Source organism: Ohtaekwangia kribbensis (genome assembly GCF_042676245.1).
Classification (GTDB): domain Bacteria; phylum Bacteroidota; class Bacteroidia; order Cytophagales; family Cyclobacteriaceae; genus Ohtaekwangia; species Ohtaekwangia kribbensis.
Map to the genome: position 1 here is coordinate 1 of NZ_JBHTKA010000013.1, position 176,858 is coordinate 176,858.

A 176,858-nucleotide genomic window follows, 5' to 3' on the forward strand; every position below is an offset into this window, starting at 1 on the left:
CATACCAGGTGAAAGTATACCCAGCCGTTACACCACCTACATTCGCTGATGCCTGTCCATTCGGTGTGTTTGTATCGCAGCTTGTCTGGTTAACCGTTGCTGTTGTAATTACCGGTGCTACGGTGTTGTTGTTTACAGTTACAGTAACCTTTGCTGACTGACATTTCGTGTTGTTATTTACCGCTACAACAGTGTAAGCACCCGCTGTTCTTCCGCTATATACTGCACCTGTAAAGTCCGGAGCTGCTATATTCGGTGTCGCTATATTTCCAATGAACCAGTAGAAAGTATAGTCGGTTGTGTTACCTCCTACGCTGGCTGAAACCTGACCGTTGCCTGCGTTACAAACCGTTTGATGTGCATCAACCGCTGCTGTCACAACTGGATTTACAGGACTATTGGTAATCGTTACTTGTGCTGTATTCGAACAGCCGGTTGTATTGTTGTCTACTTTAACGGTGTAAGTTCCGGAAGTAAGACCTGTTACCGTTGCTGTGTTTCCTTTTACTGCTCCACTTGTACCGCTGCCCACATACCAGGTAAAGGTATAGCCGGCCGTTATACCGCCTACATTTGCAGAAGCTTGTCCGTTAGAAGCCAAACCATCACAACTTGTCTGATTAACCGTGGATGTTGTGATCACCGGAGCTACTGTATTATTATTAACTGTTACAGTTGCTTTCGCTGAAGGACATTTTGTGCTGTTGCTAACTGCCACAACGGTATAGGCACCTGCCGTTCTTCCACTATAGACAGCACCTGTAAAATCAGGAGCTGCTATATTGGGTGTCGCTATATTTCCTATGAACCAGTAGAAGGTATAGTTGGTCGTATTACCTCCTACACTCGCGGAAACCTGACCATTACCTGCACTACAAATGGTTTGATGTGCATCAACCACTGCTGTTACGGTTGGTGTAACGAGGTTGTCTACAATAGTAACCTGCGCTGTGTTTGAACAGCCGGTTGTATTGTTATCCACCTTAACGGTGTAAACACCAGCTGCCAGGCCCGAAGCAATGGCATTGTTGCTCTTTACTGTTCCTCCGGTACCACTACCTGCATACCAGGTAAAGGTATAGCCGGTTGTCACTCCGCTTACATTCGCAGAAGCTTGTCCATTCGGAGTATTTATATCACAGCTCGTTTGGTTAACCGTTGCTGTTGTAATTACAGGAGCTACACTATTATTGTTAACCGTTACGGTCGCTTTTGGTGATTGACATTTCGTTGTTGTGCTTACTGCTACAACGGTATAGGCACCGGCTGTTCTCCCGCTATATACTGCGCCTGTATAATCAGGAGCAGCTATATTTGGTGATGCTATATTTCCATTGAACCAGTAGAAGGTATATCCGGTTGTCGTCCCCCCTACATTGGCAGAAACAGTTCCGTTTCCTGCGCTACAATTTGTCTGGTGAGCATCCACAACGGCTGTTACCGTAGGGTTCACGGGACTATTGACAACTGAAACCTGTGCTGTATTGGCACATCCGGTTGAGGTGCTCACGGCACGTACAGTATAGGTGCCGGCAGCAAGTCCTGTAATCGTGGCTGTATTTCCTTTTACAGTTCCTCCCGTGCCACTGCCTATATACCAGGTAAAGGTATAACCCGTAGTTACTCCTCCTATAGTTGCAGAAGCTTGTCCGTTCGGTGTGTTTATATCACAGCTTGTCTGGTTAACGGTTGATGTTGCGATCGTAGGTAACACGGTATTATTAAGGATCTCCACAACGGCTTTGGCAGATGCACAACGTGTAGTTCTGTCAACCGCCACTACGGTATAATATCCGGCAGTAAGTCCGGTATAGGTTGCTCCTTTATAATTGGCGGCTGTAGTATCCGGGGTGCCTACATTTCCATTGAACCAGTAGTAACGGAATGGTCCGGCTGAGCCATTGGCCGATGCCGTGATCGATCCATCCGCAGGGGAACATTTTACCTGGTGACTATTGATGACGGTTGATACAGTCGGATTCGTAATGTTATCAACGATCGTAACGGTTTCTGTATCACTACATCCTGCAGCATCCGTAGCCTGCACTGTATATACTCCCGCTGCGAGTCCGTTTACCGTTGCAGCTGTACCAATCTGGTTCGCTGGTAACGTGTTGTTTCCTTTGAACCACTTCCAGGTATACCCGGCTGTAACACCCGCTATATTTGCCGATGCTGAACCGTTTGGTGCTGTTGATGAACATGAAGTTTGCTGTGCAGTAGCCGTTGCTGTTACCGGCTGTATTGATTTTGAATTGATTGTTACCAGAACCGATGGCGACACACATTCCGTAGTGCTATTAGTTGCCGTCACTAAATATGTTCCGGGATTAAGACTACTATACGTTGGACCTGTATAATCAGCCGATGGCTTCACGTTTGATCCTATATACCAATTAAAAACATACCCGGTAGTAACACCTCCTACTTTTGCTGATGCACTTCCTGAATTTGCAGGAACGCAATTCGCATCCGTGGTCGTTACGGTAACCGCCGGCTTCACAGTCTGATCTGTTACGTGACCGGTTTGTGTCGATTGACATCCGGTAATTTTATCAGTAACCAATACGGAGTATGTTAACCCGTCCAGGTTCGATAACTCATGACTAACAGATAATACAGTTCCTGTTAATACGTTTGGACCTGCATACCAGGCATAGGTAAAATTACCAGCCGGTTCGCCTCCGTTAACAACAGCGTGCAGTTTACCATTGGGGTTTTTACAGTTTGTATAAGCTCTGTCTTCCACAATCGCAACACTGATTGTCTTTGTAGTGACACCAACATTTATACTCTTTGAAGACGACCCGCACAGTAAACCTTTGTGAATGGCATAAACGGAATAGGTTCCTTCAGTCAACCCGGAATAGGTAGAACCCACATAATTAGCCGAAGCTATATCGCCCGTAGTGGTACCGTTGTACCAGTAAAATGTATAGTCAGCTGTTTGCTTTACTCCACTCACCAATCGGTAGGCTTCAACGGCTCCGGAGGGAGCGGTGGTATTAGCACTACATTTCATGTTATTGGAGATCAGGGCAGTCTCAATGGTAAATGGATTAGGACTTACCGTGGCTGACTTAATGTTGTTCGTATAGTCACACTCCGTGAAATTCGTGTTGGGGAATGTGAGTGGTGTTGTACTTCCATTGTCATTCAAGGCAATGAATAGTGTAAAGTTAGCCCCGGTTCCCTGCACGGTTAAATTGTTCGCTACGTACGAGTCACCAATAAGCAGGTTGTTCAGGTTAACATATACTGTATTTAATTTGGTAGCCCCGGCGACACGCGGGTCTCCACTATAAAATGTAATCGGCAATGAACCTGAAAGCCCCAGGTTACCCGAGTTCTTAATACTAAATGAAATGGTAAAGTCCTTGTCAGGACAGGTGGGTTTGTTGATCGTAATGGTTGAGCTTGGATCAAAAACTAAATCCGGTGATGCGTATGTCGGACATCCCTTTGAATCGAGGAAAGGCGATTGGTTAAGGAATGAGTTCAGCGGGCGGTTGTCGCCCGGATTACAAGGTGACCCGGTAGAGAACACCAGATGATGTTTCTGCTGAACCTGTGGAATCGTAAGGTCATCATTGATGTTTACATTAAAGTAACCGTGCTGGTTCCACACTTTACGCGAAGGCACCCACGCTTCGAGACTTGACGAGTACGTACGAATCTGGCCAAACGGTGCACGGGTAAAGTCATTAATGTTATCAGTGTTAGAGGTAGCACACGTTACGCAGATCTCAGTCGAACCATCACCATCAACATCAACAACGATCGGGTAATCATTCGCAGTTCTCGAACGACAGATCGCCTGTGTAAAGATCGCTCCCGTCTTTCCGTTTATAATATAGAGATAGCCTTCATCGCGATATACAATCTCGTTCGACTTATCATTGTTAAAGTCAAACACGGTTGCACCGGTATATCCCGAAGTACCTTCTGATATAGCGATTGACCACAATAATGTAAAGTCTTCCTTCAAAGCAAATAATCTGCTTCCGGAAACAAACGTGGTGTTCAGTTTTCCATCGCCATCTATATCTGATATATTCAAACGCCCCGTTCCTTCAGGCCAGTTGTTTGACGTTGCATATCGCTTATAGGTATTGTTCTTTACATCCCAGAAGAAAGCGTTTGTTGTTCCGGTCGTTGAACCGGTTGAACCACTGGTGAGTACATCCAGAGAACCATCCTGGTTATAGTCAGCAACACTGGTTAAACTCGTAATGTAACCGAAACTTGATTTCTTGGGATAATAATTGGCGCCACCGGGAATGCTCTTTACCAAAGTCAAAGAGCCAGCATCAGTTGTGCGGGCTCCAAGGTTAACGGAATATATAGTACCCCCCAATACAAGTTCCAAGCCCGTACACGAAGCACAGTCTGTTGTACTGAGTATATCAACGGCAACGGGCCCTGCATCGATAGTTGTCCAATCGCCACTTCCTTTTAGTAAACGGGTACCGGTTTCAGCATCAAGAATCTCATTGCGATAGTATATCTCTGCTTTTCCATCAGATCCGAAATCGGCAAGTCCCATCGTGATGGGCTGTCCGTAAGCTTTTGTACTCCACTGCTTTAATCCTTTACAGTCATAGGAAGTTATATAGAAATCACTGCCAATCTTTTCTGCTATAAATATGTCGCCACAACCATCGCCTTTAACATCGCCTATTGTATGATCATAGTATTCTGCTGTTCCGGTAATTGTACCGGTATATTTGATGCTCAGGTTTGTACCATTTAATATGTAGAGCTTTTTGTCTTCCTGGTGAAGCGTTACCATCTCGGGTATACCGTCACTGTCCAGATCACCAACCGCCATTCTTCCGGAAGTATACGTAATGCGATTCGGCGATGAAGCCTCGAGCTTCATTCCAAAGTTGAGCGTACCAGTTGGGGGAACCTGACAGGCCTTATCCTGACCAATATAGAAGTCCTTACAGATCGCGTTCTTGGCACAATCGCCATCGAAGCAATCGATAAATCCATCACCATCGTTATCGATGCCGTCTCCGCAGCTAGACTCCTGCGCAAGAGCTGACGTATACAACACCAAGCAAAGTGCTGCCAACAGTAGTTTTCTGATCATAAGCTCAACTATAGATGTAGATACAACCTGAGGTTAAAAAGTGAGAGGTAATACTTTACCCATGTTATAAATACTGCCAGAAAGGTATTTTCTTTTGGATTCAAAAAAATTGCAAGATCGATTGCATTCAGAGTCACGTAATAATTGGTATCTAATTATCACTTTTTTACTAAAAAAATAGGCAAGATTTATAATGAAAATTACCATACACACAAACCATGTTGGCGAACGGAACTACCATTTCACGCTTAAATCACACCACAAAGAAGAATATAACCCTTTTTGTACTGTTTCTGGTAACAATTGCTTCTATTGAAAATACCACAGCTCAAGTTATCCGGTTCGGAGCTAAAATCGGAGGACAATACGACTTCATAAAAATGGACCGCAAAAGCGTTACGGATACATTGAAGTTATCACCTGGAATTGGTTTCAACGCAGGTTTAGTGCTCTCCTTCAAGGTAAGAAATCGTTACTTTTTGCATACAGAATACCTCTATTCGACAAAAAGTAAAACGGTAAAAGGAAAGATCGATCCATACCTGAAAGACAAAGTAACATATCATTACTTCGAAGTACCCATTTTGTTCACCATGCACTTCAAAGGACAGCTCGGTAAGAACAAAAATTTTAAATGGTATGCCGGTGTCGGACCAAATATAGCATACCTGCTGGGCGGACGTGGCACCGTAATCTCCAGTGAACTACTCGAGAATAACATCAGCGAGCTCTCCTATAAAATAAAGTTTGAACCTCGAAAAGACTACGCACATACTGACGAAGTATACTATACTAATATCAACAGAATTCAGTTTGGTATCAATCTCGGTACAGGCTTACTACTGGAACCTGCCACCAAACATAAAGTAATGCTTGACCTTCGCTATACATTTGATCAGACTTTATTCGGAAAGCAAAAAGCCGACTATCTCATTCCGCACGATTATGATGACGAACTGCGTTTCCGAAATCGCGGAGTACGTTTTTCGATGATGTACTTGTTTGAATACAACATCAGCAAAAAAGAACGCAACAAAGGAAAGAGTACGATCAAAAAGCGTTAGTACATTCAATTACACTTAGCCAACACCGTGCTTCGTGTAATCTCATCTCCTATATGTTCATCTGAATACTGCGGGACCTCTCCTGTTGAGCGCGTCCTCAAGCCAGTATGGATTTATCTTGGCAAAATTTTCCGGTATCTCGTCTATATTAAAGAAACGAATCGCGGCCGTCTCATCGCTGCTGAAGTTCTCTGGTATTCCCGTTTGCAGACTTACCTCGAAGTACGTTGTAACATAATGTATATTCTTATTCTCGTATTGATATAACTGCGATGGTGGAGAAGAATACACTCCGATTAGTCTAATGATAGACGCATCTGCATTGGCCTCTTCGCGAATCTCACGAAGTATAGCCTGCTCAACGGATTCACCAAACTCCACGTGACCTGAGATGATACACCACTGATCAACATCCCTTCGTTTGTGTAACAACACACGACCACGCTCATCAAAAATAGCAGCGGAGACTGCAGGCAAGATTTCGTTCTTCATGTTTCAGCAGGGTTAATTTCTTTGCAGAAAAAATTACTGCTTAAAGTTACGGATGTTGTACGTAACGATCAGCATGAAGTAGCGGGTTAGTACATTTGTCAACCTGTCTTCGATATAGGTTTCGGTTACATCGCGACTGATGCTGTTGTTCTGATTCAAAATATCAAATGCATTCAGTTTGACTTCAAGCTTCTGATCTCTCAGGAATTTATAGCCAAGCCCGGCATTCCAGAACCATATACTCTGATCGTATGCAGCCGACAATCCCCGGTACATGGTGTTATTCAGATTGCTGGAGAAAACAAATCCCTTCCAGAAAATCCAATTGAGTCGCAACGATGCAGTTTGATTAAAGTAGTTGTTATCCGATTGCTTCTGCAATGTATTCTTGACAATGGTATAGTTAGCCGTATACGAAAGTGTGAAGTCGAGATCCTCGCTGATGTTACTGCTCAATACAACGCCCTGGCTGAAGCCATAGTTATTCGCCAGGTTCTTGCTGTCGTTAATGATGGCCGGAGTTCGATTATACGTAAATCCGGTATTAATATTCATATTCGATTTCAGCAGCGCTACGGGAAGGCCATACGTCAATAATGTCCTGACTGAGCCGTAACCGCGTACGTTGACCGGGTAGGACAATTGGACACCGCGATTGAGTGTGATGCCATTCAAGACCGTATCCTGTGCAGCAATGTAAGACGCATTTGTAATATAGTCTTTCGTGAAACTTCCGCTTACCAGGAATAACAAACTGGTAGATACCTGGTTATTCGTTCGCCCATAACGAACAGTAACGTTGTGACTATACGCCTGAGACAATTCAGGATTACCGGTCTTCAGAAATAACGGATTACGATTATCTATCACATTCTGCAATTGAGATATCGAGGGAGCATCTGTTGAAGTACGATACATCAAGCGGAGATTTCTGCCCTGCTCAAATCGATAGTTGAACGTTGCCTGCGGAAGTATATTTTGAAACGAACGGTCTACAGCAAACGGATAAGGAAAATCCTGATCGCTCGTAAGCTTTGCATGTTGATAGTTGACACTGGTATTAAAATTCAGTTTCCGGTTGTTGAACCTGTAGCTGACGCCCCCGCGATTGGATATATAGCGATTCTTAAAGGTATTAGTAAGCAATGTATCGAGAGCGGTATAGCCATCTTCACTCAAATTATAGGTACGCTTGTCAGTTTTACTGTTGGTAATAGAAGGGGTAAAATTGAATTGCAACTGGCTGCGCTTACCGATCGGCTCGGTATAGGATATATTCGAAGACAGTGTATAGCTGTCGGTATATTGATCGGATTGCTGATCGATAATCGTAGTTTCGGATGAAGACTCATAATCGTTCAGCGAGTATAGATACGAATCACCATCGCGATTGTTAACATCTGTATTCAAGCTCACCGATAGTGATCGTCCTCTCCTTTTAAAGCGATGACGATACAAAACGCTGTTTGAAAAAACATAACCGGCATTGTCTGCATTATTGGTGTTGTTGATGTTGCTTTGAAGTGAATTACTTTCGGCAGTATAATCTCCCTGTAATGTAGATTGGGAATCATTCTTCTGGTAACTGAGCCGTGGCGTAATAACAATGGAATTAGCGGTATCGATCGTATACTCCAGCCGGAAGTTTAACCGATGATTATAGTTCCTGTTGTTAGCGCGGCTATGTTCTCCATATACCAGGCCGCTATCTTGTTGCGTAATATACGCGCGGTTCAGGTTGGTGATACGATCATTGTCTGATTGATTAAAGAAATAGCTCCCGGTAATTTCTGTCTTTTTACTCCACACATCACTATAGTTCACACCAACAGAATGCGTAGTGGAAATTCCACTTTGCTGACCAACATTAAAATTACTACTACCGCCACGTTGTCCCCGGCCACCACCGCCACCGCGATTACCACCACCCTGTCCTCCGGAAGAAGAAGATGTTACTCCGAGTAAATCTTCATTGCTGAAATTCTGTTGATTGATATTGTTACTCAAACCGACCAGCGATAATTTACGATTGCCTTTGAACGAATTTATATTGCCGCCCGCGGTATAGAGTCCATCCTCCCCTGCTCCGGCATATACTCTTCCGAACTGCCCGTTGTTCTTTCCTTTCTTCGTAACTATATTTATAGTCTTGCGTGTTTGTCCGTCATCAAAACCTGTAAACTGCGATTGCTCACTCAGGCGATCAAACACTTCGATCTTGTCGATCACCTCTGCGGGAAGATTCTTCAGTGCGAGTGTGGCATCATCACCAAAAAATTGTTTTCCATCTACCAGTACCTGTTGTACAGCTTCGCCCTGTGCTTTCACTCCGGTGTTATCAGAAGTTATACCCGGCATCTTGGTGATGAGGTCTTCGGCCGTAGCATCGCGGGTTGTCTTAAATGCATTCGCATTGTATTGAAGCGTGTCTCCTTTCTGCTCAACTTGTATGGAAGCACCCTTTATCTCTACTGTCTTTAAGGTTGTTGCTGACTGATGTAACTTAAGCTGTCTTAAATCAACCGGCTCATTGTTTACGCGAACGCGTAGGCTCTGCGTTGTATAGCCTATATAGGAAAGATGTATTCGATACCTGCCGGATGGGACATTGTTAAACACAAACTTTCCATCCACATCGGTTACAGTGCCGCGCTTCCATGTTGAATCCGAGGCCTGCTGAAGCAGTACGGTTACTCCGATCAACGTGGTATTATCCGTGCTGTCGGCTACCACACCCGTGACAGAAAATTGTTGGGCCAATGCCGCGTGAGACAACAAGACAAGCAGGATTACCCAATACTTCATACTATGCTAAAATGGAACGCAAAAGACAAGTTTTACAGACGATAAATCAATCGAAATGTTTTCTGTATACCGGTAATTATGTGAACGGAAAAAACAACAAGTTTTTTCCGTCCCTGCACTCTAGAAATGGACGTCTTTTTCATTCACAACTATCACGCAATCAGTTAAATGGAAGATATCCTGAAACGCTGTTCAACCAGACCGATCACTCTATTATATTTGGCCCCGGAATGAAGGAGATGAAGCCGAAAAGTGTTTGCCACCCGAGCGTTGATGCCGCTCCTGCTTTATATCAAAAAACTCCTGCCGCCAACACGCGCTACGAAAAAATCATCCATGCTTTTTGACGAAGAGAAAATTGAGAAAAAGAATGCCGTCCGTCCTAAATTACCAGCCGGCACAGAAATAAATTATGAAATCGGATTCCTGTTCAATTTTGTTTCAGGAAAATCAACCCGTTTTGACCTGGAACCTGTTCTTATTTTTTCGAAGAACAATGTAACCGAGTATAAACGAATTTCGCTGCAGGCTGAAAGAGGTCTCGCCTATTTGCAACCACTCTCAGAAGAAGTATATAAAGATCTGATGGAGTTCTCCGACAATCAGTTGCTTGATTGGATGACGCGCACAGGCAATCGCTATATACGCAATCACTCCGGTTCATGGGCACACGTATCGGCCAAAGAACTCGTCAATCTGCGCAAGCACTATATAGATTTACTTCATAAACTATGGCCTACGCTCAGCTCATGGCCACAGATATTTATACTCAAGGCCGGACGCTTTCTGAATTATAGTCAGTTGACGGTGAAGCTCGGTAAAGAGCCTGCACGATTCAGCTTTACAGCCGATCGTAACGGAGACAGTATTGTACTGAATCTTGTACTCTGGCTTGATGGAAAGAAGACCAACCTTCGTTTGCTCGGAGGATTTTTACTCGAACATGAAGGTACACTATATCTTCCTCCGGATGCTGCATCACTCGCATTGATCGATCTCTTCCGCAATGGTCCGCTCACATTTCCGCTGAGTGAAAAGGCAGATGTTGTGAAGCGCTATATAACCGTATGGCAGGAGAAATACGAAGTTATCGTCAGTGATAAACTCAACATCGAAACGGTTACACCGGAACAGGAGCCGCGCGTTATGCTGAGCGAACTGAATGAGAGTAATCTCATGATCAAACCACAATTCTCCTATGACGATGTGGTGATTGACTACAGCGATGAACGCAACCACGTAGCCGAAGCCGGTGAAACGGTAAAGATCATTCAGCGCAACAAAACCGAAGAGAAGCGGCTATACGAATACCTTCGCACATTGCATCCGTCATTCGCGAATCAGCGGAACAATCTATACTATTATCTTCCTTTCGCGGACGTGATGAAGCATGGCTGGTTTATTACCATGATGCGCAACGTAGCACAGGAAGGTTATGCCGTACATGGTTTGCACGAGCTCAAGAAGTTCAGATATACCACGCATGTACCACGCTTCATCATCAGTGCAACCAGCAGTATAGATTGGTTCGATCTGAAAGTAACCATTCAATGGGGCGATTTCGTTGTCTCATTGAAAGAGATTCGCAGGGCTATATTAAACAAGCAGGACACCATCATGCTGGAAGATGGAACCCTGGGACATATACCCGAAGAGTGGATCAGTCAATATAGTCTGCTGCTCCGAACCGGTACGGAAGAGAACGGTGTACTCCGCGTAAGCAAGCTGCACTATACATTGCTGGAAGATATACTCGACAAGATCGACAGTAATACGGTTCAACAAGATATAGAGGCCCGAAAACGCAAACTTCTCGACTACGATGCTATACAAAAAACACCGTTGTCATCAGACATCAAAGCAACGCTTCGCCCCTACCAGTTATCCGGCTTTCACTGGATGCAGGCGCTTGATGAACTACAATGGGGTGGCTGTCTTGCAGATGATATGGGTCTCGGTAAAACCTTGCAGACTATATCTTTCCTGCAATATCTGAAGGAAAAATATCCGGGCAGTACGCAACTGGTTGTGTGTCCTACATCGCTGATCTTTAACTGGGAGAACGAGATACAAAAGTTCTGTCCTACGCTAAAGTTTTATACCTACTACGGACTGCAACGCGAATTTACGGAGACACATTTTTCAGAGTATGATGTTGTACTTACCACCTATGGTGTTGTACGAAACGATCTTGAAAACCTGTCGAACTTCCTCTGGCAGTATATCATTCTCGATGAAAGTCAGGCGATCAAAAATCCGGATGCACGCGTAACCCGCGCCATGCAACATCTCCGGTCTGTGAACCGATTGATATTGAGTGGTACACCGGTACAAAACAATACATCCGATCTGTTCGCACAGTTTAACTTCCTGAACCCGGGCTTACTCGGTACGCGCGAATTCTTCAATCGTGAATTTGCACAGCCCATCGATAAGCAAGGCAACAAGGAGAAAACAAAATATCTGAAACGACTTATCCATCCGTTTACCCTGCGCAGAACCAAGGAGCAGGTGGCAAAAGATCTTCCTGACAAAACGGTAACGGTGCTATGGTGCACGATGGACGCTGATCAGCGCAGACTATATAATCAGTATCGGGACAACTACCGAAACCTTCTGCTCAAGAAAATTGATGAAGAAGGTCTTGAGAAATCAGGTATATATGTACTCGAAGGTTTGTTGCGTCTTCGCCAGATATGCGATCACCCGGCCATGCTGGATCATATACCGGGAGAAGAGCCGGTAAAAAGTTCGGTTAAAATTGAAGAGCTCATTCGTGAAGTACAGGAGAATGCCGGTAATCATAAGCTGCTGGTCTTCTCACAATTCACAAGCATGCTTCAGCTCATCAAAGAACAATTCGAAGCCGAAGGCATCAGCCATTGTTACCTCGATGGTTCTACATCCCTGAATAAACGGAAGGAAGAAGTAACACGCTTCACCGAAGACGAAAGTATCAAAGCGTTTCTGATTTCACTGAAAGCCGGTGGCGTTGGACTTAACCTCACGGTTGCCGACTATGTATACCTCGTTGACCCGTGGTGGAACCCGGCAGCAGAACAACAGGCCATTGACCGCGCCCATCGGATTGGACAGAAGCGTAAAGTATTTGCCTACAAGATGATCTGCAAAGATACTGTAGAGGAAAAGATCTTGCAGATGCAGGAGAAAAAGAAAATGCTTGCCGATGAACTGATCCACGAAGATGCAGGCTTTGTTAAAAATCTGTCACGTGACGATATCGAGTTCCTTTTTGGATAATGCATTCCGGTATATATACAATTCACATCACAGAAAGCCATCCGTTCACGGGTGGCTTTTTTGCTTTATAGCGTTACAAGTGTGGGTAACAACATGGTCATACTTAAAAGTCCTGTGTCCCCCTGCCATGCCGAACTCCACAGATCTCGCGTGAGTCGCGAAAACTCATGGAATAATCCTGTCTCTTATCTACACAAATCCTAGTCTTGTAGCTGGTATAAACCTGGCGGGTACAGTTTTTTATAAGACAGAAAAGGTCTTGGGTGAAGAGAATAGACATGGTACACGTACAGGAAGCTGATGAGGAGTTCTCACCGCAGACTATATATACCAACGTTATGTATTAACACGAAAGACGTTCAGCGTTACTACTGAACTCTGTTTACATCAGGCGCTATTTGGTTTTTAGCTATATAAGATCGTCATGCTTTTTATAAGAGACTACTCCTTATACAGGGTATGATACTCATTTTTCTCATGTAAACAGATTTACTATCGAGTATGTTATTACAGAATGTATTGAAGTCCACGCTGGCAGCACTATTTCTATTTACTGCTACGTTTAACACGCTCTCACAGACCGTTATTCATTACGATAGCGGGTATACCCTGCGCAATAACCAGCTTGGTCATTACTATAAGATGGCCAACTTCAGCAACGAAGCATTGTTCCGCGAATATACCTATTGGAAAAATACAGGCGCTGCTGTTGATGAATTTTTAAACTTCCGTGTTGTCTTCCCCACCGGCTATAACAAGAATGACGCATCGAAAAAATACCCACTCATAGTGATGCTGCATGGCGCTGGTGAATCCGGTCGCAGCTGGGAAGGACACTATAACTATGGTCCGGAAGATCCACAGTTTGATAACAACAGTACGAGCACGGCCTACCCTGGCCCCTCGCATGTTGCAGCGGTGTTACGTAATCCATCCGATCATCGTGCCTTTCCTGGAATCGTAATTATACCACAGGTAAGTCATAGTGGCGCGTGGCAGAATGGTTGGGAAGATGGCGCGATCGGCAACAACATACGCATGACCATCGGCATCATTGAGTACTTTATTTCGAATTATCATGTAGACCGGGATCGTATCGCTATACATGGATTGTCCAATGGTGCGAAAGGTGTGTGGGATGCAGCCGCGAAACGTCCTGATTTATTTGCAGCCATGTTGCCGATGTCTGGTGTAGGAAGTAACTACGAAGCCATGAGCGATATACTCGTAACGATGCCGATCTGGTTGTTCCAGGGAGGAACTGACACCAACCCGAAACCGCAGGCCTCCGAAGATCTGGTGGATGTACTGAAAAGCAAAGGAGCTAACCCGATCTATACACTATATCCTACATTAGGACACAACACCTGGACCACTGCGTATGCGGAAACGGATTTCTTCTCGTGGATACTCGCACAAAACAAAAAGAATATATATGTCTTCGGCGGACAAACGGAACTGTGTGCCAACAGCTCTATAAAATTAGGGTTCTCCGATGGCTTCATCGCCTATCAATGGACATTCAATGGTATCGATATATCCGGTGCGACTTCACGCTTTTATACCTTGAATCAGGCAGGGACTTATACCGTTAAATTCAAACGAAGTGAAACCGAATGGGATGAATCGTTTCCAATCGAAATAACACCGAAGGAAGCTTCAACCTATAAACCGGAACTTGCCAATAACGGTACACGGATTATACCAATCGATTTTAACGGCACCAAGAACGATACGCTACGACTGATTGCTCCGGAAGGCTTTCCGGAATATCACTGGTATAAGAACGGAGTTGCATTTGATACGACAGTCACCAATACCAAAGTTGCGTACTTCCTGCAGGGTTCCGGAACCGTTGGTACCACATCACAGGCTGGAGAGTATGCTGTACGGGTAAAAGAAAATTCGGGATGTGAGAGTCTGCTCTCTGATCCTATAACCGTTTCGTACACCAGCCCACACGTTGCACCGAATGCACCAACACTGGCGGCCGGTGGTGTAACAGCCGCATCGGAAAGCGAAGTTAACGTTCAATGGACAGATAATTCTGATAATGAAGAATACTTCGAGATCTGGCGAAACCGTGCCAATGTTAATGGCTATAGCAGCGAACCGTATCGTCTCATCGCTACTGTTCCAGCCAATACAAACACCTATCACGATACAGGCTTACGACCTTCTGCCAGATACTTTTACAGAGTTCGCTCCGCCGGTGCGGGTGACGGAAAATTTGCAACAGCCGAAGTATATATTACGATGCCGAATGATACCACGAAGCCTGCGCCTCCCACCAACCTCGTAGTTACCGATGTACAGGACACGCAAATCTCCATTACCTGGGATGCTTCGTCAGACGATGACCAGGTATCGGCTTATGAAGTATATTTAGGATCAACCCTTGTTACCACCGTTAACGCAACAACCTATACATTCAGTAGCCTTGCTCCGAATACAAAATACTTCATCAACGTGAGAGCCGTTGATACGCGCGGCAACTTTTCAGATTTTCCGGGAGAAGCTATTCCGGTAACAACGCTCAGTCCGCAAAATGGTTTAACATACTATTACTATGAGCCGCTGAATGTGCCTACGGATTTCACACTGGCTACATTTTTCAGTACCGCGCAAACACCCGCTACGCAAGGTATTGTCAGCAATTTCGATATATCCGTACGTAATCGCGACATCAAATTTGTATTTGCATTTGAAGGGTATATCGAGATAAATCAGCCGGGTAACTATATATTTTATTCGAGGTCCGATGACGGCAGCAGAGTATATGTCGATGGCGTTCTGCAAATCGATAACGATGCCCTGTATGATGGTCCTGTCGAAAAAAATAAAACGGTAAACTTTGCAACAACAGGTAAATATCCAATACGTGTCGAGTACTTCTACGCGAATAGCTTGTTGCAAACACTGTCGGTTACATACGATCCTCCGGGCACAGGAACAGGCCTTGGTAAACAGGTAATACCAGACTCTCTTTTGTTCCGTACTTCAGCAACACCGGTTACCTACTATTGCAAAGCTACAGGCGATCTTCACCTGCTTTCAACATGGGGAACAGAAGCCAACGGAGAGGGTACTGCCCCGGTTAACTTCAGCAACGCTTATGAGTACTTCCATATCCGCAATCGCACGGGCGATGTAGCTATAGCATCCCCCTGGAGTGTTGCCGGTGCGGGTTCCAAGATCATTGTAGAATCCGGAGTAACACTAAATATCAACGAAGCTGTAACCGGAACCATCGAGGCAGATGATAATACCGTGATCAATATCAACCATGATTCTATACCTGCCTTCGGAACATTGTCGCCAACCTCGACCGTAAACTTCAACGCCAATGGTATGGTGCCCAACAGTGCATATGGAAATCTTAATCTCACTACGGCTTCCACTACAAAGACATTACCGCTTAGTTCAATTTCCGTAAAGGGAGATCTGCGCGTAGATGAAAATGTAGTTGTACAAGGCAGCGAGTCCAATCGGTCAATCATTTCTGTAGAAGGCGATATGACGTTTCTCGGTGCCGAGACTGCAACACCTGCCGGGCAGCTATACTCCGTAGTATTTAAAGGCAGTAAAGATCATACACTCACACTGAACCGGGATACTGACCTGAGTCTATACCAGCTCGTATTAGATTACGGTGATGCGCTTACACTTCAAAACAGTGCCGGTAGCGCTGCAACGGTACGGCTAGGCAACAGCAGCGGTGGCGGCCTGACACTCAACACCGGGGCACAATTACACCTGGATAAAAATAACCTTGTCCTCTCTGGAAAAGTTGCCATCAACCCGAATGGCGAAACCGGAGTGATAGCAGCACGCAACAGTAACCTGACGATCAACACAACATCTGCGCTTTCATCCAATATAGCCTTCAGTGAACAGTATGATAGTTTAACAAACATCACATTGTCGTCAAGCAGCACCGGTAAATTTAACTTACAGAGTTCGGTGAAAGTGAAGAACCTTGTTACCCTTACAAAAGGCGAATTGAACAGCTATAGTGGAAACCTTACACTGGTATCCGATAAAAATGGAAGTGCACGCATCGGTCCACTTCTCTCCGGAGCAAGAATTACCGGCCAGATAACCTATCAACGCTATATGGATGGCGAAGGAAGAATATACCGCTATATTGCATCACCGGTAAAAGCCATGAGCGTTGCCGACATCCAGGAATATATACCGGTTACCGGCTCTTTTAAGGGACAGAGCACAGGGTCAGGTATAAATTCATCTGCAGCTTCGATGTTCAGCTATAATGAACCGGAAGGTGGCTGGCTTAACTTTCCTCCTAATGGTGGCTCGAACGAAGACTCGCTCCGCATCGGTAAAGGTTACTCAATCTTTGTACGCGAAGCAACAGACCCAACAACCTGGCAGGTTACCGGCAACCCATATCAGGGTAACTTTATATTTACCCTTACCGGTGGCACACTGGGACAAGACAATGGCTGGAATTTACTCGGCAATCCATACCCTGCTCCTATTCAATGGACCGGTACTGCTGATACCAAATGGAGCACGTTGCTAAACGTAAGCAGCACAGTATATGTGCGCGAGAACTTCGGCTCCGAATATAGATGGCGTGTATGGAACGGATCAACCGGCAATCTGGCCAACGGCATCATTGCCCCAGGGCAATCATTCTGGGTACAAACCACATCAGCAACTCCGACACTTACTATAACAGAAAATGCAAAGTATACGACAGACGGTACTTTTTACCGCGAAGGTAATGGTATAGAATCCCTTGAAATCAGCATGAGTAACGGAACGTGGACCGATGAGACCTATATACAGACTATACCACAGGCATCCAACAGTTACAATAAGTATGAAGATGCCCTCAAGCAAAACAATACATATTTTAACCTGGCATCGCGATCAAGTGACAGTGTTGCCCTGGCGATCAATGCCATAGCAGCAGACTATTGTCAGAAACGTATACCGCTGGTTATCTCCAATGCTGCGAAAGGAAATTACACCTTCCATTTTAAAGGAACCGACAACCTAACAACCCAGGTATACCTGGAAGATGCGCTCCTGAAAAAACACATCGATGTATCGGCAGATCCTGACTATAGCTTTGCAATCACGGATGCAGCTGAGTCTAAAGGAACACGTTTCACCTTGATACTCGCGAGACCTGAAATACACCCAACCGCCACCATGACATCATCAGCGGTGTGTGAAAGTAATGCTGTCATTACTCTGAACGGCACACAGGCGGGCGTTGGATACCAGGCATTTCTTGAAGGGAAAGCAGTTTCAGAAAGAAGAATTGCAGAAGGAGAATCGCTGCAACTCGAGGCAGATTATAACCAATTATATAGCGGTATATTTAATGTATCTGTAAAAGCCGGATATGGAAGTAGTGACGACTGTCCTGTAACGACACTGTCCAATACAATTTCGGTTACGATCGACTCGCTCGCCACACCACGCATCGCAGTAGCATCCGGAAAAATATTTACGGAACAACGCCCGGGATATTACTACCAGTGGTACCTGGACGGAGCGCTTCAGACAAATGAGACAGCTTCTGAAATTATACCGCTAGCCGATGGAAACTATAGCGTAGCTGTTACCAACGGAAGTTGTTTCCGGATGTCAGAGACACTGCAATATACATCGTCTGGGGAGTTACCCATTGAGAGGCTGGCAATCATTTCACCTAATCCATTTACAGATAAGTTAACGGTTACAGTACAAATACCGGCAGTCCGAACAATATCGCTGTCCAATATGGCAGGTCGTGTAATCCTGGAGAAAGTTGTGACAGAAGCCGATCAACAAGTTACGTTCGATCTTACCGATATAGCGCAAGGCACCTATATTCTTTCGATAGGCAAAGCTAAATATAAAGTGGTAAAGAAAACGTAGTTACGAACAGCATTAATAACTGAACCGGATAGCATATATATTCGGCCAGAACTTGCCGGTAACATAGACATTACCGGAAGCTGAATCATACGCGATGCCGTTCAATTCAAGTGCATTCTTATTCTGTGAACGGGCACTGCGGGTTAACGCAGAAAGATCAAGACGCCCCTGCACCTTTCCGGTTGCAGGGTCTATCTTTATAATGTAGTTTGTCGTATATACGTTGGCATAAATATAGCCACTAATATATTCCAGCTCGTTTACATTTCTGACAGGACCGTTGGTATCCTGCACAAGCAACGTCTTGACGGGTTTCAATGAGACAGAGTCCAGATATAGTATCTTATCAGTCCCGTCACTCATGATGAGGTGAGTTCCATCCGTAGTAAGTCCCCACCCCTCTTTACCAGGCAATGGAAATTCACCGGTCTTCTTAAAAGTTCTCGCGTTATAGATATACCCTACCTTGGCCTCGTAGGTCAATTGATATAGTTTGTTATTGAGAAAAGTGATACCTTCTCCAAATATAGCGCGGTTAATCTCAACCTTAGCATCGATCTTACCGGTTTGCAGATCAACGATCCCAACAACAGACTTTGTGTTTTCCATCTCAAGCGGTGAACCTGTACTTTCATATAGCTTGCCGTTGTGCATGAGAAGGCCTTCCGTAAACGCGGCCGTATCGTGCAAATGCGTAGCGACAACATCAAAACTGATAGAGGGTATTGGAGGAGTAACAGTAGTCTTTACAGTAGATTCCTTTTTATCAGAATTACACGCGGTGAGTTGCACGACTAGCATAAGAACAGAAAGTAAACCAAGACGATTCGTTTTCAAGGCAATGGATTTTAGAAATTAAGGCCGAAGGTACACAATCCCGCGCACTTTGACGAACGCATGATTTATACCTGCGTATCCTTCAGAATATAGCCAACGCTTCGAATGTTCTCGATCCTTAAAGATTGATCGCTCTTCAAATACTTGCGTAATCGCGATACAAAAACATCCATGCTGCGCGCAACAAAAAAACCATCATCCTCCCAAATTGTCTTCAGGAAAACATCACGTTCAATAAGCTTACCGGTGTGCCGGAAGAAAAGTGAAAGTAATTTACATTCCTTATAGGTTAAGCGTGTAGTGCTACCATTGGCGTGCAGCAACAGGTTGTGTACATCAAGTGTAGAGTTGCCGGCTTTTAATACCAGCGACCGATCGGCCGAAACTCCGCTTCCGGAGGCACGCTTCAGAATAGCTTCCAACCTATATTTGAATTCCTGGATGCTGAACGGCTTGCACACATAATCGTCAGCTCCAATCTCAAATCCGCGGATGCGATCTTCCAGTTGATTTTTAGCGGTGAGGAACACGATGGGAATACGCTGATTATACTTTCGCACTTCAGTGGCAAGATCAAAGCCATCCTTCTCCGGCAGCATGATATCAAAAATACACAAGTCAAACGGATGGCTATAAAATGCGGAAAGTCCTTTTTCGCCACTGGTATATAAGTGTACATTCCAGCCATGCGCATCCAAGGAATCCTTAATGAGAAAGCCGAGACTCTCATCATCTTCCACCAACATGATTTGTGTACGATCGCTCATGCTTTCGGCAGTATAATTTTTACTTCTGTTCCTTTATTCAGCTCACTGAATAAATTTACTTCACCGCGATGTACCTGGATAACATGCTTCACAAAACTCAACCCAAGACCAAACCCCTTTACCGTATGTACATTGCCTGAACTTACCCGGAAGAATTTCTCAAACACCTTCTGACACAGATGTGGCGCGATGCCTATACCATTGTCGATCACATCAATCTCAAGCTGGTTACCATAGTCGCGCGTACGGATCACAATACGCGGGCTTTGCAGCGCGTATTTTTCTGCATTATCAATCACATTGGTGATCGCCTGCAACAACAGATCTTTATCGCCCAGTATCGATGCATTTGTTGCGTTGAATTCCAGTTGCAGGGTACCATTACGTTGCTGCACTTTTAACTGAAATGCTTCAGCACAATCTTCAATGAGCCGGTGCACGTCCATCGGTTCCTGCACCGGACTCTTCAAATATTCTGCAGAAGAACCACTGAGCACCTGATCTATCTTTTGCCGCAGTCGCTCATTTTCCTTCAACAGTATATTGATATATACCTGCGATGCCGGATCCGGAATTTTGTTTTGAAGAATCTCACCGGCAATGCGAATGTTAGTCACGGGTGTCTTAAACTCATGCGTCATGTTGTTGATAAAGTCGTTCTTCAGTTCAGCAAACTTCTGCTCGCGGAGCAGTGATGCTATAGCGTAGGCGAAGAACCCCATCATAAGCAGCAATATGATCGTTGAGAAAATCCAGATGTCCAATTGGGCGGCTACATAACTTTGTTTACCGGGAAAGTAAACGGCAAAGTTTCGCTCGGCAGCACTGCGCCTGTGCTCCGCGGCCTCGGCAGCAAGTCGCCGTGTAGCTTCCACATAGTTGCCATATACCAGTGTGTCATCCGCTGCGTTGTAAACACCAAGTTCATAGTCAATCATCAGGCTGCGCTTTGAAAATTCCTGGCGAATGAGACCGTCCAACATTTCATCATTCAATGAAGCATTTGTAGCAACAAAGAAGAAACTGGAAGACATCTTTTTGACTTCCGCATTTTTGGACACCGAGTCGGCCACCTTACGAAGTGCGATCTGGACACTATGATCGAATTGCCGTTCAGCCACATCAAACGCTCTCCGGAACCAGTATATCTGCACTACCAGCAAACATACCAGCACCAGTGTGCCCAAAAGAATAATCCTGCGAAGGTGTTTATTTTTCATTTATTAAAAATAACAGTTTACGCGCGAACCTATAGGAACTTTCCGGTTTTTAACACTGCATTAACACTTCTTTACAGTTGTTAACCCGGAACAACCACCTGCAGCAGTAGCATTGCAAAAAAAGAACTATGCTTTTCTCCCGGAAGGATTACCTGCTTTTTACAATAGCACTACTACTTATCACCACAGCATTTCTATGCATGGCGTTGGACTCGTCAGCCAATGGCTTTGGTATACTTACCCGCACCGCTGCACCACCTGTATTGCTTGCAGGACTGTTGCTTCTGGTGGCCGGCATTATCGGGCTACAATCCTTTACCCCGGCAGTACTATATAGAGCTCTTTGTACTGATACGTTTAAACACCTGGGCGCGTTTCTGGTTTTTATAGTCTCGTGCGTAACCTATCTCACCACACTGGAACCAACAGCAAGTCTTTGGGACTGTTCCGAGTTTATAGCAGCTTCTTACAAATTACAGGTTCCGCATACACCCGGCACACCGCTTTCACTTTTGATCGGGCGGATGTTCAGTATGCTTGCCGGTGATGATGTAACGCGTGTAGCCCGGGCGTTAAATACCATGAGTGCTCTGTTCTCTGCACTTACCATTGGTATTGCATACTATATTATCTATGACCTGTCCTATGCAATTGCAGACCACTCAATCAAGTATACATCACGCGGTGTCATGGCTGCTGCTATAGGAGGCAGTCTTTGCCTGGCGTTCAGTGATACATTCTGGTTTTCGGCTGTTGAAGCTGAGACATACGGTGCTGCATGTTTCTTTATGATGCTTTTAGTGTGGATGATCCTGAAAGGCAAAAATGCTGCGGAGCCGATGCGTTCCCGGTGGCTGATATTAATCTTTTATATAGCAGGACTTGCTTTCTGTATACACCCGATGTGTGTATTGGCGCTACCGATGCTTCCCTTTACCTGGTATGTGCAGGAACAGCGATTAACATTCCGCGCTATAGTAGTAACAGTGGCCATTGGCTGCCTTCTTATCCTGGCGATAAACCGGTTCGTCTCTGTGGGTATATTTGAAGCAGCGTTTTATCTCGATCTCTTTCTCGTCAATTCACTGAACACTCCCTTCTATACAGGCGCGTTTATATTGCTTATATTACTTGTGCTTGCATTCCGGCTGTTATTGAGCAAGCTTCCTTCCTATAAAGTATATAGCTGGGCCGTTATATTTCTACTGGCAGGTTTTCTTCCTTATGGAATGTTGTTCATACGCTCTGCACACAACCCTCCGATCGATGAAGGAAGTCCGCAGAACCTGTCGATGATTAAAGCTTACATGAACCGCGAATCGTATGGAACAAGACCGCTCGTATACGGTCAATACTTCGATGCACGAATTGAAAATGTTACTCCGGGCAAACAGATATACCACAAAGGTAAACAGGTATATGAACCGACCGGAACATTGTCCGAATATCAATACGAGCCACATCGCCAGACAATCTTTCCAAGAATGTATAGCAACGATGCCAGCCACATCGAGACCTATCGCCAATGGACAGGATTGAAGCCGGGAGAAAAACCCGGTTATACTGATAATATAGCATACTTGCTACGGTACCAATTTACACACATGTATCTTCGCTACTTCCTCTGGAATTTTGCCGGACGCGAAGGAGATATTCAATACAGCAACTGGCTTGCACCCTGGGAACCGGCGTCACTTGAAAACACAGCGCACAACACGCAGCGGGCACGAAATCAATACTGGATGATTCCGCTCATACTCGGTATAATCGGGAGTATATATCACCATCGGAAGAATCGCCATGCGTTTATCAGTACACTGATCTTCTTCCTGGTCACCGGAGTAGTGCTGGTGTTGTATCTCAACTCGCCTCCCAATGAACCACGGGAACGCGACTATATTTATGTTGGATCCTACATAGCTTTCTCTTGGTGGATTGGTTTGGGAATACTGGCGCTATTTTCATTCGTTAACCGTTGGAAGGCTGGCTGGCTTGGAGTTTCACTTGTCAGCGTAGCCGTACCGTTGTGGATGTTCCTGCAGAACCACGATGATCATGATCGCAGCGGAAGAACGTTTCAAATCGACCATGCCCGCAATGTATTACAAAGCTGCGCTCCCAATGCGATCCTGTTTACGGGTGGAGACAATGATACATTTCCGCTATGGTATCTGCAGGAAGTAGAAGGATTCAGAACCGATGTGCGCATTGCCGTTTTAAGCTACTTCAATACGGACTGGTATATAGGTCAGCTGCGAAACACGTACTACCAGTCACAGCCGTTCAGACTCATGTTGCCTGAAAAATCATATCGGCAATATGGACCGAATGATGTGCTATACCTGCAGGAAAGTATACATGAAGGAATTGATGCAACCCGGTATCTTACTTTATTACGAGATGAGCATCCAGCCCTGCGCTTGCCTACGGCTTCGGGCGATGTATACTCCATTCTTCCCTCCAGAACAATACGCGTTCCGGTGGATAAACAAAAATTCATAGCGAGTGATCAGAAAGACTTTGTCCCACAGCACGCTGTTACCAACGAACTGACGTTAACGGTAACCGGGGATTACCTCTCGAAAAATGCATTGGCGTTTCTGGATCTGCTCGTCAGTAATCAATGGGAAAGACCTATATATTTCAACTTTACCTCGCTGAATACATTTGATCTCGACCTAAAACCTTATGTGGTGCAGGAAGGACAACTATACCACCTGCTGCCAATTCAACCTCAACGCGAAGGTGCAGCGATCAACACAGCACTCATGTACAAAAATCTCCTGGAGCAAGCCGACTATTCCAATCTCGCGGATTCATCGGTATACTTTAACTACGAAGACTATCAGCTCCGCATGATCATCCCGCTGCAACAAACACTCAACACATTGGCAGAAGCATTTTATGAGGAAGGAAACCAGGCCATGGCCGAGAAAGTTCTGTTAACATCAGTCGACAAGCTATACCATGATCACCTCACTCCCTCCATCACCAGCCTGCAGGCTGCTCACATGCTGATGACGCTTGGCAAAAATGACATCGCCTTTAAACTATCACGACACGTATTCGATTTTTACTACAACTATGCACAACAACACACCACCATAAACAGCAACGAAACAGATGCTTACCTACTTCGCCGATCAGCTGCCTTGCTCAACCAACTGGGCTTTGATGAATATCAGAAACAGGTGGATGCTTTGCTCGCAGCAGAACAATAACCAGGCTCTAACTGACGACCAATAAATTCGCAGCTCAAAAAATTTTCTATGATGTTATAAAAGCTTCTTTTAGATTTATCTATCCGTTTTTGCACGGTGTCCACTTATTCATGCTGATCCGAAAGAATACTAAAGCATTTAAGACAATTCAGGAAATCATAACTGCCTGTCAACAGCGTAAAGATCGCGAACGACTTGTTCGGCTATATATTACCAAAGCCGGCCACACGATACACGATCGAATAAGTATTGAAAGCATTCAGGGGGAAGCTGAGCTTTTATACGAAATGAATTATGAAACAATTTTGATGAATTTGAATTCGCCTGGTCACCAGTTACAGGTTAGTGATGATGTTCCGGGTATATATTTCTTTCATCGCACATCTCATAAAGAATGGGACGAAACACCATTCGAATTTGATGAAACTATAAAAAAAGAATTTGGCGATCTCACCGAACTACCCGTTGTCCGAAAAAAAGAAAAGACCGAAAAATTTATTTTGCCGATAGTAAAGCCGCGAACTGAATCGCCTGCGAAAAAAGAGAAACCAAAGCCTGCGAAAGTTACCAAAGTAATCGAAAAGGGCCCGAGGCAACCCGATTTCAAACTTCAACATAAAATACAGTTTACTCATCTCGACAAAGTCATCTTCAGGCAATCCAAATTTGCCAAAGAAGATGTCCTGAACTACTACTACAAAATAGCAGACTATATTTTACCCTATTTAAAAGACAGGGCTTATTCGGTGAGACTTGATGCCGACAGCGCTTCGGCAAGGAATGTAAATGCAGATGTACTATTTGAGCAAAAGGCAGAACACTTGCCTGATTGGACAAAGGGGAAGCAATCAAAATCCAGAAAGCAAATTCAACTTTGCAATGACCGCGAATATTTACTCTTGAATGTAGAGTTGGGGTGCATACAATTTAACGCCAGTCACGCCCGGGCCAAGTCCAGTGACTCACCTGACTACGCCATTATCACTATTGATTCTCCCGAACATGAACTGACCAAAGCCATCGATGCAGCGCAAGTGGCTGGTGAGATTTTGAACGGACTGAAACTGCAGTCGTATATAAAGACTGATGGTGAATCCGGACTGCATATATACCTGCCTCTTGATTCAAAAGGTAACTTTGAAACCAGCAAAACCATAGCGGAGTATATATGTAGACTCGTTCGTCTCAAGTGCCCTGAACTTGTCTCATTACAAGGCACGGATGACTATACCTACGGCAAAGTTATTCTGAACTATCAACTTAACAACCAAGGAGAAAACGTGATAGTACCTTATTCGCTGACAGCTGGCGAACACCCTATCATCGCCACTCCTCTTTCCTGGAGCGAGGTAGAACACGGATTGCGCAGCGAAGACCTCAACCACGAGACAATTTTCAAAAGGCTAAAGCAACACGGTGATCCATTTGAAAAACTATTGAAAGAGAAACAACAAGCAGAAACATTGCTTGAGAGATTACAGGAGAATTACTCATTCCTCTTTTGACATCACCGCTGTATATCAAAAATCGATATTGTATTGCTGTTGTCTATGGTTTTGTTGGCCTTGGTAGTATAGATATCGAAATTTACCACGACCAGTTGATTGTTGATAATTCCCCGGTCGCAGGTACAATCCAAAGCTGCATCATTATTCTTCCATAAAGTAGTTACCTGATTATCTGCTAACCGGCATTGAAGTATACTATTCCCTATGAAATTCGCGATCAACAACGAGTTGGACACTTTATCAAAGTAAATACCATCGCATTCCAACCAGAGAGATATTCATCAATAGGTACAGAGTTACGAAGCGCCATCAGGTCTTTTCCGGTCTGGCCGATTATTGTTCGGAACTTGTTGCTTTCACCGTTAGCAAGTATATAGACCCCGGTGGCGATGTCAGACTGCTCGGTTAGTTCTACGTCTTCCCGGAGTTTCATCAATTGATTTACTTTGTCCGATAGTGTTGTATAGTCTTTAATCTGCTCGGAAGTATTCCAGACCATATTTTCCTTGAAGCGGTTTTCCTTCATCCCGGTTCGATCAGGTGCAGCGAAATATTCAGGGCTTCAGTTCGTAGTATGGCCCTTCCGTCAGACCTTCCAATGCAAATTTGGACATATATAGCAAGCGAATATCCTTGAAACTATAACGCAGCATCTATCTTGAAAATATCACGCATTGCCCTGCGGGCTGCATGATAGCCGCTCATCCGATGTACACCACCTCCAGGTGGTGTTGATGATGAACATATATAGAGTCCTTTTGTGGATGTGCGATAGGGTGAACTGCGCAAGACAGGTCGTGTAAAAAGCTGATCGATCGTAGCGGCACCTCCGTTGATATCACCACCTATATAGTTGGCGTTGTACCATTGCAGTTGTTCCGTATTCATGGTGTTGCGTGCCAGGATTCTATCGCGGAAGCCGGGAGCAAAACGTTCGATCTGTTTCTCGATAGTCTCAGTCATGTCAACGGTAGAGCTATGCGGCACATGACAATATCCCCACGCAGTATGCTTACCGGCTGGAGCGCGCGATAAATCAAAAACACTTTGCTGCGCCAGTAATACAAAAGGCTTGTCCACATGTTTACCCTGCCAGGTTAACTTTTCCGATGCCGCTATCTCTGACAATGTATTCCCGATGTGAACCGTGCCTGCCTCACGGCATAATGGATTCAGAAAAGGAATGGCATCATCCAGTGCCCAATCTATCTTAAAGACTCCCATGCCATAGGCATACCGTTGTAACTGTCGTTTGTATATATAGCCTTCGAACGACCGCGATCTTACCGGCTTACCGGTGCTCAGTTTATCGCAGGCAACTTCGCGTCATGTACAATGGACACAACACCATTCTGAGCGAAGAGAGTAACGTATTCTTTGCCTCTGAACTGCCTGCTGCCGGAAACGCTGGCTACTATGCCGGTGTACTGGGCACCCCACGCACCTTCCTGAGCAAGCCCTTTACTTTGTTATAGGTATAGGATATCTAGTATATTATGAGTCTGATGCCTCGTCCCGTTTGATTGGGACAGTAAAATGAAATGCGGTACTCTTTCCCGGTGTAGACTCAACCCAGATCTTCCCTCCCATTTGTTCTACAAATTCGCGCACCATGGGTAAACCCAGTCCGGAGCCAGTCTCGCCTTTAGTGCCTTTGGTACTGTTGCTTTTGCCCCACTCAAAGAGTGCCGAAATACGTTCCGGGCGTATACCCATACCGTTGTCGCAAACAGTTATGAGCGCCTTGGCTCCGTTCATCGCGGAGAAAACCTGTATTCGTCCCTGACTGGTAAACTTGTTAGCATTTGCAATGAGGTTTCGCAGAATGAACTCAAATATATTCCGATTCACCACCACGGTATGAGCCGGGTCTATATGTATATTCAGTTCGTTGTCCTTTTCGGCCAGAACACTTTTTAAACCATGGGTTACATCTGCGACAAGTGTATGAAGATTAAACGCTTCGTGTTCTGCTACTTTTCCTTCCAGGTGATTCTTCGCCCAATGCAGCAGATTGTTCAGTAAATCATCAGTCGTGTCCACCATCATGCGCATGCGCGGAAGAATTTCATTCAAGTCGTCCGTGCTAAGCTTATATTTCTCCACCATCAGCAGAAGACCGTTGAGTGAATTGATAGGACCACGAAGATCATGACCAATGATGCTAAGTAATTTCTGCTGCATGGCGTGCATTCTCGTCAGAAGTATATTTTTGCGTCTCAGTTCAAATAACTTCAGCACCTGGTTTCGCAATACACGTAATGCCAGGTTCTGCTCATCCGTTAAATCACGCGGACGTGTATCAATTACGCAAATGGTTCCCAGGTTAAAACCTTCCGGTGTTGTTAAGGGAAGGCCGGCATAGAATCGTATATCAGGGCTTCCCGTTACCAACGGGTTTTCACGGAACCGCTTGTCTAGCGTAGCATCGTTTACGATCGTGATCTCCGGTTGAAGTATAGCAAACGCACAGAATGCTACATCACGCGGAGTCTCACGATTGGCGAGTCCTACCTGCGCTTTAAACCATTGGCGATGTTCATCAATGAGTGTAATGGTAGAAATAGGTGTCTGGCAAATGAATGATGCCAGTGAGACAATCTCATCAAATTCTTTTTCCGATTCGCTGTCCAGCAGTTCATACTCCCGTAACGCCTGAAGTCTCTCCTGCTCATTCGCTGGTATACCTGGGATTTGCATCTTTACTTCTCGACACGGTTCATATCGTATACAAAAGATACTAAAAATAATGCAACAAGCCGCATTATTTGTCGCGAAGTTATAGCTGCCCGGTTTCCGGCACAAACGGAATGTCGGCAGGCACATCACGATCTACTCGGACCGCAATGCACGTACCGGATTTCCAAATGCCGTTTTTAAAGATTGAAAACTTATCGTAAGAAGTGTAACTGCGATTGCCCCTACCCATGCCACAGCATAGATCTGCCATGATATAGTAATCCGATATTCATATTGCAGAAGCCAGTCCGTCATGAAATAAAGCGAGAACGGAACGGATACGATACACGAGACAACAACAAGCATCACAAAGTCTTTGGACAATAACTTCCATAGCTGAGGCACAGACGCTCCCAGAATTTTCCGAATGCCAATCTCTTTGGTACGCTGCGATGCCACAAAGGACGCCAGACCAAACAAGCCGAGACAACTGATAAATATAGCGATCACGGTTGAGACCATCGCGAGGTCGCCGATTCGTTTTTCATCATCGAACTTCTTCCCGAACTCCTGGTCGGCAAACATATACTCTACTGCATTTTCTGCATCGTATTTTTTAAAGACAGGCGTTATCTTGTTCAACGCATCTCCCGCATTAGCATCAGCACGCAGTTTCATATTTACCTGGTTGAATTGTACCCACGCAATGCGATTGGACTCAAGGAAGAACAGCATCGGCTTAACCGAGTTATAAGGAGATTGCGTTACCATATCTTCTACAATGCCAATAATCTTCCACTCGCCATTATCACCCCACTTCACTGTCTCACCCAGCGGTTCTTTCATACCCAGATATTTTGCGGCTGATTCGTTGATAATAAAACCGGATGAATCGCTTGCTATATCTCTCGAAAAATCTCTGCCTGCTTTTATCTTCCAGCCAATGGTTTTACCAAATTCATGTGTTACCCCGGTGGTAACAAACTCTTCCGTCCGGTTCGGATCTTTACCATACCAGGTAAAACCGCTGTTGGTTGTAAATGTAGAGGTGATCGCACTTTCAGATGCTGCCACTTCCTCTACCACACCAGTCTTCAGTAATTCATCGCGCAGCACATCATAGTGTTTCATCACCACGGCATCGCGTATAGGAACGGCAACTATTCCACTTATACTATATCCTATAGGGCGGCTCTGTGCAAATTGTATTTGTTTAAGTATAATAACCGTGCTCACAATCAATGTTACAGAAACTGTAAACTGTACAATCACTAATACCTTGCGCGGTAACGAAGCGTTGCGCCCAACTTTAAATGTTCCCTTCAAAACTTTTACCGGTTGAAAGGACGAGAGAAATAATGCAGGATATGTTCCGGATATAAGCCCGGTACCAATCGCGAATCCGACACAGCCCAGCCAGAACCATGATGAATGCCAAAGTATAGCTATATTTTTCCCGGTAATCTCATTAAACCAGGGTAACGCTCCCTGCACAATTATCACTGAAAATATAAATGCAAGTAATGCCACCAGCAACGATTCGAAAAAGAACTGACTGATCAACTGCACACGCAGCGACCCGATTGACTTACGTATACCTACTTCTTTAGCACGTTGCTCAGATCGCGCGGTGCTCAGGTTCATAAAGTTTATACACGCGAGGAACAATACAAAGATCCCAATCAGGAAGAGCATGCGTACATATTGTATCTGCCCACCACCGGAATATACTCCATTCTCAAACTCCGAGTATAAACGCCAGCGACTCATCGGATGCAGGAACAATTCCGGTTTGAACCGTGCATCATCATCTACCTGCAGAACGCGCCTGAGCTTGGCATCTTTTATACCCTGAGACGCAACGGAGAGGCTAACATTTTCCCGTATCTGCACCAGGCATTGGAACCAGCTGTTGCCCCAGCCTACTCGTTGTTCCATAGCCGGCCCAATAATCTGCCAGGAAAGCAATACATCGTACGCTGCAAATGAGCAGTTCTCGGGGAAGTCTTCATATATACCCGTTACGGTTACATCGAATTCATGATCAACACGAATGATCTTGTTAACAGCATCTTCGTCACCGAAAAGCGCACGGGCTGCCGAACGCGAGAGCATCGCACCATTAACATCTTTGAGACCGGTGCGCGTACCCTGCACCATATTGAGTGTAAGCATCTCAGCAATGCCAGGCTCCGCGAAGCTTCCGGTCATATTTATAGTCTTCGTATTAAAGGTGAGTTTATGACTGCCTGGGAATGTTGAGATTATTACATGATCAAAGTAGTTGCTATAGTTACTGCGCAGCTCCGCTCCCAACTGCATCGCCTGACTTCCCCACGTCTCTATCTTCCCATCGAACGTCTGGTTTTGAAATACCTGCGCAATGCGTGTATAGTTTTTGAAGTTTTTATCGTATGAGACTTCATCATATACCCATAGTCCAATAAGAATAGCAATCGCCATGCCTATGGCAAGTCCACCAATATTGATGATGGAGTATCCTTTGTTCCGGAGAAGATTTCTCCAACCAATAGTAAAATAACTTTTAATCATAGCAGGGTTGTTAACAGGTTGTATTCCGCGAAAGGATTTGATAATAGAAGGTCTGAAAAGAAGGAGTACATCAAAAGCAAAACGAACATCAGCGCTGCGTTTCCCTTTTTCAAAGAGACGTTCGTTGTATAGTTCCACCAGGTCACCTTCGATATAGTTCTTAAGCTCCGGCCGGCAGAACCAACGGAAGAAGCGCATGAATATAGCAGGAGGTTTACGCATGACGCAGATCGTTAACCGGTAAATCTGGGATTAAGTGCAATCTCCGGAATTGCTTTCCAGAGATTTTCACGCGTGGTCTTGGTATACTCCAGTGCACGTTTACCTAACGCAGTAATTACAAAATAGCGCTTAGGTCTTCCGGCCCGCTCCTGTGTTGCTTCACCTTCGTGCGACTTGAGGTAGCCTTTGTCTTCGAGTCGCTTTAAAGCACTTTGCAGTGCTCCTACACTTACTTTACGCGAGAGTCGTTGCTCGATCTCTTTCTTAACCGATACTCCGTAAGCATCGTTATAAAGAATGCCTACGGTAAGCATAACAACTTCTTCAAACTCGCCAAGCTGATATTTCTTCATGAACTATACTACATAATAAATTCCTAAATGCAGTATTAATAATGATGCCAGAGTTGAAAAGCCTTTGAATGAAGTATATTTCGGGATTGCACTTTAGGGCGTTGTCCGCCATCGCACGGTTTTGTCCGCACGCGAGGATAACTGCTGGCTACCAGATGCCAGCTACTAGACGTTTTGCTGGGTAACGTTTTCCTTCTTGTAAGAGAATGATACTTTAGTTACAGATGAAATGTAAACACCCGTCTATACCTATCGCCTGGCGGCCGAGTGTTGCTGTTTGGACATTACGGCAGAGGCGAGCATCGATATACCAAGTACAAAGACAATAACGATAAGCGATACTTCCACCGGTATCTTAATGAAATCCATGAGACACATCTTGGCGCCAACAAACACCAGGATTACCGCCAATCCGTATTTCAGATACTGGAAGTATTTTTCGATACCGGACAGCGCAAAGTATAACGAACGCAAGCCGAGTATAGCAAACACGTTGGATGTATATACAATGAATGGATCTTCCGATATAGCCAGGATAGCAGGAATCGAATCAACAGCAAAAATAAGATCTGTAAATTCGATCATGATCACGACCAGGAACAAAGGCGTTGCCGATAATTGTCCACGGATTTTAACAAAGAAGTTATCACCATGAAACGCAGGTGTTACTCTGAATTTCTTTCTGACAAGTTTCACCAGCGGATTTCTCTCGGGTTCCAGTTTATCATCCTTCGAAGTAATCATTCGAATCGCTGTAATTATCAGGAACCCTCCGAAGATATAGATGAGCCAGTGAAAACGGTGAAGCAATTCAACACCGGCAAAGATGAAGATGACACGCATTACCAGGGCACCCAATACTCCCCAGAACAATACTTTATGCTGATAGATACGCGGAACATTGAAGTAGGAAAAGATCATGATAATCACGAAAATGTTGTCCACACTCAATGACTTCTCAATGATATACCCGGTAAAGAATTCAATCGCCTTCTCCTTATCGAAATGATAGTAAATGAAAAGATTGAAAAGCATGGCCAATGCAATCCATATACCGGTCCAGGTTAATGCTTCTTTGATGGATACTTCATGAGCTTTTCGATGGAAAACTCCGAGATCAAGTGCGAGCATGATAAGGATAAACGCATTAAATGCCACCCATAGCAAGGCTGAATCGTTCATTGGCTACCAATAGAATTATAGTTTCAGGAATAACGCTAAATATCGCACATTGTTCCTGCTTCGTCATTTGAAAGTGATTAGAAATTAATGTGCGTTTTTCCTAAAACCAATCTATATCGTATGAGCGGCCATGTTTCAGGGATAATGGACTTTATACCGGCCGACATTTTTATCTACCTCTTCCGGGAGAATCGGTATTTCCGGGATGGTCCTGTCCAATGGCGGTTTGGCCAGTTCCCGGTAAATATGTTCAACCCTTAAACGGGAATCCATCGCTTCAATGGTATCACCGGGTATGCAATAGTATACTTTCTCAATACCGGTCAGGTAAATCAGCGACAAACACATCGGACACGGCTGCGCGCTGGCGTATATAACTGAACCCGCTAAACTGGTTGATGCTATATTTTTACAGGCATCGCGTATAGCCTCAACTTCTGCATGGGCAGACGGATCATGGAGCACCTTCGCTTTGTTCCAACCCTCACCAATAATTTTACCATCCCTTACCACCACACTTCCAAAGGGGTGTCCATGTCCATCATCCAATGCCACATGACTAAGCTCCAGGGCTCGTACCATAAAAATTGCATCCGTATCTTTCATCTCTTTTCTGTATCGCTTTTTCTTTATCTCATTCGCGTGTATTCTCTTCATAGTTTTCTCACCCTCGTGCTCCGTATAGGCACCGAATAGAATAAGTGAGAATAGTAATAACAATCGTGTTGTATCCATTATAAGTAGTAATGTCCTGCAGCTTCCGGCTGATATGTAACTTTCGTAATTTCAAATAAACCTATACCGTTTGGTATCTTCCATGAAACTATATCCCGTTCTTTTTGTCCGAGTAATGCCAGCCCGATCTCCGAGAAAACAGAAACCCTTCTTTCGCGAGGCTCTGCATCCTGCGGATAGGTAATGGTAATTTCTGTTTCGCGTTTACCCGTTATAGCCCGTAGCATCACGCGCGAATTCATGGTTATTATCTTTTCATCGATCTCTTCCTGCGGCAGCATTTTAGCTTCGCGTAATCGTTTATAAAGACTATCGACAACTTCCGGTGCCTTTACCTTTACCGAGCCGAATTCAATTAATCCCATCAACCTTTGATAATCATTTACCGTAATAATCATTCGGGTTTGCATCGCTTTTTATCCTTTGATATTTCTGTATTAGTATATACCCTATGCATCATCTGTGCCATGTTGAAACATGCTAAACAGCACGTTATTCACAGAAAAGAATAAAAGCCCGTGGATCGAAATTCCCCACCGGGTATAAATCTCCCATCGGTCAAAATTAAAGATGGAACGGTGTGCCAAGTATACTCCTGATATTTATAATTTTGTACGCATTATGAATTCGAGTGATTTCAAATTAAAGGAACGGGTAAAAGAGCTCAACTGTCTTTACAAACTTTCCAAAGTAGCGTGGGAAGCTAAAAATGATTTTGATGTGATCATCTCCAAGACACTCGATATACTTCCCGCTGCCATGCAACATCCCAACCTGGCAGAAGCCAGTATTACCATGCATGCGCAGGACTATTCAACACCGAAGTTCGATAGCAGTAAATTTATTATTGAGTCCGAACTGTCGGTGGATAAAAAGAAATATGGAAAAGTAAGAATCGGCTATCGCCTTCCTGCCAAAGATGGCAAGGTGAGTTTTCTGCCGGAGGAAAAAAGACTTTTAAAAACCGTTGCACGTGAATTGTCCCTGGTGATCAAACGTGCTTCAATAGAAGAAGAAAAACAGAAACTGCAAACACAGCTGCAACATGTAGAGCGACTCGCCTTTGTAGGTGAGTTATCAGCTGGTATAGCGCACGAACTTAATGAACCACTCGGTCGTGTACTCGGCTTTGCCCAGTTAATTAAAAAAGCCGGCAGTCTCAATGAGCAGCAAAGCGAAGATATTGAGCGGATCATCAAGGCATCACTCTACTCGCGCGAGATCATTAAAAAGCTGATGATCTTCTCTCGACAGATGCCACAACAGATCACGAAGGTAAATCTGAATGACATCGTACATAATATACTATATTTTATCGATGTGCGCTTTCAAAGCCGCGGCATTACCATCATCAAGCAATTAGACCCGGTGCTTCCGGTTATATACGCGGATGAAGTACAGATGAGCCAGGTGCTGGTAAATCTCATCACCAACTCCGTATACGCTATGCCCACCGGGGGCGAGATAACGGTTATTACCCGGAAGAAAGAAAACCTGGTAAGCCTGATCGTGAAAGATACCGGAACTGGTATGACTTCGGATATACGAAACAAGATATTTGAGCCCTTCTTCACCACCAAACCCGTAGGGCAAGGCACCGGCTTGGGACTCTCCGTTGTACAAGGCATTGTTGATTCGCATGGAGGAAAGATACTGGTGAGTTCCACCGTTAACAAAGGAACAAAGTTTGAAATTCAGTTGCCGCAGAGGCAAAACAAGAAGAAGTCATGAAAACGAAATATACCGATACTATAAATATACTTGTGGTTGATGATTCTCCTGAAACCATTGAACTGATTAAACGAAATCTCGAATCAGCGGGGTATCATATATATAGTGCGGGCACTGTCCAATCTGCGGTTAAATTACTGAGTGGTCTGAATATACACATGGTCATTACTGATCTGAAAATGCCAGGCGAGAACGGTATGGAGCTGGTGAGACACATAGCTGAGAATTGTAAAGGTATCGGAACACTTGTTATTACCGGATTCCCTTCTATTCAGGGAGCTGTAGAGTCTATCAAGATTGGCGCTGAAGAGTATCTGGTAAAGCCTTTTACCGATGAAGAACTTTTTAAGTCCGTGGAGCGTGTGCTGGCAAAAACATTGAAGCATAAAAAAGAGGCTCCCAGGAATACACCCGCCAACTTTGGTATCATCGGAGAATCCGAAGGCATGCTTCATGTTTTCAAGACAATCAATAAAGCTAAGAACACCAATGCAACTGTATTGATCAATGGAGAAAGTGGCACCGGAAAAGAGCTGGTGGCGCGTGCGTTACATTATGGGAGCAATGCATCAGCCGCACCGTTTGTACCCGTTAACTGTGGCGGCATTCCTGATCCGCTGCTTGAGAGTGAACTGTTCGGTTATGTAAAGGGAGCTTTCACAGGGGCGAATGAGACACGTGCCGGTTTTTTTCAAACGGCCGATGGTGGTACTATATTTCTGGATGAGATCAGTAATACGAGTTTAGCGATGCAAGCGAAGTTACTCCGCGTATTGCAGGAGAAAGAGTTCTACATGGTTGGCTCGAAGAAAGCCAATAAGGTAAACGTACGCGTTGTCGCAGCAACCAACGTTGACTTGATGCAACTTGTCAGGAAGGGTTTGTTTCGCGAAGATCTATACTATAGACTTAACATCATTACCATTGATCTTCCGCCATTGCGCGAGCGGAACAAAGATATACTCCTCCTGCTCGATTTCTTCCTGACCCGCTATGTTCGTGAACTGGGCAAGTCTCCGATGCAATTTTCACCAAAGGCTGTACGATCGCTCCAGGAATATGCATGGCCGGGTAATGTACGCGAACTGCAAAACCTGATTCACCGACTCGTAATCATGGCTGACGACAACACCATTGATACACCCGACTTGCCGGAGAACTTTCGCTTCTCGGCCACGCGTGTGCGCAGTCTCAATCGAAAACTGGAAGAGGTGGAACGGGAATATATACTCGATGTGTTATCCGCCAACAAGAACAATATTTCTCAAACAGCCCAAATACTCGGCATCGACCGGAAGACACTTCGCGAGAAAATCAAAAAGCATCACAAGAATTAACCGGGTAGAAATTCTCCACCTGAACACTTTCTCCCCGTACTACATTCCTGAAACATTCGAAATTTACGCTGAAAGCAGAAAATAAAATGGTATGCATTTTGGAATTGGCCTTCTCAGAAAAGGTACAACAAAATGCAAATAAAGGAGACTATTGAAGATATAGTAACGCGTGAGCTGAAGGGACTTTGCATTTCGTGTGCACATACCCAAACATGTCCTTATCACAAAGCTGCATCAAAAGTTATTATACAATGTGAATTTTTTCAACTCGACCTACTGGATCTGACCACGCATACCACGCACGACTCACTACAAGGCTTGTGTGCCACATGCGACTCTGCCCCACACTGCACGCTACCTGGAAGAAAACAAGGCGTATGGCGTTGTAACGATTTCAGCTAACACTAAAAACATTTTTATGGTACGAAGTACAAAAGTCAACTCAATCAAAAACGGTAAATGGAAAGAGTTCAACAAACACGCTGTGCTCATAGCAGAGGGAGTATATGTTAACAACAAGAAGCATGGTACATGGAGAGAATATTACGATCACACCGGTACCATTATGATCGAAGAAGATTTTCTCTATGGCATTCAACATGGACGGTTTATTTCGTACCACCCGAATGGACAGGTTTTCAGTCAGGGAGAATTTCACCACGGACGCAGAGAAGGTTACTTCCGGGTATATGATGAAGCCGGTAACAATACCAAGCTTCTGTTTTTTATAAATAATGTTCAAATCCAGGAGTTCCACCAATTTATACATACCAGTGAAAGAGCACGGGAGAACAAATGTTGACTACATCTTGATTTTTATTGTCGCGCTCTTCGCGATCACGGCTATACTTCGTGCATTTGGTTAGACCCTATATTTTTTAATTGAAATGAAAAGAAGATTACTGATAATTGACAACGACAAGCAGCTCAACAAGATCAACGAAAAGATCCTGCACATGTCTGGTATGGTAAAGGAGTTACACATTACTTGCAACGGCCGGGATGCGCTGGAATATCTGATAGAGCGTGCCCAAAAAGAATATCCTCTGCCGGACATTATAATTTTTGACATAGAGATGCCGGTACTGAACGGCTTTGAATTCATGGATGAATTTCAACGACTGGACATTCCCGGTAAAGCGCATATTGAATTGGTGATCTTTACTTCATCCAGCAACCCGCGCGACAAACAGAAGGCATCCGCCAAAGGCATCCGGCATTACCTGAGCAAGCCGTACTTGCTGCGGGGGCTCAGCGATATTATCTTCAGACTTGATATAGAGCAATCCAATCTATACCCGAACCGAAATCCATTCGGACTGGAGCGATCGCTGTCGTAGCATTGTGCCGGATAACTTTCGTTATCTATCTTTAGCACATGTTTACACGCGAGCAGTCGTCACGTATACGACAGGAATTCTGGACAGTCTTCGGCAAGTACATGAGTCCCATTCTCTCGGCCGAAGGACTGAAAGTCAATTGGGTTAATTATCATACTTCGATCAAGGATATTTATTTTCGCATGGATGCAGGCCCCGGGTCTGCCATGATCTCCATATCACTGGAACACAACGATGCGGGTATACGCGCATTGTATTTCGAACAATTCGAAGCATTCAAGCTTATCCTGCATGACACGCTGGAGGAAGAATGGCTTTGGCAACAGGATGTATCCGTAAACAACAAAGTGATCAGCCGGGTCTATACAGAGTTGCCGGATGTCTCTATATTCAACAAAGATCATTGGCCCGACCTGATCTCTTTCTTCAAACCCCGCATCATCGCGCTAGACAACTTCTGGGAAAACGCGAAGTATACCTTTCAGATGCTGAAGTAGTAACACTGTATCAATCTTGTAACTTCCACACGTTACAACGTATACCATAGGTAAAAGCACCTGATTTATGAGGTAAATATATACCGATTGAGATGCACAGTCAGTATATATTGACATGACTTGTTTAAACCTTCACTTATTTCATTCTTCACATGAAAGTAAATTCTAAACCTTTTATCGTTCAGATTTTGTAGCTTGAAGAAAATTCAATCAGCCATCTGATCGATCTTAACGGGTGCTTCAAAAAAAAATAGTAACTATGCCGACACGATAACCAGGGCAATTTAGCTGAACAATTTCATTGTCCAACGGCACGACTACCCGCAAACAACACACACTTCACATCCCTCCTTTCCTACCGTTAGCAATAGTATATTAAAAAATGTTAAATGTAACTTTAAGTTCTCCACCAATGCGTTACACCGTACAAAACATGATGATCGATGGCAGGCAATACATAGTCCTTTCCATTGAAATCCAAACGAACACTTCCATTGAACAGTTATCGGGTACTGCCCTGCGGTATGAAGATTATAACTTCGTGCTGCTAACATTCAATTGCCATACAAGACCGTTCCTTGAATTAGCGTATTTTGTTATTTTTCTTTCCAGGAGAACAAGCGTCTTGATTTCATCTGATCACTGGTTAAAACCTTTTTCATCCTTCCTTAAAAGAATCGGACTATCAGGAATGTTATGTTATCAACCGGCTGCCAATAGTTTTACTATATATGATTATACATTTATAGCACACAAAGACAGTCGCTTTCCTGAAATCCTCGATAGCCTGAAAGAACTCAGTATCGCTGAAATTGAAATACTCTTTTTTCTATCCATTGGATATTCAAACACTAAAATATCCGGTATACTTTGCAGAAGTTACCACACCGTTAAAAATCACAAAGTAAATATTGCAAGAAAGGCAGGCCTGGATGGATGCAGTCAGCTTCCCTACTTCGCAAGTCAATTACGAGACGCTGCTACCTGTATTGCCGTTAGTTGATTGGTATACTAAATTCTTCCCGGACATGTCCAAACCTCATTATATACCTGTGCACCTCGACCTTCCCGGTGAGAAGATCCGGTGGATGGACGTTGACCGTTTCCCGGATCTTCCTATGATGAACTCTGCAGCGATCTCTGTTCGGGAAGAATTTACACTGGAAACAACGCTGAATGTGCTGGCTACTTTGAATGCGCTTCCCGGAAGACCATGTGGATTTATATTCCATACTTCCCGGTGCGGCTCTACCCTTCTTGCCCGGATGCTGCACGGATCGGCAGATATACTCGCCTTCAATGAACCCCAACCTGTAAACGCATTACTGGTAAACTATACTAAATCTGGTTATACCAAAACTGATTGGGCGTGGGAACAAGGTGGCAACAAATTATTACAAAATTTACTAAGCACTTATTTATACTCTGGCAAAAAGATCTTCATCAAATTCTCAAGCTTCAATCTCCTGGTGTTGAACAGAATTATACAGTTATGGCCGGATGTGCCTATTGTATTTTTATATCGAAATCCCATCGAAGTGGTTGTCTCAAACCTCGAGAAGCAGGGCGGGTTTCTTCTAAAGCGGCACAACCCATTGCTGAAGTATATACTGCATCAATGCAACCTGGAATTACCAGATTACCTGACCGATGAAGCCTACTGCGTAAAAATGATTGGCGCGTTCTTCAGAATTATACTTGAACACTTAAAGAATGCAGATCGATCCAAAGTTCTTGCCGTTGACTACGAGAGCATTTCCCCAGATACTGTGCCTGACATACTTCGTTTTTTTGGGCTGGAAGTTACAGAAGCCAAACGCGATGCTATATATGCCGGAATGACGAATAATGCAAAAAACGGAACACCTTTCCAAAAAGATATAGCGTCTAAACACGCGAGGGCGAGCAAAACAATCCTTACCCTTTGCGAGCAATTTGCCTTTGAGAATTACCATGCGTTGAAACAATACTCGCAGCTCGTTAGCCGATAGTACATATATATACTACGTCACTATTAATTTCATTTTAGTAATATTTTACTAGCTCTTCCTGCGGACGGCTATCAATATTTGCCAGTACAGAATTCTGTGTAACATTTTTCACCCAAAACCCTAAAATTATGGAAAAGGAAAAATTGATGAAAGTTGTGCGCGATCCCAAAGCGCAGGTAGCATTAAGCCTAGCAGTAGCATCGCTGTCAATGGCAATCCCACAAATCTCCAGCAGCCATTGTCCGGAGGGAGATCAGAATGACTGCGACAGAATAAGCGGATCAGACGAGGCTCATTGCGTAGTAGCGATCGATTTCTGGGATGATTGCATCTGACATCCCTGTATTGTGAAGAATCATTTGAACATGTTTAATTCATTCTAACGGTCCGATGAAAAGAGAACGAAAAAGAAAAATTATGAAGAAGCTGATCCCTATACTTATAGTTATATTTTTCGTTCTCTTGATCGGCCGTGCGTACCATACGCTATATTATTTTTCAACCACCAGCATGGCGCAGGTTCCAATTGAAAAAAATGACTCATTTGCTCTCGCTGTTACTGATTCTCTCGTACTTCCACTGGATAGTATGACAAGCCCGGGAGTGGCTGTAAATGAACAGTATATCTCGTTTGAGGGGAAATCGAACCTGGCATTCCTGAACTTCGTATCGCGGAATATATACCTATACGATTTGCACCACAACGCTATAATAAACGTGATTCATCTCGATTCACTGGGATTTTCCGCAGAGGATGGTGTGCAGGGATTTTGTATGATCACCCCTGATTCGGTGCTAATCTATAGTTACAAAAAATCGCGTTGGACACTGATACATGAGCAAAAGGGGAAACTCGCTCAAGGCGATATGGGTATGGACAAACATTCCTTCCTTACAGTTTACCCTTTTGTAACTACGTACGCTCCTATGCAATACGACCACGAGAACAAGCAGGTATATTTCACAGGACCATCTACTGCATTCGGAGATTATACCCGTGACAAGCAACGAAATGTACTGATAAGCCTGAACTTGCAAACCGGACAGGCCACAAACCATGTAAACTACCCGGAAACATACTGGCAAGCCAACTGGGGCGGTCTGGCCGGATTCGAGAGATTATCCTATTGTTTAAATCCAACGGATGGGCTACTGGTATTCAGCTTCATGGCAGATCACACGCTTACAATTTACAATACGGAAGACGGAAGTATCGATCACGCAATTGCACCCAGCACTTTCTTCACCCCACTGAAATCATTCGATTTTCACCCGATGCTGGTTGACTTTCACAAACCGGAAATAGAACAACGCTATGCACAAAGTTTCGCATACCTCAATATAGTATACGACCCTTATCGAAAGATGTACTACCGGTTTACGGACTTCCCCAGCGACTCCGGCCAAAAGCAAAATTCCATTATACTGCTAACGGATCGTTTCGAAAGAGTCGGAGAAATTGTACTGCCTGCGAACCGGTATAACATCAACAACTATTTCGTTTCAGAAACCGGTTTTTTTATAAAGCGAAAAGATGTCCATAACGATGAATCCCTAGTGTATGATTGTTTTCAACCTGAGCACATTAAATCAGCAGACCATCCATGAATAACTATATAGCATTCCGAACTTCACTTATTTACATACAGGCAATCCTGGTATGTATACTTCTTTGCATTACCGGTTGCCAATCGGGATCTGAGCGATCCGGGTACCAGCAAGTCACTAGTGAGATATCGCGTATTTCGAAGAAAGACCTGAAAAAATACAAAGCCGTTTTTTTAATTCCCTTCTATGGATGCACGGGTTGTATTTCTACGGCAGAGAATTACCTGATCGTAAACTATGATGAAGGCAACAAGAAAAATATACTTTTCATTATCACTGGTCACGATTCGCTGAAATCTGCGAAGCTACGCCTTGGGGAAAAGGCAGCATCAAATCCCGATGTCTATATAGACACCGACAAGGTAATTGACTGGAATTACCTGAAGCAATACCCCAAACTATTACTGCTCCAAAACGGCCAGGTTATTTCCGAGAAGGAAGCCAGTGCCGATACACCTGATATATATAAAGATTTAGACAAAATAGCCAACTTATGAAAACACTCGAGTCCATTCTCAATCCGATTTCCGTGAACGAATTTCTCACGAATAACTGGTGCAAGGTTCCGTTGTTCCTGGCAAAAAATGATACAACTGTAAATAACCTGATCACCATGGAAGATATAGGCGACCTTCTCGACTCCGAAATTCTGATCTACCCGTTTTTGCGCATGGTAGGCGGAGGCGCTGAACTTAATCGCGATCTATATACCGCCAGTTCCATATCGGTGATGCAAACACTCGATCGCGGAAAAATACTGGATCTCTTCAACAAAGGAAATACTATTGTTCTTCAATCTCCCAATCTATACTTCCCAAAACTTGACAAATTTCTGGAAGACATTAGCCGCGAACTAGGTATGCGAGTTCACACCAATATATACATCACACCTGCCAACTCAAAAGGCTTTGATCCGCACGTAGACCCACATGAAGTTTTCGTGCTGCAGGTATATGGTAACAAAGTATGGAACCTGTATGATATCCCCTACGAGTCGCCTACCAAAAGCATTATGCTTACCAATGCCGATAAAGAAAGGTATAAATCCGGTCCGACCCACGCCATGAACCTGCAGGCCAATGATATACTCTATGTGCCGTGCGGAGTGGTACACGATGCCTACACTACAGATTCTCCTTCTATACATATTACCCTGGGTTTACACCCGTTACGAAAAATTGATATACTGGAGAAATTCGTGAAGGAGGCAGAGCAACATCCATTCTTCCGAAAATCATTCTTTCCGATACAGGATGAATTTGATTCCCGGGAATCACTTACCGAGCTGATACGCGAATCCACCAAACTCATTGAAAACATAGTAACCACCTGCAATACAGAGCGCAACCTGAACATGGAGCAGGAACGGTATAGCGGTGTATTTAAAAATACCCTGACAATCGATAGCGTCAATACAGTTGAAGACATCAATACATTTCTGCAACATCATTCAAAAGACTCACAACACCAACAACATGTAACGGATCTGATGGAGGCTATTGAAACTGGCAAGCTGTCTAATGCCACAGCTGCCACCATGGGCAAAATAAAATTCAAACTGAAAGATATGGTCAAGCAAGGTTCGTTGCAGATGGAACATTAAGCACATGAACTACTTCTATGAACACAATCGTGATGTGAGTATAGAACGTATCATCTCGCACACGGATGCTGACGGACAAATAAGACCATTGATTGAAGATCCTTCGCAGTTGTCTATACTGGAATGGGAGATCATTACGGGGCTTATCAGGCTGATTACCGATGTACTGCACCACACGGAATGGACTTTATATTTTAAACACCCCACGCTCCTGAAAAGTGGAAAGTATATATTTCCGGTGCTATTGGTGTCTCATTCAGCATCCGAAGATACGCAGACGACACACGCTTCCCTGTCTCGACACGCCACTGCGTGGTTGCATGGAAGGTATATGTTTATTGAATATATTCAGATAAAGGTGATCACACGTGCAGCATTGGAAGCCAGCAGAAATCTTCAATTCCTGGTGAAGATCATTTACTTTCGGGTTGCCGGTATAGCAGTTGAATCTTCCTTTCGGAACTTCAGCATTGGACTGGATTCTATTCACCTGTTGCCACAAGTTCATCAACGTACAGAGGCGTTGCGGCAAGCGGCACGTACAACGGCAGCCGAAACGCTGAAGGCACACATACACTATATAATCCGACTGCTACTACGCGCAGCTTTTGAACTGGTGAGCGAGAAAGAAGGCATTTTCACCAGGGATGTAACAGTATGCACACAATCATTCTGTAAATATTACCCTGCATACTCGGCCTTGTCGCACACACTTTTATCATACCTCACAACGCCTGGCTATACGTTGAGCGGCCTTTTACAATCTGTAACCGAATTTGAGACATTACTCATTGCGGAATATAATAAGATCATTAACGAAGAAAATCATGTTACTGGAAAAAGTTGAAGATATAGCAGTGCCCAAGGACACTCTACGTACAGTGCTGTGGCGATCCGTACGAACGATTCTTTATACTGTGCTTGCCATCTATATACTCAGTATATTTATAATAGGGAACTTCAAGGTTACCGGTCCTTCAATGGAAGGAACTTTACTGGAAGGCGATCGAGTACTGGTCTCCAAGCTTCATTACGGTGCACGCATACCCAGGATATTGCAACTTCCCTGGATTGATCACAGCGCCCCACTGTTGGAGTATCTTAATCTGCGATTATACTCAAGTCCTATACTGCCGTATCTCCGAACCGGAGGCCTGTCGTCCTTAAAGCGTGGTGATATAGCCGTATTTAATCTTCCAATGCAGGGAGATGCTTACGAAATAAATGAAGTGATCAACAAGCGCATTGTTGCACTACCCGGTGACGTGATTGTCCTGAAGGACGGTATATTTTATTGTAACGATCAACGCGAGGAAATCAACCGTGTAAGTTTTCGGCACGATCTTCGTACACGTAAAAAGCTGGATGCAGCCGAGGCTAAGCAATGGGGTATATATGATTTCAGAAACCAGGTTAGGCTATTGGAGAATCCCTTTATAAAAGACTACTTTCAGTACGAGATATATACCACTGCAACCCGGGCTAAAACTATCGAAAGAGACGCGAACGCTCTAAAGGTGACGAGAAGAGAATCGGACACCTTTTCGGATTTCAACGCGTACCCGCATTGGCTGCCTTTACATTGGAACAAGGACAATTTTGGAAAAATTACGATTCCCAGGAAAGGGATGACGCTGAAAATGGATGCAAATCACCTCGCACTTTATTTACCGGTCATTAAAGACCTGGAAGGCAACAACCGCGTTGAAGCCCGTGAAGGCATACTATACATCGATGATAAACCTGTAAAGGAGTATCAGTTCAAAAAAGACTACTACTTCGCACTGGGCGACAACCGCGACAAATCGATGGACTCGCGTCATTGGGGATTTATACCGGAGAATCACATTATCGGGAAAGTCGTGCTCATCTACTTCTCCAAGGATATATACCGGAACGAAATCCGATGGAACAGAATCTTTCAGTCTCCGCAGTAAAAACTATAACCAGATTGTTCCCTATGGAAATGCTAAAAAACTATATATTCATTGCTATACGAAACCTGCTGAAACATAAATTCATTTCTATAGTCAACATCATTGGTCTTGCCACCAGCATGTCAGTCGGGCTGTTTGTATTGAGTATGGCCAAGAATGCTTTCGATGTGGACAGCTTTCACCCGCACCCCGATCGCACGTATCGAATTATCACGAAGCAATTCATCAAGTCAGGCGACTCAGACTACTTTGCTACCTCACCTTACCTGCTGGCCCATCATCTGAAAGAACATTACTCGTCCATAGAGCGAGTTACACGCGTTGTAACCGATGTAAATGAATCGGTAAAGACACAAGTCAACAATGAAGAATTTGAAACGGAAAATGTTTTTGCCGATCCTGATTTTTTCCAGGTATTCGGTTTCAAACTTGAGACAGGTGATCCGCTTCACGCATTGAGTAAACCGTATACTGCGATACTGAGTAAAGATGCAGCACATCGTCTCTTCGGCAGTACAAACCCGGTAGGCAAACCGTTGTCATTCGGCAAATACGGTGATTTTACGGTAACCGGTGTTATGCAAAAACCGGAATTCCCTTCCCGGATGGAGTATGATGTATATTTATCTATGGCAACGCTTCCTTCGCTTATGCAGTCCGGCAGTATAGATATTCCAACAGGCTGGGGCGATATCTATAGCACGCAAACTTATGTTGTCACCAATGAAGACACTACGCCAGATGAACTGGACCGTATACTTACGGAAGCTGATGGCTATACCATGAAGCATGCTGTACTGCATGAAACCGTAGATCACCGGAATTTTATAGCTCAATCTCTTCGTGACCTTGTCTACTCGCCTACCCTGTATTTCGAGTCGCGCAATGCTCGCACGATACCCTATATACCGCTGATCATTTCCCTGCTGATGCTGCTGCTCGCAGCTTTTAATTACATGAACCTTACGATTGCAAAAATATTCAGTCGCGTTAAAGAGATCGGTATTCGCAAAATATCCGGAGCAACAAAAATTCACCTCATTCACCAGTTTATTACGGAAGCCCTGTTGATTGCACTGATTTCCTTCGGACTCGCGTTGTTCCTCACCGATCTTATACCACTTACCAGCAATCTGGCACGAGAGGTAAATCAAACTCCCGACCTCACACTCTTTACTGTGTTCTTTGTTTTTGCTCTGCTCACCGGCTTTGTCTGTGGCATCTTTCCATCCATCGCGTTATCCAAAGTAAAATTGACAACGGCATTGAAGAATAAAATTACACAGGGAGAAGTACGCACACCGGTATGGCAAAAAGCTCTAATAACCATCCAGTTTTCAGTGTCGCTACTATTCATCACCGTATCCCTGGTCATGATTGGACAGACGCGCTATATTTCGCGGGCAGACTATGGTGTGAACCGAAGTAACATATTAAATATTACCATGCCTCCTGTTGATATTGCGTATTTCAAAAACGCATTGGAGCAAGAAACAACAGTGGAGCAGGTTGCAGCATCATCCGGTCGCCCTGTGTTTTCCCAACCGCTGTATTGCCGGGTTTATAACCATCCTGATTCCATCGATGCTATATATTTCGCTGCAGATGAAAATTTTATTCCGGTTTACGGACTTACCCTGCTGGCAGGCACCAATTTCTCCGACCGGATGCAAGGCCGCCATGAGACAACCGTTTTAATCAATGAAGAAGCCGCCTACCATCTCAAATACAAAACTCCCCTTGATGCTATCGGACAATCCATTACCATCGATTCGCTATCTTTAAAAATTACCGGTGTCATCAAAAACTTCCATGTACAGGGACTCAAGCAGCCTATCAAACCATTTCTGCTTCGATATATACCCGAAAAATTCTCAACACTTACGCTAAAAACAAAATCCGGGGAGATGAATGGAACCTTGCAAAAAGTTCAACAACTATCGGGCGCAGCCAAACGCGATTACCCGCTGGAGTATAGTATATTTGAAAACGACTTCCACAGCAACAATTTTATCAAGCTGGATGATTTCAAAATGATCAGTTTCCTTTCGTGCATCACCGTTCTGATCTCTTCACTTGGACTTATCGGTATTGTTATGTTCCATGCCAAGGCCCGTGCCAGTGAAATCGGGATCCGGAAAGTTATGGGGGCGAATACACGCCAGATCACCATTCTCATATCACGAAAATTTATATTGCTTCTTTTACTCGCCTGTTGTCTTGCATTACCGGTTTGCTATATCACATGCGAATCCATTCTCCAGGAATATGCTTATCGAATACAACCGGGGTTGCTCTTGCACGCTATTGGTGTCGTAATCCTGTTGCTGATCGGCCTGGCAGTAATCTGCTCACAAACTATATATGCAGCGCTCCGAAATCCCATCGAGGTAATTCGGTCAGAATAAGAAACCGAATCAAGCATATATACCAGAAACAAGGCACATCACAATGTGCCTTGTTCTTTTATACCTTCGCTATTTCACCGTTGCTTATGATTTTAATCATACCACTGGCAAAATCGGCTTTCTATTTTTGAAGAAAAACATATATGAAAACCGATAACAATATTATCAGCGATGATACTTTAACCGTAGCACAGCTGGCCATTTCCCACCCCGGAGCACTGTCTGTCTTTACACGCTATAACATTGACTATTGTTGTGGCGGACATCGTACGCTCACAGAAGCATGTCATCGTATCGGACTTGATCCGGAAAAGATCAGGGAAGAAATATATAGTCAGCAAACCGATTCACCAGATCAATCTTTCAGACCCGAACGCTGGAGTTCCTCACTACTGGTAGACTTTATTATTCAAAATCACCATACGTATGTGAAACGTGCCATACCTGAACTCGAAGCATTACTGGACAAAGTATGTCATCGGCATGGCGATGAAAGTATAGAGTTACTGAATATCCGTGAACGCTTTCTCGATCTGGCTGAAGACCTCACCAGTCACATGGAGAAGGAAGAGCTCGTTCTTTTCCCGGCCATCAAAAGACTGGAAGCGAACAAAGCGGAAGACAACCCGCTGGCTATAACTATTCAGCCTCCTATTGCAGCTATGGAACATGAACACACCGCGGCCGGTGATCTGGTGAAGCAAATTCGCGTGCTGTCCGATAATTATACACCTCCGGAATATGCGTGTCCTACATTTCGTATTACATATCAGAAGCTGCAGGAATTCAGCAACGACCTCTTCAAGCATATACACCTGGAAAACAACATTCTGTTTGAACGGTATAAACACGTAACCGCACTGTAGTCCTGACCACGTTTTACTATTGGAAAGTGTATGCAGCTTAACCAACGTATTCTGAGTGACCTGATCATTCACATGAAGTATGCCCGGTATATACATGAATTTCAACGCAGGGAGTTATGGCCGGAGATATGTGAACGTTATGCAACGATGCTGATCAAACGGTATCCGGCCATGGAAGAAGAAATACGATCGCAGATGAGATTCGTGCTCGACAAGAAAGTACTGCCTTCCATGCGTGCCATGCAATTTGCCGGCACTGCTATAGAACGAAACAACAGCCGGATATATAACTGTGCCTATATGCCTGTGGATGATATACGTGCATTTTCGGAAGCTATGTTTCTTTTACTCGGTGGTACAGGCGTTGGCTTCTCGGTTCAGACGGAGCATATAGACAACCTCCCTCCTATACGCAAGGCCGTGAAGCGAAAGAGATTTCTGGTTGGCGATAGCCTGGAAGGTTGGGCCGATGCTGTAAAAGTACTGATGAAAGGATACTTCGGTATCAGCAATTATATACCGGATTTTGATTACTCCGATATACGCACCAAGGGAGCACGGCTGGTAACCGCGGGTGGCAAGGCACCGGGACCAGAACCTTTGAAACTATGTATTGCACATTTAACAGCGATACTGGATCGTAAAGTTGATGGTGAAAAACTTTCACCCCTGCAGTGTCATGACATGATGTGTCATATCGCCAATGCCGTGCTGGCAGGCGGTATACGAAGATCAGCCATGATATCGCTATTCTCCTATCACGATGAAGAAATGCTAACGTGTAAATTTGGTAACTGGTGGGAACTGAATGAACAACGGGGGCGTGCCAACAATTCGGTTGTGCTTCCGAGAGACACGACTACGCGAGAAGATTTTTTAAGTCTCTGGAAAAAGATCGAATTGTCCGGCTCCGGTGAACCAGGTTTTTATTTCACCAACCATACTGACTGGGGCACTAATCCTTGTTGTGAAATAGCGTTAAGACCTTTTCAGTTCTGCAACCTGTGTGAGGTAAATGCTTCTGATATTGAAAGTCAGGAAGATCTCAACGCTCGGGCGGCCGCGGCTTCTTTCTTTGGAACACTTCAGGCGGGTTTTACAAATTTTCATTACCTGCGCGAAATATGGAAAACTACTACGGAACAGGAAGCATTGATCGGTGTAGGCATGACGGGTATAGCCAGTGGAAAGATCTTTCAATTTGATCTGAAGGAAGCAGCTGATGTTGTCAAGAAGACAAACCTGCATACATCATCGAAAATAAATATACAGTTTGCCGCACGCTGCACCACCATTAAACCCTCGGGAACATCTTCCATTGTACTGGGCACTTCGTCCGGCATTCACGCCTGGCATAACGATTATTACCTGCGCAGGGTACGCATTGGTAAAAATGAGGCTCTATATATATACCTGAAAGAAAAACACCCGGAGTTACTGGAAGATGATTTTCTCAATTCCCGGCAGGGGGTGATCTGTATACCGCAGATGGCTCCCGAAGGATCGATCCTGCGGACGGAGCGTGCGATGGACCTGCTTCAACGAATCAAAAAGTTTAATACGGAATGGGTGCGTAACGGATATCGGAATGGAAGCAATGCGAACAACGTATCGGCTACGGTAAGCATTAAAGAACACGACTGGACAAGCATTGGCGACTGGATGTGGGAGAATAAAGCTTCATACAACGGACTTAGCGTATTGCCATTCGACAATGGTAATTATAAACAGGCGCCCTTCGAAGACATTACGAAAGATGAATTCGAGCGACTGGAAAAATCGCTTGGTGAACTTGATCTTTCAAATGTGTTTGAACCCGATGATGAGACCGACCTCCAGGCTGAAGCTGCCTGTGCAGGTGGTGCATGTACCCTTATGTAACCTGATAAAAATCATAGTATATAAATGAAATGGGATACAATTTGCAGAAACGAAAATCTAAAAAGGTGTTCCCATCTAAAGTATTGGAAAAATACCACGCCCGGTTAGTTACGCTGAAAAAGGATCAGATTCTGTTTCAGGATGGTGATACTGCCTCTGATTACTTCCAGGTAGAATCAGGTGTGGTTAAAATGTATATCGTCAATGACGATGGACAGGAATTTATACAAGGTATATTTCACGCGGGCGAGAGCTTTGGTGAACCGGCTCTTATAGCCAGGTTTCCATATCCGGGAAGTGTTATGGCTATTGAACCGGCAAAAGTATGGAAACTTCCGGGAGATTATTTCCTGCGGATGTTACAGGAAAATTTCGATCTGCACATGAAGATGGATGAAGTTCTATGTCAGCGTCTCAAATATAAATCCATGGTGCTCTCCGAAATATCCAGTCATGAACCTGAACACCGTATACTTTCATTGCTGAAATACTATAAGACCAAAAATCATCCTTCGAAAGAAACACCTGGCCGAGTAACTATTCCCTATACCCGGCAGCAGCTTGCTGATATGAGCGGCCTGCGGGTTGAGACCGTTATACGAACCGTAAAGAAAATGGAGAAGGATAAAAAACTGATCCTCGAAGGACACAAGATCCGTTTTTAAAAAACTATTCACACATATACCGGTATAGAATAAAACTATACCGGTATATCTTTTTACTCACGCAAATTTGCAAGCCAGCAGTGATTGAACTTCTTCCTCGTAGTGATTTAGAGCCTCGGTAAATATATCGGACCGTTGCTTTATAAACTCTGAAGTTCGTTTTCTATAGTATGCAATTCCAGCCAGTAAATTATCGCCAAATGTACGCAGCTCGCGAATTGCTTTTTCATTGGCTGATGTCAGTTCCTGAAGTTGCTCTTTCAGATATGCTATATTCAGTGAAAGCTCTTTAATGAACATGTGAGGCCGCTCACCTTCCACTATATTGCAACGTCCGTAGATATAATCCACCATTTCTTTCAATGAGACGACTTTAGTAAAATAAGCCACATTCGGACCAGGACACATAGTAACACCACTCATCTGTTTGAAGGGAGGTAGTTTATATTGCATAGCAGCTGCATTACTCAACCCTACACATAAACATTCTTTGGACACTACGTCTTTAAATTGTTTTTCGTATTCGTCCGGTGACAAATTCAGCATGTTGAGTTGCGCGATCTTTTTTTTCTGATAAGCATAGGATGCTGTGCAGATCGGCTTCTCTGTAAATTCTGTATTGGACACCAGGTGCTTTTCAGTGCAGGGGCTCCCCGGCTTACCCGCCCGCACGCGCGATAGTTTCTCATACTCCGAGGTTGTTCCCTTCAAATAGTTAAAGCGTATACCCAGCGGTGAATTCTTGCTTAACACAATATCGTCTTCGCCTGCGGCACATAGTTTTTGTATTGTAGCATCATCAACCGTTGTTGCTTCGGGGCAAAGTAAAAATGGAGTTCCCCACCCGGTGCTCGCTACATCGTAATAGGACAATAGCAGGTTTGCTTCATCTGCAGTTCCTATACCTCCCTGTACGGTGATCTTCAGTGGATGTGGTTCCGGAAATGTCGGAAGTCCTTTTTGCTGCATTACAGGATTATATAGTGTATGCAGAGAGTCTTTCAGTTCATCACGTCTTGTTCTGAATTCCTCCAATATAGGTCCGAGTAAACTTCCATCCGTAGCAAAGGCGTGTCCACCGCAGTTCAGTCCGGACTCAATTCTGAATTCACTTACCCATATGCCTTTCTTGGCCAGATACTTTCCCTGAATGAGGGCCGAACGATAGTCGCTTACTTTCACAACCACCGCCTTATCAAATATACCCCAACCCTTCGGATGAAAAGCAGGCAGTGTTTCCAGATAGTTGAACAACCGGGGATTAAGGCCCGCTGAGAATATAACAGCAGAGTTGGTAAGATCACTATTCGCATATCCGCGAAGGGCCGCGAGTGCGTCAGAGGAATCCGTCAGTATATCTCCGTGGGCATTATAGTTATTCTTATCCACTTTCGTCATGATGTTAACATCGATGCGTCCAGCCCGAATATGCTTTCGAAGTACTTCATCCAGCAATGTCCTACGGCCGCGATCCGTGGTGGACATCATTTCCGTATAGAGCGATCGCAGGTTGTGTCCATCCGGCAGCATATCAAAGTACTTGCATATCTCCGACCCTGCTTCAAAAGCGGCTGTCGCCAGGTTGTCAAGTTGCGCCTTTACTATATCGTTAATTAGATTTAAATAGTCTGTTATTCTGCGGGCACGGAAATCATCATCCTTCGGTGTGATGGGTATATAGGGCTTATTGATCTGTTTATAATAATGCATGCGCATCAGCTCAATAAGCCTGTCCTCAATAATAGAGACTACCGAATTTATACCATAGCGAGCCACTTTAACCGGAGAGTCAATGGTGTAGGCCAATCCCAGCACCGGGATATGGAACGTATGTAATGGCGTGTTGTTCATAAACTAAATTTGTATACGCTGACAAAGAACCGGTATACATCTGTATAACACTATGACAAAAATCATAATCTGAAAATGGGATATACTCTTTACATATCTCTGTTCGTCAGTCCCATTTTAATTTGAAATACGCGTGCTATAGCCTGTGCCCGCATTTTTAATTCCTCGGCATTAAAGCCGAAAAAGTTTTCATCAATGGTTTCCTGAAATAGTTGTAACCATCTGTTAAAATGCCCGACACCAATCGGCAATGCCATGTGTCGCTGCAAGGGATTTCCCTGGTATGACTGCTCCCCAAAAAGCATAGACGACCAAAAGTTATACATTACTGGCAAATGACTCGACCAGTTAACATGCGCAAATTGAGGCCCGAGCAATGCATCCTCTTTTACCTTATCATAAAATCTGTCTACAAATTTTATCACATCACTACGATCTATAATATCAGGAAGTTCAGTCATTATTTTAAAATTTAAAGTCACACTACAAATCTTTTTTACTGAATATACGCTGTGCCCAGGCAAGCGGAGCTGCAATCCAGACCAGAAGTATTCCGGCCGAAGCGATAGCACCAAGATTGCTTCCCAGGAAGTCTTTATAGAATGCCCCTGTATATCCCATAAGCGCTGAGATGTCCAATTGCAACAGCATAATAATGCGTGCGAGGTCAACCGGGTTCAATGCAATCAGCGACAGCGTAATTTTTTCAAGCGGATAATCGCTGAAGGTATATACGATCCACAATAACAGTCCATCATAGATCAGCGAGAAATAAAACCAAAACAACAATGCTATTCCAATAGCCTTCGCCTTATCGCGCGTTACCACCGAAGCAAGAAACGCCAGCGAAGTAAATACCAGCGTCAGAACTATACCACAGAAAAGCAGGGTGACACCACTGGCCCCGGCTCCATATACCAGCATGGGTATACCAACACCAACAACAAAAGCCGCGCATAGCGAAACGGCCACAGCCGCATACTCACTAATAAAAATTACGTTCCTCTTTACCGGTTGTGCCAGCATGAGTTCTATAAATTCGTATGAGTTATAAAAGTGAATAGTGGCAAACACGATACTGATGAGAGGCACTACCATTAGTACGATATTCAGCAAACTCATCACAACTTTGGAAGAGTCGCTGTCTAGTTGAAATAAGGCAATGGTGCTTATCAACAGAAAAGCAGTATACAACAGAATGAAACGCGTTCTGAGTATATCAAGAAAAACATATTTTACGATGCGGGCCATATCAGGCGTTGATTGAGTCTATAAGTTGCTTCTGAGTAATCATCGTGGCAATGGCTTTGCCGAGTCGCTTCTCTCCTGTTTCCGTTTTAAGCGCTTCAATTGAGTTGCTGTAATGAAGTTTGCCTTCGTATATATAGGCAACATCCGTAGTCAGTTCATCCAGGTCGCTGAGAATATGCGAGGTGATGATCAACAATTTTCCTCTCCGTTTTTCGTGTTGTATCTTCTCCTTGAGAAGTTCAACTGAAACAGGATCAAGACCAGCTGTAGGCTCATCCAGTATCAGCACGGGAGTATCAAACAGGAACGCGAGGGCAGCGCTAACTTTTTGACGTGTACCGCCCGATAATGCGTGCATACGCTTTCCAAACATTTTATACAGTTTGAAAGCATCGATGAGTTCTTCATCGAGCGTATCCTGCTGGCGTATATTTTTAATCATATCGATCAACTGACCGATCGTCATATTCTCGGGGTATCTTCCTATCTGTGGCATATAGCCAATCTTGTCCCGATACTGCCAGTCGCGCGCAATCAATTTACCATCAAAGTATATCTGTCCGGAGGTAGGCACTACGAGCCCGAGTATACTCTTCATGAGTGTAGTTTTTCCGGAACCGTTGGGACCGATGAGTGCGTATGATTTACCAGAAGCTAATTCCAGGCTCACGTCATTCAAGGCATGCAGTTTCCCAAAGGTCTTATGAACCTGTTTAATTGAAATCATAGGGTTTCATGGATGGCGATTCATCCTTTAAATTTTCAGGTGTAATAGCGGGTATAGCTTTCTCCGCACGATCCAGCAGAAATACCAGGAAGCTACGCCAGAGTAATACGGCTGTGGGTGTTTCCTCAACAATCATAGCGTACATACTTACCGGCCGGTACGGTACATCTCCAACGTGATCTCTATTCAGATCGTAACCTTCGTATTTGTCCCAGTAATTACCGTTAACTTTATTGAGTACCAGGCTTCCGTTGGTAGCTATATCAAATGTATTGGCTGAGAAATTATTCCGTGTAAAATTATTACCATCACAACTTGCCTGAAGTTTAACAGCATAGCCGTTTTCCGAAAATGTATTTTCTGTAAACTCGATCCTGCTGGAGCCTTCCATAAATATACCCACCGAGTTCTGTATAAATACATTTCCTTTTACATAGCTGTCGCGTATATCTTTCAGCAACATGCCATAGGAAGATGATCCCCAGTTATGTTCAAAGGTATTATTGATCATCTTAACACCGGCTGTATACATCACGGCAACACCGGCTCCGTTGTTAACAAAATGATTATCACGATATTCATTATTATGCGAAAACATAAAATGCAGGCCATAGCGCATATTGCCTTCACTTCGATTGCCGGTAATCAGCGTATTGGTAACAAACTCAAAATATATACCATCGCGGTGGCCGCGGACTTTGTTACTGTTAATGGTGATGTGATTACATTTCCAGAGGTGTATTCCATTACCGATCTGGTGTTCGGTTTTTGCTTCAGAATGGAGCTCGTTGTTCTCGATCCACACCTGCGATGAGTTTGACAGATGTATGCCAAAGAATGTATTTTCCAGGCGATTGTTACGGATATATAAATGCTTAGAGTCGAGGACCTTGATGGCCGCCAGATCGTTTATGCTGGCAACTCCTGTATTGATAAAGGCCAATCCCTGTATTGTTACATGGTGCGCATGAATGGTGAGTATCTCGAATTTATGATCACCGTCCAGCACAGGGTAATTTTCTCCCAGGATAACCAATGATTTCTCCAGTACAATATTTCCCTCGCGATAGTTACCCGGCTTGATTCGAATGGTATCGCCCGGCTGTGCAGATGCTATGGCACGCTTTATACTTTTGTTTTTGCCTGAACGGTCCACTACGATGGTATGACCATAGCTGCCTAGTGTAATGAAACACCATGCCAAACTTATCAGGCTATATCGTTGAATCAACATCATCACGGCAGGTTATTTATACTCTTGTTGCAGTTCACTCCAATCCAGTATTTTACCATGCCATGCATCGTTAAAGGTTAGCAGCGAAACCTCTGTCTCAAAGGCTGCTATATTGCTGGCCATCGGGCTGCGAATTGCTTCCGACTTCACATATCGTGCGGCCCTGGCATCGATCAGTGTTTCGGGTTTTGAGAAGTCGATCACCAGAATTGTAGCCTGCTCCGGCACTTTCAATTCTTTACTGTGTAAAAAATTAAGCATGCAATTCACATCATCAAACTTGTATACTTTGCCTTTGTCGGTAATGATCTCAGCACCAAACCTGTTGTCCATTAAAGTCATTTTACAAGCGTGGCAAGCATCTTTACCATACTGAAGTGGTTGAGGTTCTATTGAGCAAGACGCCAATGGTATCATAGCGAACGCAGCGATCAATGGTGTCAGTACCTTGCCCGGCACTCGCGATGTATATAGTTCGTAAACGAGAACACCGATCACAACGATACCGATCACCAGGAAAACCCAGCCACCGGTATCCGGTCCCGAATACGCAGTAAAATTCAAAAGTTGTTTAGTTCCAATTAACGGAGGCTGATACGACATACCGGGCACCACGATAGGTGCCGTGGGATCCAGGTTGTGTCCATAGTTATAGCCCCATATATAAAAGTCAATCAACGCGGCCACACCGCAGGCCACAATCAGAAATGTATATACCAGCAATAAAACCTTTCGATTAAAAACAGCAGTCAGTAAACCGGCTGCGATCACTGCACCAATAATATATATCATATAGCCAAACTCGGGAAACATGCTTACTTCAATATGCTTCATGCCGATATAGTGGTTAAGGGCGCTGATGATTTTTACATCGCCCGTAATGTTATCCACCCATATCTTCATTTCAAGTCCCTCCGGATATTGCGGAGCCCACATCAGAATCTGCCACAGCGGAACATAGTATGCTGTGATCATCATGAGCGCAGACAACGCAATGACTATACGCGACAGGGGTTTCAATTTTTTCATAAGCCTTTTGTTTAAATCAGGCCCTGTCCTATTACAGACAGGGCCTTCAACCTGTAACTATGAACTACTACTGACCGGCACCACTTGTTTGATCGTCAGTTTTGCCGGTTGAGTATTTTAACGGAACGTTACTACCGGGCGCAGATACGCGGGCATATCCCTGCATTTCCTGGTGAAGCGCAGAACAAAAGTCTGTGCAATAGTATGGAAACACACCCGTACGATCTGCTTTCCATTTCAGTGTTTGTGTCTCACCAGGCATAATCAGTATCTCGGCATTGTTAGCACCTTTGATAGCAAAGCCGTGTGGAACGTCCCAATCCTGCTCAAGGTTGGTTACGTGGAAGTATACATCATCACCTTGTTTGATTCCTTCTATATTATCCGGAGTCAGGTGTGAACGTATGGCAGTCATATATACATGCACTTCATTTCCTTTACGTTCTACCTTTGTCTGGCCTTCGCCTTTTGCTACATAGGGGTGCTGATTGTCCTCCAGCCTATATATCTTGGTTGACTTCGGCATCAACATCTCAGCCGGTATAGCTTCGGCATAATGCGGCTCTCCGGTGGTCGGAAAATCCAGGATGAGCTTCATCTTCTCACCGCTGATATCATATAACTGGGCCGATTGAGTAAGCTCAGGGCCTGTTGGCAGGTAACGATCTTTGGTAATTTTGTTATAGGCAATTACATATTTACCATGAGGTTTTTTCGTAGGACCACCGGGTACACACAAGTGTCCAATCGAGTAATATGTAGGAACGCGATCCAATACTTTCAAATCTTTAAGATTCCATTTTACAATTTCAGAAGACACAAAAAATGACGTATACGCATTACCATTTGCATCAAATTCTGTATGCAAAGGTCCCAGCCCCGGCTTGGTAACTTCACCGTAGAGAGCTGATTCATACTTGATAACGGGAAGACCTGCGAAGTCGCCTTCAAATTCTTTGTTAGCGATGGCCTTTTGTATTTTATCAAAAGAGAAAACCGGGATAAGAGCAGCCAGTTTTCCACTACCCACTATAAATTCACCGGATGGGTCAACATCACAACCGTGTGGAGATTTGGGACATGGGATGAAGTAGATGATATCTTTCAGCTCGGCAGGATCAAGCTGCAATACTTCTTCCAGTATAGTAGACGTTGCCTGGTGTGTACTTTCGTTGTGTACGTTGTGGGCATAGCGCGCTTTTGTAGTTTTACCCTTGCCGGCCTGAATATACTCCTCTGCTTTTTTCCAGTTAACAGCCATGATAAAATCTTTATCCTTCTGCGATGCATTTACTTCGAGTAATGTATAGGCTTGCTCGGTGTTATAGCACGAGAAGAAGAACCAACCGTGCGATGGGCCTTTACCGGCACGTGCCAGATCAAAGTTTACTCCGGGCGTTACAAGTTGAAATGCAATCTTCATGTGACCGGATGTATCAACCTTTATGAAACTTACCGTGCCTTTGAAATTCTCTTTGTAAGAACTGATTGGCACATCGGTATTGTCGCCTATCGGAATACTGAAGCGTGTGCTCGCCACTACATATTCTGTATTCTCAGTTATATAGGGAGATGAGTGATTACCACCACTGTTCGGTAATTCCAGGATCTCAACAGTCTTGAAAGTTTTCAGATCAATACGGGCAACGCGTGGTGTGTTGTTACCATTGGCAAATGCCCAGCGCCCATCGTGTTCTCCATTTGTTGTGGACAATGATATATGGTGAAGATCATCCCATGGAACAAACCCATTGGACGTGTTCAGCATCGGCTTGCTTTCTTCGCTATAGCCATAGCCATTCTCCGGAAAGGTAGAGAACACAGGAATAATTTTAAAGAGACGCCCTGACGGTAATCCATATATACCGATTTGTCCGTTAAAACCTCCGGATACTATATTATAGAACTCATCGTATTTACCCGGAGCAACGTACGCTTTGGATGCGGCATCACCAGTTAATACTTTGTCAGGGCCTGCAGGCTTGCAACTATAGATCGTAAAGGCAGCACATACAACGGCCACACTATATGCCAGTTTAGTTATTGTATTCATGTATATTTAAATTAGTAGTTAGACGTATCGCTATATTATTTCTGGCCATCATTCTGGCGCATAAACTCGAGCACATCGCGTGCATCACCAACGCTTACATTCTGGTTCGGCATACGAGTAAGACAGAGCTCAAGAAGTTTTTGCGCTTCGGCATCCTTATCGAGCATCACATCAACATTGGTAATCATGTTCATGATCCATTCGGGTTTTCTACGTTTGGTTACGTCTTTCCATCCCGGACCTACCACGCGCTGATCATCGATGCGATGACATGCCTGACATTTCATTTCATAGATTGCTTTACCCCGGCCGATACGCTCCTGCTCGAGCGGTGTGTTGAGTGTAACTTCCGTTACCTGTCCAATACCTTTACCATCATTTACATTTGCAGCAACGGCATTAGCTCCTTCATTACTGTGAATGTTGTCGTAACTATCCGAATCTTCATTCTCCGATGTCCTGGGTTTGTCGGGCCCACAGGCCACGAATATGGCGCCTATAAGCATGATTAAAAACAGCTTTTTCATAGTGTTACAGTTTGATTGTTTAGTGAGTTTTGTCGTCCTGTATCAGGTGCTAATGTAGATGACACTTGTATTCGTCCTTTATGATCGAAATCATAAGGGACAAGTATTTTTTATCATCTGTATAACTTTATACTTTCAGTAGTATAGTAGAGAAAGCGATAAGACAGTAAGCGTAATTGCAACAGAATCTATTGAATGAAATAGAGTAACAGGTGATATGCCTTGGCGACTCTATATATAGCCGGAAACGGTTTTGTCTGGCAAACTTTTAAATTTCAAAAAACTTACAATTGATTTAAACGGACCTTTTCAAAGCCGTCCAGTATAGCATCGTAAAACTTACGGCTAACAGAGTGGAGAAGACAAAAATATAGTAGCGTGAAGGATAAAAGAGTAACGTCTGTAGCTCAGTCCACCAGGGCGTTGCTATGAGTACGATTTCCATTCCCGCAAATGCGATCACGCAATAGATCATCACATACATATCGTACTTTATGTTTAGCCGGTTATTCTCTCTATACCACACGAACAAAAACAGTGTGATGACTCCAACCAACATAAGATGTAAATATGCAATGACTACAGGGCGCAGCTGATACGCCATGGCAGCAATCTCCGGAAAAGCAGAAATGCACTGCAAGAGTAATTTTATACCAAAGCAAAATAATACAATTCCCAACACCAACCGGGATGCACGTGCAAGCGAAGCATACCACACGCTATAGGATGATCGAAGTACTTTAAAAAACAAGACAACCGCATATACCTGTATGCAGGCAGCTACACCTGCTATGACATTAAATACTATACCCGGTTGTACCCAGAGGATGCTCAGGAAATAAGCCGGTACACATGCAATAGCCATTAATCGTCCTGCCCCTATAATGCCCGCTTTGTTGATTGCTACCTGGCGCGATTCTAAAAGTTTAAAGAAGAGACTAAAGATTCCAAACGTAAAGAAGCCGTTGTATTGAAAATGAAGATAATAATATATAGAGAAGTAATACCAGTCACGATAGGCCAGACCTAACCTCATAATATACCCGAGCAAAAATGGTCCGACAGCTGACAGCATGAAAAAGATCAGGGCAATACGAGCGAACCAATAGGATACTGTGTTTTTCACCTGGCATTTCCTAAAAAACAAAATAGCGAACAGTATCATACACACCGTATGCAAGGAAGAAAACATTATGGAGTACAAACCATAACCCTGCAATGGAAAGGCAACGAGCATTCCTCCTATCAATACCTGCAGCACTGTAAATAACCTAATGAATACCCGATGTTGATTCGCCTCGATATGATTATATATAAACGCCAGGTAAAGAACATTACAAACCCATCCCAGAAACATAACGTGCGAGTGCGTATGTAAAATATAGGTATAGTTAACACCTCGAACCGGTGACAGTATATACCATCGCAAAAACACCCCTAGCCAGGAAGCGATGACTAAAAACAGCAATGGAATATTAAACAGTCTTAGCATGCTGGTCACTTCGTGCCGTTAAAATAGCCATTGAAATAAAATATCCAGCAATAGAAACTGCCGTAACGCATCCGGTTGCCCTGCGCCATTCAAAATACAGACAAGCGTCAGCTATACAACGCAACAACCAGGAGGCGTGCAGAAGAAAAAGCCAGAGGTATAGTATACGGTGAAACGGTTTGGCGACAATCCCTAACACACCTGGCAAAATGATAGGGCCATGCGCAAAGATCATCGAGAATACAAAGCCGATAAAAAAAGTATGCACTACAGCATCGTATCCCATCGTCTTCGAAACAAAAGTAATCAGGAACAATCCGCTTAGTAACAACGCTACATAACCACCGGTGAGCGCTACCGCTACGTATTGTGGTAATCCGTCTTTCTTCAGGGTAATCGCTATCAGATCGAACCGTAAGAGCCAAACGGCTATACCCATCAGCGCAACAGCGCACAGTATATTTCCATAAGAATGGAATGAGAGTATAATGCCAAGCGGAAATAAAAACAGCCATACCGAAAATATGATTTTCTGTTTTTTATTTACCGGGAGAAACTTCATCAGTTCAAGTCGCTCGGCACTGATTATAAAAAGAACAAATGCGGCCCACCAGGGAAATGCTGCCGGGTAAAATCGTTGAGACGCCAATACTATATTTCCTGTCAGCCAACCTATACTCCCTGCGAACATGAGCAGGTAAATAAAATCTCTTTGCGTCACCAGGTAATACGCGAATACCAGGCAAAGCGCTGCACTGGCAGTAACGAGCATGGCGTAAGCAACAACGTCTTTTTGTAAAAGAAAGAACACAACACTGACACCACTCAACAGTGGTGTGCTATACAACATCTTCTTTTTTAGCGGAATGATTTTCTCTAATGAGATCAAGGTTCCTAAAAAACCACCGGCCATGATAGCGCCATGATGTACGATCGATGGTAGTGCATACATAGTCCACCCTATCCTGTTCAGTCCTGCCCACAAGCCAACCAACAAACTCAGCATGGCTAAAAATAAAAGTGGCAGTCGCAACAGGCTTCTCATATTTTAATATCAGGTATACAAATATTGTAGGGCACTCTTCGCTGGCGAAACTATGTCATACGCTGACTGAAATTTTTGATAAATATTAGGAGGCTTACTGATTTTTATCAGGAAGGATGCTTTATGTACTTATTTCTCATTGCGCCAGTTCCGGATTAGCCTTTAAGAAACCAACGAACTGTTGAACGTTGTCAAAGACCTTTGCACACGTTCCCTACTATCGTACCAATACAATTGAATGTCGTCTTTGAAAAAGTGAAAAAAAAGACAACATCTTAAACGAACTCTGGCTTCCCATGCTGGAAGATGTATCGTTTCTTACTCAAATAAAAATCTTTACTTAGTGATTAGCCAGGAAAAAGCTAACACACAGTCCAGTTTTATTACAATCTGAACCTAACGCATCCCCAATACTTTGCTTTTAGCTTCCACTTTATCCCCCAGCAGTGGTATATACTCTTATAATTTTGACTTAATATAAATTACTGAGATAAAATCTGAAGTTTTACAACAGCAATACGCTAACTCACCTTAAAAAAGGTATAGGTATACTTCAGCATTACTATATACCAAGCTACACGGCAATCCACATACAGTTCTCCATCATCGATCACGAACAAAGATCAGTCAGCCCGATTTATACAGTATAGTATATATTAAAAAAATGTATGTTATTGCCTCCCAACAGATATATATTATACTTTAAACCAACATCTTGTGATTACACGCTTTACCCGACTGATTACTATTGGAATAATCGCCATGGCAGCCTGCACCGACCAGGAAATGAATGTCAAGGAGAATGAATCCAGCAAAGTGAACACTGACGTTGCCAATGCTAGAACCGCTACGCCTGACTACAATCCTTTCAATAAGACAACAGGTGCTCCTATTGAAGAGAACAAGGCGCAGCAATGGATCGACAATTATAAAACAGCAAACCCGGGATGCGAGCGGAATTACCTGATCAAGTCGGGCGCCATAAAAACCATTATCCAAAATAAGAAGTCCGTTGGAATCAGTCTCTTTTATGGCGTTGATTCGTACAGAAAAATCCATATTCTCCCTATAGGTATCGATGAAAAAGGGAAACAGATACAAAGCAAATATATAAGTACACAGCGCGGAGATATACCCTGGAAAACGGCCCAACAGTGGATCTCAAATTATACCGGCACTACCAGGTCTCATTTTTTCGGACTGAATACATTTTCACGCCTGTGGGAAAATGGCGTTACTGACATCTCTATTTCTTTTGCAAGAGACGATAACAACAACGCGCAACTTTTGCTGAGTTCAAAGACTGCTGCAGGTGCAAATGGAAAGGTAGCAGCCAAGAAAGATTATGAAGATGCATCAGCAGCCTGTCCACCGGCTTGTCCGAAGTAATGAACGACATGGTACTCCTTATTTTCAAGGTACTACTATATATATCTTACTTCTCTATAGTTGTGCCTATTTATTGCCTTTTAAAAAAGAGGCATGTTTTGAAGTTACGACAATACCAACTCCTCGGTGTTTTGTTTTTGACTAGCGCTATTGCTGACATGGTGGGATACATTCTGATCAAGAATAGTATATCCAACCACGCAGTAAACAACATTTATTACCTGGTTAGCTTTACCGTATTAAGCTTACTGTATTCGCGCCTCCTACCTGATGTGAGGCAGGCTATATATTCATTTGTGGGCGTTGCCTGTTGTGTATTTATCTGGGACACCTTTTGTATACAGAGCATCACCGGTGTACAGAGTTATGTGATAACGTTCTGTGCTGTTTTGTCCATCGGGTACGCCATCATTTATTACGACCATTTACTAAACAAAAGGCCTGCACTTTATATTATGCATTATCCTTTCTTCTGGATAAACAGTGCCGTTATGTATTATTTTGGTCTCAACCTGTTTCTTTTTGCTTTCAGCAATTACATTTTTGAGAACTTAAAAGATGAAGAAATAATAGCCGTCTGGAGCTTTCACAACGTGAATAACATCGTTAAAAATATTCTCTTTGCAACAGGCTTATCGTTCATCGAAAGTAAACGCTGATATATATTACGACAGCAACTGCGGAGCAGGGCCGCCCGATGGTTTGGACTTATCTTCCGGAAGCGGTATAAATTCGGTGTTGTCGTTAGGTGGCAAAATTATTCTTCCCTCCTTCCACTCGGCTTTAGCCTGCTCGATACGTTCTTTTCGCGATGACACAAAATTCCACCAGATGTATCGTTCGCCCAGGGGTTCGCCTCCCAGCAGCATAAGTGTTGTGGGTTCCTTCGCTATAATTACCGGGTCCACACCTTTGGTAAACACAATCATCTGCCCGGCCGTATAGTATTTGCCGGAGATTTCGATACTTCCTTTCGCTATATATATACCGCGCTCGGAATGTTCTTTTGGCAACCCGAAGCGTTTGTCCTTATCCAGTATCACATGCAGGTAAAATAAAGGTGAGTGAGTTTTTACACCATTCACCAAACCGTAGGCGTTTCCTGCAATCAGTCGCATCCATATACCGGTCTCGGTAAAAACAGGCAACTGCTTTTCTTTATAGTTTTCAAACATCGGATCAGACTCCTCATCTTTCTCCGGAAGCGCCACCCAGGTTTGTATCATTTCCAGCGAGCCTCCTGCCAATGCAGCCGGATCTTCAAAACGTTCTGAGTGCGCTATACCTTTACCAGCCGTCATCCAATTTACTTCGCCCGGACGAATTACCTGCTCTACACCAAGGCTGTCACGGTGCGTAACCAGACCACCGAACAAGTAACTCACCGTAGATAAACCTATATGCGGATGCGGCAATACATCCATGGATGAAACTGTCTGGGGTTGAATATTTACCGGACCTGCGTGGTCCATAAAGATGAACGGCCCCACCATTCTTCTCAAGCGAAATGGAAGAATTCTCCTGACATTCATACCGGGAGCCAATGCCGCCTGCCGCGCCTCTATTACTATATCGATCATAGGTATTTTTTTTCGTAAAGTCGGCAAATGCGCACGAATCGACAAGTAAAAACAGTCGTATCGAGTTAGAACATATTTGTTCGGTATCGGTCATACGTTCGGGCCGTGTCCTGCGAAGGAGGTTAACTATCAACCGGTTGACTTTGGCACCTTCCTTGCGCCCGTTGTCTGTTTACCTGCATATATCCCGGCTGTTAGAAATAGCTTGTAACTTTTGGGAACAACCGAAGTATAGCACTAAACCCTTCTGTATATGTTTAAGAATTACTTCACCATTGCTTTGCGCGCCATCCGCCAGCAACCGCTGTATGCCTTCATCAACATCTTTAGTTTGTCAGTCGGGCTCGCGGCATGTCTTATCATCTATCTCTTTGTGCAGGATGAAAAAAGCTTCGATGCGCTTCATACCAGGAGCTCTTCTATTTACAGGCTTGACGAAGTCCAGAACTTTCCGGGCACCAATGAACAGAAAGTGGCGTTGTCCATGCCTGGCATGGCGCCCGCTCTAGGTCGCGAGTTTCCCGAGATAAAGACGTATACCCGGTTGTTCATCAACGGTAAGCAGCTGTTTGTAAAGGGTGAAACACGCATGCTCGTATCGCATGTAGCTACAGCCGACAGCACTTTTCTCGACATTTTTGATTTTCAACTGGTATCAGGCGATCGTGCTACCGCACTCGATGCACCCAATACGATGGCGATTACCGAAGACCTGGCGCTGAAGTTTTTCAAGAATAAAGAAGAAGCACTTCACAATACTATTACGTACCGCGACCAGGAATATACGATCACCGCTATACTTCAAAATATACCCGAGAATTCGCACCTGCAGTTCGATGCGCTAACTTCCATGACAACCATTACCAGTGCCGATAAAGAATATGATAATCGCTGGGGAGGTAATTCACTGAACACTTATTTAGTATTAAACCCGGGCACAGATATACCGGCTATGGAGGCGAAGTTCCCTGCGTTCATGTCACGCCACATGGACGATCCGAAGATCAACGAATACTATAAACTATATCTTCAACCGCTTGCACAAATACATTTAGGCTCCACGGATATTGAGCACGACTATAATAATTACCGCAAGTTCAATGGCGAATACCTGGATGTGTTCTATATCATCGGAGCATTCATCCTGTTAATAGCCGGAGTAAATTTTATGAATCTTACCACGGCCCGTGCATCGCATCGGTGGAAAGAAATTGGTGTGCGGCAATCCGTAGGTGCGCGCAAACTCCAGTTGTTTGGACAATTCATTTTTGAATCGATAATGCTGGCCATGCTGGCACTGGTGTTGTCTTGTGTCCTGGCACTGCTCAGCATTCCGCTACTCAACGATGTTATCGGGCGACAACTTGATTTTATTTCCTTTCTGCAGCAAGGCAAACACGTGGTGGCTGTTATTATCGCCACAACTATACTGGGTATATTAACCGGTATATATCCTGCTTTCTACATGACAGCCTTTAATGTAGCAAAAGCTATAAAGAGCAAAGGCAAGACAGAGGGGCGATCTGTATTCCGCAGCGGTCTTGTGGTGATACAGTTTGGTCTTGCACTGGCTATGATTGTAAGTACGCTCATTGTATTGCAGCAACTTTCGTTCATGACCAATGCTGATATAGGTTTTAGTAAAGATCAGATACTACTGGTAGATATGAACCAGGAAGCTAATAAGCAGTTTGAAACAATGAAGCAGGAATTACTGCAGCAATCGGCTATCAAAGGTGTAACGGCCAGTGGACAACGTCTTGGTAACAACCTGCATCAATGGGGTTTTAAAGTGAAGGCTGATACGGCTATACGCGAGATCACGCCTTCGAATATAAATGTTGATTACGATTTTCTGAAAGTATATGGCATTGAACTGAAGGCCGGCAGAAGTTTCTCAAAAGATTTTGCTACGGATAACGGCAAAGCTTTTATCATCAATGAAACGTTTGAGAAGGAACTTGCTCTGAAAGAAACGGTTGGTACACCGGCAGGCCATGGCTGGTATGATAAAGATTCGCTGGGTACGATTATCGGTGTAGTCAAAGATTTTAATTTCAACTCACTGCACTATAAAGTAAATACACTGAGTATGGTGGTACACCCGGACTGGGGTTATGATGAGCTTACAGTAAAGATTGAAGCCGGAAGAACGGAAGAAGGTATAGCACAGGTAAAACAACTGTGGGAGAAACATGTGCCGGGTTATCCGTTTGATTACTCGTTTCTCGATGAACACTTTGAAGTGCTATACCGGTCTGACAAGCAGATGGCCACGGTAGTATCTATTATGGCCGGGCTCGCAATTATCATTGCCTGTGTAGGACTCTTTGGACTGACAGCTATCACTACAGAGAAAAAGACAAAAGAAATCGGTATACGTAAATCACTAGGCGCATCGGAGATGCAAATTCTTGTTTTGCTTTCGCGGAATTTTACGATGCTGCTCATCCTTTCATTTATACTGGTGAGTCCGGTAACGTATTACCTGCTTCACTCCTGGTTGAATAATTTTGCGTATCGCGTTCCGATCAACCCGTTATTATTTATAGGTGGTGGTGTCATTGCATTTATAATAGCATTGGGTACAATCAGCTATCACACCATTCGATCAGCACGCGCAAATCCTGTAAAAGCATTGCGATACGAGTAATGGTGGTTACTTATAACGCTATAGATATACCAGCTTGATACCCACTATACGTTGTGCTATTGATCAGTAACAAAACTTACTCTGCCTAACATATTTGTTTAAGAAAGCCTCTTGATGAAAGAGGCTTTCTTTATGAATATCTATATTCCCATTCAGCATACGGTATTTCGGGATCTAATAATAATACCAGTTTTTCCACAGCGAGAATTGCAGTTCATTTCTCATATATGTAGCTGAACGCGCTACTTACAGAATTCAACCTCAAAACCTACATTTGATAGAACCAGCCGGCATTTGATCTATATCTGCAGATGATATTGCTGCGATTCGTGCTATATTGCCAGATGATCAATGGTGTGCTTTTCTTTTTTTCGGCCCTTCTTGCTCACAACGGGGTGCCTAACAGCATGAATTTTAACGCTGCTACATCGGTGACAATCACGTTGTTGGATACCGGCAAAGTGGCTGTGGACTCGGCCAGTATTAAAAATAGTCCCGGCATGATCCGCACAGAGCTTATTGATTTTGCCAAAACACTGAAAGGAATCCGTTATAAGTATGCATCAGCCGATCCGAAAAAAGGCTTTGACTGCTCCGGCTTTGTGATGTATGTATTCAAACATTTTCAAATATCCGTACCGCGCAGTTCGATTGATTTCACAAGGGTGGGCAACGCCATAGAATTACCTTCAGCACAGCCCGGTGATGTAATTCTTTTTACCGGGGCCAACAGTAAAGTTCGAAGAGTGGGACACGTTGGTATCATTACACAAGGCGGTGACAACATCACGTTTATTCACGCCAGCTCCGGAAAAACTTATAGCGTAACTGAAACAACACTGACCGAGCACTATAAAAAACGCTTCGTAAAGGTTGTGCGAATTCTGGAGCAATAAGAAAATCTGATTGGCATGTTACACACTGCCAGGAGAATTCCAATTTTTATTCCAAATACTTTCAACTGCCAGGTTGCTATATATATACTACACTCAGCACATGTATACTATTGCAACGAGACAATCACCGGAATGAAGATCACCGAAAGTTTCGCTATATCGGATTCATTGGACAGGTGATCGTTTACAATCCACTCGGAACCATCGTTGAACATACGCTTGATGATCATCTCACCCTCATTACCATCTGCCCGCCATTCTGAAAAGTCGTTTGTAAAAAGAGTTTTCAGATATATTAGTTTCGTATCTTCCCCGGTACGCCACTCGTTGTAGTTCTTCGGATACGACACTTCAAAAGATATATCGCTTCTGCCGTTGCTGATGCGCCACGCACTCGCATCATCCATAAAAACCTGCTTGATGGTATAGCGCGTTGCTCCCAGCCCTGTAATACTCCATTCGCTGCCATTCGTAAATGTACGTTTCAATGTGAGCATTCCTTTACTGGTATAAATAGACCATTCATCATTTCCGGCATAGGTTCGCTTGATGGAAGTGACGTTCAAAGTATCCTGTTGTCCTATAGAAGTAAGAACAATCACAACCCACGAAAGAAGAAAGGTTTTCATACGATAATAGTATAACTACAATGCCGGGCCTGCGTTGACCGGATACACACGCAAGTTAGCACGTGGCAGCAGAAAAAGAAGTCTTACGGTAATCTTAGCCTACGGGCTTTCAACCACCGGAACCAATGCAGGCTCGGATGAACATACATTTTCTTTGCTGCGTGAAAATTGACTACCCGCACAGCGACAGCCTTATTTTATAAAATGAAAAAGGCTCACCGTATGAAATGCGAGCCTTTTCTGTTTTACCTGTAAACTAACTAACCGAGTTACAAGGCTACTACAATAACATTTAAATGACCTTAAGACGGAATTAAAATTGTATTAAAATGATTCGTTGGGTATGCAGATGTATACTCACCCTGAACGATTATCACGGCTGTAATTTCTTGCGCGTGCCCGGGACCTTATAGGATTTATCCGGAGAATAGGTCCACCCATCGGAGTGGCTGGTGAGTGCATTCATCTTTTGTTTCGAGCCTTCCACGAGCAGTAACTTCGGAAAGAGGCTCATGTCAATAACATGAATAGAGTTACCTTTCAGCAGTGCATTTACTTTTGCTTTTGAAATGGAAGTGGCACTCCCTATAAACTTCAATATCCACCTGCGATTGGCCATGGTGTAAAGATACGAATAATGTAAAATATGTTAAACGAAAAACATTCCCTGTCCTTCATAACGGGCACCAAACCCAAGCTGTCGAAGTTTACTGTGCAGAAACCTGATCATCTCATCCGCACGTTGTGCACTTGCTGTACGCTTTATGATCCTTCCCTCTTCGGCAAGCAACCTGGCCGCTATACCGACAGCTGCAGGACACGCCATGGATGTACCGCTAAGTACTTGAAATTTATTGCCAGGATAACAACTCATGATGCCTACACCCGGTGCCGTGATCTTTATTTCGTGACCTATATTTGAAAAGCCTGCGATAAAATTCTTCGGATCTTTTCCATAGGGAGATTTCACATCAATGAACGGCTCGGTGCCGGCCGGAAACGTACCTCTCCTTCCCATCGCGCTTACGGCTATAGCAAGACTATATGCGGCCGGGTATGATACGGCCTGACGACCATCATTACCTGCTGCTGCAAAACAGATTACACCTTTCGAGTAGGCTTCTGCAATCTGTGCATTGGTGGCTTCATCCGATTCATCGAGTGCAATACTCAAATTGATCAACTGACATCCATCTTCAACAGCTTTACTAATGGCTTTTATAATGGAGAAACTCGATGCATCGCCACCATCTTTCGGAAATACACGATACGAATATAGCTGCACGCCCGCAGCTACGCCAACCGGATCTTGCTTCGATCCAATGATACCGGCCACATGCGTTCCATGATTATCACAATCTGCGTAATCATTTTTTCCCTCCCCTGCTACTGTGCAGGCGCCTCCTTCAACATCGAGTGATGTGTGTGGTCCTATTCCTGTATCAACTATACCGATCTTAATCGTTTTACGAATGTGAGGTAGCGTTGGTGTTTTATAAAAATGCCGGAGTACATCTTCGTACGTTACATCAATAGCACGAACCTTTATGGTGATCGCATCCTCCAGCGATACGTTCTTCAAACATAACGGCCAGTACGAGTGTGGTGGGTAAACCAGCAGAACTTCCAAACGCTTTACTGTCTTGGAGAGTCTGATCTGGAGTTTACCTCTCTCGTCTGTCTTGCCATCTATACCGGTCTCTTTTTCATAATCCACATACGCATATATACTTGCGTCTGCGATGGGTTCACCCTGATCATTCGTAACGGTTACGGTTGTTGATTTCCGCTTGGATGCAGCTGCAGAGAAAAGACGTGTTAAAGGAAGAGATGGCATGATCGCCTTTTTGTAAAACACTTCGGGCACCAGGCGTATACCGGGAAATGAAAACTGAAAGTTTGCCAGGGAGTCGAGCGGAAGTTCTACAAGTTTAGCTCCGCTTTCGCTTACCGAGTCGAGAACTTTTATAGGTAACGGTTTATCGTCATCATGAAGATGCAGCCGTTTTGTTTTAGCCGGCGATGAAAGCTTGTAGAAAAAATTCTTTACCTCCGGATTCAATGATTTGTCTTCCGATTTAAGCGCATGTGTAGTCTTGACCGGGAGTAAAATAAAGTTCTGCTTCATATATACTTTCATGAAATAACATCGACACGGAATACAAAAATCAGCAGGCTCGTTGCAGCCGCACGTTTGTGCAAGTATACAAATGATCGCAAACAAGAACGACAGGTTCTTTCAGTATATTGTTTGCTGCAAAAAAGTATAAAAAAGGTATATATCTCTATCCCGAGATCAGGTAAGCCGGTGCAGATGCTGTTAAGCCTGTAATGATAGCGCGCGTGCGTTCTAACAAACTCAAATTAAGAATATCCTCGTCTGAATTATTGACCCACTCGCCATTTATTTTTTCTTTGATAAACCTGGAATGTGCGTAAAATATTTCCACGCCACATTTTTCATAGAACACTCTGCTCACGGGTTCACAAAAACCAATCGCTTCAATTCCTCTTTCGGTTAAGTTGTTAACAATGCTTCGAAAAAGAAGTGAGCCATGACCTTGACGTGGATTTTGAGAAACAAATCCTACCAACTCTGCAATGGTGTGAACAGAGTCTGACACAGAGATCTGAAAATTGTAATTGATGCGCGATACCGACAGTATGTTGCCATCGTCATCTGTCAACAGATGAAACTCGTTGTTATAAAATAGCTCTTCAAATTCTTTCTTCGTCAACAGTTGCCATTCTTCAATTTGCCAGAGACGTATGATAACTTCTATTTGAGACGAAGACAATTCAGAAGGCTTCGCTACAACATACTTGATCATATAAGGGTAATAAAAACCGGGTGTACATATACTTTTATTCATGTCGTTACGCGCTGTAACGACCACTGCGCCTCTAAACAACCCGAAAGATATTGATTATTCTATAAACATTATCGCCTGGCAACTGTTAATGACGGGGGCTAATGGAACAAAAGCGACAATTACGTATGACGATCGAAAAAATCAGGGCGCTGTTTACAAACAGGAAATTTGATGCCCGGCCCAATGCGGTGCGGTATATCTTTCTGGAAACCAACCTGAGAATTACCTCTGTACCCGAATACGCAGGTACGTATCACATCTACAAAGACGAAGACAGCTTTTACCTGCGCGTGAAACCTAAAATATTAAATGAAGATTTTCTGATCACATTAAGAAATAATGAAATAATATTAACCGGCAAATCAAGCATTACTGGAATCCCCTTTGTTGTACTTACACCCGCACCAACCAGCCCTGCAAACGGAACTATATATACTTGACTATTTCAAAACCAGAATGCCGTTCGCTGTTAACCGTATTTCTTCCTTCGATTCTTTTATGGCATCTATTTCCTCCTTGCTTTTCTTAGCGTCTTCAGCATAGTGTTTTAATTCATCTACCGAAGTCTTAATAACTTTTGCTTCAGCATCAATCACCACGGTTTTACCGATGAGTTCAACCGGAACGAAAAAACCATAGTCTTTCATCTTAACAAAAACCTTGCTGTTACCGGGCATCTCCAGCGATATCCAGCAACCTTTCTTGGGACACACATCTGTCACCGTGCCTTTTACTTTTACGGTATGCGGCTGATCATCCTGCAATACGTTGGAGAGATCGGCTACCGGCATCGCTCCGTCTGCCGAGATTGAACTTCCGAACGTTGTTCCCGGCGTGACAGGTCCTTTCGGTGGCTGTGCTTTTACAACAACTATGGCAAGCATGAACAGCGTACACAGTATCGATAATGTTTTCATAAGCATGATGTACAGATGAGAGTTTTCTTCAAGTTAACAATATCATTCAATACTCAAACAGCATTGTCCGTTGAATTTAAGCGGGTTTGTTTCCTGGTTTCGATCACGAGCAACACATTGGTGGCTAAGACAAATGTAAGCAGTACAACTTGAGACAAGTCTTCTGCATTGCCCATGAGTGTTTCACCGAGATGAAAGGCGTTCAATACTCCCAGTATACTCGCCCATACAAACGAAAACCAGCGAAATACTTTACTGGTATTATACAACGTAAACAACACCAGCGTCAACGTAAATATTTCCAGCACAATGCGTATGATATACATCACCGGGGGAACTTCACCGGTGGCATGGGGAAGCTTAATATCAATACCAAATGGACTATTGATTCCCTATTTTAAGGATATATACTTCCAGAAAATAAAAAGGCCTCTTGAGTTTTTCAAGAGGCCTTCTTTATATACTATCATTTTTTAAAATCTGAATGTAACGTTTGCTATGAGGTTGATTGGTTTTTGGAGTGTTCCGTTGGAGTTCCAGTATTTTTCGTTGAGCAGGTTGTTGCCTTTTAGTGCGAAGGTATAGCGTGGCTGGCTATAAAATATAGTTGCGTTTATCAATGTATAGGATGGTATAGCAAATGTGTTGGTGGCCTCGAACCAGGAGTCGCTTACATAATTTCCACCAACACCAAATCCAAGTCCTTTAACTTGTCCTTGTGTTATGCGGTAACTTGCCCAGATGTTGGCAACCTGTTTCGGGCTGGCCGCAAGCGATTTACCTTCGAGTGCAGGAGATGCTTTTGAATATTCATTCTCATTATAGGCATAGCCGGCAACAATGTTCAATCCGGTAACAGGACTCGTGATAAGTTCTACTTCTGCTCCTTTACTTTTTTGTGAGCCATCCTGGAACATAAATGTTTTACCTTCCACTAATTCGGTACGCGTTGAGTTTGTTACAGTGATATCGTAATAACTAACTGTAGCATTCAACCTGTTCTTTAGTATATCCAGTTTAACACCGGTCTCCCACTGATTGCCATATTGCGGCTTCAGCTTGAGCAAAGTATTGTCGGGTTGCAACACCGGTGCGAGGTTAATGAAGCCATTGGTATAATTACCAAACACGGTTACTTTACCTTCGACCGGCTGGTATACAAAACCAAGTTTAGGCGACCACGAAGTTTGACTATATCCACCGGTATAAAGACCCGTTGCTACGGTATAGGAACCATCTGTAGTAAATCGATCCATGCGGAGACTTAACATCACCAACAGTTTGCGCGTGACGTTAAATACATCCGAAGCATATAGTCCATAGCTTTCGGTTTTGGTAGTGCTTGCCGTAAATCCTCTCTGGTATGACAGGTCATCGACTTTATCTGCACTCATCACTTTTACCGGCTGATTTAGATTTACCGTGTCGTACGTTAATGTTACACGGTTCAGCTTGTTGTAATTGTTGTTGTAATCCAATCCGATAAGCATGCGGTTACGGAACGAACCAATGAAGAAATCACCTATGAAATTTTGCTGGAACTGTATATTTCCAAAAGTCTCCGGCTTCTGATTTCTGACGGTGCGAGACATGGTTGAATCGGTTAACATATTCAACGTTGTCCACAGGAAGTTTTTATAAAATCCTTCTGAGTAAAGATAGTTTGTCTGCGAGGTCCACTGATCTGATATTTTATACTCGATGCGTGCCTGAACGTTGTTTATACCGTTGGTTATGTCAAGACTGTTGTTAATATAGGAGTGCTTATAATCCAGCGGCAGATCTTTAAAGCTGCGGGCAGATACTCGCTGCATAGACGCTATCGAAAATGTGCTGATGGTAAATGTGCTGCGCGTGAGGTCTGCATCAACAATAAACTTAAGTCGCGGATTTACCTGGTATGAAAAACTGGGAGCAAAAGTATAATTCTTGGAATATCCCTGGTCCTGGAACGATCCTTCTGATTGCCAGCCTGTATTTAACCGAAGCAATGCTGTCTTGTCTTTATTCAACGGTGTATTCACATCAGCTGTAATTCTCGATAAATCGAAGCTGCCCGTGGTATAGCTTACTTCACCACCGAAGTGGTCGTACGGTTTCTTTGTTATATAGTTATATATACCGCCAAAGGTTGCACTGCGATTTCCGCCGAATAAAGTTCCTGCCGGGCCTTTCACAACTTCGAGGCGTTCGAGTATAATCGGGTTCAGCGGTACAATAGCGCTAGTAACCATACCGTTGCGCATCCCTACTGTAGTAGCAAAACCTCGCAGACTCATTCCCTGCGACCCCCCTGCAAGAAAATTAGGTACAGCTCCCGGCACGTTCAGGTATATATCTGTACGTTCAAGTACAATCTGTTCCTTCATCAAGTCTTTATCAACAACAGTATATACCTGGGGATTCTCCAGGTTCTTCAATGGCATTCTGGATACATAGTCTGTTTCTTTCTGTGCAAACTTGTTCACTGCTTCACCTATGACTACAACCTCCTGAAGTTGCTCGGATGTTTCTGCCAATACTATATTTCCGATCACGTTATCACCTGCCTGTACATCTATAGTCTTCTCTTCGGGCCGATGACCAACCATGGAAACTACTAATACTTGTGCTCCTACAGGTACATTTTTAATAGTGAATTGCCCCGACTCGTCCGCACGGGTCCCCAGGTTTGTGCCTTTAACAACGACATTTACAGCGGTCGCGGGCTGTTCATCGGTGGTCAAAATAGTGCCGCGTATGGTACCGTTCGGAGTTTGAGCCTGCGTAAAAAGGGCAAAAAACGACAATAAGAGCAGAGTAAAGCTAGATTTCATGCTTGGATAAAGGGGTTATTCTTATTTAGACTAATTATACACAAATATACACCCGCAACAAGAAGTAGCAAGAAGAAGTTTGAACAACTTTAATCGCTGGCTCGAAAAACAGTATGAATTAAGACAGATTATCGGGACGATCCGATAACAAACAAATGCTAAAGAAAATGTATATATCTGATATTGATAACGATACACATTATCTATCAGACAGGCAGCGAGGTTAACATCAATTATGAAAACGTCTCCTGTTTCTTATATAGTTTATAAAAGGCTCTCTCCTACTCTATACCAACGTACCAAAATGCTGGCGGATGATTGCCGGGAAAGGTCGACTTAACAACCGGGTTGTATGTTATATATTCAGCAAACTATATATCCACCCGGTACAAATCTTATATGATGCCGGCTGATCCGAGGTGTAACTGATGTTGAAATTGAATGGCTTTTTGTAGCGAAGCCAGGGCCAGCGGATTTTCAAACGTAAACGCACTCGAGAAGATTGTCTTTAGAACCTGGCTGATGCTTGTATCCGTAAGATGAAACCTGATCGAAGCCTCTACGCGTTTCTCCAATCGCTCGGCTATTCGTTCTCCTATAATATTGCGGGCAAACGTGTTGGCAAGCGCCAGGTCACGATCGATCAAGGGGCGATTGTTTTGACGCATGCAAAAGTCAGACAGTGATTGTAAAAAATAGTTGGATGCATAGGCATCATCCATGATTCCAACCAAGCCATATTTATCCGGAATCATATCTTTTTGCAAAAACCAATAGGACTCCAATTCATTTAACATAAAATTCATTTCACGTTCAATGCCCATTTCGCTTGCGCGCTTCAGTCCTGTCTCAAAAAATCCGGGCACCAGGTTTACATACGTTATACAGTAGTCTCGCAAGACGCGGGCTACATCAACATCGATCCGGTTTTTCGTCATCGCTGTAACTTTTATCAGAAGCGCTACAACGTGATCGGTTTGCTGTTCGTGGTCTACCGCGGCATCAATCATTTGCTGTATGGTTTCGATCCTCATAGGTATTGCCGTTTGATTTCTCCTCACCGTGTTCGTGCGTTACCAAATTTAACAAATGAACCTGGCACTCTGTATTAACAGTATATGAAATACACCATCCTGAATCTTCGAAATCAATATGCGTCACAACGGGATTTAAATCAGATTATATATATTTCGAAGGCAACACAACCTCTATGATAAAATTTGTAGTAACATTCTGCTGGTGTTTGATATTTACGTTTGCAGCGTCTGCGCAACAAAAGAAAGCTGTATTTATTATTCTGGATGGAATCCCCGCGGATGTAATTGAGAAAGTAGAGACTCCGGTACTGGATATGATTGCTGCGCAAGGCGGCTATACACACGCTTACCAGGGGGGAACAAAGGATGGCTACAATCAATCGCCAACGATATCGGCTGTCGGGTATAATCATGTACTTACCGGAACATGGTCTAATAAACATAACGTTTGGGACAATGACATCAAGGCTCCCAACTATCACTATTGGAATATATTTCGTATAGCCGAAACAACAAATCCTGCATTGTCCACCGCTATATTTTCTTCCTGGACTGATAACCGCACCAAGCTTATCGGGGAAAACCTGGCCGAGGCCGGAGGAATTGATATAGACTATACCTACGATGGACTTGAATTGGACACGGTTCGCTTTCCGCATACAAAGGACCGGAAGTTTATGTTTGATATTGATGAGCAAATTTCCACTGAAGCCGGCAGGTATATATTGGATAAAGGTCCGGACCTGTCGTGGGTATACCTGGAGTTTACCGATGATATGGGACACATGTATGGAGACAGTCCGGAGTTTACCGATGCCGTCAGGAAAGCCGATGCCCAGGTAGGACGAATATGGAATGCGTTGCAGCAGCGTATGAAGACTTATGGTGAAGAGTGGATGATTGTAATAACAACAGACCACGGAAGAGATGCCCAAACCGGCAAGAATCATGGCGGGCAATCAGCGCGCGAGCGAAATGCATGGGTCGTTACGAATATAAAGCCACTCAATAAACATTTTTCGCAACCAGCCGTGGTCGATATAGCTCCGTCCATTCTGCGCTTTATGAATGTTGTGGTTCCATCTGCAGTTCAGGAGGAAATGGATGGTGCTCCATTCATTGGTAAATTGTCGATAGCCAACCTGGCGGCTACACGTAACGGAAAAAATGCCACACTCACCTGGACACCGGTTGATGCCGATGGAAAGGTGGAAGTATGGATAACGACCACCAATAATTTCGAGACAGGCGGCAATGACAAATATCTACAGATAGGAACAACACAAACCAAAAATGGCCGCTTCACCTTCCAGTTACCTGACAAAACCGACTATTGCAAAATACTGGTGAAGGGATCTTACAATATGATGAACGTATGGCTTGTTGAGAAAGATTACATCAACAAAAAACGAACAAGACCGTTTGGAAGGCCTTACTAACCATAAACAAAACAGAAACACGTTTCATCAATCAGGGTAATATATACATGTTCATTCACACTGTGCAGACGATATATACCTGAAATACGAATCATCCTACGGTTAAGGTCACTGTCCCAAGTGAGAGATAAGCTCATGTGGAAAATTGAGTGTGTCGGATTTGTTCTTTTCCAACATCGCTGTGCATTCCAGGTTTGGCATAGAAGTTTATACTTAACACAAACAAAAAACGACTATGAGAAAAATCGTATGCAACACGTTTGCGACACTGGATGGAGTTATGCAAGGACCCGGTGGCCCGGAAGAAGACCGCGCTAACAATTTTAAATACGGTGGATGGTCAGTGTCCTATTGGGACGAAGCCATGGAACAGGTAATGGGGGAATTCACCAAACCTTCTTTTGATCTTTTGCTGGGCCGAAAGACTTATGAGATCTTTGCCGCGCATTGGCCTTTCGTGAAAGATGATCCCACAGCAGACAAGTTTAATAAAGCTACGAAATATGTAGCCACCAATACGCTCACGTCATCGTTATGGCAAAACACGGTGTTCCTGAACAACGATATAGTACAGCAACTTCGTGAATTAAAAAAACAGGACGGCATCGAGATCCAAGTGCATGGTAGCAGCGACTTGCTGCAGACGTTGCAGCGGCACAACCTGGTGGATGAATTTCATGTATGGATATTCCCGGTTGTACTTGGACAAGGTAAGCGATTGTTTGAGCCTGGAAGCATGGGATCAGGTCTTCAACTTACTGATCATAAGGTTTCAAAATCCGGAGTGATCATGGCGACCTATATTCCAAAAGGTGAAATAGAACTTGGTTCATTTGCATTGGAAAAACCCACCGAACTGGAAATCGAGCGAAGAAAACACGTTCAATAACAAGGTATATATAGCGATTGACGTGATGTTAACACACGTACATATACGCCAATCGCGTATTAGTAATTTTACCTCGCACCAGACTATATCAAATACTTTACAAAGACACGATCAACATCCCGGTAGAAAAAATCGGAATTCTTTTCTACCAATGAAAATGTACCGGTATTCCGTACATGCGTGATCAGACCTGCGTAGTGAACGAGATCTACCGGAGAAATTAACATCTCCTTCAAATCACGCTTGATGAATTCACGTTTTATGTTCGACAGCGGCTTGCCATATTTATTTTCATATATAGCCGCCAGGTATTCGTCCTGTAATAAGTCTTTAACAAGATCATTTCGTACGATTCGAATGAGGTCAATCACTCTATCCACTGACAAAGGCACGACATCTTTTCCCGAATCGATCTGTTGCATGATGTATTTTCTTCTGGCACTCAAGTATCGAAGAAAATCATTGCAGATAATAGTTGCTTTTCTTCAAAAAGGTGAACGTGTTCAGTATCAATTGAATTAGTTATCCACAAAAAGCAGAATATGTTTTACGTAATAACTATCATCAAGTGACTCAAGCACTTGCATCTAAAAATGCTTCGACCCAAATTATATAGTTGACATTAAGCATAGTTAAGCAACGCAGTCGCTATTAAATAAGTGAATTCAGGAACTTCATTTCATACCACATCAGCGTTTGCATGACTTAACTCTATGTGCCGCAGGGCGTCAATGCCTCTTAACCATTTCCCGTATAAAAGAATATGCTGTGCACAGCCATTTCAACTGTGCACAGCATATTAAAAATTTCCGACCCGGATCGATCAATATCCCTGGTTCTGTTCGAGCTTGGGATTCTTGTTGCGTTCTGTTTCCGGTATAGGATATAGTGCCATATTGATGTTGGATACGCTGTGAGACAACCATGATTTGGTATGGAATACACCGAAGCGAATCATATCCTGGCGTCTCCGTCCCTCCTGGTTAAATTCCCACGCGAGTTCATCGAGGAAACGTCCGTATACTATATCATCACCACCTTCGGTAGTTGATTGCAAGTGATTTCGCAGACCATAATCGTATGCGCTTCCCTCCTGCAACTGGGCACCGGTTACTATAGCTTTATCAGGATTGGACTTAAATGCGCGCTGTCTTACCTGTGTCACCAATTCTGCCGCTTCGTCTGCTTTACCGGTGCGCAACAGACCCTCCGCTTTCATCATCAATATATCAGCATAGCGAAATACAGGAAAGTCGTTGTTCAAAATATTGGTTGACCCTTTCGCAATCTCAAACTTTCCAAAACGATAGCCATGTATTTCTTCCGACTTATCAACGCCGGGTAATTCATTCACGAATGCAAGTGGTTCACCTGCCAGGTCACCCATAGTGCATTCCAACGCCTCGCCTGCTGCGGAGTATTGCTGTCCGTAGATATAGTTCTCAGTGAGGCGTGAATCCTCGGGATCAAATGTATCGATGAATTGTGGTATAGCACACATGCCGCCCCACGGACTCTGTTGCAAATTATAGGTAGCCTGCATGGAAGGCTGCAGCGTTTGCATGTGAATATCAAACGTGTTCCAGTTCTTGGTATAATTATCATCAATCGCCAAACCAAAAATGATCTCCGGTGAATTCTGGTTCTCGGTGATAAACACATTCTTCTGGGTTGTTTCCAGTATATATTTATTCTTCGGGCGCGTTATTACCGAATCACATGCTTCTATACACTTGGCCCATTGCGGTGTTCCGGTATAAACCTCCGAGTTCAAATATACTTTTGCCAGCAGCGTATACGCAGCCCACCGGTTGAAACGGCCATACATCGTCATGTCGTGAGCCGTGCTGAGGTCGGGTATACTTTCGGTAAGCTCAGTCACCACAAAGTTATATACCTCCTGCCGTGAGCTTTGCTCGGGAAGAAAACCTTCCGGGACATCGAAGTCGGTAACGATCGGAACGTTGCCATATATATCCAGCAACAGGTAATAGTATGAAGCCCGAAGCGCGCGAAGTTCGGCCAGCGTCTCAGCCTTCTTCTCGTCTGTCAGCGGAATATAGTTTGTTTCGATCTGGTATATGATCTTGTTACAAACGGTAATACCGGCATAGGTGCGCGACCATCCCTGCAGTACGTTATCATCGTTGGCAGTCCACTTGTGTTCATGAATCCTGCGGTATATACCGCCATCCACCCACCCATTGGGGCGTGCCGGAATTACCACCTCATCACCACTCACTTCCTGTGTGCGCCATACACCGTTCCACTCCAGCATGGTTTGTCTCCACGCTACATATCCTGCACTTACGATAGCCGCTATATCTGATTCGGTCGGATCAAACTCGGACGATACGATGGTGCTATAGTTTTCATGTTCAAGTTCGGTACAGGCAGCCAGTGAAAGTACAAAGGCTAAAGCCGCACATTTGCCCAGGCGTATATATTTAAAGATTTCTTTCATGGTTCAATACATTTTTAACTCAGAAGCTCACATTAAATCCAATGGTATAGGTTCGTGCAGTCGGATACTTGTCACGCCCGTCATTGCCGGGGTCAAGGCCGAGTCGGTTCACTTCCGGATCTATACCTTTGTAGCTCGTCAGGATAGCTGTGTTCAGCGTTGAGATATAGATGCGTGCCGAGCGTATATACTTAGAGTTCGACAAGTTCGGTACGTTGTAACCAATCGTTATGTTATCGATTTTCCAGAAGTCACCATCTTCAATGTAGTAGCTGTTAAACTCCAGCGGTGCATTGAGTTTCGTTTTACCAAATACTTTTTCCTCCGATGACTTCAGACGGTTATAGTTGGTAATAGTCGGATTCTCCAGGTACATTCTTTCAAAGTTCAGTATCTGGTAATCAAAAGCTCCGCGCATGGTAATGCTCAGGTCGAAGTTCTTATAGCGCACATTGTTGTTCCAGCCCGCGTAGTATTTCGGAAGTCCGTTACCCAATACTTTTTTATTCTCGAACGACTTTGAAAAGGTCGCTGACGTTTCCTGTTCACCATTGGCATTCTCGTAAATCCACAAGCCGCTCTCGTCAATATCCACCGCTTTAAAGCCATGGAAGTTTCCGATCTTCTCCCCTACTTTCACCAGGTGCGTATGTGTCTGGATGGGTTCACCCGTGCCACCGGCTGTGAAATAGTCGTTGGTGGTTTGATACAAGTCATTGGACAGTCTTACGAGCTTGTTGGAATTTGTAGAGAAGTTAAAGCTCGTGTTCCATTCGAAATCTCCTTTCTGCACCGGTGTAATGTTCAGCAATACTTCGAGTCCTTTGTTCTCCATCACGCCTACATTCGCGCGTGTAGTACCGTAGAGGTTTGGTGGTTGAGGCACTGCGAAGTCGTAAAGCAAATCGCGAATCTCACGCTTATAGTAATCTATACTTCCGCTTACACGACTGTTGAACAATCCGAAATCAAGCCCAACGTTTGTCTCATGTTTCTCTTCCCACTTCAGGTATGGGTTTTCATTCTGTGAAGGCACAAGCGTACGTACCCACTGTTCATTATAGTAGAATGGATCAGCATAGCCCATCAACGCCACCGAACCAAAGCCGTTGCTATTGGGTGTGCCGGTAACACCGTAACCTGCACGAAGTTTCAGATCGTTGATCACGGTTACGTTGTCCATAAACGATTCATTGGTGATGCGCCATCCTATGGATACTGCGGGAAATGTACCCCACGGATCTTTTGTTTTATATAGCTGGCTGGCCGCTTCGTGACGCAAGCTTGCCATCAAAAGATATTTGTCCCGGAAGTTATACGTTAAGCGACCGAAGAAGCTGATAAGGTTTGTCTTCGAAGTAAAACCTTGCATCACGGCTTCTCCTTCTGCGAGTGCATTACCGAGGTCGATGTTATGATACGAGAATATATCGGTAGGAAAATCCCAGTTCTGCATATAGTAATCACGATAGTAATTATCCTGATAACCGTATCCACCCAGTACTGAGAAGGTATGTGATCCGATCGTCTTGCTATACTGTGCTGTGAGTTCCATCAACTTGTCTTCTGTCTCACGCGTTCCGTTCGACACATACCCGTTGAGTCCTGAACGAACGGTTGATATATGTTTCTTGGTTTCCGCATAGCCTCGTGTCTGGTTAAAGCGGTTAATAGAGAACAACGATGCCAGCGTAAGTCCTTCAAAAGGTTTATAGCTTATGCGTGTATTGATACGTGTGTTCTGCGAGCGGTTCATGCCATCAGATTCCTGCAGGCGCGACAGCGGGTTATCATAGTTGAATTCACCGGGATATTCCTGCCAGTTTCCTTCCGCATCTTTTACAGGTGCTGTCGGGTTACGGATCAGTGCCTGACGATACGTATACCCGTTAAAACTTGATCCATCACCGGATGTATTATAGCGATTGTCCTGACTCAGAAAACCAAAATTGAAATTTACTTTGTCATCAAACATGCTGTGGTTTACATCGAGGCGACCTGTAAAAGTCTTGTTGTCTGACTTTAGAAATATACCTTCGAGACCTCTGTAGTTGAAGGATGCCAGGTAATTTGTTTTACTGTTGCCACCCCGAAACGTAAGGTTGTGTATCTGGTTAAAAGGTCTCTGCATGATTTCGTCCAGCCAATCCGTTGTGGCACCCAGGTCGGCTGAAGCGGTGCGCGTTCCATCCGCTATCTGGCGTCTATAGTCTTCAGCCGTAAGCATATCGAGCTTCCTATATATACTTTGTGTACTGAAGCTCGCAGAGTAATCAACGCGTGCTACATCTACACCGTTGGCACGTTTGGTGGTGATGAGTATAACACCGTTGGTACCACGCGTTCCATATATAGCAGCGGCAGATCCGTCTTTCAATACATCGATAGACTCAATGTCTTCCGGAGCTACCGTACGAAGATCACCGGGCACACCATCCACCAGGATAAGCGGACTCACGTTGGCGCCCAGTAGTGTTGTATTACCGCGCAGCAATATTTGCGAGCTGCTCGTAGGATCACCGCTGGGTACGGAGATGGTAAGCCCCGCCACTTTACCCTGAATGAGTTGCCCCGCATCGGTTACATTTCCTTTGTTAAAGTTTTCTGATTTAATGGACGCAACCGAACTTGTTATCTCAGCTTTATTCTGCGTTCCATAACCAATCACAACCACTTCGCCCAATGACGTTACATCAGATTCGAGTGTAACATTGAACACCGTATTGTTACCAGGCGACAGCTCTACGGTTTTGTATCCGATAAAGCTGAAGATCAAAGTCTCGGTGCCTTCTGCCAGCGAAATGGAATATTTACCTTCTGCGTTGGTTGTTGTGCCGAGCGTGGTACCTTTCACAACCACGTTAACACCGGGAAGCGGTGCACCGCTTTCATCGGTTACAGTGCCGGTTACAACTACAGCAACCGAAGATAAATTGCTATCCGCAGTTTGTGTTGTGTCCGGTACAATCCGCTTCCGCAAAATGATATACTCACCGGAAAGCTGATACTGGATGTTGAGCGGACCAAAAATACCTGCGAGTACATCGGATAATTTTTGATGACGATAGTCAATAGAAATGCGTTGGTCGATCGCTATCGTTTGTGGGTTATAGGTAAATTTTATAGGGACTGATTTTTCGATCTCTGATAAAACATGCTTTATCTTCTTCTCTTCTGCATTGATGGAAATGACTTCATCCAGAACGGTTTGTCCGAAGATGTCAGAAGGTGTGGCTGTAACAGCACCTGAGATAACAGTTAGCAGGAGGATCTGAATTCCGGTAAATCTCATAATCGATAAAATCAAACTGCAAAGCGTCTGACGTTTTTTCATAAATTTGTTAGGTTTTGGTTCCATGTAATAGTGGACTAAACTATCCGGGGCCTTGTTACTGAGTGCGAATCATCTCAAGGTCGGGATTGCAAAATCAGATCGGTGGTGTCCCAACATCACCGATCGCTTTTTATACGCTGTTTGTATTCTTACTTCATAGGCGCTGGTGTTAATGTCTCTATATATACCATCACATTTTTAGCAACCCGAGCTGTTGATGATAATCCGGGTATCGATTACTTCATAGTTCGCTCCGATCGTCTGGCAAATGATCTTGAGCTTTTCAAATAAAGGCTCAGATCCAAGTGGCGCTGTGATAAAACATTTCTCCATCAGTTCTTCGTTGTATAAGATCTCGACACCGTAGGCATCTTCGAGTACTTTGAAGACTGTGCGTATAGGGGTGTTATCGAAATTAAAGTCGGTTGACTTTACCGCAGGGTTTACTACTTCCGGTATTTCAACAAGCTCCTTGTCGAACAGCTGCTCCGCGCGTTCATACTTCACCCGCTGGTTTGGCAGCAAAATCACGCCTTCTTTTGTATCATCAGCTTCTGCATCTTCGCTGGCAGTATATACCGACACCTTGCCGGTTTTTACAGATACAATAATGTTCCTCGCTCCTTCCGGTGCCTGTATGCGAAAGCTCGTTCCCAATACTTTGGTGAGTACCTCGTTGGTATGTACAATGAATGGTCTGTACGGATCTTTGGTTACTTCAAAGAATGCATCTCCCAGCAAGTATACTTCACGGACCGTAACGTTGGTATAGTCTGATTTATACTTCAACCGGCTTTTATCCTGCAACGTCACAATACTGCCATCAGCAAGCTGAAGGCGCAGCGGCTTGCCTGTTTCGTTTATCTGCTCAGCATAATTGTCTTTCTTATTCTGATAGGTATATAGATCCGCAGCCGGTGATGAATCACCTGTTTGTAACTGCCACCAGATACCAGCACTAACGACTATAATTACAGAGGCGAGTATCGCTATGCGGGTACGATTCGATGAGACTCGCGTTTGTTTATGCTCTACACGTGCTTCAATCTTTGCCCAGATCGATTGGATCTGTGTGTCATCTTCGGGTATATCTTCCGTGCGCTTCAGGTTAATTACCAGCGTACGTGCTTTCTCTACAACCGGAGCAATCTCCGGGTGCCCGGCAATATATAGTTCCCAATACTTTACTGCTTCCGGGTCGGATTGATTTACCCAGTCAATAAAGCTTTCATTGGCGGCAAAGTCTTCAACACTAAATTTGGTATAGTCCATGGTATAAGATTGCTAACGCTATCATATACTAATGCACAAAGACTTGGTTTTTAATCCATGTAGATTGAAAAAAAATTCAGAAAAATTAAAAAAGATGAGAAAGAAACGCGGAGAGTCACTTTAAGCGTGCGCAACGCGGTATAAATAAACTTGCAGGCCGATTGATAATTTACACCCATGATGTGCGCAACCTCTTCGTTTGAAAAGTTATGATAGTACCGCAGGTTGATAGCTTCCTGCTGGCGCTTAGGCAATTGGCTGATGCTGCTCTTTAAATGATTCGCCTGTAAAGCCTGTACTTCAAGACCTATGAAGAAATTCTCTATAGAAGCAGCGTGATCAAAATGTTCAGACGTGTTATCGATGTCTTCAAAATTCAGAAACTCATTTTGATGGATGTTCCTGCATATCTTATAACGCAGCGCCCGGAACAGGTAAAATTTGATTGAGGTTGTTTCACTGATCGTTGCCCTGTTCTGCCACAACTCCACAAAGAGATCCTGGATGCTATCTTCAATAACCGTTTTGTCTGACGTTACCTTGTTACCATAGTTCAGCAACAGCTTTGCATACTCTTTATAGATACGCGCAAAAGATGCCTTATCGCCATTCTTAAATGCTTGCCATAGCGGATCGCCGGGAAGGTTTTCAGGTTTAGTGTACACCGTGTCAGTGGTTTTGCATCGAAAAATTAGAATTAAAACCCAATCAATGCAAACGATTGAGATAAAAAATGTACGAAATACACTTTTTAAACACAAGTATGGGGCTGCGAAGTAAGGAGTAAAGAAGTGAGAAGTAGAAAAACTATCCGAGATAGTCTTTCAGTACTTTGCTCTTTGAGGTTTGCCGGAGTCTTCGGATGCCTTTCTCTTTTATCTGTCTCACGCGTTCTCGTGTCAGGTTAAATCGCTCACCTATCTCTTCTAATGTCATGGCCGTGCGGTCATTAAGTCCATAGTAAAGTGATATAACATCGGATTCGCGCTGCGTCAATGTAGCGAGTGAGCGCTGCACATCATATCGCAATGAATTACTGATGAGTGAAGAATCCGGTGTTCCTTCAGATTCATCTTCCAACACATCCAGCAAAGCATTCTCTTCTCCATTCACAAAGGGAGCGTTGATAGAGAGTTGGCGACTTCCCATTTGTGCTGTATTCCTGACTTCTTCCGGAGCGATCGCCAGTACCTCTGCTATTTCTTCATCCGAAGGATCTCGCTGAAATTTCTGTTCCAGCAGGGAGAACGTCTTGTTGAGTTTATTCAAAGAGCCTACCTGGTTCAAGGGAATGCGAACAACCCTGGATTGCTCCGCTACGGCCTGCATGATGGCTTGTCGTATCCACCACACAGCATAAGAAATGAATTTGAATCCACGTGTTTCATCAAACCGCATAGCAGCTTTCACCAATCCTATATTGCCTTCATTGATCAAGTCGCCTAACGACAAGCCCAGATTCTGATATTGCTTGGCCACTGAGACAACAAATCTCAAATTCGCTTTCACCATTTTTTCAAGGGCCTGCTGATCACCTTCCCTGATGCGTTTGGTTAATGTAACTTCCTCTTCGGCAGTAATCAGGTTTACTCTTCCAATCTCCTGCAGGTATTTGTCCAATGACTGTGTCTCACGATTTGTGATCTGCTTCGTTATCTTAAGTTGCCTCATGATGTTTTCGAGTGCGTTAAATACAAAATATACCGATGGGGTTTGTCCTTCATACGTTGCTCTTCAATTCATCCAGCGTCAAGGTATATTTACCCGGATGTATAGCAATGAATGTGGTAAACGATTTTAGGAAATCCGCTCGGAGTTCTCCTTCAGGAATTGTCTCAAAATAGCAATGGCAAGTTTGATGTTGTTAGGAGTATCCGGTGCCACAGCCAGGTCTATATTTCTGAGCGCACCTATTATATCGTTTATATAACGGAATTCATGTTCAGTATTTTTGTCGTGACGAATCCGCGACATGGAATAGCTGATGACCTTTATTAATTCAGCTTCATTTTTAGCAGCTTTGATGTCTGCCACAACTTCGTTACAAAAAGTCTTCATAGAACTTCGTTCGTGATGGGAAGCAAGTTATGGCACCTCACGGTAATTAAAATTGAATATGATCATCTGGAGAATTGATTATAATCAACACTCATACTGATCAGGATGTGTAAATTGGCCACCTTTATATGGATCCGATAGTTATGATTAGCAACTTTCTATCTGAAAATTTTCGTCTCAAGACCGATCAGCTCTTTGAAGGGCTAACACGGGAAGAGCAGCAATTCCTGACCAAAGCCGGGGTTACACATCTCTACAAGAAGGGAGAAATTATATTCCGGGAAGGCGGCATCCCCACCGGTATATTTTATATACAATCAGGAAAAGTCAAGAAGTACAAGCCTACGGCAAAAGGTGGTGAACAAATATTTTACCTGTGCAGTGATGGCGAGTTACTTGGATATCACGCGCTGCTCAGTGGTGAATTTTATCCGGACTCTGCTGCCACGATTGAAGATTCCGAAATTACTTTTATCTCGAAAGACGATTTCATGAAAGTGCTTCACAGCTCAACGGTGCTATCCTATAATCTTCTGAAAGCACTGGGCCATGAATTCAGCTTGTTCATTAACTCGATCACCAACCTGGCAACGAAGTCTGTGCGGGAAAGACTTGCCTTCAACTTGTTGATGCTCGATGAAAAATTCAAATCTCGTGATACTCCGGATATAGCCGGTGAAATAAAACTCTCGCGGACGGATCTCGCCAACATGGTAGGTACAGCGAAAGAGACTTTAGTCAGACTCCTGCAGACGTTCAAAGAAGCGGGACTCATTGAGAAAAATGATAAAGTCATTCGCATTATTGACCGTGAGAAAATGATACGGGAAGCGAACCTGATGGGATTAAATCGTAAAGAGAATCTGCTCTAGGAAATTCAATTTCTAATTCTTCTCCGCTGCTCTGCGTGCCCGCCTGATCGCAAGACCTTTAATTTGACTAACGGAGGAAAAGTGTATTCACTCAAACCGCTATATGAAAAACGAGGAGTTACGGAGTGTATGCATCTCCTATGGTTATTTATGAACATTAGAAGTATGACTGCTTCAAATATTCAACTTACAAGGAGCCACGAAGATGTTATTTATGACGTTTCTTCCACCTATACCGCTGAAGTCGAAACGCAGCCAGTCATAAACAGACACGTAAGGAAACCAGCAAAAGACCATGTCCACCACCGATCACCAAACCTCACAACTGAACGGTAAATCTTCAAAATACCTTAATAAACCTCCAGTAATTTCAAGTTTTACACACTGGCCCGAAAATGGCAAAGGCATCGGAACCCTTACCCTTACTTATGATCATCAATTATTTTAAGATCTCGCTTCGCAATCTGCTCAAGAACAAGTATTACAGTCTCATTAACATTCTGGGGCTTGTTTTGGGTATCACATGCGTGTTCCTAATCAATCAATATCTTAGCCGAGAGCTTGCATACGATAAATTTCATGAGGGTTCAGAAAATATCTATCGCGTAATCTGGGAAAACGATAATCCACAAACACGAACTCCTCACCCGCTTGCACAGGCGATGGTGCACGACTTTCCTGAAGTAGAGAATGCTGTAAGTCTTTCTCCCCTCTGGGGCCCCGGCCTTACACGCGAGACGTTCTCCATCCGCAACCCTCAGAAAAATATTCAATACGATGAAACCGGTGTGCTGGCAGTTGACACCACATTCTTCAAAGTTTTTTCATTTCCGATCGTCAAAGGTGATCCCGACAAGGCGTTGAAAAAAATGGGTGGCTTGCTGATCTCAGAAAAAGCCGCACACAAATATTTCGGTGATGAAGACCCTATCGGGAAATTTCTCTCAGTCAATGACGACAAAACGCTTACCGAAGTAGTAGCGGTATTCAAAGATGTTCCGGACCTCTCGCATTTTCATTTCGACTTTCTAGTTTCCTATGTTCTTGAAAAGGCAGACGAAGATCCGCAAAGTCGGTACTACACCTGGGCAGATTTCGGACACTATAATTATGTAAGACTGAAACCTGGAGCAGATGCAAAAAAACTTGAAAGTCAGTTAATGCCCTGGCTCAAAAATTATGTGGATTGGTCAGCTGAAGATTTCAAATACTTTGAGGACAATCATTATGGACTGAAACTTCAACCTATTACTGATATTCATCTCAAATCAAATGTTCGCTGGGAACTGGAGGGCAATGGCAACATCGATTATGTTTACATGATGATTGCTGCTGCAATTCTGATTCTTGTCATCGCGTGCATCAACTTCATTAATCTTACTACCGCACAATCAGCAGAGCGTGCCAAGGAGATTGGTATACGCAAATCACTTGGCGCTTTAAAACGGCAACTCATCATTCAGTTCACTGGTGAATCTGTACTGGTAGCTTTGGCAGCGATGCTCGTGTCGCTCGCTATGATTCAGATACTGGTTCCAATGTTCAACTTTATGACGGAAAGTACAGTTCAGTTTTCGATGATCTCATTGATCGCGATTCTGACAGCGATCGGAATAATGGTTGGACTTGTTGCCGGTATTTATCCGTCACTTTACTTAGCGTCAGTAAAACCAACCGCAGCGCTGAAAGGCAAATTTCTGCAAAGTCCAAAGGGAACTTCGATTCGCAAGGCCTTTACTGTTTTCCAGTTCAGTGCATCGATGGTACTGATCTGTGCTGCAGTGGTAATCTTCAATCAGCTTCAGGCAGTTCAAAACAGATCTGTTGGTTTTAGCAAGGAAGAAGTGATTGTAATACCTGTAAAAAATCAGGATGCATTGAGAGATCGCTTCGCAGACGTGGAGACAGCATTCAGGCAGCTTGCCGGTGTGAAAGAAGTTTCAGCAGCTTCCAACATTCCGGGTCGATCATTCAATCAAAATGAAATTTTTGAATCGACTCATCCTGAAAATGACATTGATGCTTCTGAACTCGTTGTTGATCACGATTTTCTTAAAGTATTAAACATTTCGCTGGTAGAAGGACGTGATTTCCTAAGGGAGAATCCTGCGGATGCAGACAATGCATTTCTGATTAACGAAACTACTGCGCGCAATCTTCAGCTCGACCATCCGGTTGGGAAGCAAATTACCTGGGTTCGAGATGGCGATCCCCTGAATGCGACTGTGATCGGTATTGTGAAAGATTTTAATTTTCAATCCCTGCATCACACCGTAAAACCATTGCTGATCAAATTGGGAAATAATGGTTTCAATTACATCATTCTAAAACTCAACACCAATGATTTCAACAAAACGATTAGGGAAATAGAGGGAACCTGGAAAAAATTCGACAACAGGTTTACGTTCGAGTTCTTTTTTCTGACTGATAATCTTAACCAACAATATCGCAATGAACAAAATATCAATCGCGTTATCATTGCATTCTCAGGAGTAGCCATTTTGATTGCCTGCTTTGGACTGCTGGGAATCGCAGCGCTCACATTCCGCAACAAGACTAAAGAAATCAGTGTAAGAAAAGTTCTCGGTGCTGAGTTCGGCAATCTCGTGGTTTTGTTGCTTAAGGATTTTACTATTCTGATTTTGGTTGCCGTAGTCATCGCTACACCGGTAGTAATCTGGATCATGCAAAACTGGCTTCAGAATTTCGCTTATCGCGTTACATTGAATCCACTCATTTTCATTGGCGCGGGAATGTTTTTGATTTTACTATCGTGGATTACATTAGGCTACCTCACGCTGACAATGGCAAGAATCAACCCGGCCACTACGTTGAAGAGTGAATAGTCTTTAAGGTGATATAGAACCAGAAACAAGGTACTAGTACCTCGTCATTGAAGGAACTGAAATTTAAAATTTCCTTCGATCCACTTATTCTGCCTGTATCATCTCACGAATCAACGCCCAACCAGACGGGCTTTCCTTATACCTTATATATAAGACCAAAGAGCGTCCCTTAAAAATAAAAGGCTTGCCATCACCCTTGGGTGTTCCTTCAATAGTAAAGGTTGATATTTCGGTTGCTGTTTCGCCATGAATCTCGAAGCTCTCTATTTTATGTTCCTTGAATTTCATACTGTACGATTGGAGCGTTCCTTTCAGCTCCGAGATATTGGCATCACGACCGATCAGTAGTCTATCAAACGCAAGCGCCTTGACAACATTGGGATGATGATAAGCTGTTATCATCTGAACGTCACCCGCGACAAAAGCTTGTGCTAGGTCAGCGCGTAACTTGTTAAATGCCTCCGTATCTTTTTCTTGTGACGAGGCTGTAGTGATGGTGAACAAAACGAAGATGAGTACACAAATCTTTTGTTTCATTGAATAGTTTAGTTTGAGGATGAATCTACAAGGTAGAAATACAATCCAGACAATCCGCACATAGAAAGTTAAACCGGACAGATAGAGTATACTTTATATCTGGTGTGATATGTTGTTGGGGATTGTAAAATGTAGCCGATAGGTAGAGAGAACCAAGACACCGAGTACTAACGGCCAAAATTTCTTTAGGGATGTTCAGTTTAGAGATATTGAGGCAATTACATTTTATGTAATTCTTGTTACCATTTTGTTACTCACAGTACTGACTATCAAAGAAGGGCACATTTTGTATCAGTAACTATCATTCAGAAAGATTGAATGACGATCGTTGATGTTCAGTTGTCACTCCCTAATGGAGCAAAAAACCTAATTCAATACCGACAAGGCAGTTTTAATGATGTCATCAAAAAAGGCTTTGTCAGTCGTTGACTTCGCAGATACCTGTATACCTTTTATAGTAGTCAGGAAAAAACGTGTGAGCGCACGAGCATCCTGTTTGTTGGTTACTTCACCACTCTCCTGTCCTTTCTGTATAGCCAGATGAAAAGCCTCTTCAAGTTGCTTTTCATTTCTGCACACCATATTCCGTACTTCAACATCGTGCGGAGCTAGCTCCACTTCTGCGTTCACCATAAAACAACCTTTATGCTGTTTGTCTCGAAGCAGGTTACTGGCAATCATTTCCAGAAGTTGTCTGATGGCGTCTATGGCAGACGTTGTGTTAGCTACTATACTATACATCTGACTCCCGGAAGTATTTTGATAAAACTCCAACGCCTTCAGAAACAACGTATGTTTGTCGCCATAGGTATCATATAGACTTGACCGGCTTATACCCAGCGAGTCCACCAGATCCTGCATAGACGTACCGTTGTATCCCTTCAGCCAAAAAAGAGACACAGCTTTATTCAATACTTCGCTTTCATCAAAATCTTTTGTTCGCGCCATAACAGAAAAAGCTTTACCTGTTTAAAGGCAAAGCTATTCATTTTTTGATATACGGTAGGCACCCGCCTTTTAACGAGCTGTTGTTCCTGTGTGCAGATTATCGCACGCCACCGCTGGCAATAATTGTTTCGCCTGTTAACCAGCGTGAATCATCGGATGCTAGAAAGACCGCGATGGGTGCAATGTCATTCGGCTGTCCTGTGCGTCCAAGTGGTGTGGACTTTACTGCATTGGTATGGAATTCACTTCCTATAAAGCCGGCAGAATGTGTGCCTTCTGTTTCTACAATGCCCGGGTTAATGGCGTTAACGCGAATGTTTCTCGCGCCCAATTCTTTTGAAAGAACCTGCGTGATTGAATCCACCGCTCCTTTAGTCGCGGTATAAATAGAACTGCCGGGAGGTGTAATACGTGTTACCGTAGAACTGATGTTAATGATGCTTCCGCCTTTGTCACCAAATTGTTTCACCGCTCCTTGCGTAACCAGTAGCAAGCCCAACACATTGGTATTAAACTGTCTGTTAAACTCTTCTACGGTTACGTCTTCAATGGGAGTAAACTGATATACACCGGCATTGTTCACGAGTATATCTACACCACCAAAAGCTTTCCTGGCTTCATTAAAGATTTGGTCAACATCGGCTTGTTGCGAAACATTACCTTTAACAGCAATGGCCTTACCTCCGTTCTTCACAATTTCGTCAACCACTTTTTCTGCTCCTTCTCTCGCAGAAGCATAGTTTACAACAACGGCTGCACCTTCTGCTGCCAGGCCTTTAGCGATCTCTGAGCCAATTCCTTTGGAAGCTCCGGTAACTACTGCGACTTTGTTTGTTAGCTTTTTCATTTTTGTTTAATTAAGTTGTTTCTGGAATATTCATTCCAAAATAAAAACAACAATTCGGAATAATCGTTCCGGAATCAAAAAAATAAATTGAAAATCTTGAAAAACGGTCTTCCGGGCTTACCTGAGGCTTTATCTTATAAATCGCTGGGGTTCGTGATAGATATTCTCCAGGTAATCCTGCTGCGTGCAGGGAGGATATATTTCGATGAAGTCCACAACACCTTTGTTTATGGAAGCGGTAATACCTTTACCGGCAAAGATCAACTGGTTGGAAGTTTTACCGGCACGCGATCGAACGGTCTCATCCGGTACCTGCCGGGCAGAGCTGTTGAATTCATCCCATAGCTTCTTCGCCAACACGTCATCGGAAATGTAAATCACCCTCAACGTGCCATTCTGAAAAAAGAAAAACTGACGGTTGCGCATATCAACCCGGCATGCGTTTGTTACTTTTTCATAGCGAACATTTTCATGTATCCGGTCAATGGGAATGTTATGCTGTGCTATAAATTGATCATAGCTTAAACTGAAACACGTTTGATAATCGCCTATATTCACTTGTTAGGGTTGCTGTATGGAGCACACAAGTTACAGAGTTTAATAGCACCATGCTTGCCGTACGCGATTAATGAGCGGGAATCTTCACCCTGCGCGATTCTTTATGTGACCGAAACAACCCTATCCCTATGCGCAATACAGGCCAGGTACCAGAATTGCTTCTGTTGAGGCTTTAAAACAGCATTAATACACTGCTGATACTTCGTGAACCAACTCCTTGTTTCCTAATCGGCAAGAGTAGTCTGGATGGTGAGGGTCTGTAGCGCGAAGACATCTTCAATTCGATCATCCGGCGGCCAGTATGAAATCCTGCGTGTGTCGAAGCTGAATGTCGGTGCAAAAACCGCTGTGGTAGTATATACACCTGCAATTTGGGAACGTTTTACCCGCACATTGATCTCTCCCTTTTCACCCGGAAGTACACCCATCGTACCTCCCGTTGGATTTGTTAGTGAAGCCGTGATCACATTAGCATTCCCCGGATAGTTGGGAATTGGATATGTTTTGTCTTTATACTCTCCGGGCACCATACCAGTAATCGGATGGTTTCCCTGGTTTGTCCACGTTGCTATAGCGAAGAAATCTTCAATGGCAACGCCATCACCAGTCGCTACTTCTTCCGTTACTATCGGAGAATCAAAACGAATCGGATTGGCTACATCCACAATAACATTATATACTCTTGACTTCGACCCCAGCGAGTTCTCGGCCTGCAGGTAAAAATGTTTAGGATATGTAAAGTCTACTGCTAAGCCGTTCGCAGGATATAGAATAAAATCATTGTCTATAGTATAACGGATGAGCGCAGCATCGTACGTTATCGTAGGCGTAAGCTGACTAAAATTGGTTCCTTCCGGAACAATAACATAGATCGCATTTTCCGTGTAGTTCTCGTATTCAGCTATTTTAACGGCTTCGATCGTAGCAGCCAGTGCCGGGTTTTTACTTTTCTCAAATTTAAACCCGGTAATTTTTGCATTCGTGAAAAAGGGTTCACCTCCATATACAACGGTTACATCATAGTGAACGGCCTTTGTCTGAGAAGTAGTGGATGAAATTGTGTACGTTACCGGATCAAGGGAAAAATCCTGCGACTCACCAGGCAAAGGTGAGATCTGATATTTATTATTGTCCAGATTAAATTGCTTCAGACTAAGCATCAGGCTTGTTTGAGAATGAGGAATCGTTATTTCTATTTTCCCGAACCTGGTCTCTACTCCGTTTGTGATTTCCGGATGAACTATATCAATATCCAGGTATGCTACTTCAGACAATGGAAAATCGTTCAGCTTTGCTTCACTCCAAAAAACATTGTCAATATTTTCTTCTGTATCATCTGACGAGCAGCCAGCAAATAGGACTGCTCCTAAAAGAATATAGTATAAAAAGAATTGCTTTGAACGAAACGGTGTACGCATGACGGTGGTTAACATTGGGGGCAAAGATTGTTGATTGACTCGTGCGTGTACGCAATACGTTGTGACAAGGTTGCGCTGGGCAGACAAATTACTATAGAACATGAAGATATAGGCTGATAACTTATTTCTCCACTATTGTTGTCTTTGTATTAACTATTCAAATGCTTGGGTCGCATATATACATGCTCGTTCCTCTCACCCCGAATGTATATCAATCGCCATTGATCTGATCCACCGACCGCTGATCTACATTTACCCCTCTCGCGTTAGCAAAAATTCTTTTGCATGTCAGTTGCACCTTAGTACATTGGTTCTTCTATCTTTGATAATAACCCCGAAGCAAATGAAGACAATGACTTGTAAACAATTAGGCGGAGCCTGTGACCAAACGTTTAGCGCCAACACGTTTGATGAGATCGCGATGATGGTAAGCAAGCACGCACGTGAGCAAGTTCAGCAAGGCGATCCGGCTCATATCGAAGCCATGAATGCGATGCGCAACAGCATGACCTCTCAGGAAGCAATGAATGCCTGGATGAATGAGAAAAGGAATGCATTTGATAGTTTGCCAGATGAAAACAGGTAATTGGTAATACTACAATGCTAATCGTTGGTTGCTATTCAAGATCCGAATCCAACCACAAGCCGTTTTTATATTTATTAGCTGACAACATATAGCAATCAAATCTTGCAAAAAAAATCACTCGCTATAGCTATATTGACTGGTCGATCTGTTAAAAATTCTTTCCCCTCTCCTATGAAAAAAATATGCATCCCGGTTATTTGTTGTTCGCTCGCCTTAACGGTTGCCTGTGGAAAGAAAGTTAAAGAGACATCGGCCAATGCAGAAAGTCGCATGAGGCAAGTGGAACAAAGCCTTGAAGGTGTAGTTCCTGTAGAGGGTGAAGGAAAATGGACTATTGAAGAGCGCATGGCTTTTTATAAGGTTAAAGGATTGAGTATTGCCGTAATCGACAACTTCAAAATTGATTGGGCTAAAGGTTATGGATTTGCTGATGCTGAAGAGCAGCGAAGGGTAACTACCGAAACATTATTTCAAGCTGCATCAATCAGTAAATCACTGAACGGTGTAGGCGTTTTAAAACTGGCACAAGAAGGTAAAGTAGAACTCGGCACGGATATCAACACCTACCTGCGTTCGTGGAAATTTCCATACGATGATGTTTCAAACGGGAAGAAAATTACCTTGGCAAATATACTCTCGCACACAGCCGGTCTCACTGTCCATGGCTTCCCCGGGTATCAACAAGGCGACTCGTTGCCAGCAATCATTGAAATTCTCAATGGTACAATGCCAGCCAACTCTCCTGCTGTTCGCTCTAAATTAGAACCGGGATTGCGCGTTGAGTACTCCGGTGGTGGCACTACTATATCGCAATGTATCGTACGTGATGTTACTCAATTGCCCTATGAAGAGTACATGAGAACAGCTGTATTGGAGCCAATGGGAATGTCAGGCAGTTTTTACAATCAGCCACCCCCGGAATCGAGAGCAGCATTACTCGCCACGGGATATGATTACAACGGCAACGTATTAAACGGAAAATACCATATATACCCTGAGCAAGCCGCTGCGGGTCTTTGGACAAACCCCACTGACCTGGCAAAGTATATAATTGAGACACAACTTTCCTGGGCAGGAGAATCGTCTAAGGTACTTTCCAAAGAATATACCCAGAAACGGCTCACAGCGATACAAGGTATTGCCGGCCTGGGAGTTTTTCTTCCAACGCATGGCCATGATAAATACTTTGAGCATGGCGGATCGAACGCGGGTTTCCGAAGTATATATATGGGTGGTATAGAAAATGGGAAAGGTTTGGTGGTCATGGTAAATTCTGACAATGATGCTATTCTGCAGGAAATCGTAACGAGCATTGCAAATGTTTATGGATGGGATGGTTTCCAAAAACCTGAACCTAAAAAAATTGTCACGCTGCAACCAGAGCAACTACAAGTATTGGAAGGATATTATCAATTGGCGGGTAAAAAAGATGCTTATCTTAATTTCAGGGTATCCGGCAATCAATTGATCTTGAAGCAGCTTTGGGACGGCAGAGAAGTAACCTTCGATCCTGAATCCGATACAGAATTTTTCAGTCGTCAGTTTCCTTTTCCTTTGAAATTCACGAAAGATGCGAAGGGAAATGCAGTTCAGGTACTTGCCTTCGAGAAAGATATCTGGAATAAAGTTGTAAACTATGACTCAACAAAGTCGTATTAGTATAAGCCACAAAATATGCAAAAATGCATCACTCAATAAATGGCTGGCCAGTATCCGTCTTTCAAACCTATCAGAGTTATACAATCCGCAACTATATATATCAGAAGACACCGGTGTGTTATAACATAAATTATCACAACTCTCAAGTTACAGCATTTTATAATCGATAACTTATACACTTTATCGGATCAGATATCCATATTGTTTACACTAACTCCATTCGATCTTTGATGTATATACGCAAAACTAATGGAAAGTACATTTGATGTGATTGTGATTGGATCTGGTCCCGGTGGATATATAGCCGCTATACGTGCAGCGCAATTGGGATATCGAACCGCTATATAGTCGAAAAATATAGCAGCCTGGGAGGAACCTGCACCAATGTTGGTTGTATTCCCGCGAAAGCACTTCTCGACAGTACAGAGCATTTTCATACTGCAAGCGAAAAATTCGGCACACACGGCATTCGTATCCACGGTCTTGCGTTAGACTTTCAGCAACTCATCAAACGAAAAAGCGAAGTTGTCAGGCAGAATGTCAACGGTATAAAATACCTGATGAACAAGAACAAGATCGAGGTCATCAACGGTCTCGCTTCTTTTACTTCTGCAAAAACCATATCCGTAAAGAAAACGGACGGAACATTCCGTTTGGCAAAGATGTCGCCCGTTTTACTTTACAGACATCAACACACCCACAGTGATTAGTAAAAACTTTGGCTGTGAAAGACGGGAAGATTCAAACGGACACGTAGTGTCTTAAAATTAAAGTTTGTTAAGTATATTTAAGAACGATTAGGTTGCAAGAATATCATTTTTGTTACCTTTTATTAAACAACAATCCGTAAACCCATACTAACAAAAACAACCCATGAAATTAAGGCTCATCGTATCAACGCTATTGCTGATTACATGTTTTGCTTCGTTTGGTCAGGACAAACAAGCAGATTCTAAAAAACACCATTCGGGTATCGCAGAAAAGGGATTGGTTAAAGTTTCTGTCATGTACCCGTATGCAGAGGGCAAGACCTTCAACATGGAATATTATGAAACCAAACACATGCCGATGGTAGCAGCATTTTTAGGTTCCAACCTGGTGAAATATACCATTGAAAAAGGAATTGCCAGCGGTATTCCTAACCAGCCATTATCGTATATGGCCATTGGAACTTTCTATGTAAAGAACCTTAGTGACTACCAGGCGGCAATTGCTCCCAACCGGGAGGCTATACGCGCTGACTTCCCGAATTATACCAATGCAACTCCCATAATCCTGGTCAGCGAAGTAGTCAGATAACGACTGAATGAAATCTCCCATCTCAAGTTAGCGACTCAGGTCCGCCTGAAGTCGCTATCTGAATTTTCTTCCCAGGCCGGATACAGAAGCTACATTAAAGAAACCAACCACTGGTGAGCCATTGGCATTTAGATTAACCATATTGGTTGATACGTTCGTGAGCGGTGTTGATGTAAACAATTCTGAAAGTCCGCCATTGCGATCCGTTTGATCAATAACCTCATTGAGGTAGTTAAAAGACGCGAGCGTTATGGAATGAATCTCCACATAAACCGAGTCACCGGGATCAAGCGAAGAGACAGGTTCCCCATCCTCATCCTCATCGTTGGCATTTATACCCTTGCGAATCGGAGTAATAAAAGTAACTCCGTCAAATTCGCTGCCTGCGGACTGAGCTGCGTCATAGGCAATATTTATCTCACTGGCCTTATTGAGTAAAGAACCATTTTTATACGTGCGGATCCAATATGTATCACCTGTACCGGCTATATCTTTTGCCCAGAATTCCGCCTGATAGAAATCTTCATTACTTGGTGGTCCCATATCATCCTGTTTCGAAAACGTAATGCTGTCGACAGCGGGCACGCGTCCCATTTTACTAGAGGCCACAAATGTCTCTCCGTTATACTCAACGGTAAGTGTATAGCTGGTTCCTGTTCTACCCAGAGACATTCCGGGATCAGGTCTCCACCGGTACGATCCGTCATCGGATGCAGTATCTTCCTGAAATATATATACTCCTCCCTGATCATCTGTGAGCGTAACACTCGCGCCACGTACACCCGGGACGGGTGATGTGTTATCAAAGTAATCCTGCGTAAACGTGAGCGTAATAACTTGTGTTTCTTCTTTATCGTTAACCCACGCATCGATGTTCAATACAGGTTCGGATGTGCCGGTATCAACCTCTATTATATCATCGCATGCCACTAACAGCACCGCAGCGATCATGAAGGAACAAAAAGTATATATATAGGTTCGAATGAAAAGCATAGCTGAATCAGAATTTAAAGTTGTAGGATACCGAGGGCACCATAGTGCCGATGATGGATACTTTATGCGCTTCCGCCTGAATGGGCTGACCGACTACGGCACGATCATCGGACTGTGAGAAATAGGTAGAAAAAGCATTTTTCCTGGCATATATATTATATACCGAGAACACCCAGTAATCATGGTTCTTCCGTTCCTTTCCGCTGCGCCTGTGTGTTCGGCCTTCCATGCGAATAGAAACATCTAATCGGTGATAATTACTAATGCGCTGGTCGTTGCGTGAGCTTGTGGAGTTATAGGGTATCAAAAGTCCCTGCGAAGTATATCGCTGGTCGGGATATGTAGTGGGAGTTCCGGTAGTGAAAACAAAATCGGCTGTAGCCGACCAACGTTTGTTGATCTCCACCATTCCTATCACTTTCAGATTATGTGTTTGATCATATCGCGTAGGATACCATTTCCCCCGGTTAATGCCCGTTACTTTTAATTCCGAACGACTTAAGGTATAGCTTACCCAGCCAGTAAGTCTGCCGGTTTTCTTTTGTATATAGAGTTCAAGCCCGTAGGCACGTCCCTTACCATTCAGCAAGTCACCTTCCAGGTAACGGTTGCTGAGAAGGTCAGCACCGTTAATATAGTCTACTTCGTTGTTCGACTGGCGGTAGTATACCTCTGCCGATGCTTCATATTGACTTTTCCCTTCGAAGGTGCGGAAGTAACCAGCTGTAAATTGATTCGAAACAGTGGGCTTCAGGTTGTTGGTACTGGGGGTCCAAACGTTCAAAGGATTGGAAGCCGTTGTATTGGAAATATAGTGTACGTATTGTGATGTTCGGGTATAGCTTGCTTTTACGGAGCTGTTGGCATCGAGTTCATACTTGAAGGATGCGCGGGGCTCAGGCGTGGTATAGGAGGCGATTGTCTCACCGCTGCTATAATAAGTTCCACTTAGCACGGAACGTCTTTTGCCCGGAATCGTATCGTTATAAGTATACGCTGTGCCTGCTCCCAGGTAGCGGAAGTTTGATACACGTAAACCATACTGTACTTCCGCTCGCGATGATAAAGTAAGCTTGTGACTTACATACGCAGACGACTCCAGGGCATATTTATACTCGAGGCTGTTGTCAACCGCTTCTCCATTGGTAACGCCTTTCGTACGTGATGGATTAAACCGGTAGTAGGTAAGCTCGGCACCAAAATTCAATTCAGATTTATCGCTTATATAATAACTGAAATCAGGTTTGAAGACATAATTGGTCACAGCTGAGTTCCAATCGTATGAATTATTCTCGTCTTCATCAAAGCCAAGCTTGTAATCGTACTGACTATAAATGCCTGAAAAATTAGCAAAGAGTTTACTGGTAATAATGCTATTCCACCGAATGGTAGCGGTCTTATTTCCCCAGTTGAATACGGCATCATCTGACAGGCTGAAATTATCACGACCGAGGTATCCGGAAATATATAGCCTGTTTTTCTGATTGAAAGTGTAGTTTGCTTTGGCCGTAAGATCGTAAAAGTTCAGTCCGAAATCGCCATCCAGAAAAGGGCTGGCGAGTACATCGATATAGGACCTTCGCGCGGCTACTATGAACGAACTCTTCTCGGGTATCAGCGGTCCTTCAACCGAGAGTCTTGAGAAAATGAGGCCGATGCCTCCGTTTACTTCTACGTCTTTGCTATTTCCATCCTTCATGCGTACGTCCAGTACACCGCTGGTGCGACCTCCATACATAGCGGGTATAGCACCTTTGTATAGCTTTACATCTTTTACAGCATCGGGATTGAACACCGAGAAGAAACCAAGCATGTGTGAGGAATTATATACCGGGGCTTCATCCAGTAACACCAGGTTTTGACCGGTGCTACCACCCCGCACATTAAAACCCGATGACCCCTCACCTACCTGGCTTACGCCGGGAAGAAACTGAAGACTCTTGACGATATCCGTTTCCCCCAGCAATGCAGGTAGTTTCTGAATGGTCTTAATATCCAGTTTGTTGGTACTCATTTCAACACTTTTAATATTGAGTGACCGTCCTTCATTCTCACCAACAACGGTGATCTCCTGCAACTGCGATGATTGCTCCTGCAGGTCTACCGGTAATTTGGTATTTTTTGTCAGGGTTATAGCATGAACAACTTTATCATAACCGATAAAGGTGAACTCCAGCGAATAGGTACCTTCCGGAAGTGTAATCGAATAAAATCCATAGGCATTGGTAACGGTGCCCTGACCGGTTTCAGGAACGTACACATTAACACCAATCAGCGTTTCGCCATTCGCGATGTCTTTCACCGTTCCGTCAATGGTATACTTACTTTGCGTATAGGCATATCGTGGCAACAATATTGAAAGGATAAGAACTATCCATTTCCAATGAGATTTATTCATGCATTTTTGTTTAATGATTGTAGTTCTGCTTCAGGCGGTTGGCTCCGAATATATAGCCGATGGAAGCACTGCCGGTAAAACCGCGAATAGCTTTAACGGCTCCTGCAGATTCAAATTCAGACGAATGTATATAGCGGAAATGGGCACCAGTGAGTATACGTTTTCCCAACCGGTAGTCGAAGCCTGTGCCGATGGTCGTTTGAAAAGCCATTCGTGCTTCAGCCTCGATTTTTGTACGGATATACTCCGGATCTATGTTGGTACCGAAGCGTCCTCCGAAAACAATTACAGGCATGGGTCCGGTACCCAACAAAATATAGGGACGTGTTTTATAGCGATAAAAGGCGTAGCGGAAGCCAATGGTTATGGGTAAAATCATTCCACCGCCTGCTTCAATGCGCACGCCATCCATCTCCTGCTTTTGCGGGACTTTGATCCATCCTATATCGAAGAACCATGCCATCGAATCGTTCATCCAGGAAGTGATGTGTAAGTCCAGCACAGAACGCGCATCACTGATGTCCATATAGGTTTTGTCTTTTTTGGTGCGTACGCCTGGCAACAAATAAAAGCCACCGGTGCGGAATTCTACCGATACACGCCTTTCCCAACGAACGCGTTTGATGGAATCTTCCATTTCAATCCTGTGTACTTCTTCATTGTATAGTGGATTCTTCCACATGGCGTAAACAGGTGTGACGTTGGTCTTCTGTTCAAGTACAGTACCAGCCAAGTCAATCATCTGCTGCACAGATATACCCGATTGTACCTGCTGCCGGCTTAGTATAGCCTCTTTGGAAAATGCTGCTGTATATTTCTCTGCCAGACATCGGCTGGCTGCATCGGTAACGATATATACCCGGTTGCGATCAATATGAAAATTATCATACACTTCCCGGAGTATGGTATGAAGGAATGTGATGTCTTCGTTGTGTGATACGCTATCACATTTCCATGAATCTTTTGCGGGCAACGGAAAAATCATAACGGCCGGTGTATTTACTTTTTTCCAGACAGAGTCATGATTAACGACTGTGCGTATATCTTTTACACCGCTGTAAAGCCAAAGAATAACGGGAGCATTGGTAACCTGTGCATCGGTATAGGCATGAGACAAGTGGTAGATTCGGTTCTTGTCTCCGATGCCTGTCAAAAAAACACGCTGTCCATTGGAAGGCTTCGCTGTAAACGTTATGATACTTATAAAAAAGAAAACAATCCCACGTCCCCGCATAGTTAAACGATTACGGGGCTAAGTTGCAGAATCAGAAAAAAGCAATTCTGAAAAACAGACCGATCCTGAAATCAGGCAGACTCACAGGCTTTATTAACCGATGAAAGATATGCAGGTAACTAATATAATCTCCCTTCGATCACCAATTGCTGGAATTGCTCGCTATAAGATTCACCAACCGGTATATAACGGTCGCGGATGTATACTTTTGAATTTCGGAAAGAGACAATTTTATCCACGGATATTATATAGGACCGGTGTACACGCAGAAAACTTTCGGGCAACAATTCTTCAATGGCTTTGAGTGTTGATTGCGTCAGAACAGGATTACCGTTGTTGGTATAGATTTTCACATAATCCTTATAACCTTCTATAAAATAAATGGAGTCGAATGAAATTTTTACGGAACTTCGGTCTGTCTTAACAAATATATAATTCTCGGCAAAACTTGTCTTTTGCCGGAGTGCAGTCAGTACGCGATCGGATGCTTTTAAAAACCTGCTGAACGATACCGGTTTAAGCAGGTAGTCTATTGCGTTCATTTCGAAACCCAGTATAGCAAACTTGTCGTGTGCAGTAACGAAAACAAAGCGAGGCAATACTTCAAGACTCTTCAAAAATTCTATTCCCGATATATCCGGCATGTGAATATCTATAAACACGAGGTCCACTTTCCCGGAACGAATCACCTCGAGCGCATTGCACGGATCATGATATAGTCCTTTAAGACTCAGGTAAGGTATGCGTTTAATATACGATTCAAGCAGCTCCAGTGCGAGCGGCTCATCATCTATTACTATACAATTTATTTTCATTCTCGATTTTATCAGATGCCTCCCTATATTTCACCGGTCTTACCCAATCATCTTCTTCAAGCAGGTAAATACTAAGCTGAACGGTAAACAGGTCAGGGGCATCATTGATTTCCAACGTATACCGTCCCTTATAGGCCAACTCAAGTCTTCTTTTCGTATTCGCGATACCAATGCCAAAGCAGTTCGTGTCAGCGCTGATATTTTCCTTCGTCATGCGTTTTGTATTGACGGCTTTGAAGAGTAATTGTTCATCATTAACATGCAGGTCAATAACGATGCTGCAAGGCTGGCTATAGGAAAGTCCATGCTTAAAAGCATTTTCAATAAAGGGGATCAAAAGCAGCGGTTCAATTTTAGCGAACATGATGTTACCGTCATAAGTAAAGAAAACCGATATATTCCGGCTATTTGAAATGCGCAGTTTCTGCATCTCGATATAATTCTCGGCATGACGGATCTCTTTGAGCAATGATATTTTTCCATGGCCCGTCTCATACAATATATAGCGGATCAGATGCGACAAGAGCAGTACGGACTCGGCTGTCTTTTCTGATTTTTTCTGTGCCAGCGAAAAAATATTATTCAGTGCATTGAACAGGAAGTGTGGATTGATCTGATTTTTGAGGAATGATAATTCGGCAAACATCTTTTCATGCTCCAGTTGCTCTTCGCGTTGTCTTCGTCTTTCGGCATGGAGGATCAGCTCAAAGCTTGTGCCCAGCCCGAGGAGCAACAGCATCGGAAACATATTCATAGGAATACGATTAAGATCGAACGGAGGCAACACCCCGACTAACCCGACAACCATCGCATGCCCCCATGTACGGAGCACGATGTTAGCCAATAAACAGCTTGCTATAAGCAGAATATATAGTTTGTATTTACGCTCAGCGAGGTATAGTGGCACCAGACCATAACAATTGATAAAGTAAAAAGGTATAGTAGTAGCCATCATCATCACCCAGTATACTGATGCAAATTCGGCAGACCATTCGGGATTGCCTGATCCGATCAGTGGCCACGGAAATACAAACAAGACTACGATCAGCGCATGAAAGAGATGACGATATAGTCCTACTGTTGATTTCATGCACGTACTCCGGTTTACCCTCTTCATTCTTTCAGCATTTAATATCCGTAGAACCGCGTGAGTTACGAATCGGAGTAGACCAACGCCGCAATTGTATCTATCAGCATGGCAAATCTGACTTCAAAGAATTTTGTAAAAAAACAAAGAAAGCAAGACCTCCCTTCGCGTAGACACAAAGGAGGTTTTGCACTTTACTATGTTAAACTATATATACCGGCTAATATCCCGGGTTCTGTGTCAATGCTGAGACACCACCAGAAGTACTCAAGTCAATCTGGCGTTGTGGAATCGGGAAGTAATCGCTCTTACCATCAACGAATGTCCTCCTACTATGTCTGTCGTAACTGTACTATCGTAGACAAAAAATTTATTCAGTGTTTCTGCAGCTATACCCCACCGCACCAGGTCAAAGAACCGATATAGGTATATATACCTTAATTGTTGGCGAACCATGAAAATTTTTACCGACCTACAGTCACATAAAAAACCAACAAAACGGGAATAATTACCGACCACACAATTTTGATATAGTATATACCACGCCATTCGAGTGCATTGTATTGTTGATGAAAAAACTAACAATTTCTATTACGATGCTGGATGCCCCTATATAAAAAGCCAGCGATATATCGCTGGCTTAAAAGGGAGATTAATCTTCCGAGAAAAATGACCGATGACTACTAATGCCCTGTTATCTGGAAGTTATTATCACTTATATCGTAGCTATTCGGATTATTAACATCGGTGACTTTTATTTTATATACATTAAGGCCTGCCCCCGGGAATGCAGAAACAAACGACACCGTGCCGTTAACAACGTTATGTACCCCATAGTAATAAGTCCTGTCGTTCTGAAATAAATCAACAGCAACCTGGGTAGGATTAAATACAGCTGTATTAAGCACTATCTGCATTTGAAATATAGCAGAGCCGCCACCTTGTGTTCGTCCATGAAAACTTTCACCTCCATTGGGGCTGATCAGTCCATTTGAAATTAAGTTATTCTGAGGATAAAGCGTTTGAGCCGCTAAAATATCATTGGATGAAAAACCATTCCAACTGAAATTAGCGGTGCCTCCGTTCATGACAGAATTAGGATCTGATGTAGGAGTTCCCGGCACTGTGTTGGCGCCATCAGGGTCGGCCTGTTCACCTCTTTGAGACCAGTTAGTATGTCTGAAACCAATACAATGTCCAAGTTCATGAACTAAATTATATCGCATCTGGCCAGCGCTTATCGAACCATTGTTGAAATCCGGATTAACATTAATTATAGCACCGGCATTTCCGCCCTGTGGCGGAGTGGCACCAGCAATTACATTCGGTGGCAACATACCACCATCGTTTTGAATGATGATATCAGCATTATTGGAACTTGTAACATACGAAAAACTAATGCGACAATTGGTGATGTTAGTCCAATCATTGGTTGCGTTGACAATCTCAGTATACCAGGCTGCCGGCAAAAAATTAGAACTCGTATTCAGAATATGAACGCGTATAGTAGGCTGCGAACTATAGCTAACCAAATTGTACGTGCTCGCTTGTTCTGTTCGTCCATTTTCTCCTGCGAATGATTTCGGAATTAAGATATCACCTTCCACCAGATAGTAATCTTCCAATTCAATTGTTTCGGGAATAGCGTTTGCATCCGTATTATTTTTCACTCCCTGATCTTCATCCTGACAGGAGATAGCGATTGTTAAAATCAACAAAAGAGACATAAGGGATTTTCGTAGAGAAAGAACGGGCATTTGCGTTTTCATAACTTTTGTTTTTGGGTTTAGTAACTGTATAATATAAGCGTAAGCTAATAGTACGATCCCCTGCTGAAAGTTTTGTACTGGTCCGTGTTCATGCGCGCTATAGGTCAGAGTGATAAGCAGCAACGAACCACGAGCCGAAATCTTTCAGTCGTTTTTAAATCTAAAAATAGATGAATGCAACAGGACTATATTTCCCTTATCCCGAGAGAAGTTATACCTGTTTTGTTTGGCAGGTCTCCTGGCTTCGTGTCTCGTTACCAGTCTTCCCGTGCCGCGAAGGCGACAGTGACTAAGATTCAAGGGGTAACGAATTTCAATAACACTTTCAGTAGCGGGTACTGCTCCGGAATTTCACCGGATTCCCTTTTCATTGCGCGAACCGATTATAGGTACTTGCAAAACCAATTGAAACAAATGTAATATTCCGCACATAAATACTTTCCTCAAATGCGTACTTGTTGAATATTTATTTACGAGTTACTACAATTAAAATACATTTCCTTTGATCTTCTTTCATTTCAAATCTGCAACGAAGTATGTATACATTCTAAGCTCACTCCCATCGGCATCCCAACCGGATTTATACATTTTCAAATAGAATGTCGTATCATCCTTCCACCTGATTTCTTCAATGGATAATTCGCCCTCTATAAAACAACTTGAATACTCTTTCAGAAAATGTCCCGAGTGTCTCTGTCCTATTTTTAAAACGGCAATGCTCAATGTCCCCGATTCATACTCCGGATTCTGATAATACACCATGTACTTGTAATTCACTGAAGGCTCCGGCAGTGAAACACTGTAGTCACCCAGGGATATCAATTTATACTGATCATTCGTGACGCTATCAATCAACATCATCTCGCCAAAACCCAAGCCTTCTGCCGTTGAATTATTTCGAATCGCGAATATTTTCATTCGTGAATTATACCCGAGATACTCACTCCCGCTCCAGCCCGTTTCACCTCCGTAATTCTTATACTCCTTAAACTCAAGCTTCTCCCTTGACGTTCGGATAACGAGATTACCTCCCCTCCTTTCAATATTCGCTTTATAGAATGCATCGCGTGAAGGTATCTTCAGGAAATCACGTTCATTAACAGAATCTATTCGGAATTTTGGAAACCGCTCGTAAATCTCATAGTAACCGATTTCAACTACCTTCGTATCGTCAATATTTTCATCGGAGATTTCGATGATGTTGATTCCTATGTTCTGTGTATTCAGGAAAGCAGTTTCAGGATATATAAAATTGCATGGATCTATAATCAGAAATAGTAAAAGTGCGGCAAATACTGGCATCGTTAACTCCTTATAATTTCCTACTTACACTCAATGAAACCATTAAAAGATTAATCGGTTGTCAATTCCAATTCGTCTAAGGTTCCCCTTACAGTTTTCAATTCTTTTACTCTTTCTTCCTTCACGTCAATCAATGACTCAATTTCTTCTGCCGTCAGTTTTGGTCTCTCAACTTTATATCCATTAAGAACCAGGCTCACAACGGTAACTTTCAATTCCAGATTAAAATCAGAAAGGTTGGGGTTCTCCATAGGATATCTGGAAGCGTTCCACAACCTCGGATTCGTTTCCTGGGTTTCACTCAATATAAGATGTTCATCAAACGACTCCTGTGCGCCTATCAAACTCGTCTCATCTCCGATGGTAATGATTTGGGACTTGATTACTTCTCCCGTTAGGCGTTGCAAAAGTTCAAACTGAAACGTCATCGGTCCTTGCAAGGGCGATGCTCCTATATATTTATACTCTACTTCCAGTTCCGGAACCATCCGGTCAAAAAAGTCAACGCGATTAATTTTGACAGAGCTCACTTTAAACAGATCAAGTCGCTTTTCAATGTTTACAGACTTACCCTTCAGACTGTCCAGCCGGGCTATCTCTCTCGTTGCTTTTTCTATTTCTCTCTTGTTAGTCGCCTTTAAAATATCTTCTGCTAAATCGACAACAGAAGTATAGGTCTGTCCATCTATCATTGACAGGGATATATCATCAAGCGATTTACCTTTATATTCCTCTCTCGAATCCCACTTAAGCCGCATAGCCTCCAGGGCGACAACACGTAACGCTTTCTCCAGGTTTACCCGCTCTCTCTCATCCAATTCATCTTCAACTTTTTTTCGCGAACTATCAAAATCATTCCCATCCAATTTTTCCTGGCACGAAGCCATCATCAACAAGATAAATAGTACTATACTCCTTCTCATATTTTCAGATTCTATTCATTATGATATCTAGTAATCAAGTTCAAATCGCCTAAGTCTTATTGCATCATTGCAGCACTAAGTATTACTTCTTTACGATCACACTTCAATCCTCCAGGGAAGATTGCTGTACAATCTCTTGCAGGCACTCATTGTAATCGAAGTGCTCAAAACTGGTTGCTGATTTTAGCTGTATAGGCCAGGTGGCATTTTCGGAGGGCATGTCTTCATCCATGGTATGGATAAGAATTTCCTTTACAGTTCCTTTGCCCTCCGTTGTAGCCAGATACGTAAATGAACTGTGAGAACCTGCGCCCATAAAGTAACCCGTCAGTTCATGCAACGTCATCCGGCCATCCTTCCAGGCGTAGTCGAAATATATATGCCCGTTCGGGCCGACCGCATATAAATCGAATGAGACTTTACCTTCTTCAATCTTTACCGTTTCGGTATCAAATTGTTTATAGCCATCACCATTATACTCTGCCGGCATAATCGTTTTGCTTTCGCTGAAAATACTGAAGCCGTTTTTCTTTCCCAGGAGTATAATTGCGCTACGCGGAAGATATTTACCTTCGTCACGGTTTGCCTGCAACACCAATACTTTGTCTTTAAAATTATCCTGGTTGATATACCCGGAATCGATATACTGTACCTGGTAATTATATACTTCCAGAAATTCGTTCAGATTGAAATCAGGAATAAGGGCATCACCATGATGAATAGACGTGCTGGTATCGCTGACGGCCGACAATACCGATGGTTCACCTTTTTTCTTTGCAGAGCCAGACTCTTTACCCTGCCAGCACGCGCACAGGTATATCGGCAGCCCTAAGAGCAGGCAACAAACGAGTTTTCTATTAATCATCTTCTCTGAATTCAGCTTTGAGATGTAAAGCTCAGGAAGAAAATGATTTCAATTTAAATGGATATAAATCCGCAGTGATTGATTAAACATTTGCGGCCGGTCATTTCAAATTTGCGCGGGCATACCCAACGCTTTTTACCGGGAGTGTAAGCAGTACAGAGGTTCCGTTATTGGTTGAATTGATTTCAACGTGTGCGCTTGTCTTGTTTTCTCTTGCCAGAATTTCAAGTCTTTCCCTGGCGATCGTTCCTGAAAGTGATTGACGATCGGCAGCACTTTTCGATGCACCGATACCTTTACCGTTGTCCATCACCTTCACCTGTAACTGCTTTTCTTTGAGCAAGATCTCCAATACAATTCTGCCATTGCCGGAACGATTGCTAAAGCCATGAATGATGGCGTTCTCGACAAACGGCTGTATCAGCATGGGCGGTATTAATATCGTTGACGTGTCCGTATCCGGCACAGCGATCTCATACGAGAAGCTGTCTTCAAAACGCATCTGCTGCAAGCTCAGGTAATTTTCAAGTGCTTCCAGTTCTTCACTGAGCGGAACATAGTTCTGCCTGCTAAGTTCAAGACTGCTGCGGAGAAGTCGGCTAAACTGGTTGAGGTATTTTATCGATTTCTCCTTCTGATCAAAGCGGATAAAACTTTGCAATGCGGATAGTGTGTTGAAGATAAAGTGAGGTTCCATCTGTGTTCTTAATAGCTGCTGCTGCAGTAAAGTTCTTTCCTGTTCCTGTCTTTGTTTTCGCTGGCGTTGAATAAAGAAAAGCAACACGATCCACGAAGCTGCCAGCAACACTACCAACCCGATAATATATAGCAGCAGTTTGTTCTTTTGCGTAGTGGTATGGACTGTCTGACTAAGGCTGGTGATCGATTTATCTTTAACCTGAAGCTGGTAAAGCGTAGTCATCTCTTCCGTGGCCTGTATACCGGCATTCTTCAGAATGGCATCTCGTAAATCCAGAAGCCCCTGCGTTTCGTCTTGCGCCTTTGCTATATTGTGAGTAGCAAAATAGTAGTGTGTCTTAGCCTGCTTGTTCATTGCCCTTTCGTAAAAGGACAATGCCTGAGAATATTCCTTTTCAATAAACGCTGCTTCCTGAATTAACACTTCTGCTTCCGGATATTGCCTGGTCTGAACATACAAGTCAATGAGGTTGGCCATGGTGATGTAAACATTCTTCGCAGCACTTATCTTTTGCGGATTGGCCACCAGGTTTTCTTTATCGTAGTCTTCTACCAATTTATAGTAAGGTATCGCTGTACTATATTGTGTGGTGAGTGAATAATAGTTCCCGGTATGTTCATTTGTAAATCGCACTTGCAACGGGTCATTCGTTTTGCTGGATATAGTCTGCAACTGCTGCAAATAAGAATGGAGTGAATCAACACTATAGCTCCCGCTTTCGACATACGCTGTAAAAAGTTGAGAATAGGCTCTGAAGCTATATTTATAGTTGTTGTTTGGAATTCTCTCTAAAAATGTAAGCGCCAGCTTGTTCTGTTGAATGGCTTTTTGGTATTGGTGGATTTTGTTGTTGTCCTGGGCCGCGTTGAGGAGACAGATTACTTTTGCGAGCGGTTTACTTCGCAGCGAATCATCGCTCATGATAATGGCTGCTGATTTATTGAAATAATAACCAGCCTGATAAAATTTACCTTCCGATTCTGCGATCAGTCCTGCACCGTTATATACTGTAAATTTCACCTCGTTAAGTTCAGGTTCACGTCCTGACAGATCAACGGCTATATTGATGTGATGCCGGGCACTGTCGATCGATTCACGTACCAGATTCTTGGCAATCTGGTAATGTATAAACGCCTGGGCCGGATTGCTGCGTGAGAGGTCTTTCTGCCGGAGTTGTGTGTTCCAAAACTCAAGCTTATCAACCTGCTCATGCTGGTCTAAACTATCCGTAAGATTGTTCAGGTTCTCCAAAAGATCTTTAGAAGAAATAGTTGTGGCTACTTCCTGTTTTGGCCGGCACGCGATCAACACAAACAAAAGCGAAACAAAAAAAATCCTGCTCATTATTTCAGCAGGTTTAGCTGGTCGAGAACATATTCCTTTCTGCGGGTAGCAACCGGAATTTCAGAAAGGTCTTTCATCACCATTACTCCTGTCTTCAGGTATTTATCGATAAAATTTTTGTTCGCTATATAGGATTGATGCGTGCGGATAAAGAACTCCTCCGGTAAAAGCTCTTCATAGTATTTCAACGGTTTGGATGCCGTTACGATCCTGTTATTCTCCAAATGTATTTGGGTATAAGAACCTTCACCCGACAAGTACACAATCTCGTTCAACCGGACAATCTGCAGGCAATCCACCGAAGTGACACACAAGTTGGAAGTCATGCTGATAGCTTTTGCATCGCTCTGCTTTTTTGCAATGGAGATCTGGTTGGAATGATCTGACTTTTTTGTTTTGTTCAATCGTTGAATTGCCACCGAAAAATCTTCCTGGTCTATTGGTTTAAGAAGATAATCCAGGGCACCAAACTTGATAGCCTTGATGGCAAAGTGATCAAACGCTGTGACAAAGATGAGATGAAACGCTGGGTCTTCCAGTGCATTCAGAATATCGAACCCGGTACCATCGGGCAACTGAATATCCATCAGCACCAAATCCGGGTTTATATCACGGATGATTTGCAGAGCGCTCTGCACCGAACCGGCTGTTGCCTCAAGCTTCAGACTTTTTTCTCGGGCAACAAGCCACTCCAATTCTTTTCTTACCGCAGGCTCATCTTCAATGATCAAGGTTCTCAACAGGGGCATTACAAACTTTCTTTATCAACCTCAAAACTAAAGAATTCAACGGCAAGTTGGAAAGATCTTGAAAGACGTCTGAAGCGATGTCTTTGATGGGTCAACCTTGACAATCCGGAATCCGGGTTGAGGATTCGTGGCCGAAGGTCGGGTTGGTGTTATCTCCAGTTAAGATGCGGATTATAGCTATATATCACCAGGATCTTCTTTGCTTATTATATCGTACGTATGGGAGGCAGAACCATTCTTTCAAGATAATAAAATTATAGCTATAAACTAAACATCTCAGTAAAAATACCATACATTAAATTTTATACCCTCAGCATGTAAGTCAAATGACACCTAAATATCCCCCAAAAAATTTCGACAAAAGTTATCCTGCTATACATCAAACGTTACCAGCCTTACTATATACATTGTAAGTACGTTTCCCAATCCCCCAATTTTAATTACATGTTCCATCACACATACCTATAGATATAAATATATATCTTCATAAATACGATTCTATATCTATATAATATACCTATATTCACCTCTATAAAACATATTTTCAGCCGGAGCGCCATAGACGTAGAAACAAAAGGTATATTAAATGTTGAAACACACAGAAAACAACGACCGTAATAAGTATATAATTTTCGCAGAGCTTGTGCAGATTTTTTAACAGGAAGGGCGTGACGTAAAACTCACGCCTTTTTTTATGATAGCTTACGGATGCGCTACAGAACAGAGCACTTAAATGAATAACCCTATATCAACCTAAACTTAATAACCTATATGAATAATTCCTCGTGAGTTCCGAGCGCGTATACTTCTGTCCCAGGTGATAAGAAGATAAAAGGTGCCTGCCACTCCGACTGCCATCGGGCAGCAGGCTGTTTTAAAATAATTAGACAATCATTTAAAACATTTTCTTACTTATGATTTTAACTGCTACAAACGTAGAACGGTATTATTATGTCCTCAAATTAAATATTCTATCAACACTCGGTACATTCACTCACCTGGCAAAAGCCTCGCTCTTTTTCATTGCGCTTTTTGCGTGTAGTGCAGTTAACGCACAAAACACTAAAACAGTTTCGGGTACTGTAACCGACAATGAAGGTGTTCCGATCCCCGGTGTAACGGTTTCAGCAAAGAAGTCCGGAGCAGGAGTCAATACAGATGCTCAGGGTAAATTCACGCTCCAGGTTCCTGAAACAGTCACGCATTTAGTATTCTCCATTATCGGGTATGCATCGCAGGAAGTAGAGGTACCGGCATCCGGAGATATAGCGATAAAACTTCAGGAATCATCCAGTCAGTTAGAGGAGATTGTCATCATCGGGTCACATGCCAGTGGAAGAACCGTATTGGAAACGCCTGTGCCTGTCGATATCATTGATCTGAAGGAAATATATAAAACCACCCCCCAGATATCCATCAGCCAGATATTGAATTATGTAGCACCATCGTTCTCATCAAACGCTCAATCTATACAGGATGGTACGGATCACATTGACCCGGCAAGCTTACGCGGAATGGGCGTGGATCAGGTGCTGGTATTAATAAACGGTAAGCGCCTGCACCAGACTTCACTGGTAAATTTTCAGGTTGGCCCGGGTCGCGGCCAGGTTGGTACAGACTTGAACCAGATTCCGGTTTCAGCGATATCTAAAATTGAAATCTTACGCGATGGTGCTGCCGCTCAATACGGCTCGGATGCCATTGCCGGTGTAATCAATATTATATTGAAAGAGTCAACGGGTGTGGTTGAAGTTTCTGCTACAACGGGGGCTTACTTCACAGGCGATAAAAGTCTGAAAGAGCAGGATAAAAATTACGATGGCCAGCAATTCCTCACTACATTCAACTATGGGATTCCGCTAAATGCCAACGGTGGCTTTATCAACTTCAGTGGTTCGATTGAAGACCGGAAAAGAACGAACCGGGCTTCTGATTATGAAGGAACTATATTTAGGGATTACAACGCGACTGATGGTAATGGAAACCTTCTCTATGATATCACACAGTTCTCCACAGACGCAACGGATGATAATGCGTTAGCCTACTTTCAAGCGAACAATTTAACCGGTGCCGACATTACCGATGCAGAATTGGCAAGAAGAGGAACCACGCGCAGAGATTATACCATGTATGTAGGCCAGGCACAGCTGAGAGATGCCAAAGGCTATTTCAATGCTGTACTTCCGATTAACGAGAATTTTGAATTCTATTCTTTCGGAGGTATAGGATTTCGTCAGGGTCGATCTTCCGGGTATTCACGTCTTCCGTCCAATCCTTCGCGATACCTTCCGGAAGTATATAAAGATGGTTTCCTGCCACACATCAATTCGAAGATCGCTGACAAGACTTTTGCTGTAGGTATACGCGGTACTGCAGGTACATGGAAAGTAGATTTCAGCAATATATATGGATCGAATCAGTTTCTGTTCTTCATCGATCAGTCCATTAACTTTTCACAACTGACCGCATCTCAAACCAGCTTCGATGCCGGTGGACATTCCTTTAGCCAGAATACAACAAACTTTGACCTCAGCCGGAAATTCGATGTGATGGAAGGACTGAACATCGCGTTCGGAGCGGAGCACCGCTATGAAAATTTTAAAATCATTGCAGGTGAAGAAGCATCGTGGCGAAACTATGGATTGGATGCCAACAATCAGCCGACCGTATTTCTCAGAACTCCTACCCTTGATGCTAACGGAGATATAGCAGTCGATACACAGATTCGTCCCGGAGGTTCACAGGTATTTCCCGGTTTTAAATCAAATGTAAATCAGTATCGAAACAGCTATGCGTTCTACGGAGATATAGAGTTGGATGTAACTTCGAAATTCCTGGTAGGCGGTGCTATACGTTACGAAAACTATAGCGACTTTGGCAGCACTACAAATTTTAAAGCGGTATCCCGTTATAAGCTGAACAACAACTGGACTGCACGCGCTGCCTTTAACACGGGCTTCAGGGCACCTTCGCTACACCAGGTATATTTCCAGACTACCACTACGCAGTTGGTGAACGGTACATTATCGGAAGTGGGTATATTTTCGAACACCAGCAAGCTGGCCCAGATATTAGGTCTTCCTAAATTAAAAGCAGAGCAGTCGAGAGGCTTTACCGGTGGTATCACAGGAACCTTTCTCGATAATTTCAGTCTGAGCATCGACTACTTCTACATCAAGGTAAAAGACAGAGTTGTATTTACGGATGCTATATCCGGAGACCCTGCAGGAACACCGAGCCAGCAGCAGATCTATAATTTACTGCTGCAGGCCAATGCTTCTGTAGCACAGTTCTTCGTAAATGCAATAGATACCAAGACACAGGGATTGGATGCGGTGCTTTCGTATGCAGACCGCCTGGGAAGCGGATCGTTGAAAGTTGATCTGGCGGCTACATTTTCAAAAACAAAACTCGATGGAGATGTAAAAGTGCCGTCCACATTTGAAGGAAATGAAAGCTTCTTCTTCCCGAAGAGCAGCAAGACTATATTGGAAAATATATCGCCCGTGCAAAAGCAAAATCTGATTTTGACCTATGCATTGAACAACTGGAATTTCTTCCTGCGCAATGTACGGTTCGGAAGTGTAGTAGATCCGAATATAGCCGATAATGATGGTAACTATATGAAGTTTGATCCTAAAATTGTTACCGACCTCTCGGTAAGCTATAGCATTACAAAAGCAATTCAGTTAACAGTCGGTTCCAACAACTTGCTGGATATATACCCAACAAAGGTAGACAAGAACAAATATCCCGGTGGCTATGATGACGGACGCTTCCGTTATCAAAATGCTGCTTCTCAATTCGGATACAACGGACGTTTTCTTTTTGCCCGTTTAAATCTGACACTGTAAACGAGTTTCCGGTTATTACTATATAAAAGAGGCTGTCTCAAAAAATTGAGACAGCCTCTGATTTTTATCCGCACCCGCAACCCCATCATCATAACATTCCGATAGAATTCAGTAAACATTGTCCGGTCTCTTGAAATGCAGTGGTCGTGAAATTCAGTCGAAGCTTCTTTTTTCATTTTCTGGCAGGTTTGTTCTTACTAACTCGTGCACTCGCGGGCGAAGTATTTTTTTCACCGGGGCCTCTACCCGGAGGCACTCAACCACCTGCAACAAGCGGAGACTATATATGGGCTTTCTTCACAAACAGACTTTGCATCATGTAGCCACGACTTACATCAACAATTTCTATAATCCAAGCAACCTGAAATCAGTATAGCAACGAGAGAGACTTATCCAACCTATATAATCAGCGACTGACACATTGGATGTATACTAATATCGAGAACAGTCAATATGGATATCGTACCTGCAAACAATCGATCCTACACGGCAGGTGATTTTTAAGTCAGAGACAATCATTGCTTTGTGTTCTGCTTTCATTTTCTCATGATCAGCGGCAAGCCACGCAAAAAACCACGGCACCGCCCCAGGCAATAGCAAAATAGTTGAAGATCGTATCTCAGTATACTTCAGACAGACCTTTTTACATCGAAAGAGGTCTATTTTTTTGTTGATACACAGCGGCATATGCTAAATTGGATTGTGTCTAAGGATAGCACGGAAACAACGCCACCTCTATACGCGCGACAACTTCATACCTATAAAACAAACCTTCCGGGGCGCACAATAGTATTATCGGTTGCCTTCCTGAACCGTGGATTTAATAACAAATGCCGTCAGTTCCACCATCTTACCCTCGCGAAATCGCCATACATCGCAGTATGCGTAATGAGCATCTCTCCCGTCTTCGTCCTTCACGGTTATGCTGCCGAGTGCTGTAACGAAATCATCCTCAGCGATTAAGTTCGTGACCTTGAACCTGGGCGGTGCCTTATAGGTCTCTGCTATCCACAGACGAACGGCTTCTTTCCCGCGCAAGGTCTTGTCGCCTACAAATGTCCATACCGTATCGTCCGTGCAAAACAAGAGAAACCCTTCATAATCACCTGCCGTAATGACTGCGTTAGCCTTCGTCAATATTTCTTTATTAGTCTCTGGCATCGAAAAATCTTTATGTTTCAAATTGCGTATAAGGTGAAACCATTTACGCTGATATTAAATTATGTTGAATTCCGTATGAAGATTAATCACCTAAAACTATACCATGCGTCTGGGCTCCCCAATCTGTTGACCTATAGTGCATTCTTTTTGATTGAGACTTCTGAGCAACATCAATATATATAGATTGAAAGCTGTCGGATGATGCATTAAAAATCATTTCCGGAATTTATATTTGCCGGAACCGCTGCCGAGAATATAGACAATGATGTTCTTATATTTGAAGTTGTAAGCAATACATTAAACAACCCAAATGCACATATGAGTTTACCGTTTATTGAAATCATAGAAGCCACCACTCCCGATCCGAATCTTTTAATGTGGAAATTTACTGACGAAGACAAAGAAATTAAAAACGGTGCAAAGCTCACAGTACGAGAATCTCAGGTAGCTGTTTTTCTTAATGAAGGTCAGCTTGCAGATATTTTTCAGCCGGGACTTCATACACTAAGCACTGAAAACATTCCCGTTATAAGTCGCCTGAAAGGTTGGAAGTATGGATTCAATAGTCCGTTTAAAGCCGATGTATATTTTGTAAATACCCGACAGTTTGTAAATAACAAATGGGGAACACCTGCACCGATCATGATGAGAGACCCGGAGTTTGGTCAGGTGAGAGTTCGTGCCTTCGGTACGTTCGATATTCAAATCAAAGACCTTGCTGTGTTCTTTCGTCAATATGCCGGATCGTACCAGACCTTTACTATTTTCGAATTACAACATGAACTGCGGGATTTCATTGCACCCAAATTCGGAGAAGTCTTAGCACAGCAAAATATATCGGTAAAAGATATAGCAGGTAACGTTACTGAACTCGGCAAGAAAATAGAACCATTCCTGAAACCCTATTTCTCGCAATTTGGAATCGAGCTGATTTCGTTTACCATTACAAGTGTAACACTACCGGATGAAGTCTCTGCACACTATGACAAGATAACCAATATGAACATGGTAACTGACATGGACAAGTTTACCAAGTTCAATACTGCGCAGGCCATAGGTGAAAAAGGAACCGCTTTAAATGAAGCTACTACGAATGCTATAGCTATGGGAATGATGATGAACCAGGTGAAGCAAGTCAATCAACCACAGGACGACATAACCTCGAAGTTACAAAAACTGAAAACACTTTTTGAATCCGGCCTGATAGACGAAGCAGAGTATAAAGCAAAAAAAGCAGACCTGATCGATAAACTATAAAATCGAAATGAGCGAAAATAAAAAAACTCTTTCGCTGCTGGAACGAATGAAACAAAAGGCAGTGGAGCAAAAATCGTATGGAGGAGAATATATTGAAGAACCTGCAAAAGTTAATGCAAGAACCTGTCCTAACTGCGGAGCCGGAAGAGCGGAACAGGATGGATTAACACATTGTGCTTACTGCAGCTTTGAATTTCTTTCGGTGAAACTTACCGATGGCATCAACATCAAAAAAGACGATAACTCTCAAAATATTTAAACCGTGTCAGGACTTTTTAAGAACGCATCTGAAGACAGTCGAATAATTGTTGTAAGAAAAGAAATGAATGAAACCAAGGAACGCTTCTTTTCATTCATTGGCAAACTGGAAGACAAACTAAGAGAATTTACCGCTGCATCTATACCTGAATTGTCGGAACTAAATAATACAGACACCGATCAATTCAAGCGGGGCTATCACCGAATGAAGTCTGCGGTGCTTGGACAATTGGACAGCATTCAAAAAAAAGCACTGGATGTCAAGGAAGAAAAAATTGCCGGCTTCCCCTACTCAAGTAACGATCACGAAATTTCAAGAGTATACCACGAATTCAGAAACGAATGTTACGATCGTTTTTTTCAATTCGAAGCGCTATATGCCCAATGCCGCCAGGACGTAGAAGATACTTACGCGGAAGACTTTGAAGCGCAGTATCAAAAAATTCTGGATGAACATGAAGCGATCAAAGACAAGTTCCGGTGCAAGCAATGTGGAAGCCCTATAACTATTGATAAACTATATTTCACAACGACCTATATTACTTGTCCGGCCTGCCAGACTCGCAACACATTTGAACCGAGTACACAAGCGAAGATGCTGGAACATATCGGACGAAGTTTAGCAGAACAAAGAACAAGTCATTTACTAAAAGAACATGATGAGATTCCAAAAAAAACTCAAGCGCTATACTTGCAACGACATGACCTCGAATTGAGTCTCATCCATGAAAATGACAAGAATATCATTGAACAGAAAAAAGCCGAGATACAGGCAATCGAAAAACAGCAGCAGGAACTTGAAAGTATACGCCCCGCTCTGTACCAAAATTACCTGCGGGCCATGTTTGATGAATGGAACAAGATTAATCCGGCATTGGCTGACGAGCACGAAAAATTTTACATCCGATTACTAAACGACTATCAGAAATAAATCAAATTCAAATTATGAGCAATCCGCTATTAGAACCTATTCACGGAATATCGTTGTACGACTACGCAGCAGTATCTGCAAAAATGGCTTCAGGTATAGATCCAAAAGAAATTTACAAAGCATTGGGAATCGAACCTGCTGTATTTGAAGAGGCTTCTGCGTTGTGGGTAACCCGAATGCAGGAAGACAGTACGTTTGAGGTAACTATACTCTTCGGGCAATACTTTTCAGAAGCAGATAAACATCCGAAGCTAAACGGACTTCAGGCTGAAATAAGTGAAGAAGGAAAAGCCAATCTCGAAAAACTTAAAACCGATCGTTACTTCTACGAAGAGTTGAACGGAGCCCGACAAGCCGCTTACGAGTATGGCTATGATGGAGCGCAGTGGATACAGGACAACTTTGGAATTTCGCTAGGTGATTTTCAGGCTATAGCTATGAAATGGTCGGAAGTACAAGCTGCAGAAATACATACAAATACTGACAACATTCACCATTTCGTTGACTACCAGCAAAAGAAACAAGCTGAGTATGCAGCAAAATTTGCATCTGAACAAGGCGGCAATATCGCTGATGATGTTGAATTCTGATATACTATAAATAAATCGCAATAATTGAAAAGCCTGAAGTCGCAATGACTTCAGGCTATATATTTCAAAAATTTTTTGACGTATTATAATTTACTTTTGCCTAAAAAAAATCGGAATGAAAGAGCAACTCACAACTTTATTAAAGAAGTTAAAAGAAGATTCACTCCCGTTTAAAGACGTGATTGAATTTATAGAAACTTACTATCAACATCAGCCAACGGCCTTTAAAAATGGAGACCTGCGTAATGAGGCAACCCAAAACCAAGGGAGTGCAAAGGTTTTTACTTTCGCGCAGCTAAATAAGCTAAGCAAAGAGGATACGTTAAATTTATTTGCAGAGCACTATAGATCGGTATTAAAAAACCCTGATGGAACCGATCACCAAAATATCAGGCAGTTTATGATCCATGGCTGGCCGGGGATAATTTTTGAAGGACAAGCTCTGCTTGCCAGGTAATCCCCGGATTAGTCCATGCGTTTGCCATGGTAATAACCGGCACATCGGAAACGTTTTTTATACAGTCTGGTAACTGCCGCATTTCACCCTGATAGGGTACACTCAGCAGTCCCTGGTCGGGTATATCTGTATTCTCGATGAACGCAACGACATTCTCTGATTCGAAATGATATAATTGTCAATGGTAATGTTATTCCTGTTTATTCTTTAACAGTCCCATCAACTCAAAAGCACCTCGCGTTACAATCACGATGTCTTCATCCTCAGGCTCTGATAGATCTATAGGTATGAGACTGCCGGAACTGTTTCCTGTTCTGACGGGTACCGCCCGGAACACATTACTTCCCGATGAAACAAAGATGTAATTCTTTCCTTCGTAATTGGCAATAGCCTCCATCGGTACAACATTCTCTGTATCCGATGCTGTTTCAATACGGGCCGTTACAAACATTCCCGGAAGCAATGATTGATGTTCACGGTTCATATCACAATGTACCTGCACGGTGCGGTCTGCGCCAATCTCCTTCCCTACCAGATAAACCGATGCATCATAACAAGTCGTGTCATTGGCCAAGTGGAAAGTAACTTTTTGTCCGGTCGAAATTTTGTGAATGTCTTTTTCATATACCTGAAGCTCCACATGTATATGTTGCAGGCTTACTATTTTAAACAGCACATCGGTAGCTGTTACAAACTGGCCGGTGCTGACATTTACCGTTGTAACAAAACCGTTAACAGGTGAACGCAAAGCAATTGTAGAACTGATTTTCCCATTCTGAAGCGATGCCGTTGAAATATGAATCATCGCCAGCTTCGCTTCCAGTCCATTCACGATCGCCTTCATACTTCCGTATTGAGCCTTGGATTGCTGCAATGACTTCTGTGCGTTCACATTTTCCCGGGCCAACTCAACCTGGCGCTCATATTCCTTTTCGAGAAATTCAAGTTTACTAACGTTATCCAGATAATCCTGCTGCAGCTGTATATATTCCTGATTTTGAAGAACAGCCAATACATCGCCCTTTTTTACCGGCATACCCGGAAGTATATATATAGCATTAACAAAGCCGCCCCATGGCGGTGAGATTATCGTTACATTCTGAGGGGGCACATCCAGTTTCCCGTTAACCGTGATACTCCCGGCTACAGGTCTCCGCTCCATCTTGCCGAGTACAATGTTGGAAGCTTTATACTGGACCGAAGTAAGTTTCACAACATTGCCTTGCAATGAATCTACAGAAGTATATTGTTCTGACGGTGGCTTGCTTGTGCAGGCAGTCAGAAGTGAAACAGCAAATATGAATAAGACTATATTTTTCATGTTATAGGTTGCCGGTTAAATAATCAATAGTGATCACACTCTGGTTGTATTGCTGCAAAGCATTCAGGTATCCTTCGCGGATCGCCAGCGACTGCTTAACGTTAAGCAGTACTGTAGCCTGATCAACCTCGCCACTCCGAAAGGCCTGCTGACTCTGGGCAGCAAGCAACGCGGCAGACTTGAGGGCGTACTCCCGGTAGTATGTGAGGCTAGTGTTGTTTTTGCTCAACTCCTGCAAGGCTGCATCATATTGTTGATTTATACTTAACACCAGCGACTCGCGTTGTTTCCTTGCTATCGTGGTAGATAGAACAGCTGCTTTCACGCGGGCAATGTGTGGCGCCAGCCAAAGCGGAAAAGATAAACCTATACCAAATCCCTGAAAGCGTTTATGCGAATCGAAATATTGATCCTGTCCATTTACATTTTGCATACCAATGAGTGACTGATTAAAGTAAGCTACCCGCAAGTCAGGCATGATGCGCGATACTTCAACACTTCTATAGCTGTCAGCCACCTCGATCTGTTGTCGGGAAAGAACAACGGAAGGATTGGTATCAATAGTCAACGAGCCAATATAGCCGGGTGAAGTAAACGTCTCCAGGCTCCCGGCTATATCTGTAATGGATGGCGATTGACATAGTCGCTGCAGATGATTGAGCGCAATTTGTTTGTCGCTTTCACTGCGCGCGCGCAGATTCTTTACTTCCATCAGTTGTGTCTCCGTCATCGTTACGGTTAGCAACGTTGCTTCACCAGTTTTGTACTGGATCTCAGCAACGTGTAACAGCGCTGTCAATAAACTATCTTGTTCTGCAAGGCATTCGTGCAGCGCTTTCAAATGTAACAGCTGATTGAAAGTTTGTTTTACCAGGAACACCAGCTCATTTTTACTTACAATCTCTTGCTGCATCGCAGCTTTGGTCATGGCTTTATTCACTGTTTTCTGTCCCACAAAGACTGCAGGAAACGGAATGCTCTGAGATATAGTCAGATTGTTATCACCGCGTTGAATGCTATTGTATTGTCCATATAAAAGTGAGACATCGGTCTTGGGCAATTCAAAGGCCGTTCGCTCCAGTATTGTCAGACGTGATGTCTCCAACCTTGCGGCCTCCACAGCAGGGTGTTTATCTAATGCCTGCTGTATAGCATCGTTCAGCGTGAGCGCAGCATCCTGTGCATGAGCTGTCATGACGCCTGCCAGAATAAAAACTATAGGTATATATTTCATAACTTACGTCCTTTCGATTCCAGATAGAGTTTATTGAGCAAGGCACGTCCCGAGTAATCTTTGCCTGCCAGTGAGTGGAAGTTGGTGCGGAAGAATGGTTTGGCGCGCTTGATGAAAGTATATTCTCCCGGGTATGCCTTCCTGAGTTCATGCAATGTGAGCATCCGTACAGGATTTGAAATACTTGTACTGAAAAAGTAATTAATGAATGGTCCGCCTTTACGATGATGTACCTTCCGGGAATATAACACTAGCCCTGCAGTATCCAGAATCCTGTAATATCCGTAGTTGTGAAAGATTCCCTTTTTTCCAAAGGCGCGATAGTAATAAATGCCTGAACGGTATCCGTATAATTTACCATACTCAAATACATGCTTGCCGGTTGACGATTCAATAACAAGTTTACTTTTTGAAGTCAGCCTCACGTATTTCACTTCCTGGTATATAGCTGCATTACGGCCACCAAGAAATTCATTTTTATTTCTAAAAACCTGCACGCTGTCGGCCTGCGCACAAACCGGCTCGTGCAGCGCAAGTATACATAGTATAGGCAGCACAATAACAACGGGCTTTACTCTACGGATAGAGAAATTCTCTGCAACCGTATACAGCACGGGTAACACAATAAGTGTAAGCAACGTTGCTGTCACCAGGCCACCTATCACTACGGTGGCCAGTGGCTTTTGTACCTCCGCACCGCTTCCTTTCGATAATGCCATTGGCAGAAAGCCCAGAGAGGCAACCAGGGCAGTCATGATCACGGGACGCAGACGTGTAGCTGTTCCCGTCAAGATAATATCTGTTAGATTTTTCATACCATTTTGTTTCAGTTGATTGAACTCGGCAATAAGAACAATGCCGTTAAGTACCGCCACTCCGAAGAGTGCAATGAAGCCTATACCTGCCGATATACTGAAGGGCATACCGCGAAGCCACAATGCAAACACGCCTCCTATAGCGGAGAATGGAATAGCGGTATAGATGAGAAGCCCTTGCCTCACTGAACCAAATGCGAAGAAGAGGAGTATAAAGATGAGTGCGAGTGAAACGGGAACAGCAATAGCCAGGCGTGACTTAGCTTCCTGAAGATTTTTAAATGTACCGCCATAGGTAACATAATATCCGGGTGCAAGTTTTACATCTTGATTTACCTTCTGTTGCAATTCCTGCACAATGCTCTGAACATCGCGCCCGCGGGTATTAAACCCTACTACAATTCTTCGCTTCGCATCATCGCGCTGAATCTGATTCGGTCCGACTTCCAGCACAACATCAGCAACCTGCGAGAGCGGAACATGTATACCATTTGCTGATCTTATATACAGGTTCCGGATATCTTCCATGGACTTTCGGTTAGCATCATCCAATCGTACCACAACATCAAATCGTTTTTCATTTTCAAATAACAGACCGGTGCTTCGTCCGGCCATGGATGTATTGATCACATCATTCACTTGCTTTACACTGAGGTTAAAGCGTGCAAGCTGATCGCGTCTGATCCGGATAACGATCTGCGGAAGTCCGGTAATATTCTCGATGAAAAGGCTCTCCGTTCCATCTACGGTGCTGACGAGCTTTCCAATGTGCGCAGCATATGCTGTTAACTGATTCAGATCCTCACCATATACTTTTACCACTACATCCTGGCGCGCACCCGTCATGAGTTCGTTGAAGCGCATTTGAATAGGATGCTGAAAACCAAACCACACACCCGGTACATTTTCGTTCAATGCCAATTGCATTTTGCGAATCATCTCGTCCTTCGACCCGGCACTAACCCATTCCGATTTATCTTTCATTACCACCATCATATCGGCTGCTTCTATCGGCATCGGGTCGGTTGGTATTTCTGCTGAGCCTATTTTGGCAATCACTTTTTCAACCTCCGGAAAATTCCGGAGCAGAACTTCTTCTCCTTTTAATGTGGCCTGCACGGTGGTCGTCAGATTTGTTCCGGTAAGCATGCGCGTGTCAACAGCAAAGTCACCTTCATCCAACTCCGGCAAAAATTCTCCTCCGAGACTAAAGAATATAATTACACTGCCGATCAATAAAGCTATAGCCGTAACCAAAACAGCTATGCGTTTATGCAACGCCCACTTCAGCACAGGTTCATAAACATTCTGAATTTTCAGGATGATCTTATCCGAGATATTCTTCTTGTGAACCGGAGATTTACTTAAGAACAAAGAAGAAATTACCGGCACATACGTAAGCGATAAAATGAAGGCCCCTACTATAGCAAAGATTACAGTCTGCGCCATGGGCTTAAACATCTTGCCTTCTATACCTACCAGGGAAAGTATAGGAAGATAAACGATCAGAATAATGAACTGCCCGAATGCTGCAGCGTTCATCATTTTCTTTGCTGACATTTCAACCTGATCATCCATCTGAGCTTGCGTGAGTCGCATTACTATACCAGAACCGGCGATATAGTGGAGCGTGGCTTCAACAATGATGACAGCACCATCTACGATCAATCCGAAATCAATTGCTCCCAGACTCATCAGGTTTCCGGATACGCCAAAGAGATTCATCAGGATAATAGCAAAGAGCATAGCCAGTGGAATTACGGAGGCAACCACCAACCCCGCCCTCAGATTTCCCAGCAACAATACCAATACGAAAATGACAATCAATGCACCTTCGGCAAGGTTGCGCGTCACTGTGTCAATGGCGTTATTCACGAGTTTTGTTCGATCGAGAAAAGGCTCGATGGTAACACCTTCCGGTAACGTCTTCTCAATAGAAGCAATGCGCTCTTTTACATTGGCAATTACCTGCGAAGAATTAGCGCCTTTCAGCATCATCACCACCGCTCCGACAGTTTCCTCTTTTCCATTCTCGGTCATCGCTCCGAAGCGAATGGCATTTCCTAATTTTATCACGGCTACATCGCGCATCAGGAGCGGCATGCCCGATTCGGAAGTTCGCACTACGATATTGCCGAGGTCCTCAAGCGATTGTATCAACCCTTCACTGCGAATGAAATACGCATTTGTATTCTTTTCAATATAGGCGCCACCTGTATTCTGATTGTTATTCTCCAATGCTGTGAATACATCTTCTATAGACAAGCCAAGACTCTGCAGTTTGTCTGGCGAAAGCGCGATCTCGTATTGCTTAACATATCCACCAAAACTACTCACGTCAGCAACGCCATCGGTTCCGAGCAGTTGTCTGCGAATGATCCAGTCCTGAATAGTTCGCAGCTCCATTACCGGGTAACGCTTTTCATAACCGGGTTTTACTTTCACTATATACTGGTATATCTCGCCTAGTCCTGTAGTCATCGGTGCGAGTTCGGGTATACCCAGGCCGGCAGGAATTTGTTTTTCCGCTTCGGTAAGACGCTCGCTAACTTGCTGACGTGCCCAGTATATATCTGTAGCATCTGAGAAAACGATCGTTACCACCGACAATCCAAAACGTGAGAACGAACGTATCTCTTCAATCCCGGGAATAGTGGACATTGTCTGTTCAACCGGAAATGTAACCAGTCGCTCAATGTCCAATGCCGATTGTGATGGTGCAATCGTTAAAACCTGCACCTGGTTATTCGTGATGTCGGGCACAGCATCAATAGGAAGCCGTGTTGCCTCAAAGCTTCCCCAGGCAACGAGCGCTACAACAAACAAGCCTATAATCAGCTTATGTCGGATAGAAAATTGAATAACAGAATTGAGCATGAAGCATATCATTTAAATAGTTTATGACAAGGAGTTCTCTTCCTAACATTATTATGCCGGAGAGATGCAAACAGAACTCAGTAAATGATTAAGCTTTTGGCGGTTGCCAGATATTGAATTGCGCGAAGATACAATTCAAGGAAGAGTTATATAGTATATGTTTTACGCTAACGTATAGATACAAACCTGGTAGTGTATTGATGCTTTCAGAAGGTATAGCAACTGATAACGGCACCCTATCATGCGTTTCGTTAAATGGCAATTGACGATGACGCTCAGCATCGGTATCATTACTATCATCATCAAAATAGTGTAATGCGATAAATGTTACAAAGTCTACTTCCGGGTTTCGCTGCCTGTGTTCGTCATAGTGCCCGAATAAAAAAGGTACACGCATCAATTCCTGCAGATCGATGTTAACCGACAGGTAAAGAAACAACAGAACTATAGCGTTTATCCTCCTCATGTTGATATACACAAATCAACAAAAGAATTCTGCATAAATTCTGAATTCGGTCGACTCGTGAATAATAAAAGACTGATTTTAATCAGGCATACTATCCTATTCAACTAACTATATATTCTTCATTTCTCCCTCTATTCGGCCAACGTCTATAACGCCTTGTGGACTCGGATCTTATATAGGGGTACAACTTAACCAACATCACCTCCTGTCGCTTTCGATATTACGGATTATATATACCGATAATTTTTAACCTGATGATTGCATAACGCTAATGTATCTCTAACACCGGGCGCAAGTCGCGGGAGAACATTTTTTTCGAATGTCATCACATGTAGACGGAGATACGTTAACCGGAAGCTCCTAATTGGTAAAGGGCTCTATTAATATACCGTACAAGTTATAAAGTGCATGCAAAAATACAACCGACAAAAAAGGATAGCTCTTGTTCTCTTTTGCATAGAAATAGAACCAGTTCAGCAGCTGACCATCAATAAGAGTAAAAATCATATAAAGCCAATATTTCCAATGAAAGCACGCAAGACTTTTGCAGTCACACACAGTTACAGGTTGAAACACCTCTTTAACCTATATCTGAAATGATTGTCCATGGTTGTTTAAGCCCAACGTATGTTCTTTTATTCACGTGTCATTAAGGGGATTGCCACCAACTAAAGGTCACGGATTTTATCGAGCATGATAATGTGAAGTCCTGTGGAGAGAATTTTTGGTGCTTTTGCCATTTTCTCAGCAAGCAACGATGTCGGTAAAGGTCTGAGCTTTCGGAATAAACCCAGACCGTTCAGAAAGTTTAGAAGCGGAGCGCTTACCCGCTCGCCTGTTCTGTCGGTATCCTTGCGCAGTAGCATGGCTGGCTTGAATATAATGTATTGATGAAATGCGAGGGCCTCGATACGATCCTCCAATTTACCTTTCACCATAGAGTAAAACAGCGGACTGGAAGCCTTCGCTCCATAGGCAGATAATAACACGACACGGAAGACACCGTTTCGTTTTGCGATCTCGGCAAACTTCAAGGGTATCTCAAAATCAATATGCCACTGTTTGTCTTTGGAACCGGCTGTCTTCAGCGTTGTGCCCAGGCATGAAAACCAAACATCTCCGTGAATGAATTGGCATACTGCATCGAGGTTGTCGAAATCAGTTAGTACCTCGGTGAGTTTGGGGTGGCTTTGTTGTGTGGCGCTACGAACAAATATCACAACGGACGTATAGTCCGCATCCTGTAGTAAGATATCAACCAGGTCTTTTCCAGTTGCACCGGTGGCACCGATAACTAACGCTTTCATGTTGTATGAGGTTAACGCTTTGATGTTTTCTAAAACCAATCTGTTATTCGGTGTCACCGATGCTAGTGTTTGTGTTTATAGTCAGTGCTTGATAAGCCAGTTTTCCACTGCCCTTGAAAAATCAGCAACATCAATGGGGTGTCGGCTGGTGACGAGGTTTCCATCCACCACTACCGGTTGTTCCAGCACAGTACCGCCTGCATTTCTCAGATCAACCTGGATATTCCAATAGCCGGTAAGTTTCTTTCCTTTCAGTATGTCAGCAGACGCCAGTACAACAGGCGCGTGACAGATCGCAGCGATTAACTTTCCCGACTTGTTAAAATCCTGAATGAAACGGATTACGTCTTTGTCGAATCGTAAATTGTCGGGGTTCCAGGCGCCACCGGGGATGAAAATTGCATCGTAATCGCTAACCTTGATCTGGTCTGCAGTGCGGTCAAACTTAATCCAACCTACAGGTTGCAAATACTGAATGGCCATAATGTGTGTCTTTGCCATCTCAGGCATGCTAAGGCCGTATCGCTCCGGAGCAGGATTGAATTTAGGCGCAACGATCTCCACGTTGGCTCCCAATTCCCGGAAATACCAAACAGGCCCCGATAGTTCGATCTCTTCGAAACCATCGGCAGCAAGTACAGCTATTTTTTTGCCTTTTAATGCTGTCTTATTCGCAACCGGAGTAAAAAAGAATGCTCTCAATGCCTCATTTCCGGGAGCATTAAGCAACTGCGATACAGGCATGTTGACCACCGCGGACGGAGAAGTCAACTGGTTCAGCACTTCCAGTTCATGTGATTTGACTTGGCCTGCGGCTACTTTAACCTGGGCCTCTGTGTTTATGATGGCATGCATAAAGATGATCCCTGTTATAATGAAGTGATATATAGTTTTCATGTATTTGATTTTTTTTAGCTGATGTTGAGACATATCTTATTCCCGGATGACGGGTGCAAATTCGATTAGCTTGTGCAGGCCGTCCTGAAAGGGCTGCTTTTTTATACTGGTGTTTAGATAGTCAATCACAGGTTGTATAGGTGGAAATTTCAGGTGGTATTGAAAGGCATCTTCATTCCTGAATTTTTCATAGGTAACAAACTGCGAACTGTCTGCTTCCAACTGTGAAAGCTGATAGGTAATGACCCCGGGCTCACTGCGGAATTGTGGCATGGCAGTGTGATAGACCGTCTTAAAATTGTGTTCAGTCCCTCCTTTTGCATCCACAAACAACATGATGGTAATGGGGGCATCTGTTTTTCTGACGACACCACGCCATTGCTGTTTGGAAATCGGTTCCAGATCTTTTACATCGATCTTCTGTGCAGGTTTTGACAATGCGTTTTTTGCCAGCGAGTCAATGGCTTTGAAGAATGGGCTCTTACGAGCTCTTTCCAGCTCAATCTTGCTGTTCCATCTTTCGATGATCCACAACACCGAGTGATCTCCCTGCTCATAATACGCTTCCGATAAAACATTGCTTTGCTGGTTTAGTGAATGGTGAACAAAATCACTTACAGCCTTGCTGAATGCCGTCTGATGATCCGGTTTAACATCATACCGCGTAAGCCTCGCCACGAAGTTGTTGTTGCCAGGTTGATCGCGGATGGATTTTCCGCCACCAGCTTCGTACGAACCTTGCCCTTTGGCGTTCACCTGACAGAGTAGGGCTAGCATGGTTAAAATGATCACCACACGGTTCCTTAAGAATGATATGAGACTATCCATATTGATTGAAGGTTGATAATTGTAACAGCGGCCTTATCGCCCGATCTTGAGCAACAGATCCGACACTTCGTGTGGTTTGGCCAGAAATGGAGAATGACTGGTTGGAAGCTGATAAACAGTTTTGATACCAGCTGCTGCAATCATCCGGTCTTGAAGCCCCGGTGAGATCACGATATCATTAAGCGTCTTGATATAAACTTTACTGACGGAACCGAAATGATCTTCGGTAAGGCTGACTTTATTGGAGAACGGAATAGCTGGTTCTGCACGATAGTTTTCAAGCACCCGTTTTTTATCGGCTGGTGAACCATCGCTTACAAACAGATCCGTTAGCTTCTCGTGCAAAACATCAAGCGTCAACTTATCGGCCGAGGGAACCAATGCAGGACCCAGCTGTGAATCAGGATCTGAATACGCCAGGTCAGTAAGTGCCTGGCCGGAAGCCGGAAGGAACGCACCGATGTAAACCAGTTTACTGATTCTTGCAGGAATCTTTTCCGCCACATTGGTCACAACCATTCCACCCATGCTGTGTCCTACCAATATCACTTTGCCTTTTACTTTCGAAACAGCATCTATAACCTTTTCGCTGTAAACCTCGAGGGTCAGGTTCAACGGTGGGGTGTTGTCATTGCCGTGACCTGGCAATTGCACGATGATCACTTCGTTACCCTTATTAACCAGGTCGGTGCGCACAGCGTCCCAGACATAGGGTGCCTGCCACGCACCGTGGACTAACACATACGTGTTTTTAGCAACAGCGTCTTCATCGCCAGTATAGGTTGCAAACGCTGATAATGTAAATGCTGCTGACAGCAGCGCTAAGATTGTCTTTTCCATTTTTTTAATTTTTGGTTGTTCATGAATGCTTTGGCAAAACCATGTTTATCAGACAAGGTGCCTATCGGACATTGTCAGGTGCCGGCATATCGAATCCGTTTAAGATCATAGCAAGAAGCGTATAGCCACCGATCAGGAAGAAAAGCTCTGCCACACCATCACGGCCCAAGAGATGTACTGCCCATTGATAGGTTGCCTCCGGAACGATGTGCCCCTTTGCCAGGGCATTGGCGATATCGTGAGCAACGGTTTCCTGTTCGTTCAATCCATGAGGCTGTCCGCCTGAAGCGAGTGTTGCTATCGCACCGAGAGGAAGCCCGAATGTCATAGCCATAATCTCATGTGCGTAGAGCTCGAAGCGGGCACCGAACGCTGCCCCTATCGTGAGAATGGCTACTTCACGTACCCGTTTTTCAAGTGTAGCGTGCGTGTCCAGCGTACGGATGAAGCTTAAAGCGGGCACACCGAACTGCGGGTAGCGAAGCATGGGAGGAAATGGTCCGAGCAATGCACCCTGCTCATCGATCATCGTTACCTGGCTTTGACTCCGGCCAATAAGGTTCGCGATCTCGTCATGCACATAGCGGGCTTCGACACCCAACGTATCGGGTGGCAATGGTTTGATGCGCATCTGTTTATTTTTTTGGTTGGGCAATTTCCGGAGAGAACCGGCCATCAATCAGGATAAAAGCCATGCGGCATATCTTACCTGACCGGTTAGCCCAGGCATGGTTTGTACCGTTTTGAATGATAACATCGCCAGCCTGGATGGTGGTCTCACCACGATCAAGAACCATCGTTATCTCGCCTTCCAGCACAATGCCGTAATCCACGGTTTGGGTGCGGTGCATCAATGGATGCGGGGAGCCAGCTTGTGAAGTTGAGGCGCTTTCGTTACCCATGGATTTGAATTTGGCCTGTGCCTCTGCCCCGGTAAGTTTTCGTATCTCATCTCCTTCCGGAGGGAATTCGATGATCCGTATTCGGGTACCGTTTCCCGGAGGTGGCAGCACCAGGCTTTCTTCATTAGGAGCACCCGGCTGTGCCGTGATCAAAGCTGGTGTTTCTGCTGTGTGCCATACTTCGAAGAAAGTAGGGCCACCGGGGCCTCCTATAAGCTGTGTTGTCATTGGTGGCAGGTCGGGAATAATGACAGCTTTCCCCTCGGCATCATGGCCTGTCACGATGCGCCTGAATACTTGTGATTGTGCATTCATAGGATGGTTATTAACTGTTTACCGGTTTTCTGAAAACGAAAGCTCCCAGGTAGTGAAAGAGTACGCCAATACCCCATGCGGGCGTTGACCATAGCGGCCACATGTAAGTTCTGTCGGTTAGATACCAAACAAGCCACAGGGCTGGTGTCGCCAGCAGAAAAACAAGAAGATGAATTCGGAAGCCCTTCTTCAGATTCTCTTTTGTAGATGCAGGCCAATTAGATTGATGTGTCATAAGATTAGATTTTAGGGTTGATCTATTATTTGCTTTTGCCTCTGCAAAGATTGCCAACGGCCGGCCCGGAAGGGGGTGAAATTCATCTGGAAAGCGGGGCACAAACGTCCTGATTAATAGCCGCGATTGGGGTTCGTTTCTAATTTACCTAACTTGAGTTGCATCCTCAGCCGATGAATTTTACTGTTATGATCAGGCTTAAATACTCCCTTGTATTATTGATCACAGCGCTCCAGTCTGGGTTGCTGTGTGCACAGTCGGGCCTTGTCAATTTTAAGCACCTTTCTTACCGCGAAGGCTTGGTACAGAGCCCGGTTTCGACATTCCTGCAGGATGATCAGGGCTTTATTTGGTTCGGTAACCTGAAAGGCCTTACACGTTATGATGGCTATGAGTTTAAAACATTTGTACACAGCGTTACCGATACCACCAGCATCAGCAACGACCGCGTTAACGCGGTCTTTATGGACAGCGAAAAAACCATCTGGGTGGCCACCGCGCACGGGCTGAATCGTTTCGACCGCGATCTTGAAATATTTGAACACATTGACATTATCCGGGCAAAAGGCGGAAGAAACTACATCTCTGCGATCATTGAAGATAGTGGGAAAAATCTATGGATCGGGACGTTTGCAGGCCTCAAGAAATTGAACAGAACCACCAGGAAACTGGAAGACGCCTCCATAATGGAAAGCCTTTCAATAGCTAACGAGGCCGTGTATTCCTTGCACATCGATAACGAAGAAAAGTTGTGGGTTGGATCGAAAAGCGGGCTGAACAGGTTTGACCCCGTTTCAAGAAAAATGCTCACCATGCCAAATGCACTTCAGGAGAGCAAACTACGCCAGTCAACAAAAGTTGTTGTGATCCGACAAACAACCGATGGCGACCTGTGGTTTGGTACGGAGACTTCTGGTGTCTTTCGGTTCAGCGCTGCCAAAAATGAAATACAGCCCTACGCTTTCCAAGAGGATTGCGCCAATTGCCTGTCGTCCAACTGGATCAAAGATATCATGGTGTATGATAACAACACATTGTGGTTTGCCACCCAGAGTGGAATCAGCCAGTTGAACACCATAAGCAATACATTTACGCACTACCTGCACGAACCAACCAATGCCAATACAATCAGCGATAATGCTGTGCGATGCCTGATGAAGGATCGCGCATCTTGTGTATGGGTAGGCACCTTCTCGGGAAGCATTGATTTCTTTTATCCTGGAAACTCAAACTTCAGCAACATCGGTGAAGCGGTCGGTCCAAAGGGACTGTTACATCCACTGGTTAATGCTCTGGTAGAAGATGCGGATGGTTCCCTTTGGGTAGGTACCTATGGCGGGGGCATTACACATGTCAATCGAAAATCAGACTCCTTCACACACTATTCAGTCAAGTCGCCACGCAACGGCAGAATCATCAATGGTGTTAAATCACTGGCCAGCGATGGCGAGAACCTATGGATCGGTACGCTGGAGGGATTAAGTGTCCTGCAAAAATCGTCCGGGGAGGTAACACATTTCGATATCCCGATCCGGCAGGGACGACTCGGTGAGAAGATCATCAATACCATATTACCGGATGACGGGGGCGCATGGATTGGAACAAACGGGGGCGGATTGAAATTCTTTCATCACGGGGAAACGCTTCTCTCCTACCTAAATGATGGAAGCACTGGATCAATCGCAGACAATTTCATCACTGCCCTGCTGAAAGATTCATCGGAAAATATCTGGGTGGGAACGCAGAATGGCTTGTCGTACTACGATACCCAAAAGAAAGCATTCACACAACTCTATCGAAGAAGCCGAGACATTCAAAGCCGTATAAGTCATAATCACATCACGGTCTTCTTTGTTGACTCGAAACACCGGATGTGGATTGGCACCGAAAGCGGGCTAAATTACTTCGACTTAAAATCAAAGGAGTTCTATCCCATCACAGACCTTCTAGGCCTTCCCGATAACTTCATTCACGCCATCGCGGAAGATAAGGATCATAACCTGTGGTTTAGTACAGACATGGGCATAGTAAAATTGTCGTTTCGGAAATTCAGTACGCCCTTCAATGCTGATGATTTCCACATTACTGTATACAAATCATCCGATGGATTATCGGGCAATCAATTTTCCAATACGTGCGGTCTGTCGCTTCAAACACATGAGCTGGTGTTTGGAGGAACGAACGGGCTGTCTATTTTTTCCCCCGACAGGTTACTGACAAACACCAGTCCGGCAACAATTGTGTTGACAGAAATATTGATCAACAATAAACACATACCCATCGGAGGCGAATCTCCAATAGCAAAGTCACCTACACGAGTTGATAAAATAACACTGAACTACGACCAGGGCCTTGTCAGTTTTAAATTTGCAGCGCTTAATTACATCAATTCAGAAAAGAGCCAATATGCCATCAAGCTTGTCGGGCTTCGGGGCGAAGAAGCGTGGCAGCCGCTCGGTAATCAACGGCTCGTCAACTTTACCAACCTTCAGCCGGGAAGCTATACACTTCAGATCAAGGCATCGAATGATGGCAAGTACTGGAGTAACGACATAAGAGAAATAGCATTAATCGTGTTACCGCCCTGGTGGAGAACATGGTGGGCTTATGCTCTTTACTTTTTGTTAGCGATAGGATTTGTAATGGCTGTGCTGGGCCTTTTGGATTATCGCAGGCGAATGCGTGCTGACTTGCAAATGGAACATCATCTGAATGAGCGAAGACAGGAGCTGTATCAAATGAAAATGAATTTCTTTACGAATGTTTCGCATGAGATAAGAACCCCGCTCACACTTATTCTTGGACCGGTTCAGAAACTGATCGATAATTTTTCCGGTGAAAGTTTAGCGGGCAAGCAACTTCTCCTGATCAGGAATAACGCTTCACGCCTCCTGAAACTTGTTACCGAACTCATGGACTTTCGCAAAGCTGAAGAAGGCCACATGTCACTCTATATTTCACAACACGACATCGTCCCTTTTTGCAGAAAGATATTCGAACACTTCCAGGGACTCGCAGACGATAAAAGCATTACGTATGAATTTTCAAGCAATGAAGAATCGATAGCGCTTTACTTCGATTCGAATCACCTTGAGAAAGTTCTTTTCAATCTTCTTTCCAATGCATTCAAATTCACCCCCGATCATCGTAAGATTGTTTTTAGTGTAGAGTCACGACAGGATTGGGTCGATATTCATGTTTCTGATAACGGTAAAGGAATTCCCGAAACACATCAGGACCAACTATTTAGAAATTTCTACCAGGTTGATGACTCGGGTCGCCAGAACATGGGAAGCGGAGTCGGGCTTGCGCTCTCAAAGACTATAGTGGAACTCCACAAGGGTACGTTGCACTTTAAGAGCAACATCTGGACCAGCGAAAAAGCCGGCAGCACCACATTTACCGTGTCACTTAAAAAAGGTTCCGCCCATTTTGATAATACCCAGATTGTCTCCGAATCATTTTGTGTAGACGATTACCAGGAAAGCGAATCGTTTCTTGACCCTGTGCCCAATGATACATTGCAACCTATACATGCTGCACAAGCGAAACCGACCATTTTGATAGCAGAAGACAATGACGAAGTTCGGTCATTTATAGCCGATACACTAAGACCAAACTATGACATCATCGAGTTCGCCAACGGATCGCATGCACTCCGTTCCATGGAGAGCAGCATACCCGATCTCATCATCAGCGACATCATGATGCCCGGTGCTGATGGACTGGCGCTATGCGCATTAGTGAAGTCCACAGAGAATACAAATCATATACCCGTTATCCTGCTAACGGCTCGTACATCCATTGGGAATCAGGTACAAGGCCTGGCTACGGGCGCTGATGCCTATATCTCGAAGCCATTCAATCCTAAAATACTGGAACTTACTGTAAAAAATCTCCTCATGGCGCAGGAGATTATGCGCGAGAAGTTTTCACAGCAACTGATTCTTCAACCATCCCGGATTTCGTTAACGTCAAATTCACCAGAGGAAAAATTTATCAGTAAACTGATGGCCATCATTGAATCAAAAATGGATGATCCGGAATTTGACGTTGACGCGTTGGTCATTGAAATTGGTATGAGCCGGTCGGTCCTGTATAAAAAAGTACAAGCCCTGACAAACTATTCCGTTGCAGATCTTATTAAAGAAATGCGATTGAAAAAGGCTGCCGAACTTTTGAAGCAGCGGTCCATGTCCGTAGCCGATGTCGCGTTTTCCGTTGGATTTAATGACCGTAAATATTTCAGCAAAGAATTCAGAAAGCAGTTCGAAATGTCGCCATCGGAATTTATAGACGCGCATCAATCAAAGAGTTGATTGATATAGTCAACGCTGCATCATTAGTATATATATCTTAACCCGAAGACGAAAATATACCGGACTTCTAAGAAATCGAATGACAACAACCTGATGTTTACTTGCTACTGTCATTCAGAATTGATTTCATATAGTTGCAAGAATCTAGTGTTTACCCTTCGTCATTATTTCAACGGTTGAAAGTTTTGAGAATGGTTGGGTAAAGAAATCCAGCAACACACTTGTTAAACATATCAGTTTTTTGATAAGCACCAAAGTGTGACGATGAAGTTCTGAATATGAAAATGAAATTAAGATCAGAGAAAATGCACTGCCCACCATAGCTATACGTTTGATGTCTCAACGGGCGCATGCAGAGTAAAGGTCGGCACAAAGTAAGAATCTCACCAAGGGAGATCACAGCGTTCACTGCAAGGTAATTTGTTTCAGTGACTAGTGAGCCTTTTTAAAAAATCAGGCTTCCGATAATTACATTCATGCTGACCAGCTACAGGGCTTCCTTATCCTGCTAAAGTTCTTCCAATCAGAAAATTACCAAGCATTTCCTTTTGCTTGCTTGCATGCATCGGGTGAAATTCACCGGCAAACAAATCCCGATAGAGACGCTCTATACCAGCTTTGTAATAATACGAATAGCCGCCTAATGATTCCATCGCTGCCTGAGCACTCATTCTGCCATGTTGTGTTATTATGGACTTTGCCTGCAGCGCAATAGCAGCAGTATCACTCGTTGGCTTTATATTTAAATTGTTGGCATTCTCAATTAATTTTTGAAGCGTCATTTTTGTAATCTGGTAGTTGTTATGCATTTCGCCAAGACATGAAAGCGCATGAGACTCAGGGTTGTCTTTCTTCGAGAATAATGCTATAGTCTTTTTGGTAATGGCTTCAACAATACCGGCATAAGGCGCAATAAAAACCGGAAAAGCAAATGTGCTGACTACATCCCAAACAGGATGCCACTTCCCTCTTTCCCTGATCAATGTGATCTTTTCTTCCGGAACAAACACATCTTTAAAACTAATGGAATTGGATCCGGTGGCTCTCATCCCCATCGCATTCCAATCATGAATAATCTCTACACCATCACTGTTTAGCGGAACCGAAAAATGCAGAACATGTTCACTCTTACCATCATCATAAGCGCAACTCATAACAGCCACATTTGCTATAGGCGATCCACTGCAAAAAGATTTCTTGCAGTTAATACGATAACCTCCTTCAACTTTTTTTGCTGTACCATTTGAGGATACCCAATCGCCACCACCTGTACTTAAAAGAATCAAATCTTTTTCTACTACTGCTTTTAATGTTTTGGTGGCTGCCGCATCTCCATTTATGTGTTTAAAAACCAGGACCGCTACCAGGTGCATGTGCATTGACAATGTAAGGGAAGTCGATGGACAATATTGAGCTAAGTCTTTTAAGAAATAACAAAGCTCCGAATACATTACACCACCACCTCCTAAGTCAGCAGGTATCAAGGCTTTGTATACACCTTTCTGTTTTAAGAGGTTGAAGTTCTTTTCGGCAAATTGATTTTCTGCATCGTAGGTTAAACCATGCTTTTCAATTTCAGGGCCTAATTCAGTCAGGACATTCTGTAAGTTCATTTGGGTAGGGGTTATTTTTTTTATATAATGGTTCATTACTCCACCGGCACAAACCTACCCTAAACAAAACCAGCCGTCATTCACTTTTGATTCAAAAAATAGCACTAATGAGTCATCAACCCTTGAGCGCTAATGGATTCGTGTCTAGATATAGTCTATGGCAAATTCCCTAGGTGATATTCCAAAACGTTTCTTAAAGGCTCGCGAAAAATAGGTTGGACTCGCAAATCCAGACTCATAAGCAATTTCGGAAATGGTTTTGTTATTCAGTTTGATAAAGGTAAGCGCCTTTTGCAGTCGCATTTCCTGGATAAATTGATTCGGTGACTTCGCTGTTAAAGATCTTAATTTTCGGTTCGCCTGCGATTTACTTAACCCCAACTCTACACTTAGTTTTTCAACACTTAACGTTGGATTATTCCATTCTTTCTCGAAATACTCCATCAACGACTTGAGAAACTTTTCAGTATTCAAATCAAGCACAACAATAGATTTATCAATTGTGCGGTTAAAATTTTCACTTTCGAAAAGATCCTTAATCTCTGACGTTACAGTTATACATCCGTGCGTTATCTCACTCAGATATCTGGACATCTTTATAGTATCTTCGAAGATGTTCGATTTTTCATTTACCGGAACTCCTGCACTTAAACCCGTTTTGATTCTTAAGTTGAAAGAACTTGTTGTGTTATTAAACAATGACTGATTTTCCAGTGTGCACAATACTGCATTTGTAACCGAATCAAAAGACGCCAGCATGCAATCATCCTTGTGCTTCACCAGTCGTCCTTTATACTTGGCAATTGCTGTTTCAAGAGATTGATTTACCTGTGCAACAGCTTCAGTCAACTCGCCCTTATCAATATTATTTAAAAGAGATCTTTCAATTTTAACAGTCATTAAAATCCGAAAAGCAGGATCGTCAATAATGTTGAGCGTTGTGTTTCTTAAATTTTTCGGATCCTCAATTCTACCCAGAAAGGACTCAACAATTGTTGTATCCACTTCTATAATTTTATGCGGAAAATCGCCATGCGCATGGACGTGCATATCCTCGATTGCCTTTTTATTGGGAGCCTGAATCAGGCAGAAAGCAATTTTTCTTTTTTCGTCACACCAGTACGTCATCCCCTTGCAACCATACAGATGCTCGACTTTAAGATCTTCCTGATGCATCTGTGCTACATGTTCTGCTGTAACCTCTTCGGGGATGTCGTGGCGATCCATATAAATTGGCATAGGCATTAGTACGTTAGTAATTCCAATCTAACTCTTTTGTGTTTGCCTTCAAACAAATTCACGTCCATTGAGGAAACACCTGTAGAATAAATCCAATTTCACGGCACAAAAGTCCAAGCTGCAAATCGGTTTTACCGAACGCCTCCTGAAGCTTTTTAGCACCTCACATTTACAACTCAAAAAGTGACATCACTGATCTCACCACAAAAGAATTCCACCATTATTAAAATCAATCATTCCGAAAATATTTAGGCTATCTGATACGATATATACCCTATATATAGACTCTTCGCTTCGGTGCCTATACCGACAAAAAATCAGTAAACATTAACTCCTGAATAGGTATTTAACCCCGGACAGTCCTTTGTATCTCCCGATTTTATATTTGTGTTGTAGCTGCTTTAAGTCATGCAAAACATCGGTTTCGTACGATGATGTATACATATAATCAGCGGATCCTTGACCTCTAACGACAGACCGAGAGATGCGTGCTACTGAAGAAGAACTACAAGCCGCGGAAGAGGAAATTGCAAGGCTGAAGTCAGAAGGTAATTGTGGACACCGCTATATCTGAGCTTTTTCCAATACCGATATCGAAGTCACCGGAATTTACCACTTCGGTTGACTTATACTTTACTAATCAAGATAAAACACCACCTTGAGCAACCAGGGTCACCAATGGTTTTTAGGGGTATAGTAACCGATTTGATCCAGAACTGCTCATCTTTTTTTTGTCATACAGGCGGGTAAAAATATTTAATAGACCTTTCCTACCCTTTTCTAATACTTTTTATACAGACGCCTTGCATTACCATTTGGTACTTTACAAGCAAAATGTATGAGTGCATGGTTAAACTTCAGACTGAGAATTGCAAAAGCCTATTCAATATAGCGTCAACCTCCTGCAGTGGTTTACATAAAAAAAGCGCTATATTAAAATATGCAATGCTAATATTTTTTATGTGTTTTGCCTCCACAAAGGCAAGCGCGCAGAATATACCCGATCACGCACCAAAAGGTTTTGATTCCGTTCGTTTAGCCATACCCCATGGAAAGATTGACACGATATATTACTATTCAAAAACGGTAGGCGCCAGGCGCAGAGCCTTGGTATATACTCCTCCCGGATTTACGAAGAAAAAAAAATATCCTGTCTTATATCTTTTGCATGGACTCGGTGGCAACGACAAAGAATGGGCGTACAATGCACCGCCTCAAATTATTCTGGATAATCTCTATGCCGAAAAAAAAGCAGAGCCAATGGTGGTTGTGATGCCGAACGGCCGCGCCATGAAAAACGACCAATCAACGGGCGATATCTTTGACAGTGTTAAGGTAAAATCGTTTTCAACTTTTGAAAGAGACTTGCTGGATGATCTCATTCCATTTATTGAACACAGTTATCCGGTATATAAGCAACACCGCTACAGGGCTATAGCAGGGCTGTCTATGGGTGGCGGACAGGCGTTGAATTTTGGACTGGGTAACCTGGACAAGTTCGCGTACGTTGCCGGCTTCGCTCCTGCCCCCAATACAAAAATGCCCGAAGTGTCGGACCTTCGGAAAGCAAGGAAGCTAAAATTACTTTGGATATCCTGTGGTGTAGACGACTACTTACTTTGGGTCAGTAAACGAACACATGATTTTCTGGCAACCAACAACATCCCGCATATATACTATACAGAACCGGGTACGCATGAATTCAATGTATGGAGAAATGATCTGTATATATTCTCACAGTTGTTATTCAAACCGATTGACAAGGCTGTATACAATCAGCTCAACAAGCCCTTCCGCTAAAATCTGGCCCACTCAGGAGCTTAAGAAAAAGACACATTAACATTTCCCATATAGTTACAACAGACTATACAAATGCTTACATATACTTGTTGTGACAATTGAACCGCCAGTTGAGTCTGACAGAGTATATATTCCGGAACACCCAGGTTATCCCGAATGAGATACGACAATTAAGAATCATCTCGCAGACCTGTTCGAGTATAACCATAATTGTGGCAATATTTTACTGGCTGCATTGTATGAGTTCCTAAATAAATCGCTTGTATAGCAAGATGAAATACACTTTTTACACGCAATTCGACATCTGTGCATATTCACTTCCATCTTATCGAACTCGTTGTTCTCCATATTTTCAATAATCTTGTTACACATTACTGCGCAATTCAACACAGCAGTCCATTTACGGATTGACTTTGTGTCGCGGGCACATTTTAATCGTAACATATCGGCTTGCAGTACAGTGATACATTCACTCAGCAGAACAAACAACGATTGAAACTTCGGTCGAATATGATTCACAAAAAATATATTTAGATATGTATTACAACGGAGCTATAGCTCTACCATTTTATCAAGTATGTACAACTTTTACTTCCATGCAACCTGGTAGGTTTGCTCAGGTTTAGCCAAACATTATTGCAAGAGGAGTCTTTCGGTTTAAACCGACTCAGCGTTGTCAGGATAATACCACGATCAAAGTCACTGGGATATGGCGTGGAACAAACCATTTCAGCAAAACGTCCCTCGGGATCAAACGTAATTAAATCATAGCCCCCAATTCCATCGCCACGGTGGTTCATGCCATAGACCACGTCAATTGCCCGCAGCGCTTTTTCCAGGGAGTCTACGCGTGGAGAAAAAACAGCTTGTCCTGAAATGCTTTTGCCAATGGAGAGAATCATATTAGGTCCTAAGGCATTGCAGATTTCTTCTATAGCTTTCAGACACTGTCGTTGACCATACCAATTACCAGTCTCTATATTCTCAATACCATATTTCCTTAGAATATGAAAACAATATTCTTTTCCCAGCGGTATAGCATTGATAAAGGTAACGATGAATCGCCCCAACACTTCAACTTTTGATTCCAAGAAAGCAGTAGTTTCCATATTACCAATCAAGTTTTTCTGAATAGCGAGTATAGTTCAAATCGGATCGCCTATATATTTTACTCCTATATATATTGATCCAGGATACTGAGGTTATATTAAAAAAGGGTTCGCAACAATTTCTCATGGCAAATCCGAAACCTGAACATCCTTTTACTCGATTGGCTTTAACGATCCGGCAAAACCACCGCGTCTCAGGAGCGCGACATTCACTATACTATTCCTGGTAACCACCAGGTATTGTGATGCTAAATCTTTATCATGTTTACCGTCTGTAATCAGCGTCAGTTTATATTGCTTTCCTTCGGTGAGGAAAGGGAAGAGAATTGTTTGCTTCTTTTCCATATCCTCAGAATTTATACCGGCTATATACCAGTCTGCGCCCCTTCTTCGGGCCACCGTGACCTCTTTTCCGGGATACCCACTTACAAGTTTTATATCATCCCATGCGCTTGGTATATCCTTGAGAAAAGATTTCGCTTCTTCCTGCAATTGGTAATATCCGTCTGGTCTGTCTGCCATGTGTTGCAGTGCAGACTCGAACAAAACGCTGAGCGCGAGCTCGTGTCCATACGAGGTAATGTGCGTGTGTTGAGAATTGGTGAATGTTACCGGGGTATAATCCATGGAGCCTACTACGTTTCTCGTAAATGGTAATATCGAATTGTGCTGAGGCGCTTCGAATGTAAATTCCGGAATGTTGTTATACCATTCCGCTCCCTTTACTGCCTCATAGGTCATGAGATGCGGATAAGTACGTGCCCATCCTCTTGGCACAATACAACCATGAAAATATACCATGATCTTAAACTTCGCTGCATCTTCTAAAATATCAAGGTAGTATTGAATCATATTCTGTTTCTCGCTTTCAAAAAAGTCAACCTTAACACCAGCGACTCCCATCTTCTGAAGCTTGGCAAATTCTTCTGTCCTGTTTGCATGGTTTAGCATTCGATCCTTCGGAGTTGCCCCAACCCACGTATGATCTCCTCCGGAGTTATACCAGAGCAGCGGCTTCACTCCTTTTGACCGGATATAGCTGACTGCATCGTGGAGATCACCACCATTTCCCATCGTGTCCCATTCCCAGTCAAGCAACGTATAGGTCCACCCCATCTTCGCAGCGAGGTCAGCAAACTCACGCACAATCTGATAATCTTTTGTACCGTGATTACTTGACCAATAATTCCATGAAACAAGTCCGGGTTTTATCCAGTCTGTGTCCTGCAACTTCGATGGCGTTGATACATCGTCTACCAGTGTTGACTCCACTATATCTGCCAGACTGCCTATAATGATCACTCGCCACGGAGACTTCCAGGGAAGTGTAATGTTTGGAGCAGACTTCCCTGTTCCTCTCGCATCATCCGGGTTCGGGAACGTAAGTTTATACTTCGTTGCATCGACAACGTTGCTTAATTTGGTTCCACAGTAATTTCCATTCACATCAGCTTCATGCAGCAGAAACCAACACGAACTATCGCTGACGTGAACTAGTGCAGGGTAACCCCACTCCTGATTTTGTACCTGTTCACCTTTCATTTCAATATACGTTCTCTCGTTGGCAGTATTCCACGTCTCCATCCAGCGTGCACTCGTTTTGGGAATGGAGTAGGATGTAAATTCGTCCTTCATCACAAATGATCCTTTTGCCTCCGGAAATTCATAGCGAAAGGCAACACCATCATTGTAGGCACGCAACACTATATTCATTTTTGCTTTAGCAGATGTCTCAAAGTAAAAAACAACTTCTGTTGCTGTATTGCTACGCTTCGAACGTTTACCATGTATAGCTGTATATTCCTCTTTCACCAATTGAGGCTGGCTTGTTTTAAGCAGCGTCAGGTTGTTTGAGAAATCCTGGTCACTACGCGACAACCCCAGGTCTATACGCTCGATCACGCCTGACGCTTTTCCATCATTCAGATAATTTACTTTGAAGTACCAATTGGTTTGATCAGTTTTTGACTCCACTAATTCAATCTTTATTTTCTGATTGGGCGATACCACCGCCTTCGTCTGAGAGTAAACGGTGAATGATATAAAACTTAAAAGTATTACAAGTCGCAAATTCATAGTTTTAAAAAGACATCTATTGTATTGATATATACCCGCTATAGTTCGGAATTCAACCATTCTTTGGCACTCGATTCATCACCAAAATACTTCCTCTGAATTTTACTGGCGGCTTCTCCTGCGTGAACAACAGTCATGGAAGCCCTTCCGAAAATATCCTCAGGAACCACATACGCTATTCTGTTAACACCTGCCTCTACGAGCCTTCTATACCAGATATCCCGAAGGTATTCTTCCGCTCCGGATGGGTAAATCTTGATGTGCTGGAGATTTATCGCGCACTTGCTCAAATTGTAAAATCGCAGCATTTCGCAGGCATATTCCGTGAGGGCAACCACTTCTTCATAGCTAAAAAATCCATCACACTTCAAATCGATATATGCATGTTCCGGAACGTAGATAACACATCCGTTCTCGGTAATATGATTCTTCATTTATTAACTTTTTGTTTTGTTTCAGATACTCACACTCTTCTGCACTTGTCGATCTATCTCATTTGTATTTTAAATACAACAGCGATATCATTTGAAACAGACTTTGGCTTTTCAATTACCAGTTTATCGGAATATTGTTTCCATGAAAGCTTCGCTTTACTTCCCAGCATTTCGATGCGCTTGATATTGACTTTATTTTTGCCTAATGACTGGATGGATATTTTATCAACCGGGATACCCATTGTAGTAACATACAGTATATCTCCCTTTCTATTAAAGCGTATGTCGTTGGCAGTCAGCTTTACTTTTCCTTCATTAAAGCCCTGCGCATTAACGGGGTTAGATGTTTCCGTAGACGGACCTTCACCATATATTTCCCATGGACGGGTATCAAAAATACTTTCGCTGTTTACTTTCATCCATGCCGATATACCTTCCAGTATCGCTACTTCTTTATCGTCTATAGTGCCATCGCCACGAACCGGTATATTTAACAACAGGTTCCCATTTTTGCTTACGATATCCACCAGCATGTGAACAACCTCTCTGGCTGATTTATACTGCCCGTTTTCATAAATTGATCTTTTATAATGCCAGTCTCCTATACAGGTACATGTCTGCCACGGAAGTTGTTCAATTTTATCGGCAGCACCACGCTCTACATCCCACACCATACATTTCTTCTGATCTTCGCTCAATACTTTTCCGAACAGTACACCTTCCAGTTTACCCTGGTGTGTTGCCATGTTATGGTTATAGTAATGCGCTGCAATTTTCAATCCTACATCACTTACTGGATATAGCGGAAGAACGGAGTCATCGAAGTAAAGAAGATCCGGATTAAACTGATCAATCAGATCGATCGTCCGGTTGTAAAACTTTTCACAGTATTCAGCCGAAGGAATGGACGCTCCATTATCCCAACCCCACTGGTTCCACAAAGTATATATATTCTCACTGCCTTTACTCAACGGATGGTTTTGCGCATAGAGCTCCTGCGGATCGAGACCTTCCCACCAGGTTCCTTTACCTTCATCTTTGGTAATTTTACCATCATAGGGAACTCCGGCAAGCGGACCGTTCTTATCAGCACGTTGTGCTGTTTCCAACCACGTCCATGTATGGGACGCATGAACACTGAGTCCGAAGGGAAGATTATTATTTTTAGCAGCACGCGCCCAACCTGCTACGATATCTTTCTTCGGACCAACGTTTAGTGTATTCCAGGATTGATACTTGCTGTTCCATAGATCCAGATTATCATGATGATTCGCCATCGCGAAAAAGTACTGAGCTCCTGCCCGTTTATATAGCGCTACCAGTTTTTCAGGATCCCAGTTCTGCGCTTTCCAATCGTTGATTACTTCTTTGAAGCCAGCCTTGGATGGATGTCCGTAATGGGCAACGTGCCATTTATAGGGATCACTACCTTCATCGTACATAAACCGTGCATACCAGTCGCCCTGCTCCGGCTGGCATTGCGGACCCCAGTGTGCCCATATTCCAAATTTCGCATTGCGAAACCACTCGGGTGTCTGGTATTCTTTTAAAGATTGCCACGTTGGCTCAAATTTGCCCACAGTCTTCAACTCATGGGGTTGACTCATGGACAGCTGCAGAGAACCCAAGACTATGGCTGCAAAAACTACAATTGTCACAGTTTTCATTTACAATTGATGATATATAGTAGTACAATAAGATTGACCTATCACGAGAAGGTGATATATAGTGTATTTATATCATGCTCATTCCGTAAAAACTGTTACGGTGACTTAATGATTTGAGCACAATAGTTACTATACCTTAGGATACATTGACGTTAACATCAATGTATCCTTCCGATATAGCGATAATTTTAGTTCGTGCCTTCAATCAATACATCCGGCACTAGCTGATCTTCGTTTAAAAAGTTACTTTGTTCCTGCGATGATAGCGTCAATCGTACGCTGATCTTTTACAGTAAGATTTGTTCTGTCCAGCGCACCGCCTGTATCCCACCAGAATGGAATCATACCACTTTGCCTTGCCTGCTTAGTCGCAAGCGTTATCCAGTAATCCACAGAATTATTATGTGTTACCAGATCCTTTGGTTCGTTTTCACTTCCATCCCTTCGGTACGCGCCATACTCTCCTATTAGCACAGGAACACCTTTATCCACAAATGTTTCCTTCACCATTTTGAATTGGTTAATTAGTGCACTTTCATTTCCCCACTCCCAGCTTTCTAGAAAATTGCGGTCTGGTTCGATAGACGACTGATAATCTTTTCCCCAGTAATAAGCCATTTTGCCCCAGTCTACATCTTCATTCAGGAAACAAAACTGTGCTGGTGAATAATTATGTACTTCAACCATCAGGCGATTTGGTGTCGGGTCTTTCGGAAGCGTGCTCATCAATTCAGAGGTCAATACCATGTTTGTACCGGGTCCCTGAACAACAAGTACACGGTAACTGTTTCTTCCACCAGTAGATCGAACAGCGTCAATAAACGTCTGGTGAAATTGTGCTAATACTTTCGTTTCCGCAGCATTTCCAGCATCCGGTTCGTTGGCGCTGGCAAACATCAAATGCTCATCGAAATCACGCATAGCAGTAGCAATCTGCTCCCAAAATGCTCTTTGTTTAGCATCGATCGAATCTTGCTTCACCGGGGTGATATCCTTTATATTCCTTTCTAACCATCCACCATCCCAATGGATATTCAGTAACACGTATATATCGTTGTTTACACAATAGCCTACCACTTCTTTCACGCGGTTCATCCAATTCTGATCAATATGCGCAGTCGCCTTATTATCCACATGGTGCCAATTCCATTGACACGGAATACGAATGGCATTGAAGCCACTTTGTTTTACAAACTTTATATAGTCTTCTGTAATTTTAGGACTACCCCATCCCTGCTCATTGTTAGGAGCTTCAAAGGTATTCCCTATATTCCAACCCAATTTCATTTTAGCTGCAAGTTCAACCGCGTTGCTGCTCATACCTGTTGCATCAGGTGCCTTGGGCGAGGTGTTGTAAGACGGATATATCGTTGGCTTCTGCGAAACAGTAATGCGTCTTCTCTGACCGTTGTTGGAGTCAACTACCAATATTGTAGAACGCTTATTACCCGTTGCATTTTTACTAGCAATAATTTGAATGCTGGCGCTCCCACTATTACCGTTCACCTGGCTTACCTGCAGCCATGCTTCGGCAGCATTTTGAATAGTCCAGCTATCATTTGTAACGATCGAGAACTCCGATGTATCGCCCTCTGCGTTGAGCGAAATCTCCAGCGGTGTTACCTTTAGCTCAGGGGTTACGTCATCCTTTTTACAGGAACCAAAAAAAATAATCGTCATCAGTAATACTGAGACATTTAAAAAGCTGGTAATCTTCATTGATTGTTTAATTTGTGAATGTAATTGTTTTCTGAAAGGGACTTTAACTCACTATATTCATTCCATCCGGTTGATGCTGGCTCCTGTTCTCCTATAGGGTAATCGTTTTACTGGCGATGCCATGCTTCCAAAAATATCATTGTCCATTTCAGAATTCTTTTGACTATATATATATCGTTCAATATAAATTTAGAAAGAGCACCCGCGGGATCCTGTAAACAGGAAGCTCCGCAGGTTTTACTTTACTGCTATAGGAATACTGGCTTTATCTTTTCACCACTCTGAAGTTGTCGAAAGCAGCCTCGATACTTGTAGTTGTTTTCGTGCCATAGTTATGCAGGTAAAGAGTCAAGTAAGTCTTTCCGGTAGCAATGTTGAGTAGGTCAGAAACTTTTGCTATAGGATCACCTTTACCATCACCAAGGGTAGCATCCTTCTTACGGAATGACGACAACGGAATTGTCACCGTCTGCCATCCTTGTGTAGTAAAGGCGGCTGATTCTTTAGCCGATATTTTCCAAGGCTCGTATAGCGCTAAATAATCACCTTTATCAGTCCTGATACAAAGCGTACCTCCGTTCCAAGGTTTCGTAACATTGATTTCAAATTTGAAGGCCCATTTATCTCCTGAATCATTGAGATTGTCGGATGGCACCCATGCATATTCACCCAGGCGAATGGCGTTACCATCGCTACCCTCACCAGCCTTTAGCGCAACACTTTTATACGTAATGTACTGTCCGGTTCCAATTCCATACTCAGCATTATAAGGAGGCCAGCCTGTTGTGTTCGGGTCCGAGCTCCAAAGATCTACAGAGCCTCCCCACCATTGCCAACCGAAGTAATCACTCCATTCCAGATTACCCAAAATGCCAAGGCCACCTGCATTTATGAATGCTACATCATTTACCTTGAATGCAGTAGTGAATGTTCCACCCGGAGTAACAACAGTTACCGTTCCGCTTTCCGTTAGCTTCGGTGATACAAACTTTACTGAATTGCCATCTTCAGATTCTTCAAAGGAAGAAATTGTTACACCGGCAAATGTTATACTTTCAACACTAACAAAATTATATCCGTACAGATAAACCTCTTCACCTTCCTTGGGAATCTCATGCGAAACGTTGGTTATTATAGGGGGGCCTACGATCCGTATCGAAAAATTACCCGTTCCGATTCCTGTCGTGTAGCTGATCGTGTTGACGAGTGAAGCATCACCGCCGGATAAATTAGCAGGCACTTGTACAAGGGTACTTGAATCGGTATATACCACCGTGCTCAGGTCAGCTGCTATACCCTGAAATCTTATGTTCGTGGCATTGCTAAGATTAACCCCAACGATGTTGATTTGCTGTTCAGGAAAAACCCTGTCAATAATTTCTCCATCTGTATTTCGAACGTTAACAATAATTGGGGTGCCGGTGACAATAATTTCATACGTGCTTGTTCCGCCTTTACTAACTACCGTAATTACATTAAGCTTGTCTCGGGGCACCGTCAGGAACGGAATAGTCGGCACCTGCACTACCAGAGTTTCATCGGTTGCAAAAGCAAGATTGATAGTGGCCGGTATACTTCCAAAGTATACTTGTGATACAGAAGTCATATTTTTTCCATGCAACACTACCCACTGCCCGTCATTTAACGATGTAATAAGAGTATCATTTGGCGCGGGGGCATAATTGCGAACTTCGTTGATAACAGGCACGCGCATATCATCATCATCTTTGCAACCTGTGATGAACGTTAAAATCACCGCCATGCACAAAAGCTGCAAAACGCACACGCGGATATATACTATATTTTTCATAAATGATTGCTTCATGTTAATTAAAATGAATAAGGCACTGCAGGCTCCAGCAATAAAGGGTTGGCAGTTACCTCTACAGAGGGTAAAGGCAACTTAAATGAATTAACAGTTGCCGGTGTAATTACTCCATAAGAATCTCCTGGAGTTACTTTACCTGTAGTACTGTTAACCTGGATGTTAACGCGGCTATCTTCACCATTAAGGCGCTCTAAAGCTTTAGGCAGATTGTAATATGAAAGTCTAACAATGTCAAACCAGTATTCGCCTTCACCAGCCAGTTCTATCCTCCTTTCTTTAAATAGCGTAGGTTCACTAATGGAGCTAACCTCAGCAAGACCTGCTCTTCTTCGTATTTGATTAAAATACCCTAATGCTTGCGCATCGGAGGTTGTCATATTATTACCTAAAACTGCTTCAACATAAACCAGGTATATATCGGCAAGCCTTAATAATATAGTATGCTCCGGAGAAGAAGTATTACTCATCAGAGGCAGATTAAGATCTTTCTCGTTGCCTATAATATGCTTCTTTAAACCACTATTACCATTGAATTTAAGACCCGTTTTTGTAACGCCGTTTTCAACGTAACTTATATTCGTATTTAATTCCGGGTACGTGTCGTTCCTGTACATGAACGTAGCCTTACGCCTCAGCGAGTCCACTTCAATAGAGTCATTGGCAATATCAAGGTATTGAAGATACATATCGTATGTGGCTTCAATCCCATAGTAACCACCACCGCCATTTATCTGTAACGCGTTGCTGTAAAGCTGGAGCATATTTCCCTGGTACCAACCTCCACCATTTGTTGGCCACTGAAGAGCAAACAATGACTCTGCATTATCATTGAATTGATATTTAAAAACATCGGCATAGTTTTCCATCAATGATAAACCGCTATTCTCACAAACATTACCTGCATACAGTTTGGCACTGTCAAGGAGTGACTGATTGCGCGTGCCGCTCTGATTGAGACCTGCCCATGTCAGATATACTTTAGACAACAATCCCTGGGCTGACCATGTAGTAACGCGGCCTTTATCCCACGTTGCCGGCAAATTTTTCCGGGCAAATGTCAGATCATTAGCAACAAACTGATATACATCACTGGCATGATTTCTATATACCAATGGATTGTCAAAAAGATCTTTGCTGTCTTTAATAATAGGAACGTCCCCCCATAGCCTTGTCAACGTGAAATAAGCATAGGCACGCATAAACTTTGCCTCTCCCAATGCAGCATTTCTATCTGCTTCCGCGATGTTCTCTGATGCTAAATCTTCTATAGCATGGATGGTGGTATTGGAATGTGCAATCAAATTGTACATCGATCTCCATTCTGTAATCAAATTAAAGTTATAACCATTCAGCGAAAATGTATTTAACTCCACTGCAGGCCCGTTGTATCCAAGTATCATGTTGCCCCCCAGAACTTCACCCAATGGCAAGTAGCACTCAGAAGTCCAGGCGCCCCATATGCTACCGCTATATAATGACGCCGTTGCCTTCTCTAGATCCTCAGCAGTTTTATAAAAGTTTTCGCTCGTTACTGCTGACAATGCCGGACGATCTAAAAATGAATCGCCGCACGAGGCTAGAAGAACAGACGTAGCAAGTGATAGATAGATTATTATAGATTTAGTCTTCATGATTCTATAATGATAAGTTTAAACCAAATGTGATTATTCTTGGCTGTGGATAATAGCCATCATCAATACCTGCATATAGCGGGTTCCATGACCCGATTTCAGGATCCATACCGGAATACTTGCTTAGTATAAACAGGTTTGTGGCACTAGCATACACCCTTAAAGATTTCAGATGCATTTTTTGAGTCAGACTACCCGGGAGCTCATACCCTAAAGAAATGTTTTTAAGCCTCACAAACGAACCATCCTCAACATAACGATCCGACACTCTTTGGTTTCCATTTGTTCTGTCATTCCGCAGTCCGGGAATCTTGGTATCCGGATTGGATACATATACATTGTTAACATCAGAAGCCGATCCGTTTGGATCCACCAACGCCAGCTTTGCATAATCTTTTATACCTAAAAAATAAGCGGTACTTGATAGAGGGTCTTCGTGTGACTCGCGCGTTACATTATATACTTTGTTGCCAATGTTGGAGGTGAAAAATATATTTAAATCAAAATTTTTATACTTAAAAGTGTTATTCAACCCCAATTGCACCTTCGGAAGTGGAGACCCCAGATAGGTTTGATCGCTTTCATCAATAATTCCGTCTCCATTCAGATCCTTGAATTTAAGATCACCATACCAGATACTACCAGATGCATTGGCAAACGGAAGCGGCTCACCATTTCTCACCGGTCTTGGATGAGGGGCAATTCCATTTGCTTCGTCACCTAGAAAATCTGTTGGCGTTGCAAAAACACCTTCAACTATATATCCATAAAATTCTCCCAACGATCTTCCCGGCACTGTTCTGGAATATGCTGTGCTAATGGAAGCGTCTTTAGCATTTAATGCGGTTATTTCATTCTTGTTGTGCGACACAGTAAGGTCTGTTCTCCAGGTCAAGTCTTTACCACGGAGGTTATCAGAACTTATTCTAAAATCGAACCCCTTGTTCTCCATAGAACCTATATTTACATAGGGAGCTTTTAATGCACCCGGAGGCCAAGATGCGGTAGTCGTTCCGGAATAGAGTGGTAATGTGATTTGCATAGCAAGATCATTTGTCTTGCGATGGTAAAAATCAACCGAGAAATTTATCCGCCAATTGAAAAAAGCTCCATCGAGACCGATATTATTATAGAAAGTCTGCTCCCATTTCAAATCAGGGTTTCCAATCTCATCATTCACCATCGCTACACCCCCAAGACCTGTTGATGCGGTATTAAGTGTACTCGCATAAGAATAATCTCTGCCGCCAGCCCGGTTGGTTAAACCAGAGCTAATACGCAGCTTCAATTCATCAACGCTTCCTACACCTTCAAAAAAAGACTCGTTATTTATCTTCCATGCTACTGCTCCTGAATAAGACAGTATCCAACGATTTTGTTTAGCGTACATTGAATTACCATCATAACGGGCATTACCCGTGATCAGATAGCGGTCGTTAATCCCAAGATCCAAACGGCCGAAATACGACTCTATCGCGTTATGTTGCTTGCTGCCACTGTTGGTTGCTGTTGCCGGATCACCTGCTCCAACAGTTTGAACTGAGTTGGTAGGAAAATCCAGGCGTGTTGCACTTACCTGTCTCGAGTTGTTTAATTGCCACTCATGCCCCGCCATCGCAGTCATTTTATACTTATCTCCAAATGCATGATTATAGGTGAGATAGGAACTCATTTCTGAGTGATTCTGATCATTGTACTCTGCAGTACCATCATTCCTTGCTTTAATAAGGCTACCTATTACATAGTCCGGGTTAAAGACGTCTCGGTTTTGAATGGAAAAACTTCCCCCGATAACGTTTTTCAAGAGCAAGCCCTTTGCAACGTCAATCTCAACATAGGCGTTCGGATGCACCTCCTTACGATTGGACTCATCTTTATTAATTGCTGCGAGGGCTAAAGGATTTGCTATTGGCGGTACCCAACCACGATTCGTATTGTCTACGCCACCCCATGAACCATCGGAATTCTGCACAGCAACATCGGGGGTCATGCTCAGAGCCCTACCAATAACTCCTGAAGTTATAGCATTGATTTTATAGTCAATATTTACCAACTGAATACGTGTGCCTATTCTTAACCACTTGGTTGTTTTATTATCCAGATTTAAACGGACAGACGTTCTGTTAAACTTCGATCCGAAAGCAATACCATCGTTTTGATGGAATGTTCCAGATAAATAGTAGGTCGTCTTTTCATCTCCGCCACTTAATGCGATTGTATGCTCACTAATACGCGAAGTTCTGAATAACTCGTTCTGCCAATCTGTTCCCTTACCTAGATACTGAGGATTCTGAAACTCAGGTCTGGTATCAAAATTCCATGCTGCTCCCCTTGCGTTTAAGAAAGCTGCATGTTCACTCAAATCCAGAACCGGAAGTCTCTGTACCAAGCGTTGAAACCCGGTATAATGCTGATATGAAACGGTTGGAGCTCCCGGCTTCCCTCTTTTGGTAGTGATTAAAATAACACCATCGGATGCCTGGGAACCATAGATTGCTGTAGCAGCAGCATCCTTTAATACTTCGATAGACTCAATTTCAGATGGATTGATACTCGCTAATGGGCTCATACCTCCCGTACTAGAACCAGCAGTACCGATCCTTACACCATCGATTACATACAATGGATTGCTGCCTCCCAGCGAAGTTATACCGCGAATCTGCACCGAGACACCACCACCCGGTTGCCCGGACACCTGCTGTACTACCATGCCCGGGACTCTACCTTGCAGCGCCTGCTCCATGGTACTGACATTCGTTCTTTTTAGCTCATCACCTCTAACGGAAGATATGGCGCCTGTCATATCTTTTCTTTGCACTTCACCGTAGCCGATGGAAACTACTACCTCTTCAAGTGTTTGTACATCTTCAGTCAAATTAACATCTACAGCTGTTTGCTGTCCTACTAAAATCTCCTGCTGCTTATATCCTATAAAGGAGATAACAAGCATGTCATCGGGTCTGCCGGAGATTTTGAATGCTCCATCGGCATCCGTTACCGTTCCAATGGATGTGCCTTTAATAATCACACTGGCACCCGGTATAGCAGAACCGGATTCATCTCTCACAATACCAGTTATTGTTTGCTGTGCCAGAACCTTCAGGCACATGAACATAATTAGTACAGAGATGCCTAAACGTCTGTAAAGTTTTTTCTTCATAAAGATTTGGTTTGGTTAGGGTGTTTCCACTTTTGCAGGCTGTTCAACTTCTTCGGAATGTGAAATGGTCTCAATGCGATCGATTCCGGGTGAACAGCACTGTAATCGTTTGCAGTAAAGTTATGGCAGTGGGGGGCTTACGGATGGTATTGAATCGTCTTGTTCAGGCGGATACAGAGTCTACGCACGGTATCCGAAAGTCTCGAAAGTGTGTATTTGATTTTTTCTTAAACACAGGTCGTATACTGTATGCAGCGTGCAGTACAGGAACACAATGGCACTTAATCATTCACAAATCCATTTGCAACAGGGCAATCAGCCATGTAACGATCGAAAAAATGACCAAATACATGATCAGCTCAAGAAATAGCAGGAGTCTTAATTTTCGTTTCAACGGGTAGTAGCGTTAGCTGCCAAATATAGGCATGTAGTTTTCCGGAGAGCGTAGCCAATAATCCCAAAGAGGGCTAACAATTTGCTAATGTAAAAGTATATAGCTTCTAGTCTCTCCGCTTACCACTGGCATACGCGGATGGCAATACATGATATTGTTCTTTAAAATGGCGTGCGAAGTATTTGGGATTATTGAAGCCTACACGATACGCAACTTCCGATACGGAAAGCTGGCTCTTCTCCAGAAGCTGTGCTGCATGCTGCAAGCGAATGGAACGAATGAGTTCTAACGGAGCTTTACCGGTAAGCTCCTGCACCTTTCTGAAGAACTGGGCACGGCTTACACCAAGCTCGCGACTCAAGTCCAGCACGGTGAGATCGCTGTTGGCTATATTCTTTTCGATTGCCTCGATCACCCGGGCAACAAACTGTTCATCCAATGACGTAATCTGTATCTCGCTGGCTTTGATTCCATTTTTCTTTGCGAGTAATTTATGCAGGTCTTTACGTAATGAAATCAGGTTTCGTATTCTCGACTCTAATATAGGGAAGCTGAACGGCTTGGGTATATAATCATCAGCGCCTACTTCAAATCCTTCGAGCCGTTGCTCTTCACCAGAACGGGCTGTGAGCAAAATTACCGGTATATGGCTTACACGTTGATCTGATTTAATTTTCTTGCAAAGCTCCGTGCCATTCATGTCGGGCATCATCAAATCAGTAACAATCAAATCCGGGTATTGCGAAATGGCTTTCTTCCATCCTTCCTCTCCTGTCTCAGCCTCTATAACATCGTATGCTATCGTCAGGTTATCTTTCAGATAGAAACGAAAATCTTCGTTATCCTCTACCAGTAATATCAATGGCTTACTTCCTGATTTAGGATCAACTTCACTTTCACCATCCACAACATCGATCGGTTCGCTCACGGTCTCATGAACAGCGTTGATAATTTTTTTCAGCGGCAGCACAACTATAAAAGAACTCCCCTTCCCTACTTCACTCTCCACGCGTATCGTACCGCCATGTATTCGTACAAACTCTTTTGTTATAGCGAGTCCTATACCACTGCCCTGGTTTACGATCGAGCTTGGCAATTCATTTTGAAAAAAACGTTCGAAGATCAGTTCGTGTTTTTCCGGTGATATTCCGATTCCCGAATCTTTGACTATAATTTCCAGTATACTTTTTTCAGACGAATCTTTAACATCGACCATTACCGCGATCGCTCCATTTCCCATAGTAAATTTGAAGGCATTGGAAAGAAGATTGAACAATATCTTCTCAACCTTGTCATGATCAAATATAGCTTCCAGCGAAGATGTATTTGATTCGAAGGTAAGCTTGATGTTTTTTTTCTCCGACAGGTCTGCAAAAGAATATACCGTTTCACGAACGAACTGGATGATGTCTCCTTCGGATGGATGGAAGCGTATATCCTGAACTTCCATTTTTCTGAAATCAAGAAGCTGGTTCACGAGATTTAACAACCGCTTTGTGTTTCGCTGAATGAGATCTATATTCTTCCGTTGCTCAGGTTCTTGTACTTTTTGACTCAGACTCTCCAGCGGAGACAGTATAAGTGAAAGCGGAGTTCTGAATTCATGACTCACATTGGTAAAGAATTTCGTCTTCATCACATCCAGCTCGCGCGATCGCATCGCTTCTTCCTGTTGTTGCCTGATTGCAAACTTCATGCGCTCGCCTTGCTGTATAAGCCTACGCGTTATATAAAGTGCTGCAAACAGCAGGATCATATAGATCATATACGCTCCCCCTGATCTCCAGAATGGTGGCAGTACTTTGATAGGAAGTGAAATACCTTCTTCACTCCATTCTCCGTCATTGTTGGTAGCGATAACACGAAATGTATAATTACCAGCGTTGAGATTTGTGAAGGTTACTCTCCGGTTGTTGGCATCGGCTGGCAGCCAGTCTTCATTAAATCCTTCAAGTTTATATTTATACTTCGTTTTTGACGGCTGCGTAAAATTGAGTGCGGCAAACTCTATAGAAAAAACATTATCACTCGCTGCCAGTATAATAGAAGGATTGGTTGTAATGGAGGACGGTAGCGAAAAATGATTATCACCTTTACTTCCCGGCAGGACGCTTTGATTGAAAATTTGAAAATCTGTAAATACAAGCTGAGGTATAGTCTTACTATGCCCTATATCATCGGGTTTGAAAATATTAAATCCATTGTCTCCACCAAACACAAGCTCTCCACTCTTCATTCTTATAGAAGCATCTTCACCAAAACGTTGTCCTTGTAAACCATCAGCCTCGGAGTAGTTGGTGAAACGAAGCTGAATGCTATCGCCGGATGTTATGGGAGTGGCGCACGCAAGTCCATTGGAAGTACTAAGCCAGAGCCGGCCTTTGGAATCTTCTTCCATTGCCATGATTGTATTATTAGGTAGTCCGTCCTTTTCAGTAAAATTTGTTAACCGGTTTGTTTCTCTTTGCCATACACTAAGTCCACCCGTTGTTCCAATCCACATACGTCCTTTGGAATCTTCGAGTATACCGAGTATAACATTGCTCCGAAGTGATGCCGGGTTGTTCTTATCCGACTCGAAGTGAATCATAGTTCCGGAGTCTTTCATGAGCACATCAATACCCAGCGATGTACCGAACCAAAGATTACCATGACTATCCTCCACGATCGTGGACGAATAGGGTGAGATGAGAGCCTTTTGCTGGGGATGAGAATAGCGTGTAAATGTTTTCGTCTTTCTGTTAAAGAGGTTGACACCTCCTTCAAGCGTACCAATCCAAAGCTGATGTTTTGAATCCTCAAAAATCTCCCATGCACTCCGATCAGAAAAACTCTCCGGATCATCAACACGGTGCTGATACCGGGTAAATTTACTGCCGTCAAAACAATTGAGTCCGCCAAAGAATGTACCGATCCACAACTTGTCTTCATGATCCAAAAACAAACTCACAATAACATCACTGCTCAGACTATGCGGATCTTTCGGGTTATGTCTGTACGTTGTAAATCTGCCGCTCTTTCTGTCAAAGTATATTAAACCACCACCGTCTGTTCCCAGCCACAGATTTCCTTTCTTATCTTCTACAAAATGATTTATATCTTCAAAAGGCAAACCAAACGGTTTGGAGTTTCGGTTATAGATCGGAAACCGCTCCATACTTTTATGAAAGAAATTTAACCCTTTTTTGAAAGTACCGATCCAGATTATCCCGTCAGGGTCTTTATACAGCGTTGTAGCGGAATTGGCACTAAGCGTTGTTTCTAAATCTGCATCACGTGAAATGTTCCGTACCGAAAGATCTTTTTTATCCAGTATATTAATTCCTGCCCCGGAAGAAATCCATATATAGCCTTCATCATCCTGAACAAGTCCGGAGATGAAATCAGAGCTCAATCCCGCAGATATAGAATTTTTCCGGAGGTGGTATATTTTGTTCTCGCCTGATTTGCGATAAAATACACCTTCATCAACATTGGATATAAATCCCCAAAGGTCTCCTTGCTTATCGATCATCAGTTCACCAAACAACGTTTTATTTTCCTGTAAAGGAGTCTGCAAAAAAGACATACGCTTTACTACCGAGAATGTTCCTTCTTTCAATACGGCATTTTCCAGAACACCATTTGAATGTGCAATCCAGTACGTTCCATCGGGATGATGTGCCAGCGATGTAATGTAATTCGTAGCAATGGACGCGTTATCGTTATCACTATGCTTTATGGAAAACGCTGTTTTCTTTACTTCATTATAACACACCAGTCCGTTGTTTTCCAGCAACAGCCAATAATTACCGGCATTATCATGGACTACATTCGTCACGCTTGCCGGATTGATCGCTAAATTTTTATCGAGGAATCGAAATTCGGATGAGAACGTTTCTGTTGCCGAGTTGTAGAGGCAAACTCCGTTACCGGTTATAATACCAAGCTCTCCACCGGGTGCCTCGAATAGCCGCTTTATATAATCGTTCGGCAGAGAAGAAGAATCAGCAGGATCGTTACGGTATATTTTAATTGAATAACCATCAAAGCGATTCAAACCCGACTCCGTTCCAATCCATACGAAACCCGTCTTGTCTTTGCAAACTGCTCTTACGTAGTTATGTGACAAACCCTGACGGCTATCAAGGTGCATAAAGCGCTCCTGCCCGAATGTTCCACCGAACGGCAAAACCGACAGCAACACTACGATGCACCAACCGGATCCGGAAAAACTGTTCCCTTTCACAAACTTCATTGGATAGTTAAAATTCAATTCATGCTATATTCAGCAAGACACCGGAATCACTTAAAATCCGGTGTCATTACTAAAGATACAAATTGTTATTATTCGATGCTGATAATCCAGGTGTCGCGAAAAGTATAGCGCGACATCCGTCTGTATTTATTGCAAAGTTTCTGCGCTTCTTCCTTCGTTGGTGGTGCATCGTTCATGTGAACTATGTAGTAGCGCTTCTCCGGATGGTACGCCACATCTGCCGGATAGCCGGCACGTCTCAGGTTGAACGCATATTTCTCTGCATATACCGGTATATGAAACACACCCACTACTACATAGTGCCCGGGACGCAACCCTTCTCCGGAAAGTGATCGTACAGTCGGTTTATTTTTAATCACGGTGTCGGCTGGTGCATTCACAGTCGCAGGTATACGCGGTTCAGGCTCCGACTTCTTAGCCTCTTGTTCACGTTGCTCCGTTCTAACGGGAGCTGCCGACCTGGCTGCTTCAGCTTTTTTCTCCGGCTGCACTATATCTTCATCCCTTGCTATCGCTTCCTCAGAATCCGACACATCAGATTCAACCGGCTCCGAAGATGCATGTATAGTTTTAAGCTTTGTTTTTACCTGCGGATCTTTCTTTTTTCCGAGTCGCAGTATTAATTGTACCTCGTGCGTACCGCTTCCCAATGAACTTTTTCTGCCAGCTGCAAATTCGTAGGCATATCCTACTTTCAATTTGTCTTTGATATTCGTTCCAACAAAAGCAGCTGCACCATAGTGCTGGCGGTACGATGCACCCAACCAGACTATATTATTAATCCGCACAGACCCCAGACCTTCAACCTGGGCAGACGTGTTATCATTCGTACGGTATATAACCATCGGTTCAAAAACAACCCGCTGACTGAAATATATACTATAGCTGGCCGATGATACCGTATTGCGAAGCTGGTTAACACCGATTTTATTAAAGTTATTTTCAGATGCAACGTACGTATTAAAAAGACGCGGTATAGCAAAAGCAACTTTCAAATTACCGCGTTGGTAATGCATACCAAATTGTCCTTCGAACGATGATGTTGCGCCCACGACCGGATCACTTGCATAACCGTCACCGCTCTGGACAGAGACACTGGTCACACCGGCCGACAATCCGAAAGCTAGCTTGTGGTTGTCATTAACTTTATTTCCCAGGTATACCTGGTACGCAAATGTCGCCAGACCTGTGGTTGTTTTTAATACGCCCGCTTTATCCTGGTATCCTGTAAAAGCTATACCAGTGCGATAGCTGAGCGGTACATGAACGCTCAGTGTACCGGTAGTCGGCGCGCCTTCAACACCTGCCCACTGACTTCTATAGTTGAGATATACTTCAGTATAACCACTGGGTGCCACGAATGACGGGTTATACAAAAACGGGTTAAGAAAATAATGACTATACAGCGTGCTTTGCTGTGCGTATAGTGACTGCGTTACCATGAATAACGAAGTACAAAGTATTCTAATAAGTAATTTCATTTCAGTCGGGCGATGGTTACACTACCAGTTTGTTTTGAATTATCCGCACGTCTGATCACATAGAAGTAAGCACCATCGGGAAGCGGCTTGCCGTTCGAAGTTCCGTCCCACGGAGTAGTGTACCCGGTAGAAGAATATACTTTCTGCCCCTGACGATTGTAGATCACAATTTCGCAACCATCCAGCAGGTAAGCGTTCTCAATATTCCACGCTTCGGTGCTTACATCGCCACGATTATCCGGTGAAAATAGTTTGGGAATTTTCAAAGCATCCTCTTCCCTTTGGAAGTTAGCCTCAACAACCATATCGCTGTTCACTGTCACAGATTGTGATGCAGCGGCACCGGTAATATCACCGGTCCACCCGGTAAAAGTATATCCGGATGCTGCAACAGCTTCAATGGTTACTATCGTTCCGGATGTATAGGTACCCGTTCCGGTCACCGAACCACCGGCTGACGGCACAACGGTAGCACTAAGCGTAAAACTGGAAATGCTAAAGCTTGCCGTTACGTTCTTGTCACCATCCATCGTTACCGTAGTGGATGCATCCGTCCCGGTTACATCACCGCTCCATCCGGTAAAGGTATAGCCTGATGCCGGTGTAGCCGTAAGGGTTGCCACGCTTCCCGCATCGTACGATCCCGCACCACTTACATTACCACCATCCGATGGAGATGTTGCTATAGCCAGGGTATATTTCGTGGTGCCGGATTGCGACTGGAAATTTGCTGTAACATTCTTATCACCGTCCATTGTTATAGTCACAGAAGTTGAAGTTCCCGTTACATCGCCACTCCAGCCTGTAAAGGTATAACCGGTTGCTGGCGTAGCGGTAAGAGTTGCTGTAGATCCGGATGTATAGCTTCCGCCTCCGCTTACTGTACCGCCTGCTGAAGGTGAAACGGTAGTAGCAAGGGTATATTTACCCGCCTGTATCACCTCAAAGATAGCCGTTACCGATTTATTGCTATTCATCGTTACCGTGGTGGTAGTAGCTGTTCCGGTTGCATCACCACTCCAGCCTGTAAAGGTATATCCGGTTGCCGGTGTAGCAGTAAGAGTCGCTGTAGCCCCTGACGTATAACTTCCCGCTCCGCTTACTGTACCACCCGCTGCGGGGGTCGCAGTGGTAGCAAGAGTATATTTAATTTCCTGGAAGGTTGCCGTAACCGTTTTATTACCGTTCATAGTCACGGTAACAGAAGACGCGCTTCCCGTTGCATCACCACTCCAACCTGCAAAGGTATATCCGGCTGCGGGTGTTGCTGTTAGTGTAACTGTGCTTCCAATCGTATAGGATCCCGCTCCGGTAATTGTTCCACCTGTGGATGGCGATGCCGTGGCGGTAAGCGTATATTTGGTAGGTTCGAAGTTCGCGGTAACCGTTTTATTGTTGTTCATCGTTACCGTGATGGAAGACGTGCTTCCCGTTGCATCACCCGTCCACCCGGTGAAGGTATATCCGGCTGCTGGTGTAGCGGTAAGGGTCGCTGTGCTTCCCGAGTTATACGATCCTGCTCCACTCACAGTACCGGCCGCAGCGGGAGACGCTGTAGCAGTAAGGGTATATTTGATTGCCTGAAAGTTCGCCGTTACGTTTTTATCACCGTTCATCAACACGGTAACCGAAGATGAACTTCCGGTTGCATCACCGGTCCACCCGGTAAAGGTATATCCGGCTGCCGGTGTAACGGTAACGGTAACGGTGCTCCCGGAAGTATACGATCCGGCCCCACTCACCGTACCGCCGGCTGCGGGCGATTGAGTTGCCGTAAGCTTATATTTAGGTGCCTCTCCGGCAATAAGACCTCTTCCAACGGTACTCATGTATACCCGGCCATATACATTCATGTCCCCCATTACAAAATTTCCATTGCCAGGTCCGCCCCATTCATGGGCATCGTCATTTATTCTTATCCATTTAGCTCCCTGATCAATGGAACGGTATATACCCTTCACGCCTCCTACTGTACCCCATATATATATAGCAGGATAAGTTGCACCGGGAGCTGCTTTCCCGAACCCCACGGCTGCACAATCAGTAACATTAGCAACGGTTGTCCATGAAGTTCCACTGTTGGTAGTATATTTTAATCCACTCCCGTTTAGCGCTACCCACACGTGCCCTTCATTACCGGGAACAGTCCTTGCCCTGCTTGAACCCCATTGGCCTGGATTAGATGCTGAAGCTGAAAAACTTACACCTTTGTTTGTACTTACCAATAGCTGTCCGGTGCTGCGATTGTATATATAGAATTTGTTTGTATTAACGAAATCCGCTACAGGAAATGCATCTTTAGCATCCGTTACGCCCGTACTTGTCCATGTTCCCCCATTGTCTGTTGAGTAGTATGTCGTACTTTCACCTCCCGGGCAAAGAAGAATCGTATTCCCGTCTGCCGATAAAGCTGCTTTCCCATACGAACCATCAATAGAAGTCAATTGTGTCCAGGTTGCTCCCTGATCGGTGGAGTAATATACTTTGTCTGAAATTCTCACCACCCTATTCGTATTGTTTGCAGCATACGCTAAACCGTTGTTGGAAACTTTGGTAGGATTAATATTTTTGTCCGGATAGGCATAAACATCTGAATAGACGGCTCCGTATTGGTCTCCTACCGCTGAAATAAATTTGCCACCCTGTATACTTATAGCATCCAGTACTACGGTCTCTTCCATGCCCTTCACATCAACTTTCCAGGTAGTGTTAGTTGCATTGATATTGTCGCAAGTAAACAAACCATTTCCCGATGTAACGCGTACTTTCGCGGCATTCATTGGATCAAACTCAATGGAGACGTCCCAATGTATACCGGAATTGGCGGCCATCCAACCAACGCCATTGGTGTTAAATGTACTTGTATTGGATATTTTTGACGCCCATGTATTTCCTCCATCGGTTGACAGGTAAATAAAATCTCCCCACGAGGTATTGAATTGGTTGTTGCCGTACGAATTGGTTGTAGAAACAATAACCCTGTTGGCGTTTGCAGGATCTACGCTTACACCGCTATATGCCTTTCCTGTGGATGGTGTTATATCGGTCGCGGTCGATGTACTCGTATTAAACTTCCATACTTGTCCGTTGGTAGAAGGTTCAGGCTCACTCCAGTGTCCATGTGGACCCGATCCATCTGCATACGCTATATATAGCGTGTTTCCGGAAAGAGCAGCCCTGTTCGGCATAAAGGCTGTTGGTAGCTGAGCTGATAGCGCTGAAAAAGTATTACCACCATCGGTGCTTCTATAAATATTTGTGCTTCCCAAACGGGATACTCCCAAATATATAGTTTGTGTTATACCTCCTGATACACTACCCGGATCGAATATAACAAAGCAAATTCCATTGTCGTTAGGTGTCGCCGTTACTCCATCCCATGCCAGTGTCCACGTTGCACCTGCATTGGTACTTTTCCATAATCCGTTTCTCCTGGTTCCACAATACAATATGTTGCTATTGTTAGGATCCACGGCAAGTCGTTCACCATTCCCTCTTCCAATACCATTGCCGTGTGCTTTAAATTTATCGGTAACCTCGGTAATGGTAAAGGTATTTCCCTTGTCAGAAGATCTTAAAATAGCTGTTTTACCTCCATTGAAATAACTCGTACCCACCAACATATATAGCTTATTGGGATCTTGAGGATCCAACGCAATCGCTTCAACTCCCTGGTAGGAAACTTCGTCTTCCGAACACCAGTCGAGCAGCGGAATCCACTTGGAATTTGCCGCATTCCATCGGTAAGCTCCTCCAACATCCGTACGGCAGTATACATCTCCCGATGTTTTATGACCGATGATACCGGTTACAAAACCCCCACCTCCCAACGCTACGTTACTCCAGGCATAGGTCTCTGTTTGCGATCGTCCCTCCATTAGAGGAATCAGGAAAAGGAAAGTTGCAAAGAGTACCTTAAAGATGGCGGTAAAAATTACGCGCATATATACTTGTATAAATATTCTGACATTCATTCTTGTTTTAGATTAACCAGCAGTAAAAAAATATTAAGGACAGACCATCGATAAACAGTGAGGTATACGTAGTGCTCCCTAGGGCTTATGAGTTTTAATGGTTAGAATAGCTTGAGACAATCCGGGTGACGTAACGGTGAGTTTAACATCGCCCGCACCGTGTGTACTTCGAATAACAACCAACGCGCGTCCTTGCCACGCTTTGCGTGTGTTGCCTATATATAGCTCGTAGTTTTTCAGATCGGCATTGTCAACTCCGGCAATGATACCGGGCCCTTCAATTTGGAAATGCAGCCGATTGGCAGCTGTGGGTTGAAGCGTACCATTCTTGTCTGTGATCTCTACTGTAACATAAGACAAGTCTTGTCCATCCGCTGTTATTTCTTTTCGATCGGCCGTTAACTTTATGGTTGCAGCATCGCCTGCGGTCTGCAACGTGGTCGATTCAACTTCCTTACCATTCTCTACAGCAACAGCTTTTAATATACCGGCTGTATAAGGTACATCGAATGTAGCTTTATACTCTCGTTCGTATGTTGTTGCACGTTCACCGATCAGTGTGTTGTTCAGGTAAAGTTTAACCTTCGGATACCTGGAATATACTTCTACCTGTACAGTCTTGCCTTCAAATCCGGGCCAGTTCCAGCTCTCCCACGTGGGCCAAACCGACCACCATGTATCTTTAATTTCAAGCGGTTTCGGCTCGGGTTCACGAACGGCCATATATAGTTTCTCGGTATCATTATATAGCATGCTTCTGTAATGCGATATAGGTTTTCGCCAGCCCATCAAATCTATATCGCCACAGTATGCCCCGTGCCACGGGAATAATTCATTCTCCCAGTGTTGCCCCGGAGCTTCACCTGAATAATACCAGCGGCCTATACCAGACTCTCCTAAATAATCCATGGCGGTCCACACAAAATCACCAATGATATAGCTGTTATTTTGTACCAGGTTCCAATTGGCAAAAGCATCACGCGGGTATGACTCGGTTTGAACGATAATACGTGATGGGTCTCGCACATGGTCGGCAGGTGCACTCTGCAAATGATAATTATAGCCTGCTACATCATGCACATCCATGAGCGAATCAAACACTTCCCACGTTTTACCGTTTTCCACTATAGCCGATGTTACAGGTCGCGAGGTATCCATTCTCTTCACTTCGTCCGCAAGCATCTTCGCAGTTTTTGTAGCATCGGGAGTTCCTCTTTCGGGTATCTCATTACCGGTGCTCCACATCACGATCGAAGGATGATTACGATCGCGCAGAACCATTGCTTCCAGATCGCGTTTCCACCAGTCTTTAAAATACCGGGCATAGTCAAATTTATTCTTGCCGATCTTCCAGCAGTCGAATGACTCATCCATTACCAATAAACCTAAGCGGTCACAGGCATCCAGGAATGCTTCTGATGGTGGGTTATGAGATGTTCGTACGGCATTGAAACCTGCCATCTTCAGTAATTCAACTTTGCGTTCTTCGGCACGATCAAATGCAGCCGCCCCGAGGCAACCATTATCATGATGCACACAGCCACCGTTTAACTTTATCGTTTTACCATTAAGCTGAAAACCGTTTTGAGTAGAAAATTTTACAGAGCGTATACCGAAGCTGGTTTTAGTTTCGTCTGCTATAGTAGTACCCCTTAACACTTGTACCTTTGCCTGGTATAAATCAGGAGTTTCAGGAGACCACAACATGGGCCTCGCAATGATCAGTGTCTGTATAACTTCCTTTTCGCTATTCGCCGGGAGTTCTAATTTTACCTGACCAATGCCTGCAGTTTTAGAATCTTTATTCAGAAGAGAAGTTTTAACAACCACTTGTTGAGCAGACGATGTTTCGTTTTTCACCAGTGTCTTTATCTGCACGGTTACTTTTTGTGAAGTGACCTGGGGAGTGGCAATGGAAACACCCCATTGCGCTACATGCACCGGGTCTGTAACCATCATCCAAACATGACGATATATACCGGAACCGCTATACCAGCGGCTGTTCAGGTGTTGCGAATTATCAACCCGCACTGCAATTACATTCTCCTTACCAAATACTATATAAGGCGTAAGATCATAACTGAATGATGAATAACCATAGGGATAAATGCCCAATGATTTTCCATTGATAAAAACTTCAGAATTCATGTAAACGCCTTCGAAGTATATAGATACTTTTTTAGTTTTCCGTTCAGCCGGAACGTTGAAAGACTTCCGGTACCACGCTTTGCCTGCGGAAAAGTATCCACCGCCACCTGCTGTTGGATTTTTGGGAGCAATTTCACCTTCTATACTCCAGTCGTGTGGCAAATCAAGTTTACGCCAGGTCGAATCGTTATAGTTTGCTATGCTGGCCGCTGCAGTATCACCGGGAAAGAACTTCCAATCGTTATCAAATAATTGTTTTCGTTCATATATACCCTGCCCCTGGGCTACCCCAGAAATGCCGCTCACAATAAGGAAAAGCATTAGGGTATATACCCTGGCATAACTATAATTATTGCATGTATTGAACATCCGCATATATATTCAGTGATTTTATATAGATGACTTATACTTTCAGAGCAATCAGGCTTCCTATTTTGATTCTATAACCGCTACATCCCATGCCTTCAGTGTCAGCGGCTTGCCTTTCTGAATCGGGAGGTTGGTGAGCAGATTAACACCATCTGTATACTGGTAAGAAAACGACTGTTCAACCGCTGAAAAATTATAGTAGAAGTGAAGATTCTTCCCGCCGTTACTTACACCGTGCTTTACCTTTATTCGATCCGGCAGCGCCTGATCAGCGAGAAGACTACGCTCACCGAGCACGGATGCCAGTATATTTTTTATGATACTTTCAGAAGGTACAGTTCCAAAGTACGTCATCGCGCCTTTGCCGCTGTTATTCGTTACTACAGCAGGATATACTCCGAAAAAAGGATGATCATAAAATGCGAGCGGTCTGGCCGTGGTCGTTTGCAAAAACTCAGCCCACTGCTCAGTATAGTTCTGATCTTTCGCCTGGAACGGATCACCTTTTAATGGAAGAGGCGAACGCAACGTTGAAAACTCCTGGTACGTGAATCCGGCAGCGTCAGCAAGACCGCCAGGCATTGTCTGATGGCGCACGGCTGAATATTCGTCACAAAAACCACTCTTTACAGTGGCGATAAGATGTCCGCCATTTTTAACGTACGCATGAAGCCTGTTCAGCATGGAGTCACTGGCTATATATAGCGATGGCACAATCAGCACCTCGTAGCGACTCAGATCTTCCGTGTTATCAAAAACAAAATCTGCTTCAACATTGAGATCGTACAGCACTTTATAAAACCGGGCAAGTATCTTTTGATACGCGCCATCGGCATCCCAGGGTCCGGTTTCGGGACCTTTCATGTTGTTATCAAAGCGTTGAAGATTAAGAGCAACATCCGAATCTTCGCTAAAGAGAATCGCTACTTTATTATTCTTCTTAATGTTCACCAGCTTCTTGCCAAGCTTTTCACGCTCGCGACCGATGTTGCTTATCTCCCTATATATTCTTCCGGGCTTCAGATCATGAGGAAGAATACCTCTCCAGTATTGTTCTATACCATTGTGTAATGAGTGCCAATGCCAATATGAAACCAGGTTGGCACCTGAGCCTATATGGGCATAGTAATTTAGTCTCAGCTGTCCATCGTATGGAGGGAACTGTTCTTTTGAATTCCAGCCGATCGAAGCAGCGTTTGTTTCCGGCACCAGGTAATTTTTTCTTTTTAAGGAACGCGTAAAGTCCCCCTGCATGGCAATGCGCAATCCATCCGATTTATCCTGATCGTAGTGGTATATATTTACACCGGCATAATCAAGTATAGCGGAGATAGCCTTCTGATCTAAGTCGCTGCGAAGCGCCCCGGCAAAATCATGCATTACAAATTGAGAAGATCCTTTATACTTCCTCACAATAGCCGCCTGCCACGAAAGGAAGTCCGTTACCGTTACTCGCTGATAGCGTGTCCACTCTAATCTATACCCCGGATGATTGAATCCACTGGCCGGGTGTAATTCATCCCAACTGTTGATGGCCTGTCCCCAATAGTTGAGTCCCCGTACTTTATTTACCTTATCAACGGTCTTAAATTTCTTCTTAAGATACTCTATATATTTTAGGTGGTTATCGCGGGCATCCGGCCACTTGGAGTGTGTCTCATTGTCAATCTGGTAACCGATAACCGCCGGATGCGTTTTATAGTGCTCTACGATTCTTTTAATAACCCGTTGACTATAATATAGGTATATAGGATTGGTGAGGTCTACATTTTGCCGGATTCCATACTTAAGTCGCTGCCCGTTCTCCTGCATAGCCGTTATCTCCGGATACTTAAGATATAACCATGCGGGAATGGAATAGGTAGGTGTCCCCATTATTACTTTAATACCGGCTTTGTGCATGGCATCTACCACTCTGTCCATCCATGCAAACTCAAACTCACCATCACGCGGCTCCCACAACTGCCAGGTAGACTCCCCTAACCGAACATAGTTAATGCCAGCTTCTTTCATTAACCGAACATCTTCTTCAAGTCGCTCGCTCGGCATATACTCATGGTAGTAAGCTACGCCAAACAATATCTCATCGAATGCGTAAGGCTGCGCGCGGGTTATCAAACTGCTGGCCATGCAAACCAAAAGAAGCAATCCAAATACGTAATTCCTGAAATATGTCGTAAGCGTCAAGCGTGCGTCTAACAAAGTAGTGATCATGTCAATCAGTAAAGCTTTAGGTAATCCCAGTTGTTTTTGGAGGGGAAAGTAAAGTGTTCCGGGGCTTACAGACGGGTTCCAAAGATCGCAGATTAGGTCACCAATAGTCTCCGTTGCGTAAAACGGCACATTTCAGGTAAAACACTTGTAAGATTTATACCCTATGCGCGGCAACGATGTATAGTGATAAAGCGAATGCCGTGGGATATGAAAGATATCTTGTCAATATCCGTCACTGGCATACTCATTGAGCGGAGTAATATTTAGGACGTTTTAGTTGTCAGAAACAATGATCTCAGGATGGTGCATGAATAGTCTCGGAAGAAATTGTTCTGTATTCGCCAACTTTTTTGTATCCCTGCATTTTTTTGTATTGGCTTCGAGGGTCTCGATGTTTGCAGTGTATTCTATAAATCTACAACAAAACCGGATTTAGGCAGTATACACCATCCTAACATTGAAAAGATGCAACGAATCAATCTGAAGAAAAATCTGATCAAAATATTATTGATCTTATTGACTGCATTGCTTATCGCCAATTGCGTATTAACATTTATCAATGGTAATACAATTGTAGAGAACAATGCACTGAGAGAGCGCACAGAACATGTAAAGCGCAATACCGAACGCATCATTGGTGATATTGTTCACGGTGCTGATCTGGCGGTACGCGGTTATGCACTGACAAAAAGCGAAAAACTAGCTGAACCACTCAGGATTGCCTCTGTATATAAAGACTCTGTATTTATAGGACTGAAGAATCAACTGAATAGTCAGCGTTACGATACCTCAAGCTTGCATGAAATGAAGATAGCTGTTGACGACTATATAATGTTTTCGAACGGTATGATCGATCTGGCAAGTCAGGACAGCATGCAGAAATTTATCGCTATATTAAATGAAGATCGCGGATTTGATCTATGGAAAAAATATATGACCTTCCGGGACCCCTTGTTTGCATACGAAGATACACTTAACAGAGAAGCCGAGAACCGTTACGTAGCTGCACTCGGTGACAACAGGCTCATTGTTATTGTATTATTACTTATAGGTGTGCCTACTATGATTTATATAATAAGACGTCTGGGACGGGACGAAAAACAACTTGCAGCATTGCTTCTTAACCTCGATCAGCAGAACCGCCAGTATATATTTGATAACGGTTCACCCCTGGATGTAAATGACATCGATCATGTTATCGAGAATTCGATCCAGAATTTCAAGAAAGCCAATACGTTCATCACCAATATAGCGAACGGAAACTATAGCGTTGAGTGGGAAACGCTTCATGATGGGAACCGTTCGTTGAATGAAAGTAATCTGGCTGGGAACCTCATCCGGATGAAAAATCACTTAAATGACAGTAAGCTCAGCAATGAGAAGCGCGAATGGGGTGTATCGGGTTTGGCAGAGCTGATAACATTAATCCAAAATCAACGCGACATCAAAGAGCTTGGTAACAGTGTTGTTAAATATATAGTACGCTATACAAAATCGAATCAAGCCTGCATGTTTGTAGTACCGGTGGAACAAGAACACAATAACGAGTATCTGCAGTTAGTGGCGTGCTATGCCTGGGATAGAAAACGTTATGTAAACATGAAGATGCAAAAGCGCGAAGGACTTATCGGACAATGCTGGCATGAGGCTGAACCTATACTACTCACAAACGTACCGGAAGATTACATCCAGATTTCGTCAGGCCTGGGTGATGCATCGCCCCGGAGCGTCTATATTACTCCTATAAAAATGAATAACGTTGTTTATGGAGTTCTGGAACTGGCATCCTTCAGCAGGTTTGAAGAACATGAAATCGACTTTATCAACAAAGCATGTGAGAGTATAGCAGCGTGTATTTTTGCCGTAAAAATGACTGAAAGAACAAATATAATGATGTCTCAATATACGACTCAAATCGAATCGCTGCAATCAGAACTCAAAATGCTTAAAGAACTAAATCAGTCGCTGGTGGAAGTATAAGAACCCCATCCTTTTAAGATTTCCACAACGAATCTTCCTGCCATCGTAATTCAGTACTCCATAACAAACGAGTACGTCACCGCAGTGTCCAGGTGATATATATACGACTATACTCCTGAGCAGAAGCTTGGCCGTTGCGCAAAGCATGTTAGTCAGATACCTTTTAATGCCTTTTTTGAGATTTTAGCATACCCCACCGCCCGTCTGAAATACGCTACCTTTCGCGATGCGCGATTCTATATTTAAGAATGCGACCCCCCGTACAATTAACTAAACTATATGAACGGCTCAGCACTCAGGCTACTGAAAAAAATATGCTGCACAATTTCACTCACGTTGATCGTGCACACACAAATTTTCAGTCAGGTTATTGATTCAACCTTATTGTTGCCGGACAAGGACATGCAGTGGTGGAAAGATGCCAAGTTCGGACTCTTTATTCACTATGGACTATATGCTGTACACGGCAGAGGTGAATGGGCAATGTTCAACGAGTATATGAATATCAGTGAATACGAAAATCTCAAAGATAAATTCAACTATAAACAGGATACACCAAAACGTTGGGTGGAAATCGCGCAGAAAGCAGGATGTAACTATATGGTTGTTACAACGCGTCACCATGATGGGTTCAGTTTGTTCGACACCCGGTTTGGCGATTACGATGCTGTGAATAGCGCAGCCGGACGAGACATTATAAAAGACTACGCAGATGCCGCGCATCGAGCAGGAATGAAAATGGGATTTTATTACTCTCCGTTAGACTGGCGATACCCCGGTTTCTTCTTTCCCGACATGTATCGCACCAGTGCTGAGGAAATGAAAAAGCAGACTTATACACAGGTGAGAGAGTTACTCACGAATTATGGCAAAGTAGATATACTGTGGTATGATGGCGGAGAAGATTTCTGGCTTGGTCATGGTGGAATTGTTTGGGAAGGCGGGCAATGGAAATCAAGACGACCTGATAAACCTTATACCGGAAGTTTTAGTTGGGAGCCGGTGAAGCTTAATACGATGGTAAGAGCCTTACAACCACAGGTTGTTATCAGCGAACGTAGCGGATGGATGGGTGACTTCGTAACCAGAGAAAACTCGTTCGGCAAAAAGCCGAACAGGTCGTGGGAGTTCTGTACAAATCTTGGAGGAAGTGCGTGGGGCTGGACACCGCAGGCGAAGCACCAGGTACTGTCGGCCGACAGTGCAACTCAACTACTTGTAAAAGTTGTATGCATGGGCGGCAATCTTCTTCTTAACGTTGGCCCGATGGCTAATGGCGAAATCGAAGAAATACAGGCGCAAAGACTTGAAGAGATTGGAACATTCTTGAAAACGAATGGTGAAAGTATATATGGTACAACCGGTGGTGGTTACGATGATACATGGGGAGGAACCACCCTTACGGAGAAAGCCATTTACGTACATATACTGAAAGTCCCAGTTGATGGAAAAATAAGTATACCGGCTAACAACAGGAAAATTGCTTCGGCTGTCATCCTCAATACCAAAGAAAAAATCAGATTTAAACAAAACAATAGCAGCATTGAATTATTCGAGCTACCTGCAACCAAAACGGTTGCAGATACTATTATTAAGTTAAGCCTCAAGTAAAAGCAAGGGGCGGTAATAGAACCCTGGGAGTATATATATTCCTTAATGATGATATATAGCGTATTGTACCGCCTGGGATATCTAATCGTAAAATTATCCAATTACCAAGTATACTAATTGAAATGACTTCTTCTTCTAAAAAAATCAGCGTACTCGCACGCCTGTTCTTTTTCTGTTTTGTTTTGGCAGGGACATCGTCCCGGGCGCAGCTTGTTACCATACCCATTGAGACACATAGTAATGCCCTCGTGCTGCAGGCTGATGAAAAAAAGAATTTCAATATTTTATACTTCGGTGAAAAACTGCAGAACAGCAGTGAATATATA

The 176,858-nt window shown here is 43.6% G+C and carries 129 protein-coding genes, 2 pseudogenes and 1 riboswitch; of the genes and pseudogenes, 48 read left to right on the forward strand and 83 right to left on the reverse strand.

Annotation, left to right across the window (positions count from 1 at the left end; all coding sequences use genetic code 11):
* Positions 1-5,098 (reverse strand): annotated as a pseudogene (locus tag ACFQ21_RS25195) (hypothetical protein); the annotation flags it as partial.
* Between the two features lie 218 nt (positions 5,099-5,316).
* Between ACFQ21_RS25195 and ACFQ21_RS25200 the strand changes: the two are divergent.
* Positions 5,317-6,162: an outer membrane beta-barrel protein gene (locus ACFQ21_RS25200; protein ID WP_377584095.1), complete on the forward strand. Its 846-nt coding sequence runs from the start codon at positions 5,317-5,319 to the stop codon at positions 6,160-6,162.
* A 57-nt stretch (positions 6,163-6,219) separates the two neighbouring features.
* On the opposite strand, the gene ACFQ21_RS25205 is transcribed toward ACFQ21_RS25200, so the two are convergent.
* Together ACFQ21_RS25205 and ACFQ21_RS25210 are read right to left on the reverse strand one after the other, a co-directional pair.
* On the reverse strand, positions 6,220-6,654 hold the full coding sequence (locus ACFQ21_RS25205) for an NUDIX domain-containing protein (protein WP_377584099.1): 435 nt from the start codon (positions 6,652-6,654) through the stop codon (positions 6,220-6,222).
* Between the two features lie 33 nt (positions 6,655-6,687).
* Positions 6,688-9,459, reverse strand: a complete 2,772-nt coding sequence (locus ACFQ21_RS25210; protein ID WP_377584102.1) for a TonB-dependent receptor — start codon at positions 9,457-9,459, stop codon at positions 6,688-6,690.
* A gap of 273 nt (positions 9,460-9,732) precedes the next feature.
* Between ACFQ21_RS25210 and ACFQ21_RS25215 the strand changes: the two genes are divergently transcribed.
* Positions 9,733-12,720: a DEAD/DEAH box helicase gene (locus ACFQ21_RS25215; RefSeq protein ID WP_377584104.1), complete on the forward strand. Its 2,988-nt coding sequence runs from the start codon at positions 9,733-9,735 to the stop codon at positions 12,718-12,720.
* Between the two features lie 501 nt (positions 12,721-13,221).
* Positions 13,222-18,618 carry a fibronectin type III domain-containing protein gene (locus tag ACFQ21_RS25220; RefSeq protein WP_377584106.1) on the forward strand — a complete coding sequence of 1,799 codons (5,397 nt, stop codon included), beginning with the start codon at positions 13,222-13,224 and terminating at the stop codon, positions 18,616-18,618.
* 12 nt (positions 18,619-18,630) lie between these two features.
* On the opposite strand, the gene ACFQ21_RS25225 is transcribed toward ACFQ21_RS25220, so the two are convergent.
* The 3 genes from ACFQ21_RS25225 to ACFQ21_RS25235 form a co-directional block, all read right to left on the reverse strand.
* Positions 18,631-19,455 carry a glutaminyl-peptide cyclotransferase gene (locus tag ACFQ21_RS25225; RefSeq protein ID WP_377584109.1) on the reverse strand — a complete coding sequence of 275 codons (825 nt, stop codon included), beginning with the start codon at positions 19,453-19,455 and terminating at the stop codon, positions 18,631-18,633.
* A gap of 65 nt (positions 19,456-19,520) precedes the next feature.
* Complete coding sequence (locus tag ACFQ21_RS25230) at positions 19,521-20,222, reverse strand: response regulator transcription factor (RefSeq protein ID WP_377584112.1); 702 nt, start codon at positions 20,220-20,222, stop codon at positions 19,521-19,523.
* On the reverse strand, positions 20,219-21,442 hold the full coding sequence (locus ACFQ21_RS25235; protein WP_377584115.1) for a sensor histidine kinase: 1,224 nt from the start codon (positions 21,440-21,442) through the stop codon (positions 20,219-20,221). The genes ACFQ21_RS25230 and ACFQ21_RS25235 overlap by 4 nt, the downstream gene beginning before the upstream one ends.
* 128 nt (positions 21,443-21,570) lie before the next feature.
* Here ACFQ21_RS25235 and ACFQ21_RS25240 point away from each other — a divergent pair, with 128 nt between their 5' ends.
* Complete coding sequence (locus ACFQ21_RS25240) at positions 21,571-24,663, forward strand: glycosyltransferase family 117 protein (protein WP_377584117.1); 3,093 nt, start codon at positions 21,571-21,573, stop codon at positions 24,661-24,663.
* Between the two features lie 110 nt (positions 24,664-24,773).
* Positions 24,774-26,168: a non-homologous end-joining DNA ligase LigD gene (gene ligD / locus ACFQ21_RS25245; protein WP_377584120.1), complete on the forward strand. Its 1,395-nt coding sequence runs from the start codon at positions 24,774-24,776 to the stop codon at positions 26,166-26,168.
* Between the two features lie 220 nt (positions 26,169-26,388).
* Here ligD and ACFQ21_RS25250 read toward each other — a convergent pair whose 3' ends face one another.
* Both ACFQ21_RS25250 and ACFQ21_RS25255 read right to left on the reverse strand, forming a co-directional pair.
* Positions 26,389-26,697, reverse strand: a complete 309-nt coding sequence (locus tag ACFQ21_RS25250; RefSeq protein WP_377584123.1) for a hypothetical protein — start codon at positions 26,695-26,697, stop codon at positions 26,389-26,391.
* A gap of 113 nt (positions 26,698-26,810) precedes the next feature.
* Positions 26,811-27,431 (reverse strand): annotated as a pseudogene (locus ACFQ21_RS25255) (phytoene desaturase family protein); the annotation flags it as partial.
* Between the two features lie 68 nt (positions 27,432-27,499).
* Between ACFQ21_RS25255 and ACFQ21_RS25260 the strand changes: the two are divergent.
* A complete protein-coding gene (locus ACFQ21_RS25260; RefSeq protein ID WP_377584125.1) occupies positions 27,500-27,646 on the forward strand; it encodes a hypothetical protein in 147 nt (48 codons plus the stop codon).
* Positions 27,647-27,665: 19 nt separating this feature from the next.
* Here the strand turns inward: ACFQ21_RS25260 and ACFQ21_RS25265 are convergent, their stop codons facing one another.
* The 6 genes from ACFQ21_RS25265 to ACFQ21_RS25290 form a co-directional block, all read right to left on the reverse strand.
* A complete protein-coding gene (locus ACFQ21_RS25265) occupies positions 27,666-28,871 on the reverse strand; it encodes a GAF domain-containing sensor histidine kinase (RefSeq protein ID WP_377584127.1) in 1,206 nt (401 codons plus the stop codon).
* Between the two features lie 132 nt (positions 28,872-29,003).
* Positions 29,004-31,625, reverse strand: coding sequence for an ABC transporter permease (locus ACFQ21_RS25270; protein WP_377584130.1), 2,622 nt, complete (start codon positions 31,623-31,625; stop codon positions 29,004-29,006).
* A gap of 11 nt (positions 31,626-31,636) precedes the next feature.
* Positions 31,637-31,978, reverse strand: coding sequence for a PadR family transcriptional regulator (locus tag ACFQ21_RS25275; RefSeq protein WP_377584132.1), 342 nt, complete (start codon positions 31,976-31,978; stop codon positions 31,637-31,639).
* A 249-nt stretch (positions 31,979-32,227) separates the two neighbouring features.
* Positions 32,228-33,160 carry a TerC family protein gene (locus ACFQ21_RS25280; protein ID WP_377584134.1) on the reverse strand — a complete coding sequence of 311 codons (933 nt, stop codon included), beginning with the start codon at positions 33,158-33,160 and terminating at the stop codon, positions 32,228-32,230.
* A gap of 135 nt (positions 33,161-33,295) precedes the next feature.
* A complete protein-coding gene (locus ACFQ21_RS25285) occupies positions 33,296-33,817 on the reverse strand; it encodes a nucleoside deaminase (protein ID WP_377584136.1) in 522 nt (173 codons plus the stop codon).
* Between the two features lie 77 nt (positions 33,818-33,894).
* On the reverse strand, positions 33,895-34,305 hold the full coding sequence (locus ACFQ21_RS25290; RefSeq protein ID WP_377584138.1) for a GreA/GreB family elongation factor: 411 nt from the start codon (positions 34,303-34,305) through the stop codon (positions 33,895-33,897).
* A gap of 160 nt (positions 34,306-34,465) precedes the next feature.
* On the opposite strand from ACFQ21_RS25290, the gene ACFQ21_RS25295 reads away from it, so the two are divergent.
* From ACFQ21_RS25295 to ACFQ21_RS25375, 17 genes are all read left to right on the forward strand, one after another.
* Positions 34,466-35,626: a sensor histidine kinase gene (locus tag ACFQ21_RS25295; RefSeq protein WP_377584140.1), complete on the forward strand. Its 1,161-nt coding sequence runs from the start codon at positions 34,466-34,468 to the stop codon at positions 35,624-35,626.
* Positions 35,623-36,963 carry a sigma-54-dependent transcriptional regulator gene (locus ACFQ21_RS25300; protein ID WP_377584143.1) on the forward strand — a complete coding sequence of 447 codons (1,341 nt, stop codon included), beginning with the start codon at positions 35,623-35,625 and terminating at the stop codon, positions 36,961-36,963. Before ACFQ21_RS25295 ends, ACFQ21_RS25300 begins: the two co-directional genes overlap by 4 nt.
* 418 nt (positions 36,964-37,381) lie before the next feature.
* Positions 37,382-37,765, forward strand: a complete 384-nt coding sequence (locus ACFQ21_RS25305) for a toxin-antitoxin system YwqK family antitoxin (RefSeq protein WP_377584145.1) — start codon at positions 37,382-37,384, stop codon at positions 37,763-37,765.
* An 85-nt stretch (positions 37,766-37,850) separates the two neighbouring features.
* Entirely contained in the window at positions 37,851-38,303 is a 453-nt protein-coding gene (locus tag ACFQ21_RS25310; RefSeq protein WP_377584147.1) for a response regulator, read from the forward strand.
* A gap of 38 nt (positions 38,304-38,341) precedes the next feature.
* On the forward strand, positions 38,342-38,800 hold the full coding sequence (locus ACFQ21_RS25315) for a DUF4268 domain-containing protein (RefSeq protein WP_377584150.1): 459 nt from the start codon (positions 38,342-38,344) through the stop codon (positions 38,798-38,800).
* 412 nt (positions 38,801-39,212) lie between these two features.
* Entirely contained in the window at positions 39,213-39,803 is a 591-nt protein-coding gene (locus ACFQ21_RS25320; RefSeq protein WP_377584153.1) for a response regulator transcription factor, read from the forward strand.
* Between the two features lie 25 nt (positions 39,804-39,828).
* Positions 39,829-40,791 (forward strand): sulfotransferase family protein, encoded by a 963-nt coding sequence (locus ACFQ21_RS25325; protein ID WP_377584155.1) that lies wholly within the window; start codon positions 39,829-39,831, stop codon positions 40,789-40,791.
* A gap of 128 nt (positions 40,792-40,919) precedes the next feature.
* Positions 40,920-41,126, forward strand: a complete 207-nt coding sequence (locus ACFQ21_RS25330) for a hypothetical protein (protein ID WP_377584158.1) — start codon at positions 40,920-40,922, stop codon at positions 41,124-41,126.
* 82 nt (positions 41,127-41,208) lie between these two features.
* Entirely contained in the window at positions 41,209-42,399 is a 1,191-nt protein-coding gene (locus tag ACFQ21_RS25335) for a DUF4221 family protein (protein ID WP_377584160.1), read from the forward strand.
* Entirely contained in the window at positions 42,396-42,896 is a 501-nt protein-coding gene (locus ACFQ21_RS25340; protein WP_377584162.1) for a hypothetical protein, read from the forward strand. The genes ACFQ21_RS25335 and ACFQ21_RS25340 overlap by 4 nt, the downstream gene beginning before the upstream one ends.
* On the forward strand, positions 42,893-44,002 hold the full coding sequence (locus ACFQ21_RS25345) for a cupin domain-containing protein (RefSeq protein ID WP_377584164.1): 1,110 nt from the start codon (positions 42,893-42,895) through the stop codon (positions 44,000-44,002). Before ACFQ21_RS25340 ends, ACFQ21_RS25345 begins: the two co-directional genes overlap by 4 nt.
* A gap of 4 nt (positions 44,003-44,006) precedes the next feature.
* Complete coding sequence (locus ACFQ21_RS25350) at positions 44,007-44,849, forward strand: hypothetical protein (protein WP_377584167.1); 843 nt, start codon at positions 44,007-44,009, stop codon at positions 44,847-44,849.
* Positions 44,830-45,939, forward strand: a complete 1,110-nt coding sequence (lepB, locus tag ACFQ21_RS25355; RefSeq protein WP_377584169.1) for a signal peptidase I — start codon at positions 44,830-44,832, stop codon at positions 45,937-45,939. Before ACFQ21_RS25350 ends, lepB begins: the two co-directional genes overlap by 20 nt.
* A gap of 23 nt (positions 45,940-45,962) precedes the next feature.
* Positions 45,963-48,347 (forward strand): ABC transporter permease, encoded by a 2,385-nt coding sequence (locus tag ACFQ21_RS25360; protein ID WP_377584172.1) that lies wholly within the window; start codon positions 45,963-45,965, stop codon positions 48,345-48,347.
* Between the two features lie 143 nt (positions 48,348-48,490).
* Positions 48,491-49,213, forward strand: a complete 723-nt coding sequence (ric, locus tag ACFQ21_RS25365; RefSeq protein WP_377584175.1) for an iron-sulfur cluster repair di-iron protein — start codon at positions 48,491-48,493, stop codon at positions 49,211-49,213.
* Positions 49,214-49,243: 30 nt separating this feature from the next.
* Positions 49,244-51,094 carry a hypothetical protein gene (locus tag ACFQ21_RS25370; RefSeq protein WP_377584178.1) on the forward strand — a complete coding sequence of 617 codons (1,851 nt, stop codon included), beginning with the start codon at positions 49,244-49,246 and terminating at the stop codon, positions 51,092-51,094.
* Positions 51,095-51,123: 29 nt separating this feature from the next.
* Positions 51,124-51,759 (forward strand): Crp/Fnr family transcriptional regulator, encoded by a 636-nt coding sequence (locus ACFQ21_RS25375; protein ID WP_377584181.1) that lies wholly within the window; start codon positions 51,124-51,126, stop codon positions 51,757-51,759.
* A gap of 57 nt (positions 51,760-51,816) precedes the next feature.
* Here the strand turns inward: ACFQ21_RS25375 and ACFQ21_RS25380 are convergent, their stop codons facing one another.
* From ACFQ21_RS25380 to ACFQ21_RS25425, 10 genes are all read right to left on the reverse strand, one after another.
* Positions 51,817-53,610 carry a hypothetical protein gene (locus tag ACFQ21_RS25380; protein WP_377584184.1) on the reverse strand — a complete coding sequence of 598 codons (1,794 nt, stop codon included), beginning with the start codon at positions 53,608-53,610 and terminating at the stop codon, positions 51,817-51,819.
* A gap of 89 nt (positions 53,611-53,699) precedes the next feature.
* On the reverse strand, positions 53,700-54,071 hold the full coding sequence (locus tag ACFQ21_RS25385; protein WP_377584188.1) for a group III truncated hemoglobin: 372 nt from the start codon (positions 54,069-54,071) through the stop codon (positions 53,700-53,702).
* A gap of 22 nt (positions 54,072-54,093) precedes the next feature.
* Entirely contained in the window at positions 54,094-54,861 is a 768-nt protein-coding gene (locus ACFQ21_RS25390) for an ABC transporter permease subunit (RefSeq protein WP_377584191.1), read from the reverse strand.
* Between the two features lies 1 nt (position 54,862).
* Positions 54,863-55,588 (reverse strand): ABC transporter ATP-binding protein, encoded by a 726-nt coding sequence (locus ACFQ21_RS25395; protein ID WP_377584193.1) that lies wholly within the window; start codon positions 55,586-55,588, stop codon positions 54,863-54,865.
* A complete protein-coding gene (locus ACFQ21_RS25400) occupies positions 55,575-56,825 on the reverse strand; it encodes a nitrous oxide reductase family maturation protein NosD (protein WP_377584196.1) in 1,251 nt (416 codons plus the stop codon). Before ACFQ21_RS25400 ends, ACFQ21_RS25395 begins: the two co-directional genes overlap by 14 nt.
* A gap of 9 nt (positions 56,826-56,834) precedes the next feature.
* Positions 56,835-57,851: a nitrous oxide reductase accessory protein NosL gene (locus ACFQ21_RS25405; protein ID WP_377584198.1), complete on the reverse strand. Its 1,017-nt coding sequence runs from the start codon at positions 57,849-57,851 to the stop codon at positions 56,835-56,837.
* A gap of 67 nt (positions 57,852-57,918) precedes the next feature.
* On the reverse strand, positions 57,919-59,904 hold the full coding sequence (nosZ, locus tag ACFQ21_RS25410) for a Sec-dependent nitrous-oxide reductase (protein WP_377584201.1): 1,986 nt from the start codon (positions 59,902-59,904) through the stop codon (positions 57,919-57,921).
* A gap of 35 nt (positions 59,905-59,939) precedes the next feature.
* The gene (locus ACFQ21_RS25415; protein ID WP_377584203.1) at positions 59,940-60,431 is read right to left on the reverse strand and encodes a c-type cytochrome; all 492 of its coding nucleotides are present in this window, start codon (positions 60,429-60,431) and stop codon (positions 59,940-59,942) included.
* A gap of 295 nt (positions 60,432-60,726) precedes the next feature.
* Complete coding sequence (locus ACFQ21_RS25420) at positions 60,727-61,467, reverse strand: hypothetical protein (protein WP_377584206.1); 741 nt, start codon at positions 61,465-61,467, stop codon at positions 60,727-60,729.
* A gap of 439 nt (positions 61,468-61,906) precedes the next feature.
* Positions 61,907-62,968 carry a hypothetical protein gene (locus ACFQ21_RS25425; RefSeq protein WP_377584209.1) on the reverse strand — a complete coding sequence of 354 codons (1,062 nt, stop codon included), beginning with the start codon at positions 62,966-62,968 and terminating at the stop codon, positions 61,907-61,909.
* A gap of 717 nt (positions 62,969-63,685) precedes the next feature.
* Here ACFQ21_RS25425 and ACFQ21_RS25430 point away from each other — a divergent pair.
* Both ACFQ21_RS25430 and ACFQ21_RS25435 read left to right on the forward strand, forming a co-directional pair.
* The gene (locus ACFQ21_RS25430; RefSeq protein ID WP_377584211.1) at positions 63,686-64,357 is read left to right on the forward strand and encodes a hypothetical protein; all 672 of its coding nucleotides are present in this window, start codon (positions 63,686-63,688) and stop codon (positions 64,355-64,357) included.
* Between the two features lie 98 nt (positions 64,358-64,455).
* Positions 64,456-65,016, forward strand: a complete 561-nt coding sequence (locus ACFQ21_RS25435) for a hypothetical protein (RefSeq protein ID WP_377584214.1) — start codon at positions 64,456-64,458, stop codon at positions 65,014-65,016.
* Between the two features lie 6 nt (positions 65,017-65,022).
* Here ACFQ21_RS25435 and ACFQ21_RS25440 read toward each other — a convergent pair whose 3' ends face one another.
* Positions 65,023-65,937 (reverse strand): pirin family protein, encoded by a 915-nt coding sequence (locus ACFQ21_RS25440; protein WP_377584216.1) that lies wholly within the window; start codon positions 65,935-65,937, stop codon positions 65,023-65,025.
* Positions 65,938-66,190: 253 nt separating this feature from the next.
* On the opposite strand from ACFQ21_RS25440, the gene ACFQ21_RS25445 reads away from it, so the two are divergent.
* A complete protein-coding gene (locus ACFQ21_RS25445; protein WP_377584219.1) occupies positions 66,191-68,590 on the forward strand; it encodes an ABC transporter permease in 2,400 nt (799 codons plus the stop codon).
* 407 nt (positions 68,591-68,997) lie between these two features.
* Positions 68,998-69,486, forward strand: coding sequence for a C40 family peptidase (locus ACFQ21_RS25450; RefSeq protein WP_377584221.1), 489 nt, complete (start codon positions 68,998-69,000; stop codon positions 69,484-69,486).
* Between the two features lie 107 nt (positions 69,487-69,593).
* On the opposite strand, the gene ACFQ21_RS25455 is transcribed toward ACFQ21_RS25450, so the two are convergent.
* From ACFQ21_RS25455 to ACFQ21_RS25470, 4 genes are all read right to left on the reverse strand, one after another.
* Positions 69,594-70,115 (reverse strand): hypothetical protein, encoded by a 522-nt coding sequence (locus ACFQ21_RS25455; protein ID WP_377584224.1) that lies wholly within the window; start codon positions 70,113-70,115, stop codon positions 69,594-69,596.
* Positions 70,116-70,488: 373 nt separating this feature from the next.
* Positions 70,489-70,734, reverse strand: coding sequence for a hypothetical protein (locus ACFQ21_RS25460; protein WP_377584227.1), 246 nt, complete (start codon positions 70,732-70,734; stop codon positions 70,489-70,491).
* A 30-nt stretch (positions 70,735-70,764) separates the two neighbouring features.
* Positions 70,765-72,243: a S8 family serine peptidase gene (locus tag ACFQ21_RS25465; RefSeq protein ID WP_377584230.1), complete on the reverse strand. Its 1,479-nt coding sequence runs from the start codon at positions 72,241-72,243 to the stop codon at positions 70,765-70,767.
* Positions 72,244-72,400: 157 nt separating this feature from the next.
* Entirely contained in the window at positions 72,401-72,946 is a 546-nt protein-coding gene (locus tag ACFQ21_RS25470) for a hypothetical protein (RefSeq protein ID WP_377584233.1), read from the reverse strand.
* Positions 72,947-73,113: 167 nt separating this feature from the next.
* On the opposite strand from ACFQ21_RS25470, the gene ACFQ21_RS25475 reads away from it, so the two are divergent.
* The gene (locus tag ACFQ21_RS25475) at positions 73,114-73,428 is read left to right on the forward strand and encodes a hypothetical protein (RefSeq protein ID WP_377584236.1); all 315 of its coding nucleotides are present in this window, start codon (positions 73,114-73,116) and stop codon (positions 73,426-73,428) included.
* On the opposite strand, the gene ACFQ21_RS25480 is transcribed toward ACFQ21_RS25475, so the two are convergent.
* The 4 genes from ACFQ21_RS25480 to ACFQ21_RS25495 all read right to left on the reverse strand — a co-directional run bounded on the left by ACFQ21_RS25480 (position 73,429) and on the right by ACFQ21_RS25495 (position 77,755).
* Positions 73,429-73,905, reverse strand: coding sequence for a DUF4920 domain-containing protein (locus ACFQ21_RS25480; protein ID WP_377584238.1), 477 nt, complete (start codon positions 73,903-73,905; stop codon positions 73,429-73,431).
* Between the two features lie 53 nt (positions 73,906-73,958).
* Positions 73,959-74,234, reverse strand: a complete 276-nt coding sequence (locus ACFQ21_RS25485; RefSeq protein WP_377584241.1) for a hypothetical protein — start codon at positions 74,232-74,234, stop codon at positions 73,959-73,961.
* Positions 74,235-74,378: 144 nt separating this feature from the next.
* Positions 74,379-76,721, reverse strand: a complete 2,343-nt coding sequence (locus ACFQ21_RS25490; RefSeq protein WP_377584243.1) for a TonB-dependent siderophore receptor — start codon at positions 76,719-76,721, stop codon at positions 74,379-74,381.
* A gap of 395 nt (positions 76,722-77,116) precedes the next feature.
* Complete coding sequence (locus ACFQ21_RS25495) at positions 77,117-77,755, reverse strand: hypothetical protein (RefSeq protein WP_377584245.1); 639 nt, start codon at positions 77,753-77,755, stop codon at positions 77,117-77,119.
* 176 nt (positions 77,756-77,931) lie between these two features.
* Here ACFQ21_RS25495 and ACFQ21_RS25500 point away from each other — a divergent pair, with 176 nt between their 5' ends.
* Together ACFQ21_RS25500 and ACFQ21_RS25505 are read left to right on the forward strand one after the other, a co-directional pair.
* Positions 77,932-79,197: an alkaline phosphatase family protein gene (locus tag ACFQ21_RS25500; RefSeq protein WP_377584248.1), complete on the forward strand. Its 1,266-nt coding sequence runs from the start codon at positions 77,932-77,934 to the stop codon at positions 79,195-79,197.
* Positions 79,198-79,432: 235 nt separating this feature from the next.
* A complete protein-coding gene (locus ACFQ21_RS25505; RefSeq protein ID WP_377584250.1) occupies positions 79,433-80,086 on the forward strand; it encodes a dihydrofolate reductase family protein in 654 nt (217 codons plus the stop codon).
* An 83-nt stretch (positions 80,087-80,169) separates the two neighbouring features.
* On the opposite strand, the gene ACFQ21_RS25510 is transcribed toward ACFQ21_RS25505, so the two are convergent.
* The 7 genes from ACFQ21_RS25510 to ACFQ21_RS25540 all read right to left on the reverse strand — a co-directional run bounded on the left by ACFQ21_RS25510 (position 80,170) and on the right by ACFQ21_RS25540 (position 89,214).
* Positions 80,170-80,508, reverse strand: coding sequence for a hypothetical protein (locus ACFQ21_RS25510; RefSeq protein WP_377584252.1), 339 nt, complete (start codon positions 80,506-80,508; stop codon positions 80,170-80,172).
* Positions 80,509-80,909: 401 nt separating this feature from the next.
* Entirely contained in the window at positions 80,910-82,550 is a 1,641-nt protein-coding gene (locus ACFQ21_RS25515) for a RagB/SusD family nutrient uptake outer membrane protein (RefSeq protein WP_377584254.1), read from the reverse strand.
* Positions 82,551-82,569: 19 nt separating this feature from the next.
* Positions 82,570-85,842 carry a SusC/RagA family TonB-linked outer membrane protein gene (locus tag ACFQ21_RS25520; RefSeq protein ID WP_377584256.1) on the reverse strand — a complete coding sequence of 1,091 codons (3,273 nt, stop codon included), beginning with the start codon at positions 85,840-85,842 and terminating at the stop codon, positions 82,570-82,572.
* A 240-nt stretch (positions 85,843-86,082) separates the two neighbouring features.
* Positions 86,083-87,156, reverse strand: coding sequence for a FecR family protein (locus ACFQ21_RS25525; RefSeq protein ID WP_377584258.1), 1,074 nt, complete (start codon positions 87,154-87,156; stop codon positions 86,083-86,085).
* 50 nt (positions 87,157-87,206) lie between these two features.
* Positions 87,207-87,821, reverse strand: coding sequence for an RNA polymerase sigma factor (locus ACFQ21_RS25530; RefSeq protein ID WP_377584260.1), 615 nt, complete (start codon positions 87,819-87,821; stop codon positions 87,207-87,209).
* A gap of 142 nt (positions 87,822-87,963) precedes the next feature.
* Positions 87,964-88,827, reverse strand: a complete 864-nt coding sequence (locus tag ACFQ21_RS25535; protein WP_377584262.1) for a sigma-70 family RNA polymerase sigma factor — start codon at positions 88,825-88,827, stop codon at positions 87,964-87,966.
* A gap of 126 nt (positions 88,828-88,953) precedes the next feature.
* Positions 88,954-89,214 carry a hypothetical protein gene (locus tag ACFQ21_RS25540; protein WP_377584264.1) on the reverse strand — a complete coding sequence of 87 codons (261 nt, stop codon included), beginning with the start codon at positions 89,212-89,214 and terminating at the stop codon, positions 88,954-88,956.
* Positions 89,215-89,342: 128 nt separating this feature from the next.
* Between ACFQ21_RS25540 and ACFQ21_RS25545 the strand changes: the two genes are divergently transcribed.
* Complete coding sequence (locus tag ACFQ21_RS25545) at positions 89,343-90,086, forward strand: Crp/Fnr family transcriptional regulator (RefSeq protein WP_377584266.1); 744 nt, start codon at positions 89,343-89,345, stop codon at positions 90,084-90,086.
* 428 nt (positions 90,087-90,514) lie between these two features.
* A complete protein-coding gene (locus ACFQ21_RS25550; RefSeq protein ID WP_377584268.1) occupies positions 90,515-92,932 on the forward strand; it encodes an ABC transporter permease in 2,418 nt (805 codons plus the stop codon).
* Between the two features lie 84 nt (positions 92,933-93,016).
* On the opposite strand, the gene ACFQ21_RS25555 is transcribed toward ACFQ21_RS25550, so the two are convergent.
* The 5 genes from ACFQ21_RS25555 to ACFQ21_RS25575 all read right to left on the reverse strand — a co-directional run bounded on the left by ACFQ21_RS25555 (position 93,017) and on the right by ACFQ21_RS25575 (position 97,240).
* Entirely contained in the window at positions 93,017-93,469 is a 453-nt protein-coding gene (locus ACFQ21_RS25555; protein WP_377584270.1) for a YybH family protein, read from the reverse strand.
* Between the two features lie 366 nt (positions 93,470-93,835).
* Positions 93,836-94,417, reverse strand: coding sequence for a TetR/AcrR family transcriptional regulator (locus ACFQ21_RS25560; protein WP_377584272.1), 582 nt, complete (start codon positions 94,415-94,417; stop codon positions 93,836-93,838).
* Positions 94,418-94,514: 97 nt separating this feature from the next.
* A complete protein-coding gene (locus ACFQ21_RS25565) occupies positions 94,515-95,264 on the reverse strand; it encodes an SDR family NAD(P)-dependent oxidoreductase (RefSeq protein ID WP_377584274.1) in 750 nt (249 codons plus the stop codon).
* A 129-nt stretch (positions 95,265-95,393) separates the two neighbouring features.
* The gene (locus tag ACFQ21_RS25570) at positions 95,394-95,822 is read right to left on the reverse strand and encodes a hypothetical protein (RefSeq protein WP_377584277.1); all 429 of its coding nucleotides are present in this window, start codon (positions 95,820-95,822) and stop codon (positions 95,394-95,396) included.
* Between the two features lie 224 nt (positions 95,823-96,046).
* On the reverse strand, positions 96,047-97,240 hold the full coding sequence (locus tag ACFQ21_RS25575) for a hypothetical protein (protein ID WP_377584279.1): 1,194 nt from the start codon (positions 97,238-97,240) through the stop codon (positions 96,047-96,049).
* A gap of 352 nt (positions 97,241-97,592) precedes the next feature.
* Between ACFQ21_RS25575 and ACFQ21_RS25580 the strand changes: the two genes are divergently transcribed.
* The 5 genes from ACFQ21_RS25580 (at position 97,593) to ACFQ21_RS25600 (ending at position 100,784) form a co-directional block, all read left to right on the forward strand.
* Positions 97,593-97,826, forward strand: a complete 234-nt coding sequence (locus ACFQ21_RS25580) for a DUF1059 domain-containing protein (protein ID WP_377584282.1) — start codon at positions 97,593-97,595, stop codon at positions 97,824-97,826.
* Between the two features lie 171 nt (positions 97,827-97,997).
* The gene (locus tag ACFQ21_RS25585; protein ID WP_377584285.1) at positions 97,998-99,485 is read left to right on the forward strand and encodes a serine hydrolase domain-containing protein; all 1,488 of its coding nucleotides are present in this window, start codon (positions 97,998-98,000) and stop codon (positions 99,483-99,485) included.
* A gap of 249 nt (positions 99,486-99,734) precedes the next feature.
* Positions 99,735-99,833 carry an FAD-dependent oxidoreductase gene (locus tag ACFQ21_RS25590; RefSeq protein ID WP_377584287.1) on the forward strand — a complete coding sequence of 33 codons (99 nt, stop codon included), beginning with the start codon at positions 99,735-99,737 and terminating at the stop codon, positions 99,831-99,833.
* A gap of 47 nt (positions 99,834-99,880) precedes the next feature.
* The gene (locus tag ACFQ21_RS25595) at positions 99,881-100,195 is read left to right on the forward strand and encodes a hypothetical protein (RefSeq protein WP_377584428.1); all 315 of its coding nucleotides are present in this window, start codon (positions 99,881-99,883) and stop codon (positions 100,193-100,195) included.
* A 163-nt stretch (positions 100,196-100,358) separates the two neighbouring features.
* The gene (locus ACFQ21_RS25600) at positions 100,359-100,784 is read left to right on the forward strand and encodes an EthD family reductase (protein WP_377584290.1); all 426 of its coding nucleotides are present in this window, start codon (positions 100,359-100,361) and stop codon (positions 100,782-100,784) included.
* A 54-nt stretch (positions 100,785-100,838) separates the two neighbouring features.
* Here ACFQ21_RS25600 and ACFQ21_RS25605 read toward each other — a convergent pair whose 3' ends face one another.
* The 11 genes from ACFQ21_RS25605 to ACFQ21_RS25655 all read right to left on the reverse strand — a co-directional run bounded on the left by ACFQ21_RS25605 (position 100,839) and on the right by ACFQ21_RS25655 (position 114,963).
* Entirely contained in the window at positions 100,839-101,777 is a 939-nt protein-coding gene (locus ACFQ21_RS25605; protein WP_377584292.1) for a DUF4249 domain-containing protein, read from the reverse strand.
* A gap of 7 nt (positions 101,778-101,784) precedes the next feature.
* Complete coding sequence (locus tag ACFQ21_RS25610) at positions 101,785-104,175, reverse strand: TonB-dependent receptor (RefSeq protein ID WP_377584295.1); 2,391 nt, start codon at positions 104,173-104,175, stop codon at positions 101,785-101,787.
* Between the two features lie 10 nt (positions 104,176-104,185).
* Positions 104,186-105,409, reverse strand: coding sequence for a hypothetical protein (locus tag ACFQ21_RS25615; protein ID WP_377584297.1), 1,224 nt, complete (start codon positions 105,407-105,409; stop codon positions 104,186-104,188).
* 119 nt (positions 105,410-105,528) lie between these two features.
* Complete coding sequence (locus ACFQ21_RS25620) at positions 105,529-106,224, reverse strand: LytR/AlgR family response regulator transcription factor (protein ID WP_377584300.1); 696 nt, start codon at positions 106,222-106,224, stop codon at positions 105,529-105,531.
* On the reverse strand, positions 106,196-107,314 hold the full coding sequence (locus tag ACFQ21_RS25625) for a sensor histidine kinase (protein WP_377584303.1): 1,119 nt from the start codon (positions 107,312-107,314) through the stop codon (positions 106,196-106,198). The genes ACFQ21_RS25620 and ACFQ21_RS25625 overlap by 29 nt, the downstream gene beginning before the upstream one ends.
* 680 nt (positions 107,315-107,994) lie before the next feature.
* Positions 107,995-109,080, reverse strand: coding sequence for a M57 family metalloprotease (locus ACFQ21_RS25630; RefSeq protein ID WP_377584305.1), 1,086 nt, complete (start codon positions 109,078-109,080; stop codon positions 107,995-107,997).
* Between the two features lie 211 nt (positions 109,081-109,291).
* A riboswitch (cobalamin riboswitch) is annotated at positions 109,292-109,501 on the reverse strand.
* Positions 109,502-109,593: 92 nt separating this feature from the next.
* Positions 109,594-110,382: a hypothetical protein gene (locus ACFQ21_RS25635; RefSeq protein WP_377584308.1), complete on the reverse strand. Its 789-nt coding sequence runs from the start codon at positions 110,380-110,382 to the stop codon at positions 109,594-109,596.
* 50 nt (positions 110,383-110,432) lie between these two features.
* The gene (locus ACFQ21_RS25640; protein WP_377584312.1) at positions 110,433-111,305 is read right to left on the reverse strand and encodes a DUF6694 family lipoprotein; all 873 of its coding nucleotides are present in this window, start codon (positions 111,303-111,305) and stop codon (positions 110,433-110,435) included.
* Positions 111,306-111,408: 103 nt separating this feature from the next.
* Positions 111,409-112,170, reverse strand: coding sequence for a hypothetical protein (locus ACFQ21_RS25645; protein ID WP_377584315.1), 762 nt, complete (start codon positions 112,168-112,170; stop codon positions 111,409-111,411).
* A gap of 100 nt (positions 112,171-112,270) precedes the next feature.
* Complete coding sequence (locus ACFQ21_RS25650) at positions 112,271-114,214, reverse strand: sensor histidine kinase (RefSeq protein ID WP_377584318.1); 1,944 nt, start codon at positions 114,212-114,214, stop codon at positions 112,271-112,273.
* Complete coding sequence (locus tag ACFQ21_RS25655) at positions 114,214-114,963, reverse strand: LytR/AlgR family response regulator transcription factor (RefSeq protein WP_377584321.1); 750 nt, start codon at positions 114,961-114,963, stop codon at positions 114,214-114,216. The genes ACFQ21_RS25650 and ACFQ21_RS25655 overlap by 1 nt, the downstream gene beginning before the upstream one ends.
* A 914-nt stretch (positions 114,964-115,877) precedes the next feature.
* Here ACFQ21_RS25655 and ACFQ21_RS25660 point away from each other — a divergent pair.
* Positions 115,878-118,817: a TonB-dependent receptor gene (locus tag ACFQ21_RS25660; protein WP_377584324.1), complete on the forward strand. Its 2,940-nt coding sequence runs from the start codon at positions 115,878-115,880 to the stop codon at positions 118,815-118,817.
* 792 nt (positions 118,818-119,609) lie between these two features.
* On the opposite strand, the gene ACFQ21_RS25665 is transcribed toward ACFQ21_RS25660, so the two are convergent.
* Positions 119,610-119,978, reverse strand: coding sequence for a nuclear transport factor 2 family protein (locus ACFQ21_RS25665; protein ID WP_377584327.1), 369 nt, complete (start codon positions 119,976-119,978; stop codon positions 119,610-119,612).
* Positions 119,979-120,296: 318 nt separating this feature from the next.
* Between ACFQ21_RS25665 and ACFQ21_RS25670 the strand changes: the two genes are divergently transcribed.
* From ACFQ21_RS25670 to ACFQ21_RS25690, 5 genes are all read left to right on the forward strand, one after another.
* Positions 120,297-121,235, forward strand: a complete 939-nt coding sequence (locus tag ACFQ21_RS25670) for an SPFH domain-containing protein (protein WP_377584330.1) — start codon at positions 120,297-120,299, stop codon at positions 121,233-121,235.
* 7 nt (positions 121,236-121,242) lie between these two features.
* On the forward strand, positions 121,243-121,494 hold the full coding sequence (locus ACFQ21_RS25675; protein ID WP_377584333.1) for a hypothetical protein: 252 nt from the start codon (positions 121,243-121,245) through the stop codon (positions 121,492-121,494).
* Between the two features lie 3 nt (positions 121,495-121,497).
* Positions 121,498-122,424 carry a hypothetical protein gene (locus tag ACFQ21_RS25680; protein WP_377584336.1) on the forward strand — a complete coding sequence of 309 codons (927 nt, stop codon included), beginning with the start codon at positions 121,498-121,500 and terminating at the stop codon, positions 122,422-122,424.
* 14 nt (positions 122,425-122,438) lie between these two features.
* Positions 122,439-123,014 (forward strand): DUF6620 family protein, encoded by a 576-nt coding sequence (locus ACFQ21_RS25685; RefSeq protein ID WP_377584338.1) that lies wholly within the window; start codon positions 122,439-122,441, stop codon positions 123,012-123,014.
* Positions 123,015-123,129: 115 nt separating this feature from the next.
* Entirely contained in the window at positions 123,130-123,471 is a 342-nt protein-coding gene (locus ACFQ21_RS25690; protein WP_377584340.1) for a HopJ type III effector protein, read from the forward strand.
* Between the two features lie 190 nt (positions 123,472-123,661).
* On the opposite strand, the gene ACFQ21_RS25695 is transcribed toward ACFQ21_RS25690, so the two are convergent.
* The 11 genes from ACFQ21_RS25695 to ACFQ21_RS25745 form a co-directional block, all read right to left on the reverse strand.
* A complete protein-coding gene (locus ACFQ21_RS25695) occupies positions 123,662-124,792 on the reverse strand; it encodes an efflux RND transporter periplasmic adaptor subunit (RefSeq protein ID WP_377584343.1) in 1,131 nt (376 codons plus the stop codon).
* A gap of 1 nt (position 124,793) precedes the next feature.
* The gene (locus tag ACFQ21_RS25700) at positions 124,794-126,026 is read right to left on the reverse strand and encodes a TolC family protein (protein ID WP_377584345.1); all 1,233 of its coding nucleotides are present in this window, start codon (positions 126,024-126,026) and stop codon (positions 124,794-124,796) included.
* A complete protein-coding gene (locus ACFQ21_RS25705) occupies positions 126,023-129,718 on the reverse strand; it encodes an efflux RND transporter permease subunit (RefSeq protein WP_377584348.1) in 3,696 nt (1,231 codons plus the stop codon). Before ACFQ21_RS25705 ends, ACFQ21_RS25700 begins: the two co-directional genes overlap by 4 nt.
* Positions 129,719-129,806: 88 nt before the next feature.
* Positions 129,807-130,184, reverse strand: a complete 378-nt coding sequence (locus tag ACFQ21_RS25710; RefSeq protein WP_377584350.1) for a hypothetical protein — start codon at positions 130,182-130,184, stop codon at positions 129,807-129,809.
* A gap of 668 nt (positions 130,185-130,852) precedes the next feature.
* A complete protein-coding gene (locus ACFQ21_RS25715) occupies positions 130,853-131,491 on the reverse strand; it encodes an NAD(P)H-binding protein (protein WP_377584353.1) in 639 nt (212 codons plus the stop codon).
* Positions 131,492-131,572: 81 nt separating this feature from the next.
* On the reverse strand, positions 131,573-132,388 hold the full coding sequence (locus tag ACFQ21_RS25720; protein WP_377584357.1) for a DJ-1/PfpI family protein: 816 nt from the start codon (positions 132,386-132,388) through the stop codon (positions 131,573-131,575).
* Between the two features lie 36 nt (positions 132,389-132,424).
* Positions 132,425-133,216, reverse strand: coding sequence for an antibiotic biosynthesis monooxygenase (locus tag ACFQ21_RS25725; protein ID WP_377584359.1), 792 nt, complete (start codon positions 133,214-133,216; stop codon positions 132,425-132,427).
* A gap of 33 nt (positions 133,217-133,249) precedes the next feature.
* The gene (locus ACFQ21_RS25730) at positions 133,250-134,056 is read right to left on the reverse strand and encodes an alpha/beta fold hydrolase (RefSeq protein WP_377584362.1); all 807 of its coding nucleotides are present in this window, start codon (positions 134,054-134,056) and stop codon (positions 133,250-133,252) included.
* Positions 134,057-134,117: 61 nt separating this feature from the next.
* On the reverse strand, positions 134,118-134,687 hold the full coding sequence (locus ACFQ21_RS25735; protein ID WP_377584365.1) for a carboxymuconolactone decarboxylase family protein: 570 nt from the start codon (positions 134,685-134,687) through the stop codon (positions 134,118-134,120).
* 4 nt (positions 134,688-134,691) lie between these two features.
* Positions 134,692-135,273 carry a cupin domain-containing protein gene (locus ACFQ21_RS25740; RefSeq protein WP_377584367.1) on the reverse strand — a complete coding sequence of 194 codons (582 nt, stop codon included), beginning with the start codon at positions 135,271-135,273 and terminating at the stop codon, positions 134,692-134,694.
* Between the two features lie 10 nt (positions 135,274-135,283).
* Entirely contained in the window at positions 135,284-135,508 is a 225-nt protein-coding gene (locus ACFQ21_RS25745) for a 2TM domain-containing protein (protein WP_377584370.1), read from the reverse strand.
* A gap of 188 nt (positions 135,509-135,696) precedes the next feature.
* Here ACFQ21_RS25745 and ACFQ21_RS25750 point away from each other — a divergent pair, with 188 nt between their 5' ends.
* Positions 135,697-139,827, forward strand: coding sequence for a hybrid sensor histidine kinase/response regulator transcription factor (locus ACFQ21_RS25750; protein ID WP_377584373.1), 4,131 nt, complete (start codon positions 135,697-135,699; stop codon positions 139,825-139,827).
* A 500-nt stretch (positions 139,828-140,327) separates the two neighbouring features.
* On the opposite strand, the gene ACFQ21_RS25755 is transcribed toward ACFQ21_RS25750, so the two are convergent.
* Together ACFQ21_RS25755 and ACFQ21_RS25760 are read right to left on the reverse strand one after the other, a co-directional pair.
* Positions 140,328-141,440, reverse strand: a complete 1,113-nt coding sequence (locus ACFQ21_RS25755) for an acyl-CoA dehydrogenase family protein (protein WP_377584376.1) — start codon at positions 141,438-141,440, stop codon at positions 140,328-140,330.
* Positions 141,441-141,584: 144 nt separating this feature from the next.
* On the reverse strand, positions 141,585-142,685 hold the full coding sequence (locus ACFQ21_RS25760; RefSeq protein ID WP_377584378.1) for a nickel-binding protein: 1,101 nt from the start codon (positions 142,683-142,685) through the stop codon (positions 141,585-141,587).
* A 939-nt stretch (positions 142,686-143,624) separates the two neighbouring features.
* Here ACFQ21_RS25760 and ACFQ21_RS25765 point away from each other — a divergent pair.
* A complete protein-coding gene (locus ACFQ21_RS25765; protein ID WP_377584381.1) occupies positions 143,625-144,479 on the forward strand; it encodes an alpha/beta hydrolase in 855 nt (284 codons plus the stop codon).
* A 560-nt stretch (positions 144,480-145,039) separates the two neighbouring features.
* Here the strand turns inward: ACFQ21_RS25765 and ACFQ21_RS25770 are convergent.
* From ACFQ21_RS25770 to ACFQ21_RS25830, 13 genes are all read right to left on the reverse strand, one after another.
* A complete protein-coding gene (locus ACFQ21_RS25770; RefSeq protein ID WP_377584384.1) occupies positions 145,040-145,588 on the reverse strand; it encodes a hypothetical protein in 549 nt (182 codons plus the stop codon).
* 153 nt (positions 145,589-145,741) lie between these two features.
* The gene (locus tag ACFQ21_RS25775; protein ID WP_377584386.1) at positions 145,742-147,664 is read right to left on the reverse strand and encodes a glycoside hydrolase family 97 protein; all 1,923 of its coding nucleotides are present in this window, start codon (positions 147,662-147,664) and stop codon (positions 145,742-145,744) included.
* Positions 147,665-147,702: 38 nt separating this feature from the next.
* A complete protein-coding gene (locus ACFQ21_RS25780) occupies positions 147,703-148,098 on the reverse strand; it encodes a hypothetical protein (RefSeq protein ID WP_377584389.1) in 396 nt (131 codons plus the stop codon).
* A gap of 53 nt (positions 148,099-148,151) precedes the next feature.
* A complete protein-coding gene (locus ACFQ21_RS25785; protein WP_377584391.1) occupies positions 148,152-149,765 on the reverse strand; it encodes an alpha-L-fucosidase in 1,614 nt (537 codons plus the stop codon).
* Between the two features lie 243 nt (positions 149,766-150,008).
* Positions 150,009-151,484 (reverse strand): cellulase family glycosylhydrolase, encoded by a 1,476-nt coding sequence (locus ACFQ21_RS25790; protein WP_377584394.1) that lies wholly within the window; start codon positions 151,482-151,484, stop codon positions 150,009-150,011.
* A 265-nt stretch (positions 151,485-151,749) separates the two neighbouring features.
* Positions 151,750-153,309, reverse strand: coding sequence for a glycan-binding surface protein (locus tag ACFQ21_RS25795; protein WP_377584397.1), 1,560 nt, complete (start codon positions 153,307-153,309; stop codon positions 151,750-151,752).
* Positions 153,310-153,314: 5 nt separating this feature from the next.
* Positions 153,315-154,943: a RagB/SusD family nutrient uptake outer membrane protein gene (locus ACFQ21_RS25800; protein ID WP_377584399.1), complete on the reverse strand. Its 1,629-nt coding sequence runs from the start codon at positions 154,941-154,943 to the stop codon at positions 153,315-153,317.
* 4 nt (positions 154,944-154,947) lie between these two features.
* Positions 154,948-158,103: a SusC/RagA family TonB-linked outer membrane protein gene (locus tag ACFQ21_RS25805; RefSeq protein ID WP_377584402.1), complete on the reverse strand. Its 3,156-nt coding sequence runs from the start codon at positions 158,101-158,103 to the stop codon at positions 154,948-154,950.
* A gap of 500 nt (positions 158,104-158,603) precedes the next feature.
* A complete protein-coding gene (locus ACFQ21_RS25810; protein WP_377584405.1) occupies positions 158,604-162,734 on the reverse strand; it encodes a two-component regulator propeller domain-containing protein in 4,131 nt (1,376 codons plus the stop codon).
* Between the two features lie 89 nt (positions 162,735-162,823).
* Positions 162,824-164,236: a PorP/SprF family type IX secretion system membrane protein gene (locus tag ACFQ21_RS25815; RefSeq protein WP_377584409.1), complete on the reverse strand. Its 1,413-nt coding sequence runs from the start codon at positions 164,234-164,236 to the stop codon at positions 162,824-162,826.
* Positions 164,233-168,210, reverse strand: coding sequence for an InlB B-repeat-containing protein (locus ACFQ21_RS25820; protein WP_377584412.1), 3,978 nt, complete (start codon positions 168,208-168,210; stop codon positions 164,233-164,235). The genes ACFQ21_RS25815 and ACFQ21_RS25820 overlap by 4 nt, the downstream gene beginning before the upstream one ends.
* A gap of 78 nt (positions 168,211-168,288) precedes the next feature.
* On the reverse strand, positions 168,289-170,679 hold the full coding sequence (locus ACFQ21_RS25825) for a glycoside hydrolase family 2 TIM barrel-domain containing protein (RefSeq protein WP_377584414.1): 2,391 nt from the start codon (positions 170,677-170,679) through the stop codon (positions 168,289-168,291).
* 108 nt (positions 170,680-170,787) lie between these two features.
* Entirely contained in the window at positions 170,788-172,941 is a 2,154-nt protein-coding gene (locus ACFQ21_RS25830) for a beta-galactosidase (protein WP_377584417.1), read from the reverse strand.
* 465 nt (positions 172,942-173,406) lie between these two features.
* Here ACFQ21_RS25830 and ACFQ21_RS25835 point away from each other — a divergent pair, with 465 nt between their 5' ends.
* The 3 genes from ACFQ21_RS25835 to ACFQ21_RS25845 all read left to right on the forward strand — a co-directional run.
* Positions 173,407-174,921: a GAF domain-containing protein gene (locus tag ACFQ21_RS25835; protein WP_377584420.1), complete on the forward strand. Its 1,515-nt coding sequence runs from the start codon at positions 173,407-173,409 to the stop codon at positions 174,919-174,921.
* Between the two features lie 279 nt (positions 174,922-175,200).
* On the forward strand, positions 175,201-176,532 hold the full coding sequence (locus ACFQ21_RS25840; protein WP_377584423.1) for an alpha-L-fucosidase: 1,332 nt from the start codon (positions 175,201-175,203) through the stop codon (positions 176,530-176,532).
* Positions 176,533-176,654: 122 nt separating this feature from the next.
* Positions 176,655-176,858, forward strand: a 204-nt coding sequence (locus ACFQ21_RS25845) for a hypothetical protein (protein ID WP_377584425.1), incomplete at its 3' end; no start/stop codon positions are given.

Coding starts and splice junctions, on each gene's coding strand:
- ACFQ21_RS25810 (WP_377584405.1), bottom strand. CDS start 162,734: ATGAAGTTTGTGAAAGGGAACAGTTTTTCCGGATCCGGTTGGTGCATC.
- ACFQ21_RS25370 (WP_377584178.1), top strand. CDS start 49,244: ATGCAGCTTAACCAACGTATTCTGAGTGACCTGATCATTCACATGAAG.
- ACFQ21_RS25275 (WP_377584132.1), bottom strand. CDS start 31,978: ATGAAGAAATATCAGCTTGGCGAGTTTGAAGAAGTTGTTATGCTTACC.
- ACFQ21_RS25315 (WP_377584150.1), top strand. CDS start 38,342: ATGTTTACACGCGAGCAGTCGTCACGTATACGACAGGAATTCTGGACA.
- ACFQ21_RS25735 (WP_377584365.1), bottom strand. CDS start 134,687: ATGCGCATCAAACCATTGCCACCCGATACGTTGGGTGTCGAAGCCCGC.
- ACFQ21_RS25630 (WP_377584305.1), bottom strand. CDS start 109,080: ATGAAAACGCAAATGCCCGTTCTTTCTCTACGAAAATCCCTTATGTCT.
- ACFQ21_RS25590 (WP_377584287.1), top strand. CDS start 99,735: ATGGAAAGTACATTTGATGTGATTGTGATTGGATCTGGTCCCGGTGGA.
- ACFQ21_RS25445 (WP_377584219.1), top strand. CDS start 66,191: ATGTTTAAGAATTACTTCACCATTGCTTTGCGCGCCATCCGCCAGCAA.
- ACFQ21_RS25380 (WP_377584184.1), bottom strand. CDS start 53,610: ATGAACAACACGCCATTACATACGTTCCATATCCCGGTGCTGGGATTG.
- ACFQ21_RS25745 (WP_377584370.1), bottom strand. CDS start 135,508: ATGACACATCAATCTAATTGGCCTGCATCTACAAAAGAGAATCTGAAG.
- ACFQ21_RS25770 (WP_377584384.1), bottom strand. CDS start 145,588: ATGGAAACTACTGCTTTCTTGGAATCAAAAGTTGAAGTGTTGGGGCGA.
- ACFQ21_RS25400 (WP_377584196.1), bottom strand. CDS start 56,825: ATGATGTTGATTCAACGATATAGCCTGATAAGTTTGGCATGGTGTTTC.
- nosZ (WP_377584201.1), bottom strand. CDS start 59,904: ATGAATACAATAACTAAACTGGCATATAGTGTGGCCGTTGTATGTGCT.
- ACFQ21_RS25475 (WP_377584236.1), top strand. CDS start 73,114: ATGACGATCGAAAAAATCAGGGCGCTGTTTACAAACAGGAAATTTGAT.
- ACFQ21_RS25715 (WP_377584353.1), bottom strand. CDS start 131,491: ATGAAAGCGTTAGTTATCGGTGCCACCGGTGCAACTGGAAAAGACCTG.
- ACFQ21_RS25705 (WP_377584348.1), bottom strand. CDS start 129,718: ATGCTCAATTCTGTTATTCAATTTTCTATCCGACATAAGCTGATTATA.
- ACFQ21_RS25820 (WP_377584412.1), bottom strand. CDS start 168,210: ATGAATGTCAGAATATTTATACAAGTATATATGCGCGTAATTTTTACC.
- ACFQ21_RS25440 (WP_377584216.1), bottom strand. CDS start 65,937: ATGATCGATATAGTAATAGAGGCGCGGCAGGCGGCATTGGCTCCCGGT.
- ACFQ21_RS25425 (WP_377584209.1), bottom strand. CDS start 62,968: ATGAGAAGCCTGTTGCGACTGCCACTTTTATTTTTAGCCATGCTGAGT.
- ACFQ21_RS25645 (WP_377584315.1), bottom strand. CDS start 112,170: ATGATTAATAGAAAACTCGTTTGTTGCCTGCTCTTAGGGCTGCCGATA.
- ACFQ21_RS25585 (WP_377584285.1), top strand. CDS start 97,998: ATGAAAAAAATATGCATCCCGGTTATTTGTTGTTCGCTCGCCTTAACG.
- ACFQ21_RS25230 (WP_377584112.1), bottom strand. CDS start 20,222: ATGAGCGATCGTACACAAATCATGTTGGTGGAAGATGATGAGAGTCTC.
- ACFQ21_RS25625 (WP_377584303.1), bottom strand. CDS start 107,314: ATGAAATCAACAGTAGGACTATATCGTCATCTCTTTCATGCGCTGATC.
- ACFQ21_RS25775 (WP_377584386.1), bottom strand. CDS start 147,664: ATGAATTTGCGACTTGTAATACTTTTAAGTTTTATATCATTCACCGTT.
- ACFQ21_RS25385 (WP_377584188.1), bottom strand. CDS start 54,071: ATGACTGAACTTCCTGATATTATAGATCGTAGTGATGTGATAAAATTT.
- ACFQ21_RS25515 (WP_377584254.1), bottom strand. CDS start 82,550: ATGAAAGAAATCTTTAAATATATACGCCTGGGCAAATGTGCGGCTTTA.
- ACFQ21_RS25575 (WP_377584279.1), bottom strand. CDS start 97,240: ATGCGTACACCGTTTCGTTCAAAGCAATTCTTTTTATACTATATTCTT.
- ACFQ21_RS25450 (WP_377584221.1), top strand. CDS start 68,998: ATGAATTTTAACGCTGCTACATCGGTGACAATCACGTTGTTGGATACC.
- ACFQ21_RS25610 (WP_377584295.1), bottom strand. CDS start 104,175: ATGAATAAATCTCATTGGAAATGGATAGTTCTTATCCTTTCAATATTG.
- ACFQ21_RS25830 (WP_377584417.1), bottom strand. CDS start 172,941: ATGATCACTACTTTGTTAGACGCACGCTTGACGCTTACGACATATTTC.
- ACFQ21_RS25360 (WP_377584172.1), top strand. CDS start 45,963: ATGGAAATGCTAAAAAACTATATATTCATTGCTATACGAAACCTGCTG.
- ACFQ21_RS25565 (WP_377584274.1), bottom strand. CDS start 95,264: ATGAAAAAGCTAACAAACAAAGTCGCAGTAGTTACCGGAGCTTCCAAA.
- ACFQ21_RS25395 (WP_377584193.1), bottom strand. CDS start 55,588: ATGATTTCAATTAAACAGGTTCATAAGACCTTTGGGAAACTGCATGCC.
- ACFQ21_RS25840 (WP_377584423.1), top strand. CDS start 175,201: ATGAACGGCTCAGCACTCAGGCTACTGAAAAAAATATGCTGCACAATT.
- ACFQ21_RS25655 (WP_377584321.1), bottom strand. CDS start 114,963: ATGCCCCTGTTGAGAACCTTGATCATTGAAGATGAGCCTGCGGTAAGA.
- ACFQ21_RS25535 (WP_377584262.1), bottom strand. CDS start 88,827: ATGAGGCAACTTAAGATAACGAAGCAGATCACAAATCGTGAGACACAG.
- ACFQ21_RS25335 (WP_377584160.1), top strand. CDS start 41,209: ATGAAGAAGCTGATCCCTATACTTATAGTTATATTTTTCGTTCTCTTG.
- ACFQ21_RS25825 (WP_377584414.1), bottom strand. CDS start 170,679: ATGCTTTTCCTTATTGTGAGCGGCATTTCTGGGGTAGCCCAGGGGCAG.
- ACFQ21_RS25495 (WP_377584245.1), bottom strand. CDS start 77,755: ATGAGGATCGAAACCATACAGCAAATGATTGATGCCGCGGTAGACCAC.
- ACFQ21_RS25760 (WP_377584378.1), bottom strand. CDS start 142,685: ATGCCTATGCCAATTTATATGGATCGCCACGACATCCCCGAAGAGGTT.
- ACFQ21_RS25270 (WP_377584130.1), bottom strand. CDS start 31,625: ATGCGTAAACCTCCTGCTATATTCATGCGCTTCTTCCGTTGGTTCTGC.
- ACFQ21_RS25520 (WP_377584256.1), bottom strand. CDS start 85,842: ATGAGATTTACCGGAATTCAGATCCTCCTGCTAACTGTTATCTCAGGT.
- ACFQ21_RS25305 (WP_377584145.1), top strand. CDS start 37,382: ATGGTACGAAGTACAAAAGTCAACTCAATCAAAAACGGTAAATGGAAA.
- ACFQ21_RS25805 (WP_377584402.1), bottom strand. CDS start 158,103: ATGAAGAAAAAACTTTACAGACGTTTAGGCATCTCTGTACTAATTATG.
- ACFQ21_RS25415 (WP_377584203.1), bottom strand. CDS start 60,431: ATGAAAAAGCTGTTTTTAATCATGCTTATAGGCGCCATATTCGTGGCC.
- ACFQ21_RS25670 (WP_377584330.1), top strand. CDS start 120,297: ATGAGTTTACCGTTTATTGAAATCATAGAAGCCACCACTCCCGATCCG.
- ACFQ21_RS25615 (WP_377584297.1), bottom strand. CDS start 105,409: ATGCGGGGACGTGGGATTGTTTTCTTTTTTATAAGTATCATAACGTTT.
- ACFQ21_RS25285 (WP_377584136.1), bottom strand. CDS start 33,817: ATGAAGAGAATACACGCGAATGAGATAAAGAAAAAGCGATACAGAAAA.
- ACFQ21_RS25240 (WP_377584117.1), top strand. CDS start 21,571: ATGCTTTTCTCCCGGAAGGATTACCTGCTTTTTACAATAGCACTACTA.
- ACFQ21_RS25815 (WP_377584409.1), bottom strand. CDS start 164,236: ATGAAATTACTTATTAGAATACTTTGTACTTCGTTATTCATGGTAACG.
- ligD (WP_377584120.1), top strand. CDS start 24,774: ATGCTGATCCGAAAGAATACTAAAGCATTTAAGACAATTCAGGAAATC.
- ACFQ21_RS25490 (WP_377584243.1), bottom strand. CDS start 76,721: ATGAAATCTAGCTTTACTCTGCTCTTATTGTCGTTTTTTGCCCTTTTT.
- ACFQ21_RS25460 (WP_377584227.1), bottom strand. CDS start 70,734: ATGGCCAATCGCAGGTGGATATTGAAGTTTATAGGGAGTGCCACTTCC.
- ACFQ21_RS25505 (WP_377584250.1), top strand. CDS start 79,433: ATGAGAAAAATCGTATGCAACACGTTTGCGACACTGGATGGAGTTATG.
- ACFQ21_RS25560 (WP_377584272.1), bottom strand. CDS start 94,417: ATGGCGCGAACAAAAGATTTTGATGAAAGCGAAGTATTGAATAAAGCT.
- ACFQ21_RS25205 (WP_377584099.1), bottom strand. CDS start 6,654: ATGAAGAACGAAATCTTGCCTGCAGTCTCCGCTGCTATTTTTGATGAG.
- ACFQ21_RS25695 (WP_377584343.1), bottom strand. CDS start 124,792: ATGAAAAATATAGTCTTATTCATATTTGCTGTTTCACTTCTGACTGCC.
- ACFQ21_RS25510 (WP_377584252.1), bottom strand. CDS start 80,508: ATGCAACAGATCGATTCGGGAAAAGATGTCGTGCCTTTGTCAGTGGAT.
- ACFQ21_RS25790 (WP_377584394.1), bottom strand. CDS start 151,484: ATGAAGATTACCAGCTTTTTAAATGTCTCAGTATTACTGATGACGATT.
- ACFQ21_RS25280 (WP_377584134.1), bottom strand. CDS start 33,160: ATGAACGATTCAGCCTTGCTATGGGTGGCATTTAATGCGTTTATCCTT.
- ACFQ21_RS25605 (WP_377584292.1), bottom strand. CDS start 101,777: ATGCTTTTCATTCGAACCTATATATATACTTTTTGTTCCTTCATGATC.
- ACFQ21_RS25690 (WP_377584340.1), top strand. CDS start 123,130: ATGAAAGAGCAACTCACAACTTTATTAAAGAAGTTAAAAGAAGATTCA.
- ACFQ21_RS25220 (WP_377584106.1), top strand. CDS start 13,222: ATGTTATTACAGAATGTATTGAAGTCCACGCTGGCAGCACTATTTCTA.
- ACFQ21_RS25500 (WP_377584248.1), top strand. CDS start 77,932: ATGATAAAATTTGTAGTAACATTCTGCTGGTGTTTGATATTTACGTTT.
- ACFQ21_RS25710 (WP_377584350.1), bottom strand. CDS start 130,184: ATGAGGAGGATAAACGCTATAGTTCTGTTGTTTCTTTACCTGTCGGTT.
- ACFQ21_RS25235 (WP_377584115.1), bottom strand. CDS start 21,442: ATGAAAAATAAACACCTTCGCAGGATTATTCTTTTGGGCACACTGGTG.
- ACFQ21_RS25325 (WP_377584155.1), top strand. CDS start 39,829: ATGTCCAAACCTCATTATATACCTGTGCACCTCGACCTTCCCGGTGAG.
- ACFQ21_RS25390 (WP_377584191.1), bottom strand. CDS start 54,861: ATGGCCCGCATCGTAAAATATGTTTTTCTTGATATACTCAGAACGCGT.
- ACFQ21_RS25640 (WP_377584312.1), bottom strand. CDS start 111,305: ATGAGAAGGAGTATAGTACTATTTATCTTGTTGATGATGGCTTCGTGC.
- ACFQ21_RS25345 (WP_377584164.1), top strand. CDS start 42,893: ATGAAAACACTCGAGTCCATTCTCAATCCGATTTCCGTGAACGAATTT.
- ACFQ21_RS25720 (WP_377584357.1), bottom strand. CDS start 132,388: ATGAAAACTATATATCACTTCATTATAACAGGGATCATCTTTATGCAT.
- ACFQ21_RS25660 (WP_377584324.1), top strand. CDS start 115,878: ATGATTTTAACTGCTACAAACGTAGAACGGTATTATTATGTCCTCAAA.
- lepB (WP_377584169.1), top strand. CDS start 44,830: ATGTTACTGGAAAAAGTTGAAGATATAGCAGTGCCCAAGGACACTCTA.
- ACFQ21_RS25795 (WP_377584397.1), bottom strand. CDS start 153,309: ATGAAGCAATCATTTATGAAAAATATAGTATATATCCGCGTGTGCGTT.
- ACFQ21_RS25780 (WP_377584389.1), bottom strand. CDS start 148,098: ATGAAGAATCATATTACCGAGAACGGATGTGTTATCTACGTTCCGGAA.
- ACFQ21_RS25730 (WP_377584362.1), bottom strand. CDS start 134,056: ATGGAAAAGACAATCTTAGCGCTGCTGTCAGCAGCATTTACATTATCA.
- ACFQ21_RS25340 (WP_377584162.1), top strand. CDS start 42,396: ATGAATAACTATATAGCATTCCGAACTTCACTTATTTACATACAGGCA.
- ACFQ21_RS25800 (WP_377584399.1), bottom strand. CDS start 154,943: ATGAAGACTAAATCTATAATAATCTATCTATCACTTGCTACGTCTGTT.
- ACFQ21_RS25260 (WP_377584125.1), top strand. CDS start 27,500: ATGTACAATGGACACAACACCATTCTGAGCGAAGAGAGTAACGTATTC.
- ACFQ21_RS25250 (WP_377584123.1), bottom strand. CDS start 26,697: ATGAAGGAAAACCGCTTCAAGGAAAATATGGTCTGGAATACTTCCGAG.
- ACFQ21_RS25405 (WP_377584198.1), bottom strand. CDS start 57,851: ATGAAAAAATTGAAACCCCTGTCGCGTATAGTCATTGCGTTGTCTGCG.
- ACFQ21_RS25465 (WP_377584230.1), bottom strand. CDS start 72,243: ATGAAGCAGAACTTTATTTTACTCCCGGTCAAGACTACACATGCGCTT.
- ACFQ21_RS25215 (WP_377584104.1), top strand. CDS start 9,733: ATGCCGCTCCTGCTTTATATCAAAAAACTCCTGCCGCCAACACGCGCT.
- ACFQ21_RS25600 (WP_377584290.1), top strand. CDS start 100,359: ATGAAATTAAGGCTCATCGTATCAACGCTATTGCTGATTACATGTTTT.
- ACFQ21_RS25300 (WP_377584143.1), top strand. CDS start 35,623: ATGAAAACGAAATATACCGATACTATAAATATACTTGTGGTTGATGAT.
- ACFQ21_RS25685 (WP_377584338.1), top strand. CDS start 122,439: ATGAGCAATCCGCTATTAGAACCTATTCACGGAATATCGTTGTACGAC.
- ACFQ21_RS25480 (WP_377584238.1), bottom strand. CDS start 73,905: ATGAAAACATTATCGATACTGTGTACGCTGTTCATGCTTGCCATAGTT.
- ACFQ21_RS25470 (WP_377584233.1), bottom strand. CDS start 72,946: ATGATCAAGTATGTTGTAGCGAAGCCTTCTGAATTGTCTTCGTCTCAA.
- ACFQ21_RS25455 (WP_377584224.1), bottom strand. CDS start 70,115: ATGAAAACCTTTCTTCTTTCGTGGGTTGTGATTGTTCTTACTTCTATA.
- ACFQ21_RS25525 (WP_377584258.1), bottom strand. CDS start 87,156: ATGGACTATACCAAATTTAGTGTTGAAGACTTTGCCGCCAATGAAAGC.
- ACFQ21_RS25200 (WP_377584095.1), top strand. CDS start 5,317: ATGTTGGCGAACGGAACTACCATTTCACGCTTAAATCACACCACAAAG.
- ACFQ21_RS25765 (WP_377584381.1), top strand. CDS start 143,625: ATGCTAATATTTTTTATGTGTTTTGCCTCCACAAAGGCAAGCGCGCAG.
- ACFQ21_RS25665 (WP_377584327.1), bottom strand. CDS start 119,978: ATGCCAGAGACTAATAAAGAAATATTGACGAAGGCTAACGCAGTCATT.
- ACFQ21_RS25725 (WP_377584359.1), bottom strand. CDS start 133,216: ATGGATAGTCTCATATCATTCTTAAGGAACCGTGTGGTGATCATTTTA.
- ACFQ21_RS25320 (WP_377584153.1), top strand. CDS start 39,213: ATGCGTTACACCGTACAAAACATGATGATCGATGGCAGGCAATACATA.
- ACFQ21_RS25700 (WP_377584345.1), bottom strand. CDS start 126,026: ATGAAATATATACCTATAGTTTTTATTCTGGCAGGCGTCATGACAGCT.
- ACFQ21_RS25330 (WP_377584158.1), top strand. CDS start 40,920: ATGGAAAAGGAAAAATTGATGAAAGTTGTGCGCGATCCCAAAGCGCAG.
- ACFQ21_RS25650 (WP_377584318.1), bottom strand. CDS start 114,214: ATGAGCAGGATTTTTTTTGTTTCGCTTTTGTTTGTGTTGATCGCGTGC.
- ACFQ21_RS25755 (WP_377584376.1), bottom strand. CDS start 141,440: ATGAACTTACAGAATGTCCTGACTGAATTAGGCCCTGAAATTGAAAAG.
- ACFQ21_RS25265 (WP_377584127.1), bottom strand. CDS start 28,871: ATGCAAATCCCAGGTATACCAGCGAATGAGCAGGAGAGACTTCAGGCG.
- ACFQ21_RS25740 (WP_377584367.1), bottom strand. CDS start 135,273: ATGAATGCACAATCACAAGTATTCAGGCGCATCGTGACAGGCCATGAT.
- ACFQ21_RS25540 (WP_377584264.1), bottom strand. CDS start 89,214: ATGAAGACTTTTTGTAACGAAGTTGTGGCAGACATCAAAGCTGCTAAA.
- ACFQ21_RS25295 (WP_377584140.1), top strand. CDS start 34,466: ATGGAACGGTGTGCCAAGTATACTCCTGATATTTATAATTTTGTACGC.
- ACFQ21_RS25785 (WP_377584391.1), bottom strand. CDS start 149,765: ATGAAAACTGTGACAATTGTAGTTTTTGCAGCCATAGTCTTGGGTTCT.
- ACFQ21_RS25375 (WP_377584181.1), top strand. CDS start 51,124: ATGGGATACAATTTGCAGAAACGAAAATCTAAAAAGGTGTTCCCATCT.
- ACFQ21_RS25580 (WP_377584282.1), top strand. CDS start 97,593: ATGACTTGTAAACAATTAGGCGGAGCCTGTGACCAAACGTTTAGCGCC.
- ric (WP_377584175.1), top strand. CDS start 48,491: ATGAAAACCGATAACAATATTATCAGCGATGATACTTTAACCGTAGCA.
- ACFQ21_RS25675 (WP_377584333.1), top strand. CDS start 121,243: ATGAGCGAAAATAAAAAAACTCTTTCGCTGCTGGAACGAATGAAACAA.
- ACFQ21_RS25750 (WP_377584373.1), top strand. CDS start 135,697: ATGATCAGGCTTAAATACTCCCTTGTATTATTGATCACAGCGCTCCAG.
- ACFQ21_RS25420 (WP_377584206.1), bottom strand. CDS start 61,467: ATGAGGTTAGGTCTGGCCTATCGTGACTGGTATTACTTCTCTATATAT.
- ACFQ21_RS25350 (WP_377584167.1), top strand. CDS start 44,007: ATGAACTACTTCTATGAACACAATCGTGATGTGAGTATAGAACGTATC.
- ACFQ21_RS25545 (WP_377584266.1), top strand. CDS start 89,343: ATGGATCCGATAGTTATGATTAGCAACTTTCTATCTGAAAATTTTCGT.
- ACFQ21_RS25555 (WP_377584270.1), bottom strand. CDS start 93,469: ATGAAACAAAAGATTTGTGTACTCATCTTCGTTTTGTTCACCATCACT.
- ACFQ21_RS25550 (WP_377584268.1), top strand. CDS start 90,515: ATGATCATCAATTATTTTAAGATCTCGCTTCGCAATCTGCTCAAGAAC.
- ACFQ21_RS25835 (WP_377584420.1), top strand. CDS start 173,407: ATGCAACGAATCAATCTGAAGAAAAATCTGATCAAAATATTATTGATC.
- ACFQ21_RS25290 (WP_377584138.1), bottom strand. CDS start 34,305: ATGCAAACCCGAATGATTATTACGGTAAATGATTATCAAAGGTTGATG.
- ACFQ21_RS25210 (WP_377584102.1), bottom strand. CDS start 9,459: ATGAAGTATTGGGTAATCCTGCTTGTCTTGTTGTCTCACGCGGCATTG.
- ACFQ21_RS25310 (WP_377584147.1), top strand. CDS start 37,851: ATGAAAAGAAGATTACTGATAATTGACAACGACAAGCAGCTCAACAAG.
- ACFQ21_RS25635 (WP_377584308.1), bottom strand. CDS start 110,382: ATGCCAGTATTTGCCGCACTTTTACTATTTCTGATTATAGATCCATGC.
- ACFQ21_RS25620 (WP_377584300.1), bottom strand. CDS start 106,224: ATGAAAATAAATTGTATAGTAATAGATGATGAGCCGCTCGCACTGGAG.